This is a genomic window from Bradyrhizobium betae (genome assembly GCF_050632175.1).
Taxonomy (GTDB): Bacteria; Pseudomonadota; Alphaproteobacteria; order Rhizobiales; family Xanthobacteraceae; genus Bradyrhizobium; species Bradyrhizobium betae_B.
In genome coordinates this window covers 1400371-1631056 of record NZ_CP192576.1, presented here as the reverse complement: position 1 = coordinate 1631056, position 230686 = coordinate 1400371, and the positions used below count along the sequence as shown (strand labels likewise).

Annotated in this window: 195 protein-coding genes and 20 pseudogenes (2 of these 215 running past the window's edge); 129 read left to right on the top strand and 86 right to left on the bottom strand. The window is 64.3% G+C overall.

Annotation, left to right across the window (positions count from 1 at the left end; translation table 11 throughout):
• From ACQ86E_RS08080 to ACQ86E_RS07955, 26 genes and pseudogenes are all read left to right on the top strand, one after another.
• On the top strand, window positions 1–696 hold the 3' portion of the coding sequence (locus ACQ86E_RS08080) for a MotE family protein (RefSeq protein WP_431204958.1). It extends 81 nt beyond the left edge of the window; the window shows 696 of its 777 coding nt (coding positions 82–777); its start codon lies off the left edge, out of view; the stop codon is at window positions 694–696.
• Complete coding sequence (flgH, locus tag ACQ86E_RS08075) at window positions 697–1392, top strand: flagellar basal body L-ring protein FlgH (protein ID WP_431204957.1); 696 nt, start codon at window positions 697–699, stop codon at window positions 1390–1392.
• 42 nt (window positions 1393–1434) lie between these two features.
• Window positions 1435–1878, top strand: coding sequence for a flagellar basal body-associated FliL family protein (locus ACQ86E_RS08070; protein WP_162006392.1), 444 nt, complete (start codon window positions 1435–1437; stop codon window positions 1876–1878).
• Window positions 1875–2615, top strand: a complete 741-nt coding sequence (gene fliP / locus ACQ86E_RS08065; RefSeq protein WP_431204956.1) for a flagellar type III secretion system pore protein FliP — start codon at window positions 1875–1877, stop codon at window positions 2613–2615. Before ACQ86E_RS08070 ends, fliP begins: the two co-directional genes overlap by 4 nt.
• Before the next feature lie 261 nt (window positions 2616–2876).
• Entirely contained in the window at window positions 2877–3782 is a 906-nt protein-coding gene (locus tag ACQ86E_RS08060) for a flagellin (protein WP_431204955.1), read from the top strand.
• A gap of 267 nt (window positions 3783–4049) precedes the next feature.
• Complete coding sequence (locus ACQ86E_RS08055) at window positions 4050–4958, top strand: flagellin (protein ID WP_431204954.1); 909 nt, start codon at window positions 4050–4052, stop codon at window positions 4956–4958.
• A 294-nt stretch (window positions 4959–5252) separates the two neighbouring features.
• Window positions 5253–6161: a flagellin gene (locus tag ACQ86E_RS08050; protein ID WP_431204953.1), complete on the top strand. Its 909-nt coding sequence runs from the start codon at window positions 5253–5255 to the stop codon at window positions 6159–6161.
• 298 nt (window positions 6162–6459) lie between these two features.
• Window positions 6460–8088 (top strand): flagellar basal-body MS-ring/collar protein FliF, encoded by a 1629-nt coding sequence (gene fliF / locus ACQ86E_RS08045; RefSeq protein ID WP_431204952.1) that lies wholly within the window; start codon window positions 6460–6462, stop codon window positions 8086–8088.
• Window positions 8085–8777: pseudogene (locus ACQ86E_RS08040) on the top strand (hypothetical protein). Before fliF ends, ACQ86E_RS08040 begins: the two are co-directional and overlap by 4 nt.
• A 6-nt stretch (window positions 8778–8783) precedes the next feature.
• Window positions 8784–10121, top strand: a complete 1338-nt coding sequence (locus ACQ86E_RS08035) for a MotB family protein (RefSeq protein ID WP_431204951.1) — start codon at window positions 8784–8786, stop codon at window positions 10119–10121.
• The gene (locus ACQ86E_RS08030; protein WP_431204950.1) at window positions 10118–11311 is read left to right on the top strand and encodes a chemotaxis protein; all 1194 of its coding nucleotides are present in this window, start codon (window positions 10118–10120) and stop codon (window positions 11309–11311) included. Before ACQ86E_RS08035 ends, ACQ86E_RS08030 begins: the two co-directional genes overlap by 4 nt.
• On the top strand, window positions 11308–12627 hold the full coding sequence (locus ACQ86E_RS08025) for a flagellar hook-length control protein FliK (protein WP_431204949.1): 1320 nt from the start codon (window positions 11308–11310) through the stop codon (window positions 12625–12627). The genes ACQ86E_RS08030 and ACQ86E_RS08025 overlap by 4 nt, the downstream gene beginning before the upstream one ends.
• Window positions 12578–13159 carry a transglycosylase SLT domain-containing protein gene (locus ACQ86E_RS08020; protein ID WP_431204948.1) on the top strand — a complete coding sequence of 194 codons (582 nt, stop codon included), beginning with the start codon at window positions 12578–12580 and terminating at the stop codon, window positions 13157–13159. The genes ACQ86E_RS08025 and ACQ86E_RS08020 overlap by 50 nt, the downstream gene beginning before the upstream one ends.
• Window positions 13160–13249: 90 nt before the next feature.
• The gene (locus ACQ86E_RS08015; protein WP_431204947.1) at window positions 13250–14482 is read left to right on the top strand and encodes a flagellar hook protein FlgE; all 1233 of its coding nucleotides are present in this window, start codon (window positions 13250–13252) and stop codon (window positions 14480–14482) included.
• Between the two features lie 34 nt (window positions 14483–14516).
• A complete protein-coding gene (gene flgK / locus ACQ86E_RS08010; protein WP_431204946.1) occupies window positions 14517–15992 on the top strand; it encodes a flagellar hook-associated protein FlgK in 1476 nt (491 codons plus the stop codon).
• Window positions 15993–15995: 3 nt separating this feature from the next.
• The gene (locus ACQ86E_RS08005) at window positions 15996–17042 is read left to right on the top strand and encodes a flagellar hook-associated family protein (RefSeq protein WP_431204945.1); all 1047 of its coding nucleotides are present in this window, start codon (window positions 15996–15998) and stop codon (window positions 17040–17042) included.
• A gap of 69 nt (window positions 17043–17111) precedes the next feature.
• Window positions 17112–17456: a flagellar biosynthesis regulator FlaF gene (flaF, locus tag ACQ86E_RS08000; RefSeq protein ID WP_168213321.1), complete on the top strand. Its 345-nt coding sequence runs from the start codon at window positions 17112–17114 to the stop codon at window positions 17454–17456.
• Complete coding sequence (gene flbT / locus ACQ86E_RS07995) at window positions 17456–17875, top strand: flagellar biosynthesis repressor FlbT (RefSeq protein ID WP_431204944.1); 420 nt, start codon at window positions 17456–17458, stop codon at window positions 17873–17875. Before flaF ends, flbT begins: the two co-directional genes overlap by 1 nt.
• Window positions 17876–17890: 15 nt before the next feature.
• Window positions 17891–18310, top strand: coding sequence for a flagellar hook assembly protein FlgD (gene flgD / locus ACQ86E_RS07990; RefSeq protein ID WP_431204943.1), 420 nt, complete (start codon window positions 17891–17893; stop codon window positions 18308–18310).
• Entirely contained in the window at window positions 18307–18573 is a 267-nt protein-coding gene (gene fliQ / locus ACQ86E_RS07985; RefSeq protein ID WP_375312969.1) for a flagellar biosynthesis protein FliQ, read from the top strand. The genes flgD and fliQ overlap by 4 nt, the downstream gene beginning before the upstream one ends.
• Window positions 18574–18649: 76 nt before the next feature.
• Window positions 18650–20730 (top strand): annotated as a pseudogene (gene flhA / locus ACQ86E_RS07980) (flagellar biosynthesis protein FlhA).
• Window positions 20727–21479 carry a flagellar biosynthesis protein FliR gene (gene fliR / locus ACQ86E_RS07975; RefSeq protein WP_375312971.1) on the top strand — a complete coding sequence of 251 codons (753 nt, stop codon included), beginning with the start codon at window positions 20727–20729 and terminating at the stop codon, window positions 21477–21479. The pseudogene flhA and the gene fliR overlap by 4 nt, the downstream one beginning before the upstream one ends.
• A gap of 5 nt (window positions 21480–21484) precedes the next feature.
• A complete protein-coding gene (locus tag ACQ86E_RS07970) occupies window positions 21485–21904 on the top strand; it encodes a hypothetical protein (RefSeq protein WP_431204942.1) in 420 nt (139 codons plus the stop codon).
• Entirely contained in the window at window positions 21901–22383 is a 483-nt protein-coding gene (locus tag ACQ86E_RS07965; RefSeq protein ID WP_431204941.1) for a rod-binding protein, read from the top strand. The genes ACQ86E_RS07970 and ACQ86E_RS07965 overlap by 4 nt, the downstream gene beginning before the upstream one ends.
• Before the next feature lie 39 nt (window positions 22384–22422).
• Entirely contained in the window at window positions 22423–22935 is a 513-nt protein-coding gene (locus ACQ86E_RS07960; protein WP_431204940.1) for a flagellar biosynthesis protein FlgN, read from the top strand.
• Window positions 22932–23390: a hypothetical protein gene (locus ACQ86E_RS07955; protein ID WP_431204939.1), complete on the top strand. Its 459-nt coding sequence runs from the start codon at window positions 22932–22934 to the stop codon at window positions 23388–23390. The genes ACQ86E_RS07960 and ACQ86E_RS07955 overlap by 4 nt, the downstream gene beginning before the upstream one ends.
• A 189-nt stretch (window positions 23391–23579) precedes the next feature.
• Here ACQ86E_RS07955 and ACQ86E_RS07950 read toward each other — a convergent pair.
• Window positions 23580–24351 (bottom strand): annotated as a pseudogene (locus tag ACQ86E_RS07950) (response regulator transcription factor).
• Window positions 24352–25162: 811 nt separating this feature from the next.
• Here ACQ86E_RS07950 and ACQ86E_RS07945 point away from each other — a divergent pair.
• The gene (locus tag ACQ86E_RS07945) at window positions 25163–26104 is read left to right on the top strand and encodes a hypothetical protein (protein ID WP_431204938.1); all 942 of its coding nucleotides are present in this window, start codon (window positions 25163–25165) and stop codon (window positions 26102–26104) included.
• A 13-nt stretch (window positions 26105–26117) separates the two neighbouring features.
• Here ACQ86E_RS07945 and ACQ86E_RS07940 read toward each other — a convergent pair whose 3' ends face one another.
• Window positions 26118–26696 carry a MarR family winged helix-turn-helix transcriptional regulator gene (locus ACQ86E_RS07940; protein ID WP_431206428.1) on the bottom strand — a complete coding sequence of 193 codons (579 nt, stop codon included), beginning with the start codon at window positions 26694–26696 and terminating at the stop codon, window positions 26118–26120.
• A 652-nt stretch (window positions 26697–27348) separates the two neighbouring features.
• Between ACQ86E_RS07940 and ACQ86E_RS07935 the strand changes: the two genes are divergently transcribed.
• Complete coding sequence (locus tag ACQ86E_RS07935) at window positions 27349–28236, top strand: dienelactone hydrolase family protein (RefSeq protein WP_431204937.1); 888 nt, start codon at window positions 27349–27351, stop codon at window positions 28234–28236.
• A 74-nt stretch (window positions 28237–28310) separates the two neighbouring features.
• On the opposite strand, the gene ACQ86E_RS07930 is transcribed toward ACQ86E_RS07935, so the two are convergent.
• Together ACQ86E_RS07930 and ACQ86E_RS07925 are read right to left on the bottom strand one after the other, a co-directional pair.
• Window positions 28311–29579, bottom strand: a complete 1269-nt coding sequence (locus tag ACQ86E_RS07930; RefSeq protein WP_431204936.1) for a serine hydrolase domain-containing protein — start codon at window positions 29577–29579, stop codon at window positions 28311–28313.
• 122 nt (window positions 29580–29701) lie between these two features.
• Window positions 29702–30547 carry an SDR family oxidoreductase gene (locus ACQ86E_RS07925; RefSeq protein WP_431204935.1) on the bottom strand — a complete coding sequence of 282 codons (846 nt, stop codon included), beginning with the start codon at window positions 30545–30547 and terminating at the stop codon, window positions 29702–29704.
• A 155-nt stretch (window positions 30548–30702) separates the two neighbouring features.
• Here ACQ86E_RS07925 and ACQ86E_RS07920 point away from each other — a divergent pair, with 155 nt between their 5' ends.
• Window positions 30703–31455, top strand: a complete 753-nt coding sequence (locus tag ACQ86E_RS07920; RefSeq protein ID WP_431204934.1) for an HAD family hydrolase — start codon at window positions 30703–30705, stop codon at window positions 31453–31455.
• Window positions 31456–31479: 24 nt separating this feature from the next.
• Here the strand turns inward: ACQ86E_RS07920 and ACQ86E_RS07915 are convergent, their stop codons facing one another.
• Together ACQ86E_RS07915 and ACQ86E_RS07910 are read right to left on the bottom strand one after the other, a co-directional pair.
• Window positions 31480–31887, bottom strand: a complete 408-nt coding sequence (locus tag ACQ86E_RS07915) for a nuclear transport factor 2 family protein (protein WP_431206427.1) — start codon at window positions 31885–31887, stop codon at window positions 31480–31482.
• Between the two features lie 101 nt (window positions 31888–31988).
• Entirely contained in the window at window positions 31989–33458 is a 1470-nt protein-coding gene (locus ACQ86E_RS07910; protein ID WP_431204933.1) for a mannitol dehydrogenase family protein, read from the bottom strand.
• A gap of 142 nt (window positions 33459–33600) precedes the next feature.
• Here ACQ86E_RS07910 and ACQ86E_RS07905 point away from each other — a divergent pair, with 142 nt between their 5' ends.
• From ACQ86E_RS07905 to uxuA, 6 genes and pseudogenes are all read left to right on the top strand, one after another.
• A complete protein-coding gene (locus ACQ86E_RS07905) occupies window positions 33601–34425 on the top strand; it encodes a FadR/GntR family transcriptional regulator (RefSeq protein WP_431204932.1) in 825 nt (274 codons plus the stop codon).
• Window positions 34426–34514: 89 nt separating this feature from the next.
• Window positions 34515–35474, top strand: coding sequence for a sialic acid TRAP transporter substrate-binding protein SiaP (locus tag ACQ86E_RS07900; RefSeq protein ID WP_431206426.1), 960 nt, complete (start codon window positions 34515–34517; stop codon window positions 35472–35474).
• Window positions 35475–35549: 75 nt separating this feature from the next.
• Entirely contained in the window at window positions 35550–36128 is a 579-nt protein-coding gene (locus ACQ86E_RS07895; protein WP_143841534.1) for a TRAP transporter small permease, read from the top strand.
• Between the two features lie 4 nt (window positions 36129–36132).
• The gene (locus ACQ86E_RS07890; RefSeq protein ID WP_431204931.1) at window positions 36133–37539 is read left to right on the top strand and encodes a TRAP transporter large permease; all 1407 of its coding nucleotides are present in this window, start codon (window positions 36133–36135) and stop codon (window positions 37537–37539) included.
• The gene (locus ACQ86E_RS07885) at window positions 37536–38585 is read left to right on the top strand and encodes an L-idonate 5-dehydrogenase (RefSeq protein WP_431204930.1); all 1050 of its coding nucleotides are present in this window, start codon (window positions 37536–37538) and stop codon (window positions 38583–38585) included. Before ACQ86E_RS07890 ends, ACQ86E_RS07885 begins: the two co-directional genes overlap by 4 nt.
• A 17-nt stretch (window positions 38586–38602) precedes the next feature.
• Window positions 38603–39789 (top strand): annotated as a pseudogene (gene uxuA, locus ACQ86E_RS07880) (mannonate dehydratase).
• Window positions 39790–39907: 118 nt separating this feature from the next.
• Here uxuA and ACQ86E_RS07875 read toward each other — a convergent pair.
• Window positions 39908–40846 carry a LysR family transcriptional regulator gene (locus tag ACQ86E_RS07875; RefSeq protein WP_431204929.1) on the bottom strand — a complete coding sequence of 313 codons (939 nt, stop codon included), beginning with the start codon at window positions 40844–40846 and terminating at the stop codon, window positions 39908–39910.
• A 211-nt stretch (window positions 40847–41057) separates the two neighbouring features.
• Between ACQ86E_RS07875 and ACQ86E_RS07870 the strand changes: the two genes are divergently transcribed.
• From ACQ86E_RS07870 to ACQ86E_RS07845, 6 genes are all read left to right on the top strand, one after another.
• Window positions 41058–42137, top strand: a complete 1080-nt coding sequence (locus ACQ86E_RS07870; protein ID WP_431204928.1) for an ABC transporter ATP-binding protein — start codon at window positions 41058–41060, stop codon at window positions 42135–42137.
• A 49-nt stretch (window positions 42138–42186) separates the two neighbouring features.
• Window positions 42187–42903: an HAD family hydrolase gene (locus tag ACQ86E_RS07865; RefSeq protein ID WP_431204927.1), complete on the top strand. Its 717-nt coding sequence runs from the start codon at window positions 42187–42189 to the stop codon at window positions 42901–42903.
• A gap of 16 nt (window positions 42904–42919) precedes the next feature.
• A complete protein-coding gene (locus ACQ86E_RS07860; RefSeq protein ID WP_431206425.1) occupies window positions 42920–44227 on the top strand; it encodes an NAD(P)/FAD-dependent oxidoreductase in 1308 nt (435 codons plus the stop codon).
• Between the two features lie 20 nt (window positions 44228–44247).
• Entirely contained in the window at window positions 44248–45297 is a 1050-nt protein-coding gene (locus ACQ86E_RS07855) for an ABC transporter substrate-binding protein (RefSeq protein ID WP_431204926.1), read from the top strand.
• Between the two features lie 73 nt (window positions 45298–45370).
• On the top strand, window positions 45371–46183 hold the full coding sequence (locus ACQ86E_RS07850) for an ABC transporter permease (protein ID WP_431206424.1): 813 nt from the start codon (window positions 45371–45373) through the stop codon (window positions 46181–46183).
• Complete coding sequence (locus ACQ86E_RS07845; RefSeq protein WP_431204925.1) at window positions 46180–46965, top strand: ABC transporter permease; 786 nt, start codon at window positions 46180–46182, stop codon at window positions 46963–46965. The genes ACQ86E_RS07850 and ACQ86E_RS07845 overlap by 4 nt, the downstream gene beginning before the upstream one ends.
• Window positions 46966–47154: 189 nt before the next feature.
• Here ACQ86E_RS07845 and ACQ86E_RS07840 read toward each other — a convergent pair whose 3' ends face one another.
• Window positions 47155–48039: an NmrA family NAD(P)-binding protein gene (locus tag ACQ86E_RS07840; RefSeq protein ID WP_431204924.1), complete on the bottom strand. Its 885-nt coding sequence runs from the start codon at window positions 48037–48039 to the stop codon at window positions 47155–47157.
• 79 nt (window positions 48040–48118) lie between these two features.
• Here ACQ86E_RS07840 and ACQ86E_RS07835 point away from each other — a divergent pair, with 79 nt between their 5' ends.
• The gene (locus ACQ86E_RS07835) at window positions 48119–48715 is read left to right on the top strand and encodes a TetR/AcrR family transcriptional regulator (protein WP_431204923.1); all 597 of its coding nucleotides are present in this window, start codon (window positions 48119–48121) and stop codon (window positions 48713–48715) included.
• A 157-nt stretch (window positions 48716–48872) separates the two neighbouring features.
• On the opposite strand, the gene ACQ86E_RS07830 is transcribed toward ACQ86E_RS07835, so the two are convergent.
• Window positions 48873–50570: a GMC family oxidoreductase gene (locus ACQ86E_RS07830; protein ID WP_431204922.1), complete on the bottom strand. Its 1698-nt coding sequence runs from the start codon at window positions 50568–50570 to the stop codon at window positions 48873–48875.
• A 275-nt stretch (window positions 50571–50845) separates the two neighbouring features.
• On the opposite strand from ACQ86E_RS07830, the pseudogene ACQ86E_RS07825 reads away from it, so the two are divergent.
• Window positions 50846–51590, top strand: a pseudogene (locus ACQ86E_RS07825) (metallophosphoesterase family protein).
• 23 nt (window positions 51591–51613) lie between these two features.
• Here ACQ86E_RS07825 and ACQ86E_RS07820 read toward each other — a convergent pair.
• From ACQ86E_RS07820 to ACQ86E_RS07810, 3 genes are read right to left on the bottom strand one after another with little or no spacing between them, the layout of a single operon-like run.
• A complete protein-coding gene (locus tag ACQ86E_RS07820) occupies window positions 51614–52372 on the bottom strand; it encodes an amino acid ABC transporter ATP-binding protein (RefSeq protein WP_431204921.1) in 759 nt (252 codons plus the stop codon).
• Complete coding sequence (locus ACQ86E_RS07815) at window positions 52369–53031, bottom strand: amino acid ABC transporter permease (RefSeq protein WP_431204920.1); 663 nt, start codon at window positions 53029–53031, stop codon at window positions 52369–52371. The genes ACQ86E_RS07820 and ACQ86E_RS07815 overlap by 4 nt, the downstream gene beginning before the upstream one ends.
• A gap of 13 nt (window positions 53032–53044) precedes the next feature.
• The gene (locus tag ACQ86E_RS07810) at window positions 53045–53884 is read right to left on the bottom strand and encodes a transporter substrate-binding domain-containing protein (protein ID WP_431204919.1); all 840 of its coding nucleotides are present in this window, start codon (window positions 53882–53884) and stop codon (window positions 53045–53047) included.
• A gap of 237 nt (window positions 53885–54121) precedes the next feature.
• Here ACQ86E_RS07810 and ACQ86E_RS07805 point away from each other — a divergent pair, with 237 nt between their 5' ends.
• The 10 genes from ACQ86E_RS07805 to ACQ86E_RS07760 all read left to right on the top strand — a co-directional run bounded on the left by ACQ86E_RS07805 (window position 54122) and on the right by ACQ86E_RS07760 (window position 63414).
• On the top strand, window positions 54122–55039 hold the full coding sequence (locus ACQ86E_RS07805; RefSeq protein WP_431204918.1) for an NAD(P)-dependent oxidoreductase: 918 nt from the start codon (window positions 54122–54124) through the stop codon (window positions 55037–55039).
• A 16-nt stretch (window positions 55040–55055) separates the two neighbouring features.
• Complete coding sequence (locus ACQ86E_RS07800) at window positions 55056–55409, top strand: RidA family protein (RefSeq protein WP_431204917.1); 354 nt, start codon at window positions 55056–55058, stop codon at window positions 55407–55409.
• Window positions 55410–55419: 10 nt separating this feature from the next.
• Entirely contained in the window at window positions 55420–56646 is a 1227-nt protein-coding gene (locus tag ACQ86E_RS07795) for a pyridoxal phosphate-dependent aminotransferase (protein WP_431204916.1), read from the top strand.
• Window positions 56643–58304, top strand: coding sequence for a thiamine pyrophosphate-binding protein (locus ACQ86E_RS07790; protein WP_431204915.1), 1662 nt, complete (start codon window positions 56643–56645; stop codon window positions 58302–58304). The genes ACQ86E_RS07795 and ACQ86E_RS07790 overlap by 4 nt, the downstream gene beginning before the upstream one ends.
• A 3-nt stretch (window positions 58305–58307) precedes the next feature.
• Entirely contained in the window at window positions 58308–59573 is a 1266-nt protein-coding gene (locus tag ACQ86E_RS07785) for an NAD(P)/FAD-dependent oxidoreductase (RefSeq protein ID WP_431204914.1), read from the top strand.
• A gap of 9 nt (window positions 59574–59582) precedes the next feature.
• A complete protein-coding gene (locus tag ACQ86E_RS07780; protein WP_431204913.1) occupies window positions 59583–60326 on the top strand; it encodes an aspartate/glutamate racemase family protein in 744 nt (247 codons plus the stop codon).
• A 109-nt stretch (window positions 60327–60435) separates the two neighbouring features.
• Complete coding sequence (locus ACQ86E_RS07775; protein WP_431204912.1) at window positions 60436–61140, top strand: GntR family transcriptional regulator; 705 nt, start codon at window positions 60436–60438, stop codon at window positions 61138–61140.
• 302 nt (window positions 61141–61442) lie between these two features.
• A complete protein-coding gene (locus tag ACQ86E_RS07770; RefSeq protein WP_431204911.1) occupies window positions 61443–61985 on the top strand; it encodes a phosphonopyruvate decarboxylase in 543 nt (180 codons plus the stop codon).
• Window positions 61986–61990: 5 nt separating this feature from the next.
• Window positions 61991–62581 carry a thiamine pyrophosphate-dependent enzyme gene (locus ACQ86E_RS07765; protein WP_431206423.1) on the top strand — a complete coding sequence of 197 codons (591 nt, stop codon included), beginning with the start codon at window positions 61991–61993 and terminating at the stop codon, window positions 62579–62581.
• 53 nt (window positions 62582–62634) lie between these two features.
• A complete protein-coding gene (locus tag ACQ86E_RS07760) occupies window positions 62635–63414 on the top strand; it encodes an SDR family NAD(P)-dependent oxidoreductase (RefSeq protein WP_431204910.1) in 780 nt (259 codons plus the stop codon).
• 61 nt (window positions 63415–63475) lie between these two features.
• Here the strand turns inward: ACQ86E_RS07760 and ACQ86E_RS07755 are convergent, their stop codons facing one another.
• The 3 genes from ACQ86E_RS07755 to ACQ86E_RS07745 are packed head-to-tail and all read right to left on the bottom strand — an operon-like array spanning window position 63476 to window position 66496.
• Window positions 63476–64303, bottom strand: a complete 828-nt coding sequence (locus ACQ86E_RS07755; protein WP_375313006.1) for a carbohydrate ABC transporter permease — start codon at window positions 64301–64303, stop codon at window positions 63476–63478.
• Complete coding sequence (locus tag ACQ86E_RS07750) at window positions 64300–65148, bottom strand: carbohydrate ABC transporter permease (protein WP_014440089.1); 849 nt, start codon at window positions 65146–65148, stop codon at window positions 64300–64302. Before ACQ86E_RS07750 ends, ACQ86E_RS07755 begins: the two co-directional genes overlap by 4 nt.
• A 7-nt stretch (window positions 65149–65155) precedes the next feature.
• The gene (locus ACQ86E_RS07745) at window positions 65156–66496 is read right to left on the bottom strand and encodes an ABC transporter substrate-binding protein (protein ID WP_431204909.1); all 1341 of its coding nucleotides are present in this window, start codon (window positions 66494–66496) and stop codon (window positions 65156–65158) included.
• 75 nt (window positions 66497–66571) lie between these two features.
• On the opposite strand from ACQ86E_RS07745, the gene ACQ86E_RS07740 reads away from it, so the two are divergent.
• From ACQ86E_RS07740 to ACQ86E_RS07730, 3 genes are read left to right on the top strand one after another with little or no spacing between them, the layout of a single operon-like run.
• Window positions 66572–66910, top strand: a complete 339-nt coding sequence (locus ACQ86E_RS07740) for a LacI family DNA-binding transcriptional regulator (protein ID WP_431204908.1) — start codon at window positions 66572–66574, stop codon at window positions 66908–66910.
• Window positions 66795–67628, top strand: coding sequence for a LacI family DNA-binding transcriptional regulator (locus ACQ86E_RS07735; RefSeq protein ID WP_431204907.1), 834 nt, complete (start codon window positions 66795–66797; stop codon window positions 67626–67628). The genes ACQ86E_RS07740 and ACQ86E_RS07735 overlap by 116 nt, the downstream gene beginning before the upstream one ends.
• Before the next feature lie 35 nt (window positions 67629–67663).
• A complete protein-coding gene (locus ACQ86E_RS07730) occupies window positions 67664–69814 on the top strand; it encodes an ADP-ribosylglycohydrolase family protein (protein ID WP_431204906.1) in 2151 nt (716 codons plus the stop codon).
• 7 nt (window positions 69815–69821) lie between these two features.
• On the opposite strand, the gene ACQ86E_RS07725 is transcribed toward ACQ86E_RS07730, so the two are convergent.
• From ACQ86E_RS07725 to ACQ86E_RS07715, 3 genes and pseudogenes are all read right to left on the bottom strand, one after another.
• Complete coding sequence (locus ACQ86E_RS07725) at window positions 69822–70616, bottom strand: IclR family transcriptional regulator (RefSeq protein ID WP_014440094.1); 795 nt, start codon at window positions 70614–70616, stop codon at window positions 69822–69824.
• Window positions 70617–70636: 20 nt separating this feature from the next.
• Window positions 70637–72370: an FAD-dependent oxidoreductase gene (locus ACQ86E_RS07720; RefSeq protein WP_431204905.1), complete on the bottom strand. Its 1734-nt coding sequence runs from the start codon at window positions 72368–72370 to the stop codon at window positions 70637–70639.
• Between the two features lie 7 nt (window positions 72371–72377).
• Window positions 72378–73591: pseudogene (locus ACQ86E_RS07715) on the bottom strand (ABC transporter substrate-binding protein).
• Between the two features lie 332 nt (window positions 73592–73923).
• Between ACQ86E_RS07715 and ACQ86E_RS07710 the strand changes: the two are divergent.
• The 9 genes and pseudogenes from ACQ86E_RS07710 to ACQ86E_RS07670 all read left to right on the top strand — a co-directional run bounded on the left by ACQ86E_RS07710 (window position 73924) and on the right by ACQ86E_RS07670 (window position 85066).
• Complete coding sequence (locus tag ACQ86E_RS07710; protein WP_431204904.1) at window positions 73924–75225, top strand: MFS transporter; 1302 nt, start codon at window positions 73924–73926, stop codon at window positions 75223–75225.
• Window positions 75226–75633: 408 nt separating this feature from the next.
• Window positions 75634–76899, top strand: a complete 1266-nt coding sequence (locus ACQ86E_RS07705) for an ABC transporter substrate-binding protein (RefSeq protein WP_431206422.1) — start codon at window positions 75634–75636, stop codon at window positions 76897–76899.
• 81 nt (window positions 76900–76980) lie between these two features.
• Complete coding sequence (locus tag ACQ86E_RS07700; protein WP_431204903.1) at window positions 76981–77859, top strand: ABC transporter permease; 879 nt, start codon at window positions 76981–76983, stop codon at window positions 77857–77859.
• Window positions 77856–78746, top strand: a complete 891-nt coding sequence (locus ACQ86E_RS07695) for an ABC transporter permease (protein WP_431204902.1) — start codon at window positions 77856–77858, stop codon at window positions 78744–78746. Before ACQ86E_RS07700 ends, ACQ86E_RS07695 begins: the two co-directional genes overlap by 4 nt.
• Before the next feature lie 9 nt (window positions 78747–78755).
• Window positions 78756–79862: an ABC transporter ATP-binding protein gene (locus tag ACQ86E_RS07690; RefSeq protein ID WP_431204901.1), complete on the top strand. Its 1107-nt coding sequence runs from the start codon at window positions 78756–78758 to the stop codon at window positions 79860–79862.
• Between the two features lie 20 nt (window positions 79863–79882).
• The gene (locus ACQ86E_RS07685; RefSeq protein WP_431204900.1) at window positions 79883–80386 is read left to right on the top strand and encodes a (2Fe-2S)-binding protein; all 504 of its coding nucleotides are present in this window, start codon (window positions 79883–79885) and stop codon (window positions 80384–80386) included.
• Window positions 80387–80388: 2 nt separating this feature from the next.
• On the top strand, window positions 80389–82776 hold the full coding sequence (locus tag ACQ86E_RS07680; RefSeq protein ID WP_431204899.1) for a xanthine dehydrogenase family protein molybdopterin-binding subunit: 2388 nt from the start codon (window positions 80389–80391) through the stop codon (window positions 82774–82776).
• An 11-nt stretch (window positions 82777–82787) separates the two neighbouring features.
• A pseudogene (locus ACQ86E_RS07675) lies at window positions 82788–83586 on the top strand (FAD binding domain-containing protein).
• Between the two features lie 16 nt (window positions 83587–83602).
• Window positions 83603–85066: an amidase gene (locus tag ACQ86E_RS07670; protein WP_431206421.1), complete on the top strand. Its 1464-nt coding sequence runs from the start codon at window positions 83603–83605 to the stop codon at window positions 85064–85066.
• A gap of 88 nt (window positions 85067–85154) precedes the next feature.
• Here the strand turns inward: ACQ86E_RS07670 and ACQ86E_RS07665 are convergent, their stop codons facing one another.
• Both ACQ86E_RS07665 and ACQ86E_RS07660 read right to left on the bottom strand, forming a co-directional pair.
• A complete protein-coding gene (locus ACQ86E_RS07665; RefSeq protein WP_014440106.1) occupies window positions 85155–86054 on the bottom strand; it encodes a LysR substrate-binding domain-containing protein in 900 nt (299 codons plus the stop codon).
• 94 nt (window positions 86055–86148) lie between these two features.
• Window positions 86149–86361: a hypothetical protein gene (locus tag ACQ86E_RS07660; RefSeq protein WP_431204898.1), complete on the bottom strand. Its 213-nt coding sequence runs from the start codon at window positions 86359–86361 to the stop codon at window positions 86149–86151.
• 10 nt (window positions 86362–86371) lie between these two features.
• Between ACQ86E_RS07660 and ACQ86E_RS07655 the strand changes: the two genes are divergently transcribed.
• The 4 genes from ACQ86E_RS07655 to ACQ86E_RS07640 all read left to right on the top strand — a co-directional run bounded on the left by ACQ86E_RS07655 (window position 86372) and on the right by ACQ86E_RS07640 (window position 89839).
• Window positions 86372–87343, top strand: coding sequence for a Bug family tripartite tricarboxylate transporter substrate binding protein (locus ACQ86E_RS07655; protein WP_431204897.1), 972 nt, complete (start codon window positions 86372–86374; stop codon window positions 87341–87343).
• 10 nt (window positions 87344–87353) lie between these two features.
• Window positions 87354–88142 carry an SDR family NAD(P)-dependent oxidoreductase gene (locus ACQ86E_RS07650; protein ID WP_431204896.1) on the top strand — a complete coding sequence of 263 codons (789 nt, stop codon included), beginning with the start codon at window positions 87354–87356 and terminating at the stop codon, window positions 88140–88142.
• Entirely contained in the window at window positions 88142–88960 is an 819-nt protein-coding gene (locus ACQ86E_RS07645; RefSeq protein ID WP_431204895.1) for an alpha/beta fold hydrolase, read from the top strand. Before ACQ86E_RS07650 ends, ACQ86E_RS07645 begins: the two co-directional genes overlap by 1 nt.
• A gap of 87 nt (window positions 88961–89047) precedes the next feature.
• Window positions 89048–89839, top strand: coding sequence for a fumarylacetoacetate hydrolase family protein (locus tag ACQ86E_RS07640; protein ID WP_431204894.1), 792 nt, complete (start codon window positions 89048–89050; stop codon window positions 89837–89839).
• 1 nt (window position 89840) lies between these two features.
• Here ACQ86E_RS07640 and ACQ86E_RS07635 read toward each other — a convergent pair whose 3' ends face one another.
• From ACQ86E_RS07635 to ACQ86E_RS07620, 4 genes and pseudogenes are all read right to left on the bottom strand, one after another.
• The gene (locus tag ACQ86E_RS07635; RefSeq protein ID WP_431204893.1) at window positions 89841–90581 is read right to left on the bottom strand and encodes an IclR family transcriptional regulator; all 741 of its coding nucleotides are present in this window, start codon (window positions 90579–90581) and stop codon (window positions 89841–89843) included.
• An 18-nt stretch (window positions 90582–90599) separates the two neighbouring features.
• Window positions 90600–91449 (bottom strand): annotated as a pseudogene (locus ACQ86E_RS07630) (HpcH/HpaI aldolase/citrate lyase family protein).
• A complete protein-coding gene (locus tag ACQ86E_RS07625; RefSeq protein ID WP_431206420.1) occupies window positions 91449–91928 on the bottom strand; it encodes a MaoC family dehydratase in 480 nt (159 codons plus the stop codon). Before ACQ86E_RS07625 ends, ACQ86E_RS07630 begins: the two are co-directional and overlap by 1 nt.
• 17 nt (window positions 91929–91945) lie before the next feature.
• Entirely contained in the window at window positions 91946–93148 is a 1203-nt protein-coding gene (locus ACQ86E_RS07620; RefSeq protein WP_431204892.1) for a CaiB/BaiF CoA transferase family protein, read from the bottom strand.
• Between the two features lie 228 nt (window positions 93149–93376).
• On the opposite strand from ACQ86E_RS07620, the gene dctP reads away from it, so the two are divergent.
• From dctP to ACQ86E_RS07590, 6 genes are read left to right on the top strand one after another with little or no spacing between them, the layout of a single operon-like run.
• The gene (gene dctP, locus ACQ86E_RS07615; RefSeq protein ID WP_431204891.1) at window positions 93377–94405 is read left to right on the top strand and encodes a TRAP transporter substrate-binding protein DctP; all 1029 of its coding nucleotides are present in this window, start codon (window positions 93377–93379) and stop codon (window positions 94403–94405) included.
• 37 nt (window positions 94406–94442) lie between these two features.
• On the top strand, window positions 94443–94991 hold the full coding sequence (locus ACQ86E_RS07610) for a TRAP transporter small permease (protein WP_431204890.1): 549 nt from the start codon (window positions 94443–94445) through the stop codon (window positions 94989–94991).
• An 11-nt stretch (window positions 94992–95002) separates the two neighbouring features.
• Entirely contained in the window at window positions 95003–96292 is a 1290-nt protein-coding gene (locus ACQ86E_RS07605) for a TRAP transporter large permease (protein ID WP_431204889.1), read from the top strand.
• A 40-nt stretch (window positions 96293–96332) separates the two neighbouring features.
• Entirely contained in the window at window positions 96333–97499 is a 1167-nt protein-coding gene (locus tag ACQ86E_RS07600) for an acyl-CoA dehydrogenase family protein (RefSeq protein WP_431204888.1), read from the top strand.
• 32 nt (window positions 97500–97531) lie between these two features.
• Window positions 97532–99085, top strand: coding sequence for a class I adenylate-forming enzyme family protein (locus tag ACQ86E_RS07595; protein ID WP_431204887.1), 1554 nt, complete (start codon window positions 97532–97534; stop codon window positions 99083–99085).
• Window positions 99086–99092: 7 nt separating this feature from the next.
• Complete coding sequence (locus ACQ86E_RS07590; RefSeq protein WP_431204886.1) at window positions 99093–100337, top strand: acetyl-CoA hydrolase/transferase family protein; 1245 nt, start codon at window positions 99093–99095, stop codon at window positions 100335–100337.
• A 1-nt stretch (window position 100338) separates the two neighbouring features.
• On the opposite strand, the gene ACQ86E_RS07585 is transcribed toward ACQ86E_RS07590, so the two are convergent.
• The 5 genes from ACQ86E_RS07585 to ACQ86E_RS07565 form a co-directional block, all read right to left on the bottom strand.
• Window positions 100339–100875, bottom strand: a complete 537-nt coding sequence (locus ACQ86E_RS07585; protein ID WP_431204885.1) for a hypothetical protein — start codon at window positions 100873–100875, stop codon at window positions 100339–100341.
• A gap of 13 nt (window positions 100876–100888) precedes the next feature.
• Window positions 100889–101665 carry a hypothetical protein gene (locus ACQ86E_RS07580; protein WP_431204884.1) on the bottom strand — a complete coding sequence of 259 codons (777 nt, stop codon included), beginning with the start codon at window positions 101663–101665 and terminating at the stop codon, window positions 100889–100891.
• A gap of 603 nt (window positions 101666–102268) precedes the next feature.
• Window positions 102269–103195, bottom strand: coding sequence for a hypothetical protein (locus tag ACQ86E_RS07575; RefSeq protein WP_431204883.1), 927 nt, complete (start codon window positions 103193–103195; stop codon window positions 102269–102271).
• Window positions 103189–103488 carry a hypothetical protein gene (locus ACQ86E_RS07570; RefSeq protein ID WP_431204882.1) on the bottom strand — a complete coding sequence of 100 codons (300 nt, stop codon included), beginning with the start codon at window positions 103486–103488 and terminating at the stop codon, window positions 103189–103191. The genes ACQ86E_RS07575 and ACQ86E_RS07570 overlap by 7 nt, the downstream gene beginning before the upstream one ends.
• On the bottom strand, window positions 103488–104516 hold the full coding sequence (locus ACQ86E_RS07565) for a hypothetical protein (protein ID WP_431204881.1): 1029 nt from the start codon (window positions 104514–104516) through the stop codon (window positions 103488–103490). The genes ACQ86E_RS07570 and ACQ86E_RS07565 overlap by 1 nt, the downstream gene beginning before the upstream one ends.
• A gap of 676 nt (window positions 104517–105192) precedes the next feature.
• Between ACQ86E_RS07565 and ACQ86E_RS07560 the strand changes: the two genes are divergently transcribed.
• From ACQ86E_RS07560 to ACQ86E_RS07510, 11 genes are all read left to right on the top strand, one after another.
• Window positions 105193–105891 carry an RNA polymerase sigma factor gene (locus ACQ86E_RS07560; RefSeq protein ID WP_431204880.1) on the top strand — a complete coding sequence of 233 codons (699 nt, stop codon included), beginning with the start codon at window positions 105193–105195 and terminating at the stop codon, window positions 105889–105891.
• A gap of 143 nt (window positions 105892–106034) precedes the next feature.
• Window positions 106035–106859: a flagellin gene (locus ACQ86E_RS07555; protein ID WP_015684060.1), complete on the top strand. Its 825-nt coding sequence runs from the start codon at window positions 106035–106037 to the stop codon at window positions 106857–106859.
• A gap of 115 nt (window positions 106860–106974) precedes the next feature.
• Window positions 106975–108615 carry a flagellar filament capping protein FliD gene (fliD, locus tag ACQ86E_RS07550; RefSeq protein ID WP_431204879.1) on the top strand — a complete coding sequence of 547 codons (1641 nt, stop codon included), beginning with the start codon at window positions 106975–106977 and terminating at the stop codon, window positions 108613–108615.
• Window positions 108615–109034: a flagellar export chaperone FliS gene (gene fliS, locus ACQ86E_RS07545; protein WP_431204878.1), complete on the top strand. Its 420-nt coding sequence runs from the start codon at window positions 108615–108617 to the stop codon at window positions 109032–109034. The genes fliD and fliS overlap by 1 nt, the downstream gene beginning before the upstream one ends.
• 163 nt (window positions 109035–109197) lie before the next feature.
• Window positions 109198–109470, top strand: a complete 273-nt coding sequence (locus ACQ86E_RS07540) for a hypothetical protein (RefSeq protein ID WP_431204877.1) — start codon at window positions 109198–109200, stop codon at window positions 109468–109470.
• A 345-nt stretch (window positions 109471–109815) separates the two neighbouring features.
• Window positions 109816–110481: a flagellar hook assembly protein FlgD gene (locus ACQ86E_RS07535; RefSeq protein ID WP_431204876.1), complete on the top strand. Its 666-nt coding sequence runs from the start codon at window positions 109816–109818 to the stop codon at window positions 110479–110481.
• A gap of 18 nt (window positions 110482–110499) precedes the next feature.
• Complete coding sequence (gene flgE, locus ACQ86E_RS07530) at window positions 110500–111765, top strand: flagellar hook protein FlgE (RefSeq protein WP_431204875.1); 1266 nt, start codon at window positions 110500–110502, stop codon at window positions 111763–111765.
• Window positions 111766–111768: 3 nt separating this feature from the next.
• Window positions 111769–112029, top strand: coding sequence for a hypothetical protein (locus tag ACQ86E_RS07525; protein ID WP_431204874.1), 261 nt, complete (start codon window positions 111769–111771; stop codon window positions 112027–112029).
• A gap of 9 nt (window positions 112030–112038) precedes the next feature.
• Entirely contained in the window at window positions 112039–112512 is a 474-nt protein-coding gene (locus ACQ86E_RS07520; RefSeq protein WP_431204873.1) for a flagellar protein FlgN, read from the top strand.
• An 18-nt stretch (window positions 112513–112530) separates the two neighbouring features.
• Complete coding sequence (gene flgK, locus ACQ86E_RS07515) at window positions 112531–114306, top strand: flagellar hook-associated protein FlgK (RefSeq protein WP_431204872.1); 1776 nt, start codon at window positions 112531–112533, stop codon at window positions 114304–114306.
• Between the two features lie 14 nt (window positions 114307–114320).
• The gene (locus ACQ86E_RS07510) at window positions 114321–115232 is read left to right on the top strand and encodes a flagellin (protein ID WP_431204871.1); all 912 of its coding nucleotides are present in this window, start codon (window positions 114321–114323) and stop codon (window positions 115230–115232) included.
• A gap of 7 nt (window positions 115233–115239) precedes the next feature.
• On the opposite strand, the gene ACQ86E_RS07505 is transcribed toward ACQ86E_RS07510, so the two are convergent.
• The 9 genes from ACQ86E_RS07505 to ACQ86E_RS07465 form a co-directional block, all read right to left on the bottom strand.
• Window positions 115240–116799 (bottom strand): AMP-binding protein, encoded by a 1560-nt coding sequence (locus ACQ86E_RS07505; RefSeq protein WP_431204870.1) that lies wholly within the window; start codon window positions 116797–116799, stop codon window positions 115240–115242.
• A 33-nt stretch (window positions 116800–116832) separates the two neighbouring features.
• A complete protein-coding gene (gene upp, locus ACQ86E_RS07500; RefSeq protein ID WP_431204869.1) occupies window positions 116833–117468 on the bottom strand; it encodes a uracil phosphoribosyltransferase in 636 nt (211 codons plus the stop codon).
• Window positions 117469–117613: 145 nt separating this feature from the next.
• Window positions 117614–117742: a hypothetical protein gene (locus ACQ86E_RS07495; protein WP_015684076.1), complete on the bottom strand. Its 129-nt coding sequence runs from the start codon at window positions 117740–117742 to the stop codon at window positions 117614–117616.
• An 84-nt stretch (window positions 117743–117826) separates the two neighbouring features.
• Window positions 117827–118225 (bottom strand): hypothetical protein, encoded by a 399-nt coding sequence (locus ACQ86E_RS07490; RefSeq protein ID WP_431204868.1) that lies wholly within the window; start codon window positions 118223–118225, stop codon window positions 117827–117829.
• 17 nt (window positions 118226–118242) lie between these two features.
• Window positions 118243–118434, bottom strand: a complete 192-nt coding sequence (locus ACQ86E_RS07485; protein ID WP_431204867.1) for a hypothetical protein — start codon at window positions 118432–118434, stop codon at window positions 118243–118245.
• A gap of 532 nt (window positions 118435–118966) precedes the next feature.
• Entirely contained in the window at window positions 118967–119848 is an 882-nt protein-coding gene (gene dapA / locus ACQ86E_RS07480; protein ID WP_431204866.1) for a 4-hydroxy-tetrahydrodipicolinate synthase, read from the bottom strand.
• Window positions 119849–119907: 59 nt separating this feature from the next.
• Window positions 119908–120162: a hypothetical protein gene (locus tag ACQ86E_RS07475; protein ID WP_431204865.1), complete on the bottom strand. Its 255-nt coding sequence runs from the start codon at window positions 120160–120162 to the stop codon at window positions 119908–119910.
• 133 nt (window positions 120163–120295) lie between these two features.
• On the bottom strand, window positions 120296–120574 hold the full coding sequence (locus ACQ86E_RS07470; protein WP_431204864.1) for a hypothetical protein: 279 nt from the start codon (window positions 120572–120574) through the stop codon (window positions 120296–120298).
• Window positions 120575–120593: 19 nt separating this feature from the next.
• Window positions 120594–121061 (bottom strand): hypothetical protein, encoded by a 468-nt coding sequence (locus tag ACQ86E_RS07465; protein ID WP_431204863.1) that lies wholly within the window; start codon window positions 121059–121061, stop codon window positions 120594–120596.
• A 611-nt stretch (window positions 121062–121672) separates the two neighbouring features.
• Between ACQ86E_RS07465 and ACQ86E_RS07460 the strand changes: the two genes are divergently transcribed.
• The 6 genes and pseudogenes from ACQ86E_RS07460 to ACQ86E_RS07435 all read left to right on the top strand — a co-directional run bounded on the left by ACQ86E_RS07460 (window position 121673) and on the right by ACQ86E_RS07435 (window position 129887).
• On the top strand, window positions 121673–121870 hold the full coding sequence (locus ACQ86E_RS07460) for a K(+)-transporting ATPase subunit F (RefSeq protein ID WP_431204862.1): 198 nt from the start codon (window positions 121673–121675) through the stop codon (window positions 121868–121870).
• 4 nt (window positions 121871–121874) lie between these two features.
• Complete coding sequence (gene kdpA, locus ACQ86E_RS07455) at window positions 121875–123578, top strand: potassium-transporting ATPase subunit KdpA (protein ID WP_431204861.1); 1704 nt, start codon at window positions 121875–121877, stop codon at window positions 123576–123578.
• Window positions 123579–123602: 24 nt separating this feature from the next.
• A pseudogene (gene kdpB, locus ACQ86E_RS07450) lies at window positions 123603–125721 on the top strand (potassium-transporting ATPase subunit KdpB).
• A 113-nt stretch (window positions 125722–125834) separates the two neighbouring features.
• Window positions 125835–126440 (top strand): K(+)-transporting ATPase subunit C, encoded by a 606-nt coding sequence (locus ACQ86E_RS07445; protein WP_431204860.1) that lies wholly within the window; start codon window positions 125835–125837, stop codon window positions 126438–126440.
• A 40-nt stretch (window positions 126441–126480) separates the two neighbouring features.
• Window positions 126481–129201 carry a DUF4118 domain-containing protein gene (locus ACQ86E_RS07440; RefSeq protein WP_431204859.1) on the top strand — a complete coding sequence of 907 codons (2721 nt, stop codon included), beginning with the start codon at window positions 126481–126483 and terminating at the stop codon, window positions 129199–129201.
• The gene (locus ACQ86E_RS07435; protein WP_431204858.1) at window positions 129198–129887 is read left to right on the top strand and encodes a response regulator; all 690 of its coding nucleotides are present in this window, start codon (window positions 129198–129200) and stop codon (window positions 129885–129887) included. Before ACQ86E_RS07440 ends, ACQ86E_RS07435 begins: the two co-directional genes overlap by 4 nt.
• Before the next feature lie 117 nt (window positions 129888–130004).
• Here ACQ86E_RS07435 and ACQ86E_RS07430 read toward each other — a convergent pair whose 3' ends face one another.
• On the bottom strand, window positions 130005–130889 hold the full coding sequence (locus ACQ86E_RS07430; protein WP_431204857.1) for a Ku protein: 885 nt from the start codon (window positions 130887–130889) through the stop codon (window positions 130005–130007).
• 118 nt (window positions 130890–131007) lie between these two features.
• Here ACQ86E_RS07430 and ligD point away from each other — a divergent pair, with 118 nt between their 5' ends.
• The gene (ligD, locus tag ACQ86E_RS07425; protein ID WP_431206419.1) at window positions 131008–133701 is read left to right on the top strand and encodes a DNA ligase D; all 2694 of its coding nucleotides are present in this window, start codon (window positions 131008–131010) and stop codon (window positions 133699–133701) included.
• A 93-nt stretch (window positions 133702–133794) separates the two neighbouring features.
• On the opposite strand, the gene ACQ86E_RS07420 is transcribed toward ligD, so the two are convergent.
• Complete coding sequence (locus ACQ86E_RS07420) at window positions 133795–133959, bottom strand: DUF3309 family protein (RefSeq protein ID WP_007595743.1); 165 nt, start codon at window positions 133957–133959, stop codon at window positions 133795–133797.
• A gap of 181 nt (window positions 133960–134140) precedes the next feature.
• On the opposite strand from ACQ86E_RS07420, the gene ACQ86E_RS07415 reads away from it, so the two are divergent.
• Window positions 134141–134458 (top strand): polyhydroxyalkanoic acid system family protein, encoded by a 318-nt coding sequence (locus tag ACQ86E_RS07415; RefSeq protein WP_431204856.1) that lies wholly within the window; start codon window positions 134141–134143, stop codon window positions 134456–134458.
• A gap of 3 nt (window positions 134459–134461) precedes the next feature.
• On the opposite strand, the gene treY is transcribed toward ACQ86E_RS07415, so the two are convergent.
• The 6 genes and pseudogenes from treY to ACQ86E_RS07385 form a co-directional block, all read right to left on the bottom strand.
• A complete protein-coding gene (gene treY, locus ACQ86E_RS07410; RefSeq protein ID WP_431204855.1) occupies window positions 134462–137245 on the bottom strand; it encodes a malto-oligosyltrehalose synthase in 2784 nt (927 codons plus the stop codon).
• 1 nt (window position 137246) lies between these two features.
• A complete protein-coding gene (gene treZ / locus ACQ86E_RS07405; protein ID WP_431204854.1) occupies window positions 137247–139001 on the bottom strand; it encodes a malto-oligosyltrehalose trehalohydrolase in 1755 nt (584 codons plus the stop codon).
• Window positions 138998–141076: a glycogen debranching protein GlgX gene (gene glgX, locus ACQ86E_RS07400; RefSeq protein WP_431204853.1), complete on the bottom strand. Its 2079-nt coding sequence runs from the start codon at window positions 141074–141076 to the stop codon at window positions 138998–139000. The genes treZ and glgX overlap by 4 nt, the downstream gene beginning before the upstream one ends.
• A 3-nt stretch (window positions 141077–141079) precedes the next feature.
• A pseudogene (gene glgB / locus ACQ86E_RS07395) lies at window positions 141080–143226 on the bottom strand (1,4-alpha-glucan branching protein GlgB).
• The gene (treS, locus tag ACQ86E_RS07390; RefSeq protein WP_431204852.1) at window positions 143219–146512 is read right to left on the bottom strand and encodes a maltose alpha-D-glucosyltransferase; all 3294 of its coding nucleotides are present in this window, start codon (window positions 146510–146512) and stop codon (window positions 143219–143221) included. The pseudogene glgB and the gene treS overlap by 8 nt, the downstream one beginning before the upstream one ends.
• Before the next feature lie 10 nt (window positions 146513–146522).
• Entirely contained in the window at window positions 146523–148469 is a 1947-nt protein-coding gene (locus ACQ86E_RS07385; RefSeq protein ID WP_431204851.1) for a maltotransferase domain-containing protein, read from the bottom strand.
• A gap of 204 nt (window positions 148470–148673) precedes the next feature.
• Between ACQ86E_RS07385 and malQ the strand changes: the two genes are divergently transcribed.
• A complete protein-coding gene (gene malQ, locus ACQ86E_RS07380) occupies window positions 148674–150635 on the top strand; it encodes a 4-alpha-glucanotransferase (RefSeq protein WP_431204850.1) in 1962 nt (653 codons plus the stop codon).
• A gap of 28 nt (window positions 150636–150663) precedes the next feature.
• Window positions 150664–152463 carry a glycoside hydrolase family 15 protein gene (locus ACQ86E_RS07375; RefSeq protein ID WP_431204849.1) on the top strand — a complete coding sequence of 600 codons (1800 nt, stop codon included), beginning with the start codon at window positions 150664–150666 and terminating at the stop codon, window positions 152461–152463.
• A 98-nt stretch (window positions 152464–152561) separates the two neighbouring features.
• Here ACQ86E_RS07375 and ACQ86E_RS07370 read toward each other — a convergent pair whose 3' ends face one another.
• The 6 genes and pseudogenes from ACQ86E_RS07370 to ACQ86E_RS07345 form a co-directional block, all read right to left on the bottom strand.
• Window positions 152562–153374 (bottom strand): HAD family hydrolase, encoded by an 813-nt coding sequence (locus ACQ86E_RS07370; RefSeq protein ID WP_431204848.1) that lies wholly within the window; start codon window positions 153372–153374, stop codon window positions 152562–152564.
• On the bottom strand, window positions 153371–153925 hold the full coding sequence (locus ACQ86E_RS07365; protein ID WP_431204847.1) for a gluconokinase: 555 nt from the start codon (window positions 153923–153925) through the stop codon (window positions 153371–153373). The genes ACQ86E_RS07370 and ACQ86E_RS07365 overlap by 4 nt, the downstream gene beginning before the upstream one ends.
• Window positions 153912–154660: pseudogene (pgl, locus tag ACQ86E_RS07360) on the bottom strand (6-phosphogluconolactonase). Before pgl ends, ACQ86E_RS07365 begins: the two are co-directional and overlap by 14 nt.
• A complete protein-coding gene (gene zwf / locus ACQ86E_RS07355; RefSeq protein WP_431204846.1) occupies window positions 154660–156171 on the bottom strand; it encodes a glucose-6-phosphate dehydrogenase in 1512 nt (503 codons plus the stop codon). Before zwf ends, pgl begins: the two are co-directional and overlap by 1 nt.
• Before the next feature lie 27 nt (window positions 156172–156198).
• The gene (gnd, locus tag ACQ86E_RS07350) at window positions 156199–157197 is read right to left on the bottom strand and encodes a phosphogluconate dehydrogenase (NAD(+)-dependent, decarboxylating) (protein ID WP_431204845.1); all 999 of its coding nucleotides are present in this window, start codon (window positions 157195–157197) and stop codon (window positions 156199–156201) included.
• 13 nt (window positions 157198–157210) lie between these two features.
• Window positions 157211–160059 (bottom strand): annotated as a pseudogene (locus ACQ86E_RS07345) (bifunctional transaldolase/phosoglucose isomerase).
• A gap of 238 nt (window positions 160060–160297) precedes the next feature.
• On the opposite strand from ACQ86E_RS07345, the gene ACQ86E_RS07340 reads away from it, so the two are divergent.
• The 4 genes and pseudogenes from ACQ86E_RS07340 (at window position 160298) to ACQ86E_RS07325 (ending at window position 166060) form a co-directional block, all read left to right on the top strand.
• Window positions 160298–160978: an STM3941 family protein gene (locus ACQ86E_RS07340; protein ID WP_431204844.1), complete on the top strand. Its 681-nt coding sequence runs from the start codon at window positions 160298–160300 to the stop codon at window positions 160976–160978.
• Window positions 160979–161283: 305 nt separating this feature from the next.
• Window positions 161284–163228 (top strand): annotated as a pseudogene (locus ACQ86E_RS07335) (PrkA family serine protein kinase).
• Window positions 163229–163249: 21 nt separating this feature from the next.
• Window positions 163250–164527: a YeaH/YhbH family protein gene (locus tag ACQ86E_RS07330; RefSeq protein WP_431206418.1), complete on the top strand. Its 1278-nt coding sequence runs from the start codon at window positions 163250–163252 to the stop codon at window positions 164525–164527.
• Window positions 164524–166060: pseudogene (locus ACQ86E_RS07325) on the top strand (SpoVR family protein). The gene ACQ86E_RS07330 and the pseudogene ACQ86E_RS07325 overlap by 4 nt, the downstream one beginning before the upstream one ends.
• A gap of 221 nt (window positions 166061–166281) precedes the next feature.
• On the opposite strand, the gene ACQ86E_RS07320 reads toward ACQ86E_RS07325, so the two are convergent.
• From ACQ86E_RS07320 to ACQ86E_RS07295, 6 genes are all read right to left on the bottom strand, one after another.
• Window positions 166282–166722 carry a DUF1801 domain-containing protein gene (locus ACQ86E_RS07320; RefSeq protein ID WP_431204843.1) on the bottom strand — a complete coding sequence of 147 codons (441 nt, stop codon included), beginning with the start codon at window positions 166720–166722 and terminating at the stop codon, window positions 166282–166284.
• Between the two features lie 11 nt (window positions 166723–166733).
• Window positions 166734–166940 carry a hypothetical protein gene (locus tag ACQ86E_RS07315; protein WP_431204842.1) on the bottom strand — a complete coding sequence of 69 codons (207 nt, stop codon included), beginning with the start codon at window positions 166938–166940 and terminating at the stop codon, window positions 166734–166736.
• 43 nt (window positions 166941–166983) lie between these two features.
• A complete protein-coding gene (locus ACQ86E_RS07310) occupies window positions 166984–167415 on the bottom strand; it encodes an SRPBCC family protein (protein ID WP_431204841.1) in 432 nt (143 codons plus the stop codon).
• A complete protein-coding gene (locus ACQ86E_RS07305) occupies window positions 167412–167735 on the bottom strand; it encodes an ArsR/SmtB family transcription factor (RefSeq protein WP_354086168.1) in 324 nt (107 codons plus the stop codon). Before ACQ86E_RS07305 ends, ACQ86E_RS07310 begins: the two co-directional genes overlap by 4 nt.
• 89 nt (window positions 167736–167824) lie before the next feature.
• Window positions 167825–168274 carry a DsrE family protein gene (locus tag ACQ86E_RS07300; RefSeq protein ID WP_431204840.1) on the bottom strand — a complete coding sequence of 150 codons (450 nt, stop codon included), beginning with the start codon at window positions 168272–168274 and terminating at the stop codon, window positions 167825–167827.
• A 40-nt stretch (window positions 168275–168314) separates the two neighbouring features.
• Window positions 168315–168935, bottom strand: a complete 621-nt coding sequence (locus ACQ86E_RS07295; RefSeq protein WP_431204839.1) for a hypothetical protein — start codon at window positions 168933–168935, stop codon at window positions 168315–168317.
• A gap of 203 nt (window positions 168936–169138) precedes the next feature.
• Between ACQ86E_RS07295 and ACQ86E_RS07290 the strand changes: the two genes are divergently transcribed.
• Window positions 169139–169723 (top strand): STM3941 family protein, encoded by a 585-nt coding sequence (locus ACQ86E_RS07290; protein ID WP_431204838.1) that lies wholly within the window; start codon window positions 169139–169141, stop codon window positions 169721–169723.
• An 18-nt stretch (window positions 169724–169741) separates the two neighbouring features.
• Here ACQ86E_RS07290 and ACQ86E_RS07285 read toward each other — a convergent pair whose 3' ends face one another.
• From ACQ86E_RS07285 to pqqA, 10 genes are all read right to left on the bottom strand, one after another.
• Window positions 169742–170797 carry a 2-oxoacid:ferredoxin oxidoreductase subunit beta gene (locus ACQ86E_RS07285; RefSeq protein ID WP_431204837.1) on the bottom strand — a complete coding sequence of 352 codons (1056 nt, stop codon included), beginning with the start codon at window positions 170795–170797 and terminating at the stop codon, window positions 169742–169744.
• Window positions 170794–172641 carry a 2-oxoacid:acceptor oxidoreductase subunit alpha gene (locus ACQ86E_RS07280; RefSeq protein WP_431204836.1) on the bottom strand — a complete coding sequence of 616 codons (1848 nt, stop codon included), beginning with the start codon at window positions 172639–172641 and terminating at the stop codon, window positions 170794–170796. The genes ACQ86E_RS07285 and ACQ86E_RS07280 overlap by 4 nt, the downstream gene beginning before the upstream one ends.
• On the bottom strand, window positions 172611–174410 hold the full coding sequence (locus tag ACQ86E_RS07275) for an FAD-dependent oxidoreductase (protein WP_431204835.1): 1800 nt from the start codon (window positions 174408–174410) through the stop codon (window positions 172611–172613). The genes ACQ86E_RS07280 and ACQ86E_RS07275 overlap by 31 nt, the downstream gene beginning before the upstream one ends.
• A gap of 236 nt (window positions 174411–174646) precedes the next feature.
• On the bottom strand, window positions 174647–175324 hold the full coding sequence (locus ACQ86E_RS07270; protein WP_431204834.1) for a hypothetical protein: 678 nt from the start codon (window positions 175322–175324) through the stop codon (window positions 174647–174649).
• 25 nt (window positions 175325–175349) lie between these two features.
• A complete protein-coding gene (pip, locus tag ACQ86E_RS07265) occupies window positions 175350–176336 on the bottom strand; it encodes a prolyl aminopeptidase (RefSeq protein ID WP_431204833.1) in 987 nt (328 codons plus the stop codon).
• Window positions 176326–177519: a pyrroloquinoline quinone biosynthesis protein PqqE gene (pqqE, locus tag ACQ86E_RS07260; RefSeq protein WP_431204832.1), complete on the bottom strand. Its 1194-nt coding sequence runs from the start codon at window positions 177517–177519 to the stop codon at window positions 176326–176328. The genes pip and pqqE overlap by 11 nt, the downstream gene beginning before the upstream one ends.
• Entirely contained in the window at window positions 177516–177827 is a 312-nt protein-coding gene (pqqD, locus tag ACQ86E_RS07255; RefSeq protein ID WP_431204831.1) for a pyrroloquinoline quinone biosynthesis peptide chaperone PqqD, read from the bottom strand. Before pqqD ends, pqqE begins: the two co-directional genes overlap by 4 nt.
• 12 nt (window positions 177828–177839) lie before the next feature.
• Window positions 177840–178595 carry a pyrroloquinoline-quinone synthase PqqC gene (gene pqqC, locus ACQ86E_RS07250; RefSeq protein WP_431204830.1) on the bottom strand — a complete coding sequence of 252 codons (756 nt, stop codon included), beginning with the start codon at window positions 178593–178595 and terminating at the stop codon, window positions 177840–177842.
• 20 nt (window positions 178596–178615) lie between these two features.
• Window positions 178616–179545: a pyrroloquinoline quinone biosynthesis protein PqqB gene (gene pqqB / locus ACQ86E_RS07245; RefSeq protein ID WP_431204829.1), complete on the bottom strand. Its 930-nt coding sequence runs from the start codon at window positions 179543–179545 to the stop codon at window positions 178616–178618.
• 117 nt (window positions 179546–179662) lie between these two features.
• Complete coding sequence (gene pqqA / locus ACQ86E_RS07240) at window positions 179663–179743, bottom strand: pyrroloquinoline quinone precursor peptide PqqA (RefSeq protein WP_007595659.1); 81 nt, start codon at window positions 179741–179743, stop codon at window positions 179663–179665.
• A gap of 245 nt (window positions 179744–179988) precedes the next feature.
• Between pqqA and ACQ86E_RS07235 the strand changes: the two genes are divergently transcribed.
• The 5 genes and pseudogenes from ACQ86E_RS07235 to ACQ86E_RS07215 all read left to right on the top strand — a co-directional run bounded on the left by ACQ86E_RS07235 (window position 179989) and on the right by ACQ86E_RS07215 (window position 183079).
• A complete protein-coding gene (locus tag ACQ86E_RS07235; protein WP_431204828.1) occupies window positions 179989–180246 on the top strand; it encodes a DUF6894 family protein in 258 nt (85 codons plus the stop codon).
• A gap of 232 nt (window positions 180247–180478) precedes the next feature.
• Window positions 180479–181878, top strand: a pseudogene (locus ACQ86E_RS07230) (amidase family protein).
• Between the two features lie 2 nt (window positions 181879–181880).
• Window positions 181881–182358, top strand: a pseudogene (locus ACQ86E_RS07225) (glutathione peroxidase).
• Window positions 182355–182612, top strand: a complete 258-nt coding sequence (locus ACQ86E_RS07220) for a DUF3297 family protein (protein WP_156175637.1) — start codon at window positions 182355–182357, stop codon at window positions 182610–182612. Before ACQ86E_RS07225 ends, ACQ86E_RS07220 begins: the two are co-directional and overlap by 4 nt.
• Window positions 182613–182791: 179 nt before the next feature.
• A complete protein-coding gene (locus ACQ86E_RS07215) occupies window positions 182792–183079 on the top strand; it encodes a GIY-YIG nuclease family protein (RefSeq protein WP_431204827.1) in 288 nt (95 codons plus the stop codon).
• Window positions 183080–183201: 122 nt separating this feature from the next.
• On the opposite strand, the gene ACQ86E_RS07210 is transcribed toward ACQ86E_RS07215, so the two are convergent.
• Window positions 183202–184554: a malonyl-CoA decarboxylase gene (locus ACQ86E_RS07210; protein WP_431204826.1), complete on the bottom strand. Its 1353-nt coding sequence runs from the start codon at window positions 184552–184554 to the stop codon at window positions 183202–183204.
• Window positions 184555–184892: 338 nt separating this feature from the next.
• Here ACQ86E_RS07210 and ACQ86E_RS07205 point away from each other — a divergent pair, with 338 nt between their 5' ends.
• Together ACQ86E_RS07205 and ACQ86E_RS07200 are read left to right on the top strand one after the other, a co-directional pair.
• Window positions 184893–185126: a hypothetical protein gene (locus tag ACQ86E_RS07205; protein WP_431204825.1), complete on the top strand. Its 234-nt coding sequence runs from the start codon at window positions 184893–184895 to the stop codon at window positions 185124–185126.
• A gap of 127 nt (window positions 185127–185253) precedes the next feature.
• Window positions 185254–186402 carry a sensor histidine kinase gene (locus ACQ86E_RS07200; protein WP_431204824.1) on the top strand — a complete coding sequence of 383 codons (1149 nt, stop codon included), beginning with the start codon at window positions 185254–185256 and terminating at the stop codon, window positions 186400–186402.
• Between the two features lie 223 nt (window positions 186403–186625).
• Here the strand turns inward: ACQ86E_RS07200 and ACQ86E_RS07195 are convergent, their stop codons facing one another.
• Window positions 186626–187471, bottom strand: coding sequence for an AraC family transcriptional regulator (locus tag ACQ86E_RS07195; RefSeq protein ID WP_431204823.1), 846 nt, complete (start codon window positions 187469–187471; stop codon window positions 186626–186628).
• Between the two features lie 50 nt (window positions 187472–187521).
• Here ACQ86E_RS07195 and ACQ86E_RS07190 point away from each other — a divergent pair, with 50 nt between their 5' ends.
• Together ACQ86E_RS07190 and ACQ86E_RS07185 are read left to right on the top strand one after the other, a co-directional pair.
• Window positions 187522–188694 carry an MFS transporter gene (locus ACQ86E_RS07190; protein WP_431204822.1) on the top strand — a complete coding sequence of 391 codons (1173 nt, stop codon included), beginning with the start codon at window positions 187522–187524 and terminating at the stop codon, window positions 188692–188694.
• Window positions 188695–189042: 348 nt separating this feature from the next.
• Window positions 189043–191342 (top strand): annotated as a pseudogene (locus ACQ86E_RS07185) (cation:proton antiporter).
• On the opposite strand, the gene ACQ86E_RS07180 reads toward ACQ86E_RS07185, so the two are convergent.
• Both ACQ86E_RS07180 and ACQ86E_RS07175 read right to left on the bottom strand, forming a co-directional pair.
• Window positions 191339–194497, bottom strand: a complete 3159-nt coding sequence (locus ACQ86E_RS07180; RefSeq protein WP_431204821.1) for an efflux RND transporter permease subunit — start codon at window positions 194495–194497, stop codon at window positions 191339–191341. The pseudogene ACQ86E_RS07185 and the gene ACQ86E_RS07180 overlap by 4 nt on opposite strands.
• A 12-nt stretch (window positions 194498–194509) precedes the next feature.
• Entirely contained in the window at window positions 194510–195703 is a 1194-nt protein-coding gene (locus ACQ86E_RS07175; protein ID WP_431204820.1) for an efflux RND transporter periplasmic adaptor subunit, read from the bottom strand.
• Between the two features lie 264 nt (window positions 195704–195967).
• Between ACQ86E_RS07175 and ACQ86E_RS07170 the strand changes: the two genes are divergently transcribed.
• Complete coding sequence (locus ACQ86E_RS07170) at window positions 195968–196759, top strand: ABC transporter substrate-binding protein (protein ID WP_431204819.1); 792 nt, start codon at window positions 195968–195970, stop codon at window positions 196757–196759.
• Between the two features lie 8 nt (window positions 196760–196767).
• On the opposite strand, the gene ACQ86E_RS07165 is transcribed toward ACQ86E_RS07170, so the two are convergent.
• The 4 genes from ACQ86E_RS07165 to ACQ86E_RS07150 all read right to left on the bottom strand — a co-directional run bounded on the left by ACQ86E_RS07165 (window position 196768) and on the right by ACQ86E_RS07150 (window position 201015).
• Entirely contained in the window at window positions 196768–197841 is a 1074-nt protein-coding gene (locus tag ACQ86E_RS07165) for a hypothetical protein (RefSeq protein ID WP_431204818.1), read from the bottom strand.
• A gap of 43 nt (window positions 197842–197884) precedes the next feature.
• Window positions 197885–198334 (bottom strand): cupin domain-containing protein, encoded by a 450-nt coding sequence (locus ACQ86E_RS07160; RefSeq protein WP_431204817.1) that lies wholly within the window; start codon window positions 198332–198334, stop codon window positions 197885–197887.
• 76 nt (window positions 198335–198410) lie between these two features.
• On the bottom strand, window positions 198411–200252 hold the full coding sequence (locus ACQ86E_RS07155; RefSeq protein ID WP_431204816.1) for an ATP-binding protein: 1842 nt from the start codon (window positions 200250–200252) through the stop codon (window positions 198411–198413).
• Between the two features lie 130 nt (window positions 200253–200382).
• Window positions 200383–201015, bottom strand: a complete 633-nt coding sequence (locus tag ACQ86E_RS07150) for a helix-turn-helix domain-containing protein (RefSeq protein ID WP_431204815.1) — start codon at window positions 201013–201015, stop codon at window positions 200383–200385.
• A 219-nt stretch (window positions 201016–201234) separates the two neighbouring features.
• On the opposite strand from ACQ86E_RS07150, the gene ACQ86E_RS07145 reads away from it, so the two are divergent.
• From ACQ86E_RS07145 to ACQ86E_RS07120, 6 genes are all read left to right on the top strand, one after another.
• Window positions 201235–202926: a peptide ABC transporter substrate-binding protein gene (locus ACQ86E_RS07145; RefSeq protein WP_431204814.1), complete on the top strand. Its 1692-nt coding sequence runs from the start codon at window positions 201235–201237 to the stop codon at window positions 202924–202926.
• Between the two features lie 27 nt (window positions 202927–202953).
• Window positions 202954–203904, top strand: a complete 951-nt coding sequence (locus tag ACQ86E_RS07140; protein ID WP_431204813.1) for an ABC transporter permease — start codon at window positions 202954–202956, stop codon at window positions 203902–203904.
• A 4-nt stretch (window positions 203905–203908) separates the two neighbouring features.
• Entirely contained in the window at window positions 203909–204784 is an 876-nt protein-coding gene (locus ACQ86E_RS07135; RefSeq protein ID WP_431204812.1) for an ABC transporter permease, read from the top strand.
• A 67-nt stretch (window positions 204785–204851) separates the two neighbouring features.
• Entirely contained in the window at window positions 204852–206180 is a 1329-nt protein-coding gene (locus tag ACQ86E_RS07130) for an NAD(P)/FAD-dependent oxidoreductase (protein WP_431204811.1), read from the top strand.
• A 13-nt stretch (window positions 206181–206193) separates the two neighbouring features.
• Window positions 206194–207120 (top strand): 2-hydroxyacid dehydrogenase, encoded by a 927-nt coding sequence (locus ACQ86E_RS07125; RefSeq protein WP_431204810.1) that lies wholly within the window; start codon window positions 206194–206196, stop codon window positions 207118–207120.
• A 199-nt stretch (window positions 207121–207319) separates the two neighbouring features.
• Window positions 207320–209176 carry a dipeptide ABC transporter ATP-binding protein gene (locus ACQ86E_RS07120; RefSeq protein ID WP_431204809.1) on the top strand — a complete coding sequence of 619 codons (1857 nt, stop codon included), beginning with the start codon at window positions 207320–207322 and terminating at the stop codon, window positions 209174–209176.
• Window positions 209177–209183: 7 nt separating this feature from the next.
• On the opposite strand, the gene ACQ86E_RS07115 is transcribed toward ACQ86E_RS07120, so the two are convergent.
• Complete coding sequence (locus ACQ86E_RS07115) at window positions 209184–210407, bottom strand: polyhydroxyalkanoate depolymerase (RefSeq protein ID WP_431204808.1); 1224 nt, start codon at window positions 210405–210407, stop codon at window positions 209184–209186.
• Window positions 210408–210576: 169 nt separating this feature from the next.
• Here ACQ86E_RS07115 and ACQ86E_RS07110 point away from each other — a divergent pair, with 169 nt between their 5' ends.
• On the top strand, window positions 210577–211233 hold the full coding sequence (locus tag ACQ86E_RS07110) for a glutathione S-transferase family protein (RefSeq protein ID WP_431204807.1): 657 nt from the start codon (window positions 210577–210579) through the stop codon (window positions 211231–211233).
• 278 nt (window positions 211234–211511) lie between these two features.
• Here ACQ86E_RS07110 and ACQ86E_RS07105 read toward each other — a convergent pair whose 3' ends face one another.
• Complete coding sequence (locus ACQ86E_RS07105) at window positions 211512–211736, bottom strand: hypothetical protein (RefSeq protein WP_431204806.1); 225 nt, start codon at window positions 211734–211736, stop codon at window positions 211512–211514.
• A gap of 185 nt (window positions 211737–211921) precedes the next feature.
• Between ACQ86E_RS07105 and ACQ86E_RS07100 the strand changes: the two genes are divergently transcribed.
• The gene (locus ACQ86E_RS07100; RefSeq protein WP_431204805.1) at window positions 211922–212266 is read left to right on the top strand and encodes a hypothetical protein; all 345 of its coding nucleotides are present in this window, start codon (window positions 211922–211924) and stop codon (window positions 212264–212266) included.
• Between the two features lie 7 nt (window positions 212267–212273).
• Here ACQ86E_RS07100 and ACQ86E_RS07095 read toward each other — a convergent pair.
• Window positions 212274–213376, bottom strand: a pseudogene (locus tag ACQ86E_RS07095) (mandelate racemase/muconate lactonizing enzyme family protein).
• Window positions 213377–213583: 207 nt separating this feature from the next.
• Between ACQ86E_RS07095 and ACQ86E_RS07090 the strand changes: the two are divergent.
• The 3 genes and pseudogenes from ACQ86E_RS07090 to ACQ86E_RS07080 all read left to right on the top strand — a co-directional run bounded on the left by ACQ86E_RS07090 (window position 213584) and on the right by ACQ86E_RS07080 (window position 216875).
• Entirely contained in the window at window positions 213584–214510 is a 927-nt protein-coding gene (locus ACQ86E_RS07090) for an SMP-30/gluconolactonase/LRE family protein (protein ID WP_431204804.1), read from the top strand.
• Between the two features lie 108 nt (window positions 214511–214618).
• The gene (locus tag ACQ86E_RS07085) at window positions 214619–215212 is read left to right on the top strand and encodes a GNAT family N-acetyltransferase (protein ID WP_015684158.1); all 594 of its coding nucleotides are present in this window, start codon (window positions 214619–214621) and stop codon (window positions 215210–215212) included.
• Between the two features lie 17 nt (window positions 215213–215229).
• Window positions 215230–216875, top strand: a pseudogene (locus ACQ86E_RS07080) (GMC family oxidoreductase).
• Window positions 216876–217876: 1001 nt separating this feature from the next.
• On the opposite strand, the gene ACQ86E_RS07075 reads toward ACQ86E_RS07080, so the two are convergent.
• The gene (locus ACQ86E_RS07075) at window positions 217877–218719 is read right to left on the bottom strand and encodes an AAA family ATPase (protein ID WP_106948590.1); all 843 of its coding nucleotides are present in this window, start codon (window positions 218717–218719) and stop codon (window positions 217877–217879) included.
• Between the two features lie 93 nt (window positions 218720–218812).
• A complete protein-coding gene (locus ACQ86E_RS07070; RefSeq protein WP_015684163.1) occupies window positions 218813–219058 on the bottom strand; it encodes a GlsB/YeaQ/YmgE family stress response membrane protein in 246 nt (81 codons plus the stop codon).
• A gap of 122 nt (window positions 219059–219180) precedes the next feature.
• Between ACQ86E_RS07070 and ACQ86E_RS07065 the strand changes: the two genes are divergently transcribed.
• From ACQ86E_RS07065 to sseA, 4 genes are all read left to right on the top strand, one after another.
• A complete protein-coding gene (locus ACQ86E_RS07065; protein ID WP_431204803.1) occupies window positions 219181–220356 on the top strand; it encodes a vWA domain-containing protein in 1176 nt (391 codons plus the stop codon).
• Between the two features lie 200 nt (window positions 220357–220556).
• Window positions 220557–221474, top strand: a complete 918-nt coding sequence (locus ACQ86E_RS07060; protein WP_431204802.1) for a hypothetical protein — start codon at window positions 220557–220559, stop codon at window positions 221472–221474.
• Window positions 221475–221513: 39 nt separating this feature from the next.
• The gene (locus ACQ86E_RS07055) at window positions 221514–221927 is read left to right on the top strand and encodes a rhodanese-like domain-containing protein (RefSeq protein ID WP_431204801.1); all 414 of its coding nucleotides are present in this window, start codon (window positions 221514–221516) and stop codon (window positions 221925–221927) included.
• 208 nt (window positions 221928–222135) lie between these two features.
• Window positions 222136–222993 (top strand): 3-mercaptopyruvate sulfurtransferase, encoded by an 858-nt coding sequence (gene sseA / locus ACQ86E_RS07050; protein WP_431204800.1) that lies wholly within the window; start codon window positions 222136–222138, stop codon window positions 222991–222993.
• A gap of 2 nt (window positions 222994–222995) precedes the next feature.
• Here sseA and ACQ86E_RS07045 read toward each other — a convergent pair whose 3' ends face one another.
• Entirely contained in the window at window positions 222996–223742 is a 747-nt protein-coding gene (locus ACQ86E_RS07045) for a hypothetical protein (protein ID WP_431204799.1), read from the bottom strand.
• A gap of 364 nt (window positions 223743–224106) precedes the next feature.
• Here ACQ86E_RS07045 and ACQ86E_RS07040 point away from each other — a divergent pair, with 364 nt between their 5' ends.
• Complete coding sequence (locus tag ACQ86E_RS07040; RefSeq protein ID WP_431206417.1) at window positions 224107–225303, top strand: L,D-transpeptidase family protein; 1197 nt, start codon at window positions 224107–224109, stop codon at window positions 225301–225303.
• 54 nt (window positions 225304–225357) lie between these two features.
• Here ACQ86E_RS07040 and ACQ86E_RS07035 read toward each other — a convergent pair whose 3' ends face one another.
• Both ACQ86E_RS07035 and ACQ86E_RS07030 read right to left on the bottom strand, forming a co-directional pair.
• The gene (locus ACQ86E_RS07035) at window positions 225358–226320 is read right to left on the bottom strand and encodes a D-2-hydroxyacid dehydrogenase family protein (protein WP_431204798.1); all 963 of its coding nucleotides are present in this window, start codon (window positions 226318–226320) and stop codon (window positions 225358–225360) included.
• A 130-nt stretch (window positions 226321–226450) separates the two neighbouring features.
• On the bottom strand, window positions 226451–226666 hold the full coding sequence (locus ACQ86E_RS07030) for a hypothetical protein (protein WP_431204797.1): 216 nt from the start codon (window positions 226664–226666) through the stop codon (window positions 226451–226453).
• Window positions 226667–226899: 233 nt separating this feature from the next.
• Here ACQ86E_RS07030 and ettA point away from each other — a divergent pair, with 233 nt between their 5' ends.
• Together ettA and ACQ86E_RS07020 are read left to right on the top strand one after the other, a co-directional pair.
• On the top strand, window positions 226900–228549 hold the full coding sequence (gene ettA, locus ACQ86E_RS07025) for an energy-dependent translational throttle protein EttA (protein WP_431204796.1): 1650 nt from the start codon (window positions 226900–226902) through the stop codon (window positions 228547–228549).
• A 7-nt stretch (window positions 228550–228556) separates the two neighbouring features.
• A pseudogene (locus ACQ86E_RS07020) lies at window positions 228557–229784 on the top strand (lytic murein transglycosylase).
• A gap of 78 nt (window positions 229785–229862) precedes the next feature.
• Here the strand turns inward: ACQ86E_RS07020 and ACQ86E_RS07015 are convergent.
• Window positions 229863–230147 (bottom strand): hypothetical protein, encoded by a 285-nt coding sequence (locus ACQ86E_RS07015; RefSeq protein ID WP_431204795.1) that lies wholly within the window; start codon window positions 230145–230147, stop codon window positions 229863–229865.
• Between the two features lie 239 nt (window positions 230148–230386).
• Window positions 230387–230686: the 3' portion of a hypothetical protein gene (locus ACQ86E_RS07010; protein ID WP_431204794.1), read on the bottom strand. Its footprint extends 39 nt past the window's final position; the window shows 300 of its 339 coding nt (coding positions 40–339); its start codon lies off the right edge, out of view — the gene reads right to left on this strand; it ends in the stop codon at window positions 230387–230389.

Below are 230686 nucleotides of genomic sequence, written 5' to 3'. Positions count from 1 at the left end.
CTGGACGAGGCCAGGCCGACCAGGCCGCTCAACCTGCTGTCCTTCGCGCGTGCCCGCGCGGCCGGACCGCAAAAGCCGTCCTCGCCGGTCACGCCGGTACCAGGTGACAACGCGTCGATCCGGGCGACGGCGTGGGCGGCTGAAGACTCCGGACCTGCGATCACCGGCGCGGTGCCGGCGTCCGAAACGCGTGCACAGGCCCCAGCGCCCGCAGCCGTGCCTGTGCGCACGGCCAAGCCCGGCAGCGTCACGGTCCCGCCGAAGCCCGCACCGGCGCAGGCGGCTGCGCCTGCGGACAGCGACGTTGCCCTGTTCTGCAGCAACGTCGCCGACCCAGCCGTCGACGCGAGACTGGCCTGGCAGCTCAAGGAACTGGAGAAGGCCGAGACCCTGCTTCGCGAACGGATCGCCGAGGTCGAGGCCAAACGCGCCGAATACGAGAAGTGGATGGCGCTGCGCGACGATTTCCTGAAAAAGGCCGAGGCGCAGGTCGTCGAGATCTATTCGCGCATGAAGCCGGACGCCGCGGCGACCCAGATCGCCGGCATGGCGGACGAGACCGCTGCGGCCGTGCTCGCCAAGCTCAGCCCGAGGAGCTCGAGCGCGATCTTCAACGAGATGGAGACGGCGCGCGCGGCGCACCTTGCCGATCTGCTCGGCGGAATGCGTCGTGTGGATGACGGAAAGACCAAGTAGATGAAACATCTAATCCTCATCCTGTCGCTCCTGATGCTTGCCGGATGCGTCGGCGATCCCGCGGATGTCCTGACTGGTCCGCGCCTGTCACCCGTGGGCACCGGCCTGAGGACGCAGGCCGATCCGATCCCGGTGACGCCGCGGCTGCGCTCGCCCGTCAGCTACCGTTCCACCTGGGACGACGGCACCGACCTCTATCGCGATCCTCGCGCCCGTCGCACCGGCGACGTCGTGACGGTGATCATCTCGATGCAGGACAAGGCCAAGCTGGACAACAAGACCGACCGCTCGCGCGATTCGCAGATCAAGTTCGGCCTCGACTGGCTGATGGACGTGGCGGGATGGCAGGACAAGGGCTCGACCAGCGCCAACCTCAACAGCAATACCCAGATCAAGGGCAACGGCCAGATCGATCGCACCGAGGACATCAAGCTGTCGATCGCCGCAATCGTCACCGACGTGTTGCCGAACGGCAATATGATGATCAGCGGGTCGCAGGAATTCAAGGTCAATACCGAGATGCGCGTGCTCAATGTCGGCGGCATCGTGCGTCCGCGCGATATCTCGCGCACCAACACGATCTCCTACGAGAAGATCGCCGAGGCTCGCGTCTCCTACGGCGGCCGCGGAAATCTGTCTGACGTGCAGCAGCCTGGATGGGGACATCGGATCTATGACGCCGTGGCACCATTCTGAGATGCGCAGCCGTCGGGCCGCGTCGCGAGAGCAGGGGACGTGATGCGCCTGATTGCGGCCATTCTGGTGCTGACCCTCGTCGCGATCGGCGCGGGTGCGCTTGCCGGCCTGCATCTGTTTGCGGCTGCCGAGCGCGTCGCGGATGCGAAGAAGACCGCGACGCCGCCGCCTCTTGCCTCGAGCTACGCCGGCAGCGCGCGGCTGAGGAAGCTGTCTCCGATCGTGACCAATCTCGCCGCGCCGGCCAACAACTGGGCCCGTGTCGAAGCTTCCATGGTGACCGACAGCATGAGTGACGAGGACGCAGGCATCCTGGCCGCCCACATCAGCGAGGACATCGTGACCTATCTGCGCTCAGCGACGGTCGGCCAGTTCGAGGGATCGCGCGGGCTGCAGCATCTGCGCGACGACCTCGCCGAACGCGCCAACATCCGCTCGTCGGGCAAGGTTCGCGAATTGATCATTGAGACGTTGGTGATTCAGTGAGAGTGAAAGTCCTGCTGCTTGCGTTGATTCTGGTCGTCCTGCCCGAAGTGGCGCTCGCCCAGATCCCGGACCTCAACTCGCTGCTGCCGCCCGGAAACGGCTCGACCAGCGGCCGTATCATCCAGCTGATGGCGCTGATCACGGTGCTGTCGGTGGCGCCGGGTCTGCTCATCATGGTGACGAGCTTCACGCGATTTGCGGTTGCGCTGTCGTTCCTGCGCTCCGGCCTGGGCCTCCAGACCACGCCGGCCAATCTCGTGCTGATCAGCCTTGCGCTGTTCATGACCTTCTACGTGATGGCCCCGACCTTCGATCGCGCCTGGGAAACCGGCGTCCAGCCGCTGATGAAGAACGAGATCTCGGAGGAAGAGGCTTACATCAAGATCACCGATCCGTTCCGCGATTTCATGCTGGCCCACGTTCGCGACAAGGATCTCCAGACCTTCGAGTCACTGGCCGCAGAGAGCTTTCGGAAGAAGTTCGACGACAAGCGCATCGATCTGCGCGTCATCATTCCGGCCTTCATGATCTCCGAGCTCAGGCGCTCGTTCGAGATCGGATTCCTGATCATGCTGCCGTTCCTCGTCATCGACATGATCGTGGCGACGCTGACGATGTCGATGGGCATGATGATGATGCCGCCGACGATCATCGCGCTGCCCTTCAAGATGCTGTTCTTCGTGCTGATCGACGGCTGGAATCTGCTCGCCTCGGGCCTGGTGCGGTCGTTCTCGTAAGATCGACGGCCAGCCGGCTGCTTATGGTTAGCGGGAAGTACCGCGGCATGGTTAGCGTTTGGTAATTTTAACCATCTGATATTACAGCGTAATTCAAGCCGATCTTAATCTGCGCGCAAGATTCGACGTGCTAGCAATGCGGCACGGCGGGTTGGACCCCACCCACATCAGTCCAAAGGCATGATGCCGCCCCTCCGTACCGGTGAAAGCCCGGTATGTCCCCTCGTGAAAATGTAACGCGTACATAAAGGGACATTCGCAATGTCAAGCCTGCTTACGAACTCGACCGCCATGACTGCGCTCCAGACCCTGCGGTCTGTCAGCTCGCAGCTCTCCACCACGCAGAACCGCATCTCGACCGGCCAGCGTGTTTCGACCGCTTCGGACAACGCCGCCTACTGGTCGATCGCGACGTCGATGCGCGCCGACAACGCCGCGCTCTCCGCCGTCTCCGACTCGCTCGGTCTGTCGGCTGCGACGGTCGACACCGAATATACCGGTCTGACCACGGTTGTCGGCGACAGCAACTCCGGCCTGACCAAGCTCCAGGCCCTGCTGGTGCAGGCCAAGACCGCCGGTATCGACCGCACCAAGATCCAGGCGGACGTCACCCAGATCCAGCAGCAGATGAAGGCGACGGCCAGCGCTGCAACCTTCAACGGCGTGAACTGGCTGAGCGCGACGGCGACCACGCCGGCGACCGTGAACCTGGTGTCGTCGTTCTCCCGCGTCGGCGGCACGCCGACCACCGGCTCGATCAGCCTGACCACCGCGACCTACTCGCTCTACACCTCGACCCAAACCGGTATCCTGGACAAGGTGAGCGGCACCGCATCGGTCGACACGATCAACATCAGCGCGCTGACCGACTCGGCGGCTGACCAGACCACGCTCGATGGCTACATCGCGCAGGTCACGACCGCGATCAACTCGGTCGCCGCGGCCGCCGCCGACCTCGGCGCCGTCAAGAACCGTATCTCGACCAACACGGACTTCGTGAAGTCGCTGATGGACTCGGTTGATCGCGGTATCGGCCAGCTCGTCGACGCCGACATGAACCAGGAGTCCACCCGCCTGGCGGCCCTCCAGGTCCAGCAGCAGCTCGGCGTGCAGGCGCTCTCGATCGCCAACAACAGCAGCCAGAGCATCCTGTCGCTGTTCCGCTAAGCTTCACGACAATCTGGGGAGGGCCGCGCTTCTTGCGAAGCGCGGCCCTTTCGTTTGGCGTGGCGCCGCGCGCACGCCGCAATCTCGGCTGTTCTGTTGCGGCTGGGCCACAGGTCCACAAGCCTCGCACAAGCTTCGCGCGCTATCGTTGCCGCTACGACAGGTTGGGCCTGCTTTTCGCCGCCCAAAGGCATGACGCCGCCCTGCCGTACCGGTGCAAGCCCGGTATGTCCCCAAATTCAATCTACTTTCAAAGGGACATCAAAAATGGGTTCTAGCCTTCTCACCAACTCGTCTGCAATGACCGCGCTGCAGACCCTCCGCAACGTCAGCTCGCAGCTCGCGACCACGCAGAACCGGATCTCGACCGGCATGCGCGTCTCGACGGCTTCGGACAACGCGGCTTACTGGTCGATCGCTACCTCGATGCGCGCCGACAACGCCGCGCTCTCCGCCGTCTCCGATTCGCTCGGTCTTTCGGCTGCGACCGTCGACACCGAATATACCGCACTGACCGCGGTTGTGGGCGACCAGACCGGTGGTCTGACCAAGCTCCAGGCGCTGCTGGTCGAAGCCAAGACCGCAGGCATCGACCGCACCAAGATCCAGGCTGACATCACCCAGATCCAGCAGCAGATGAAGGGTACCGCGAATGCGGCGACCTTCAACGGCGTGAACTGGCTGAGCGCGACGGCGACGACGCCGGCGACCTTCAACCTGGTGTCGTCGTTCTCGCGCGTCGGCGGCACGCCGACGATCGGCTCCATCACCCTGACGATCGCCAACTACTCGCTCTACACCAGCACCCAGACCGGCATCCTGGACAAGGTGAGCGGCGCTGCCTCGATCGACACGATCAGCATCTCCGCGCTGACCGACTCGACCGCCGACATGACCACGCTCGATGGCTACATCGCGCAGGTCACCACCGCGATCAACTCCGTGGCTTCGGCCGCCGCCGATCTCGGCGCCGTCAAGAACCGCATCTCGACCAACACGGAATTCGTCAAGACCCTGATGGACTCGGTGGATCGTGGTGTCGGTCAGCTCGTCGACGCCGACATGAACGCGGAATCCACCCGTCTGCAGGCTCTCCAGACCCAGCAGCAGCTCGGCGTTCAGGCGCTCTCGATCGCCAACCAGAACAGCCAGAGCATCCTGACGCTGTTCCGCTAAGCCTTAAAACCATCTGAGGGGCCGCGCTTCTCACGAAGCGCGGCCCTTTTCATTTTGGCGTCGTGCACGGAGACCTCAACCCGGCACCGCGACTTTTCGCCTTGACCTGGCTCGCCCTGCCGCGGGCAAGTCACAGAGCCACAAGCCTCGCGCAAACTTCGCGCGCTATCGTTGCCGTTACGAAAGGTTGGGCCGCCTTTTTGCCGTCCAAAGGCATGATGTCGCCCTGTCGTACCGGTGGAAGCCCGGTATGTCCCCAAAATTTTCAATTCGTTTCAAAGGGACGTCAAAAAAATGAGCTCCAGTCTGCTCACCAACTCGTCTGCAATGACCGCGCTGCAGACCCTCCGCAACGTCAGCTCGCAGCTCGCGACCACGCAGAACCGGATATCGACCGGCATGCGCGTCTCGACGGCTTCGGACAACGCTGCCTACTGGTCGATCGCGACCTCGATGCGCGCCGACAACGCCGCGCTCTCCGCCGTCTCCGACTCGCTCGGTCTGTCGGCCGCGACCGTCGATACCGAATATACCGCTCTGACGGCGGTTGTCGGCGACCAGACCGGGGGCCTGACCAAGCTCCAGGCACTGCTGGTCGAAGCCAAGACCGCCGGCATCGACCGCACCAAGATCCAGGCTGACATCACCCAGATCCAGCAGCAGATGAAGGGGACCGCCGATGCGGCAACTTTCAACGGCGTGAACTGGCTGAGCGCGACGGCGACGACGCCGGCGACCTTCAACCTCGTGTCGTCGTTCTCGCGCGTCGGCGGCACGCCCACCATCGGCTCCATCACCCTGACGATCGCCAACTATTCGCTCTATACCAGCACCCAGACCGGCATCCTGGACAAGGTGAGCGGCACCGCGTCGATCAACACGATCAACATCAGCGCATTGACAGATTCGGCCGCTGACCAGACCACGCTCGACGGCTACATCGCGCAGGTTACCACTGCGCTCAACTCCGTGGCCTCGGCCGCTGCCGATCTCGGTGCCGTCAAGAACCGCCTCTCGACCAATACGGAGTTCGTCAAGACGCTGATGGACTCGGTGGATCGTGGTGTCGGTCAGCTCGTCGATGCCGATATGAACGCGGAATCCACCCGCCTTCAGGCGCTGCAAACCCAGCAGCAGCTCGGCGTGCAAGCGCTCTCGATCGCCAACCAGAATAGCCAGAGCATCCTCTCGCTGTTCAAGTAATTTCGGCCTTGGAAGAGACCGTGCTCTCACGGGAGCACGGTCCCCGCCGTGATCGGCGGATGTGCCGGCACATGACGTGCCCGTAATCGACCTCCACGACGCCAGCTTCAGCCGACATGCCGTAGCCGATAGCGCCGGCTGCGTTCGCGCGCCTCTGCTGCTGAACTGATCGCTTCGTCGAGGACTCTTGTAAATCTGCAACGCTTCGCCTGCGAACTGACATCTTCGTGTTTGCGCGCAACCTTCGGACAAGGTTGGCAGCGGAGTGTCGCTTACGTTCGCATTGGTACGAGGTCATATGCTGCTCAGTCGCGCGCAGGTACAGCAACTGCTCAACAATCTGCTGGAGCTTGGGCCGCGACGCCTGATGGCCTTGGGACTGATCGGCTTTGCCGTCCTCGTCACCGTCGTCGGCGGCGCCTATTATCTGAGCCGGCCCGAATTCGAGACGCTCTACACGGGATTGACCCGCGAAGACGTGACGCGCATGGGCGCCGCGCTGCGGGAGCAGAACATCACGTTCGACGTCAATACGGCGGGAGACGCGCTCTCCGTGCGCCCGAGTCAGACCATGCAGGCGCGGATGCTGCTGGCCGAGAAGGGCCTGCCGACCAGCGCCAATTCCGGCTACGAGCTGTTCGACAAGATCGGCTCGCTCGGCTTGACCTCGTTCATGCAGGAGGTCACCAAGCTCCGGGCGCTCGAAGGCGAGATTGCGCGCACGGTCCAACTGATGAAGGGCGTCAAGGCGGCGCGGGTCCATATCGTGCTGCCGGTGCGCGGCTCGTTCCGCGCGACGCAGCAGCCGCCTTCGGCGTCGGTCGTGCTGCGCACTGACGGTGCGATCGAGGCGCGCACGGCGCAGTCGATCCGCCACCTCGTTGCCGCGGCAATCCCGGGGATGAGCAAAGACAAGGTGACTGTGCTGGATGCCGACGGTTCGATGCTGCTCGCCGAGGAGGACGAGGCCACTGCCGCTCCGACCAAGATGGCAAGCCTCCAGAAGACGGTCGGCGGCATGGTGCAGGAGAACATCCGCAAGGCGCTGACGCCGTATCTCGGCCTCGACAATTTCGAGGTGAGCGTCGCATCGCAGCTCTCGACCGACAAGAGGCAGACGAACGAGACCGTCTACGACCCGGAGAGTCGCGCCGAGCGCTCGGTCCGCAACGTCCGCGAAAAAGAGTCCTCGCAGAACGCCGACAAGTCCACGCCGACCACGGTGCAGCAGAACCTTCCCGACCAGCAGGTCAACGCCGGCGGTACAAAGAATTCCAGCGAGGACAAGACCCGCCGCGAGGACGTCACCAATTTCGAGGTGTCATCCAAGACCACGACGACGGTAAGCGACGGCTATTCCGTCAAGAAGCTCTTCATCGCGGTCCTCGTCAATCGCACCCGGCTCGTCGCCGATCTCGGTGACAAGAGCAACCAGGCCGTCGTCGACAGCAAGCTCGCCGAGATCAGCCAGCTCGCGGCGACCGCCGGCGGACTGGACAAGACGCGCGGCGACCAGATCCAGGTCACCGCCGTCGACTTCATCGAAGGTTCGCGCGATCTCGCGCCGGTGCCGCCGATCAGCTTCGTCGAAATGATCAACAAGCAGCTCGGCAGCGTCATCAACGCTGTGACGATCCTGGCGGTTGCTTCGATGCTGGTCTGGTTCGGTCTGCGACCCGCGGTCAATGGCATCCTCACCCACCGTGCCCAGCAGGAGCAGATCGAGGCGGCCGAGGCCGCAGAGCTTGAAGCTGCGTCGGCCCTCGCCTTGGGAGACAGTCAGGACCCCGAGCTCAACCTCGTTGAAGACCTCGAAGGCAAGATGCAACGAACACCGCAGAAGCGACTGGAGCAGATTGTCCGGCTCGATCAGGTTCAGGCGGCGGCGATCCTTAAAGACTGGATGCGACGCGAGGAGGCGGCATGAACGCGGCTATCGGAAAACTTCTGACGCAGTTCGACGCCAACGGCCGAGCCAAGGCGCCACCACCTCCGCCGCCGAAGGTGCAGGACGTGCTGACAAGGCCCAAGGAGGTCCGGCGTGAGCCCCAGCCGCAGCCTCAGGCCCAGCCGCAGCGTCAGGACTCAAGCGCAGCCTCCAGCGCCGGAGGCGGAAGTTCCGTCAGCAAACCTTCTCGAAGATTCCTATCGTCGCGGTCATGCGGCCGGCGTCGCGGAAGGCGATTCCAGGGTTGCCGAGGAGCGCGTCCGCAGCGCCATCCGGCTCGGCGAGGAGCGTGCCAAATGGTCCGATCAGCAGGCGGTCGCGATCGTCAACGGGTTCGAGACGGCCTGCCGCGAAATCGAGACTAACATCGCGAGCTCCGTCGCTCGGATCTTGCTGCCCTTCCTCGCCGACGCGGTCCGCGACAAGGCGATCGAATCGCTGGTCGAACAGATTGCGGCGCTGACCGGCAATTCGCCGGTGCCGGTGTTCAAGGTCACCGGTCCGGGGAACTGCTCGACCTCGTGCGGACGCAACTCGAGGCCAGCAGGCGCACGGGCATCCAGTACGAGGCCGCTGAGACGTTCGAGGTTCGGGTCGTGGCCGACCAGACCGTGATCGAGACGCAGATCTCGGCCTGGAGCGAACGCCTCAACGAGGCGCGCCGGTAGCCCGCCATGAATGAGGTCAAGCAAGAGCTGGTGATTATTCGCCGGCGTAGCGCCTTCGCCGAGGAGCCGCATCACGGTGGCGTCTGGAAGATCGCCTATGCGGACTTCATGACCGCGATGATGGCGTTCTTCCTGGTCATGTGGCTGCTGAATGCGCTCAACCAGGACCAGAAGCAGGTGGTTGCGAGCTATTTCAATCCGATCAAGCTCGCGGAGAACGCGCCCGCCCCGAAGGGCCTCAAGGATCTCACCAAGAAGGAGCCGTCCACGTCCGAAGGCCAGGACGGCAAGCGCCAGCCGGCCGGGCCGAACGAGGAGCGTCGCGGCGATTCCCCGACGGCCGAGAAGCCGGCTTCCTACGAAGAGAAGATCCTGTTCCGCGATCCCTATGCGACCCTTGCGGAGATATCGAACAGCGCGAACCAGGCCTCGGGCCAGCGTCGCGCCGGGGCGCTGACCTCTTCCGAAGAGGAAGGTCTCAAGGGTGGCGATGCCTATCGCGACCCGTTCGATCCCGGCTATTGGAAGCTGGCGCCGCAGACGTCCAAGGACGCGGACCGTTTCGTCGACAGCGAGCCAAAGCCTAATGCTTCCGCGCGCGACAACGCGTCCGGAACGGGGCAAGGCGAGCCGCAGGCTCGCCGCGCCAGGCAGGACGATGCCGGCGGGAGCGTGGCTCAGAACGCCGATGCGTCGTCAGCAAACCTGTCGCCCCTGCTGCCTCCGGGACCGGCGCCCTCGCAGGCTCAACGCGACGGCAGCGCGCAGGCGAACGCGCAGCCGGGCGCTCAAGCCGGTGCCCAGGCCAATGCCGCCGCGCAGTCGCGTCCCGGCGATGCGGCGAAGGAGTCCGAACAGCGCGACTCCGCGCAGACCCAGCAGCCGACCGTCAAGCAGCTTCAGTCCGCGATCGCGGATGCACTGTCGGACATCAAGGCCGGCGCGGGACCGGTGGCCGAGGTGCGTCAGGTCGAGGAGGGTCTTCTGATCAGCCTGACCGACGACGCGAGCTTCGGCATGTTTGCGGTCGGCTCGGCCGAACCGCGACCCGAGCTCATCCGCGTGATCGACAAGATCGGGCCGCTGCTGACGAAGCGTCCCGGCATGATCATCGTCCGCGGCCACACTGATAATCGGCCCTACAAGTCGGAGAATTACGACAATTGGCGGCTGTCGACCGCCCGCGCGCAGATGGCCTATTACATGCTGGTCCGCTCCGGCGTCGATGCACAGCGGATCGAGCATGTCGAAGGTTACGCCGATCGGCGACCGAAGCTGCAGAACGATCCGGCCGCCGCGCAGAATCGCCGGATTGAAATCCTGATCCGGGAGAAGCGCCCTTGATCAGGCTGCTCCGCCGCGCCGCACTGCTGTTGCTGCTGCCGCTCACGGCAGTCCGTGCATTCGCCGATCCAGCTCCAGCCCCGGCTCCGGCGCCGGGCGCGGGCGAGCCGCATGAGCTGGTGCGCACGTTGCAGGCGGTACAGGACGGCATAGCCAATGGCGACATGGCGGCGCATAGCGGCCACGTCGCGCTGATCCGGCAGATCGGCGAGAAATTCCTCGCCGCCGACGCCAGCGTGTGGAGCAATGCGCAGAACGGCCAGGCCGTCGTCATCTATTTGCTCAGCGGCGGCGGACCACAGCTGGTCCGCAAGCTGCCCAAGCCGAACGTCGACGAGCGGCTGTTCAATGGTGCGCTCGCCTATGTCGAAGGCCGCCAGGACGAAGCGCGCGAACTGCTCAGGGACGTCAAGCCGCGCACGCTGCCGTCGGGCCTGGGCGGGCAGGTCGCGCTGGTCCAGGGCGCGCTGTTCGCACGCTCCGAGGCAACGCTCGCGATCGAGCGCCTGGACGATGCGCGCCTGCTGTTGCCGGGTACGCTGGTGGAGGAGGCGGCATTGCGGCGCGAGATCCTGCTGGTCGGGCAGGCCGAGGATTTCGACAAGTTCGAGTTCCTGACGCTGGCCTATATCCGCCACTACCGCAACTCGGTCTACGCCGGGGACTTCTGGCAGCGCTTTTCCTCGGGCCTGACGCAATCGAGCCTCGCGCTCGACGAGCGCCGCTTTGCGCGGATCGTCACCCTGCTGGAGCAGATCGACCGCGCCAGCCGCCTCAAGCTCTATTTCGCGATCGCGCGCAGCGCGATGCTGCGTGGACGGCTGGCCGTGACCGAGCGTGCCGGCGAGCGCGCGCTGGCGCTCAGCGCCGATGCTTCCGCGGATCGCGAGCGTGCACATTTCTTCCGCGGCGTCGCGCGGGTGCTCACCGACGAGTACGACGGCGGCCTCGCCGAGCTGAAGGCGCTCGACCGGTCGAAGCTGCCCGAGCGCGACATTCCTCTGTTGAATGCAACGGTCCAGCTCATGCTCGACGTGCGCAAACCGTTCGCGGGTGGACCCGCTGCCACGGCCGACGAGCCTCCGGTCACGCCCGCGCGTCTCGATCTCGCGTCGTCGAACGCGACACTCGCTCGCGCGCGGAAGCAGCTGGGCGAACTCGAACGCCTCACCAAGGATCGCCGTCCATGACGAAGCTCAGTGGAACCTCGGGACAGGTCTTTCAGGGGCTGGCCGAAAGCCTCAATATTCGCGGCACGTCGCGATCCGGCAAGAACGCCGGATCGAAGTCGTCGGCGGATTCGTCGTTCAACGATCTGCTCCACACCGTGTCGAACCTCGCGAAGCGGGCGATGAAAGACGACGGCGGCGACACCGGCGTGAAGGCGGCATCCTTGCGGACACGCCTGGCGCACCCGACCGGGAAGGACAAGACGAACGACGAGACGGTGAACGAGCGCACCGAGACCGCCGACGAGCCCAAAGCCGGTCATAAATCGTCCGACCAGAAGGTCGACGAAGCGTCGCAAGCGCCAGGTCCGGCCGACAAGGCGGACGTTTCGAACAGGTCAGGCATCCCCGCGATTGTCGGGCAGGAGCTGGCCGCCGTACCGGTAGCGAAGCCGCAGACGCAATCGACGGACACCGACAGGAACGCCGCGCGCGCGCGCGACGCACGCTCGTCAACGCCGATGCGTGAGGTTCAGGCGACAGGCATGGCGAAGGTTGCCACCGCCGAGTCCGCGCCGGGTGCGCGCCCATCGACCGCGGCTGCGCAGGCGCCGGCAACCGTGCTGCCGGGCAACGAAGCTTCGTCAAAAGCAATGCCCGCGACGCAAGGCTTCGAGGCCGTTACCGCGAATGTCGAGCGCGCTGTCAAAGCGTCGGCACGGGATACCTTGCCCGAGACGACCAAGGTCACGGTGGTTCAGCAGGAAACCCATCTGCCGCCGGCGCAGTTCGGCCCCACGCAGCAGATCGCCAACGCGGTCGTCACCGAGCTCAAGGAATCGTCCGCGCCGACGGCGTCGGCGGCTGCAGATCTCGCCAACTCGCAGACCAACGCGTCTGAGCCGCTCAAGATACTGACCATCAATCTCGAGCCGCCATCGCTCGGAAATGTCACTGTGCGCCTTCGCCTGGTGGGCGCGGAGGTTTCCGTCCACCTCGCGGCCGAGCGCAAGGACACCAGCCTGATGCTGGATCAGCAGCGCGACTCGATCCGAGATCTCATGCACTCCGCAGGCTATGTCGCCGACGTCGCGCCGGTCCAGCACGGCTCGCTGGACGGATTCCAGAGCGGTTCCGGGCAATCGCAGCCGCAGCTCGCGGGCCAGCAGCAGCAACCGTCGTCACAGTCGCAAGGGGCGTTCGATGGCGCGAGCAATTCATCCGGCCAATCGGGCGGCAGTGCGAGGCAGGCCCGGCAGGAGCCCCAGTCCAACCAGGAGACGCGTCATGACCAGGACGTGGGCTCGCAGATTCGTCGCGGCCCTGTTTATCTGTAACGCGGGCGCTGCGGCAGCGGCGACCGACAATGCACGCCCCTGCGAGCGCGAGATGGCGCGTGCGTCCCAGCAGCACGGGATTCCGCTCGGCATCCTCTATGCGGTCGGCCTCACCGAGACCGGACGGCGCGGAGCACTCTATCCCTATGCGCTCGGTGCCGACGGCCAGACCGTGTTCGCCAAGGACATGAACGACGCGATCGCGAATTTCGAGGCGATGCGGAGCAAAGGGATCAAGCTGATTGATCTCGGCTGCATGCAGATCAACCACTATTATCACGGCGACAAGTTCGCGTCGGTGCGGGCGATGTTCGATCCCGCCAAGAACGTGGAATATGCCGCGCGCTTCCTGAAAGAGCTCAAGCAGCGCGAGGGAAGCTGGACCATGGCAGTCGCCCGCTACAACGCGGGCCCGAACAACCAGCCAGCGCAGAAGCGCTACGTCTGCCATATCGTTGCGCATCTCGTCTCGAGCGGCTTCGGCGCCTGGACCGACAAGGCGCGCTCGTTCTGTCAGCCGAAAACGACGTGACCACATGAAGTTGTGAATGGTTCCGAACCATCAGCCCCGCGCAAGCAAGAACCCTCATTGTAACTACAACCTTCCAAAGGAGCCCTCTCGATGAGCCTCTACGGCATTATGCGCACCGGCGTTTCCGGGATGGCCGCGCAGTCCAACAAGCTGTCGACGGTCTCGGACAATATCGCGAACGTCAACACCACCGGCTACAAGCGGGCTTCGACCGAATTCTCCTCGCTCATCCTGAAGAGTGGCTCGGGCAATTACGATTCCGGCGCTGTCGAGACGACTGTCCGCTACGCCATCAGCGACGCCGGGCATACGCAGTTCACCACGTCGAGCACGGACCTCTCCGTTCAGGGTAACGGCTTCTTCGTGGTATCGAACGCAACCAACACACAGCAGTACCTGACGCGCGCCGGCTCGTTCGTGCCTGACAGTCAGGGGAATCTGGTCAATGCTGCCGGCTACTACCTGCTCGGTCAGCCGGGCCTGGTGACCAACTTCTCGCAGAACAGCCTGGCGGGACTGCAGATCGTGAACATCGCCCAGGTCTCGCAGGTGCCCGTGCCGTCAACCGCGGGTACGCTCACGACCGGCAATCTGGATCCGACGGCAGCCGTCATTGCGGGTCCGCCAGGCCCGGGCGCGTATTCGTCGAAAAGCTCGATCGTGGCCTACAACAATATCGGCCAGGCCGTGACGCTCGACGTCTACATGTCCCACACAGCGACGGCGGCCGGCCTGGATACCTGGCAGGTCCAGGTTTATGACGCCGCAACGGGTACGTCGCTTGCTCCTGCGACCACTTTCACCTTCGATACCACGGCGGCCGGTAAGGGCGCGCTGGACGCGGCGAGCCCGACGGGTCTGACCGTGAACGTCCCCGGCGGCGCGGCGCTGACCATGGACCTGTCGAACATGACGCAGGTCGGCACTGACTTCAGCTTCAAGGCGACCGTCAACGGCAGCACGCCTTCCGCCATCGACAAGGTCGATGTTGACGATGCGGGCCACGTGACCGCCGTTCTCAAGAACGGGCAGCAGCTGACCCTGTACACGCTCATGCTCGCCGATGTCGCGAGCCCCGACAATCTGACGCCCGAGCCGGGTAACGTCTATTCAACCAACCAGAATTCGGGCAATGCGCAGGCCGGAAATGCCGGCACTGGCGGGCTCGGCACGATTCAGTCCGGCTCGCTCGAAGATTCCAACGTCGACCTCGCGGACGAACTCACCGGGATGATCGAGGCGCAGCGCGGCTTCACCGCCAATTCGAAATCGTTCCAGACCGGGGCGGACCTGCTCGACGTCGTCGTCAACCTGAAGCGCTGAATCCTTCAACGTTCATCCCGCGCAAGAGTCAATCATGTCCCTCACCGCTGCTCTCGACTCCGCTCGCGCGTCGCTCATGGCGTCGGGCATCCAGTCGTCGACCATCTCGCGCAACATAGCCGGCGCCAGCGCCGCCGGCTATTCGCGCAAGATCGCGGTGCTGGACAATCTTCCCGGGGCCGGCGTCTACGTGGCGGCGATCCAGCGCGCCGCGAGTTCCGGTCTCTACAACAACGTCCTGATCGCAACGTCTGCGTCCGCCAAGCAGGATGCGATCCTGAACGGCCTTCAGACGATATCCGCCTCGACCGTGGACGATCCCGAAACCGGGCAGTCGCCGACCGCCCAGCTCAACAAGCTGAAGCAGGCGCTCCAGCAATATGCCAACGCTCCGGACAACACCACGCTGGCGCAGGCGGCGGTCACCTCTGCCAAGGACATGGCGACGGCGCTTAACCAGGCCACCAAGACCGTGCAGACGGTGCGCGAGGGCGCGGACGCCGAGATGGCGACCTCGGTCGCGAATATCAATCAGCTGCTCACCCAGTTCGACAAGGTCAACACCGCGATCGTGAAGGGAACGATCACCGGTGACGACGTCACCGATTATCTCGACCAGCGCGACACCATCGTCTCGAAGCTGTCGCAGGAGGTCGGCGTCTCGATGACGCTCCGCGCCAACGGCGACGCGGCGCTCTATACCGACAGCGGCGTCGTGCTGTTCGACAAGCAGGCGCGCTCGGTCAGCTTCGCTGCGACCAACATCTACTCGCCCGGGACCACAGGCAACGCCGTCTATATCGACGGTGTCCCGGTCACCGGCGCCAATTCCGTGATGCCGATCAAGACCGGCAAGCTCGCGGGTCTCTCCGAGCTGCGCGACAACGCCACGGTAACGTATCAGAGCCAGCTCGACGAAATCGCGCGCGGCCTGGTCGAAACCTTCAAGGAGGTCGACCAGACCGCCTCGGCGCTGCCGGACGTTCCCGGCCTTTTCACCTATCCGGGTGCGCCGGCGATGCCCGCGAGCGCCACCGTCTCGGTCGGCCTTGCCGGCCTGATCAGTGTCGCTGCATCGGTCGATCCGGCGCAAGGCGGCAACCCCAATCTGCTGCGCGACGGCGCGATCAGCGGCAACGTCGCCTACCAATACAATACCGCCGGCAGCGGCGGTTTCTCGACCAGGCTGCAGCAGCTCATCGGCGGCATGGACGCGTCGCAGCCGTTCGATGCAACCACGCAAGGCAAGCCGAGCGGCAGTTTGATCGACTTCGCGGCGTCGTCGACGAGCTGGATCGAAAATCAGCGCAAGGCCGCGGACGATAGCGCCACCTACCAGAACACGCTGCTCGACCGCAGCAACGCGGCGCTGTCGAACGTCAGCGGCGTCAACATGGACGACGAGATGTCCTTGATGCTCCAGGTCGAACGTACCTACTCGGCGTCGTCGAAGATCATCTCGACCGTCGACCAAATGTTGCAGAGCCTGCTGGCTGCCGTGGGGAACTAAGTCATGATGAGCGCCAACTACATCTCCACCTTGATGCTGTCGTCGTCGTTGAGGTCCTCGATCACGAACAATCAGGCTGCGCTGGCCAAGGCCTCGAAGGAAGCCACCACTGGCCGCTTCGCCGATGTCGGCCTCCAGCTTGGCGCCACGACGGGAAGCGACGTTACGCTGCGGGCAGACCTGAGCTTCGCCGATCAGCTCGTCGATACCAACGAGCTCGTCTCCGGACGCCTGGACATTACGCAAAGCCGGATCACCCAGCTCGGCACGACAGCAACGGATTTCCTCAAGGACCTGATCGCGGCCCGCAGTACCGACGGCGGCGGGCGGATCATCCTGCCGCCTGCGTCCTCCAATCTCCAGGATCTGATCGGCGCGCTGAACGTCTCCTATAACGGCTCGTATCTTTTCTCGGGGATCAACACGCAGAACACGCCGATCACGGCCTACACCGCGGGTTCGGCCAGCAAAAACCAGGTTGATGCGGATTTCCTCGCGGCATTCGGCTTTTCGCAGTCTTCGCCGGCCGTGAGCACCATCACGCCGGCCCAGATGCAGACCTTCCTCGACACCACGTTCGATGCCGAGTTCGCGAGCCCGGCCTGGAACACCAATTGGTCAACGGCCACCGACCAGGTCATGCAGAGCCGCATCTCCACGACGGAGATTGCCGATACGTCCGTGAGCGCCAACCAGGCCGGCTTTCGCAAGCTCGCAGAGGCCTACACAATGATGGCCGATCTCGGGAACGTGAACCTGGACCAGGCGACGTTCCAGGTCGTCGTGGACAAGGCCATCGGCCTCGTCGGCAACGCCATCACCGACCTCGCCACGCTCGGCGGCAGCGTCGGCACGGTCCAGCAGCGGGTCACCGGCGCGACCGAAAAGCTCAAGGTTCAGCAGGACATTCTGAACAATCAGATCGTCAAGATGGAGGCGGTCGACCCGACCGAGGCCTCGGTCCGGGTCAATACCCTGCAGACCCAGATCAAGACGGCACTCGCACTCACCTCGCAGCTCCAGCAGATCAGCCTCGTCAACTATCTCTGAGCCTCGGCTAAATTCGTAAGGCTCGTAACCTTTGTCGTGTTGTTCGGTCTCCTGCGCAGAGTGGTTCTGATGACGTTTGAAGCCTATGGATCGGTCGTCGACGATAGCGGCTATGAGGCGCGGGGCCGCGAGCGGCAGGCGCTCAGCCTCGGCATCGACCGGCTCGAGCGGCTCCAGAAGGGACGCTTCAGCTTCGAGGACCTGGTCGAGAGCCTGCTCTACGTGCGGCGGCTGTGGACGATCTTCATCGAAGATCTCGCGCATCCGGAGAATGGACTTCCGGAGAAGCTGCGCGCCGACATCATCTCGATTGGCCTGTGGGTGGTCAAGGAAGCCGACCGGCTTCGCGAGGAGAGGTCGAACGACGTGGTGCAGCTGATCGAAATCAACCGCCTGATCCGAGACGCGCTCTAATGAAGATATCCCTGCGGGCCGGCGAACGCATCTACATCAACGGCGCGGTGCTGCGCGTGGACCGCAAGGTCTCTGTCGAACTCGTCAACGACGTGATGTTCCTGCTCGAAGGGCAGGTCATGCAGGCCTCGGACGCCACCACGGCGCTGCGGCAGCTCTACTTCATCGTCCAGCTCATGCTGATGAATCCTACGGACGTCATCGCCGCGGCCGCGCTCTATGGCGAGCACCATGCGGCGCTGCTTGCGGTTTGCGAGAGCCGCGAGATGCTCGACGGGCTCGCCGCGATCGACGAACTGGTCAAAACGACCCGGTATTTCGACGCGCTCAAGCGGATCCGGGCGCTGTTTCCGGTTGAGGAGGCAATCCTGGCCGAACTGGCCCGTGCCACCACCGAAGTCCCATTCGAGGCTGCCTGACAGCGGAGAGGCAATATGAACGTCACCAGCGCAACCGATAGCACCAACAAGTCCAGTTCGACCAGCTCCAGCACGACCACGGCGAGCAACACCGTCGACTACAATACGTTTCTTCAGCTCCTCGTCGCCGAGATGAAGAATCAGGATCCGACCAATCCGATGGATACGTCGCAATATATGAGCCAGTTCGCCCAACTCTCGACGGTCGAGCAGGCAATGCAGACCAATACCAAGCTGGATGCGCTGCTGTCCTCGCAGTCGCTATCGCAGGCCGACGGGCTGATCGGAAAGACGGTCAGCTTTACCGACTCGACCGGGAAAACCTTCTCCGGCAAAGTCGTTTCGATCTCCATCAACAGCGACGGCTCCGTCGCGACCCTCCAGGACGGCACGAAGGTGGCGGTCGGGCCCGGGCTCACGATCAGCCAGTCATGAACGAGAGGGATGCCCTCGACATCGTCCAGGCTGCGATCTGGACCATCATCGTCGCCTCCGGCCCCGCGGTCGGGGCGGCGATGCTGGTCGGCACCCTCATTGCTCTGATCCAGGCCCTGACCCAGATTCAGGAAGTGACGCTGACCTTCGTCCCGAAGATCATCGTCATTCTCGTGGTCGTCGCCGTCTCCGGCTCCTTCATTGGCGCACATCTCTCGACCTTCACCGAGATGGTCTATTCGCATATCGAGCGCGGCTTCTGATCCCAGGAGCGTCGGCCACCACCCCCGCGTAAGCTTTGCACGGCAGATTGTGGGTCGGACCCTCTGCCGGTGAACCATGGCCGATACGTTAGCTGCTAGCCTGCCAAGCCCGCGCCGCTTCGGGGCGGATGCCTTTTTCGCCGGCGGGATCGTGGCCATGCTCACGATCCTGTTCCTGCCCATACCGCCGATCCTGATCGATCTCGGCCTCGCGTTCTCGATCGCGCTTTCGGCGTTGATCCTGATGGTCGCGTTGTGGATCCAGCGGCCGCTCGATTTCTCCGCCTTTCCGACCGTGCTGTTGATCGCAACGATCCTGCGTCTGGCGCTCAACGTCGCGACGACACGCCTGATCCTGTCGCGAGGCGGGGAGGGGAAACCGCCGCGGGCCATGTCGTAGCAGGCTTCTCGAAGTTCGTCATGGGCGGCGATTTCGTCATCGGTCTGATCATCTTCGCGATCCTGGTCACGGTGAACTTCGTCGTGATCACCAAGGGTGCGACGCGTATCGCCGAAGTCGGCGCCCGCTTTACCCTGGATGCCATTCCCGGCAAGCAGATGGCGATCGACGCGGACCTGTCCGCAGGCCTGATCGACGACAAGGAAGCCCAGCGCCGGCGTCGCGAGCTCGAAGAGGAAAGCTCCTTTTTCGGCGCGATGGACGGTGCCTCGAAATTCGTCCGCGGCGACGCCATCGCCGGCCTGATCATCACCGCGATCAACATCTTCGGCGGCATCATCATCGGCGTCACGCATCACGGTCTGACGCTGTCGCGCGCCGCCGACGTCTACACCAAACTCTCCGTCGGCGATGGTCTCGTAACGCAGATGCCGGCACTGATCGTGTCGCTGTCGGCGGGCCTTCTGGTCTCCAAGGGCGGCACCAGGGGTTCTGCGGAGCAGGCCGTGCTGCGACAGCTTGGCGGCTATCCGCGGGCGGTGTCGGCGGCGTCGTTGATGATGTTCGTGCTCGCCTTGATGCCGGGGCTGCCGATGGCGCCGTTCGTGCTGCTGGGCGGCGTCATGGCCTTCGTCGGTTACTCGCTGCCGAGGCGGCAGGCTGCGCGGGAGAAGAAGGAGCATGCGCGCAAGGCCGACGAGCGCGCCCAGGCCGATGCAAAGGAATCGGTCAAGGAATCGCTCAAGACCGCGGAGATCGAACTGGCGCTCGGCGGTCATCTCTCCGTCCATCTGCTGGGTTCGCGCAACGAGCTTGCGCATCGGGTCAGCAAGATCCGCAAGAAGTTCGCCAAGCAGTACGGCTTTGTCATTCCCGAGATCAAGCTGACCGACAATCTGTCGATGGATCCCAAGGGATATCAGATCCGGATCCACGACACGCGCATCGCCCATGGCGAACTGCGGCTGGGCGAGGTGCTGGTGCTCGTCGACAAGGACGGCAAGCCCGACGTGCCCGGCGACGAGGTGATCGAGCCCGCCTTCGGCATGAAGGCGCTTTGGGTCGCGGAGGCCTTCACCGACGAAGTCAAGCGTCAGGGCTGCAAGCCGGTCGACAACCTGTCGGTGCTGCTCACGCATCTCAGCGAAGTGATCAGGGCGAACCTCTCGCAGCTATTGTCCTACAAGGACATGCGCGGGCTGCTCGACCGGCTCGATCCCGAATACAAACGCCTGATCGAGGATCTCTGCCCCTCGCAGATCTCCTATTCGGGCCTGCTGGCGATCCTGAAGATCCTGCTCGCCGAGCGCGTGTCGATCCGCAACCTTCATCTGATCCTCGAGGCCATCGCCGAGATCGCGCCCCATGTGCGGCGCTCCGAGCAGGTCGCAGAGCACGTGCGGACACGTCTTGCGCAGCAGATCTGCGGCGATCTCTCCGACAACGGTGTGCTGAACGTCATCCGTCTCGGCAACCGCTGGGACCTGGCGTTCCACCAGAGCCTGAAGCGCGACGCCAAGGGCGACGTCGTCGAATTCGACGCCGATCCGCGCCTGATCGAACAATTCGCGACCGAGGCCAGTGCTGCGATCCGCAAGTTTACGGAGAACGGCACCAGTGTGGTTCTGGCGGTGACGCCCGAAGCCCGCCCCTATGTCCGGATGATCCTGGAGCGGGTGTTCCCGACCTTGCCGATCCTGTCGCATGTCGAGGTCGCGCGCAGCGCCGAGATCAGAGCTCTCGGAGCGATATCGTGATCAGCGGCCTTGCCGACAGCGTGCTGGTGACGTTCATCGTGTTCTGTCGCATCGGCGCCTGCCTGATGCTCGTGCCCGGCTATTCCAGCGTCAACGTTCCGGCCCAGATCCGCCTGTTCGTCGCGCTCGTCACGACGTTCGCGCTGACGCCCATCCTGATCGCAATCCTGAAACCGCTCACGGACAACGCCGCGCCGCTGACGCTCGCGCTCCTGATCTGCTCCGAAATCGTGGTCGGCAGCGTCATCGGGCTTGGCGGGCGTGTGTTCTTCCTCGCGCTCCAGACCATGGCGACCGTGATGGCGAGCGCGATCGGGCTCAGCAACATCCCGGGAACGCCTGTCGGCGACACCGATCCGGCGCCGGCCCTGGTGCCGCTGATCATGGCGTCCGTCACCACCCTGTTCTTCATCACCGACCAGCACTGGCAGGTCCTGCGGGGGCTGATGAACTCATACGACGTCTGGCATCCCGGCAGCAGGCTCGGCGGAAGCATGGCGCTCGATCTGCTCGTCAGCCGCCTGTCTGAGGCATTCGTTCTGACGTTGCGCATCACCAGCCCCTTCATCGTCTACTCGGTCATCGTCAACCTGGCGGTCGGCCTGATCAACAAGCTGACGCCGGCAATTCCGGTCTATTTCATCTCGGTGCCCTTCGTGCTGTTTGGTGGATTCCTGCTGATCTACCTCACCAGCGACGAGCTCTTGACGCAATTCATGCTGGGCGTCTCGTCGTGGCTGGCGGAGTGAGGGCCATGACGTCGCGCGCGGACAAGCTCGGCAGGATGGTCTCGCTCGTGAAGCTCCAGCTCCGGCTGTCCGAGTGGCAGCTGGCGCAATTGCGGCAGCAGCAGCGTAGCTTGCAGGACGAGCAGGAATGGCTGGTGGGTACGCTGAACGAGGGGAATCCGCCGGCGGGCTCGTCGAGCGAATCGATCGCACGCCGCCTGAACAGGACGAGCGTTGGTGCGCGCGCGGTTCAGACGCAGGCATCGCAGCAGCTCGACCAGGTCCGCTCGGAGAGCCGTCGTGTGAAACAGCTCGAGCAGGTCGCGAAGGCGGCGCTGGCCGACAAGCTTCGCGACGCGGAGAAGCGCTCGCTCGAGGAGATGACGGGAATAAGCCCTGCCGCGCGCGAGTGGACGCTGCGGCCAGCCAACCGGAACAAGACATGATCGTGACAGCGACCCCCGACCTCGTCCTCGACGTCCTCGATGCCGCCGATCCCGTGACGCAGCGCGCAGCGACTGCGAAGCTCGATGCGCTGAAATCATCCGACACCGATTTCGCCGCCACGATGGATGCCGAGGTCGGTAAGGCCAAGGCAGCGACCGGCGATCAAGCCGCGGCGAAGGTTGCCGAAGCGCCGTCGGGTGCGGTCAACGGGCCGCCCGTACAGGTGATCAAGGCACCGGCGTCCGGAGAGGTGTACCGGAAGTTCGAGGCGTTCATCCTGCAGACCTTCGTCGAGACCATGCTGCCGAAGGAATCGGAGGAGGTCTTCGGCAAGGGCACGGCCGGCGGCGTCTGGAAGTCGATGCTGGCGGAACAGCTTGGCGCCCAGCTCGCGAAGGGCAAGGGCATCGGCATTGCCAAGCAGCTCGCCGCTGCACATCCGGCGGGTCCGGACGTTACGGGCAAGGTCGGATCATGATCCGGAAACGGGCGACAGAAGTTGAGGGGTGAATTTCCAATGCAGGCACAAGAAGGCGCGGCGGCCGTGGTGATGGAGCAGCCGGTCGAGGATACCGAGGCGATGACGATGGGGGCCGCATCGCGTGATGCGTTGTTGCCCGTGCTGCTGCCGAATGTCGGCGACGAGGCGGAGATCGATGGCGCCGACGGGGCGAGATCCGACGAGATGCGCGGTCTGCTGGCGGCGATCCGCCGGCTCGAGAGCATCGTCGAGGAGGAGACGGCCGCGCTCGCGACCGGCAAGAAGGTCGATTTCGACGACTTCAGCGCGCGGAAGAGCCGCAGCATGCTCGAATTCGTCCGCCTGATGCGGGCGCGGATGCATCTCGGCAGCGAGGTCGAGATCACCGAGGAGATACAGCGGCTGCGCGAGAAGCTCGAGCGAAATCGTTCCATCCTCGAAATGCACTACGATGCGGTGCGCGAGGTCGCGACCATCATCGTCAGGGCGATCAAGGACGCCGAATCGGACGGTACCTACACGGGCCGTACAACGCAGGACGGAAAATGATCAGACTCGTGCTGGCCGGGCTCTGGGTTTGCATCCTCACCGCGGGCACGAGCTATGGCGTGGCCTATTGGAAGGAAAACGGCACTCTGCTGCCGGCAAAGGACGAATTTCTCGACGGACTTCAATACCAGAAAACACGCGCGCTGAGCGTGCCGATGGTCGAGGGCGGCGGTGTGCAGGGTTATATCGTGGCGCGCTTCGTCTACACCGTCGAGGCGCGGACCATGCACCAGCTCAGCGTTCCGCCGGAGCCGTTCGTCGTCGACGAGGCCTTCCGCAGGATCTACGCTGACGATCGCCTCGATTTCAGAAAGCTCGCCCGCTACGACCTCTCCATCCTCACGACCGCTATCAAGCAGCGCGTGAACGAGAGGATGCAGGCCGACGTCGTCCAGGACGTTCTGATCGAGGACTTCAACTACGTTTCGAAGGACGAATTCCAGCAGAAGCCCTGAAGCGCTTTCGAGCGAGGCGGATACCGGTTCGCTTCAAGACGCGTCAGGACGAGTCTCTGGAACCACGGCGGCTGCCGCGGCAAGGCGGTAGCCGTGTTCTGCCGTGTCTGCCGCTGAACGTGCAACGGCCTCGGCGAAGTGTACTCCGCAGAGGCCGTTGTCGTCAGTTCGTGTCGGTGCCCTGCCGCGTCAGTTTCCGGCCGGGTACGCCGTCGGGGCGGCATGAGCCCTGTTCAGGAGGATGCCGACTTCGTCGAGGTCCTGCATCGGCACGTCGATGGTTTCGCCGGCCGGGATGTTGATGCGGTATCCGACGTAGCGTCGGGCCACGATCGCATCGAAGCCGAGGCGGTCGCGGAGTTTCTTGCGCAGCTTGCTGACGTGGCTCTCGATCACGCTCTCGTCGAAAGTCGACTCGAAGATGCCATAGACCGCGTTGAAGATCTGGGTCTTGGTGATCCACTTGCCGTGGTTGCTGACCATATATTCGAGAATGCGCAGTTCGCGGCGGGGCAGGGTGAGGGCGTGGCCCGCGATCTCGGGGTCACGTCCGTTGAAGAAGACCTGGATCCTGGTCTCGCAGGGCCTCGGCAGCTCTCCCACCCGGCGGCGCGCGATCGCGGCCGTTCGGGCGAGGATCTCGCGCAGGTGAATCGGCACGTGCACGACGTCGTCGACGCCCGATCTCGAACAGCTCAAGCGTGTTCTTGAGCATTTTCTGGCTGCTCATGGCGATGATGGGAGCCGAAGAGCGCTTGCGCATCGCCCGCGGCAGGCTTCCGCGGGAATCGCAATCCCCGAGGAGGAAGGCGTCGACCGCTGCCAGATCCGATTCATTCGCAGATTGCAGCCATTCCCAGAATTCTCCGGAGGAGAATCCGATTGACGATACGCCTTCGCGAACAAGCCCTGCAACGTAGCTGTTCGCGACGCTCTCGCGATCATCAACGATAATATACATCAGTCTTCGCCCCTGTTTCGCGCTTGTTGCGGCCGGCTGGTTGTTGTGATGTCCCGGCGCGGCAACGACGCTGTTTGACGACATTCCTTTCCCGCGTACCGTTATTATGGCTTCGATATTCGCGGGCAGCCCTACGCATTCAGTGCCTGCGTGCGCAGGCCTGTTACTTCGACTCGATACTGAACGCTTACTGTGAGGCCCGGCGGGTGTCTTACGATCACCTCGCGGAGCGGATTGAGACAGCGACCTAGAACAGTTGCGCCAAGTTGCTTATTCGAACGCTACTGAACTCTGCCGTTCCCCTCGCCAACTGGCGAGAATCACTTGAGTAGGACCGTAACAATTGCCGATTACCGATCAAGCGCGCGCGACGAAGCGATTGCTAAGTGTGTTTGATGCTGTTGATTCGTTTCGGGTTGTTTCTTTGTATATTCAATCGCATCAGTTGATTTTATATCCGAACTAACTTTGCACCTTGGCGGGCGTAAAGTTCCGCATCTCCGTATAATCACAGCTATTTTGGGTAGTGCCGCGAGTGACGTGCATGGAGGGGTTTTCAACCTCGAATTGACGCGCGGACCGGTTTTTCCACATGCGACAATTCGACTCACGTCCGGAGTGAAGACTCCAGCTTGGCGAAATCTTGGCGAGTGTGTGTCTTTCGAGTCGCACTATCGCCACGTGCATGACGCTTTGGACTCGTGTCGCGTCGCGTTGCGCGTGATGAAAGGTTTTCGTTGCGCACGTTTCAGGCAAGCTTCGGCAACTAGCTTCACCGTTCGATAGACCGAACCGAACGGAGCATTTTCACATGTTGTCCGATGGACAAGCTCGTCCCGGCGAGACCGCCGAAGTTTCCGCGACAGCGAAGCCGGCGCCGGAAGTGCGCGATAACAAGGACAATGTGGCGCGAGCGACCAAGCCTGTTGCGAGCTCGAAGCGAGCGTCGGCTGCGACGAGCGATGAAACCCTCGCGAAGGAAGCGCTCGAGGGTCTGAAGCGTATTCGTGCAAAGGCGCGCCTCGACAAGATGGCAATACCCAAGCCTGCGCCGGTCGTGATGAAGCCCGCGACGATCGTGGCCAAGCCGCCGCCGCCCCGTCCGACCTGGGTCGCGCCGCTGGCGACATTGGCGGTGGCCGCTATTCTCGTTGTCTGCGCCTGCACCGGCGTGATCGCCTATCTCACCACGCAGCCGGCCCAGAACAACGTCGCGGCCAATATGGAGATCAGGAATCTGCGCGAGACCGTCGCGCAGCTGCGCAAGCAAGTGTCGGGCGTGTCCGAAAATCTCGACGGCCTGCGTACCGCGGTCGATCAATCGAGCAAGGCAACCAACGACCGTTTTGGCCGTTTCGCCGAGAACCTGGATCGTATCGAACGAGTGAGCTCGTCCTCGACGGTGAAGCTCGACAAGCTCGCGCAGGCGCAGGCCCAGGCTCCGACGCCCGTTGCCTCACAACCGCAGCAGCCGATGCCGGTGATGGCCTCGGTCACCGCGCCCGAGATCACGGGTTCGGTGGTTCCGTCCGAGCGCATGGCGGCGCCCCGCAAGGTGATCAAGGGCTGGTCGGTTCGCCAGGCCTATGAGGGGGTTGCGATCCTGCAAAGTCCGAAAGGCGTCATAGAGGCCGTGCTGGGACAGCAGGTGCCCGGCCTTGGCCGCATCGAGGAGATCAGGAGCGAGAACGGGCGTCTGGTGGTGGAAGCCAGCGGCGGTGTCGTCTACTCGTCACGCAAGGCAGCGCCCTGACGAGCGGAGCCTTCTACTGGCGATGATGCTCGAAGCTGGTGCATAGCAGGTCGATTTCCGGCTCCGCGATCGGTGCGCGGAACAGGCGGCAGCTGAACTCGACCGTCGCCTTGCCGTCCGCAGCGGTGCGATCTTCGCGCAGGAAGATGCATCGCTTGCAAACGTCGGTATGGTGCCGTTGCTCCGCCGCGTCCGACTGATCCAGCACGTGCCGGAGCGTGTCGCGAAAGCGGATCTTGCCGTCGTCGTCGAGAACGGCGATCGCCTCGACGAGCACGTTGACGGGGTCGCGCATCAGAAACTTCTTGCCCTGCTGCGTGACGCTGAGCAACACCGAGCGCTTGTCCGTGGCGGAGCGCTTGCGCTCGATATAACCGAGCCGTTCGAGTTCGCCGATGATGAAAGAGGCGGTGCCGCGCGTGGTGCCGACATAGCTTGCGAGCGCCGAGGGCGTCCGCGAGAAGCGGTTGGCGCGGGAGAGGAAGCGCAAGGCCATCCATTCGCGGTCGCGCAGGCCATGCTTGGTGCCTTCGAACCACAGGATTCGGGCCATCTGCCCCAGTAATTCAATCGCTTCGCGAGCTAAAATCATCTCAAGTCCGGATCGGATAAAGCCATATTCAATTGGGTTTCTGGTTGTGCAATCCGGGCGGGCGAGCATGAGTCATCGAGCGATGCTTCACTCGAAAACGGGATAACCGGCCGCGCCTGGAAGACACTTCTCCGTTGTGGAGACCGAAGTTCGGATGTGGAACTAGGGCGTTACAAAGAAAGTTCGAGTAAATTGCACGGCTCAACTCTTCTGAAAACTTCCATCAAATGACCGAGATTCACGCGTAAGATTCCGATCAAGCGCGGCGGCGGAGCAACATGATGTGTCGGTGCGGTCGCGGCGGAGCCCATTTGTTGCGGCAAGACGTTTCAAACCGTGCGGACGAGCGGGATGCCTGCAACTCGGGCCATGCGAATGACGACGGGAGTACCGCCATTCTCGGTTAACGGATGTTGCGCTGCGATGCGCCTGGGTAGTTAAATCCGAAATACGATTGCCCGGGGGTGTGTCATCGATCCCGGCGCATGGCACGCCGTCGGCAGGGAGCGTTAGATCGTCGTTCGCCGATCGGCTTTGGTGTGCGTCGATCGGCAGGCCATGGCTCGCAGGCTGGTGATTTGCGTTTGGCCCGCAATTGCTGGCGAATGCGTCGCCTGAAGGAACAGGGCCAGGCATCAGGAAGGATAGACCGATGAGCATTGAAACCACCATGACATCCGACGTCGTCGGGCTGACGAAAGTCGCCCCGGTCTCGCGCCGCGGATTCATGAGCGCTACCGCGGCCGTTGCCGCCGGCTACACGCTCGCGGCCGGGCCGGTCCGCGCCGAGGCGATCGCGACTGACACCAGCGGCCTCCAGGTGGGCGATGCCAAGGTCAAGGTCGGCTCCGAAGAGATGCCCGTCTACTTCGCCCGCCCGGCCGGCAACACCAAGGCGCCCGTGATCATCGTGGCGATGGAGATCTTCGGCCTGCACGAATACATCAAGGACGTGACGCGGCGCCTGGCCAAGCTCGGCGCATTCGCGATCGCACCCGACTATTACTTCCGCAAGGGCGTCGATCTCACCAAGATCGGCGAGATCAAGGACCTGCTGCCGGTCGTCAACGCCAAGCCGGACGCCGAGCTGCTGTCCGACCTCGACGCGACCGTGGTGTGGGCAGGGTCGCAGGGCGGCGACACCGCCAGGCTCGGCATCATCGGCTTCTGCCGCGGCGGGCGCACCGTCTGGGAATATGCCGCCCATAGCGGCGCGCTCAAGGCCGGCGTCGCCTTCTACGGCACGGTGGTCGACCCTGCCAACCCGCTGTGGCCAAAGAGCCCGATGCAACTGGCTCCCGAAATGAAGGCGCCGGTGCTCGGCCTCTATGGCGGCGCCGACACCGGCATTCCCGTCGCCCAGGTCGAGCAGATGAAAGCGGCGCTCGCGGAGAACAAGAAGACGGCTGAGTTCAAGATCTATCCGGATGCGCCGCACGGCTTCCATGCCGACTACCGCGGCAGCTACCGCAAGGATGCGGCGGAAGATGCCTGGAAGCAGGCGGAAGCCTGGTTCAAGAAGTACGGCGTCCTGAGCTGACGCCTAGCTAATTGCTGACGCCGAATTCGCAGGGCGGCCCGAGCGGCCGCCCGCTTCATTTCAGGGCGCGAGTCTCACTTCACCATCGCGCCGTAGACGATGTCCTGGACCTGCTCGCGGTAATATTTGCGCAGCTCGCCCGGCGCCGCGGTTCCCACCACCACGACGAGACGTTCCTTCGGATCGCAGAAGAACTGCGTTCCGTACGCACCATTCCAGGTGAATTCGCCTGGATTGCCGGGAACTGACGACAGGCCTTCGCTGGTGCGGACCGCGACCGACAGCCCAAAGCCGAAGCCGGCGCGATGCGGCTCGATGGTCGCCACGTTGTTCTTGATTTCAGGACCAAGGTGGTTGGTCGTCATGTGATGCACGGTCTTCGGAGAGAGGATGCGCTGGCCGTCGAGCTCGCCGCCGTTGAGCAGCATCTGTCCGAAGCGGATGTAGTCGCCGACCGTCGCAAACGAACAGGCGCCGCCGCAATCGAACTTGGTCGGCGTGTCCAGCAGCTTGATGGCTTGCGGCTTGCCGGTCAGCGGATCGTTGGCAAACGGGCGGGCGAGCCGCGGGCGCTGCGCGTCGGTGGGATGGAAGGTCGCGTCTTTCATGCCGAGTGGCTGCCAGACGTTGGCGGCGAGATACTCGCCGAGCCGCTGCTCGCTCACCTTCTCGACGACGGCGCCGAGCACGTCGATCGAAAAACCGTACTCGAATTCCGTCGAGGGCTGATGCGCCAGCGGCAGTTTCGTGATGCGTTCGATGAATGTCTGGGTGTCGCCGTCCACCGCGGGTGTGATGCCGTCGGGATATTGCCGCGCCACCGGGCTGGAGCTGTCCGGGCGGCCGCCATACATCAATCCGGACGTATGCCGATAGAGATCGTGGATGAAGATCGGCGAAGCCTGCGGCTCGAGCTTAAGCGAACCGTCGGCCTGGGTCACGCCGACCTTCATGTCCGCGAAGCCCGGATAGTAGTTGGAGAGCTTGGCCTGGAGCGGCAGCCGGCCTTGCTCCATCAGAGTGAGGCCGGCAACTGCTGCCATCGGCTTGGTCATCGAGGCCAACGCGAAGATCGCGTCAACGGGCATCGGTGTGCCCTTGTCCGGATCGAGCATGCCGTAGGCCTTGTAGTGGACGAGCTTGCCGTCGCGCGCCACCGCGACGACCGCGCCGGGAACGCGCTTGGCGGCGATCTCGCGAGCGAAGAAATCATCGAGCCGGCTGAGACCCTGCTTCGAGAAGCCGGCGTCGTCGGGGCTGGCTTCGAGCAGCGGCGCGGCACGCGCTGTCCCGAACGTAATGGCGGCAGCAGCCGCCGCGATCACGACGATCGTCTTGTTCATTGCGTCCTCCCAAGGCGAGCTCGTTATGCGAGTGGCTCGCGCGATGCCTAGATCACGACCGCGCCAGAGCGAAGTCAAGCGCGGGCGGGGCATGTCTGGGACGCGCCGGAGATGCCGGAACCCTATCGTCCCTCTCCGGCGCGCAACAGCGCGTCGAGACCGTGCCGATAGGTCGGGTAGTCGAGCGTTACGCCGAGCTCGTCCTTCAATTTCGCATTGGAGACGCGGGCGCTGCTGGAATAGAAGCTGCGCGCCATTGCCGACATCTCGGCCGTCGCGAACGCTTCTTCTTCCGGCGGAGCGATGCCGATGAGCCCTGCGGCGTAGGTGATCACGTCCTGGGGCGGGGCTGGCTCATCGTCGCAGACGTTCCATGTGCCGCCGCCCTGATGGCGTATCGCGGCCATGATCGCGCTTGCGATGTCATCGACATGGATGCGGTTGAAGACCTGGCCGGGCTTGATGATGCGCCGGGCCGTGCCGGCCCGCAGCGTCGCCAGCGCGTTGCGGCCAGGGCCGTAGATGCCCGCGAGCCGCAGGATCGCGGCATCGCCACGCGTCGTGTCGGTCCAGGCCTGCTCGGCCGTCAGCCGCACCCGCGTGCGGTCGAGAATGGCCTGCGGCGGCGTGCTCTCATCCACCCATCCGCCGGCGTGATCGCCATAGACGCCGATGGTCGAGAGATAGACGACCTTGCGGCGGCCGGCCGCCAACGCGTCGCCGAACGCGGCGATGGCGGGATCGCCAGCGCTGCCGGGCGGGATCGACACGAGAAGGACGTCGGCGTTGCGGACGTGTCCGATCGTCTCGCGCGTGGGGGCGCCGGAAAAGGCATGCAGCTCGATGCCGGAAAGCTCGTCCCGCCCGGCGGGATCGCGCACCGTGCCGGCGACGTGCGAGAAGGCGCCGCCGAACTTGCGGACGAAGTGCCGGGCGCTATAGCCAAGGCCAAGGATGAACAGCCGCATGCGTCTCCTGTGCCGATGAAGGTTCCAACCGCATCACCGCGCGCTTCCGCTCATAAGGGATTTTTGGGTCCGGCAAAAGATATTGCGATTTTACTCGCCCGCCAGTGCGGGCGATGGTCGCCCGTCACGGGGATGTCATGGGCGGAGCGTCAAACATGCCGGCCAGAGCGGCCACCATCGCACAGTCCGGCGCCGCAGAGCTGATCCGGCGTGCTGCCGCGCTGATCTTCGATGTCGACGGCACCCTGGCGGAAACCGAGGAACTGCATCGGCAGGCCTTCAACCACGCCTTCACCCGGCACGGCCTCGATTGGCACTGGGACCGGTCCGTCTACAAGGAACTGCTGCGTGTCACCGGCGGCAAGGAGCGCATCCGCGCCTACCATGACAGGCTGCGGACCGCCCTGCCATTGTCGGACGCGGACATCGCCGCACTCCATCGCATCAAGACCGCGCATTATGCCGAGCTGATCGAGACGGGCTGCTGCCCGTTGCGGCCCGGCGTGACCGATCTCCTCGCGGCCGCGAAGGCGCGCGGCCAGCGGCTTGCGATTGCGACCACGACGTCGCACGGCAATATCGATGCCCTGCTGTCGCAGGCGCTGGGGAGCCGCTGGGCCGCGGATTTTGATGCGATTGTTGCCGGCGATGATGTCCGCCACAAGAAGCCGGCGCCGGACGTCTATCTCGAAGTCCTGGCGCGGTTGAAGCTGGATGCATCGGACTGCATCGCGATCGAGGATTCCGCCAATGGCCTGATCGCGGCCTCATGCGCGAATATTCCGGTTCTCATCACCCGCAGTATGTTCTTCCGGGACGATGATTTCAGCGAGGCGCGGGTGGTGCTGAATGATCTGTCGGAACTCGGGGTCCAAACAAAAAGCGAAAAACAACCCCATGCACAGTAGAACGTGCTGCCGGGCCTGGCGCCGTCAATGGACGCGGTGACTCATTCTATCGTCCTCAGCCTGCTCGACAATCTGCGCAATCGGGCTCGACTGATGGTGAACCAGGCGCCAGTCGTCGCCGACGCGGCGAAAATGGTTCGCGGCGGCCAAGGCGGTGCCGTCGACGATCTCGATGCAGAGCACGCGTGCGCTGTCGCCGTCGACGATGGCCTGCGGTTCGGCGCAAACGATCTGCGGCCGCTCCGGATTTTGCAGGATATCGCGCCAGCTTCCGATAACGGTGGCCCGGCCGATGATCGCCGGCCAGCCGGGATGGATGCAGGAAATGGCGTCGTCATCCGCCCACATCTGTTCCATGCCGTCGAAGTCGCCCCTCGAAAAGGCGGCGTAGAAGGCCGCGTTCGCGGCGATGACCTTGCTGTCGTTTGCCATGGCTCCCGGGTGAGGCAATGACAGGCAAAAATCAAGCGCGACTTCCGTTCGATTTGGCGTCCGATTTTGACCGCAGTGCAGCATTGCTGCCCGCTTTGTAATCACACCGAGACGAGCGTCTCCACCGCCTGCCGGGCACCTTTTGCGTAGAGCTGGCCGAGCGCTGCGGTGACGGCCTCACGCAGGCGCGGCTCGGCACCCAGTGGTCCGAATACTTTTTCGACGCCGAGCAGTGCTGGCGCGAGTCGTTCAGCGACGGGGCCGGCCTCGCGCGCCAGCGCAGCGAACTCGCTGGCGAGCGGATCGCGCACGTCGATGGCGCGGCCCTGCTCGTCGAGCGCTGTGACGTAGCGCATCCAGCCGGCTACCGCGAGCGCATGCGTTGCGATCGGCAGGTTCTTGTGCAGGCGATCCTGAATCGCGCCGAGCAGGCGCTGCGGCAGCTTCTGCGAGCCGTCCATCGCGATCTGCCAGGTGCGGTGATGCAGCGCCGGATTGGCGAAGCGCTTGAGCAGCGAGGCGCGATAGGCGGAAAGATCAGTGCCTGATGGCATCGTCAGCGTCACCGCGGCCTCTTCCATCACCTGCGCGGCGAGGCGGGCGAAATGCGGATCGACCATGGTGTCGGCGATGGTCTCGTATCCGGCGAGATAGCCGAGATAGGCCAGCGCGGAATGGCTGGCATTGAGCAGCCGCAGCTTCATCAGCTCGAACGGCTTGACGTCGGTGACGAGCTCGACGCCCGCGGCCGCGAGATCGGGCTGGCCCGCCGTAAAACGGTCCTCGACCACCCATTGCGTGAACGGCTCGGTCATCACGGGCCAGGCGTCGCGCATGCCGAGCGCGGACGACACCGCGTCGCGGTCGGCATCGGTCGTTTCCGGCACGATGCGGTCGACCATGGTCGAGGGGAACGCGGCGTGATCTGCGATCCACTTGCCGAGGTCCCTGGAGCGAAGCGCCGCGAACTGCGTCACGATCCGCTGCACGGTGTGGCCGTTGGCGGCGAGGTTGTCGCAGCACAGCACGGTGAACGGCGCCAGCCCCTGCGCCCGCCGGCGCGCCAGCGCGGCAACGATGAAGCCGGGCGCCGAGCGCGGCGCGTCGAGATTGTTGAGATCGTGCACGACATCAGGATGCCGTTCGTCGAGATCGCCGGTCTGCGGCGTGTGGCAATATCCCTTTTCGGTGACCGTCAGCGAGACGATGCGAATGGCGGGGTCGGCCATCCGTGCGACCAGCGCGGCCGGCTTCTCGCGCGCGACGACGCTGTCGAGCAGCGCGCCAACGACGCGGTGCTCGGTGCCTTCGGCGGCACGTATCGCGACCGTATAAAGATGATCCTGCGGGGCGAGGGCGTCGCGCGTCTCCGGACTGCGGAGGCTCGCGCCGACGATGCCCCAGGACATGCTGCCTGCGGCGAGGCAATCGTCGATGACGACGGCCTGATGGGCGCGATGAAACGCGCCAAGACCAAGATGCACGATACCGGCCGTGACGCGCGAATGGTCATAGGCCGGGCGGCGGATGGCTGGCGGCAGCCGGTTGAGTTGGGCGCGGCCGAGCCGCATGGTCGTCTCTCCCTGTTGCTTTGGCCGCTGCTTGACATGGCCTCCATCCTCGGTCAATGCTCCGGTCAATTGGTAAGACCAATTTTCCAAAATTGGCGGGCCGCCGGGATGAACCCGGTTCGCCCTATCGGGGAGGACCAGCGTGCCGCTGGAAGCTGTGGAGGCGAGACGGCTCTATCGCCAGGTCGCCGATCAATTGCGAAGTCTGATCGACAGCGGCGAGTACGCGGTCGGCAGCCGCTTGCCGACCGAGCGCGACCTCGCCGAGCAGCTCAAGGTGTCGCGGCCGACGGTGCGCGAAGCCCTGATCGCGCTCGAAGTCGAGGGCCGCGTGCGTATCCGCGTCGGTTCCGGCATCTACGTGATCGAGCCTGCTGCCCCGGCGATGGCCGTGCCTGCCGCCGCGGTCATCGAAGGCCCGTTCGAGCTGCTGCGGGCTCGCGAGTTTCTCGAAAGCGCCATTGCCGAGCAGGCCGCGCGCGTGGCGACGAAAGACGATGTCGCCCGCATCGACGCCGCCCTCGACGCGATGGAGAATGTCGCGCATCCCGGCGAAGCCTCGATGGTCCATGACCGTGCGTTTCACGTCGCGATCGCCGGCAGCCTCGGCAATGCGGTTCTGGTGCGCGTGGTCGGCGAGCTGTTCGACCAGCGTCTCAATCCCTATTTCGCGCAGCTTGCGCATTATTTCGAGAGCCCGGGCACCTGGCGTACCGCGCTCGACGAGCATCGCGCCGTGCGCGATGCCATTGCGGCGCGAGATCCGGACGCCGCGCGCGATGCCATGCGCGCTCATCTGGTGTGCTCCCAGGAGCGTTTCGCGCAGAATTTCGGCGCCGAGAGCGCTGCGGGATCGCCTGCGGGGCGAGGCCGGACGGCGGAAAATCAGGCCAAGCCGGCAAAACAAGCAAAGCCGGAACGCGCGCCGAAGACGCAGACCAAAGGCGGCAGCGCGCGACGACGATGAGATTGGGCGGCCCGCATCCACCTCGGAGCGGGCGAACAAGAAGCAGACTTTAGTCAGTGGAGGATAAGTCAGTGTTGAAGAAGATGACGATGGTGCTGGCGACTTCGGTCGCGGCGATGTTTGCAGCGGCCAATCCCGGCATGGCACAGACCAAGCTCAAATGGGCCCATGTCTACGAGACCTCGGAGCCGTTCCACACCGCCTCGGTCTGGGCCGCGCAGGAGATCGGCAAGCGCACCAACGGGCGCTACACGGTCGACGTCTATCCGGCCTCGCAGCTCGGCAAGGAAGCCGACATCAACCAGGGCCTTTCGCTCGGCTCGGTCGATATCATCATCTCCGGCTCCAGCTTCGCGGCCAAGAGCTTTCCGCCGATCGGCGTGACCTATTATCCCTACACCTTCCGCGACTCGGACCATCTGCTCGCCTATACCAAGAGCGACATCTTCAAGGAGCTCGCCAAGGGCTACGAGGACAAGAGCGGCCACCACATCGTCGCCGTGACCTATTACGGCGTGCGCCAGACCACGTCGAACAAGCCGATCAAGACCTGCGCCGACCTCAAGGGCCTGAAGATGCGCGTGCCCGACGTGCCGGCGTACCTTGCGATGCCGCGCGCCTGCGGCGCCAACACGGCGCCGATCGCCTTCGCCGAAGTGTATCTCGCACTTCAGAACGGCACCGTCGAGGCGCAGGAGAACCCGCTGACCACGATCGAGGCCAAGAAGTTCTACGAGGTGCAGAAGCACATCGTGCTGACCGGCCACATCGTCGACCACCTCAACACCGTGGTCGCCGGCGCGCTTTGGAAGAAGCTCAGCGACGAGGACAAGAAGATCTTCACCGACGTCGCGCAGGAAGCCGCCGCCAAGGCGACCGCGGAGATCAAGCAGAACGAGGCCAAGCTCGTCGCCTTCTTCAAGGAGAAGGGCCTGACCGTGACCGAGGTCGACAAGAACGAGTTCCGCGACATCGTGCTGAAGAACGTTGCGTTCGAGACCTTCGGCTACCGCAAGGCCGATTGGGAACGCATTCAGGCCGTGAAGTAACCAATGCCGTCATTCCGGGCTCGACGCTCGCGCGTCGCCCCGGAATGATGGCCAAGTCGTTTGAGGAGTAACCCCATGTCCACCGCCGAAACGCACCGGCAGATCACCGCGGACGAGATTGCCCACACCTTCGAGGAGGAGTCGGCGCCGAAGGTCGATCTCGGGGTCTATGCCTTCGAGGACTGGGTGGCGCTGGCGATCTTCTGGGTGATGGCGCTCGCCGTTTTCCTCCAGTTCTTCACCCGCTACGTGCTCAACGACAGCTATGCCTGGACCGAGGAAATCGCGACCTACTGCCTGATCGGCGTGGTCTTCATCGGTTCGTCGATGTGCGTGCGGCTGTCGCGGCACATCCAGGTCGATCTCATCTATCGCTATCTGCCGCATCTCGCGGCGCGCGTGCTGTCGACGGTGATCGACCTGATCCGGATCGCCTTCTTCGGTTACGCCATCAAGCTGGTCTGGGTCTACATCCAGATCATCGGCGACGAGTCGATGACGACGATCAATCTGCCCAAGGACTACGTCTACTACGCCGTGCTGGCCGGCTTCGTGCTGATGTTCGCGCGATCGGTGCAGGTGGCGGTTCAACATCTGCGTCAGGGCTACTCGATCCTCGAACGTCCCGGCGCCTACGACGGTTTTGAAGGATAAGGTCATGCTGCTGTTGCTTGGAGGCTTCCTCGTCCTGATGCTGCTCGGTGTTCCCGTGGCGATTGCCATGGCCGCGTCGTCGCTGCTCTACATCCTCGTCAGCGGCGTGACGCCCGACGTCACGCTGGCGCAGCGCATGATCGCCGGCGTCGAGAGCTTTCCGCTGCTCGCCGTGCCGTTCTTCATCCTGGCCGGCAATCTCATGAACATCGCCGGCGTCACCGGCCGCATCTACAAATTCGCGGTCGCGCTGGTCGGCTGGATGCGCGGCGGCCTCGGCCACGTCAACATCATCGGCTCGGTGATCTTCTCCGGCATGTCCGGCACCGCGATCGCGGATGCCGCCGGCCTCGGCACCATCGAGATCAAGGCGATGAAGGACCACGGCTACTCCACGGAGTTTTCCGTCGGCGTCACCGCGGCCTCGGCGACGCTCGGGCCGATCATTCCGCCGTCACTGCCCTTCGTGATCTACGGCATGATGGCGAACGTCTCGATCGGCGCGCTATTCCTCGGCGGCGTCATTCCGGGCATCGTCCTGACACTGTTCATGATGGCCACGGTCACCTATTTCGCGCACAAGAACAAATGGGGCAGCGATACGCCGTTCTCCTGGCCGCAGCTCGGCTCTGCCGGCCTCGAGATCGCCATCGTGCTGGCTTTCCCGATGGCGATCTGGCTGATGGTGCTGGCCGGCATGTCGACCAACATGGCCGTCGTCATCGGTCTCGGCACGCTGCTCCTGATCGACTGGTACTTCGACTTCTCGGCGGTGATGGCGCTGATGGCGCCGGTGATCCTGATCGGGGGCATGACGCTCGGCTGGTTCACGCCGACGGAGGCTGCGGTTGCCGCCGTGATCTGGTCGCTGTTCCTCGGCCTCGTGCGCTACCGCACCATGACCCTGAAGACGGTGGCGAAGGCGACCTTCGACACCATCGAGACCACGGCCTCGGTTCTGTTCATCGTCACGGCCGCGTCGATCTTCGCCTGGCTGCTGACGGTGTCGCAAGCGGCGCAGATGCTCTCGGACTGGATGCTCAGCATCACCCACAACAAATGGGTGTTCCTTGCAATGGTCAACGTGCTGATCCTGTTCGTCGGCTGCTTCATCGACACCACGGCGGCGATCACCATCCTGGTGCCGATCCTGCTGCCGATCGTGCTCAAGCTCGGTATCGACCCGATCCATTTCGGTCTGATCATGACGCTGAACCTTATGATCGGGCTGCTGCATCCGCCGCTCGGGATGGTGCTGTTCGTGCTGGCACGCGTGGCCAAGCTCTCGGTCGAGCGAACGACGGTCGCGATCCTGCCCTGGCTGGTGCCGCTGATGCTCGCGCTGATCGCGATCACCTACATTCCCGAACTGACCCTCTGGCTGCCGAAATACATGGGACTTTCCAAATGACCTCGACCTCTCTCGCCGCAACCCTGTTCGGCCCCGAAGATCTCCGCATGGTCGAGCACCCGCTCGACAAGCTCACCGAAGGCATGGTGCGTATACGCTTCGGTGCCGGCGGCATCTGCGGTTCGGACATGCATTACTTCCGTCATGCCCGCACCGGCGACTTCGTGGTGAAGTCGCCGCTGGTGCTCGGCCATGAGATCTCCGGCGAAGTCGTGGAAATATCGGGCTCCGCAGCGAACCTGAAAGTCGGCGACCGCGTCGCCGTCAACCCCTCGCGCTGGTGCGGCCATTGCGTCGCCTGCCGCGAGGGAAGGCCCAATCTCTGCGAGAACATCTACTTCATGGGCTCGGCATCGAAGACGCCGCACATGCAGGGCGGGTTCGCCAACTACTTCGACGCGATCCCCGCGCAGTGCGTGAAGATCCCGGACCATGTGTCCTATCAGGCCGCGGCGCTCGCCGAGCCGCTGGCGGTCTGCCTGCACGCGGTCGCGCGCGCCGGCAACATCGAGGGCAAGCGCGGCATCATCTTCGGCGCCGGCCCGATCGGACTTCTGACCATGCTCGCCGCGCATCGCGCCGGCATGGCTGATATCACTGTGGCCGACATCGCGCAGGCGCCGCTCGCCTTTGCGACCCGGCTTGGGGCTTCTCATGTCGAGAACGTCTCGGGTGGGGACGAGGGCCTGAAGGCGCAGGCGGTATCGCGCCCCTATGACGTTGCCTTCGAAGTCTCGGGCACGGCTGCGGGCCTTGCGAGTGCGATCGGGATTGTGAGGCGCGGCGGCATCGTGGTGCAGATCGGCAATCTGCCGGGCGGCCAGATTCCGGTGCCGGCCAATGCGGTGATGGCGAAGGAGATCGACCTGCGCGGCTCGTTCCGCTTCGGGCTCGAATTCATGACGGCGGTGGAGCTGATCGGCGCCGGCAGCGTCGACGTGCTGTCGCTGGTCACGGCCGAGCGGCCGCTGTCCACCGCGCCGGACGCGCTGCGGCTGGCGCTCGACCGCTCGCAGAGCGTCAAGGTCGTGCTGACCGCGAATTGATTTGGAGAGGGCGCATGATGCTCGAGGGATGGCGTTGGTACGGGCCGGATGATCCGGTCTCGCTCGACGATGTCAGGCAAGCTGGTGCAACTGATATCGTCTCGGCGCTGCATCAGGTGCCGATCGGGGAGGCCTGGACTCGCAAGGCGGTCGAGGAGCGCAAGAACTTCATCGAGAACGGTCAGGCCGGCCGCTCGCGACTGACGTGGTCGGTGGTGGAATCGATTCCGATCCCCGACGACGTCAAGCGGCTCGGGGGAAGGCGACCAAGTCCATCGAGTCGTGGATCGCGAGCCTCGAGGCGGTCGCCGCCTCAGGCATCAAGATCATCTGCTACAATTTCATGCCGGTGGTCGACTGGTGCCGTACCGATCTGGAATGGGAGCTGCCGAGCGGCGCCCGCGCCATGCGGTTCGACCAGGACCGCTTTGCGGCGTTCGAGCTGCATATCCTGAATCGCCCGGCCGCCGTGCAGGACTATTCGCCCGAGCAGCAGGCGCGCGCAAGAGCACTGTTCGACCAGATGAGCCAGGCCGATATCGACTATCTCGTCATGGTGATCGCCAGCGCGCTGCCCGGCTCGACCACCGAGCCGATGACGATCCCACAATTTCGCGACCGGCTGGAGACCTATCGCGACGTCACGCCAAAAATCCTGAGGCAGCATCTCGCCGAGTTCCTGGGTCGCGTTGCTCCCGTCGCCGAGCAGCTCGGCGTGTCGCTGACGCTGCATCCCGACGATCCGCCGCGCCCGTTATTCGGTCTGCCCCGCATCGCCTCCAGCGCCGATGATTATCAGGCGCTGTTCGACGCGGTGCCGTCGAAGGCCAACGGCATTTGCTTGTGCACGGGCTCGCTCGGCGTGCGGCCTGAGAACAATCTGCCTGAGATGGCCGAGCGCTTCGGCCCGCGCATCGCCTTTGCGCATCTGCGCGCGACCAAGCGCGAGGCGGACGGCCTGTCGTTCTACGAATCCGACCATCTCGACGGCGACGTCGACATGGTCGCGGTGCTCAAGGCGCTCCTGAAGGAGAACGCGCGGCGCGCGCCCGACAAGCGGATCGTGTTTCGTCCCGACCACGGCCACCGCATGCTCGACGATCTCGCCGCCACCAAGCGCACCAATCCCGGCTACACCGCGATCGGCCGCCTCCGTGGCCTCGCCGAGCTGCGCGGCGCGATCAGGGCGATCGAGCATCGGTAGAGACGCAACTCGATCCACTCGTCATTGCGAGCGCAGCGAAGCAATCCAAAGTCTTTCAACGGCCGGATTCTGGATTGTTTCGCTGCGCTCGCAATGACGGGGAGGGAGCGGGGCCTCGTCAATAACACGCCGCCATCGCGCCGAGCTTCGGATAGAGCCGGTCGATCGCGGCGATCTCGCCTTGCATCTGCGCGATGATCCAGTCGCGGATCTCGGCGGCGATGGGGCGCATCACGCGGTTGCGCGGCGGCAGGAATTCGCAGATGCGGCGCGTGGTGGTGAGCGTGTCGGAGGCCGGCACCAGCGCGCCGGTCAAAAGCCAGTGCGAGGCGACCGTGAGCCAGCCGAGCGCGATGCCCTGGCCGAGCAGTGCTGCCTGCACCACGACGGCGTAATCGGTGAAGCTCAGCGCCTTGGCCGCCCCGCGACGCCCGGTGAGCAGCGATGCGTAATCCGCGGCCCAGTCGCCCGGCGTCTCGGCGAGACGAATGATCGTGTTGCTCTCGGTGGGATCGGTTGCGCCGAGATAGCCGGGGCTGCACATCGGCAGCACCACTTCCTTCATCACCAGCGTGCCGCCGGACGACGGCTCGTCGCGATCGCGAAAGCGCATGCCGAGGTCGACATTCTCCACCGGGCCGCGCAATGCGCCGGAGATGAGCTGGAAGCGCAGATCAACTTGCGGAAACTGCCGCTGCAGCTTGTCGATGCGCGGCATCAGCCAGTGCGTGGTGAAGGCGGAGGAGACCGACAGCGTCACCGTCTCGGTGCCCTTGCGCCGCCGCTCGATCTCGACGAGGCCACTCTCGATGCTGCGGAAGCCTTCGAGCACGCGGCGATAGAGCAGCTCGCCTTCCTCGGTCAGTACTGCGCGGCCCGCCTTGCGATCGAACAGGCGCACGCCGAGATGCTCCTCGAATTGTCCGAGCATGCGGCTCACCGCGGGCTGCGTGACGTTCAGTTCGGCGGCGGCGGCGGTGAAGCTGCCGTTGCGCGCCGCTGCGTCGAACACGAAGAGGGCGTTACTGGAGGGCAGCATCCGGCGGAGCTCAGGCATAACGTCATGTTATGAGGCCCGTAATAATTTGGCAATTGCCGGATTCTGCCAATTCTGTTGTCATTGGCATCACGGCCTAAACACAGGGTGTTCTGGAGAACATTTGGTGCGGCGCACGCTTCGCCGCTGAATGCTCCCAAACCCTGTCTATAAAGCAGGCTTATGGCGCGCAATGAGGCGCGCCAGCCAAGGACACGGGCGAGGTCGATCGTTGGACAAGCGAGCGGAAAGCGTCGAGATCAGGTCGGCCAGCAAGGCCTACGGCGCCGTTCGCGCCCTCGACGACGTTTCCCTCAATGTCGGCGCCGGTGAATTCGTCTCGTTGCTCGGCCCCTCCGGCTCCGGCAAGACCACGCTGCTCGGCATTCTGGGCGGCTTCATCCTGCCATCGCGTGGAACCATCCTCTTTGGTGGCCGCGACGTCACTTATATGCCGCCGCACAAGCGCGATATCGGCGTGGTGTTCCAGAACTACGCGCTGTTCCCGCATATGAGCGTCGGCGAGAATGTCGCCTTTCCCTTGCGCGCGCGGCGCCTGCCGAAGGCGAGCTGGCCCGACAAGGTGCGTGCCGCGCTCACGATGGTCGGCCTCGCCGGCTATGAAGAGCGCGGCATCGCGCAGCTCTCCGGCGGCCAGCGCCAGCGCGTGGCACTGGCGCGCGCCATGATCTTCGAGCCGCGCCTGATCCTGATGGACGAGCCGCTGTCGGCGCTCGACAAGCAGCTGCGCGAATCCATGCAGATCGAGCTGCGCGCGCTGCATCGGCGCATCGGCGCCACCATCATCTACGTCACCCACGACCAGCGCGAGGCGCTGACCATGAGCGACCGCGTCGCGGTGATGAAGGACGGCCGCCTGATCCAGATCGACGAGCCCGAGCGGCTGCACGATCATCCCGCCGATTCCTTTGTCGCAAGCTTCATCGGCGAAGCCACGATGTTGCCGGTCCGCCGTGTCGATGCATCCAGCGTCGCGCTCGGCAATGCGCTGCTGCGCAGCGCCCGCGCCATTCCCGATGGTGACGCCTTGATGCTGGCCGTGCACAGCGAAAAGCTGCTGATCGACGACGGCGCGCAGGAGGCCGGCTGCAACCGCCTGACCGGCACGGTCACCGACATCGTCTATCAGGGCGAGAGCCTGCGCATCTTCCTGGCGCTCAAAGGCGGCGATGTGCTCAGCCTGCGCCAGCCGGCCTATCACCAGGCTTACAGCCGCATCCCGCCGCTCGGCGGCAGCCTCACCGTCACCCTTCACCCCGAGGATACCATCGTGGTGCCGAGGGTGGAATGAAGAGAGTGGGCTGAATTCAAGTCTTGTTCAACTGAGAGAAGAAACTGACATGTCGATCCAAGCTGCGTTCAGCAATTTCAAGGTCCTCACTTTCGACGTCGTCGGCACCTTGATCGATTTCGAGGCCGGCGTGCTTTCCGCGGTGCGCAAGATCTCGGGCAAGACGCCGGCCGAGCTTAGCGACGAGCAGATCTTCGAGCCCTACAAGCGCGGCCGCGATCAACACTATGAGCGCTCCAGCGAGGCGATGTTCCACGTCTATCGCCATCTCGCCAAGGAGCTCGGATTGCCGTCCGACGACGCGTCCTGCGACGCCTTCCAGCTCTCGGTGCTGCGCTGGGGTCCATTCGCGGATTCGGCCGATGCGTTGAAGCGGCTGCGCACGAAGTTCCGGCTGGTGGCGATGACCAATGCCGATCGCGTCGCGCTGTCGGCTTACGCGCACGCGCTCGGCAATCCGTTCGACGACACCGTCTGCGCCGACGACACCGGCGTTGCAAAACCCAACCCGGAATTCTTCGCCTACAACAAGGGCCGCCAGTCCGCCTTCGGCTACAAGCAGTCCGATATCCTGCACGTCGCGCAGAGCCAGTACCACGACATCGGGATCGCGCGGAAGCTCGGTTACAAAGTGTGCTGGATCGAGCGGCGCCAAGGTGTCGCTGGCTTCGGCGGTACGCCCGCCGTGGAAGCGCTGACCAAGCCCGACTTCCACTTCCCGACGCTGAAGGCGCTCGCCGACGCCGCCATCGGCCCGGCGGCGTAAGTTCATGAGCAAGGGCATGACACGGGACTGGCGCGCGCGGCCATCGGTCAACTCGCTGTGGGAAGCCACGGCGGAGCCGGCACGCGACTTTCCCGTGCTGTCGGGCGAGCATCAGGCGGATGTGGTGATCATCGGTGCAGGCTATACCGGCCTGTCCGCCGCGCATCACATTGCGAAGGACGGCCTCGCGCCAATCGTGCTGGAGGCCAACCGTCCCGGCTGGGGCGCCAGCGGCCGCAATGGCGGGGTGATCACCGCAAAATTCCGTCTGTCGTTCCGCGAGATCGACGCCGCGCATGGCCGGGCCATGGCGAGGCGCATGTACGAGATCGCGCATGAATCGACCGACATCGTCGAGGAGATGGTATCCGAATTCGGCATCACCAGCGCGAACCTGACGCGCACCGGCCAGGTCAAGGCCGCGCACAACGAGACGACGCTGAAGGCCGCGATCGACGAAGCCAACTGGATGACGCGCGAGATGGGCTCCGCCGAGGTCCGCATCCTCGACAAGCACGGCGTGCGCGACGAGACCGGCTCCGACATCTTTGTCGGCGGCGTGCTCAATCCCGGCTCCGGCGGCATCCATCCGTTGAACTATCTGCGCGGCCTCGCCGATGGCGTCGCGCGCCGCGGGGTGCCGATCTTCCAGGAATCGCCGGTGGTGAAACTCCGGCGCGAGAAGGACGGCATCGTCGCCGAGACGCCGCATGGCGCGGTGCGCGCCAAGCAGGCGATCATCGCCACCAACAGCTATTCCGATCTCACCAGTGCCACCGGGCAGATGCAGCGCACGCTGATCCCGTTCCGCAGCGCCATGGTCGCGACGGAGCAGCTGCCGCGCAATCTCGCAGGTCGGCTGATGCCGACCGGGCGCACCTACACCGAGACCAAGCGCATGATGCGCTGGTTCCGCATGGTCGACAATCGCGTGATCTTCGGTGGCCGCGGCGCCTTCGGCAAGCAGGATTCGGAAGCTGCCTTCGACGCCTTGCGCAAGGCGATGGTCGGCATCTTCCCCGATCTGGCCGACGTCCCGCTCGCCTACAAATGGTCGGGCCTCGTCGCGATGACGCTGGATTCGGTGCCGCATATCGGCCGGCTCGACGACCGCACGCTGTTCTCGGTGGGCTACAACGGCGCCGGCGTGGCGATGTCGAGCCTGATGGGCCGCTATCTGGCCGCTTTCGTGCGCGGCGAGATGCCCGAGGTCGGGCTACTCGATGCGAAGCGCATGAAGACGATCCCGTTCTATCCGTTGCGCGAGCCCGCCGTGCGCATGGTCGCCGGCTGGTACCAGTTTCTCGATGCGATCGGTCAGTGAGATTTTTGGAGGAAGCGAGAATGACGATGAAGCGAAATCTTGGATATGGTTATGCGGTGTTGGGCGCCATTGTGCTCAGCGGCACCGCGGCGAACGCCGCCGAGCAGATCACCTTCGTCTCGCAGGGCGGCGCCTATCAGCAGGCGCAGACGGTGGCGATCCTTGATCCTTCCGCCAAGAAGCTCGGCATCACCATCAACCAGGATTCCATTCCGGACGCCTGGCCCGCGATCAAGACCCAGGTCGGCAGCGGCAAGCCGATCTGGGACGTCGTCGACACCCCGACCGGCTATTGCCTGCGCGGCGGCGAGCAGGGGCTGATCGAAAAGCTCGACTTCTCGAAGATCCCGAACGCGGCGGCGATGCCGGAGGCGTATCGCAGTCCCTATTCGATCTCCTACGAGTTCTATTCCAGCGTGCTGGCCTACAGCCAGAAGACCTTTCCGAAGGACGCGCCGAACAGCTGGATCGATTTCTGGGACGTGAAGAAATTCCCCGGCCGCCGCGCGCTGCGCAATCACCCGATCGCGACGCTCGAGGCGGCGCTGATGGCCGACGGTATTGCGCCCGACAAGCTCTATCCGCTCGACGTCGACCGCGCCTTCAAGAAGCTGGAAGAGATCAAGCCGAACATCACGGTGTGGTGGACCTCGGGCGCGCAATCGGCACAGCTGCTCAATGACGGCGAGGTCGACATGGAGATGGCCTGGAACGGCCGCGTCAGCGCCGTCGCGAAGGAGGGCGCCAAGGTCGCCTTCACCTACAACCAGGGTATTTTGCAGAGCACCTCGCTGTGCATTTTGAAAGGCGCGCCAAATCTCGGCACGGCGGTGAAATTCCTCAACGAAGCCGTCGATCCCGTGCACCAGGCCAACCTGCCGCTCCACATCGACTACGGCCCGGGCAATCCCAAGGCGTTCGAGACCAATGTGATCAAGCCAGAACGCGCGGCGCAATTGCCGAGCGAGCCGGCCAATGCGGCCAAGCAGGCGCTGATGTCCTACGCCTGGTGGTCCTCGCCCGCGGGCGAAGCCGCCGAGAAGCGCTGGGCGTCGTTCATGCAGAAGTAAGCGAGGCGAGGCAGCGTTGACGACATCCGTGCCCGATCCATCGCAAAAGCATCAGCGCCGCGAGCAGGCGCTGATGCTGGCGCTGGTGTCGCCGGCGCTGCTGGTGATCCTGGCTCTGATCGTGCTGCCGGTCGGCTGGCTCGCCTGGCAGTCGCTCTACCACGACGGCTTCACGCTTGAGAACTATCGCCGCGTCTTCACCGAGGACATCTACTGGCGCAGCTTCGCGCTCACCTTCGAGATCAGCCTTGCGGTCACGGGAATCGCGCTGCTGCTCGGCTATCCCGTGGCCTACCTCGCCAACTCCGTGCCGAAAGGGTGGAGCATCATCATCCTGTCGCTGGTGGTGTTGCCATTCTGGACCAGCGTGCTGGTGCGGGCCTATGCCTGGCTGGCGCTGCTCCAGCGCACCGGCGTGATCAACCAGTTCTTGCGCTATCTCGATGTGATCTCCGAGCCGCTCGCGCTGGTCCACAACACCTTCGGCACGGTGGTGGCGACCGTGCACATCCTCTTGCCGTTCATGGTGCTGCCGCTCTACGCCACCATGCAGAAGATCCCCGGCGATTTGATGCAGGCCGGCGCCAGCCTGGGGGCGAGTCCGTCACTGACATTCGTCCGCGTCTTCTTGCCGCTGTCGCTGCCGGGCGTGCTCGCCGGCTGCACCATGGTGTTCGTGCTCTGCCTCGGCTTCTACATCACGCCGGAGCTGCTCGGCGGCGGCCGCACCGTAATGGTGTCGATGCTGGTGAGCCGCAATGTCGAGCTTTACAACCAGTTCGGCGCCGCGAGCGCCGTTGCCGTCGTGCTGCTCCTGAGCGTACTCGCGATCTTCTTCGCCGTCAGTCGCTTCATCTCGCTCGATCGCATCCTGGGGCAGAAATGACGCGCCTCTCGCCCGCTCGGATTGCCCTCTACGTGATCAGTGCGCTGGTGCTGGTCTATCTGATCCTGCCGGTGCTGATCATCGCGCCGATCTCGTTCTCCAGTGCGCGCTTTCTGACCTTCCCGCCGCCGTCGTTCTCGGCGCGCTGGTATCAGCAATATTTCGCCAACCCGGCCTGGATGCAGGCGACACGGGTGACGCTGACGATCGCGTTGCTGACCGTCGTGATTGCGACTCCGTGTGGCGTGGCTGCCGCCTATGCCATCAGCCAGTCGAAGCTGCGGATCATGCGCGTGATCCACATGGCGCTGCTGCTGCCGCTGGTGGTGCCGATCATCATCATCGCGGTCGGCATCTTCTTCGTCTATGCCAGGGTCGGCCTGGTCGCGACCCTGCCCGGCCTCGTGCTGGCGAACGTGATGCTGGGATTGCCCTATGTCGTCATCTCGGTGCTGGCGGGCTTGCAGAGCTTCGACCCCGCGCAGGAGATGGTGGCGCGCAGCCTCGGCATGAATCGCCTGCGCAGCTTTTTCGCGGTGACGTTGCCGCAGATCAAGTCCAGCGTGGTCGCGGGCGGCATCTTCGCCTTCATCTCGGCGATGGACGAGACCATCGTCGCGCTGTTCATTTCCGGCGGCCAGTATCAGCCGCTCACCAAGCGCATGTTCACCGCGCTGCGCGACGAGATCGATCCGACCATCGCGGCGATCTCGACGCTGATGACGGCGGCGTCGTTCATGCTGGTGCTCGCGGCGGGGGCGCGGCAGAAGAAGGGTGGGTGAGGTGGGCGACGCGAGCGAGTGGATCGTCGCTCCTTGCTCCGTCATTGCGAGCGCAGCGAAGCAATCCAGACTGCCTCCTCCGGAAAGATTCTGGATTGCTTCGCTGCGCTCGCAATGACGATTGTTGAGGCCCGCTGCGCTCGGTCGTGGTCGAACGGCGCGCCGAACGTGTGGCGGTTGGCGGCGCAGCTATTTTTGAAATACCGAGATGTTGTCGCTCAGCCAATCGGTTACAGGGCGCGGAGCATGGCCCGTCAACGAGCGGACAGTTGAGGTGGTCTCCGCGAGCACCGATTCGTAGAAAAGGCGGTCCAGACCGAGCAGCAGATCGGCGATAAATTCGTTAAGCCCCGACGCGAGCAGCGTCTCACGCTGCTCCGCAGGGCTTCGATGCTGGTATGTGACCACGCGTCCAAGCAATCCGGAAAGCTCGTTTGCTATCTCAGGCATGCTTACCGCTTTCGGCCCGGTCAGATGATAGGCGCGCTGAGAAGTGACATGCGCGTCGTCGAGAAGGGCAGCGAAAGCCGAGTCTGCCACGTCGCGTGTGTCAATCAAATTGACCAATCCATGGCCCGCTGCCCCGCCCCAGGTGTCCTGGGCAACTGGAGTGCCGGCCCGCGCCAGGATATCGACGAAACTCGAGGGACGCAAAACCGTGAAGCCTATGTCGCAAGTCGCAAGATGCGCCTCAATCTGCGCATGCCAGTCGAACGGATGTAGTTGAGACGGTGGTCCCAGAACGGACAATTTAACGATGTGGCTTACACCTTCAGCCACGGCTGCGTCGATCAACGCGATTTCGTTGGCGACTTGCCGGGGCGACGTGCCGTGAGCGAGGAACAGACGGTCAATCCCGCGCATCGCATTGTCCAAAGTTGATCGCGCATCGAAGTCCACGGTCGCAAGGGAAACTCCGGACGGCAGACGTTCAGCGTCCGACGTGCGGGTCAACGCCACAATCTCGAGCGGTTCGGTGACCAGTTTCGAAATCAAAGCGGAGCCGACGCGACCTGTGGCTCCCGCGACCGCAATGCGTCGACGGCCGGCGCCATGCTTGGAGGGGTTGAACATCCAGTTAGCCTTCCGTATCTTGGAACGATCAGTTCAAGATACTTGGAACGATCGTTCCATGATGTCAAGTGGGAATGCGATGAGCGGAAAACCCCAATTCGATGTCGATGCCGTGATCAATTCCGCGATGGACGTGTTTTGGCGGCACGGCTATTCGGCCTCATCGATCGATCAACTGGCAACGGCGATGGGTCTGTCGCGGTCCAGCCTGTACAAGCGATTTCGGGACAAGGACGGTCTGTTCGAGGAAGTCCTTTCGGCTTATGTCGAGCGCGTCGTGCGGCGGATGAACTCCGTTCGAGGTGATACGAAGCGCCAACAGCTCGAGGCGCTGTTGCACGACTTTCTGCCCAGAGAAGGCAGGACGGCTCGGCCCGCTGGATGCATGCTGGCCCGGTCGTGCGCTGAGATGGTCGACCTGCCTCCAGGAGGGCAGTCGGTCGCGCGGCGGGGGCTTACGCGGCAGCGCGCGGTCCTCGACGACATCTTACGCGAGGCGGTCGCAAATCGAGAATTGGCGTCGACGGCTGACATCGACGGATTGGCGTGGCACTACCTCGGTGTGTTGCATGCAATCATGAATCTGCCGCAGGCTGGCGCGACGGTGAGCGAGCTTCGCCGCGTCATAAAGCTTGCAATGCTGGCATGGCCATTTCCAGAACAGCACCCGGACTGAAGCCGTGGTCGACCCTCTGAGGATATTGTCCGTACAGGCCTCGGCATTCGTCTCGCGCAGCGCACACGGCATGATCGCGCTCGTTTAGCCGTCGTTGTCCTCACGTGCCGGGCAGGTGGTGGATTAGTTCCACCATCCGTCCGGCCGTCGGTCGCGATCACTGCATCATCGTAGCCGCGATCTTCTCCGCTGACATCAGCACCGGAAAATTGGTGTTGGCGCATGGCACCACCGGGAAGATCGAGGCGTCGACGACGCGCAGGCCCTGGATGCCCTTGACGCGGCCCTGATTGTCGACCACCGCCATGGGATCGTCGGCGCGGCCCATGCGGCACGAGCACGAGGCGTGCCACACGCCGATGGTCGCCTTGCGCACGAAGGCTTCCAGCGCCTCGTCGTCGTTGATGACGTCGTCGAAGGTAAAGCCCTCGACCACGAAATTGTCGATCATGTAGTGACGCAGCGCCGCCGGTCCGTCCATCAGGGTCGCGGCGATCTTCGTCAGGATCCTGTTGGTGTTGTTGACCACGCCGATCTTGCGCACGCGGTCGGTGTAGGAGGCGGGGAAAGGCTTGTCCGTCACCGCCTTGACCACGTCGCTCATCTGCACCGCCGCCATCTTGCGGAAGCCGCTCATCAGGCGGTCGAGGTCGCGACGGTCGGACAGCAAATTGAACTCGACGATCGGCTCGGCCGCGGGATCGCGCGAGGCGAGCTTGACCTGTCCGGTCTCGGAATAGGTCTTGTTGACGAAGGTGAGCAGCGAGCCGATCTGCTCTCCCACCGCGTGCCAGGCCGACTTGCTGAGCAGGACGACGAACATGTCGCCTTTGGGCACGCCCGGTAGCTCCGACGAGTAGCGCAGGCCGAGTTGCATGTGGCGCCTGGTATGCTCGTTCATGCGCGCGCCGCGACGGACAAAGGACGACAGCGAGATCGAGGGATGATCCATCAGGCGCTGGCCGACGCCTTGCAGCCCCATCAGGACGGGAATTCCCATATCCTTGAGGTGACCGACCGGACCGATGCCGGCGCGAAGCAGATGCGCCGGTGAATGAATCGCGCCGCTGGAGAGGATAATCTCGCGTCCACGGAATTCCTGCTCGCGGCCGTCAACGACGGCCTTCACGCCGACGCATTGCGTGCCTTCGAACAACAGCTCCCGAACTTGCGTGTTGGTTGAGATCGCTAGATTGGTGCGCTTGCGCGTGTCGCGGTCGAGATAGCCCATCGCGGCAGAGACGCGTTGCTCGGCCTGGTTGGAGTGCGTCACCGGGAAAAAGCCGTCGACGAACTCGCCATTCTGATCCGGCAAAAACTTGTGACCGGCCTGCTGGAAGGCGTCGGCGAAGGCCTGCGAATGCCGTGTCCAGTGCTCCCGCGGAATTCTGCGTACCGGAATTCGGCCGTCCTTGCCGTGGTACGGCCCGTCGAAATCGAGGTCGCGCTCGACCTTCTTGAAGAAGGGCAGCACGTCGTTCCAGGTCCAGCCCTCCGCGCCGCGGGCATCCCATTCGTCGTAGTCGGTTGGTGCGCCGCGATTGGCCATCTGGCCGTTGATCGACGAGCCGCCGCCCAGCACGCGCGCCTGCTCGTATTTGCGCAAGGGAGGACGGCTTTCGTTCGGATTGTTGTGGCTGACGACCTGGGTCGTGACCTTCAATTCCGTCCAGTGGAAGCGCGGATCGAAATACGCCGTGCCCGGATAGCTGTCTCTGATCTCGGCCGGCTCGTTGCCCGGCGGCGTATCCTGCCCGGCCTCGCACAGCAGGACCTTGTTGGCGCTCTTCGCGGAGAGCCGGTGGGCCAGCACCGACCCCGCCGAGCCGCCGCCCACGATGATGTAGTCGTACACGATTGGCGTTTCCTCTTGTTCTTGTGCGGGAAGCGTAGCGGGTTATTTACCCGAGGTCACGCCGCCATTGCCGCGACAGTTCGTACGCCGTAGCTTGATCGGCCACCTCGATTGTGTATTCTTTCTGCCAGCGCCGATTTGATCCTCAGCTTGCGGGCGCTTTACCAAATGCAGCTAAAGAGACCCGACTGAAAAGACTCTACCAAAGAGACCTGTCAGTCCTGCATTCTCCCGCATAGCGAAACCGATCGGCCGTTTCGAATGGGGAGGGCCATATGAGATTTGCCGCCATCGCGGACGTTCACGGAAATCGACCGGCGCTTGAAGCCGTTCTTGCCGATATCGCAGTGCTCGGAATCACTGATATCGTGAACCTGGGCGACCATGTCAGCGGCCCGCTCGAGGCGGCCCGAACCGCGGACCTGCTGATGGAGCGGGGCTTCCCGTCCATCAGGGGCGATCAGGATCGAATCCTTGTAGAGCTCTGGCAGGCCGGTGGTTCGACCCGCAGCGATTTCCGCGAAGCTCGAGCGCAGGCACTTCGACTGGATGGCCAGCATGCCGTCCACGCTTACGTATCGAGAGCGGGTTTTCCTGTGCCACGGATCGCCAGGCGATGATGCCGCGTTCTGGCTCGACCACATCGCCGACGACGGTTGCGCGCATCCAAGCAGGATCGATTCCATCGAGGCTGGCGCGAAGGAGATCGAAGCCGAGATCATCCTGTGCGCCCACACGCACATTCCCCGCGTGGTGCGGCTGAGGGACGGCCGGCTGGCCGTCAATCCCGGCAGCGTCGGCTTGCCCGGTTACGACGGGAAGCTGCCCGTTCCCTACGTGGTCGAGGTCGGCACGCCGCATGCGTGCTACGCGATTCTGGATCGTGCGGGAGGAGGTTGGTCCGCGACGATGCGGTACGTCCCGTATGACACCACGGCCATGGCCGCCCTGGCGCGAGCCAAGGGCATGCTGACCTGGGCGAGCGCGATCGCGACCGGTTGGGTTGAGAGTGAGACTTAGCCGGGGTCGTCATCGGCACTTCGCTAATGCGTCTCGTGAAACCGGGCCAGGAACGCCTTCAGCCGTTCGCTGCGCGGCTGGCGGATGGTCTCTTCCGGCGTGCCGATCTCGGCCATGATGCCGTCGTTCATGAAACCGACGCGGGTGGAGACGTCGGCCGCGAAGGCCATCTCGTGCGTGACCAGCACCATGGTCATGCCTTCGGCGGCAAGGCTGCGGATGACGGCGAGCACTTCACCGACGAGTTCGGGATCGAGCGCCGAGGTCGGCTCGTCGAACAGCATCACCTCGGGCTTCATCGCCAGCGCGCGGGCGATCGCGACGCGCTGCTTTTGGCCGCCGGACAGCCGGCTCGGAAAGGCATCGGCCTTGTCGGCGAGGCCGACCTTGGCGAGCAGGTCGCGGCCGAGCGCGTTAGCGTCGGCGCGCGCCATGCCCTTCACCTGCACCGGTCCCTCGGTGACGTTGGCAAGCACCGACATGTGCGGGAACAGATTGAAGTGCTGGAACACCATGCCGACATGTTCGCGCAGTTGCGCCAGTTGCGCGTCCTTTGGCGCGCGAGGGCCTTTGCCGAACGCAAACCTATGCGATCCGATCGCAAGCTCGCCTTGTTGCGGCATTTCGAGCAGGTTCAGGCAGCGCAGGAAAGTCGATTTGCCGGAGCCGGAGGCGCCGATCAGGGTGACGACCTCGCCGCGCGCGACCGAGAGTGAGACGCCCTTGAGCACCTCGTGGTCGCCGAACGCCTTGTGGATATTGTGAGCGATCAGAGCACTCATCGATGCGCTCCCATTTTCAGCTCGACCCGGTCGGCGACCAGCGTCAGCGGGAACAGCACGACGAAATAGAGCACGGCGATGGTGGTGTAGACCTCGAGCGGCTTGTAGCTCGTCGCCGTGATCACCGAGCCCTGGTAGAGGAGGTCGCCGACCGCGACCACCGACACCAGCGAGGTGTTCTTCAACTGCATGATGGTCTGGTTGATGAAGGAGGGGATCATCACCTGGGTGGCCTGCGGCAGCACGATGCGGCGGAAGATCTTTCCGCGGCGCATGCCGATGGCGCGTCCGGCCTCCCATTGGCCGACATCGACCGCCTCGATGCCGCCGCGGAATATCTCCGCGTAGAACGAGCCGGCATAGAGCGACAGCGCGATGAAGCAGGCCATCGCCGGCGACATGTCGACGCCGATCAGGACGGGCAGGGCGTAGTACATCCAGACCAACTGCACGAGCAGCGGCGTGCAGCGGAACACCTCGATGTAGAGACGCAGCGGCACCGAGACCCAGCGCGGTGCCGTCGTGCGCAGGATGCCGACGACCAGTCCGATCGTGAGGCCCGCGGCCACCGTGGTCACCGTGTAGAACAAGGTGACCAGGAGCCCTTGCCAGATCAGGCCCCAATACGGCTTGAGCGCCGCGAACTCCCAGACATACATCGTCGGATGGCCGTCAGAACTGCACTTCTGGCGGGAGATCGTCGGCAGTGAGGCCGACTGCCTGGAAGCCCTTCAGCATCCATTCGCGGGTCTGGCCCATCGCGCGGTTGTAGTCGGCCCAGGCGCTGAGGAAATCCTTGTAGCGGCGGTCGCTCTCGGCGCGGATGCCCATGTTGGTGGGGAGCGTCAGCAGCGGGCGCGGGATCGCGAGATCGCCGAGGTTCGGATTCTTCTTCAGGGTCGAGACCGAGAGCACCGCCAGCGAGACGTTGCAGTCGGCGCGGCCGGTGGCGACGGCAAGGATGGCCTCGTCACGGTTCTTGAAGCCGAGAATGGTCGCCTTCGGGCAGTAGCGGCGCGCGATCGTCTCGTGCGTGGACCCGATGTCGACGGCGATCTTGACCTCGGGCTTGTTCAACTCGGCCCAGGTCTGCGGCTTGGCAAAGCCCTTCTTGGTGATGACGGTGAAGGAGTGCACCAGGATCGGCGTCGAGAAGTCGATGACGAGGGCGCGCTCAGGGGTCGGGTTCACGGCGAAGGCAAGATCGACCTTGTCGGCCTGCAGGTCGAGGATCTGGTTGCCCCAGGTCGATTCCAGCGTCTCGACCTTGGCCCCGAGCTTGCTCGCGATGTCGTTGGCCATGTCGATGCAGGCGCCGGACCACGTGCCGGTGGCGAGATCCTTATGGAAATAGGGCTCCTGTCCCACGATGACGGCGACGCGCAGCACGCCATTCTTCTTGATGCGGTCCAGCGTGGAGGTCGGTGCGGTGTCGGCCTTGGCTGTGCTGCTCGCGGCGGCAATCGCGGCGCCTGCCAGCGCAACGGTGGTGAGTGCATCCCTGCGATTCATGGCTTGTTGCCTCCTGGAATTTGGGTCGGATCGTGTCCGGCCACTGGACTATTTCTGTATTCAGGATAAAATGCAATACGGTATTTCGATTTGCTGGCCATTTGTGCGGCAAGGCAGAGATGAGCCCAATATCTTGGCAGGATTGCGCAAAATTCCCCAAGACGAGGGATTGTCAATTGCATTCAACTCTGAATACAAGACTAAACGCAATATGGAAGTGAGCTGAAGGAGAGGCCTGTGCGCGCCCTATTCGTCGATGCGAACGAGACCCTGGCGGCGGTGACCGACAAGCTGCTGGCTGCGCAGAAGCTGCCTGTCAGCATCAACCGCAATCCCTCCATCAAGCCCGACGATCTGCCCGGCCTGCTCGGCGATGCCGAGATCATGATCGTCGATCACACCGCGGTGCCGACGGCGATTGCGGAGAAGTGCAAGGCGCTGAAGCACGTCGTCTTCCTCGGCACCGGTGCGCGCAGCTACATGAATCCGGACGAGCTCGCTGAGCGCGGCATCGCCGTCCACACCATCAAGGGCTATGGCGACACGGCGGTTGCCGAATGCGCGATCGCGCTGATGTGGGCCTCCGCCCGAAATTTTGGCGAGATGGATCGCGGCATGCGCGAGGGCAACTGGCTGCGCCGTGACGCGATGCAGCTCACCGGAAAGACGCTCGGCCTGATCGGCTTCGGCGGCATCGCTGCGGAAGCTGCGCGCATGGCGGCGGGTTGCGGCATGAAGGTGATCGCCTGGAACAGGACGCCGAAGACGCATCCCGGCGTCGAATTCGTCTCGCTGGAGAAGCTGCTGGCCGAGAGCCACGTCGTCTCGTTGCATCTGCTGCTCACCGACGAGACCAAGGGGTTTCTGTCGCGCGATCGCATCGCGCAGATGCGCAAGGGAAGCATCCTGATCAACACCGCGCGCGGCGCCGTCGTCGATGAAGACGCGATGCTGGATGCGCTGCGCTCGGGCCATATCGGCCATGCCGGCCTCGACGTCTTCACCGTCGAGCCTCTGCCGGCGGGGCATCCCGTGACCAAATTGCCGAACGTGACGCTGTCGGCGCATTCGGCGTTCCGCACGCCCGAGGCGAGTGACAATCTCATCGGCGCGGCGCTCGATCACTGCCGCCGCATCATCGCCACCGGCAAGTAAAGAATAAGGACATCCCATGTCGGACATCACCCGCATCGACCAGAACGCCCGCCGCAGCCGCGCTTCCGTGTTCGGCGATCTCGTTTTCCTCGCAGGCCATGTGGCTGATACCAAGACCGCCGACATCACCCAGCAGACCAAGGAGGCGCTGGCGAAGGTCGACGACATGCTGGCGCGCGCCGGCACCGACAAGTCGCGCCTGCTCAGCGTGCAAGTCTGGCTCAAGACCATGGACGATTTCGACGCCATGAACGCGGTCTATGATGCCTGGGTTATCCCTGGCAACGCGCCGACCCGCGCCTGCGGCAAGGTCGAGCTTGCCGATCCTGCTTTCCGCATCGAAGTGATCGCGATCGCCGCGCGCAAGTAAAGGCTCCGCCGTGACCGTCCAGGTTCCCGCATCGACCTTCCGCCCCGCCCGGCGCATCGGCGCGATCGGCGTCTCCGAGATCCTCAAGATCGGCGCGGTCGCGCAGCGGCTCAAGCGCGAGGGACGGCCGGTGATCGTGCTCGGCGCCGGCGAGCCTGATTTCGATACGCCTGACCACGTCAAGGACGCCGCGATGCGCGCCATTCGCGCCGGCCAGACCAAATACACCATTCTGGACGGCACGCCGGAATTGAAGGCCGCGATCGCGCAGAAATTCCGGCGCGAGAACGATCTTGTCTACGCAGCCGACGAGATCACCGCCGGCGCCGGCGCCAAACAGGTGATCCACAACGCCTTCATGGCAAGCTTAAGCCCCGGCGACGAGGTCATCCTCGCCGCGCCCTATTGGACCAGCTATGCCGACATGGTGCGCATTGCCGACGGCACGCCGGTCGACGTGCTCTGCCGCGAAGACAACGGCTTTCGCCTCGATGCCGCCGATCTCGAACGCGCGATCACGCCGCGCACACGCTGGCTGCTGCTGAACTCGCCGTCCAATCCGACCGGAGCAGCCTATTCGGCGGCGCAGCTTCGTCCGATCCTGGATGTGCTCAAGCGCCATCCGCATGTCTGGCTGATCGCCGACGACATCTACGAGCACCTGATCTATGACGGCATGCCGTTTGTGACGGCCGCGGCACTCGAGCCGAGCCTGAAATCGCGCACGCTGACGGTGAACGGCGTCTCCAAGGCCTATGCCATGACTGGCTGGCGCGTCGGCTATGGCGGCGGACCGCGTGAATTGATCGCAGCGATGGCGGTGGTGCAGAGCCAGAGCACGACCAACCCCTGCTCGGTGAGCCAGGCCGCCGCGATTGCCGCGCTGACCGGGCCGCAGGATGTGCTGGTCGACCGCCGCGCCGCATTCCAGCGCCGCCGCGACATCGTGGTCGACGCGCTCAACGCGATCGACGGCGTCATCTGCCGCCGGCCGGAAGGCGCGTTCTACACCTATGCGAGCTGCGCCGGCCTGATCGGCCGCCGCACGCCGGATGGCGTCACGATCGACAGCGATGCCGCGTTCTGCCGCTTTCTCCTGGAGAGGCATGACGTGGCCGTGGTGCCGGGCAGCTGTTTCGGCCTTGCACCTTATTTCCGCCTGTCCTACGCCACCTCGGAACAAAATTTGCGCGAAGCCGTGATGCGCATCGCCAGAGCCTGCAGGGAGCTGTCATGACCATTCGTAACACCCGCACCGGGGGCCAGATCCTGATCGATCAGCTGGTCGCCCAGGGCGTCGACCGCGTCACCTGCGTGCCGGGCGAAAGCTACCTGGCGGCGCTCGATGCGCTGCATGACAGCCCGATCGACGTCGTGATCTGCCGCGCCGAAGGCGGCGCTGCGATGATGGCGGAAGCCTATGGCAAGCTCACCGGCCGCCCAGGAATCTGCTTTGTCACCCGCGGCCCCGGCGCCACCAATGCCAGCCATGGCGTCCACATCGCGATGCAGGATTCGACCCCGATGATCCTGTTCGTCGGCCAGGTCGACACCGGCATGCGCGAGCGCGAAGCGTTCCAGGAGCTCGACTACAAGGCGGTGTTCGGCACCATGGCGAAATGGGCGGTCGAGATCGATCGTCCCGATCGCATCCCGGAGCTGGTCGCGCGCGCCTTCCGCGTCGCCATGCAGGGCCGTCCCGGCCCGGTGGTGATCGCGCTGCCCGAGAACATGCTGACCGAGACTGCTTCTGTTGCCGACGCCATGCGCATCGAGCCGGCGGTGAGCTGGCCGGCGCCGTCCGATGTCGAGCGCGTCGGTGCGATGCTCGCGAGCGCCAAGGCGCCGCTGGTGATCCTCGGCGGCTCGCGCTGGACCGATGAAGCCACCAGGAGCATCGCGCGCTTCGCCGAGCGCTTCGACCTGCCGGTCGCGACCTCGTTCCGCCGGGCTTCGCTGATCGATGCCGATCATTCGCACTACGCCGGTGACCTCGGCATCGGGCCGAGCCCGGGCCTGAAGGCGCGCATCGACAACGCCGATGTCATTCTTCTCATCGGCGGGCGCATGTCGGAGATGCCGTCGTCGTCCTACACGCTGTTCGACATTCCGACGCCGAAGCAGAAGCTGATCCACGTTCACCCGGGGTCGGAAGAGCTCGGCCGCGTCTATCAGCCGGAGCTGGCGATCCAGGCGACGCCCGCCGCGTTCGCCGCCGCCGTCGAGGCGTTGAAGCCGTCCGGCACTGTTGCCTGGAAGGGCGAGGCCGCCAAGGCACATGCCGATTATCTCGTCTGGACCGACAAGGCGCGCGAATTGCCGGGCACGTTCCAGTACGGCCAGGTCATGACGTGGCTGCGCGATCGCTTGCCGAAGGACGCGATCGTCTGCAACGGCGCCGGCAACTACGCCGGCTGGATCCATCGCCATCACCGCTTCCACAGCTTTGCCTCACAGCTTGCGCCGACCTCGGGCTCGATGGGTTATGGCGTGCCGGCGGCGGTGCTCGCGAAACGGCAATTTCCGGATCGTACCGTGATTGCGTTTGCGGGCGACGGCTGCTTCCTGATGAACGGCCAGGAATTCGCGACCGCCGTGCAATACGACGTGCCGCTGGTCGTCATCGTCGTCGACAATTCGCAATACGGCACCATCCGCATGCATCAGGAGCGCGACTATCCCGGCCGCGTGGTCGGGACCCAGCTCAAGAACCCTGACTTCGCGATGTATGCCAAGGCGTTCGGCGGTCATGGCGAACGCGTCGAGCGTACCGAGGAGTTCGCGCCGGCGTTCGAACGTGCGCTCGCCTCGGGCAAACCGTCGATCCTCCACTGCATCATCGATCCGCGCGCGATCTCGGTCGGCAAGGATTTCACGCCGGCGGTGAAGGCGTAAGCGATGCCGGAGGGCCGCCACGTCGCCATCATCGGAGCCGGCGCGGTCGGCGTGGTCAGCGCCATCGAGGCGCTGCGCGATGGTCATCGCGTCACGCTGATCGATCCGGGTGAGCCCGGTGGCGAACAGGCGGCAAGCTATGGCAACGCCGGCTGGCTGTCATCGCATTCGGTGATCCCGCCGGCCGAGCCGGGCATCTGGAAGAAGGTGCCGGGCTATCTGATGGATCCGCTCGGCCCGCTGGCGATCCGCTGGTCTTACTTGCCGAAGGCGCTGCCCTGGCTGATCAAGTACCTGCTCTCCGGCTGGACCGAGGCGCGGGTCGAGAAGACCGCGTTCGCGCTGCGAAGTCTCCTGAAAGACGCGCCGCTGCTGCACCGGAAGCTTGCGGAAGAGGCGGGCGTTCCTGAGCTGGTCGAGCGCAACGGCGTGATGCATGTGTTTCCGTCGCGCGGCAATTTCGATAATGATCTCGGCTGGCGCCTGCGCAAGAAGGTCGGCGTCGCATGGCTGGAGCTCAATGCCGACGAGATGCGCCAGCGCGAGCCGGAGCTGCATCCGCGCTACACCTTTGGTGTGGTGGTGGAAGAAGCGGGGCGCTGCCGCGATCCCGGCGCTTACGTTGCGGCGCTTGCCAACCATGCGCTGGCGAGCGGCGTGAAGATCGTGCGCGCCAGGGCGACCGGTCTCAGGCTGAACGGCGACAAGCTCGTCGCCGTCATCACCGAGACCGGTGAAATTCCCTGCGATGCCGCCGTTGTCGCTGCCGGCGCGCATTCGAAGCGGCTCGCCGCGTCGGTCGGCGATCAGCTGCCGCTCGAGACCGAGCGCGGCTATCACGTGATGATCGAGAACCCGGAGACGGGGCCGCGCAGCTCGATGATGGCGTCGGATGCGAAGATGGTGGTGAACTGGACCGACAAGGGCCTGCGCGCCGCCGGCACGGTCGAGATCGCCGGCCTCGAGGCCGCGCCGAACTGGAAGCGCGCCGAGATCCTGCGCAATCATCTCCTCAGCATGTTCCCGAAGCTGCCGAAGGACATTCCGGCCTCGCGCATCAAAACCTGGTTCGGCCATCGTCCGAGCATGCCGGACGGATTGCCCTGCATCGGCCATGCGCGGGCCTCGCGCGACATCATCTATGCCTTCGGCCACGGCCATGTCGGCTTGGTCGGCTCGGCCCGCACCGGCCGCCTCGTCGCGCAGCTCTTGAGCGACAAGCAGCCCGAAATTCCACTCGCGCCGTTCGCACCCACTCGCTTCCTCTGAGATCGCACCATGACCACTCCAGCCAATTCGTCCTCCCGCATCGCCCGTGGCGGCAAGGCCATCTATGGCGCGCCGCTCGGCATTTTGATGCTGGAAGCGCGCTTTCCCCGCATTCCCGGCGACATGGGCAACGGCACCACCTGGCCGTTCCCGGTGCTGTATAGCGTGGTGAGCGGCGCATCGCCGGAGAAGGTGGTGCTGAAGGGCGCGGCCGGCCTGCTGCCTGATTTCATCGATGCGGCCAAGGATCTGGTGCGGCTCGGGGCCGAGGCCATCACCACCAATTGCGGCTTCCTCTCTCTATTCCAGAAGGAGATCGCGGCCGCCGTCGGCGTTCCCGTCGCGACCTCGTCGCTGATGCAGGTGCCGTGGGTGCAGGCAACCTTGCCGCCCGGCAAGCGCGTCGGCCTCGTCACGGTGTCGGGCTCGACCCTGACGCCGGCCCATCTCGAAGGTGCCGGTGTGCCGCTCGATACGCCGCTGGTCGGCACCGAGCACGGCAAGGAATTCTTCCGCGTCCTGATCAAGGCGGAGAAGGACGACATGGACGTCGCCCAGGCCGAGCGCGACGTGGTCGAGGCCGGCAAGCAGCTTGTCGCCAAAAACCCTGACGTCGGTGCCATCGTTCTCGAATGCACCAACATGCCGCCCTATGCGGCAGCCCTGCAGGCCGAGGTTGGCTTGCCCGTCTACGACATCTATTCCATGATCACCTGGTTTCATGCTGGACTGCGCCCGCGCGTCTTCGCCTGACGTCCGGTTGTCGCAAAGCTCTGAACAAACGTGGCCAGGCCGCCGTTTGCATTGCAATCGCCTCGATAGCCCCGGTATATTGAGCCGTGTTCGGGCATGAATGCGGCTGATGAAGAGCAACGTGGAACTGGCCTCCGATAGTATCGTCGATCGCGTCTATGAACAGCTCAAGGCTATGGCCGTGAGCTATGAGTTCAAGCCGGGTGAACGGCTCAACGAAGGCGAGCTCGCCAAAAGACTTGGCGTCAGCCGCACGCCGCTGCGCGAAGCGCTCAATCGTCTCAACACCGAAGGTTTCCTGCGCTTCACGCCGGGCAAGGGCTTCTTCTGCCGCGAGCTCGACGCGCACGAGATCTTCGATCTCTACGAGCTGCGCAAGTCGATCGAGGTGGCCTCGATCCGTCTCGCCATCAAGCGCGCCAGGGACGAGGACATCGACGCGCTGCTGAAATTCCTCGAGGCCACCGGTCCCGATCCCGGCGAGCGGTCCTCGGTGGAGTTGGTCGAACTCGACGAGACCTTTCACGAACGGCTGATGGGGATGTCGAACAACGCCGAGATGCTGCGCGTGCTGCGCAACGTCAACGCCCGCATCCGCTTCGTGCGCTGGATCGACATGGACAGCATCAACCGCTCCAACACGCAGGCCGAGCACCGTGCCGTGATCGAAGGGCTGAAGGCGCGGAACGAAGAGGCCTGCGTCTCGGTGCTGGAGAAGCACATCGATCGCCGCCTCGATCGCATTACGTCCGCGATCAAGGAAGGCTACGCGCAGATCTACATGCCGGCCACGGCGAGGTCTGCGGCGAATTGAGTAGCCCGAGTGGCAGTGCCTTCCCTTCTCCCCTTGCGGGAGAAGGTGGCGCGAAGCGCCGGATGAGGGGTATCTCTCCGCGAATTCAAATCCGCATGAGTGCGCGGAGAGATACCCCTCACCCTGCTGAGTTCGTGTCTACCTGCGGTGATGCCCTCTCCCGCAAGGGGAGAGGGCGCAGCCGCACGCATCGAAGAAGACGCAGCTATACAATCCGTCGATATCTGATCGTCCCAGAAGGTCAGAGCTTTCGTGCGCGAACATCGCTAGCGTGCCGTTCGAGATCTTACGGAGACCTCGTGGTGCACAGCCCTCAACCGAATCCTGAAACGCGCGCCGGCGACGACTGGCCGTCCGAGCTCTATCGCATCCTCAAGGCCGCGGACGTCAGGCAGATGTCCTACGTGCCCGATGCCGGCCACAGTCAACTCATCCGTATGTTCTCGGCCGACCGCGACGTCACCACCAACGTGCTGACCACGGAAGAGGAGGGCATCGCGATTGCCGCGGGCGCCTGGCTCGGTGGCCAGCGCAGCGTGCTGCTGATGCAGTCGAGCGGGGTCGGCAATTGCATCAACATGCTGTCGCTGTCGGCGATCGGCCGCTTTCCGCTTCTGATGCTGGTGACGATGCGCGGCGAATGGGCCGAGTTCAATCCCTGGCAGGTGCCGATGAGCCGGGCGACGCAGCCCTCGCTGGAGGCGATCGGTCTGAAGGTGATGCGCGCGGAGACGGCGGAGGATCTGGTCGAAACGGTCGAAGCGGCCGCGGCGCTCGCCTACGATTCCGACCAGCAGATCGCGGTCCTGATCGGGCAGCGCCTGATCGGCAAGAAGAAATGGTGATGTCGATGTCGAATGCCTCTCAACTCGATCGCCGTGCCGCCGTCGCGGCTCTCCTTCGGGATCGCAAGGAGACGCTGGTCGTGTCCGGTCTCGGCTCGCCCACCTACGATCTTCATTCCGTCGGCGACCACGACGGCAATTTCTATCTCTGGGGTGCCATGGGCGGCGCCGCGCTGATCGGGCTTGGCCTGGCCCAGGCGCAGCCGGGCAAGCGCGTGCTGGCTCTCACCGGCGACGGCGAGCAACTGATGGGGCTCGGCGGCATCGCCACCATCGGTGTCGCGCGCCCGAAGAATCTCGACATCGTCGTGATCGACAACCAGCATTTTGGCGAAACCGGGATGCAGGCGAGCCACACCGGTCGCGGCGTCGATCTCACGGCGATCGCGGTCGCGTGCGGCTTTGCCGCAACCGGCACCGTCCGGACGATCGAGGAGGTGAAACGTCTCGCGACCGAGATCGCAGGACCGGCCGATGGGCCGCGGCTCTTTGTCATCAAGGTTCTGGCGGAAAATCCGCCGCGTTCGCTGCCTTCGCGCGATGCCGTCTTTATCAAGAACCGGTTCCGTGCTCATCTCGGCTTTGCGGCGGCGTAAGCCGGGTCTCACCCGGTAGCAGCCTCCCCAAGCAGCATTCTGGAGTGAGACCCATGAAATTATCCGGCAAGGTCGCCGCCATCACCGGCGCGGCGCGCGGCATCGGCAAAGCCTGTGCAAAGAGATTTCTCGATGACGGCGTCAAGGTCGTCATCTCGGATGTCGATGCCGATGGTCTGGCCGCAACGGCCGCCGAGCTCGGGCGGCCGGACGCCCTGCGCACCGTTGTCGGCAATGTCGCCAAGCGCGCCGACGTGGATCAGCTCGTCGCCACCGCCGTGAAAGAGTTCGGCCGGATCGACATCATGGTCAACAATGCCGGTGTCGCCCGGAACCGCGACATCCTGGAGATATCCGAAGAAGAATTCGACGAGATCATCGGCATCAATTTGAAGGGCGCGTTCTTCGGCGTCCAGGCGGCAGCCAGGCAGATGATCGCGCAAGGTAGCGGCGGAGTGATCATCAACATGTCCTCGGTGAACGCGCTGCTCGCGATCCCGGCGCTGGCGACCTACGCGATGTCGAAAGGCGGCATGAAGCAGCTCACATCTGTCGCCGCCGTCGCGCTTGCCCCGCACGACATCCGTGTCGTCGCGGTCGGGCCGGGCACGATCCTGACCGATATGGTGGCATCCTCGATCTACACCTCGGAAGATGCCCGCAAAACCGTGATGTCACGCACGCCGGCCGGCCGTGGCGGCGAGCCGAGCGAGGTTGCCTCGGTCGTCGCGTTCCTCGCCAGTGACGATGCGTCCTACATCACCGGGCAGACCATCTATCCCGATGGCGGCCGCCTGGTCCTGAACTACACGGTGCCGGTGAAGGACAAGTAGGGCTCTTGGTTTTGACGCGTTTTCTTCACGCGAACCGGTACCCACTTCGCTCGAAAACGCTTTACGACTTCACCGCGCCCGACGTCATGCCGTCGATGAACTGGCGCTGGAGCAGGACGAAGATCACGACGATCGGCAGCACGATGATGACGGCGGCAGACAGCATCTCGCCCCAGTCGGTCGAATACTGGCCGGTCAGATTGTAGAAGCGCACGATCGCCGTGACGTTGCTGTCGTTCTGGAGGAACGTCACGGCGATGACGAATTCGTTCCAGGCGTTCAGGCCGACGATGATCGCGACTGTCAACAGCCCCGGCCGCATCATCGGGAGAATCACGTACCAGAATATCTGCCACGGTTTTGCGCCATCGACTTGCGCTGCTTCTTCGAGCGCAACGGGAATCGCCAGCGCATAGGTGCGCAGCAGGAAAATCGCGAACGGCGAGAACATCGCGGTGTAGATCAGCGCCACGGCGGGGATCGAATTGACCAGGCCGAGCTTGGCGAACATGAAATAGAGCGGATAAAGGTAAAGCTGCACGGGCACGGTGATCGTGGCCATGAAGTAGAAGGTGATGAAGCGCCAGACCTTGCCCTTCTGCCGCGCCAGCACATAGGCGCAGGGCGTCGCGGTGACGCAGACCATCAAAATGGTGAGGCTTGCGACCTCGGCGCTGTGCAGCAGGCTCGGCCCGAGCTGGGCGTTGCGCCAGGCCGAGGAGAAGTTCTCCCAGTGCAGCTGGGTCGGCAACGCCAGCGGATTGCTGCCGATCTCGGCTGTCGTCTTCAGCGCGTTCATGACGGCGAGGACGATCGGCAGCAGCGAGCTGAATGATGCGACGCCGATCAGCCCCAGGCTGAATGTCCTGCTCCAGCGATCTCCGATCATGTCGATTGCGCGTCGTCGGTGATCTGGAGCCAGAGATAGACGGCGGTGGCGCAGAGGCCGAACAGGCTCATGACGCAGGCGGCTGCAGCAGCCTGGCCGACGTCGCCCTCGAAGAAGGCGTGGCGATAGGCAAACGTCGCCAGCACCTCGCTGCCATAGGCAGGGCCGCCGCGGGTGACGATGAAGATGAATTCGAACACCTGGAATGACCAGATCACGGTCAGGATCAGCATGAGTGTGAGCGTCGGGCGGATACCCGGGATCAGCACGTAGCGGAACAGCGCAAGGAAGCCCGCGCCGTCGAGCCGCGCCGCTTCGATCTGGTCGACGCTGATCTGCCGCATCGCCGACAGGAACACGACCGCAAGAAAGCCCCACCAGTGCCAGATGTCGACGGCCGCAACCGCATAGAGCGAACGATCGGGGTCGGCGAGGGGATCGGAGATCGAAAAGCCGCGCTCGTTCAACCAGGCGACGATGCCGGTGGCCGGGCTGAAGATCATGCCCTGGAAGATGCGCCCCGTAACTGCAACCGCGATGATGCGCGGCAGGAAGATGATGGACTGCACGACGATGCGCGCCTTCGGCGCCATCAGCAGTGCCGCGGCCATCACCAGGGCAAGGCAGACCGGCACGGTGAGAAAGATCGCCGTCCAGATGAAATTGTTGGTCAGCGCGGACCAGAACACGGGATCGGCGAACATGTTCTGGAAGTTGGCGAGGCCCGCCCACGCCGGCTTGCCGACACCATCCCACATGAAGAACGCCGCCGTGAATGTCAGCACGGCGGGCACCAGGATGATGCAGATATTGATCAGCAGCGCCGGGAGCGCGAACAGCCACATCTCGAGGTCAGGCCGTCCGCGGCGGCAGCGGCGGAACCTTGCCTTCCTTGGCCTCCTGGCTGAACAGCGTCTGCATCCGGGTGAGGTACGCATCCGGCGTGATCTTGTTGAGCCAGACCTGCTCGATGCCCTCGATCAGATAAGAGTTGGTCGCGCCCGGCCAGAACGTCCAAGTGGTGAAGCCGTACTGCCCCTTGCTGAAGGCTTCATGCAAATTGGCGATGGTCTTCTCGAACAGCGGATAGCCGATGCCCTTGAGCATGTCGGGCGGCAGGTCCTTGACCGGTAGCGCCCATTTGCCCGGCCAGTCGCGGTTCATGGTCTCGTAGAACTTGCGGGTCAGCATGAACTCGAACACGGCGGCGGCGCCTTCCGGGTTCTGCGAGGTCTTGGCGATCGACAGCGTCGCGCCGCAGGCCAGATGCACCAGCGATCCCGTGAAGGCCGAGCCGAGGCTCGGCGTCGGCATCACGTCCATCACCGTGTCGGGCTTCGACATGCCGTAGGATTTGGTACCGAACGACCAGGTGCCGCTGAACGCCATCGCCGCCTTGGCGTTGACGACCTGGAGGAAGCTCTGCTCGATCGTCAGCGAGAAATAGTTCTTGCCGAAATAGCCCTTGTTGTACCACGCCTTTGACAGCTCGACGGCTTCGACGAAGGGCGGCGCCGTCCAGGGCAATTCGCCGGCGAGCGCCTTGCGGACATTATCGGGGCCGGCGACGTTGTTGAAGAACACCGTCATCAGCCACTCGTTCACGCCCTTCCAGTCGGCATTGCCGGCGCCGAAGGGGATGATGCCCTTGGCGAGCGCGGCGTCGGCGACCTCTTCCATCTCCTGCCGGTTGGTCGGCAGCTTCCAGCCGTGCTGCTTGAACAACTCCTTGTTGTAGAACAGGTGCATCGACTCGTAGTCGCGCGGCAGCGCGTAGAGCTTGCCGCCGTAGACGCTGGTGTTGAGCAGCGGCGCGAGGAAACGATCTTTCCATTTGTACTTCTCGGCGAAATCGTCGAGGGGCAGAACCTGCCCGGCGTTCGCGATCGCGGTGAGATAGGCGGGACCGGCGGTCTGTACGATGTCCGGGCCGTTGCCGGCGACGAGGGCGACCTTCAGCAGATTGTTGACGGCGGCACCCTTCACCTCGAGCTGAAGCAGATATTTGTCCTGCGAAGCGTTGAAGGCCTCGACCAGATCGTTGCGTAGCGCGGCCTGGCCATCCGAGTTCGCCTGGCCGAACCAGAACGTCACGACCTTGCGTCCATCCTCGGCGAGGGCGCCCCGCGGCAAGCCTGCGGCAAAGGCCGCTGCGGGGATGGAGGCAACAAGCTGGCGTCGGGTCATGGTCATGGCGATGAACCTCGGTTTCCTCGGTACTGGTGACGATTGTTGATTTTCCCTTAGTAATACGTATAACTAGGCCAAATGGCGACGTCAACAACGAGGACGACGCGGGGGAAGAGGGCCGCCAGACCGGCGCCGGCCCGCCCCACGCAGAAGGATATCGCGCTCGCGGCCGGCGTTTCGCAGGCCGCGGTGTCGCTCGTCCTGAACAAGACGGAGACGCCGTCCGTTCCGCCTGCGACGCGCACGCGCATTCTCCAGGTCGCGCAGGAGCTGGGCTATCAGCCGAGATCATCCGGCGCGCATGCTGCGCAGTGCGCGGACCATGACGCTGGCTTGCGTCATCCCCGACATCACCAATCCGTTCTATCCGGGTCTCGTGCGTGGGCTGCAGACGGTCGCGGCGCCGGCCGGCTATGACGTCCTGATCTTCGACACTGATGGCCGGCCGGACGGCGAGGCTCGCGCCATCGACTGGCTGTTGCAAGGACGCGCCGACGGCGTCGTCGCGACGTTCTTTCATCTGCGGGTGCCGCAGCTTGCCGTGCTCGCGCGCAAGGGCATTCCGCTGGTGCGGCTGGAAAGCCAGCACAAGCCGGACGGGCCGCTCGCGATCGACAGCGTCTATATCGACAACGCGGAGGCCGCCGCCGAGATGACGCGGTTTTTGATCGCGCGCGGGCATCGGCGCATCGCCATGATCCAGGCCGAATTCGGTCCGAGTCAGCGGCGCGCGCATGGTTACGGCGCCGTGATGCGGGAGGCTGGGCTATCGCCCGATTTCATCACCGACAGCGCATACTCTGAAGAATCAGGTGCGCGTGCGATGAGGCGTCTGCTCGAACGAAAGGGCGATCGCCCGACTGCCGTGTTCGGTGCGAGCGACGTGCTGGCGCTTGGTGCGATGGAAGCGGCCCGTAGCGCCGGTCTGTCAATTCCGAATGACATCGCAATCGCCGGCTTCGACGACATCCCGGTCGCAAAACTACTCGGGCTCACCACGGTGCGGCAGCCGGAGTTTGATCTCGGCGCGCTCGCCGCGGAGACGTTGGTCAAGCGGTTGCAGCCGGGCGGGCTCGAGGCGCCGGGCAGGAGCCATGAGCTGAAATTTGAGATCATGAAGCGCTCGTCGGTCTGACCGGCGAGTCAAGAATTGGATATGGGAGTAAACAGGTGACGGCTATTCCTCATGACTACGCGGAGCGCGTCTATGCCGGCGTGCTCGGCAAGCTCATCGGCGTCTATCTCGGCCGGCCTTTTGAGGGCTGGACCTATGAGCGCATCATGAAGGAGCTCGGGCCGATCAACTACTATGTCAACGAACGCCGCGACGTCGCCTTGCGCTCGCATCATCTCGTCGTCACCGACGACGACGTCTCCGGCACGTTTGCGTTTCCTCGCGCGCTCGCCGACAACGGCTACCCGAAGCGGCTGACTTCGAAGCAGGTCGGGCAGGCCTGGTTGAATTACATCGTCGAGGAGCGAGCCATCCTGTGGTGGGGCGGTATCGGCAATTCCACCGAGCACACCGCCTATCTCCGGCTGAAGTCCGGCATTCCCGCGCCGCAGAGCGGTTCGATCGAGCTGAACGGCCAGACCGTGGCCGAACAGATCGGCGCGCAGATCTTCATCGACGGTTGGGCGATGGTGAGCCCGGGCAATCCCGAGCAGGCTGCCTATCTCGCCGAGCAGGCCGGGCGCGTCAGCCATGACGGCGTATCCGTACATGCCGCAAAGCTGCTCGCGGCGATGGAAGCGCAGGCCTTCGTCGAGCGTGACGTGCAGAAGCTGATCGACGTCGGCCTCGGTTTCGTGCCGAAGGATTCGCTGATCCGGCGCGTCGTCAACGACGTTCGCGACTGGCATGCCGGCGACAACAGCAATGACTGGGAGCGCACCCGTGCACTGATCGCCGGGCGCTATGGCTACGACAAATTCCTCGGCAACTGCCATGTCGTCCCCAACCACGCGCTGATCATTCTCGCTGCGCTCTATGGCGGGAACAGCTTTCAGGACGCGATGCGGATCGCCAACACGGCCGGCTGGGATACCGATTGCAACGCCGGCAACGTCGGCTGCCTGTTCGGCATCCGCACTGGATTGGCCGGTCTCGACGCCGGACCGGATTTCCGCACGCCGATCGCCGACCGCATGTACGTCTCGACAGCCGACGGCGGGGCCGCGATCACCGATGCTGTGATCGAGACGCAGTCGCTGGTCGCGGCGGGACTGATGCTCGCGGGCGCGCCCGCACTGGCCGTCGCCAAGAATGGCGCGCGTTTCAACTTCAATTTTCCGGGCAGCCTGCAAGGCTTCCATGCCAAGGGCGGAGCGCCGGCCCGCCTGCACGAAGTGCAGCTCAGCAACGTCGCCGGTCACAGCCGCAATGGCGCGCGCAGCCTTGCGATCGACTTCCGCCGCCTCGCGCCCGGCCGCGTTGCACGCGTCGCCAGCCCCACCTTCTTCGACAAGGAGGTGTTCACGATGCCGACCTATCAGCTGGTGTCCTGCCCGACGCTGTATTCCGGGCAGCGTGTCGAGTGCCGGTTGGAGTCGGAGACGGACAGCGGCACCGTCGCAGTGCGCCTCTTCGCGAGTGTCTATGACGAGCGCGACGAGCTGGTCCAGATCTATGGCGATGCGCAGGACCTCGGGGACGGCAGCCAGGCCGTGCTGAGCTGGCAGGTGCCGGAGACCAACGCCTATCCGATCTTCGAGATCGGCGTCGAGATCGTGACGCACGATCCGCTCGGCGTTGATGGCACGCTCTATCTGGACTACCTGACCTGGAGCGGCGCGGCCGACACCGTGCTGAAGCGGCCGGACGACAATCTCAGCACGATGTGGAAGCACGCCTGGGTCAACAATGTCAGCCAGTTCCAGACGCGGTGGGAAGGCCTGCGCGCCACCAATGGCGATGGGCTTGGTTTCGTCGCGCAGGGCACGCGCGACTGGAAGGATTATCGGGTGACCTCGGAGATCATGCCGCTGCTGGCGAACGCCTGGGGGCTCGCCGCGCGCGTGCAGGGACGTGAGCGCTATTATGCCCTGATGTTCGATCGCGCCGAGGGTGGGCGCGTGCGCCTGGTCAAGCGCGTGCACGACGAGATCGTGCTCGCCGGCGAGCGGTTCGCCTGGGAGCTCGATCGCAAATACAGGGTCGAGCTGCGTGTGGCCGGTACCGGCATCGAAGCCTATGTGGACGGCAAGAAGCTGTTCAGCGTGGACGATAGTGGCGATCTGCCGCTGACCGGCGGGGCGATCGCGCTCGTCGTCGACAGCGGCTCGATTTCGGCCGAAGAGGTCCGGATATCGCCCATCTAGGCGGGCCTCACTCCGCCGCGATCGTCATGCCGTAGCCGAGCCGCTTCGAGATGCCGCCGGCGCAGTCGCGCAGGGCATGGGCGATCGGGCTGTCCCAGCGGGCGTCGAACGTGCCTTCCGGGCCCATCGCGGTGATGACCAGCGCGACATGGCCGGCATGATCGAACACCGGGGCGGAGAAGGCATTCACGCCGGGCAGGGGATCGCCGAGCGCGCGGGCGAGGCCGTGCTTGCGGACCTCGGCCAGCATCTCGGCGACTTTCGCGCCTTTCACCGCGCGCTTCGGGTTGTAGCCGACGCCGTGGCGATCGAGGCCGCTCTCGAGTGCGGCGTTGATCGTCTTCTCCGGCAGGAAGGCCGCAAAGGCGCGGCCGGTCGCGGTTTCCAGCAGCGCCATCACCGAGCCGGCGCGCATCACGATGTGCATGGGCTGGCCGGGCTCCTCAAGCTGCACGACAGTTGGGCCGTGCGTGCCCCAGACGGCCAGCGAGACCGCGTGCCCGATCTGGCTCGCGAGCGCGGCGATCTTCGGCTGCGCAATGCGCACGCCGGAGAGGCGGCGCAGGCTGATGAGGCCGAGCTCCAGCGCCAGCACGCCAATCTCGTAGCGGCCGGTGGTCTCGTCCTGCTCGATCAGTCCGATCCGCGAGAAGCTGGCGAGATAAGGATGCGCCTTGGCTGGCGTCATGCCGGCCTCGCGGGCGAGATCGCGCAGCATCATCGGCTCGCCACTTCGGGCGAGCGCGCGGAGCAATTCTCCGCCGACCTCGATCGACTGGATGCCGCGGCTTTCTCTCTTCATGCGCCTCCGGTGCGCTTCGCTTACGCCGCGTCGCGCTTGGCGGCGCTGTCGGCGAGATGACGCCCGGCAATGTAGCCGAAGGTCAGCGCCGGCCCAAGCGTGATGCCGGCCCCGGGATAATTGCCGCCCATGATGCTCGCCATGTCGTTGCCCGCGGCATAGAGCCCGGGAATCACTTTGCCCTCGGCGTCCAGCGCCCGCGCATTCTCGTCGGTGACGATGCCGGCATAAGTGCCGAGATCGCCGATCACCATCTTGATGGCGTAGAACGGGCCGTTCTCGATCGGCGCGATGCAGGGATTCGGACCGTGCATGGCGTCGCCCTGGTAGCGGTTATAGGCCTTCGAGCCCTTGCCGAAGGCGGCGTCGTGTCCCAGCGGCGCGGTCGCATTGAACTGTTTGACAGTCTCGGCGAATGCCGTCGCATCGATGCCGGCCTTCGCCGCCAGCGCCTCCAGCGTGTCGCCGCGCATGAGATAGCCGGTATCGAGGTGGTGACCAAGCGGCATCGGGAACGGCGGCACGCAGCCGAGGCCGTATTTGCGCAGCGTCTTGTGATCGCAGACGAGATAGGCCGCGATCTCCTCGCCGGGCTTTGCGGCCTTGATCATGGCCTGGACGAAATCGTGGTAGGAATTGCCCTCATTGGCAAAGCGCCTGCCGTCGCGCATCACCGCGATCACGCCCGGCTTGGCGCGGTCGATGAAATGCGGCATCACGCCCTTTGAACCGTCCTTGCGCGTGGTCAGCGACACCGGCACCCACGCCGCCGCGTTCGGCAGCCGGTTCTCGACGTGTCCGCCGGCGCTCTCCGCCAGGCGCAGGCCGTCGCCGGTATTGCCGGTCGGTCCAGGTGAGAAATGCTCAACGCCGGTCGGCGCGTGTGGAAACATTTTTCTGCGGCGTTCAACGTCATGCGGAAAGCCGCCGCAGGCGAACACGACGCCCTGCCGCGCACGGATGCGGACGTCACGGCCTTCGCGCGAGACGATCGCGCCGGTCACTGCGCCGTTCTCGACCGTCAGCTCGCGCACCGGCGAGGACAGCCACATCGGAATCTTCAGGTCCTGGGCGGATTTGGCGAGGCGTCCCGCCAGCGCGTTGCCGTTGGTGAGCGTCATGCCGCGGCCATAGCGCAGCACGTCCATCAAATGGCGCGACAGCCGCTTGGCGACATAGACCGCCGAATTCAGCGACTTCGTCACGCGCATGAAGTGGATGATCTCCTTGCCGCTTCCGAGCATCATGCCGAACACGGTCAGCTCGGGCAGTGGCATGCCGAGCGTCTTGATCTGGTCGCCGAGCTCGCGGCCGTCGAACGGCCGCGTCACCATGGAGCGGCCGCCTTGCGCGCCGCCGGGGGCCTCGGCGTGATAGTCCGGAAACACCAGCGGCATGTCGAAGCGCAGCGCCGTCTTGCTGGTGAAGAAGTCGACAGCCTCGGGGCCGGCGCTGAGGAACGCATCGACCCGCGCGGCGTCGAAATTGTTGCCGGCTTCGTGGCGCATATAAGTGCGGGCCTGCTCGGGCCCTTCCGCGATGCCGTAGGCCTTCGCCAGCGACGTGCCGGGAATCCACAGCCAGCCGCCGGAGCGCGCGGTGGTGCCGCCGAAACGCGGCTCCTTCTCGACGATCAGCACGTCGAGGCCGCGATAGCGCGCGGTGATCGCCGCCGACATGCCGGAGCAACCCGATCCGGCCACGAGCACGTCGCACTCGTATGTTTCGCTTGCGTCGTGCGCGTTGCCGGTCATGTCAACCTCACTTCTTCAGCAGCGGACATTTGGATTCGGAGACCGGGCGGAAGGCGTCCTCGCCCTTCACGGTCTTGACGATCTCCAGATAATCCCAGGGCTCCTTGGACTGCTCCGGCGTCTTCACCTTGGCCAGATACATGTCGCGGATGACGCGGCCGTCTTCGCGCAAGCGTCCGCCATGGACGAAGACGTCCTCGATCGGCAGCTCGCGCATCTTGGCCATCACCTGGCGGGATCGTCGGTGCCGGCGGCCTTGATGCCCTTGAGATAATGCAGCACCGAGCCGTAGACGCCGGTCTGGATCATGGTCGGCATCACCTTGGTGCGCTCGTAGAATTTCTTCGACCAGGCGCGCGTCGCCTCGTCCATGTTCCAGTACGACGCCGTGGTCATGTAGGTGCCCTGCGCGGCCTTCAGGCCGATCGCGTGCACGTCGGTGTCGAACATCAGCAGGCCGACCAGCTTCTGGCCGCCCTGGACGAGGCCGAACTCGCCGGACTGCTTGATCGCGTTGTCGGTGTCCTGGCCGGCATTGGCGAAGGCGACGACGTCGGATTTCGAGCTCTGCGCCTGCAGTGCGAAGGAGGAGAAGTCAGCCGTGTTGGTCGGATGCTTCACGCCGCCGAGCACCTTGCCGCCCATCTCGTTGATGAAGCGCGTGGCGTCCTTCTCGAGCTGCTGGCCGAAGGCATAGTCCGCGGTGATGAAGTACCAGGATTTTCCGCCTTCCTTGATCACGGCGGAGGCGGTCACCTTCGACAGGGCATAGGTGTCGTAGGTGAAGTGCACGGTGTTCGGGCTGCACAGCTCGTCGGTCAGCGAACTCGCGCCCGGGCCGGAGAGCAGGGCAATCTTGTTGCGCTCGCGCACCATGTTGTGGATGGCGATCGCGATGCCGGAATTGGGGATGTCGACGACCGCGTCGACCTTGCCGTTGTCGAACCAGCCGCGGGCGATCTGCACGCCGACATCGGTCTTCATCTGGTGGTCGGCGCTGATGATCTCGATCGGCTTGCCGAGTACGGTCGGGCCGAACTCCTCCACCGCCATCTTGGCGGCCTCGACCGAGCCCGGCCCGCTGTTGTCACGGCCCCAGCTCGACAGATCCGTCAGCACGCCGATCCGCACAGCGTCGTCGGAGACTTGCGCTGTCGCCGCTGAAGTCATCGCAGCCGAAGTCATGGCCGCGAGCATGGCGCAGGCGAGATGCCCTCTCATCGTCGTTCCCTCTCTTTTATGGACCGCCTGGCGCGGCCGGTTGTTCTGGAGGTAAATTAGATATTGGCGAATGAGTTTGTCAATGGCGAATAATTCGCTCGAAGTTGGGTTCCGTTCCGCGGCCACGACGTTCCCGAGATGTGCGCGCACCGGCTCCCACACCCGTCATTGCGAGGAGTTCTTGCGACGATTGCTTTGCTGCGCTCGCAATGGCGGGTGTTGAAATAGCGGCGCACAGATCTCGCGCCGTGGTCCCTAAGAGACGACACCTCCAGAGATTGCAACCCTCATTGCGTTTGGCCATGATGCCATCCGGAATCGTGGGGCATGGAATGACGGCAGCAACGGGCGTCTCTGCAGGCGCGGAGAGATCGACGACGGCGCATGTGGTGTGGGCGAGCGCGCTCGGCACCGCGATCGAATGGTACGATTTCCTGATCTACGGCACGGCGGCCGCGCTGGTGCTGAACAAGCTGTTCTTCCCGAGCTTCGATCCTTTCGTCGGCACGCTAGCCGCGTTCTCCACCTATGCCGTCGGCTTCGTCGCGCGGCCGATCGGCGGCGCGATCATCGGGCACTACGGCGACCGGCTCGGCCGCAAGACAATGCTGGTCGCGACCATGATCGCAATGGGCTTAGGCACGTTCCTGATCGGCTGCCTGCCGACCTACAGCCAGATCGGCGTCTGGGCGCCGATCCTGCTCATCGTCCTGCGCTTCGTCCAGGGCATCGGGCTTGGCGGCGAATGGAGCGGTGCGGTGGTCCTGGTGATCGAGCACGCCGGCAACCGGCGCGGCTTTTACGGCAGTCTGGTGCAGATCGGCTTTCCGGTCGGCGTCGCCGCGTCGACCGGCATCTTCGCGCTCATGACGAAGTTGCCGGAGGCGGACTTTCTGAGCTGGGGTTGGCGCGTGCCGTTCCTGATCAGCATCCTGCTCGTCGGTGTCGGCTTCATCGTGCGGCTCAAGCTCGCGGAGACGCCGCACTTCAAGGAGGTCGTGGAGCGCAAGGAAGTGCTGGCGCAGCCCGTGCTGGAAGTGCTGCGCCGCGACTGGCGTAGTTTTCTGCTGGCGATCGGCATCACGGTGTCGGAAGTCGGGCTCGCCTATCTCCTCACTGTCTTCACCGTGGTCTATGCCACGACCAAGCTCGGCCTGCCGCGCCAGGTGATCCTGGATGCGGTGGTCTACGCTGCAATCGTCGAGTTCGCGACGCTGCCGCTCGCCGGCTGGCTCTCCGACATCTTCGGCCGCAAGGCGCTTTATCTCGCCGGCGGCGTGTTCTCCGTGGCGCTGGCGTTTCCGCTGTTCTGGTTCCTCGATACAAAAGAACCCACGCTGATCGTTTTCGCGCTCGTCGTCACGATGACGCTGACCCATGCGCTACTGTTCGGACCGAAGGCGGCGTTCATGCCGGAGCTGTTCCGCACCCAGGTGCGCTATAGCGGCGCATCGCTTGGCGCCAATGTCGCGGCAGCGCTGAGCGGCGGCTTCTCGCCGCTGATCGCAACCGCGCTGCTGGCATGGGCCGGTTCGTACTGGCCGGTGTCGGTCTACATCATCGCGCTGTCGATCATCACGATCATCGCGACGCTGAAGGCGCCGGAGACGGCGCACGCCGCGCTGAAATCCTGAGAGAAGAGGGGCGCGCTGCTTCGTCGCGGGGGCGCGCCGCGCACAAGCCTGCGGCAATCAGTCTCGCAATCCTGATCACATCTGCTGCGGGAACGGGCCTCCGCGGCCCGGCGATGTGTATTGCATACACGCGTTGACGCCTTCTTATGCGACGCTGCCAAAACCAGATGCAGCACCACTAACCATTAGCCGCGTTTATACGGCGGATTTTTACTTCCAATTTTACTTCGCAATATCTCGCCCCTAGCCTCGCGGGCAATTGATCACATCGCAGCCGGTCAATGGCGACCGGAGCGAACGTTCATCGTAACCAACGAGGGTTGCCATGTCTGATGGGGCTAAGGGGACGTCCACTTTCGATCCGGTGGGAACGGAAGCCAGACGTGAGAAAAGCTGAGCCGGCGCACGCTGTTGAAGGGTGCGGCGGCCGCTGCGGGTGCAGCTGTCGGACCGGATGCGATCCGCGGTTTTCCGACCATCTGGGCACAGGAGATCAAGGACATCGAGCTGCGCCATGTCGGCGTCTCCTACTCGGTGGTGAAGGCGATCGGTGACCAGGCGGCCAAGGATCTCGGCTTCAAGGTGACGATGCAGAACCTCGACACCTCCGCCGCCATCAACCGCTTCATAAGCCAGCCTAATACCGTCGATATCGCCGACCTCGAGGGCTGGCAGGCCAAGCTGGCCGCCAAGCGTTCCGTCATCCAGGGCATCGAAGTCAAGAAGATCAAGGAGTTCGACAACATCCTGCCGATCTTCACCAAGGGCGAGATCGACGGCCACAAGATCCCGCGCCAGGGCATCTCGCCCTACGAGGCGATGTACATCTCCAAGCCCGACTCCACCGACCTGCACGACGGCGTCACCGAATGGGCGACGTTCCTGCCGCAGGTCTACAACGCCGACTCGATCGGCTATCGGCCTGATCTCGTCGGTCATGAAGTGACCGAATGGAAGGATCTGATCGATCCGAAATTCAAGGGCAAGGCCGCGATCCTCGACGTGCCCGCGATCGGCATCATGGATGCCGCGCTGTGCTTCGAAAGCGCCGGCCTGATCAAGTACGGCAACAAGGGCAACATGACCAAGGAGGAGATCGACTTCACCTGCAACAAGCTGATCGAGCTGAAGAAGCAGGGCCAGTTCCGCGCGACCTGGACCACCTTCGACCAGTCGGTGCAGCTGATGGCGGCAGGCGAGGTGGTGATCCAGTCGATGTGGTCGCCGGCGGTTGCGGCGGTGCGCGTCAAGGAGATTCCCTGCGTCTACGCGCCGGTCAACATCAAGAACGGCAAGGAAGGCTATCGTGGCTGGTGCAACGGCATGGGCCTGATGAAACATCTCTCCGGCAAGAAGCTCGATGCCGCCTACGAATATCTCAACTGGTATCTGTCCGGCTGGCAAGGCGGCTTCGTCGGCCGCTATGGGTACTACAGCCCGGTGCCGTCGACGGCCAAGAAATTCCTCACCGCTGCGGAATGGGACTTCTGGTACGACGGCAAGCCGGCGCCTGCGGTGATCAACGATCCCTACGGCGTGCCGATGGAGAAGGCCGGCACCAAGCGCGACGGCGGCTCGTTCCTCGATCGCGTCAAGAACATCTCGTGCTGGAACACGCTGATGGACGAGGCCGCCTACATGAACAAACGCTGGAACGACTTCAAGGTGGCGTGAAACCTGCTTTCCCTGTCGTTGCGAGGCACCGGCGCCGTCACGCGCCGGTGCGAGAAGACCGACTTCGAGGCATCTGCGGACATGCAACCCAGTCAAACTCCACCACGCGCCAATCTCGCCGGCTGGCTCTATGTCTCGCCGCTGGTGCTGGTGCTCGTGCCGTTCTTCGTGGCGCCGATCCTGGTCGTGCTGGCGGCGAGCTTCTTCACCACTGACGGCTTTGGCGGGCTGACGCCCGACTTCACGCTGGCGAGCTACGTCGATGTGCTGCATTCGGCGCTGACGCTGAAGCTGTATCTGGCAACCATCAAGTTCACCGTGTTGACCTGGGTCTTCACGCTGATCATCGGCTTCTTCGTCGCCTACTTCCTGGTGTTCCACGTCCGCAACCAGCTGCTCGCGATCGGCCTGTTCCTGCTGTGCACTGTGCCGTTCTGGACCTCCAACATCATCCGGATGATTTCCTGGATTCCGCTGCTCGGCAAGGAAGGCCTGATCAACCAGGCGCTGCTGGGAACGGGCGTGATCCGTCAGCCGCTCGAAGTGCTGCTGTTCTCAGACCTTGCGGTCGTCATCGCCTATGTCCACCAGCTCACGATCTTCATGATCGTTCCGATCTTCAACTCGATGGCCCGGATCGACAAGAAGCTGATCGAGGCCGCGATCGATGCAGGTGCCAGCCGTTTCGACATCATGCGCCTGGTCGTGGTGCCGATGTCCAAGAGCGGAATCGCGCTCGGCACCATCTTTGTGGTCTCGATCGTGATGGGCGATTTCTTCGTGGTCAAGGTGATGTCCGGTGGCGGCTCAGCCTCGGTGGTCAGCGCCTTCTACGAAGACGTCGGCGTGCTGCAATATCCGACCGCGGCGGCAAGCGCCGTGCTGCTGACACTGGTGCTGGTCGCGATCGTGTCGCTGATCCTGCGCACCGTCGATATCCGGCAGGAGATCACGCGATGAGCGCGGTGGCTGCCGACATGCCCGAAACGGTCGCGCCCGCGACCACCAAGGCGATCGCGCCGAGCAAGGGTGGACGTCCCTGGACGTTCTACCTGCTGGCGACGCTGTTCGGCCTCTACGTCATCGCGCTCTATGGCCCGATGTTCTGCATTTACGTCCTGTCGTTCCAGGATATCCGCGGCGGCCTGGTGTTTCCGATGAAGGGCCACTCGCTGCACTGGTTCGTCGACCTTTTCACGCAAGTGCGGACCGGCGACGTCAAGGGCTCGTTCGACCGTTCGATCAAGCTCGCGGTCATCGTCACTGTCATCACCGTGGTGGTCTCGTTCTTGGCCGGTCTCGGCTTTCGCAAACGATTTCGCGGCGACACTTTCGTCTTCTACATGATGATCGGCAGCCTGGTGGCGCCCGGCCTCGTGCTCGGTCTCGGCACGGGCCTGCTGTTCCAGGCGCTCGGGCTGAATGCGAGCTGGTACACTTCGGCGCTGGGCGCGCAGCTGTCTTGGACGCTGCCGTTCGGCGTGCTGGTGATGTTCGCGGTGATGTCGCGCTTCAACCATGTCTGGGAGGAGGCGGCCTATGATCTCGGCGCCAGCCGCTGGCAGTCGATCCGGCTGGTCATGATACCGGTGCTCGCGCCCGGCATCGTCGCGGTCGCGCTGTTCGGGTTCACGCTCTCCTATGACGAATTCGCGCGCAGCCTGCAGACGGCGGGCTCGCTGAACACGCTGCCGCTCGAAATCTGGAGCATGACGCTGAACGTCACCTCGCCGTCGCTCTACGCGCTCGGCACGGTGACGACTATCGTCTCCTTCGTCGTGATCGGCGCGAGCCTGGGCAGCATCGTGCTGATCCAGAAGAAGCGCGGCAGCAGTGCAAAGGGCTGAGCTGGAAATATGAAGAGCGATCGCGGCGATATCGAACTGGCAGGCGTCTGCAAGAGCTTTGACGGCATCACCAATGTGGTCGACGGCGTCAATCTGAAGATCGCGGATGGCGCCTATTGCTGCTTCATCGGCCCCTCCGGATGCGGCAAGACCACGATCCTGCGCATGATTGCCGGCCATGAGGATCCCACTGCGGGCGAGATCGTGATCGGCGGCCAGAACGTCGTCGGGCTCGCGCCGGTGCAGCGCCGGACCGCGATGATGTTCCAGTCCTACGCGCTGTTCCCGCATCTTACCGTGCGCGACAACATCGCCTTCGCCCTGCGTGTGCGCGGCATGTCCAAGGCCGACCGGCTGCGGGCGGCCGATGCCATGATCGAGAAGGTCCGGCTGACGCAATTCGCCGACCGTCTTCCAGCGCAGCTGTCCGGCGGCCAGCAGCAGCGCGTCGCACTGGCGCGCGCCGCGATCACCCAGCCGCGCGTGCTGCTGCTCGACGAACCGCTGTCGGCGCTGGACGAACAGCTCCGTGTCCAGATGCGCCAGGAATTGCGCCGGATGCAGCAGGAGCTCGGCATCACCTTCATCCATGTCACCCACACCCAGCTCGAAGCGATCGCGCTGGCCGATCTCGTGGTGGTGATGGAGCAGGGCAAGATCAAGCAGGCGGGTGCCGCACGCGACGTCTACGCGCATCCGCACGACCGTTACGTCGCCGAATTCATGGGCGGCCAGAACGTGCTGTCGGGACGGGTCGAAAAGGTCAACGGCGCGAGCTTCACGCTCGCGCAGGCCGCGCCTGATGGCATCGAGGTGCCGATGCAGGCGCGTTCCACGGTGAGTGTCGGCGACAATGTCGATATCGCCGTGCGCCGCGACGACGTCGCTCTGGTCAGGCCGGGCAGGGAGCTGCCGCCCGGCTACACCACGTCCCTGCCGAGCCGCGTGCTTGCGATCGAATACCAGGGCTATTTCGTCAAGGTCATGCTCGACACCGTCCCGGACGACGAATTCGTGGCCTACGTGCCCGAAAAGACCTTCTTCGCGGATCCGTTCACCGTCGGCGATGTCGTCATGGCCACATGGGCCACCGGCAGCGCGTTGCCACTCGCCTAAGACCCGTCGCGCACAGGAGTATGACCGTGCAGATATCCTTTACACTCAACGGCCGGCCAACCACTGTCGATGTCGAGCCGGCGACGGTTGTCGCCGAGCTGCTGCGCGAGCAGCTCAACCTCACCGGCACGCATATCGGGTGCGATACCAGCCAGTGCGGCGCCTGCGTGGTGCATCTCGACGGTCTTCCCGTGAAGAGCTGTACGCTGCTCGCGCCCGCGCTCGACGGCGCGACGCTGCTCACCATCGAAGGCCTGCAGGGCGCGCCCGGTTCGAACCTGATGCATCCGATGCAGGAGGCGTTCCGCGAGCATCACGGCCTGCAGTGCGGCTTCTGCACGCCGGGTATGCTCATGACAGCCGTCGCGCTTGCCGCGGAGAAGCCTGATCTGACCGAGGCCGACGTGCGCCACGGCCTTGAAGGCAACATCTGCCGCTGCACCGGATACCAGAACATTGTCGTCTCGGTCTTGGCCGGCGCTGCCGCCATGAACGCCGCCAAGAACGCTGGGAAGGGAGAGTGACCATGAACAATGTGATCGGCATCGGCGCCTCACCGAAGCGCAAGGAGGACCAGCGCTTCCTGACGGGGCGCGGCAATTACGTCTCCGACATCAAGCGCCCCGGCATGACCGCAGGCGTGTTCGTCCGTTCGCCGCACGGGCACGCGGTGTTGCGCGGCGTCGACAAGAGCGCGGCGCTGGCATCGCCTGGCGTCATCGCGATCCTGACCGGAGAAGACGCCGCGGCGGACGAGCTGGGCTCGTTGCCCTGCGGCTGGGGCATCTCGGATGCCAAGGGCGTGCCGATGAAGGAGCCGCCGTTCCCAATGCTGGCGCAGGGCAAGGTGCGCTTCGTTGGCGACATGGTGGCGTTCGTCATCGCGGAGACGCCGGAGCAGGCCAATGCGGCGGCCGAGTTGTTGACCGTCGACTACGAGGTCCTGCCGTCCGTGGTCGGCGTGCTCGAGGCTGTCAGGCCGGGCGCGCCGCAATTGTTCGACGACGTGCCGAACAACATCTGCTGCGACTGGGAGCTCGGCGACAAGGCTGCAGTCGAGACCGCGTTCCGCAAGGCTGCCCATGTCGCCAGGCTGAGCCTCGTCAACAATCGCCTGATCGGCAACCCGATGGAGCCGCGCGCGGCGATTGCGGAATACGAACCCGGCACGGATCGCTTCACGCTGTGGACCACCAGCCAGTTCCCCCACGTCGTGCGCTTCCTGATGGGCGCGCTGGTGCTGAACATCCCGCAGCACAAGCTGCGGGTGGTGGCGCCCGATGTCGGCGGCGGCTTTGGCGTCAAGCAGTTCCACTACGGCGAGGAGGCCGTGATCACCTGGGCGGCCAAGCGCGTCAAGCGGCCGATCAAATGGGTAGCGAGCCGCTCGGAGGGCTATGTCTCGGATCGCCACGGCCGAGATCACGTCACCGAGGCCGAGCTCGCGCTCGACGAGACCGGAAAATTTCTCGCCTTTCGCGTCAACACGCTGGCCAATATGGGCGGCTATCTCTCGACGTTCGGGCCGAACATTCCGACCAACCTGTACGCGCCGCTGCTCGGCGGCGTCTACACCACGCCCGCGATCTACTGCAATGTGAAGGTCGTGTTCACCAACACCGTCCCTGTCGACGCCTATCGCGGCGCGGGACGGCCGGAGGCGACCTTCGTGCTCGAGCGCATGGTCGATGTCGCAGCCAGCGAGATGGGCATCGATCGCGTCGAGATCCGTCGCCGCAACATGATCCCGAAGGAAGCCTATCCGTACCAGACGCCGGTGCTGGTGCAGTACGATTCCGGTGATCCGATGGGGTGTCTCGACGGCGCGCTGGTTGCGGCCGACGTCAAGAATTTTGGCGTGCGCAAGGCGGCTTCGGCCAGCAAGGGCAAATTCCGCGGGCTCGGCTATTCGACCTATGTCGAGGCCTGTGGCCTCGCGCCATCGCGCTTCGCAGGAAGGCTGGGCGCACGGGGCGGCCTCTATGAAAGCGCCACGGTGCGCGTGCATCCGACCGGTCAGGTGACGGTCATGATCGGCACCCACAATCACGGTCAGGGCCATGAGACGACGTTCGCGCAGATTGTGTCAGAGAAGCTCGGCGTGTCCTTCGAAAATGTCGACATCGTGTTCGGCGACACAGATCGCGTGCAGTTCGGCATGGGCACATATGGTTCGCGCTCGCTGGTGGTCGGCGGTGCCGCGCTGTCGAAGGCGACGGACAAGGTGATCGCGAAGGGCAAGAAGATCGCCGCCCATCTGCTCGAGGCGGCGGAAGTCGACATCCAGTTCGAGGCCGGAAACTTCTCGGTCGCGGGTACGGATCGCACGAAGTCGTTCGAGGAAATCGCGGGCGCCGCTTACGTCCCGCACAATTATCCGCTCGAAGTGTTGGAGCCGGGGCTTGAGGAGCAGGCCTATTACGATCCGGTCAACTTCACCTATCCCGGTGGCTGCCACATCGCCGAGGTCGAGGTCGATCCGGAAACCGGCACGGTGACGCTGGTCAACTACACCGCGGTCGATGATGTTGGCACGGTCATCAACCCGATGATTGTGGAAGGCCAGTTGCACGGCGGTATTGTGCAGGGTGTCGGCCAGGCGCTGTTCGAGAACGCGGTCTACGACGAGGGCTCCGGCCAGCTCCTGTCGGGCTCGCTGATGGACTATTGCATGCCGCGCGCCGACCACATGCCGATGATGAAGGTCGCGACCCATTCCACGCTGTGCACGCACACTCCGATGGGCGTGAAGGGCTGCGGCGAGGTCGGCACCATCGGCTCGCCGGCCGCCGTCATCAACGCGGTGGTCGACGCGCTCTCCCATCTGGGCGTCACCCATGTCGACATGCCGGCGACGCCGAACCGGATCTGGCGCCTCTTGCAGAACGCGTCGCTGCCGGTCGCGGCGGAATAGGGAGGACACCCATGAAATCGTTTGCCTATCACCAGCCGAGTGAAATCCCCGACGCAGCCAGGCTGCTGATCTCGATCGAAGACAGCAAGCTCGTCGCCGGCGGCATGACGCTGATCCCGACGATGAAGCAGCGGCTGGCCAGTCCAGTTGCGCTGGTCGATCTTTCGAAGCTTGGAAATCTGAAGGGCATTACCGAAGAGGGAGCCACCATCACCATCGGTGCAATGACGCCGCATGCGGTGGTCGCCGCCTCGAAGCTGGTCCAGACCAGGATCCCCGGGCTGGCCGCGCTGGCCTCCATGATCGGAGATCCCGCCGTGCGCAGCCGGGGCACCATCGGCGGCTCCGTTGCCAACAACGATCCAGCCGCGGACTATCCGGCCGGTGTGCTCGGTCTTGGGGCCACCATCGTCACCAGCACGCGCGAGATCGCAGCCGACAAGTTCTTTCTCGGACTGTTCGAGACCGCGCTCGAGTCCCGGAGAGATCATCACCGCGATCCGGTTTCCGGTGCCGCTCAAGGCGGGATACGCGAAATTCAAGGCGCCGGCGTCGCGCTATGCGCTGGTCGGCGTGTTCGTCGCGAAATTCGCCGATGGTGTCCGCGTCGCAGTGACCGGCGCGGGGCCGGGCGTGTTCCGGGTGCCGCCGATGGAGGCGGCGCTGTCGGGGAATTTCGATCCATCCGCGGTTGCGGTGATCAGGATCGACACGGAGGGTCTCACCTCCGATATCCACGCCGAAGCCGACTACCGCGCGCATCTCGTCACCGTCATGGCCAAGCGCGCCATCGACGCGGCACTCAGCTAGCTCTTTAGGTTTGATGATGACTGATGGTTCCGGCCGAACGGCCTTTCCGCCGGCGCCGACTGGCCTCGGCGCGCTTTCTGCAATCGAGATCATGGCCGGCTACCGGCGCAAGGCGTTCACACCGCGCGATGTCGTCGACGACACCATCGTTGCGCTTCAAGCGACGAACGAGGCCTGCAACGCGGTGGTGACGCCGATGTACGAGCAGGCGCGGGCGGAGGCCGATCGCGTCACCAAGGAGATGAAGGCGGGCGAGGCCAAGGGGCCGCTCGCAGGTGTGCCTGTCACGATCAAGGATCTCGTGTTCGTCGCGGGCGTGCCGGCCTATGGCGGTTCGCCGATGAACAACGCGTTCGTGCCCGAGGCCGATGCTGCTGTCGTGTCGGCGCTGAAGGCGGCCGGCGCGATCATCACCTGCAAGACCACGACCTGCGAGTCCGGCTACAAGCTGACGGCGGACAGCCCCGTCACCGGCATCACGCGCAACCCCTGGCATCAGGGTCGCACCAGCGGCGGATCGAGCGGCGGCGCGGCTGCGGGCGTTGCCGCCGGCTGTGGGCCGATCGCGATCGGCACCGACGGCGTCGGCTCGATCCGTGTGCCCGCGTCCTTCTGCGGCGTGTTCGGGCTGAAGCCGACGTTCGGCCTGGTGCCGCGCTCGCCCGGTTTTTCGCCGCCGTCCTGGGCCTCGCTCGCACACACCGGGCCGATCACGCGCACTGTCGCGGATGCCGCGCTGACGCTGGAGATCATCGCTGCCTATGATCTGCGCGATCCCGCCAGCCTGCCGGTGTCGCCGCGCCGCTTCGATACCAACGCCGCACCGTTGAACGGCATTCGCATCGGCGCCAGCGCCGATTTCGGCTACGCCGCGGTGAGCCCCGACGTGCTTGCGGCTTTCGGCAAGGCGCTCGCCATTCTCGACACCTGCGGTGCAGAGGTCACCATGGATGGTCCGGGCCTCGATCCCGGCATTCTGGAGCATACGCTGAAGCCGATTGCCTTCACCGAGCAGGCGGCGGCCGTCGCGACCAAGACCACGGCTGATCTCGCCAGCTCCGAGGCCGATTATCGCGACGTGGTCGCCGCCGGCCGGCGCTACAGCGGCACTGATTATATCGAGGCCGGCTACCGGCGCGGCCAGGCGCGCAGCGCTTTCGTCAAACTGTTCGAGCGCGTCGATGCGCTGGTGACGCCGACGGTCGCGGTGACCGCATTCGAGGCCGGCCGGATCGGCGTGGACACGATCGACGGCAACAAGGTCGATCCGCACCTCGGCTGGTCGCCCTTCACCTGGCCGATCAACCTCGCCGGCCTTCCGGCGGCGACGCTGCCTTGCGGCTTCGATCGCGACGGCCTTCCGATCGGTCTTCAGATCATCGCGCCGTGGCTCGACGAGCCCACCATCTTCCGCATCGCTGCCGCGTTCGAGCAGGCCCAGCCCTGGTCGAAGTTCTGGCCGCAGGTTGCGTTGCGTTAGTTGGAGGGGAGAGCGCCAGCGCGCGAAAAAGCCCTTTGCAATCAAGGGCCATTCTACTGTGCATGGGGTTGTTTTCGATCTTTCGAGCCTAGCCAAGGTCGATCGGCGCGCCACGGCCGCTGAGCTCTTCGTCGAGACGGAGGTAGTGCGCGAGATAATCGTGCAGCGCGGTTGCGGCCTTCGAGGTGGCGCCGCTGGATTTGTACAGCAGCAGCTCGACCTTCGGCAGCGGCGGCAGGCCCTCGTTGGGGCCGACCTCGCGCATCGCCGGCACGAGGGCGCTTCGGCCAAGGACGGTCACAGCCATGCCGGCGAAGGCTGCGGCCTGCAGCCCGCCGACGCTCTCGCTGACGCAGGCAATACGCCAGCGCAGGTTCGCGCGCTCCAGCGTATCGATCGCGTAGTCGCGATAGATGTTGCCGGGCGGCAATAGCGCGAGCGGGATCGGGCGTTCCTGGTGCGCGGCGGATTGTTCGCCGGTCATCCAGACCAGCTGCTCGCGCCGCACCACCTGGCCGCCGGTGAAATCGTTCATGCGAGTGACGAGCGCAATGTCGACGTCGCCGCGCTTGACGAGTCCGACGAGCGGCGTCGACAGCGCGCAGTTGAGCTCGACCTGGATGCGCGGGAACGATTTCCGGAACACGCTGAGGATCGACGGCAGCATGAAGGCCGCATAGAGATCGGGCGTGCCGAGCACGACCTGGCCCTCGATCTCCTGCGACGCAAGCTGCGAAATCAGCTCATCATGCAACCGCAGGATGGATTTGGCGTAGGTCAGGACGGTGGTGCCGTCCTCGGTCAGCATCAGCCTTCGGCCGGCATGCTCGAACAATTGCTTGCCGGTGAGCTCCTCCAGCCGTTGCAATTGCAGCGTGATCGCCGGCTGGGTGCGGCCCAGCCGTCGCGCGGTCTCGGTGATGCTGCCGGTCTCGACCACCGAGATCAGCGACCGGAGCATGCGGATATCGAGACTGATGAGGTTCATGCGGCGTCCATGTCGCCCAGAATTTATGCAAGTTCCATGCTAGGGACGGCGGACGAGAATATGGTGCAGGAATTGCCACTGCTTCGGCAAATTTTTAGAGATTTACGGCGATCTGCATTCCCGAGAAACTAACCGAGAACGAAAGCATGCCTACGAAGACGCGAGACCTGACCGCAATGGTGCAGGGCGGTGCAAGGCCAAGAGGCTGATGGCGCAGATCGGCGATCTCGAGCGGCTTGACGATACCGGAGAGTTGAGGCCATTGCTGACGGCGTGATGATTCAATCAACAACAAGACAAACATCAAGGAAGTGCCCATGCGCGGGGTTATGCGAAGCACCTTTCTGGCCGCTTGCGCGGCCGTTCTGTTTTCCGGCGCGGCTCTAGCGCAGGATTATCCCTCCCGTCCCGTCAAGATCATCGTGCCGTTCCCGGCCGGCGGGTCCAATGACATCATCGCCCGGATCGTCGCGCAGAAGCTGACCGAGCGGAACGGCCAGACCTTCCTGGTGGAGAACCGCGGCGGCGCCGGCGGCAATATCGGCGCGGAGACGGTCGCGAGCGCCGAGGCCGATGGCTACACCTTGCTGCTGACCGCGCCGCCGCCGCTGACCATCAACGGCTCCCTCTACAAGAAGCTGCCGTTCGATCCGGCCAAGGCCTTTGCGCCGGTGGCGCTGATCGCCTCGGTGCCGATCGTGCTGGTCGTCAATCCGTCAGTGCAGGCCAAGAACGTGGGCGAGTTGATCGCGCTGGCCAAGGCCAAGCCGGGCTCGCTGAATTTCGGCTCATCCGGCATCGGTTCGACCAATCATCTCGCCGGCGAGCTGCTCAAGAGCATGGCCGGCGTGGATATCGTCCACGTGCCCTATCGCGGCGCGGCGCCGGCAATGAACGACCTGCTTGCGGGACAGATCCCGTTCATGTTCGACAACATGCCCGCGGTGCTGCCGCAGGTTCAGGGCAAGGCCATCAACGCGATCGCGGTCGCCAGCGCGAAGCGCGCCGACGCCTTGCCCGACGTGCCGACGGTCGCGGAAACCATCCCCGGCTTCGAGGCCTCGTCCTGGTTCGGATTGGTGGCACCAGCGAAGACGCCCCAGCCGGCACTTGCGAAGCTCAGCAGCGAGCTTGAGGTCATCCTGAAGATGCCTGATGTGAAGAAGCGGCTTGCCGAGCTTGGTGCCGAGCCCGGCACGGTGGTCGGCGACGCCTTCGGGCAATTCATGCTCGACGAAACCACGAAGTGGGGCAAGCTCGTCAAGGCCTCCGGCGCCACCGTGGATTAGGGCCTGCGTCATGGATCTCAATCTGGGCGGCAAGGTTGCCGTCGTCACCGGCGGCAGCATCGGCATCGGCCGGGCCATTGCTGCCGAGCTCGCGCGCGAGCAGGCGCATGTCGTCGTCGTCGCGCGCGATGCCGAGCGACTGGCTGCGGCAGCCGCGGAGATGTCGCGGGACACCGGCCGGCGCGTGATCGCCTGTGCCGGCGACATGACCAAGCCCGACGACATCGCCCGCGCCATGGCGACCGCGCGCGAGGCCTTCGGTCGCATCGACATCCTCGTCAACAACGCCGGGGCGTCGCCGATGGGCCGGATCGCGGAGACGCCGGACGCGACCTGGGCCAAGTCGATCGAGCTGAAGCTGCTCGGCTACATGCGCTGCGCGCGCAACGTGCTGCCGGACATGCGCGACCGGCGCTGGGGCCGCGTGATCAACATCATCGGCCGCAGCGGGCATCAGCCGCGCGCGGCCTACATGGCGGGCGGCGCGGTCAACGCGGCGCTGCTGAACTTCACGCTGGCGCTGGCCGAGGAATGCGCGCCGGACAACGTGCTGGTGACCGGCGTCAATCCGGGCCCCGTGCAGACCGACCGCTGGGACAGTCTCATCTCCCAGGGCGCGGCGATCGCGGGGCAGGATCAGGGCGCGACCAATGCCGCAGCCATCGCCTCGGTTCCGCTCGGCCGCGTCGGGCAACCGCACGAGGTATCCGGCATCGTCGCGTTCCTCTGTTCAGACCGCGCATCCTTCATTACTGGTACCTGCATCAATGTCGATGGCGGTGGAACGAGGTGTATCTGATGGCTAGCGGACTGCGGAAGATCGGTGTCAGCGACGAATGCGAACTTGCGGTTCGCATCGACGATTATCTGTTGCCCTGGGACACCAAGCCGCCGGTCGTGATGCTGCACGGCCTCGCCGAAAGCGGCGAGGCGTTTCGGCGCTGGGTGCCGTATTTCGCCACGCATCATCTGGTGGTGCGCCCCGATTTGCGCGGCTATGGCGATTCGACCCCGATGCAGGGCGACTACGTCTATCGTTTTGCCGGTCTCGGCGATGACATCATCCGCATGCTGGATGCGCTGAAGCTCGACCGGGTCTTCCTGGTCGGTGGCAAGATTGGCGGAACGCTGGCGATGTACCTCACGGCCAAGCACCCGGATCGCGTGATCGCTGTCGCCGCGGTCGGCGCGCCGGCCTCGCTAACCTCGTTCAACGAGCGGGCACCGACCTGGCGCAAGCAGATCCGTGAGCAGGGCGTCGAGCCCTGGGTGCGCGAGACCACGGCCGGGCGGCTCGGCTCGTCGCTGCCGCCGGCGGCGCTGGACTGGTGGATCGAGCTGATGTCGAAGACCAAGGCCTCGACGCTGGAAGCGTTTCTGCAAATGGTGCCGACGGTGGACGTCACCGGCGAACTGCCGTCGATCAAACGTCCGACGCTGGTCATCACCACCACCGGCTCGGGGCTCGGCAGCGTCGATTCCGTCAAGGCGTGGCAGGAGACGATCCCGGGCTCGAAGATCGAAGTGCTCCCTGGCGATTCCTATCACGTCGCCGCGACGGACCCGGACGTCTGCGCGCAGAAGGTCCGCGCGTTCTTCGATCGCGTCGCGACTTAAGACGTACAGGGCGGGTCATTGGCCCGCCCGTCGTTTGGCTCTATGACTACCGTTCGACAAGAAACGGTAAATATCAGGAGTGAAGCCATGACTAAGACCACGCGGCGCAGCGTGCTCGCGGCCGCAGCCGCGATGACCGCGGCGGGCCTCAATGAGGTGACGCCGGCTGCGGCCCAGGCCGCACCGAAGCCGATCTTCCCGGTGCCGATGGTTTCAATCCCGATCGTCGGCGAGACCCAGGTGTTCCAGGTTCGCCGCATCTACTGCATCGGGCGCAACTACGCCGCGCACGCGATCGAGCGCGGCTCGGACCCGAGCCGCGAGCCGCCGTTCTTCTTCCAGAAGCCGACAGATGCGATCCAGAACGTCGCGGTCGGCGAGGTCGCCGATCATCCCTATCCGTCGCTGACCAAGAACTACCATCACGAGGTCGAACTGGTCGCCGCACTGAAATCCGGCGGCACCAATATCCCCGCCGACAAGGCGCTCGACCACGTCTACGGCTACGCGCTCGGCCTCGACATGACCCGGCGGGATCTCCAGAACGGCATGGCCGCGGAGAAGAAGCCGTGGGAGATCGGCAAGAGTTTTGACCACGCCGCAGTGCTCGGCCCGATCCATCCCGCCAGCAAGACCGGCCATTTCGACAAGGGCGCCATCTCGCTGGCGGTCAACGGCACCGTCAGGCAGAACTCGGATCTCAGCAAGATGATCTGGAGCGTCGCCGAGCAGATCGCAAAGCTGTCGGAAGCGTTCGAGCTGAAGGCCGGCGACATCATCTATTCCGGAACGCCGGAAAATGTCGGCCCGGTGGTGAAGGGCGACGTACTGCTCTGCAAGCTCGAGGGCCTGCCGGACATGTCGATCAAGATCGTGTAATCTACGCTGCCGCCTTCGGCCGCAGCCGATCGACCGTCCGGGCGATCAGCGCCGCTACCTCCGCCACCTTCGGCCCGATCCGGAATTCCGGCCCTGCGACGACGACCGAGAGCCTGCGATCTCCGATCGGCAGCGGGATCGCTGCACCGGCGAGGTCGCGGCTGTAGTCGGCAAAGCTCTGGCAGTAACCGCGCGCGATCGAGTTGCGCAGCTCGGTCTCGACCGCCTCGATGCTGATCGGCGTCGAGGGGCCGTACTGCTTGAATTCGATCTTGCGATAGACGGAGTCGCGTTCTTCCGGCGAATATTGCAGCAGCAGCGCGCGGCCGCTCGCGGTGGCGTGGATCGGCACGCGGTGGCCGACGGTGGCGAAATAGCGGATCGCGGCCTGGGACTCGACGACGTCGATGAACACCGCCATCACGCCGGCCGGCGCCACGATCGACGCGGTCTCGCCGGTTTCCGCCGAGAGGTCGGCGACCAGCGTGTGCGTCCATGGCGGCAGCGGTTCGACCTCGGAGATCATCCGGGCCATCGCCAGCCACCGCGGCGTCGGATAGAATCCGGCGCGCGGCCGCGGCTCGTAGAGATAGCCCTTCTCCGACAGCGTCGCGAGCAGGTTGAAGGTCGACGAGCGCGGCCAGCCGAAATGCTCGGCGATCTCGGCAAGCGTCGCCGGCTTCTTCGTTTGCGCGAAGAATTCCATGATCTCCAGGACATTGGCGGCTTGGCGAACGATCATGGTGGGAGGTGTCCCGATCTAGTTCTGGCCGAGGATCTTCTTCGCGGCGCGAAGATGCGGCTTGTCGATCATCTGGCCGTCGAGCCGCAGCGTGCCGGAGTTCGGATTGCTCGCGAACGCGGCGATTACCTTCTCCGCCCATGTACGTTCGGATTCGGTCGGCGCGAACGCCGCGTTGACGACGTCGACATGTTTTGGATGGATCAGCGCCTTCGCCGAAAACCCGTCGCGCCGCGCCGCGCGCGTCTCTTGCTCGAGCCCTGTGAGGTTGTCGATGTCGGTATAGACCGTGTCGATCGGCGCGACCTCGGCTGCGGCCGCCGCCATCAGGCAGAGATCGCGCGCGAGGCGATAGGGGCTGTGGAACACGCCGGCCGAGGCTTTCTCGGTGGCGCCGAGCGAAGCCGAGAGATCCTCCGCGCCCCACATCAGGCCGGCGAGGCGAGGGAGCAGCCCTTGTAGCTGCCAAGGCCGAAGATCGAGCTGGCGGTCTCCGTCGCGACGCAGACGATACGCGTCGTGCCGACCGTGATGCCGGCCGCAGCTTCCAGGGCTTCGAGCCAGGTTGCGATCTGGCGCACATCGTCGCCGCCTTGCGACTTCGGCAGCACGATGCCGTCGGGCTTGCCCGACATCACCGCGGCGAGATCGGTCAGCGTCATACCGGTGTCGAGCGCGTTGACGCGGACATAGAGCTGGTGGGGCTTGCTGCGGCCCTTCAGCATCGCCAGCGTCAGCCCGCGCGCCGCCGGCTTCTTCTCGGTGACGACGGAATCCTCGAGATCGATGATCAGCGCGTCGGCGTTTCCTTCGCTCGCCTTCTCGAATTTGCGCGGGAATCCCCCGGCACGAACAGCATCGAACGCATCAGACCGGCCTCTTGTGCATCATCGCCATGCGGCGGCATTTGCCGACGATCTCGTCGTTCTGGTTCAAGGCGTGGTGTTCGAACTCGACGATGCCCGCCTTCGGGCGCGATTTGGATTCCCTCAACGAAAGCACCTTCGTCGTCGCCCGCAAGGTGTCGCCATGGAAGACCGGTTTCGGAAAAGTCACGTCGGTCATGCCGAGATTGGCGACGGTGGTTCCCATGGTGGTATCATAGACCGTCATGCCGATCATGATGCCGAGGGTGTAAAGGCTGTTGAAAATACGCTGGCCGAACTCGGTCTTTTCGGAGAAATGCGCGTCGATATGCAGCGGCTGCGGGTTGAGCGTCAGCAGGCTGAACATGGTGTTGTCCATCTCCGTGACGGTCCGGGTCAGCGGATGCCTGAACTCCTGGCCCACGGAAAAGTCCTCGAAATAAAGTCCGGCCATCGCGGTTTCCTCCCTGTGTTCTGCGATTTTGGCCCGCGCTGCCGTTAGGGCGGTGCGGCCAGGTGAACTGCCTTTTGCTCTGCGAGATGTTCGATCTCCTCCAGAGAGAAGCCGGCCTCGCGCAAGATGTCGCGGCCGTGCTGGCCGAGCGTGGGCGCTGGGCCGGCCGGTTCCGGCTGGGTCACGCTCCAGGTCGAGGGCACGCGCATCTGGCGGATGCGGCCCTCCACGGGGTGATCCACCGTCCTGAAGAAGTCGATCGCCTTGAGGTGCGGGTCCTCGAGGATCGTCTCCAGCGTGTGCATCGGCATCACGGGAATATCGGCGCGCTCCAGCAGTTCGCGCCATTCCGCGGTGGTGCGCGTCGCGAAGATCTGGCCGATCTCCTCGTAGATTTCGTCGATATGCCTGGTGCGCGCGGCGTGGTTGGCAAAGCGCGGCTGCTGCAGGAACTCCGGCCGCTCGATCGCCTCGAAGAAGCTGCGCCAGTGCTTGTCGTTGTAGATGAGGACGCAGAGATAGCCGTCGCTTGTTTTGTAGGGTTTTCGATAGCGCGAGAGCAGGCGGGCGTAGCCGCCATGGTCGAGCGGCGGGTCGTAGGTGAGGCCGCCGAGATGATCGACCAGCACGAACTCCGTCATCGATTCGAACATCGGCACGTCGATGCGCTGTCCGATGCCGGTGCGTTGCTGGTGCATCAGCCCGCCCATGATCGCGTTGACCATCATCAGGCCGACGATGCGGTCGGCGATGGTGACGGGCACGTAGCGCGGCGTACCGTCGCCGGCGGCCGCGAGCAGCGTGGGGATGCCGGCCGCGCCCTGGATCAGATCGTCGTAAGCGGGCTTTGCGGCATAGGGGCCGGACTGGCCGTAGCCGAAGGCGCCGACATAGACGAGTGCGGGATTGACCGAGCGAAGCGTCTCGTAGTCGAGGCCGAGCCGGGCCATCGCCTGCGGGCGCACATTGTAGACGAGCGCGTTGGCACGCTTGGCCAGCCTCAGCAGCGCGTCGCGCCCCTCCGGCTTCTTGAGATCGAGCACGATGCTGCGCTTGCCGCGGTTGGCATTGTGGAACATCCCGCCCATGCCGGGCGTGCGGCCGGGACCGATCTGACGAACGATGTCGCCCTCGGGACTCTCCACCTTGATGATTTCGGCGCCCATGTCCGCCAGCACCTGAGTGCCGTAAGGGCCCATCAGTACCGAGGTCAGGTCGAGAATGGTGAAGCCGGCGAGCGGTCCCATGACGCCTCGTGAAAGGAATTCATATACGTGGAGTTAGAATTCATAAAAGCTGAGTGTCAATTCGATCAATGGGCGCTACGACGCATAGCTCCATGCATCGTCCATATACTTGACATGTAAATTCACATATATGTACATTTTCATCAAGCAAGAATTGGAGTGAGGGCCGGACGGTGATGCAGCGCTTCGCTGCCGCCTTCGGCATGGGGACGCGTCAAGGAGAATGAAATGAAAAAGCACCTGATCTGGGCCGCCGCAGCGCTCGCTCTTTCGCTGCCGGTCTCGACGCTTCCGGCGCAGGCGCTGGAGCTGAAGGTCGCCGATAGCTTCCCCGCCGGTCATTATCTCGTCCGCCTGATGCTCAAGCCGTGGATGGACGACGTCACCAAACGTACCAATGGCGCTGTGACCTTCACCTATTATCCGAACCAGCAGATCGGCAAGGCGGCCGACATGTTGCGGCTGACGCAGTCTGGCGTGGTCGACATCGGCTACATCGGGCCGTCCTATGTCTCCGACAAGATGCCGCTGTCGGAAGTCGCGCAATTGCCGGGCGCATTCGCGACCAGCTGCCAGGGCACGCTCGCTTACTGGAAGACCGCGCGCGAAGGCATCCTGGCCAAGCAGGAATACGCGCCGAACAAGATCAAGCTGCTGATGGCGGTGGTGCTGCCGCCCTACCAGGTGTGGACCGTCAAGTCGAAGGTCGAGACCATCAAGGACATGCAGGGCTTGAAGCTGCGCACCACCGGCGGTGCACAGGATTTGACGTTACGCGCGCTCAACGCGGTGCCGGTGCGCATGGCCGCGCCCGATGCCTATGAGTCGCTGTCGCGCGGCACGATGGACGGCCTGCTGTTCCCGCTGGACAGCGTCGTGTCCTATGGCCTCGACAAGCTGGTCAAGCACGCCACCGAAGGCGTCAGCTTCGGCAGCTTCATCGTCGCCTATTCCATCAACCAATCAGTGTGGGACAAACTGCCCGACGATGTAAAGAAGGCGATGAACGAAGCCTCGGAAGCGATCACGCCGAAGACTTGCGCCGACGTCGACAAGGAGGGCGAAGTCACCAAGAAACATCTCCAGGACCAGGGCGTCAGCTTCGATCCGCTGCCGGATGCCACGCGCGCCGAGATGAAGGACAAGCTGAAGGGCGTCGGTCAGGAATGGGCGGCCGGTCTCGACAGCCGCGGCAAGCAGGCATCCGCCGCGCTGAAGGAGTTCGAAGGCCTGCTCGCCGCCGGCGGTGCCAAGTAACTCGCCAATAACTCGATCCGGCAAGGGGGCGCCAGAAGTGATCAAGCGGGCAACAGATGTTCTCGGCGTGCTGGAACGCGCGCTCACGGTGATCGCGGCGATCTCTCTGTTCGCGATCATGGCACTGGTGGTGGCCGACGTCTTCATGCGCTACGTCCTCAATAGTCCGCTCTCGTTCACCTACGACCTGATCGGCCTCTATCTGATGGCCGGCGTGTTCTTCCTGACCCTGTCGGATACGTTGCGTGTGCATGCGCATGTCGGCGTCGACATCCTGCTGTCGCGCGCGCCGCCGGCCGGGCGGCGTCTGTCGGAAATCATAACCGCGCTCACGGGGCTGTTCGTCTTCATCCTGATCTCCAAGGTCGGGTTCGAGCGCGCGTTGGAGAACTATGAGCAACACGACGTGCTCGCCGGCGCTATTCCGTGGCCAACCTGGATTTCCGCGGCGCTGGTCCCGTTCGGCTGCTGCGTGCTGGTGTTGCGGTTGGCGCTGCAACTCGTGGGCAATGTGCTCAGCCTCGCCTCCGGCCGTGATCTGTTTCCGTTGCCGCCTTTGACCGACGAAGCCCGCAGTTTCGAATAGAGCAGCCTGAAATGACACTGATTCTCGTACTCGGCCTGCTCTTTCTGCTCCTCGCGATCGGGACGCCGGTCGGCTTCGCCATGGGCTTCGCCGGCTCGGTCGGCCTCCTGATGGTCGGCGGCACGGGAACGCTGTTCGGCATTCTCCAGACCGCACCGCTCTCGACGGTTTCGTCCTATGAGCTGATCACGATCCCGATGTTCCTGCTGATGGCGGAGCTTGTCCTGTTGTCCGGCGTCGCCGACGATATGTTCAAGACGGCGTCGGCCTGGATCGGCCGTGTTCCCGGCGGCCTCGGCATGGCGACCGCTCTGGCGGGCGCCGGCTTCGGGGCGATTTGCGGGACCTCTACGGCATCTGCGGCGACGCTGTCGTCGACGAGCCTTCCCGCCATGATCAAGCAGGGCTATGAGCCGAAGATGGCCGCCGGCGTCGTCGCCATCTCGGGCACGCTCGCCATGCTGATTCCGCCAAGCGTGGCGCTGGTGATTTTCGGTCTGCTTGCGGAAGTCAACATCGGGCAATTGCTGATCGGCGGCATTCTTCCCGCGGTGCTCGTGACCGCGACCATCATGGCGACGATCTCCTTCTTGGTCTGGCAGGATCCTTCGCGGGCGCCGCGCGTCGAGCCGGTATCCTGGCGCGAGAAATTCACGCTGCTGCGGCAGGTCGGCCCGATGGTGCTGCTGTTCTCGCTCGTCACCGGCACCATCTATCTCGGCATTGCGACGCCGACAGAAGCCTCGGCGCTCGGCGCCGCCGGAGCGCTGCTGCTGGCGATCGCCAAGCGCAGGGTGACCCCGCCGACGCTCTATCGTGCGTTGCTGAGCGCTTGCCACGGCACCTGCATGATCGCGACGATCCTCGTCGGCGCCTCGATCTTCGGTTATTTCTTCACGCTCACGCATGTCACGCAGGATCTCGTTGCCTGGGTCGGCGGCCTGCCGACCTCGCGCTGGGTCATCATCGCTCTGATCCTTTTCGGCTATATCGTGCTCGGCTCGTTCATGGACCAGATCGCCATCCTGGTGCTGACCGTGCCGGTCGTGCTGCCGCTGATCAAGACGCTCGGCTTCGACCCGATCTGGTTCGGCGTCATCAAGATCGTCACCGCCGAGGTCGGCATGATCACGCCGCCGGTCGGGCTGAACTGCTTCATCGTCGCCCGCTATGCCAAGCGGCCGGTCTCCGAAGTGTTCCACGGCACCTTCCCGCACTTCGTCGCCCACCTCATCGCGATCGCGATCCTGGTGGCGTTTCCCTCGATCATTCTCTGGCTGCCCTCGCAGATGGGGCGCTAGGATCGGAGCTCTCGCGGCTCCCAATAAGGAGATCAAGAACATGGATTTCGCGCTCACCGATCAGCAGGAAGCCATTCGCGACGCCATCGCCAAAGTCTGCGAGGACTTTCCTGACGCCTATTGGCTCAAGAAGGACCATGACGGCGGCTTCCCGCACGACTTCCACAAGGCCATGGCAGATGCCGGCTGGCTCGGCATCTGCGTGCCGGAGGAATATGGCGGCTCCGGCCTCGGCATCACGGAGGCCGCCATCATGATGCGCACCATCGCGGAATCCGGTGCCGGCATGTCCGGCGCCTCCGCGGTGCACATCAACGTGTTTGGACTCAATCCCGTCGTGGTGTTCGGCTCCGAGGAGCAGCGCAAGCGCATGCTTCCGCCGATGGTCGAGGGCCGCGAGAAGGCGTGCTTCGCCGTCACCGAACCCAATACCGGCCTCAACACTACGCAGCTCAAGACCCGCGCGGTCGCCAAGAACGACCGCTACATCGTCAACGGCCAGAAGGTGTGGATCTCCACGGCGCAGGTTGCGCACAAGATCCTGCTGCTGGCGCGCACCACGCCGCTGGAGGAGGTGCGCTCGCCGACGCACGGTCTCAGCCTGTTCTATACGGATTTCGACCGCAAGAAGATCAAGGTCCACGAGATCGAGAAGATGGGCCGCAAGATCGTCGATTCCAACGAGCTGTTCTTCGAAGACTTCGAGATCCCGATGGAGGATCGCATCGGCGAAGAGGGCAAGGGTTTTCAGTACATCCTCGAGGGCATGAATCCCGAGCGGATTCTGATCGCGGCGGAAGCAGTCGGTCTCGGCAAGGTCGCGCTGTCGCGCGCAAGTGAATACGCCAAGACCCGAATCGTGTTCAACCGTCCGATCGGCAAGAACCAGGGCATCCAGCATCCGCTTGCGGTGAACTGGGTCGAGCTGGAAGCCGCCTGGCTGATGGTGATGTCGGCGGCCTGGCAGTATGACAAGGGCATGCCGTGCGGGGCCGCAGCCAACGCCGCAAAATATCTCGCGGGCGAAGCCGGCTACCAGGCTTGCGAGCAGTCGGTGATGACTCATGGCGGCTTCGGCTATGCCAAGGAGTTTCACGTCGAACGTTATTTGCGTGAAAGCCTGATCCCGCGCATCGCGCCGGTCAGCCCGCAGCTCGCGCTCAGCTTCATCGCGGAAAAGGTGCTTGGACTGGCGAAGTCGTACTAGGCGTCGCGCGTGGACCATTTGGCAGGATCGCCATGAACCTCGCTCACCATCTCCTGCGCGCCGCCAAGGCGGATGCGTCCGCGCCGGCGCTGTTCAAGGGGCTGACGCCGGTTGCAGATTACGGCCGGCTCGCCACGATGGTGGCCTCGCTGGCCGCGTCGTTGCAGCAGCGCTTTGGTTTGACCAAGGGCGACCGCGTCGCCTTGCTGATGAAGAACGTGCCCGATTACGTCGCCTGCCTCTATGCCTGCTGGCACGCCGGGCTGGTGGCCGTTCCCATCAACGCGAAGCTGCATCCACGCGAGGTTGCGTTCATTCTCGACAATGCTGGTGCGGCACTCGTCTTCGTGACCGAGGACATGGCGAGCGCTGCGTCGGAAGCGTTGTCGATCGCGGCGGTCAAGCCGCGCATCGTTGAAATCGGCTCAGCCGAGCATCGCCGGCTGGAAAAGACCGAAGCCATCGCCATCGCCGATGTCGGGATCACCGATCCCGCCTGGATCTTCTATACCAGCGGCACCACTGGCCGGCCCAAGGGGGCAGTGCTGAGCCATCGCAATCTGCTTGCGATGTCGCTGAACTATCTCGCCGAGATCAATCCGGTCGTCCCGGGAGAGGCGCTGTTGCATGCCGCGCCGATGTCGCACGGTTCCGGCCTCTACATGGTGCCGCATGTGCTCGGCATGGGCGCACAGATTATTCCCGAGAGTGGTCGCTTCGAACCCGACGAGATCCTGGAACTGACGGCGAGGCAAAACGGTATCTCGTTCTTCGCCGCGCCGACCATGGTGCGGCGCTTGACCGTCGCTGCGGAAGCGATGGGCGAGAGCGCGCCGGGGCTCAAGACCATCATCTATGGCGGCGGCCCGATGTATGTCGCCGATTGCAAGGCCGCGCTGGCCGTGTTCGGACCAAAGCTCGTGCAGATCTACGGTCAGGGCGAGACGCCGATGACCATCACATACCTGCCGAAGAGCATGCATGTCGATGCCGGACATCCGCGGTACGAGGAGCGCCTTGCTTCTGTCGGCATCGCGCAGAGCGTCGTGCAGGTGCGATCCGTGGACGAAGCGGGGCGGGACGTTGCACCCGACGAGATCGGCGAGATCATCGTGCGCGGCGATACCGTGATGTCCGGCTATTGGCAGAACCCGGATGCGACCGCGAGCACGCTGCGCGACGGCTGGCTCTACACCGGCGACATGGGCGCGTTCGATGCGAACGGGTTCCTGACGCTGAAGGATCGCTCCAAGGACGTCATCATCTCCGGCGGCACCAACATCTATCCGCGGGAGGTCGAGGAGGTACTGCTCCGGCATGACGCCGTCGCCGAAGTCTCGGTGATCGGGCGGCCGCATCCGGACTGGGGTGAGGAGGTCGTGGCGATCGTCGTCCCCGTCGCGGGCCGGGCAGTCACGCACGACGAGCTCGACCAGATGTGCAACGCCTGGATCGCCCGCTTCAAGCGGCCGAAGCACTACTACCTCGCGAGCGAACTGCCGAAGAACAGCTATGGCAAGATCGTGAAGACGGAGCTGCGCACGATGCTCGGTGAATCTTCCGCGTGCCTCGCGCTGTTGGATTGAGGCGGCGATGTCGGAGGAGGCGCCGATCGACTTCTCTGGCCTGATTCGGGAGGGCGATCTCGTCGTGTGCGGGCAGGCGACGGCGGAGCCCGTCACGCTGACCGAAGCTCTGATGGCGCAGGCAGCACGGCTTGCATCCTTTCGCATGATGGTCGGCCCGGTATTCTCGGAGACGTTTTCGGCCACGAGCGCGGCGAACGTCTCGTTTCTCAGCTACGGCGTGATCGGTCATGCGCGACGGCTTGCGAAAGCGGGTCGGCTCGAAATGATCCCGAGCAACTACAGCGCCTTCTGTGCCGACTTCGCCGCGGGCCGCCACAAGGCGGATGTCGTCCTCGTGCAGCTTGCGGAAGCCGGGGGACGGCTCAGCGCCAGTCTCTCCAACGACTATGTCATCGATGCCGCGCGCGGCGCGCGCCTCGTCGTCGCCGAGATCAATCCGGATGCGCCCTTTACGTTCGGTGCGGAATGGCCCGAGGACGTGCCGGTCCATGTGTGCGTGTCGGCCCGCCGTCGGCCGGTCGAATTGGCATCGCCGCCGCTCGACGATGTCTCGCGGCGCATCGCCGCGCATGCTGCGGGTCTGATCGCGGATGGCAGCACACTCCAGTTCGGCGTAGGGCGCATTCCTGAGGCGATCCTCTCCTCGCTGTCCCATGTCCGCAATCTGGGCATCCATTCCGGCCTGATCAACGACGCTGTCGTCGAGCTGATCGAGCGCGGCGCGGTGACGAATACGGAGAAGGAGATCGATGCTGGGATCACCATCACCAACCAGGTGATCGGCACGCAGCGGCTTTACCGCTTCGTGCACGAGAACAAGGCTGTGGCGGTGCGGCCGTCATCCTACACGCACGGCCAGGGCGTGCTGGCGCGGGTCAACCGGCTGGTCGCGATCAACTCGGCGCTTCAGGTCGGACTCGACGGCAGCGTGAATTCCGAGACGCTGAATGGCGTGACCATCGGGGCGATCGGCGGGCAGCTGGATTTCGTACGCGGCGCCAATGCATCGCGCGGAGGCCGGGCGATCATCGCGCTGCCGGCAACGGCGTCCGATGGCACCGGCCGGATCGTCTCGCATGTCGAGACCGTAACGACGCCGCGTGCCGATGTCGATGTCATCGTGACAGAATGGGGCATTGCCGAGCTGCGCGGCTGCGGTCTTGCCGAGCGAGCGCGCCGCATGATCGCGATCGCCGCGCCCGAGCATCGCGATGCTCTGTCGGCGCAGCTGAGACGCTCTGCGCGATAACTCAGTTCATCATCGCGAGCGTCGGACGCTGGCTCTCGCCGGCCCCGATGATCCCCGGCAGATTCGTGGCCTCGCCGGCGATCATGCCCGACATCTGCCAGAACAGATGCGCAAGGCGGGAGAACACCAGGCGCTCTCGTTCGGCGGGCGCGGTGCTATCAGGGATCGTCACGGTCTCCAGGCCGACCACTTTCTTGAAATCGGGCCAGATCGTCATCGATTGCGCGATCACGGAATAGCAGCGCGGGTCGTCATCGCTCTCGTCGGGTGCCGGCGGCAGACCCGGATATTGCATCGGCAATGCATAGAATTTGTAGGCGCCGTAGCCGAGCCGGAGCAGGAGCTTTTCGGGGACGGCGACATCGGCGGCAAAGGACACCAGCCGCGCTTCGTTCAGCACCTCCGGCGCGATGGCGCCGAGGTCCTGGGCACGCAGTGCCGAACAGAAAGCGAGGTCGCGATTGTGCTCGCGGAGCAGATTGGCCAGCGGCTGCTGCTGTTGCACGGTGTCGGTGAGGAGGATGATGGTCTTGAGCATCTTGTGATATCCGTCAGGGAAAGAGATGGCGGGCGGTCATGACTGCGTCGTCGGCCGCTTGGTGGGCGAAGAAATCGTTGGCGATGCGCTGTCCCGGCGCGATCTCCAGGATGCGGTAGCGCGCCAGGGCCGCGGCATCGCGTGCGGCGCCGACATCGTCCTGCCAGGCGCAGAGCGACAGTTCGAGCCGGCCGTAGCCGCCGCTATTGGCGGTATAGGCGCCGGTCAGGGCTTCCACGGTGGCGGCCACTGCACCGGCGTCGCTGGCCGCAATGTCGCGCAGGATCACGGCCACGCCGTTCGCAGTGTGGGCATTCGAGGTCATCACCATGAAGGCATCACGGGCGCCGGTCCGGCTGGCGCGACGGGCCGTGCGAACGATGCCGGCGAAGGCCGGATCCGGCCCGAGCTCCAGCGTCGTCGTTTGCTGGTCATGCAGAACCGTCGCGCGTATCGCGCCGAGGTCGCCCGTCAGCGCATGATAGGACCGCGGCAGCCACACCGTGTCGAGCGGCACCTGCGAGGACGTCAGGCTCCAGGCCTGGTCGAGCAGATAGCCTTCCCAGATCGCGGGATGCGACGCGGCGAGCTGTTGCCAGGCCCGCAACAGCATCTCGGCGCGTTCGGTGCGGCCGAGATAGAGGGTGCGGGCCGACATCTCCCAGCGGTTCCATTTGTGGAGCGCGACATCGCAGCCGAGAAACGACGGCAGCAGCGGTGCCTCGCGCAGCATGGCGCCGGCTTCGACGAACAGCAGCGGCTCGCGGTACTTGTTCCACATCCGCACCATGAACTCGGCCTTCTCGAAGCAGAGGACGCGGTCGGCGAGCCGGGTGTCGATCGGCTCGATATGGCAAGGGAGGGCAAATCGGCTCGAGCGCGTGTCGGAGCGAAGAGGCCGCCGTCGCGTCGCCGCCCTGCGGGTAGCAGGAGACGATTCGCGGGCGAACGGTGCAGGTATCAGTCGCGGTGAGGAACTTCGACCAGCCGATGCCGCCCCACCACAGCTCATGCGGACCGTCAGCGCCGCATGGGCCGACGGTGCCGAACTCGGTCAGCTTGGACTTGAGGAAGTCGAAGCCCGGATTCTCGCTCGTTGGAATGACGACGGCACAGCCGGGCGAGAGCGATCGGTAGAACAGCTCGGCAGCCGCGCCACTCGGCGGCTCCCTCAGGATGATGACGCCTTTCCGCCCGGTGTCCGAGACATCGTGGAATGTCGGCGCGCCGTACTGTCCGGCCAGCCAGTCCAGGCGGTCGCGCTGGGCTCGTCCAAGCTTGATGCCGCCGGATTGCAGCAGCCGATCCAGGTCTTCGTGCGTCCTGTCCGTCAATTCCGTACCCCCGGTCCCATCCCAGGACTTGAACGATCCGGGCCGGGCGATCAGGCGCACTATTTAGGGCTGGAGCCGAGCGGCGTGATTGCGACGGAGTAGATCGCGATATCGTCAGTCATCTTGGCGACCGGAATCAGCAGGCAGCCGTCCTCGTTCTCGGCGCGATAATGGTCGCCATTCCTCTGAATTCCGGCATAGACCAGGCTTTCCGAGGCGATGCCGAGCACGTCCTGGCGCTCGGCCGCGTCACGGATGAATTCGGCGGTCTGGATGGTCACACCGTGCAGGAGGCCTTCGGCGGCGAATTTCGGCAGCGGCAGCGCGATCGTGGTGATGCCCATGGCGCGCGAGAGCGGAATGCGGACGCGCAGCTCGCCGAGGCCGGTGCGATAGACGCTCACCGTTTCGAGCGTGGCCTCGCCATTGCCGCGGAACAACCCGACCTGGACGGTGCCGGAGGGCCTCTCCTCGAAGACGTCGGCCGGCAGGCGGTTGACGCCGAACAACGTATAGAGATAAGCGTGGGACGGAGACATCAAGGCAAAGCTGCCCGCCAGCCACATTGGTGGCGCGACCGATGCACAGGCGGCAGAGAGGCCGCGTGCCGTGACCTGACGGCGGACGAATTCGCCGTCGAGCATCGGTGCCAGTGCGTGCGTGCCGAGATTGACGTCATGCTTCAATCCGCCGAGCAGCGCGAGTTCGTCCTCGTCGGGCAGCAGCAGAAGCCGGGCCAGCGTCGCCGCACACCAGCGTGAAGCGACATCGGTCGCCGCATAGGGATCGAGGCCATGGTCGAGCGCAACGTCTTCGGCGCTTTCCGCAAAGGCAAGGGCGCCGGTCTGGATCTCGGCGGCCAATGCAATCTGGCTTGCAGGCCGCGGATTGATCTCGCGCAGCGCCGCGCCGCCATCGTAATCCCGCACTGAACCATCGGGTGAGCAGCAGATCTGCTCCAGCACCGCGACGTTGCGGATCAACATGCGCTTGATATGGGGGTGACGACGAGGTCGGAGATGAAGCCCTCCGCGCTGTCGCGCTCGGCGACGTCGTCGAAGGCGTCGTCGAGCGACATCAGGTAGGCGCCGTGCAGGCGGATCTCGATGCCTTCGAGGTCGAAGATGCGTCGCAGCGCCTTCTGCACGCTGCCGGAATAGCCGAGATCGGCGAGCACGAGGTCGGTGCAGCCGTCGAAGCCGGGGATGGCCTGGCGCAGATAGGCGAGCAGCCGGGCCCGCAGTCCCGCGGCGAGCTCGGCGATTTCGTCGGGATCCATCAGGTCGGGAAGCGCCTCGGCGAGCTCTTCCCCGAGGCGATACCGCCGGGAAAGCCGGCGAAGAACGCCGCGACCTTCGGCGGCATGAGCTTCACCACATCGCCGAAGGTCGGCGCGTCGATCCTGAAGACCTTGCTGAGGAGGTCGACCAGCGGCTGCATTGTGTCGGCCGAGGCGATCAGGCTGACGCGGCGATTGATCTCGATATAGGCCGCCGCGTCACTGTGCAGTTCCTGCCAGATCCGGTGCGACAGAAATCCGTCGCGGCCAAGAAAGCCGAGCGCGACCCTCCGGCCGGGCCCTGCAACGTCCTCGCAGCGCCGCGCCACGAAGGCGTCGAAGGCGGTCATGGCCGGGCCGAGGATGGTAAGACCCAAATGGAAGGCGGGAGATTTCTCGACGCTGCGTGTGGCGACCATCCGCCGCAATGTGCGTGAGCCGTGATCGAGCCGTGATGGCGCTCCCGCGCACAGCAGCTCGAACAGCGCGGTCTCGCGCTGAAGCCTGGAAGCGAGCTGTGCCGTTGCTTGCGGATAATAGCGCGGCCGAATGCCATGCCGCCGCGCGCCCCTGATATCGGCCTTCTCGTTGTCGCCGACGTGAAAGGAAGCGGCGGCATCGATGCCTTGCTCCGACAGATACGTCGCAAACAGCGCCTCGCCCTTGCTGCTGCCATGATCGCAGGACGCATAGAGGAAGTCCCACGTCAGTCCCGGACGGCAGGCCCGCAGCAGCCGTGCCAATCGACCCGAGTCCCAATACGTGTCGGAGATGAAGCCGACGCGATGGCCGGCGCGCTTCATGTCCAGATATTGCCTGAGCATGTCGGGATTGGTGCGACATAGCTCCAGCTCGGCGACGAATTCCGACTCGACCAGATCGTTCAGGCCATCACGCGAGAGACCAAACAGTCTGAACGGAAAGAAGGAATAGATTTCGCCGATATGCACTTCGCTCGTACCGCGCGTCTCCTTCGCGGTCCGGCGTGCACGCGATTCGGCCTGTATGCGATGTTGAACGAAACTCACGGAAACATTCGGCAAAATTCGTGAAATGCCTGAAAGCTCGCAAGTCCTTTCAAATACGCCATCGGGCGTCGTGCAGGCGCGAAGTAGAAACGTATCGAAAACATCGAATGACCAGGCAGAAACAATTTGCGCGCGGGGCTCGAGCCCGGCCGTTGCGATCTTCATGCGACAATTCCCCGTCCATCCCGACGATTAACGTGCGCACACGTGGTGTCAGGCGCGATCGATGCGAAAAAGTTCACGCACGATTCAAAATTGCGTTCGTCGTGACTGACAGATTCAAAAAAACAGCTAGGTTCGAAAAGGTGATTCGGAAAAAATTGCCGGGTGCAGAGATCGTCTCGCGTTCGTTCACACCCGGAAACAATCGCTTCCTCGCGTGCTCTGCGCGTGTCGCGCCCGATCATCTAGTGCCGCGTAATGTCAGCGTTTTCTCACGAGTACATCTGTTCAGGATGGATGATCAGCCATGGCGCGAGACGATGTGATGATTGCAGGCTTGACGCGAAGGACCATCGCGCAGTCGGCAATTATTGCCCGATACCCGGCAAAAGTGACCGGCTAACATCTTGAAAAACAACAAAAATTCTTCGCCTGGATTGTTTTGGTGTCGCGTTCAACGCCTGGAAGCCGTGTGGCATATGCGCCGCCGGCGTTGCGGGTTGGAGGTTGCGGGATGAGTTACGCTGCTGATGTCTGGGCTCCCGCCGAGGTCGAGATCACGGCGACAATGCCCGATGATGCGATCGTACAGGTCGCGCCGTCGGTGCCGCTCGCACCGGACAGCGCGCCGGTCGCGGACGATGTCGTCTATGACGAGGATAGCGAGCTTATCGACAGGCTTGCCATCGGCGACGAAGTCGCATTCCGTATGCTGGTCGAGCGTCACATCGACCGCGCTTATGCGATTGCGCTGCGCATCGTCGGCAACGCGGCGGATGCCGAAGACGTGGTGCAGGACACCATGCTCAAGATCTGGAGCCATCGCGGCCGCTGGCAGCATGGCCGCGCGAAATTTTCGACCTGGCTCTACCGGGTCATCTCCAACCGCTGCATCGACCTGCGCCGCAAGCCGCGCAACGAAAACGTCGATAGCGTGCCCGAGGTTGCCGACGGTCAGCCCGGCGCGGTCGAGATCATCGAGCGCAACGAGTTGAACGGTATGCTGGAGCTTGCGATGCAGCGCCTGCCCGAGCAGCAGCGCATCGCGGTGATCTTTTCGTACCATGAGAACATGAGCAACGGCGAGATCGCCCAGGTGATGGACACCACGGTGGCGGCCGTCGAGTCGCTGCTCAAGCGCGGACGTCAGCAGCTTCGCCAGTTGCTGCGAAAACATGAACGCGACATCCGCACCGCGTTTACCGATTGCTAACCATAAAATTCGCCGCGCCGAAGTTTTCGCGCCTGATCTGCTTGCACTCCGCCGTTTGAGCGAACGGACGGGGCTGCGGTCCGCGTCGTCGTAAGTCGATTTCAACGATGCGGCACGCTTGCCCATCAGCACAGGAGCTTCCAATGCCCGCAATCAATACCAATACCGCCGCCAACGCCGCGGTCCGCTATCTCAACATCAACTCCGCGCAGGAAAGCAGCTCGCTCTCGAAGCTTTCGAGCGGCTCGCGCATCACCTCGGCATCCGACGACGCGGCCGGCCTTGCGATCTCCACCCGCATTTCCTCGGACGTGACCACGTTGCAGCAGGCCGCCACCAACGCCTCGCAGGCGACCGCGATCCTGCAGACCGCTGACGGCGGCGCCTCGAACATCTCCGACATTCTCGCGCGCATGAAGTCTCTGGCCTCCGAATCCGCCTCGGGCACCACGACCGACTCGAGCCGCGCCTACATCCAGTCGGAATTCTCGCAGCTCAACTCCGAAATCGATTCGATCGCGACCGGCACCCGCTATTCCAGCCAGAGCCTGCTCGATGGATCCAGCGTGTTCTCGTCCGGCGTGTCCGTGCTGGTCGGCTCGGACGGCTCCGACACCATCGACATCAAGCTGACCAGCCTGACGGCATCGTCGCTCGCGGTCACTTCGCTCGACGTCAGCACCCAGTCCGGCGCGACCTCGGCGCTCGACGCCCTCGACACCGCGATCGACACGGTGTCCGCTGCGCGCGCCTCGATCGGTGCCCAGGAATCGCGATTCAACTTCTCGTCGGATTCGATCTCGACCCAGACACAGAATCTCCAGTCGGCGAACTCGGCGATCAAGGACGTGGATATCGCGGCCGAGCAGTCCAAGCTGTCTTCGGCCGAGGTGAAGACCCAGGCTGCCGTCTCGGCGCTGGCCGCCGCCAATCAGATGCCGCAGTACCTGCTCAAGCTGCTGGGCTGATGATCAACTGACCGGGCCGGCATGATGCCTGCCCGGTCCTCTCTGTCGGGGACAACCAAGCAAAGTGGCCAGCGTCAGCTCCAGCACCAGCAGCACAAGCACGACTTCCTCGGGCGTGTCGGTCACGACGAGCGGCACCACCAATTCGAGCAGCATCGATTGGACGGCGCTGATCCAGTCCGCCGTCGACGCGAAGACCGCGCAGGCTGATACGATCTCGACCACGATCACGACCAATGAAGCCAAGATATCGGCCTATCAGACGCTGCAAACCGATCTGAAGACGCTATCTTCGGACCTGGCGTCGCTTTCCACCGCGGTGGTCAATTCGCTGTCCACCAGCGCATTTGCGACGCGCGCGGCGAGCATCAGTTCCACCGGCGACGTGAGCGCCTCGTCGGCGCTGTCCATGACGCTCAAGAGCGGGGCGGCGATCGGCGACCACACGCTGACGATCAGCCAGCTGGCCACCGCGCAAAAGGTTTCCGGCGCGTCGCAATCCAGCCAGACCGACGAACTCGGATACTCCGGCACGTTTTCCATCGGCCTGGAGGGCGGCAGCACGTCCGATGTCACCATCACCAGCACGATGTCGCTTCAGGACATCGTCGATACCATCAATGCCCAGACCTCGACGACCAATGTCCAGGCCTCAATCGTGCAGGTCTCCAGCACCTCGTTCCAGATGGTGCTGACGGGCACGGAGGATGCCGCCGACATCACCTATTCGAGCACGTCAGGGGACGATATTCTCAACAAGCTCGGTGTGACCGACAGTTCGGGAAGCTTCACCGACGAGCTCCAGGCAGCGCAGGCCGCCGAGTTCACGCTCGACGGCATCGCGATGACCCGCGACACCAACGACATCTCGGACGTCCTGAGCGGGGTCACCTTCAGCCTGCTCCAGGAGACGCCGGACGGAGCGACACTGAACATCAGCATCGAAACTGACACCAGCCAGATCCAGTCGACGCTGGAGACGTTCGTCACCAACTACAATGCCTTTCGCGACGAGGTGATCGCACAGCAGAAAACCGCAACCGACGGCACAGCGGATTCGAGCGCGGTGCTGTTCGGCGACGGAACCATGCGCAACATCATGGATGCGCTTCAGAATGCGCTGAACTCGACCGTGGGCGGCCTGACCATGGCCGATCTCGGCCTGTCCTTCAACGAGAGCAATGAACTCGAACTGGATACCAGCACGCTCTCGGATATCCTGAGCACGAATCTGAGCGGCGTGACCAAGCTGTTGTCGGCGCAGACGACGACGTCGTCGAGCCAGCTCAGCGTCGTCAATACCGGAACGTCGCCGCAATCCTTCACCCTCGATCTGGCGGTCGATGCCGACGGAAACCTCACGTCGGCGTCGGTCGGCGGCGACTCGTCGCTGTTCACGGTCAGCGGGACCACGATCATCGGCGCGTCCGGCTCGATCTACGCTGGCATGGCCTTCACCTATAGTGGCTCGACCTCGCAATCGATTGCGGTGACGTCGACCTCGGGCATTGCAACGCAGCTCTATCGGCTCGCAAAGGACTACTCGTCGTCGAGCGGCGTGCTGCAAACGCAGATTACCAGTCTGACAACCCGCGACGACGAACTCCAACAGAAGGTCGACGACATCAACAGCGCAGCGTCGACGCTGCAGTCGCAGCTCGAGACGCAATACGCGAAGTACCAGGCGGCGATCGAGAGCGCCAATAGCACGCTCAACTATCTCAAGGCCTTGCTCAATTCCAGCTCGAGTAACTGATGATGCATAATCCGATGGCGTACATGGCCAACCAGGCCTATCGGGGAGCGGCAACGAGCGTGCCGCCGCTCAAGGCGGTCTCGATACTGCTTGGCGGCGCGATCACCTCCCTCCAGAAGTCGCTGAACGCCCAGGAGGGACGGCGCTTCGAGGAGGGGCACGAGCACCTGATGAAGGCGACGGCGATCCTGCGCGGGCTGAGCCACAATCTCGATTTCGCCAAGGGTGGGGCGGTGGCGGAGCGGATGTTCCAGACCTACAACGTTCTTATCCTGGCGAGCCTCAAGGCCTACGGCCGGCCGCATGCCCGCGAAAGCTTTCGGCGGATCATCGCCGGGCTGACCGAGCTGCGGGAGGCATGGGAGTCCGTTGATGCCACGCTGCGGAGCAGCAAGGCCGATTCGGCCCGGACGGGCTGAAGCGGCTTGGTGCTTCGCACGGCGAGGAGCGGCGTCGAGACGGGTCGTTTTCGTCGATTCCATGGTGCTGCGGGCGCTTTGGCGCCCGAATCCGCTGAAATCCGGTTTCCGCCTCGCCCGCAATGCTTTATGACGGCCAGATCGAGGCGGGATCGGCGGGGCGATGGACGTCACCGAGTTTGAGGAATTGATCGACCGGCTGGGCGAGGATGTTTCCCTCTGGCCCGACGGTCGGCGCTTGCCCGCAGAAGAGCTGCTTGCGCAATCGCCAGCCGCGCAGGCCGTGCTGGAAGAGGCGCGCGCCTTGCGCCTTGCGCTTGCCGCACCTGCGGTGCGCGCGCCAGCGGGCCTCGCCGACCGCATCGTGGCAACGGCCATGAAGATGAAGAGCGATACGGCCGAGCCGCGCACCGAAGGCGAGACGGCAGAGAGCTGAGCGCTTCCTTTTCAACCTTCGTATCGTTCCTCGCCTCCCCTGTAACACGACGATCGCGCTGGCGCCTGGGGCGTTGAAGCTCTCGCATCGTCATGGTCGTGCGCGTTCATATGCGATTGCGTTGCTGCGAGCGAACAGAACGCAGCTTTGCGACCATAGACCAGCTTGAGATCATCGCTCCTCCGGCACGTGCACACGCGGCAGATTTTGCCGTGTCGAATGACGCTTTCGCGCGCGTGAATCCGCGCCTGAATCCACGCGGCCACCCGTTTCATCAGCACACAGATTTCAAGCGCCGCCGATCGACACGCAGTCGCCGGGAGCGCAGGAAAGCCGGAGCTTCTGATGACCGTTTCCGCAACGAGTTCTGCGTCGACCGCGACGACAACGACGTCGTCGTCGAGTACGTCGTCCAATTCGACGCTGACATCCAGCGATTTCCTGAGCCTGCTTGTCAGTGAACTCCAGAACCAGAATCCGCTGGACGCGACCTCGACCACCGACCTCGTCAATCAGCTCACCTCCTACGCGAATTTCACCTCCCAGCAGTCGATCAACACCAACCTCAATTCGCTTGCGAGTTCGTTCTCGAGCCTCGTGACGCTGAATTCCGTGAACTACATCGGCCACACCGTCGAGGCGAAGACGGACACATCGACGTTGAGCAATGGCTCGGCGACGTTCGGTTACTCGCTGTCCTCGGCCGCCTCGGATGTCTCGATCAGCGTCAAGGACTCCTCCGGCAATACGGTGTGGACCGGCACCGGAACCGGGAATGCCGGATCGAACAGCTTTACCTGGGACGGCAAGGATTCCAGCGGCAACCAGCTCTCCGACGGCGGTCAGTACACGATCTCGGTGACCGCGACGAACTCGTCCGGAAATTCGGTCCTGAACTACACGACCGTCACCGGCACGGTCACCGGCATCGACACCTCGACCTCGACACCTTCGCTGACCGTGAACGGCGTTTCCGTCAGCGCCGCCAACATCATCGGCGTCACATCCTGATTTTTCCGGAGTTCTATCATGAGTCTCAGCGGCGCATTATCCTCGGCGATCTCGGCGCTCAGTGCGCAGAGTCAGTCCCTGTCGATGATCAGCGACAACATCGCCAATTCCGATACGACCGCCTACAAGACGACGTCCGGAATGTTCGACGCGCTCGTCACGGCGTCGAGCAACGCGACTTCCTATGCCTCGGGTGGCGTCACCGTCTCGGGCCGCGCCAACATCACCCAGCAGGGCCTGCTGGCTGCGACCTCCAACGCCACCGACGTCGCGATCCAGGGCTCCGGCTTTTTCGTGGTGACCAGCGCCACGTCGGGCGGCACTGTCGCCTACACCCGCAACGGTGCTTTCACGACCGACAATGCCGGCTATCTCCAGAACAACGGCTATTATCTCGAGGGATGGCGCACCGACGCCGACGGCAACGTCGTCGGCAGTGAGTCGGCGAGCAATCTCGAGGCGATCAACACCCAGGTCGCATCGACCAGCGGCAGTGCGACCACCAAGACCACGGTCGCGGCCAATTTGCCGTCGGATGCGGCGACCGGCGATGCCTATACCAGCTCGATGACGGTCTACGATTCGCTCGGTGCCGCGAACTCGATGCAGATCACCTGGACGAAAACCGGAACCAACACCTGGAACGCGAGCTTCGCCAACCCAACCTCGACCTCGGATACCACCACTGCGACGGGCACGGCCTCGGGCTCCATCGACATCACGTTCAACAGCGACGGCTCGCTCGCCAGCACCAGTCCCAGCCCGGCGACCGTCTCGATCACAGGCTGGACCGATGGCGCAGCCAGCAGCACCGTCACCATGGATCTCGGCACCGTCGGCAAGACCGACGGGCTCACCCAATATGCCTCCGGCGAGACCACGCCGTCCGTGAACGTCACCAGCATCGATTCCGACGGCCTGTCCTACGGCAAGCTGTCCAGCATCGCGATCGGCGATGACGGCCTGGTCAACGCCACCTATTCCAACGGCCAGACCATCGCGATCTACAAGATCGCGGTGGCGACCTTCGCCGCTCCCAACGGGCTCTCTGCCTCCAGCGACGGTATCTATTCGGCGACGGTGACGTCGGGCAATGCCGCGCTGCAGGGATCCGGCGAGAACGGCGCGGGCACGATCTTCGGCAGCGAGCTGGAGTCCTCGACCACCGACACCAGCAGCCAGTTCTCGAGCATGATCTCGGCGCAGCAGGCCTATTCGGCGGCATCCCAGGTCATTTCCACTGTCAACAAGATGTATGACACGCTGATCTCGGCGATGAGGTGAGCCATGCGGGGCGAAGAGGCCAGGGAGGCCGGAGAGGTGCTGTTGCGCCGGTTGCGCCGGCTGGTGACGCGAGCCGAAATCGTCAAGAGGGGCGACCGCAAGCAACTGCTTGCGCTGATCGACGACGTCGAAGCGACCCGACGCGGCCTGTTGGAACGGCGTGGCGAAGTCGAGGACGAGATCAGGCAGGCCACCGTCAGAACAAACGCGATCGGCGCCTACTTGCGCAACGCGCAGTCCGGCCGCGGCAAACGGCATAATTAGAAGAAGGCGATGATCATGACTGTAGCTCAAGCCAAGAGCCAAGCCACCAGGACGAACAGCGCGAACGGCGACGTTCGGATCAAGTCTCTGATCACGCTGATCGACACATTGACCGCGCTTGTCGCTGAGGAGAATCTGGAACTCGCCAAGGGCCTGCCGGCCTCGCGTCTGAAGCAGGTCGACGAGAAGAACCGCCTGGCCGAGGTGTTCGAGCGGACCGTTGCCGAATGCGCCGCGGGCACAACCAGCCTGCATGTCTCGGATCGTATCCTGCGCGAGCAGCTCTTGGAGCGGATCCTGAAGCTGCGCGCGGCGATGGACGAAAATCTGGTGCGGTTGCGCGCGGCGATCGAGGCCAGCAATCGCCGGATCGAGGCCGTCATGCAGGCGATCCGCGAGCAGATCGCGGCGGTGTCGCCCTATGGCGCCTCTGGCCGGATTGCCACGCGTTCAGTCTCCAGCGGCACCAGCCGCAGCGCCTGACGAAGCGAGGGTTCCGCCGTGTCACTCAATATCGCACGATCGATCGCCTTCAGCGGGCTGTCGGCGACGTCCGTGCAGATCAGCGTGACGTCGTCGAACATCTCGAATGCCGACACGACGGGCTACACCGCGAAGACCGCGAGCCAGTCGAGCAGTGTCACCAACGGTGTCGGCACCGGCGTCACCGTGAGCGGCATCACCTCGACGGTCGACAAGCTGCTGTTGAAGTCGCTGATCGGAGCGACCTCCGACCTCGGATCGGCCGATACGACCAACACCTATCTGACGTCGCTTGAGAAGCTCTACGGCTCGACCAGCAGCACCGACGAGAGCTCCACGGGAACCTCGCTTGCCAACAGCATCGCCTCGCTGGAATCGGCGCTGTCGTCGCTGGCGAGCACGCCGAGCAGCGCCTCGCTGCAATCCAACGTCGTCAGCGCGCTCGATGACGTCGCGAGCCAGCTGCGGGAGACGTCGAGCGGAATCCAGAAACTCCGCAGCGACGCCGACCAGGATATCTCGTCCTCGATCGACGACGTCAATTCGAACCTGCAGGAGATCGCGGACCTGAACGCGGCGATCAAGCAGACGGCGGCGGTCGGCCAGTCGACCGCAGACCTGGAGGACCAGCGCAATACCGCCCTCCAGGACGTCGCCTCCAAGATGAACATCAGCTACTTCACGGCGTCGAACGGCGATCTCCAGATCTATACGACGTCCGGTCAGGCGCTGGTCGACAGTTCCGCGCACACGATCAGCTATACCGCCGCCGCCAGCGTAACGGCGTCCACGACCTATGCCGCCGGCTCCTCGTCGAGCGGCTTCAGTGCGATCGAGGTCAACGGGGTCGACATCACCTCGCAGATCACCGGTGGCGACATCGGCGCACTGGTGACGTTGCGCGACAAGACCCTGCCCGCGGCGCAGTCCCAGCTCGACCAGCTGGCGCAGCAGCTCGCTTCCGCGATGAACGGCGTCTCGAACAGCGCCTCTGCGGTGCCGGCGCCGGCGAGCCTGACAGGTACGACCGCCGTCACCAGCAGCACGGCGCTCTCCGCCACCGGCACGGTGCGGATCGCCGCCACCGACCAGAGCGGCAGTCTGGTCTCCTACGCTGATCTCGATCTGTCGTCCTATTCCACGGTCGGAGATCTCGTCACCGCGATCAACGGCATCTCCGGACTGTCCGCAGCGGTCGATTCGGACGGCCATCTCTCGATCACCGCGACCGGCTCCGGCAATGGCGTCGCCATCAACGATATGACGAGCGCGGTGGGGAGCTCCGGCGATGGATTCTCGGACTATTTCGGTCTCAACGATCTGGTGACGGGAACGGGTGCGTCGGACATCGCGGTCAACAGCAAGATCCTGACCGGGACCAGCGAGCTTCAACTCGCGACCCTGGACTCCTCGTCGAGCCTGACGGTCGGCAGCACGGTGCTGTCGTCGGGGTCTGCCACGGTCGTCAACGCCTTCTACGACGCTCTGACGGAGTCCCGGACGTTTTCCTCCACTGGCGGGCTCTCCGCTACGACTGGTTCTCTCGCCGACTATGCCTCGACCATCGTGTCGGACGTCGCCAGCAAATCGTCGCAGGCGTCGACGAACTACACCGCCAAGGAGACCGCGCAATCGACTTATGCGGACTCGCTGTCGTCGCAATCCGGCGTCAACCTCGACGAGGAATCGGCCAAGCTCAGCACGCTCCAGAACAAATATTCGGCGGCTTCCGCGCTGATCCAGGCCATCAACTCGATGTATTCAGCGCTGCTCTCTGCCGTGCAGTCGACATAAGAGGGGAGCGGGCCATGGTGGCGATGCGTGTCGCGACCTTCGCGCAATCGAACAAGATGATCGCCGACGCGCTGCGCGTGCAGTCGGTCATAGCCGAAAAGCAGACCCAGGAATCGTCGGGCCTGATTTCGACCGATTACGGCGGCTATGGCTCGGGCGCGCAGCATGTCGTCAACCTCCAGGTCTCGGTGACGCGCGCGCAATCCTACATCGATGCTGCGACCCTCGCGGACAGCAAGGTCCAGGTGATGTATTCGGCTGTCGGCTCGATGACCGACATCCTCACCCAGCTCCGTTCCCAGCTCAGCGCCGCATCGACCGGAAGCTCGACCGAGACAAGCTCGGTGATCAGCTCCGCCCAGCAGATGCTGGAGCAGATGGGCTCGCTCATGAACACGCAATATGACGGCCAATATGTCTTTGGCGGCGGCAAGACGGACACTGCCCCGGTCGACCTCTCGAGCTTTTCGTCAGGAGCGGGGTCGCTCACCACGGCGGACACCAGCTACTACGGGGGAGATGACGAGATAGCTTCGGTGCGTGTCGCAGCCGACCAGGCCGTGTCCTATGGCGTTACGGCCGACAATTCGGCGTTCGAGGAGGTGATGCGCGTTCTGAAGTTCGTGGCCAGCAGCACATCGCTGTCGTCCTCGGACATCTCCAGCGCGCTCGATCTCGCCGGTACGGCTCTCGACGACACCGCGGCAGTCCAGGCCAAACTCTCCAACGCGGCATCCTCGATCGAGACGGCGAGCGCTCGCCAAACCGACTACAAGAGTTATGCCGAGACGTTGTCGAGCGACCTCACCAGCGTCGACGTCGCCGCAATTACGGCGCAGCTCTCGACCTACGAGTCGCAACTGACCGCGTCCTATTCGGCGCTCGGCAAGATCCTGAGTATGAATCTGGCGAGCTACCTGAAATAGGACGGGCTCATTCGGCTGCGATGCGGTCCATGGCCATGTCGCGAAGCCGGGCGCGCTGGATCTTGACGCCATTGGCGCTGTCCGTGATCGGGAACGCGTCGACGACGTAGATGCGCGCCGGCACCTTGTAGCCGGCGAGCCGCTCGCGCAGTCGCGCAGTCAGCGCCTCCCGCTCCAGCTGCCCTTGGTGCGCAATGACGAAGGCGACGCAGCGCGCCTGGCCCTTCAGATCGACCGCGACGACCTGCGCGTCAGCGACGCCGCTGCAGGATTTGAGCTCGTCCTCGATCTCGCCCGGCGCAACCAGGAAGCCGCCGAGCCGCATCGCATCGCCCGCCCGGGTCTCGTAGACGAAGGCGCCGTCGCCGCGCAGCCGGCCGATGTCTCCGGTGCGGAAGAAACCGTCGGCGGTGATGGCCTCGCGCGTGGCTTCAGGGTTGTTGAAATAGCCGAGGAATCGCGACGGCGCGCTGATCTCGATCTCGCCGGAGACGCCGCGCGCGGCCAGCTCGCCGGTCTCCATGTCGCGCACGCGCACCTTTGCATCGGCTGACATCGGCCAGCCGCCGCCTTCGATCCGGTCCGCGAAGGCGTCGTCGGGACGGGCGATCGAGAACAGCGCCTGCACCTCGCTCGAACCGTAGAGGCCGTAGAGCGGCATGCCGCGCGCCTCGGCCTCCGCGGCCAACTCGCGCCAGCCGGGTTGAAACGCGGCGTAGCCGCAGATTTCGAGATGCGGGAGCGGGCGCGGCGCATCGGTGAGCGCGAGGATGCGGCGGAACATCTCGTCCGAGCCGAACGAGTGCGTGATCTTGTGCTTGCTGAGGATCTGGAGCGCCGGCGCGGCTTCGAATGCATCGAGCACATGCACGGTCGCGCCGGCTGCGATGAAGCCGAGCAGGCTGGTCATGCCGAACGTGCCGCAGAACGGCAGCATCGCCAGCAGCGAATGGCGCTGCGGATCGAGCTTGAGGGCTTTGGCGACGGAAGCGGCGTGCGTGGCCAGCGTCCGCTGCGAGTGTGCGACGAGTTTTGGTCCCTTGGTCGTGCCTGACGTGGTGTAGAGCAGCACCGGCAGGTCGACATCGTTCTGCGCAGGCGGAGCAGACGAATAAGTCTCGAAGGCCTCGACGCGGACGCACGGCCATTGCGCGGGGATCGCATCCGCGCCGACCACCGCGAGCCCTCGCAGCGCGGGCACCTCGTCCCTGGCGATATCGGCGAGAATGGCGGCAAAATCGATCGAGCGGAACGCGGCCTCGACCACCATCAGCCTGGCGCCGGAGACTTTGAGCAGATGCGCAACCTCCGCGCTGTGGTAGCGGGTGTTGACGGCGGCAACGACTGCGCCGAGGCGCGCGGCCGCGAACAGCAGCGCGATCCATTCGACCCGGTTGACCAGCCAGACCGCGACGACGTCGCCCCGGCCGATGCCCTGGGCCGCAAGCCAGGCCGCCGTCTGCTCGACCTTGGCAGAGAACTCGGCGCGCGAGACGGGCGCGCCGTCGAAGACGAAGGCGGGATCGGCGGCGATCAGCGATTGCAGCGAATATTCATTGGCACTCATGCCGACCGGAGTAACCCGATCGCGCAAATCTGTCTACTTGGTGCCGAACATCCGGTCGCCTGCATCGCCCAGGCCCGGCACGATGTAGCCGTGGTCGTTGAGCCGCTCGTCGATCGCGGCGGTCCAGACCGGCACGTCGGGATGCTCGCTCTGGAACTGGGCGATGCCTTCGGGCGCGGCGAGCAGGCAGACGAAGCGGAGGTCGCGGGCGCCGCGCGCCTTGAGCAGGGAGGCACCGGCGCAGGCCGAGTTGCCGGTCGCCAGCATCGGGTCCATCAGGATCACGGTGCGGTCGGACAGGTCCTGCGGCGCCTTGAAGTAATATTCCACGGCCTGCAATGTGTCGGGGTCGCGGTAGAGCCCGATATGGGCGATGCGCGCCGAGGGCATCAGCGCCAGCATGCCGTCGAGGAAGCCGACGCCAGCGCGCAGGATCGGCGCCAGCGTGAGCTTCTTGCCGGCGATCTTCGGAGCCTGCATCGGCGCGATCGGCGTCTCGATCTCGACCAGCTCCAGCGGCAGGTCGCGCGTCACCTCGTAGCCCAGTAGCATCCCGATCTCGTTCAGGATCTCGCGAAAGCTCTTGGTCGAGCGATCCTTCTCCCGCATCAGGGAAAGCTTGTGCTGGACCAGGGGGTGGGCGACGACGTTGACGCTGCTGATGCTCATGAAACCGATCTACACGGTTCCGCGAAATTTCGCCAGATCGGCCGGATTGTTTCCGAGGGATCAGCGGCCTCAAGCGGGCATCGCGACCGCCTTGCGGGCCCGGCTGCTCGCCTTGTAGGCAGCCATGGTCAGCTCCCGCGAAGCGCTAGACCCCGAGCCCGCGAGCGAGGAGCGTGATCACGAGCGTTAGGATCGCGCCCCAGATCAGGCTCAGCGTCATGACAAGGATCGTCGTAGTCACCGCCTGTTCCAGATTTCCCTTGAGAAGCTGCATGCTATTTGTCCGAGGTCGCGGAGATGCGCATGCCGAGCAGCAATGCGGTCATCAATGCCAGCAGGATGGCGATCTTCAGCTCGATCATGGCCGCCCTCCTGTGGTCATGCGTGCAAGGAGCCGCCTCGTTCCCTCTGCCAGCGTGATGAGCGGATTGCCGCGGTTCTCGATGTCGAGCTCAAACGTCTCGGTGGGGAACACCAGGGCGCATCGCTCCGGCTTGCTCTGGCGGTTGGCGAAATCGATCGCAGAGCTCTTGAACAGGAACAGACCGCCGACGCTGCCATTGGCTTCGCGCGCCACCCAGAGGCCGGCGCGGTTGCGCCCGATGAAAAAGGCGGGAATCGCAGCGCTGACGACATCCGGGTCGATCGGCCCAAGCGGCATCCCAAGCGTCGGCGTCTGCTGGGCCTCAGCCCCGCGACGCCCTGCCTGCAGGGCGATCGCGGCCATGGCGGCGTCTTCACACATCTGCAACGCCATGATGGTCTCCCATGCCCTCAGACGTGGAGGTGCCAGACATAAATGGCGATCTTCAGTGCGATCAGCGCGGTGAGCACGCTGCCCATCGAGAGCAGGGCCAGCGCCTGAAGCCCGACGCGCTTGAGTTGGGCCTTGCGCGCCGCCGAAAACCGCGCCGGGCGCTCGGCTGCATTGAAAGGTCGGTCAAAGCCATGTGTCAGGATCGACATTTTGGAGGTCCTCGTCAGCGGCGCGGCAGGACAGCCGCTCCAATCTGCCACTTATGATGTCCATCGTGACGTAGGAATGCGAGATGGGCGCCGCCGCGCCCTTATAGGAATGTCATAATGATGCGGACCGTCGTGCCGGCAACCCTCTGAAGAGATCAGGGCGCCGCTTCGGCCGGGCCTGGGACGGCGCGGGATCCGGATGCGTCATCCCGATCGCTGCGGCAAAGGCCAGCCTCAGCCGTGGTTCCCCGATCTGCTTGCAGAAGCAGTCGAGGATCGCATCCGCGTCTTGAAGCTGCCCGCTGATGGCCGCGCAGAGTTGCGAGTTGGTCCGCCGGAAGAAGTGGAGCGAGCCATCGGGGTCACGCCGGCCACTGGGACGATCGAGCTCCGCCGCGAGCGCCGACATTGAGCCTGTCGGACTCATCCAGCGTCACGGCAAAGCGCAGCAGCGCCAGCTGCCAGGCGCGGAGCAGCCTGTGAGATTCTTTGACGGATTGCAGCATGAGATACCCGGATACTCCGCGACGCGTCAGGCGCCGACACCGTCGATCAGCTCCTCGTCGGCGATCGCGGCGAAGGCCCGTACCACCTCCCTCTGCGCGGCTGCGTCCAGCGGGACGATCGGCAGCCTCGTGCCGTGCGAGATCAAGCCAAGCACGCTCAATGCGTATTTGAGCGCGGCCGGGCTCTCCTTGGCGAAGCACGCGATCAACGGGATCAGGCGCTTGTGCAGGTAGCGCGCCGATTGCAGCCGACCCTGCCTGACCTGCGAGAAGATCGTACGGCACAGATCCGGGGCGATGTTGGCGACCTCCGAGATCGCTCCGTCGCCGCCGCTGGCGATGAAGCCGAACGCCGTGGTGTCGTCGCCGGATAGAAAGCGAAAGCCGGCCGGCAGGTGCCGACTCATACGCATCGGACGGCTGATGTCGCCGCTGCCGTCGCGCAGGCCGACGAACTGGCGGGACTCGACGAGGCGCAGAAGCGTCTCGTCGGCGAGTGGGCGCAGCGTGCGGGAGGGAATGTCGTGCAGGATCACGGGCAAGTCGATCGAGCCGGCGATCGCCCGAAAATGCGCGAGCATCCCCTCCTGCATCGGCTTGTTGTAGGCCGGCACCGTCGCCATCACGGCGTCAGCGCCGGCTGCCTCTGCCCGCCGCGCGAGCGCGATGGCATGGCTGGTTGCGTTCGTGACCGTGCCGGCGATGACCCGCACGCGGCCGCGAGCGACATCGACCGCGGTGCGGATGATCAGCTCCTGCTCGGCCGGCGACAGCGTTGGCGCTTCGCCGGCCGTCTCGCAGACCACGAGCGCGGGAACGCCCGCCGCGACCTGGCGCTCGCAGAGGGCCGCGAACGCCTTGAGATCGATCGCGTCCGCCGCATCGAACGGGGTCGGCATGTCCGGCATGAAGCCGGTGAACCAGGCTGAGGGGGAGTGAACATGGCTTTTCGTCTGTATGCGCCGGCTCAGGCAGCGCGGCGTACGCTGTTGCTGTTGGGGCTCTTGCCCATGTCGAGCTCGATCTCGCGCGGCAGCTCGACGATGGTTTCAGGGCGCTGCCCGTTTTCGAACAGCGCATATTTGACGGCCTGGGCGCGGCTGACGAACAGGCCGCCATAGAGGCCATTCTGTTCCTGGGCGACCCATTGGCCCCTGTGGTTGCGGCCGATGAAGACGATGCTCGAGGGCGAGCTGCACGAGGGAGGTTCGACGAGTTTCACGGACGTATTCCTTCCGATTGACAGAGGTGGCGGGCGCATGTCCCGCAACCGTCCGATCAATATCGCTCCAAGCAGATATGATTTCGAGTGAGGCCGCGCGGCGATCTCATAGGCGCGTCATAAAGGCCGGCGATCAGGTCAATTCGTCGACGACATGAACCAGTGCGAACAGCGCGCCGAACGCGGCGCATTCGTCCCAATGGTTGAGGACGGCGCCGAACGGCGGTTCGCGCCTGAGAAGGGCGACAGCCGCACACAGGATGATCGACATCCAGAGCAGCGCCTTGAGGCTTCGTCTGAAGCCGATGCTGCCGAACGCGGCAAAGACAGAAAGAAGCACAATGCGGACGGCAAAGCGTGCGAGCACCCGTGACGGGCTCAGGGCCGGCGACATGTCCGAAGATTGCGGCAAGGCACGAACTCGTCCGAAACTAGCGGAAATTCCCGCAGTCGACGGGCTCGTAGAACGAGTCCGGGGCAGGGCGCACCGTGGGGACGCTCGGCCGCGACGCCTCCACGGCCAAGGCCTGAACTTCGACGAATGCGGACAGCAGGGCGAGTGCCAAGTCGGCGTGGCGGGCTTCGACGGCGGCGTCCAGCCAGTCCGGCAATTCGCGTTCGCGCGAGAGCGCGCAGTGCCACTCGCCCTCGTCATAGGCAATGCGGCGGACCTGCCACATCGGCAGCTCGAGATCGATCAGCGCCAGCGCGGCATCGGCCCACGCCTCGGCATCGACGAGGCGCATGACGCGCACGGTACGTTCGCTCTGCCCGAGCGAAGGGAAGCGCCGGCAGGCATTATCAATGATGCCGAGCATCAACGGCCTGGTCATCGCCGGTACGGCGCGAAGCTGCTGGCTGAGAGAAGGCGGTGAAAGGCGTCGGAGAGCGGCGGTCATGTCAGGCCTCCTGGATTTGGCGTCGGTCAGTCGGCCGGCCTCTCCAAGATGGTCGGGAGGGCATTTGAAAGCGAGATGAGGAAGGGGCGGGAGATATAGGGAATTCATAAGTGGGAGATGGGCGGGTCGGGCGCGTGGTCGCCTCATCCCACCGCTGTCATCCCCGCGATCGCGGGCATCCATAACCACAGGCAGTAGCTGGGGCGGACTTCAGGCAACTCCGAGTCCTCGCCAAACGTCTCCTTGTGGCTATGGATCCCGGATCTGCGCTTCGCTTGTCCGGGACGAGAGCGGAGGTCGTCGCACCAGCGTCGTTCGATCACCCCAGCTTTTATAAGATTCCTATATCTTCGCCATAGCCCTCATCTCGAAAACCTATGCCCGGGGTGGCACTTCAGCACGGTCAAAAGTCTTGCTGTGGCCTGCGGAAATGCACCCTGTGCCTTCTTCCCGAGCGTCACCAGGTCCCCGAGAGAAAGTTGCGCCGGACATATGGGCGCAACGAGGAGTATTCCCAATGATGGACATTCTGATGCTGGCGCTGGGCTTCGGCTTCTTCGCGCTTGCGATCGGCTACACTTACGCCTGCGAACGGTTGTGAGGAGCGTGCCATGATCTTCGACTATTCGCTTGCCGGCGCCGTCTCGCTCGCTCTCCTGTTCTACCTCACCTACGCGCTGCTGCGGCCTGAGGCGTTTCTGACCGTGCTGCTGCTCGTCGAATTGCTGCTGGCGGACGCCGTGCTCGTCGCCTGCCTGCTTGCGTTGCTGCTGCCGCTCCTGCGGCGGACACAAAGTCTGAAGGGTTAAGGCCATGACTATGATCGGTTGGCTCCAGATCATTCTTTTCTGCGCGATCATCGTCGCGCTCACAAAGCCGCTCGGCTGGTACATGACGCGCGTCTTCAACGGCGAGCGGACGTTCCTCTCTCCGGTGCTGCGGCCTGTCGAGGTTGGTGTCTATTGGTTCTCCGGCGTCGACGAAAAACGCGAGCAGCATTGGGTGACCTACACGGTCGCCATGCTGCTGTTTCACGTCGGTGGCTTCCTCATCATCTACGGTGTGATGCGTCTCCAGGCCGTGCTGCCCTTCAATCCGGCAGGCCAGGGAGCAGTCGCGGAGGACCTCTCCTTCAACACAGCGATCTCCTTCATCACCAACACCAACTGGCAGAACTACGGCGGCGAGAGCACGCTGTCCTATCTGACGCAAATGGTCGGCCTGACGCACCAGAACTTCCTGTCGGCGGCAACCGGCATCGCGCTCGCGGTGGCGCTGATCCGCGGCTTCTCGCGCGCCTCGATGCGCACGGTCGGAAATTTCTGGGTCGACGTCACCCGCACCACGCTTTACGTGCTGCTGCCGATGTGCGTCGTCTACACACTGTTCCTCGTCTCGCAGGGCATGCCTCAGACGCTTGGCGACTACGTCGAAGCCACGACGCTCGAAGGCGCCAAGCAGACCATTGCGGTCGGCCCGGTTGCCTCGCAGGTCGCGATCAAGATGCTCGGCACCAATGGCGGCGGCTTCTTCAACGCCAACGCCGCGCATCCCTTCGAGAATCCGACCGCGCTGTCGAACTTCGTGCAGATGCTGTCGATTTTCGTGCTCGGCGCCGCGCTCACCAACGTGTTTGGCCGGATGGTAGGCAACCAGCGCCAGGGTTGGGCCATCCTGGCCGTGATGGGCGTGCTGTTCATCGCGGGCGTCGCCATCTGCTACTGGGCAGAGGCCAACGGCACCGCGACGATGCACGCACTCGGCCTCACCGGCGGCAACATGGAGGGCAAAGAGGTCCGCTTCGGCATCGTTGCGTCCTCGCTGTTCGCCGTGATCACCACGGCCGCCTCCTGCGGCGCCGTCAATGCCATGCATGACAGCTTTACCGCGCTTGGCGGCATGATCCCGCTGATCAATATCGAGCTCGGCGAGATCATCGTTGGCGGCGTCGGCGCCGGCATGTACGGTATGTTGCTGTTCGTCATCCTGGCGATCTTCGTCGCAGGCCTGATGGTCGGCCGCACGCCCGAATATGTCGGCAAGAAGATCGAGGCGCGCGAGGTCAAGATGGCGATGCTCGCAATCCTGATCCTTCCGCTGATGATCCTGGGATGGACGGCGGTCGGCGTCGTGCTGCCAACAGGTGTCGCCTCGATGGCGAATGCGGGCCCGCACGGCTTCTCGGAAGTTCTCTACGCCTACTCGTCGCAGACCGGCAACAACGGCTCGGCTTTTGCGGGGCTCACTGGCAACACCCTCTTCTACAACCTGACGGGCGCTTGCGCGATGTTCGTCGGCCGCTTTCTCATGATCGTGCCGGCAATGGCGATCGCCGGCTCGCTGGCGGCCAAGAAATCGATCCCTCCGTCGGCTGGCACATTCCCGACCACCGGCTCGCTGTTCGTCGGCCTCGTCGTCGGTGTGATCCTGATCATCGGCGGTCTCACCTTCTTCCCGGCGCTCGCGCTCGGCCCCATCGTCGAGCACCTCGCGATGAACGCCGGCAACGTCTTCTGATCGAGCTCTTTCGGAGTTACGTCCATGGAATCTGTCCTTAAAACCAACAAGCGCACGCCGGTTTCGGCGATGCTGGATCCGAAGATCGTGGTCCCAGCGATCGGCGCGGCCTTCGCCAAGCTCGATCCGCGGCTGATGATCAAGAACCCCGTGATGTTCGTGGTCGAGGTCGTGGCTGCGCTCACCACCGTGATCTTCCTGCGCGATCTCGTCACCGGTGGTGAGAACCTCGGCTTTACCTTCCAGATCATCATCTGGCTGTGGTTTACCGTCCTGTTCGCCAATTTCGCCGAAGCGGTCGCCGAGGGGCGTGGCAAGGCGCAAGCGGAATCGCTACGCAAGACCCGCACTGAGAGTCAGGCCAAGCTACTGACCGGTGCAGGCCAACCCTTCAAGCTGGTGCCGGGCACGAGCCTGAAGGTCGGCGACATCGTGCTGGTCGAAGCCGGCGATACCATCCCCTCCGACGGCGAAGTGATCGAGGGCGTCGCCTCGGTTAACGAGGCCGCCATCACCGGCGAATCCGCTCCCGTCATTCGCGAGATCCGGCGGCGACCGTTCGGCCGTGACCGGCGGCACCCAGGTGCTGTCCGACTGGATCCGGGTCCGCATCACCGCGGCGCAGGGCTCGACCTTCATCGACCGCATGATCAAGCTGGTCGAGGGTGCCGAGCGGGCGAAGACGCCGAATGAGATCGCGCTCAATATCCTGCTGGCCGGCCTCACCATCATCTTCGTGTTCGCCACCGTCACCATCCCGAGCTATGCGGCCTATGCCGGCGGTTCGATCTCGGTGATCGTTCTGGTCGCGCTGTTCGTGACGCTGATACCGACCACGATCGGCGCGCTGCTCTCGGCCATCGGCATCGCCGGCATGGACCGCCTGGTGCGCTTCAACGTGCTGGCGATGTCCGGCCGTGCGGTCGAAGCTGCCGGCGACGTCGACACGCTGTTGCTGGACAAGACCGGCACCATCACCCTCGGCAACCGGCAAGCAACCGCGTTCCGCCCGGTGCGCGGTGTCACCGAGCAGGAGCTGGCGGATGCAGCCCAGCTCGCCTCGCTCGCCGACGAAACGCCGGAAGGCCGCTCCATCGTCGTGCTGGCGAAGGAGAAGTACGGCATCCGCGGCCGCGACATGGCCGAGCTTGGCGCCACCTTCATCCCGTTCACGGCGCAAACCCGCATGAGCGGCGTCGATGCCGGCGGCTCGTCGGTGCGCAAGGGCGCGGTCGATGCCATGCTCAGCTATATCGGTGGCGGTGCGCCGCTGGCGGTTGCCTCCGGCAACGCCGCCCGCGCCGTCCAGTCCACGGCGCTTTCCGACGTCGGCCGCGAGGTGCAGACCATTGCCGACGAGATCGCCAAGGCCGGCGGAACGCCGCTTGCGGTCGCGAAGGACGGCAAGCTGCTCGGCGTCGTCCAACTCAAGGACATCGTCAAGGGTGGCATTCGCGAGCGCTTTGCCGAATTGCGGCGCATGGGCATCCGCACCATCATGATTACCGGCGATAACCCGATGACGGCGGCGGCGATCGCGGCGGAGGCCGGCGTGGATGATTTCCTGGCGCAGGCAACGCCCGAGGACAAGCTCAGGCTGATTCGCGACGAGCAGGCCAAGGGCAAGCTTGTGGCGATGTGCGGCGACGGCACCAACGACGCGCCGGCACTCGCGCAGGCCGACGTCGGCGTCGCCATGAACACCGGTACCCAGGCCGCCCGCGAGGCCGGCAACATGGTCGACCTCGATTCCAATCCGACCAAGCTGATCGAGGTGGTCGAGATCGGCAAGCAGCTCCTGATGACGCGCGGCGCGCTGACGACCTTCTCGATCGCCAACGACGTCGCAAAATACTTTGCGATCATCCCCGCAATGTTCCTGGCGTTCTACCCCCAGCTCAACGTGCTCAACGTCATGAACCTGTCGAGCCCGCAAAGCGCCATCCTGTCGGCGATCATCTTCAACGCGCTGATCATCATCGGGCTGATCCCGTTGGCGCTGAAGGGCGTTGCCTACCGGGCTGTCGGTGCCGGTGCATTGCTGCGCCGTAACCTGCTCATCTACGGCCTCGGCGGCATCGTCATTCCGTTCATCGGCATCAAGGCGATCGACCTCGTCGTGGTCGCCTTGCACCTGGCCTAACCCCGCCGTCATTGCGAGCGAAGCGAAGCAATCCAGAAATGTTTCCACGGTTGACAGCCTGGATTGCTTCGTCGCTTCGCTCCTCGCAATGACGGGAGAAACTGGAGAAAGACATGCTTAGAGAAATCCGCCCCGCCATCGTTCTGTTGCTGGTGCTCACCGCCATCACGGGCCTGGCCTATCCGCTCGCGATGACCGCCATTGCCGGTGCGATTTTCCCCTCACAGGCAAAAGGAAGCCTGATCGAGAAAGACGGCAAGGTGATCGGCTCCGCCCTGATCGGCCAGGAGTTCAAGGACGACAAATATTTCCATAGCAGGCTTTCGGCGACGTTGGCGCCCGACCCGAATGATTCGACCAAAACGGTGTCCTCGCCGTACAACGCCGCCAATTCGGGCGGCTCCAATCTCGGTACGACCAGCAAGGCGCTGGCCGACCGGCTGAAGGAGGACGTGGACAAGCTGAAGGCGGAGAACCCGAACGCAGCCGTCCCGGTCGACCTCGTCACGACCTCGGCCAGCGGCCTCGACCCGGACATCTCGCCGGAAGCCGCCCAATTCCAGGTGCCGCGCGTCGCCAAGGCGCGGAATCTGCCGGACGAACAGGTCCGGCAGATCGTGGCGGCGAACACCCAGGGCCGGATGATTGGCCTGCTGGGCGAACCACGCGTTAACGTATTGGTCCTGAACCTCGCACTCGATCGCGCGGCCGCGAAGTAGCGGTCTAGGCTCGCGGCGTCAGGATGATTATATTCGACTGATGGTCCAGGAGCGCCGCGATCCCGAACAACGTCCGTCTCCCGAGGCGCTGCTGGAAGCCGCGCGCCGGGAGGAGAGTGCGAGCGGCAAGCTGAAGATCTTCGTCGGCGCCGCCCCCGGCGTCGGCAAGACCTACGAGATGCTGCAAAGCGCCCATGCCAAGCGCAAGGCCGGCATCGATGTCGTGGTCGGATTCGTCGAGACCCATGGCCGGGCCGAGACCGAGGCGCTGGTGCGCGGGCTGGAAGTGATCCCGCGCAAGAAGCTCGATTACCGCGGCCAGATCGTCGAGGAGATGGACCTCGACGCCGTGATCGCACGGCGGCCGAAGATTGCGCTCGTCGACGAGCTCGCCCACACCAACGCGGCGGGCAGTCGCCATCCCAAACGTTATCTCGATGTCGAAGAGCTGCTCTCCCACGGCATCGACGTCTACACCGCCGTCAACATCCAGCATATCGAGAGCCTGAACGACGTCGTCGCCCAGATCACCCATGTGCGGGTGCGCGAGACCGTGCCGGATTCGGTGTTCGACCGTGCGGACGCGATCGAGCTGATCGACCTCACGCCGGACGATCTGATCCAGCGGCTGAAGGAGGGCAAGGTCTATGTGTCCCGGCAAGCCGAGCGGGCTTTGGAGCACTATTTCTCGCCGGGCAATCTGACGGCGCTCCGCGAGCTGGCGTTGCGGCGCACGGCCGAGCGGGTCGATGAGCAGTTGCTCACCCACATGCAGGCGAACGCCATCGCCGGTCCCTGGGCCGCGGGCGAGCGCATCCTGGTCTGTGTCAGCGAGGATCCGCGCGCGGCCAGCCTCGTGCGTTACACCAAGCGGCTCGCCGATCGGCTGCACGCGCCGTTCACCGCGATCTCTATCGAGACGCGGCGCTCGCTTCAGCTTTCAGACGAGCAGCGCGACCGTCTCGCCGATACGCTGCGGCTCGCCGAAGCGCTCGGTGGCGAGGCGCTGACCATTCCCGCCGTCGGCCGCCGCATCGCCGACGACGTCATCAACTTCGCGCAAGGTAACAACGTCACCCAGATCGTGATCGGCAAATCGACCCGTTCAAGGTGGTTCGAGATGACGCGCGGTTCGGTCGTGCACGATCTGGTCCGCCGTGCCGGCCACATCAGCGTTCACGTCGTTCCCGGCGACGAGCTCGCGGGCGAGCCGCCCAAGACGGCGGTGCAGACTGCCGTCCGGTCGGAGCCTTTCGATCCACGACCCTATTTGAAGGCGGTGGGGATCACGGCGCTTGGCCTTGCGGCAGCGGAGCTCATCAAACCCTATGTCGGCGTCGAGAACGTCGACCTAATGTTTCTCACCGCGGTGGTGGCCGTTGCCGTGCGCTACGGGCTTTGGCCGTCGATGCTCGCAAGCGTCGCGGCGTCGCTGGCCTACAACTTCTTTTTCCTGCCGCCGGTCTACACATTTACCATCACCGAGCCGACCAATGTCGCTGCCTTCGCTTTCTTCATGCTGATTGCGTTCGTGGTGTCGAACGTCGCCGGACGCGTGCGTACGCAAGCCGACACTGCGATCGGCCGCATCCGCACCACCGAGCAGCTCTATGCGTTCAGCCGCAAGCTTGCGGGCACCGCCACGCTCGACGACGTGCTGTGGGCGACCGCCTATCAGGCCGCGCTGATGTTGAAGGTCCGCGTCGTGCTGCTGCTGCCGGAGGAGGGCCTGCTCACGGTCAAATCCGGCTATCCGCCGGAGGACGATCTCGACCAGGCCGATCTTGCCGCCGCAAACTGGGCCTGGAGCAACGATCGTCCCGCGGGCCGGGGCTCGGACACGTTGCCGGGGGCCAAACGGCTGTTCCTGCCGATGCGCACCGGGCGCGGTGCGATCGGCGTCATCGGCATCGACAACGACCGCACGGGTCCGCTGCTGACGCCGGACCAGCGTCGGCTGCTCGACGCGCTGGTCGACCAGGGCGCGCTTGCGATCGAGCGGGTGTTGCTGGTCGAGGACATGGACCGCGTCAAGCGCACCGTCGAATCCGAGCGGCTTCGTTCGGCGCTGCTGACGTCGATCTCGCATGATCTCAAAACGCCGCTCGCCTCGGTTTTGGGCGCCGCCTCGACCATGCGCGATCTCGCCGGCGCACTGTCCGATACCGAGAAGCGCGATCTGCTCGCCACCGTCATCGACGAATCCGAGCGGCTCAACCGCTTCATTGCCAATCTGCTTGACATGACCAAGCTCGAATCCGGCGCCATCGTTCCCAACACGGCGCTGCATGATCTCAGCGAGATCGTCGGCAGCGCGCTCCGGCGGGCAGCGAAGATCCTCACCGCCCACAAGGTCGAGCTGGTGCTGGCCGCCGACCTGCCGATGCTCCAGCTCGATGCCGTGCTGTTCGAGCAGGTGCTGTTCAATCTGCTCGACAATGCCGCGAAATATTCGCCGGTTGAGACCACGATCGCGATCCGCAGCTGGCGCGAGCGGGACCATGTGGTGCTCCAGGTTGCCGACGAAGGCGGTGGCATTCCGCCCGGCGAGCTCGAGAGCGTGTTCGACAAGTTCTATCGCGCGCAGAAGGGCGATCATGTCCGGCCCGGCACCGGTCTCGGGCTCGCCATCTCCCGCGGCTTCGTCGAGGCGATGCACGGCACGATCTCGGCCGCCAACCGCGGCGACCGCAGCGGCGCCGTTCTCACCATCCGTCTGCCGATCCCGGCACAGACCCAGGCATTGGATACTGCCGCATGAGCGCCGCCCCGATCAAGGTTCTGGTCATCGACGACGAGCCGCCGATCCGCAAGCTGCTGCGGATGGGGCTGACGACGCAGGGCTACGAGATCCTGGAGGCGCCGAGCGGGAAGGTCGCGCTGGAAAAGCTTGCCGAGGGCCCCGCGCTGATCATCCTCGATCTCGGCCTGCCCGATATCCAGGGCCACGAGTTGCTGCGCACCATTCGTGCGCGCAACCAAAGCGTACCGATCGTGGTGCTGTCGAGCCGCGGCGACGAGGCCGGCAAGGTGCAGGCGCTCGATCTCGGTGCCGACGACTATCTGACAAAGCCGTTCGGCATGGACGAACTGCTAGCCCGCCTGCGCGCCGCGCTGCGGCATCAGCTTCAGGTGCAGGGCGAACGCCCGGTGTTCCGCACCGGAGATCTTTCCGTCGATCTCGTCCGCCGCATCGTCAAGGTCGGCGAGCGCGACATCAAGCTGTCGCCGAAGGAGTACGACCTCCTGCGCGTGCTGGTCCAACACGCCGGCAAGGTGCTGACCCACCGCTTCCTGCTCAAGGAGCTCTGGGACGAGCTGACCGACGCGCAATATCTGCGCGTCTATGTCCGCCAGCTCCGCCAGAAGATCGAGGCCGATCCGGAGCGGCCGCAATACGTGCTGACCGAAACGGGGATCGGGTATCGACTGAAGGCGGGGGATTAGGCCCTGCTGTCATTCCGGGGCGCGCGTCAGCGCCAACCCGGAATCCATTTCTCCGACCGTCGCGCTTGGCGTAATGGATTCCGGGCTCGATGCTTCGCATCGCCCCGGAATGACGTGCTAGCTCGCCTTCCTCTGCCGCGCTGTCGACCGGTGCGTCTTCTTCGCCGCTCGTCGTCCCCCGGTGGCACGGCGCCCATGCGACTTCGCCGCGGTCTTCTTGCCTCCACCTCCCCTGAGGCTCTGCTTCAGCGCATCCATAAGGCTGACGACGTTGCTCGGCTTCTCGCCGCGCTCCGGTAGCTCGATGGTCTTGCCGCCCGCCTTGCGCTTCACCAGCGTCTTCAGGGCGGTCTCGTACTCGTCCTTGAATTTGCCGGGGTCGAAATGCGCCGCCTTGGTCTGCAGGATGTGACCGGCAAGCTCGACCATGTCCTTGGTGATCTTCGGCGTCTTGATGTCGTCGAAGAACTCGCCTTCGTCGCGCAGCTCGTAGGGAAAGCGCAGCGTGGTGCCGAGCAGGCCCTTGCCGAGCGGTTCGATGGCGATGATGTGCTCACGGTTGGTGAGCACGATCTTGGCGAGCGCCACGCGGCCCTCGTCCTTCATGGCGTCGCGGATTACGGCGAAGGCATCGATTGCGGCCTTGCCATCGGGTGCGATGTAGTAGGGGTGATTAAGATAGCGCTGGTCGATCTCCTCGCTCGGCACGAAGCTTTCGATGTCGATGGTGTGGTTGCTCTCGATCTGCACCGCCTCGAGCTCTTCCGGCTCGATCTCGACATACTTGCCCTTGCGCAGCTCGTAGCCGCGACCCTTCTGGTCGCTCTCGACGACGTCGCCGGTCTCGGAATCGACCATCTGCTGCTTCAGCCGGTTGCCGGTCTCGCGGTTGATCATGTGAAACCGCGTCTTCTCGGCCGAGGTCGTCGCGGGGTAGAGCACGACGGGACAGCTGACGAGGGACAGTTTCAGCGTCCCTTTCCAGTAAGCGCGGGGAGCCATTGCATTCTCCAGTGATTTCAAGGCTTTTCAGGAACTCCAACCGTGCCAAGGGGTTTTGGTTCCGGACGCGACTTTTGCCGTGATAGGCTTCAGCGCTGAAGGACATGCGGGACCGGTCGTGCTGCGAAAACTCTCCACTTATCGACAGAAGCGTGATTTCGAGAAGACACCGGAGCCGTCGGGCCGGACCGCCGTCACGCGCTCAAAGCAGCGGCGCTTCGTGATCCAGAAGCACGATGCCACGCGGCTGCACTACGATCTGCGACTGGAATTCGACGGCGTCTTCAAGTCCTGGGCGGTGACGAAGGGGCCCTCGCTCGATCCGCACGACAAGCGGCTGGCGGTGGAGGTCGAGGACCATCCGCTCGATTATGGTGATTTCGAAGGGACCATCCCGGAAGGGCAGTATGGCGGCGGCACGGTCATGCTGTGGGATCGCGGCACCTGGGACTGCGAGGATCCCGAAGCCGGTTTCAAGAAGGGTGATCTGAAGTTCACGCTTCATGGCGAGAAGCTGCACGGAAGCTGGGTGCTGGTCCGCATGCGCAACGACCGCACCGGCGGCAAGCGCACCAACTGGCTCCTGATCAAGCACCGCGACGAGTTTGCAAGCGAGGACGAGGATGTTCTCAATGAGGACAAGTCGGTGGCGTCCGGCCGCGCGATGGCGGAGATCGCCGGAGGGAAGGGCCGAGCGCCAAAACCGTTCATGCTGGCGAAGGGCGCCGGGACCAAGGCGGATGCAGTCTGGCAGTCCAACCGCGCCGATGAGCCGAAAGGTCGCACGGTCAAGGCTGCGCCGCGTACCTCGCTGAAATCAGGCAAAGCGTCCAAGAAGGCTCCCAAGAACAAGGCGGCAAGGAAGAAGGCTACAACTGCGTCGACTGCCAGGAAGGTCTCGGAGATGCCGGACTTCGTCGCGCCGCAGCTCTGCACCGTGGTTGAACGCCCGCCGTTGGGCGATGGCTGGTGCCACGAGATCAAGTTCGACGGCTACCGGGTGCAGCTCCGGATCGAGGAGGGCAGCGCGACCCTGAGGACGCGCAAGGGCCTCGATTGGACCGACAAGTTTGCCGCGATCGCGAAGGAAGCCGTCTCGCTGCCGGACGCGATGATCGACGGCGAGATCGTCGCGCTCGACCACAACGGCGCACCGAATTTTTCCTCGCTTCAGGCCGCACTGTCGGACGGCAAGACCGAAGAGCTGATCTTCTTTGCTTTCGACCTTCTGTACGCCGAGGGCGCCGATTGCCGCCGCCTGCCGCTCGGCGAGCGCAAGGAGCGTCTCAAGGCATTGCTTGAGGCGCGCAAGAAGGCGGCAAACCAGATCCGCTTTGTCGAGCATTTCGAGAGCGGTGGCGATGCGGTGCTGCAATCGGCCTGCAAGCTCGAGCTCGAAGGCATCGTGTCGAAGAAACTGGATGCGCCGTATCGCTCCGGCCGTACCGAGAGCTGGACCAAGGCAAAATGCCGCGCCGGACATGAGGTCGTGATCGGCGGCTGGAAGACCACGGCCGGAAAATTCCGCTCGCTGATGGCCGGCGTCTATCGCGGCGATCACCTCGCCTTTGTCGGCATGGTCGGCACCGGCTTTGGTGCCGACAAGGTCAAGCGCATCATGCCGTTCCTGAAGGAGGCGGCGGCAAGCAAGAGTCCGTTCGGCGGCAAGAATGCGCCGAAGAAGACGCGCGATGTGCATTGGCTCAGGCCCGAGCTCGTCGCCGAGATCGAGTTCGCCGGCTTCACCGCCGATGGCAACATCCGCCAGGCCGCGTTCAAGGGCCTGCGACAGGACAAGCCGGCCGAGGAGGTCGAGGCGGAGACGCCCGTCGATACCGCGCTTGCCAAGCCCCCGGCGCGAAAGCGTGTTTCGGCGAAGTCCGGACAGCGCAAGGAGGCCGGCGTCGCCGAGGTCATGGGCGTCGTGATTTCCAAGCCGGACAAGCAGCTGTGGCCGGACGCCGGTGACGGTCAAGGCGTGACGAAGCTCGATCTCGCCCGCTATTTCGAAGCGGTCGGCGACTGGATGATCGAGCACCTGAAAGGCCGCCCTTGCTCGATCCTGCGTGCGCCCGACGGCATCGGCGGTGAAAAATTCTTCCAGCGTCATGCCATGCAGGGCAGCTCCAACCTGCTCGAACTCGCCAAGGTATCCGGCGATCGCAAGCCCTATTTGCAGATCGATCGCGTCGAGGGGCTCGCTGCCGTCGCACAGATCGGCGGCCTCGAACTCCATCCCTGGAATTGCGCGCCGAACGCTTACGATACACCCGGCCGGCTGGTGTTCGATCTCGATCCAGCGCCGGACGTCGAATTCCCTGATGTCGTCGAGGCGGCCAAGGAGATGCGGCAGCGGTTGACCGATCTCGGCATGGAAAGTTTCTGCAAGACCACCGGCGGGAAGGGCCTTCACGTGGTGGTGCCGCTGCTCCACGGCGCGCGCGACAGGGTTAGCTGGAAGGAAGCCAAGGCTTTCGCGCAAGGTGTCTGCCAGTGGATGGCGGATGACGAGCCCGAGCGATATCTGCTCAACATGTCCAAGAAGCTGCGTAGCGGGAAGATCTTCCTCGACTATCTGCGCAACGATCGGCTGTCGACGGCGGTGGCGCCGCTCTCCCCGCGTGCCCGCGATGGCGCGACGGTCTCGATGCCGGTGACCTGGGCACAAGTGAAGAGCGATCTCGATCCGAAGCGCTATACGGTGCGGACCGTGCCGGGCTTGCTGGCACGCTCGAAGGCGTGGGATGGCTACGACGATGCGGCCGCGTCGATCAAGGCCGCGATCAAGAAGCTGGCGGCGAAAAAGAAGTAGGGTGGGCAAAGCGAAGCGTGCCCACCATCTTTCTTTCGTCGTGGCAAAAGGTGGGCACGGCGCGTTGCGCCTTTGCCCACCCTACAGTCCGCCTTAGATCCGTCCGAGCAACAGCAGGATCAGCAGGATGACGATGACGAGTCCGAGGCCGCCGCCGCCATAATAGCCGGTGCCATAGAACGGGCCGCCGCCGATGCCGCTGAAACCGCCGAGCAGGGCGATGACCAGGATGATCAGAATGATTGTTCCGATAGACATGCGAATCTCCTCCAGCCCCTATCTCCCGAAAGGGGCACATCTGTGCGTTGTGCTGACGGCAACTTGCCGCAGGTTTGAAAGTTCCGTTTATGAAACACGACCGCAGGCGCTTGGCGCATGGAACCTTTGTCTTTGCGGCCGACATAACTAGGTGAGTGTTCAGTCAATACGGGCAGGAATCATGTCAGCACCGCTAGTCGTTTCCATTCCGCATCGCCTTGGCCGCGAAGAGGCGGTACGCCGGCTCAAGACCGGGCTCGGCCGCGCTGCCGCGAGCATTCCCGTGATGCAGGTCGAAGAGGAACGCTGGGCTGGCGACACCATGAATTTTCGCATCCGCGCGATGAGCCAGATCGCGTCGGGACAGGTCGACGTCGCCGACGACCACGTCAAGGTGCAGGTGGTGTTGCCGTGGCTGTTGCAGCGCTTTGCCGAGATGGCGCAGGCCACCATCCGCAAGCGCGGTCAGCTGCTGCTGACCAAGGACGATGGAAAATAACCGTCAGACGCCCTGGCGCTGCCGGGCAGGCCTGACGGCGCTCGCTGCGCGGGCCTCGATGACAACGGCAGGAAATTCGCGGAACGCCTGCGCCAGCGGCAGTTCGTTGCCCGCAAGTCCCTGCGCGGTGTAACCGGTGATGTCGACGGTTGCGTCGAAAACGTCCGGCGCCGGCCATTCCCGGCCCGCTTGCGTGAATGGCGCGAACTGGCGTCCAACAACGACGATCGCCGCAGTCCGGCCATGGCGGCGGGCAAAGGCAATGACATGGTCGGCGTGCGCGCCGCGCACGTCCAGAGGCTGGTAGTCGCCCCGTGCGAAAACGTCAGCGAGCTCATTGCGCAGCTTGAGCAGGTGTCGCATCCAGGCCAGCTTGAGCCGGCCGTCCGGCCAGCGCTGGATCAAGCCGTGCCAATCCGGGGCGTCCTGCGGCAGCGCCGCCTGCCGCGCGGCAAAGTCCACCGCGCGGCGGTTGTCCGGGTCGACCAGCGACAGATCCCAGAATTCGGTGCCCTGATAGAAGTCCGGAACGCCCGGCAATGTCGCCTTGAGGGTGAGCTGGCTCAGCGAGTTCAGCGCGCCGAGCAGCGCGACGCGGCGCGCCAGCGTTTGGAGCGATTCAAGGAATTCGCCCGACAATGCAGGATCGAGGATCTTCGCGATGAAGCTGTTGACGCCGTTCTCATAGGCTTCATGCGGATTGAGCCAGCTCGTCTCTTCCTTGCCCTCGCGCGCCGCCTTGAGCGCATAGGCCTGGATGCGCTCGACAAAGCCGGCATCAGTCGTCTCCCCGAGCGGCCAGGCGCCGAGCAGGGTCTGGTAGAGCATGTATTCGAACGTTGCCGAGGGCGCGCGCAGCTTGCCGTGCAGCGCCAGGTGCGGTGCATTCAGCATCTTCCAGCGCGAAACCGCGCTTGTCCACTCGCCGGGGATCTCGCTGAGCGCCGCGATCCGCGCACGAGCGTCCTCGCCGCGCTTGGTGTCGTGGGTCGCGGTCGCCGTCATGCCTTGCGGCCACTCTTTGGCGCGGGCCCGCATCGCCTCGTGGAAGGCGGCAGTGGCAAGGCCGTTGCTCGCGGGATCGCCGCCGACCTCGTTCAACGCGAGCAGGCGGTGGAACTGGTAGAATGCAGTGTCCTCCAGCGACTTCGCCATCATCGGCCCGGTGAACTGCTGCACCTTCAGCGCGAAACGGCGCACGCGCGGGGCGCTGTGCGGGGGCCGGCCGGGCTTGAGCAGGTCCATGGTGAGGGCGTCGCGCAGGAAGTCGAAAATGCCGTCGTCGGCGGCGAACCATTCCGCGCGGGCCCGTTCGATGGTGTCGTCGATCAGCTTGCGATCAAGGGCGGTCGGGTCGCTGTGCGTCAGGTAGGTGCGGTAGACCGGAAAATGCAGCACATAGAGCTCGAGCGCCTGCCGCAGGCTGTCGGCGGAGAAATCCCGGGTCGAATAGTGCCCGTTGGCGATGCGGGCGAGCAGGCGCGTCAGCACGGTGAATTCGCTGGTCAGCAACGTCTCGAGCACACGGCGCTTGGCGTCCTTCACATAGGGCGCGAGCCGTGGCGGACGGTTGCTGACCTGCCGCCAGGTCTCGTCCAGCGCCTCCAGCCCCTTGGCATCGACCAGGACCTGGGTGATGAGGTTCATCCATTCATAGCCGGTGGTGCCTTGCACGCCGGCGAAGTGCGGCAGGCGCTCGTGCTCGCAAAGGATTTTTTCGATTACAGTGTAGAACGGCTTTGCGTTGCCCTGCGCATCGCGCACCAGTCGGCGCAGCCGCTGGCAATATTGCGCGGGATCGCGCAGGCCGTCGATGTGGTCGAGACGAATGCCCTGCAGCCTGCCGTCGGCGACGAGCTGCTTTACCAGCCGGTGCGTCGCGGCGAATGTGCTGGCGTCCTCGACGCGCAGGCCTGCGAGACCGTTGACATCGAAGAAGCGGCGATAGTTGATGTCGCTGGAGGCGAGACGCCAGTGCCCGAGCTTGTAGTTCTGGCGCTCCAGCAGATGGTGCAGCATCAAGGTCTGTGCCGGGCGATCCTTGACTGCGCGATAGGCGGCGAGGCCCCGTGCGATGATGTCGGCGCTGCCTGCGATCTCCTTCAGCTCGGTCTTGAAGCCGGGCGCCTCCTTGCGGTTGGGCCGGCGCAGCCCCGTGTAGCGCGCCGCGAGCGACAGCATGCGCTTGCCGGCTTCCGTCTCCGCGGCGTCGGCCTCTTTCACGATCATCCGCAGCAACTCGCCATAGCGCTCCGGCGCGATCGGCAGGCGATGCTCGAAATACCAGGCGGAAAAACTACCTTCGCCGGCATCGTAGCGCAGCTCGATCTCTCCGCGCTCCAGCGCCTCGCCATAGGATGAGCCGAGGATCGGCAGGAACACGCCGCCGCGGGCGCGGTATGGCAGCAGATCCCAGTCGATGTCGAACGAGACGGCGTGCGGCGAGGCCTGGCCCCATTCCAGCACGTCCAGCCACCAGGGATTGTCGGCAAAGTGCACGCCGACATGGTTCGGCACGAAATCGATGATGAGGCCGAGATCGTGCTCGGCCAGCGCCTCGCTCAGCCGTGCGAAGCCGGCCTCGCCGCCGAGCTCGGGATTGAACTGGTTATGATCGACGGTATCGTAGCCATGCGTCGAACCCTTGCGGGCCTTCATCACCGGCGAGGTGTAGAGATGCGTTATCCCGAGCGCCTTGAGATACGGAACGACCGCGGCCGCCTTGTCGAAGTCGAAATCCGCGGTGAGCTGAAGGCGGTAGGTCGCAAGGGGAATCGCCGGAGGCATGCTAACCTCCGAGATGCCAGATCACGGACCACGGCGGGAGCCGATCACCGCTTGCATTGCCCCAGAGCAGCGTACCTGCATTGCTGTTGGTGTACGTGATATTCTTGTCCGAGAGATTGGCAGTCAGGCCCAGCGTGGCGCCATCTCCCATGCGCCAATGCGCGGTGAGCAGGCCGCTGTCGGCTGCCTCAGCGTCGCCGAAGCTTGCGCCTTTCAGTCGTGGAACGATCTCCCTGCGGCGAAGAGCGAGCAGCTCTTTTACTAGGGCAAGCCGCGCATCCTGCTCGGGGGTATGCCCGGTCCAGTCGAGCACTGCCGATTGCAGCGTCGCGGGATCGAGCGGGTCGGGGACCTCATCGCCGTATTTCTCATAGGCCCATTCAAATTCCTGCCTGCGCCCCTGACGCACGGCCTCGGCAAGGCCGCCCTGGAAATCGCAGAAGAACGGGAACGGCGCTTTCGAGCCCCACTCCTCGCCCTGGAACAGCATCGGCACCATCGGCGCGAGCAGCGTCACCGCGAGAGCGGCTTCGATCTGTTGCGGCGATGCGATGGCCTCGAGCCGATCACCCAGCGGACGATTGCCGATCTGGTCGTGGTTCTGGAGGAAGTTGACGAAGGTTGCCGGCGGCAGCTCGCCGCTGGCTTCACCACGCGACTTCTTGCCGAAGAATTCCGAGATCTCGCCTTGATAGACGAATCCCGATGCGAGCGCGCGGGCAAGGTCCATGCGCGGGGTCTGGTAGTCGGCATAGTAACCAGCGATCTCGCCCGTCAGCATCACATGCCAGGCGTGGTGATAGTCGTCGTTCCACTGTGCGCGATATTTTCCGTTCGGCGGATCCTGCGCGGCGTCGAGCATGCTGGCGCGATTGTCGCCGTTCTCCAGCACGAGATGGATGTGGCGTCCGGTTGCCTTGGCAAGCTCGCCGACGGCGACGCTGAGGTCGTGCAGCATGGACTGCTCGCCGGGAAGGGCCAGGATGTGATTGGCGGCATCCAGCCGCAGGCCGTCGAAGCGGTAGTCGGTCAGCCAGGACAGCGCGTTCTCGACCGCGAAGGCGCGGACCTGCGGCACGCGATAGTCGATCGCGCTGCCCCAGGGCGTGTGTGCGTCGGTGAAGAAGGTCGGCGCGTAGCGGCCGAGATAGTTTCCTTCGGGCCCGAAATGATTGTAGACGACGTCGAGAAACACCATCAGCCCGCGCAGATGCGCTTCGTCGATCAGCGACTTGAGCTCTTCAGGGCGGCCATAGGCGCTGTCGGGCGCATACCACAGCACGCCGTCATAGCCCCAGCCGCGGCGGCCGGCGAAATCGGCCAGCGGCATCAATTCCAGCGCGGTCATGCCGGCTGCGACGAGATGATCGAGCTTGTCGATCATGGCGCGATAGGTGCCTTCCGCCGTGAAGGTGCCGACATGGGTTTCGATCAGTACCGTCTCTTCCCAGGGCCGGCCGCGCCAATCCTTCGCGCGCCACGCGAAAGCATCGTGATCGATCACCTCGCTCGGACCGGATACGTCGTCGGGCTGGAACGCCGATGCCGGATCGGGCACGTCGATTTCGTCGTCGATCCTGAATTTGTAGGGGCTGTTGACCGGCAGGCTTGCGATGTCGGCGACGTACCAGCCGTCCTGCCGGCGCTGCATCGCGTGCCGTCTGTCGAGCAGGAGATCGACGCGCCGCGCGCCGGGCGCCCACAGCCGGAACGACACGCCGTCCTTCGTCGGCCGTGCGCCGAAGGATGGCCTCATAGCGTCCCCGCGAAAGCGAGCACGGAACGCGGCGGCGCCTTGCTGTCGCTTCCGGGCAGGAAATCAACACTGTTCAGCTTGGCATCGGTCGTGTTCAGGATCTGCTGCCAGCTCTTGTATTCGGTCAGTTTCGGCAATTTGAATGCGATCTCTTCAGGGGCGGCGTTCAGTACGATAAAGATCGCGGCGCTTCCTGGTTCCATCGGCCCCATCACGTAGGAGAGGAACCGTCCCTCCGGGAATTTCCAATCGTTCTCCGTCATCTCGTCACCGGCGGGCGTCAGCCACAGCGCACCGTAGGAAATGCCATCCTTGGGGCGGCCGTCGAGCCAGCGATGGCTGCGAAGCTGCGAGAAGCGGCGGCGGATGTCGGCGAGACCGGCAACGAAATCGACCATGTCGTCGCCTTCCTTGCCGAGATTGTCCCAGCCGACCCAGCCGACCTCGTTATCCTGGCAGTAGGCGTTGTTGTTGCCGGATTGCGAATTGCCGACCTCGTCGCCGGCCAGGATCAGTGGAATGCCCTGCGCCAGCATCAGGCAGGCCAGCACGTTCTTGCGAAGCTGCCGGCGCAATCCGATGATCTGGGGATCCTCGGTCGGCCCTTCGACCCCGCAATTGTTGCTGTGGTTGTCGCTGGAGCCGTCGCGATTGTCCTCGCCGTTGGCTTCGTTGTGCTTCTCGTTGTAGCTGAAGAGATCGGCGAGCGTGAAACCGTCGTGCACCGTGATGTGGTTGATGCTGGCGCGCGGCCGCCGTCCGTCATGGTTGAACAGATCGGACGATGCCGTCATGCGGCTGGAGACATCGCCGATCAGGCTGCCTTCGCCGCTCCAGTAGCGGCGCATCGCGCTGCGATAGCGGTCGTTCCACTCCGACCATTGCGAAGGAAACGCGCCGACCTGATAGCCGCCGAGGCCGAGATCCCAGGGCTCGGCCACGAGCTTGACGGTGGCCAGCACAGGATCCTGCCGGATCGCGGTCAGGAACGAGATGCCGCGATCATAGCCGTTCGGTCCGCGCGCGAGCGTCGTGGCGAGGTCGAAGCGGAAGCCGTCGACATGGCAGACCTCGACCCAGTAACGCAAGCTATCCATCACCATCTGCAGCACGCGCGGATGGGTCAGGTTTACCGACGAGCCGCAGCCGGTGAAGTCGTCGTAATAGCGCGGGTTGTCGCGATTGAGCCAGTAATAGGAGGCGTTGTCGATGCCGCGATAGCACAGCGTCGGGCCGAGGTGATTGCCCTCGGCGGTGTGGTTGTAGACGACGTCGAGCATCACCTCGATGCCGGCATCGTGCAGGCGCGCGACCGTGGTGCGGAAGGAATCGAGCGCGTTGTCCTGGGCGTAGCGCGCCTCGGGCGCGAAGAACGACAGCGTGTTGTAGCCCCAGTAATTGGCGAGCTTCTTCTCGACCAGGATGCGATCGTCGACGAAGGCGTGGATGGGCAGGAGCTCGACCGTGGTGACGCCGAGCTTCTTCAGATGCTCGATCATCGCCGGCGACGACAGCCCGCCATAAGTGCCGCGCAAATTCGGCGGTACGTCGTCGCGCTTCTGCGTCAGGCCCTTGACGTGGGCCTCGTAGATGATGGTGTCTTCCCAGGGGATATTGGGCCGAATCTCGCGGCGGCCCCAGTTGAAGGTCTCGTCGACAACGACGCCCTTCGGCATGCCGCGCGCGTTGTCGCGCCGGTCGAACGACAAATCCTCGCGCGGGCTTCCGGTGCGGTAGGCGAAATGTGCGTCGCTCCAGACCAGCCGGCCCGCAAGCCGCTTGGCATAGGGGTCGAGCAGCAGCTTGTTGGCGTTGAAGCGGTGGCCGTGCTCGGGCTCGTAGGGGCCGTGCACGCGATAGCCGTAGAGCTGGCCCGGCGAAACGTCGTTGAGATAGCCGTGCCAGACGTCCTCGGTGCGTTCGGGCAGCTCGATGCGCTCGAGCTCGCGCCGGCCCTGGCCGTCGAACAGGCATAGCTCGACCTTCTGCGCATTCGCGGAGAACAGCGCGAAATTGGTGCCGCGTCCGTCCCAGCTTGCACCGAGGCGTGCGGGCGATCCAGCAGTCAGGCGCATCGGTCAGCTTTCTGGAACGAGGAATATCGCGGCGAGAGGCGGAATGGTGAGGCGGAGATCGGGCGTCTTGCCGTCGACGGCATGAACTTCGCCGATGTTCCCGACATTGGTGCCGCCATAATGGGCTGAGTCCGAGTTGAAGACCTCTTTCCACTTGCCGCCAAACGGCACAGGGACGCGATAGTCGCGGTAGACGTTGGGCGAGAAATTGATGATGACGAGACAGCGCGCGTGCTCGTCGATGCCCTTGCGCATCCAGGCAAACACGTTGCGATCGGCATCGTCGGTAACAAGCCATTCGAAGCCGGCCTGGTCGCAATCCATCTGATGCAGCGCCGGTACGGCGCGATAGACCCGGTTGAGATCGCGGATCAGCGACTGAATGCCGGAGTGGTTCTTGTATTCCAGCAGGTGCCAGTCGAGCGACTGATCGTGATTCCATTCGCGGCTCTGCGCGATCTCGTTGCCCATGAACAGCAATTTCTTGCCGGGGTGTCCGAACATGAAGCTGTAATAGGCGCGCAGATTCGCAAAGCGCTGCCATTCGTCGCCGGGCATGCGGCCGAGGATCGATCGCTTGCCGTGCACGACCTCGTCATGCGACAGCGGCAGGATGAAGTTTTCCGAGAAGGCGTAGTGCAGGCCGAACAGGATGTCGCCGTGATGATGCTTGCGGTGGATGGGATCCTTGCTGATGTAGTTCAGCGTGTCGTGCATCCAACCCATGTTCCATTTGTAGCCGAAGCCAAGGCCGCCGAATTCGACCGGGCGCGAGACCTGCGGCCACGAGGTGGATTCTTCCGCCGCGGTGGTGGCCTGCGGGAAGCGCGCGAACAGCTCGGTGTTGACGCGGCGCAGGAACGCGATCGCCTCGATGTTTTCGCGGCCGCCATACTGGTTCGGGATCCAGCCACCGGGGGGCGGCTGTAGTCGAGATAGAGCATCGAGGCCACCGCATCGACGCGCAGGCCGTCGATCGCGTAACGCTCCAGCCAGAACAGCGCATTCGACACCAGGAAGTTCGTCACTTCGGTGCGGCCGTAATTGTAGATCAGCGTGCCCCAGTCCAGATGGCGGCCCTGCAGCGGGTTGGCGTGCTCGTAGAGCGAAGTGCCGTCAAAGCTGCCGAGCCCGTGCGGATCGTCCGGGAAGTGACCGGGCACCCAGTCGAGCAGCACGCCGACGCCCTCGCGATGGCAGGCATCGACCAGCGCGGCGAAATCCTCCGGCGTGCCGAAGCGACTGGTCGGCGCATAGAGGCCGGTCGGCTGATAACCCCAGGAGCCGTCGAACGGATGCTCGCTGACGGGCAGGAATTCCAGATGGGTGAACCCCATGTCGCGGGCATAGGCCGGCAATTGTTCGGCGAGTTCGCGATAGGTCAGCCATTCGCCGCCGTTCTTGCGCCGCCAGGAGCCGAGATGGACTTCGTAGATCGACATCGGCGCAGACAGCGCGTTGATGCCGTCGGGCGCCGGACGCGGACGCGGCAGATGCGCCTCGTCGAACACGATCGAGGCGGTCTTCGGCCGCACCTCGCTCGCGAACGCCATCGGATCGGATTTCTGCGGAAGCTGATGGCCGTGCGGCCCGATGATGTCGAACTTGTAGTGGTCGCCGGCCTTGGCGTGCGGGATGAACAATTCCCAATAGCCGTTGCCGCGCACCCGCATGGGATGGCGCCGCGCGTCCCAGAAATTGAAATCGCCGACCACCGACACGCGCCGCGCATTCGGGGCCAGCACCACGAAGCCGATGCCCTCGACGCTGTCGAGCGTCATGGGATGCGCGCCGAGCTTGTCATAGAGGCGCTGATGAGTGCCTTCGCCGAGCAGATAGAGATCGAAGTCGGTCAGGATGGGCGGAAAGCGGTAGGCGTCCTCGAGTTCGACGAATTTGTCGCCGAACCTGGCGCGGAGCTGGTAGCGCTTCGAGCCGTTGGGCAGTGCGCCGATGAACAGGCCGGCGTCGTGGACGCGATCGAGCCGCGCAACCTCGCCATGCTCGCCGACCGCTTCGACGTTCGAGGCCTCCGGCAGGAAGGCACGCACAACGCTCGTGCCGCCTTCGGGGTGCAGCCCGAGATAATGGAAGGGATCGGAGTGGCGGCCTTCGATGATCGCGTAGGCCTCGGCGGGCAGTTTAGGCATGGGCTTCGCTCTCGGCACGGGACAGGATGCGAAGCAGGCCGGTCAGCGGGGCATGGAGCCCCTCCGGCCGGTGGGACAGCTCGTACTCTACTTCGTCGAAGGCTCGATCAAGCAGGAAAAACCTTAACAGGCTATCCGCGGATTGGCGGTCTTGCGGCCACAGCCGCCCGTCGGTTATGGCCTCGCGATAGGCCGACAGGAACGTGGCGGTGGCGCGGTCTCGCCATTCGCCGAGCGCCGCCGCGAGCCGGCCCTGCTCGTCGCCGCCGCCCGAGAGCGCACGGCTGAGCGCAGCGTTAACCGAAAGATCAATCGAGCGGATCAGGCCGGCGACGTCGCGCGCGGCAGGCAGCTTGCGCCGCTTGTCGGCCAAGGGCAGACGCGGATCGCCGTCGAAGTCGATGATGAAGATATCGTCCTTCACGATCAGAGTTTGCCCGAGGCGGAAGTCGCCATGATGACGAATGTTCAACCCGCCGATGTCGGATGGCAAGAGCGCATTCAGCTGGTCCGGCAGCGTCGCCCGCATTGAGGCGAGCCGGTCGATCAACGGCCGCTCGCCCTCGTGCCCGGCGGCGCGGCTGTCGGCGAGCCGCTCGAAAACCCGCTCGGCGCGGGCCTTGAGGTCCGCGGTCCAGCGCTTGACGTGATTGGGGCCGGTCGGCTCCGGCGCGAGATCGTCGGGCCTTGCCGCGGCCAGGGCGACATGCAGTTCGGCGAGCCGCCGGCCGATCTGCGCCATGAAGTGCAGATAGGGCGCCTGCTCCTGGGTCTCGCGCGGCATCTCGCCCGGCGGTAGCACCCGCTGCTCGTCGATATAGCGGTCGAGATAACCGGCGGTGACGGCCCAGCCGTCGCCCTGGTTCTCGACATAGGCATGCAGCACACCGAGCGCGCTGCGGCTGTCGTCGTCGACCAGCTCGACGCTGCCGAGCAGCGCGGGCGTGTTGGCGAAGCGGGCGACCTCGGTGAGGTAACGGCCGATCTCGATTTCGGGACTGATGCCGCTGTCGAGCTTGCGATAGAGCTTGGCAACGTACTGGTTGTCGACCAGCGCGGTGCTGTTCGACAACTCGATCGCGCGTATGCGCTGGGGTTCCTTGATGGTGTAATCGGCGAACCGGCTGGTGGACTTGAAATCCAGCCGCAGATTGTTCTCTTCCACCACCAGGTTCTGAGACAGATTGCGCAGGAACAGGCCGATGAAGATCTGGTCGGTCGCGACGTCGAGCAGCGTGCCCTCGCGCGCGCCCTGGCGCACGGCGGCGAGCGCCTTCGGGTTGAAGCGTTCGCGGTCGAAGCGCACCCATTCGATCTGCATCGGCAGCACGTAGCGCGTCGTGATGTCGTGGTGCGCCGCCTCGAAGAACGCGATCCAGGGCCTGTTGTCGCCGATGTCGCAGAACGGCACCGCCGAGAGCAGCGTCGGCTTGATATGCTTGGGATTGTGTTCGGGATACCAGCGCGTCCGCGACAGGAATCCCGGCAGCACCTCGTGCTCGAACACGCCGCGCTCGCGCGCCAGCGACACCCAGGTCGAATTCACCGGCACCACCAGGGTCTCGAACTCCGGCACCGCGCGCGGCGTCACCGGTTCGGACTTGTCGCGCTCCTGGAGCTGGAACCAGTAGAAGCCATAGGGGCCGAGCGTGATCATGTAGGGCAGTTCGCCGATCGGCGGGAAGCGCGTGCGGCCGAGCATCTCCTGCGGGATGCGGTCCTTCCACGGCGACAGGTCGAGCTCGGTTGCCTGCGCCGCGCGCGAGAGATTGGCGACACAGAGGATCACCTCGTCGCGATATTGCCGGACATAGGCCAGCACGGAGCGGTTGGCGGGGCGAATGAAGGTCATGGTGCCGCGGCCGAAGGCGAGCGTCGACTTGCGCACCGAGATCAGCCGCTTGGTGGCGCTGAGCAGCGAGGACAGGCTGCGCGACTGCGCCTCCACGTTGACCGATTCATAGCCGTAGACGGGATCCATGATCAGCGGCGCGTAGAGGCGGGCCGGGTCGCAGCGTGAGAAGCCGCCATTGCGGTCCGGGCTCCATTGCATCGGCGTGCGAACGCCGTTGCGGTCGCCGAGATAGATGTTGTCGCCCATCCCGATCTCGTCGCCGTAATAGATGATCGGCGTGCCGGGGAAGGACAGCAACAGCGAGTTCATCAGCTCGATCTTGCGGCGGTCGTTGTCCATCAGCGGCGCAAGGCGCCGGCGGATGCCGACATTGATACGGGCGCGCGGATCGTTGGCGTAGGTGGTCCAGAGATAGTCACGCTCGACGTCGGTCACCATCTCCAGCGTTAATTCGTCATGGTTGCGAAGGAACAGCGCCCATTGGCAGCTCGCCGGAATGTCCGGCGTCTGGCGCAGGATGTCGGTGATCGGGAAGCGGTCCTCCTGCGCGATCGCCATGTAGATGCGCGGCATCAGCGGGAAGTGATAGGCCATGTGGCACTCGTCGCCACGGCCGAAATATTCCTGCACGTCCTCCGGCCATTGATTGGCCTCGGCGAGCAACAGCTTGCCCTTCGAGTAGGAATCCAGTTCCTGGCGCAGCCGCTTGATGATCGCGTGCGTCTCCGGCAGGTTCTCGTTCGAGGTGCCTTCGCGCTCGCACAGATAGGGAATGGCGTCGAGCCGGAAGCCGTCGACACCGGCGTCCAGCCAGCGCTTCATCACCTGGATCAGCGCGCTGACGACGCGCGGATTGTCGAAATTGAGGTCCGGCTGGTGCGAGAAAAAGCGGTGCCAGTAGAACGCGCCTGCCTCGTGATCCCAGGTCCAGTTCGACTTCTCCGTGTCGGTGAAGATGATCCGCGTGCCCTGGTATTTCTGGTCGGTGTCGCTCCAGACATACCAGTTGCGGGCGCTCGAGCCTGCCGGGCTGCGGCGCGCGCGCTTGAACCAATTGTGCTGGTCCGAGGTGTGGTTGACGACGAGCTCGGTGATGACGCGTAGGCCGCGTTTCTGCGCTTCCTGGATGAAGCGCTTGAAGTCCTTCATCGTCCCGAAATCGGGATTGACCGAGCCATAGTCGCCGATGTCGTAGCCGTCGTCGCGGCCGGGCGAGGGATAGAACGGCAGCAGCCACAGCGCGGTGACGCCGAGCTCCTGCAGATAGGGTAGCTTCTCGGTCAGGCCGGCGAAATCGCCGATGCCGTCATTGTTGCTGTCGGCAAAAGCCTTGACGTGGAGCTGGTAGATGATGGCGTCCTTGTACCAGAGCTCATCCACGATCTCGGCGGCCTCGGACGTCTTGGTGTCGACGGAAGACAATACATTCATGGAGTGATCCCTAAGCCAGGCAGCGGAACAGCAGCGCCGGATCGCGGTCGGGATCGATATGCAGTTTGATCCCGCCCCATTCGATGCGGGACTGTTCGCCTGTCAGGAGATTTTCGAGTGCCGTGACGGGACGGCGCTCGCCGCCGGCGTCGATGGTGAGGTCGCCGAGCGGCAGCCAGAATTCGCGCCCATGGCGCGAGAGCGCGATGACCGCGACGACGGTATTGGCTGGATCGACCGCCTCCTTGGCGAAGGCGATCGTTTCGCCGTCTTCTACGGCAAGGAAGCGCAGGTTCGCAGTCTGCTGAAGCGCGGCGTTGTCGTTGCGGATGCGGTTCATCTCCGTGATGTAGGCTTTGATATTGCCCGGCTTGTCCCAGTCGCGCTGCTTGATCTGGTACTTCTCGGAATCCTGATATTCTTCGCTGCCGGGGATCGCCTCGTGCTCCAGCAGCTCGAAGCCACTGTAGATGCCGTAATTACCCGACAGCGTCGCCGCCAGCGCAACACGCGACCTGAACGCCCAGATTTCGCCGCTCTGGAGATGATAGGGCAGCAGGTCAGGCGTGCTGACGAACAGGTTCGGGCGATAGTAATCCCGCTCGGGATAGCGCGTCAGCTCGCTAAAATATTGCTCCAGCTCCCACTTTGCCGTGCGCCAGGGGAAATAGCTGAAGGATTGTGCGAAGCCGAGCTTGGCGAGACCTTTCATCAGCTTGGGCCGCGCGAACGTCTTGGAGAACAGGATGACCTCGGGATGCCGGCGGCGGATGTCGGTGATCAGCCAGTCCCAGAACGGAAGCGGCGCGGTGTCGTGATTGTCGATGGCGAAGATGGTCACGCCATGGTCGATCCAGAACAGCATGGCGTCGCGAAACGCATTCCACAGCCCGGCTCGATCGACGGATGTAAAATCGGGGATGACGATGTCCGAATAGGGGCCATCGGCCGTCCGCACCGAGCGGTCCGGCCGCCACTTGAACCATTCCGGATGCTGCGTCAGCCAGGGGTGATCAGGCGAGCATTGCACGGCGAAATCGAGTGCGAGCTCGAGGCCGTATTCGAGGCAGGTCGCGACCAGCGCGCGGAAATCCTCGATGGTGCCGAGCTCCGGATGCAGCGCATCGTGCCCGCCTTCAGCCGAGCCGATCGCATAGGGCGACCCCGGATCGCTTTCGCCGGCCACCGGCGCATTGTTGCGGCCCTTGCGACGAGTCTTGCCGATCGGGTGGATGGGCGTGAAGTAGAGCACGTCAAAGCCCATCGCGGCGATATCGGGTACGCGCGCGATGCAGTCGCGCAGCGTGCCGTGCTGGCCGGGAATGCGGCTCTGGCTGCGCGGCATCATCTGATACCAGGCGCCAAAGCGCGCTCTGTCGCGGTCGATGATCAGCGGGAAGTTTTGCGAGCGGGTCAGGTCGGGGCGCGATTGGCTCTCGGCCATGGCTGCGCCGAGCTCGGTCGCAAGCAGCGGCGCGACCTCACCAGTCTGAAGGAAATCCTCGCATTGCCTGACGATGACGGCCGCGGCGTCCTGACGCGCGCCATGCGCCTTGGTCAAGAGGCCGGCGCCCTCGATCGCATCGAGGCTGACATCCGCGCCGGTCTGCTGCTTGCGCGCGACGCTGTGCGACCAGGTGGCGAATTCATCGGTCCAGGCTTCGATGGCGTAGACATATCGGCCGGGCTCCACGGGTGTGAACGCGCCGGACCAGCGGTCATTGCCGTGAGGGATCATCGGCTCGCTCCGCCATTCACGCTCCTGCTCTCCTCGCCAGATCAGCGCCGCGCCGATCACGGCGTCGCCGTCTCGGTAGATGTCGGCCCACACCTCGACCGGTTGGGCAGCGATCCGCTTTGCGGCAAAGCGGCCGCCGTCGATCGACGGATAGATGTCTTCGATGAGGAAAGCACTGCCGGCGGCGGCGCTCTCGACAGTTTGAATTGTCTTGTTCACGGTGATGCCATTGACAAGAAAGCAGGAGCCCGTTTCCCTTGCCGGGAACCTACGCTTGATACCTATATAGAAAGCCGCTTGTGTGTCATTGGTTCCCCTGGGAACGGCAGGCGCGGTTTGCGAGTTGACCCAGACTAACCTCTTCCGCGACCTCCAGAAATCGTTCCCCCCGGGCCAGAGAATGGCCTGCAAGCTGCGTGCCGAATGGATCTTTTAGCTCAAGCCCAGATCAAGGGCGTTCAGTCCGAATTCGTCGATGCCCTCGGAAAGCTGCGGGTCACCGATCCCGTGGCCCTCAAATCCATCCTCGATGCCCTGCCGGAGAAGCGGGTTTATCGCTTCGTCCAGGGGCCGGTGGTGGTGCGTGCCCTGAGGCATTCGCGCACCGAGCTTGCGGCCACTGGCGCGCCGCCGCTCAAATGGAGCATCACCGGCAACGCCAAGGTGATCGCGCAAGGCGAGACGCGCGAGCCCGTGATCGCCTGGCCCGCCGACCTGCCGCTCGGTTATCACCGGCTGACCCTGACCGATGCCGAGGGGGCGACCGAAGACGTGCCCATGATCGTGGCGCCGGAGCGGGCCTTCGGCGGCGATTTCGACCGCGGCTGGTTGCTCGCCGTGCAGCTCTACAGTATTCGCTCCGACCGAAATTGGGGGATCGGCGATTTCACCGATCTGGCCGGACTCGTCCGGCTCGCCAAGCAGCTCGGCGCGGACGGCGTCGGGCTCAATCCGCTGCATGTGCTGTTCGACAACCATCCGGCCGATTGCAGTCCATATTCGCCGAACAGCCGGCTGTTCCTCAATCCGCTCTACATCGACGTCGAGGCTATCCCCGAATTCTCGGCAGACCTCGTGCCGGACGCCACAGCGATCGCTACGCGGCTGCGCCAGGGCGATCGTGTCCCTTACGCCGACATGGCGGCGCTGAAATGGCGGGCCTTGCGCGCCGCCTTTGACGCTTTCGTGACAAAGGCGAGCGGCGTCCGCCGCAATCAGTTCGACGCCTTCCGCGCCGACCGCGCGCCGCTGCTGTCCCGTTTTGCCTGCTTCGAGGTACTGCGGCATCGTTTCGTGTCGCCGTGGTGGGAATGGCCGGTGGAATGGCAGCAGCCGGACGACACCAAATGCGCGGAGCTGCGCAACGGTCCAGACCAGCGCGAGGTCGAGTTCGTCGAATTCGTGCAATGGACGGCCGACAGCCAGTTGCATGCAGCGAGGGAGGTTGCGAGCCAGCTCGGCATGCGGGTCGGGCTGTATCTCGACGTTGCCGTCGGCGTGCAATCCAACGGCTTCGATGCCTGGAACGAGCAGATCGCGATCTCGCGCCATCTCGCGGTCGGCGCGCCGCCCGACGTCCTCAACACCGCCGGTCAGGACTGGGGTCTCGCCGGTTTCAATGCCGGCGGCCTGGAAGCGCAGTCCTTCGTGCCTTTCGCAGATATGCTGGCGGCCTCGATGCGTCATGCCGGCGCCATTCGGATCGATCACGTCCTCGGGCTTAAGCGGCTCTATCTCGTGCCGCGCGGCTTCAGGCCCGACAACGGCGCCTATGTGCAGATGCCGTTCGAGGCGCTGCTGGCGGCCATCGCGCGCGAGAGCGTGGCGCACAAGTGCATCGTGATCGGCGAGGACCTCGGCACCGTGCCGGAAGGTTTCCGCGAGACCATGCAGGATTTCGGCATCTGGTCCTATCTCGTCATGATGTTCGAGCGCGACGAAGCCGGACATTTCCGCAACTCCGACTTCTATCGGCCCAACGCGCTGGTGACGCTGAACACGCACGACCTCTGCACCTATGCGGGCTGGCGTTCCTTCAGCGATCTCAAGGTCAAGCTCTCGCTCGGGCTCGATCCCGGCGAGAACGATCAGGCGCGCTGGGAAGCGCTCGGCATGCTCGACGAAATCCTCCGCCAGAACGGCATCGAGGCAAACGACCTCTATTCGGTACTCGCCTTCCTGTCGCGCACGCCGTCGCGGCTGCTGGCGGTATCGCTGGAGGATCTGCTCGGCGTGCTCGACCAGCCCAATATTCCGGGTACGATCGACGAGCATCCGAACTGGCGCCAGCGCCTGCCCGTCGCGCTCGACAAGATCGTGTCGAAGGTCGATCTCGCCGCTTTGAAGGCCGCAACGCGGGAACGGTCCTTGATCGGCGGGAGTTGATCCGCGGGGAATTGTTGGGTCCGGAACCTTGTCTCAGAAAATTGAAGACTATGCGCTGATCGGCGACTGCGAGACCGCGGCGCTGGTCGGGCGCGACGGCTCGATCGACTGGCTGTGCTGGCCCGCCTTCGATTCCGACGCCTGCTTTGCCGCGATCCTCGGCACGCACGAGAACGGCCGCTGGTTGATCGCGCCAAGTGAAGACGTCACAGCCATCTCTCGCCGCTATCTCGGCAACACCCTGATCCTCGAAACCCGCTTTGAAACCAACAGCGGCACCATTGCGCTGATCGACTTCATGCCGCCGCGCGGAAAGGCCTCCGATATCGTCCGGCTGGTGCGCGGCATCAGCGGCACGGTCAAGATGCGAATGGAGCTTGTCATCCGCTTCGGCTTCGGCGTTGACATTCCCTGGGTGCGGCGGATCGACCATTCGCTCCTGGCGGTGGCCGGCCAGGACATGACGGTGCTGCGCACGCCGGTCGAGACCCGGGGCGAGGATCTGACCACGGTGTCCGATTTCGAGGTGAAGGCGGGCGAAACCGTGCCCTTCGTGCTGACCTACGGCCCTTCGCATCTCGAGCCGCCCGCGCCGATCGATCCGGAGAGCGCGCTCCGGGAGACCGAAAAGTTCTGGCTGGAATGGAGCAGCCGCTCCACGCATGACGGTGAATATCACGAGCTCATCATGCGCTCGCTGATCACGCTGAAGGCGCTGACCTTCGCCCCGACCGGCGGCATCGTCGCCGCGCCGACCACCTCCCTGCCGGAAAAGCTGGGCGGCGCCAGGAACTGGGATTACCGCTTCTGCTGGCTGCGCGACGCCACTTTCACGCTGCTGGCGTTGATGAATTCCGGCTATACCGAGGAGGCCTTGGCCTGGCACAATTGGCTGCTGCGCGCGGCGGCCGGTGCGCCGGCGAACATGCAGATCATGTACGGAATCTGGGGCCAGCGGCGCCTGCTGGAATGGGAGGCCGGCTGGCTCGCCGGCTATGAGGGCGCCCAGCCGGTGCGCGTTGGCAATGCCGCGCATGCCCAGCTTCAGCTCGACGTCTATGGCGAGTTGATCGACGCCTTCCACCAGTCGCGCATGGCCAAGCTGAAGCTGGACGAAGAGACCTGGTCGCTTGAATGCGCGGTGCTCCAGCATCTCGCCGAAGTCTGGGACCAGCCCGACCACGGCATCTGGGAGAGGCGCGGACAGCCCCGGCACTATGTCTTCTCCAAGGTCATGACCTGGGTCGCCTTCGACCGCGGCATCAAGAGCGCCGAGACCTTTGGTTTCAAGGCGCCGCTGCTGCACTGGCGCGCGTTGCGTGAGGCCATCCATCGTGACGTCTGCAACAAGGGATTTGACGCCGAGGAGAATGCGTTCGTCGAGTCCTATGGCTCGAAGCTGCTCGATGCCAGCGTGCTATTGCTGCCAGCGGTTGGCTTCCTGCCGGCGCAGGACCCACGCATCCGCGGCACCATCGCTGCCGTCGAAAAATACCTCCTGCGCGACGGTTTTGTCTTGCGCCACGATCCGCGCGAGGTGTCCGAGGAGATTCAGCCGATCGAGGGCGCGTTCCTGGCCTGCAGCCTGTGGCTCGCCGATGCCCACGTGCTGGCCGGCAATCTCGACAAGGCGCAAGTGCTGCTCGATCGCGTCGTCGGCATCGCGAACGACGTCGGGCTGCTGGCCGAGGAATATGATTCAGGCGCCCGTCGCCAGACCGGAAATTTCCCGCAGGCCTTGACACATATCGCGCTGATCAACACCGCGCAGAACCTGTCGGCGGCGAGGCAGGAGTGCGACAAGCCGGCGGTGCAGCGGTCGAAGTAGGGAAGGTGCTTCCGCGGCGGAGATGCGCTCCCTCTCCCGCTTGCGGGAGAGGTTAGAGAGCTTGCGGCCCGACCAACCAACTCAAAGCCAATTCGGTCCTAACCAACCCCGTTCCGCGTCAAAATCATCTCCATCGCCTCGGCAAAACCATCCTGCTCGTTGCTCGCCGTCACATGCGTCGCCTGGTCCTTGACGCTGTCGGTGGCGTTGCCCATGGCGATCGAGGTGCCGCTGACGCGGAACATCGCGAGGTCGTTCTGCATGTCGCCGATGGTGGCGACCGCGTCGGTGGTGATGCCCAGGCGCCTGGCCATCGACCGCACGAAAGTGCCCTTGTCGAAGCCGGGCGGGGTGATGTCGAGATAATAGGTCTGCGAACGAACGGCAGTGGCCTCGCTGCCGAGCGCCTCCTGCATCGCCTTCTCGCAAGCCTCGAGCCCGGCGGCATCGGCGCTGGCGCCGACGATCTTGCAGGCGCTCGCGAGGTAAGGCGAGAAGTCCGTCACGATGGTCGGCTCGGAGCGGATCGTGTGCTGCTCGTGGGGCACATATTTGCCGCTGGCGTTGTCGATCAGCCATTTGTCGGTGGTGAACAGCCAGATGTCGGCGCCGAACTCCCTGAGGATCTGCAGGGACCGCTCGGCCGCGCCGGCGGGAATCAGATGCTGCTCGACCGGCTTCATCTCGGGATCGACGATCGAGGAGCCGTTGAACGGGCCGACCGGGAGCCACAGCGCCAGCGGTTCGATCAGGAAGCGCATGCCGATCGCGGGGCGGCTGGAGGTGATGGTGAAGCCGATGCCGGCCTGGTGCAGCCGCTGCACCGCGCCCCTCGCGCGGTCGGTCAGAATCTTGTCCTTGGTCAACAGGGTGCCGTCGACGTCGGACACGACCAGTGAGATTTTCGTCATGCAGGACCCCAGGGTTTCGTCTCAGCGTTCGTCGCCGCCCGGTTCAATTGCCTGATGACGCCGTCCACGATGGCCTCGACGGATTCGTCGATCGAGACGGTGATGACGTGTTCGCCCGCCTCCGGCGGCTCCAGCGTGTCGAACTGGCTTGTCAGCAGCCCGGTCGGCATGAAGTGGCCCTTGCGGTGCGCGAGCCGTTGGGCAATCAGCTCCTTGGTGCCGTTCAGGAAGACGAAGCGGACATCGTCGCGTCCGCGCAAGAGCACGTCGCGATAGGCGTGCTTCAACGCCGAGCAGGCAATGATGACGTGCTCCCCGCGTTCGCAGACCCGCGCGATCTCGTCGGCAATTGCGTTGAGCCAGGGCCAGCGGTCCTCGTCGGTGAGGGGATGGCCGGCCCGCATCTTCTCGACATTGCTGGCGGGGTGAAAGCTGTCGCCGTCCTCGAACCGCCAGCCGAGCCGCTCGCCCAGCGCCTCCGCAACCGTACTTTTGCCCGAACCCGACACGCCCATCACGATCAATGCACAAGGTGCTTCAGCGCGGCCCACGAATTTCCTCCGGAAGCGCGGCCTGGTCGACCAGCCAGACGGTCTCGCCATTCGAGCGCGCGCGTACAGCCGGCAGAGTCTCGCCATTGAGCAGGCGCGTCAAGATCGGTTGCTTGTCGTACCCGGCAATCTCGAACAGCATTTCGCGGCAGGAAGCCAAAGCGGGCAGGGTGAGCGAGACCCGCGGCACGAACGGCGCCACGTTGGCTTTGGGTACGCCGACGACCCAGCGTTCGGTCTCCTCAATCGCGGGATAGCCGGGGAAGAGCGAGGCGGTGTGGCCATCCGGGCCGGCGCCCATCAAAACCATGTCGAAGAGTGGCCGCGCCGGATCGAGGCTTTCAGCCCCATAAAAGGCTTGCAGCTCGCGTGCATAGGCTTGCGCGCTTTGATCGGGATTTTCAGCCGTGGTCGGAATCGGGTGGATATGGCCGGGGGCGCGCTGCGGTCGAGAAAGGTCGCGCGGGCGACCGCCATGTTGTTGAGGGGATCGCTCTCGGCCACGAAACGCTCGTCACCGATGAACCAATGCACGCGCTCCCACGGGATCCTGTCCCGCCAGGTATCGCTGTCGAGCAGTTGATAGAGCTTCTTCGGGCTCGAGCCGCCGGTGAGGCAGATCGCGATGCGTCCGGGATTGGCTGCGATCCGCGCCATCACCCGCTCAGCCGCGGCCTGCGCCAGCGCCTCGGCGTGGGCCACGACGATCAGCTTCGGCTGGCCGGCCGTTGCCATCACGAAAATTTCCGCCAGCTTCGCCCGTCGCGCCGCAGCAGCTCGTCGGCGCATTTCGGGCCGTCGCTGCCGGCCTCATAGGTCTCGATGCCGTTTGTGCCTTCACTCTTCCAGGCGTCCAGGAATGGCTGCACCGCCTGCCAACCGGCCTCGACGCCGTCGGCGCGCTGGAACAGGATGTTGTCGCCGATCATGCAGTCGTAAATCAGCGTCTCGTAGCCGGTCGAGGGATCGGCCCGGAAATAATCCCCGTAGCGGAACTTCATCTCGACGCCGTCGATGGTGATGCTCGGTCCCGGAATCTTGGCATTGAACTGCAGCTCGATGGTCTCGGTCGGCGCGATGCCGATGGTCAGGAAATTCTGCGACAGGCGGTCGATGTCCGTCCCGGAGAACATCGACAGCGGCGCCTGTTTGAACTTGATCGCCACTTCCGTGCGCTTGTGGCCGAGCGCCTTGCCGGTGCGCAAGTAGAAGGGCACGCCGGCCCAGCGCCAATTGTCGATCATCAGTTTCAGCGCGACAAAGGTTTCGGTGGTGCTGCCGGGCTTGACCTCCTCGGTCTTGCGATAGTCCGGGATGTCGTCGTCGCCGATCTGGCCGGCGAGATATTGCGCGCGCACCGAATTTCTCAGCGCTTCTTCCCGGCTGGGCTGCTGGATCGCCGAGAGCACATCGGCCTTTTCGGAACGCACGGAGTGCGCGTCGAAGCGCGTCGGCGGCTCCATCGCGACCAGTGACATCAGCTGGAATAGATGGTTCGGCACCATGTCGCGCAGCGCACCGGTGGCGTCGTAGAAGCCGCCGCGATGGCCGACGCCGAGCTTTTCCTCGACAGTAATCTGGATGTGGTCGATATGGTTGCGATTCCAGATCGGCTCGAACATGCCGTTGGCAAAGCGCAGCACCAGGATGTTCTGCACCGTTTCCTTGCCGAGATAGTGATCGATCCGGTAGATCTGGTGCTCGGTCATGATGTTCAGCAGCTCGGCGTTCAGCGCCCGCGCCGAGGCGAGGTCGGTGCCGAACGGCTTTTCGATCACCAGCCGCCGCCAGGCCCCGTTCTCCTTCATCAGGCCGGTGCGGCCGAGCTCGCGCGCGGTCGGAGCGAACGCGGCCGGCGGCGTTGCCAGATAGTACAGCCGGTTGCCGCCGGTGCCCTGCGCGCATTCGAGCGTATCGAGATGGTCGCGCAGGCGATCGAACGACGGCGGGTCCTTCGGGTCGGCCTCGACGAAGGTCACGCATTGCAGCAGCTGCTTGGCGACGACATCGTCAACCGGCCTCGTGGCGAACTCGCGCAGGCCCTTCATCAGGCTGTCGCGCAACTCGTCGTCCGACTGGCCCTTGCGGGCCACGCCGACGACGCAGAATTTTTCCGGCAACAGGTCTTCTGCGGCGAGGTTGTACAACGAGGGCATCACGAGGCGGTGAGTAAGGTCGCCGGTGACACCGAAAATGACGAAGGCGCAATTTTCCGGCTTGGGCTTGGGCTGCGGGTCTTTTGTCACGAACGATTGGCCTTCGCTTTGTTACGCTTATTTGGGTTTCGAAGCGCCCGGCTGCTTCGGCTCCTTGTGGCCGCCGAAGCCCGCACGCATCGCGGAGAGAATTTTCTCGGCGAAGGTGTGTTCCCTGCGGGAACGGAAACGTGTGTAGAGCGCCGCGGTTAGAACCTCCGCGGGTACGGCCTCGTCGATCGCCGCGTTCACAGTCCAGCGTCCCTCACCGGAATCCTCGACGAAGCCGGAATATTCCGTCAGCGCCGGGCTGTCGGCGAGCGCGGTCGAGGTGAGGTCGAGCAGCCAGGACGGGATCACGCTGCCGCGCCGCCACACCTCGGCGATATCGGCAAGGTCGAGATCGTAGCGATGATCGGGCGGCAGCGCCTCGATATTGGCGTTCTTGAGGATGTCGAACCCTTCGGCATAGGCCTGCATCAGGCCGTATTCGATGCCGTTGTGGATCATCTTGACGAAATGGCCCGCGCCCACGGGGCCTGCATGGATGTAGCCCTGCTCGATGCGGGGATCGCGTCCATTACGTCCCTCCGTGCGCGGAATGTCGCCGGCGCCGGGCGCGAGCGCGGCGAAGATCGGATCGAGCCGGTCGACCACCGGCTTCTCGCCGCCGATCATCATGCAATAGCCGCGATCGAGACCCCAGACGCCGCCGGATGTGCCGACATCGACATAGTGGATGCCGCGCTGCTTCAGCGCCTTGCCGCGGCGGACGTCGTCCTGCCAGAAGGTGTTGCCGCCGTCGATGATGACGTCGCCGTCCTGCATCACGCCTGCGATCGTGTCGATCGTCGTTTCGGTGATGTGGCCGGCCGGCAGCATCACCCAGGCCGTGCGCGGCCGCTCCAGCTTGGCGATGAACTCTTCCAGTGTGGCTGAGCCCACCGCGCCGTCCGCGGCAAGGCCGGCGACGGCCTTGGCGTCCTTGTCGTAGACCACGGTCGAATGTCCCTGGCGCATCAGGCGCCGAACGATATTGCCGCCCATCCGGCCGAGGCCGATCATGCCGAGTTGCATTTGAGAGATTCCCTTAATTCAGCGCGTCGTTGAGCGCCGCATTGAGCGCCGCGAGACCCTTCTTGAGCCCGCCCTTGAGGTGCACCCGGAGCGCCCGCCGGCCGCGCTCGGTCAGCACGTCGAAATCGCCGCGCGCCTGCGCTGCCTTGATCACGCCGAAGCTGGCCTTCTGGCCCGGCACGGCGAGATCCTTGGCATCGTCGGCGGTGATCTGCAGGAACACGCCGCTGTCGGGCCCGCCCTTGTAGGCCTGGCCGGTGGAATGCAGGAAGCGCGGGCCGAACTCGGCGCAGGTCGCGACGTGACGCTTCTCGCGCACGTCCAGCCGCATCGCCTGCAGCGCGTCGATGGTGGCCTTGTCGCGCGCGATGTAGCCGAGCAGGGCGACATAGTCGCCATGGTTGGAGCGGGAGAGATGCGCCCTCAGCCACGACGTGAGGTCGCCGTTGGCGCCGGCCGCGCGCAGTGCCGTGGCGTTGGCCTCGTCGGTGTAGAGATCGGCTTCGTCCGTGCTGACCACCGGCTTCTCCGCGGGGAGCGCGCCGGTCTTCTCGTACGCATTGGTCAACTCGCGGGTCTTGATCTTGGCTGCTTCCACGTCCGGCTGGTCGAACGGGTTGATGCCGAGGATGCTGCCGGCCACCGCTGTCGCCATCTCGAAGCGGAAGAATTCCTGGCCGAGATGGTCGATCGACTTCATGACGATGCGCACGACGGGATGGCCGGCCGCTTCGATCGCGGCAAGCTGCGAGTCGTGCGCGGCGTCCGCTTCGCCCTCGGTGCGGATGTCGATGAAGAAACGGTCGTTGCCGTAGAGCGCGGGCTCGCCGAGCGGCTCGTCGGCGATCGGGATCAGGCCCTTGCCTTCCTTGCCGGTCGATTCCGCGATCAGCTGCTCGGCCCAGGCGCCGAAATCGGCGATCTTGTTCGACGACAGGATCGTCACCTTGTCGCGGCCTTCGAGGCCGGCAAGGCCCATGGCGAGGCCGAGCTGCACGCCCGGGTTCTCAGCCGGCGGCACGTCCGGTCCGCAGGAGCGGGCCATCGCCAGCGCATGCTTGAGCAGGGTCTTGACGTCGATGCCCGCGGTTGCCGCAGGTACCAGGCCGAACGGCGACAGCACCGAATAGCGTCCGCCGATCGACGGCTCGCCATGGAAGATGCGGGCGTAGTTGAGGCTCTTGGCCGCCTTCTCCAGCGACGAGCCGGGGTCGGTCACCGCGATGAAGCGGAAGCCGGTCTTGGCTTTCGGGCCGAGCGCCTGCGCGACGCGCTCATGGAAATAGTCCTTCATCGCGTTCGGCTCGGTGGTGCCGCCGGACTTGCTCGACACGATGAACACGGTGTTGGCGATGTCGATCTTGGCTTCCATCGCCCGCACCTGCGCCGGGTCGGTGGAGTCGAGCACATGGAGCTTCGGGAAGCCGGGCTTCTTCGCAAAAGTCTCGGCCAGCACCTCCGGCCCGAGGCTCGAGCCGCCCATGCCGAGCACGACGGCATCGGAGAATTTCTGGCCCTTCACGCGGTTTGCGTAGTCCTCGTAGTCGGCGACATCGGCCTTGGCGGCGCTGTCGAGCCAGCCGAGCCATTTGTCCTCGTCGGCGCCGGTCCACACGGATTTGTCGCGCTGCCACAGCCTGCGGATCTTGGCGGACGCGCGCCATTCCTCGGTGCTTTTGGCCACAGCCTTGCCGAGCCCGTCGCCGAGCGAGAGAAGCTGGCGGTCGATCGCGGGACCAAGCACGACGGCGCGCTTGTGCGCGACCGCGCCGTAGAGCTTGTCGGCGGCATCCGCAAACTGCTTCACGCCGTCCTTGACCAGCTCCTCGGTGATGGCATCGAGCGAAACACCTGAACGCTCCAGCTCTTCCAGCACGCGATAGGCATCCTCGACATTCTCCTCGAGGCTGTCGCGCAGTTTGCCGTGGTCGCGGAACGCATCGAGCGTCGCGGGCGGCACGGTGTTGATGGTGTTGGGGCCGATCAGCTCTTCGACATAGAGCGTGTCGCGGTAGTCCTTGTTCTTGGTGCCGGTCGAGGCCCACAGCATCCGCTGCGGCCTGGCGCCCTTGGCGGCGAGCTTGTCCCAGCGCGGGCCCGAAAACAGGCGCTTGTAGTCCTGGTAGGCAACCTTGGCGTTGGCGATCGCGACCTTGCCTTTCAGCGCGGCGAGCCGTTCCTTCTCGGATGGATCGTTGGCGCGCGCGATCTTCTCGTCGAGCTGCTTGTCGACGACGCTGTCGATGCGGCTGACGAAGAAGCTCGCCACGCTTGCGACATGCGAGGGTCGCCGCCGCCGGCGACGTATTTTTCGAGACCCGCAAGATAGGCTTCGGCAACCTCGAGGTAGACCGCCTTCGAGAACAGCAGCGTGATATTGATGCTGATGCCGTCGCCGATCAGGGTTTCGATCGCCGGCAGACCTTCCGGCGTCGCCGGCACCTTCACCATCAGGTTCTTGCGACCCACGTCCTTCCAGAGCCGCCGCGCCTCGGCGACCGTGCCTGATGTGTCCAACGCGAGGTAAGGCGAGACCTCCAGGCTGACATAGCCGTCGCCGCCCTTGAGCCGGTCATAGACCGGGCGCAGCACGTCGGCGGCGTTCTGGATGTCCTCGACCGCGACGGCCTCGAACAGATCGGCCACGGTTCGGTCGCCGCGCTTGAGCGCCTTGCCGATCGGGGCGTCGTATTCGTCCGAGCTGCCAATCGCCTTCTCGAAGATCGAGGGGTTGGAGGTGACGCCCTTGACGCCGTCGGAGTCGATCAGTCGCTTCAAATCGCCCTTGGCGATGAAACCACGGGCCAGGAAGTCCAGCCAGACGGCTTGTCCGTGCTTTTCCAGTTCTTTGACGGGATTCATGATGCTTATTTATCTCCAAGCCTGCGGGCGAGGGGTTTCCGCGCCGGTCCTGACGCGCTATCCTGTAGCTTACATGCTCCCGGGAGGGAACCAATCAAGGGTATGAGCGTCATACTGTCAGTGTAACTCCGTCGCGATCACGACGATCCAGGCGGATGCAGCTGTGTTGCGTAAAAGTCGTTGGCCGAACGAAGCGGCCAAGGTCTCGTTCCGTAACAACATCGTGGCTCGGTCGCGAATGGCCATGCTGGGGGAAGGCATGCACGCAGATCGTATACACTCACATCCTATGAACGCACGTCGCGATGGCTTGGCACTCGTCGTCGCCGATTGCCCGCAAGCGGTCGCATCGGCCGTTTGCATCGATGCGTTCCACGATCTCGAAATCAGTCCATGTACGACCCAGCTTCGGCTGCTGGTCGCGGTGGGTTTCGCCATGACACTGCTCAGTGCAACCCTTGCCTTTGACTGGTGGGACAGCCTCGGCGGCTACGACACGACGGTCGGCTATGCCGGCGTCGTTGTGTTCGGTCTGATGACCTGCCGGCTGATCTGGATGCTGCCGGGCGAACGGGGGCCGGTGGTGATCGTCACCCCCTACGGCATCCGCGACCTCCGCATCGGCAATGAATTTCTGCTGTGGGACTCGATCGTCGAGATTTCGGCTGACGAATGCCGCGGGCACAAGATGATCGTGCTGACGCCGACGCCGGCCTTGCTGCGGCAGCTCTGCACCATCCGCACCTCGGCTCGCCGCGCGCACAACGATCGTATCGTCATCCGCCTGGATGGGTTGGCGACCGATTTTGACACATTGTTGAGGGCCTGTCGCGATTGTCATGCTGCCAATCACCAGCGCACCGCATTGCAGCAGGAAGATGAACGCGGCATTCGCGCCTTCGCCGTACAAGCGACATAAGGTTGCCGCGCGCGGACTGCTCTATGCTGCAGTGCCGGATGGACTCGTCCCCCGGTAATGCCCGGATGTTGCGAGCGAGTGACATTTCTTGGAAATGAGCGATGATAGACGCAGATTCGCACAAATAACAGGCATGTGCCTGTTCGTAACTCAACGAGTGCCTACGTTGTGCGTTGCGTGGAGTTGGCACCCGGGTGTCCAATGATCGTCATGTGCTCACGCTGATTCGAGAGTGGCGCTACGGAACGGTCCAGTCGTCGCTGCTTTAGTTCAGTTGTGTAGCGGAACTCACGCGGAGAGGGATCATGTACAACGATTCTTTGTTCAACGCTTTCGCTCGGTCGTTCGAGGCGAGAAGCCAGCACGACATGTCGATGGCGGAATATCTGGAATCGTGTCGAAGCGATCCCATGAAATACGCCAATGCGGCCGAGCGATTACTAGCGGCGATCGGTGAGCCCCAAACGATTGACACGGCCAAGGACCCACGCCTTGGCCGTATTTTTTGAACCGCACGATCCGCACCTATCCGGCCTTCGCCGGCTTCTACGGCATGGAAGAAACCATCGAGCGCATCGTCGGGTTCTTCCGTCACGCGGCGCAGGGCTTGGAGGAGCGCAAGCAGATTCTTCTATCTGCTCGGTCCGGTCGGTGGCGGCAAATCCTCGCTCGCCGAGCGGCTGAAGTCGCTGATGGAAGTGCATCCGATCTACGTGCTGAAAGCCGGCGACGAGCTTTCGCCCGTGTTCGAGAGTCCGCTCAGCCTGTTCGATCCCGATCAGCTTGGCCCGATGCTGGAAGAGAAATACGGCATTCCGCGCCGGCGCCTCACCGGCCTGATGAGCCCGTGGTGCTACAAGCGGCTCGAGGCTTTCGGCGGCGACATTTCCCAGTTCAGAGTCGCAAAAATCCAGCCGTCGCGGCTGCGCCAGATCGGCATCGCCAAGACCGAGCCCGGTGACGAGAACAACCAGGACATCTCCTCGCTGGTCGGCAAGGTCGACATCCGCAAGCTCGAGACCTACGCCCAGAACGATCCCGACGCCTACAGCTATTCCGGCGGCCTCAACCGCGCCAACCAGGGCGTGCTCGAGTTCGTCGAAATGTTCAAGGCGCCGATCAAGATGCTGCATCCGCTGCTCACGGCGACGCAGGAAGGCAACTACATCGGCACCGAGAATATCGGCGCGATCCCGTTCACCGGCGTCATCCTCGCGCATTCCAACGAAGCCGAGTGGGCGAGCTTCAAGTCGAACAAGAACAACGAGGCCTTCATCGACCGCATCTGCGTGATCAAGGTGCCTTACTGCCTGCGGATCACGGAAGAGCAGAAGATCTACGAGAAGCTGATCCAGGGCTCCGAGCTCGCGGCCGCGCCATGCGCGCCCTCGACGCTGGAGACGCTGGCACGGTTCTCGGTGATGTCGCGGCTGCGCAAGCACGAGAATTCCACGACCTATGCCAAGATGCGGGTTTACGACGGCGAGAGCCTGAAGGAATCCGATCCGAAGGCGCGCAGCGTCCAGGAATATCGCGATGCCGCCGGCGTCGACGAGGGCATGGACGGCGTCTCCACCCGCTTTGCCTTCAAGATCCTGGCTGCGACCTTCAACCACGATCCGCAGGAAGTCGCCGCCGACGCCGTGCATCTGATGTACGCGCTGGAGCAGTCGATCAAGCGCGAGCAGCTGCCCGAGGAAGTCGAGAAGCGCTACCTCGAATTCATCAAGGCGGATCTGGCCCCGCGTTATGCCGAGTTCATCGGTCACGAGATCCAGAAGGCCTATCTCGAATCCTACTCGGATTACGGCCAGAACCTGTTCGACCGCTACGTCGACTACGCCGATGCCTGGATCGAGGACCAGGACTTCAAGGATCCCGACACCGGCCAGTTGCTGGATCGCGAACTCTTGAACCAGGAACTGACGAAAATCGAGAAGCCGGCGGGCATCGCCAACCCCAAGGACTTCCGCAACGAGGTGGTCAAATTCTCGTTACGGTCGCGCGCCCAGAACGGCGGCAAGAATCCGACCTGGACCTCCTACGAGAAGATCTCGCGATGTGATCGAAAAGCGGATATTCTCCCAGGTCGAGGACCTGCTTCCGGTCATCTCGTTCGGGTCGAAGAAGGACGGCGAGACGGAGAAGAAGCACGGCGAGTTCGTGGCGCGCATGGTGGAGCGCGGCTACACCGAGCGTCAGGTTCGCCGGCTGGTCGAATGGTACATGCGCGTGAAGCAAGCCGGTTGAGGCGGATGGGAATCAGTGGCCATTCACATCATTGACAGGCGCCTGAATCCAGGCGGCAAGAGTCTCGAGAACCGCCAGCGGTTCTTGCGTCGGGCCAAATCCCTGGTGCAGGGCGCCGTCAAGAAGACCTCGCAGGAACGCGACATCAAGGATGTCCTGGAGGGTGGTGAGGTCACGATCCCGCTCGACGGCATGCATGAGCCGCGGTTCCGCCGTGAAGGCGGGACGCGCGATATGGTGCTGCCGGGCAACAAGAAGTTCGTCGAGGGCGACTATCTCCAGCGCTCCGGCCAGGGCAGTGCCAAGGATTCCGGTCCCGGCGAAGGCGACAGCGAGGACGCCTTCCGCTTCGTGCTCAGCCGCGACGAGTTCGTCGATCTCTTCCTCGACGATCTCGAGTTGCCGGATCTGGCCAAACGCAAGATCGCGCAGACCGAGAGCGAAGGTATCCAGCGCGCCGGCTACACCACGTCGGGCTCGCCCTCCAACATCTCGGTGAGCCGGACCGTGCGGCGCGCGATGGCGCGTCGTATCGCGCTCAAGCGTCCCAGCAAGGACGAGATCGAGGAGCTGGAAGCGGCAATCGCCGCTTGCACGGACGAGGACGAACGGTTGCTAATGCTCGCCCAGATCGAAAAGCTGAAGGCGAAGTCGAAGCGCATTCCGTTCATCGACCCGATCGACATCCGCTATCGCCGCTTCGAGACAGTGCCCAAGCCCGTCGCACAGGCCGTGATGTTCTGCCTGATGGACGTCTCGGGCTCGATGTCCGAGCACATGAAGGATCTCGCCAAGCGGTTCTACATGCTGCTCTACGTGTTCCTGAAGCGCCGCTACAAGCATGTCGAGATCGTTTTCATCCGCCACACCGACCGTGCCGAGGAGGTGGACGAGCAGACCTTCTTCTACGGCCCGGCCTCGGGTGGCACGCTGGTCTCCAGCGCGCTGCAGGCGATGCACGAGATCGTGCGCGAGCGCTTCAGCCCGGCGGACTGGAACATCTACGCCGCGCAGGCCTCCGACGGCGACAATTCCTATTCCGACGGCGAGCTCACCGGCATGCTGCTGACCGACAAGATCCTGCCGGTCTGCCAGTTCTTTGCCTATCTCGAGGTCGGGGAATCAGGCGGCAGCGCCTTCGATCTCTCCGACTCCTCGCTCTGGACCCTCTACGAGCGCTTGCGCAACAGCGGCGCACCGCTCTCGATGCGCAAGGTCAGCGAGCGCAGCGAGATCTTCCCGGTGTTCCACGATCTGTTCCAGCGCCGCGAAACGGTACAGGAGAAAGCTGCTCCATGACGGAAAGATTGTTCGAAGGCGCGGATTGGGATTTTCACACCTTGCAGCGCATCACCGATGCCTGCGAGGAGGTGGCGAAGAACGATCTCGGGCTCGACGTCTATCCGAACCAGATCGAGGTCATCACCGCCGAGCAGATGCTGGATGCCTACTCCTCGGTCGGCATGCCGCTGTTCTACAAGCACTGGTCCTTCGGCAAGCAGTTCGCCTATCACGAGGCCTCCTACCGCAAGGGCCTGATGGGCCTCGCCTATGAGATCGTGATCAACTCCTCGCCCTGCATCTCCTATCTGATGGAGGAGAACACGGCGACGATGCAGACGCTGGTGATCGCGCACGCCGCCTTCGGCCACAACCACTTCTTCAAGAACAATTATCTGTTCAAGCAGTGGACCGACGCCGACGGCATCCTGGACTATCTCGATTTCGCCAAGACCTACGTCATGCAATGCGAGGAGCGCTACGGCCGCACCGAGGTCGAGCGTACGCTGGACGCCGCGCATGCGCTGATGTCGCACGGCATCGACCGCTATCCCGGCAAGAAGAAGCTCGATCTGCGCGCCGAAGAGAAGCGGGCGGGGCGCCGCCGTCAGCACGAGGAGGAGGTCTTCAACGATCTCTGGCGCACGGTCCCCAAGGGCGCCGCCAAGAGCAAGTCCACGCTCAGCCTCGAGCCGCCGCCGCAAGCTGCTCGGCCTGCCGCAGGAAAACCTGCTCTATTTCCTGGAGAAGAGCGCGCCGCGGCTGGCTCCCTGGCAGCGCGAGCTGCTGCGCATCGTCCGCCACATCGCGCAATATTTCTATCCGCAGAGCCAGACCAAGGTGATGAACGAGGGCACCGCGACCTACGTCCACTACCGCATCATGACCAAGCTGCACCAGACGGGCCGCATCACCGACGGCAATTTCCTCGAGTTCCTGCAATCGCACACCAACGTGGTGTTCCAGCCCGAATTCGATGATCGGCGCTTTTCCGGCTTCAATCCCTATGCGCTCGGCTTCGCCATGATGCAGGACATCGAGCGCATCGTGACCAGCCCTGAAGCCGAGGACCGCGAATGGTTCCCCGACATCGCCGGCAAGAACGACGTGATGGGCGTGCTGCGCGACGTCTGGGCCAATTACCGCGACGAGAGCTTCATCGCCCAGTTCCTGAGCCCGAAGCTGATGCGGCAGCTCCGCATGTTCCATCTGCACGACGATCCCGAGGAGCGTGCCGGCATCCGGGTCGATGCGATCCACGACGAGCGCGGCTTCCGCCGCGTGCGGCGTGAGCTGGCGCGGCAGCACGATGTCGGCTACATCGACGCCAACATCGAGGTGGTCGACGTCGATCTCTCCGGCGACCGCCGGCTGATCCTGCACCACCACGTCATCAAGGGCGCGCAGCTCAACGAGACCGACGCCAAGCGGGTGCTCCAGCACCTCGCCGATCTCTGGACCTACGACGTCTCGCTGATCGAGGTCGACGCCAACGACAAGGTCCTGCGCGAATATGTCGTAAGCCCGCGCCCGATCACCGCGGCGGCGTGAGTCCGCCGGCAGCTCCTGGAAGCGCGATGAAATTCCCCCGAGGGCAGTGCGCTCCCTCCCCGCTTGCGGGGGAGGGTTGGGGAGAGGGGGTCTCCGCAGAAAGAGTCCCCCAGAGGAGAGAGCCGCGGGACGATGCTTCGCATCGCCCGGGACGCGCCGACCTCTCCCGCAAGCGGGAGAGGTTAAGGCCAGCCCGCGGCGACCTGGGCGACCAAAATGTTCTAAGTTGGCTGCCTCTTCGCAGACCTCTTCTTGGACCCATTCAGCTCCACCGCCGCACGGATCAGCGCCTTCAACGCCTTCTCATTGATCTTCGCACCCTCGTGAAAATCGATCGCGCGCCGCACATTTCCGTCGAGGCTGGAATTGAACAGGCCGGACGGGTCATCCAGTGCGGCGCCTTTGGCAAACGTCATCTTCACCACGGCCTTGTAGGTCTCGCCGGTGCAGATGATGCCGTCGTGCTCCCACACGGGAACGCCGCGCCATTTCCATTCCTCGACGACATCAGGATCGGCCTGCTTGATCAGGTCGCGAATGCGCGTCAGCATTTCTCCGCGCCAGTCGCCGAGCTCCTTGATCCTGCCGTCGATCATCTTGGCGGGCGATGCACTGCCAGCCTTCGTCGCCGTACGTGTCCTTGCCGTGGCAGCTTTTTTCATGATCGCCCCGTTCACGCGTTGCTGCGGCGGCCGAGATGGGGCAGCGCGAACAGATAAAGCCCGGTGATCAGCAGCGGGATCAATGGAACGAGCGCCAGGAAGCCGATCCATGGAGCCTGGATCTGCACAATCATGGCGACGATGTTGGCGATGACGGCGAGCGTGAAAGCCATCGACAGCCAGCGATGGATCTGTCGCATCCACATGTTCGAACGCATCGGGACCTCCTCTGAGAAATAATTGCAATAAACGCCGGTCGAGCTACTCGGCCCGCGCCAGCAGCTCGTCCAGCTTGGCGAGAAATTTCTTCCAGCCGGCATGCGCGCCGCCATAGGCCTGCTTCTGTGTCGGGCTGAAGCCCGCTTGCTCGACGCGCAAGTGAGTGCCCGCGCCCGTCGGGGTGAGCGTGAAGGTTACCACGCTCTTCAGATCGAAGGCCGCGTCCGCATGCGAGAAGTTCCAGGTGTAGGCGAGCATGCGCTGCGGCTCGACGGCGAGCACCTCGCAGTCCAGCACGCCGCCCCATTCGCCGCGAAGGTTGAAGCGATGACCGACTGAGGGCTTGAAGTCGTTCTTCATCAGCCATTCCTCGATCAGATGCGGCTGCGTCAGCGCGCGCCAGATCCGCTCCGCCGGGACGGCGAATTCGCGCTCGATCACCACGGAGCGCATCTCGGCTGCGGCTTCTGTCATTGGTCCATCCTCTTCAGGAGATCGTCGAGCGCATCGAGCCGGTTCTGCCAGAACCCGGCCATCTGGCTGGTCCAGTCGATCAGCGGATTGAGCGCACCGGGCTGCGCGCTGTAGTGGGTTTGCCGTCCCTCGTGGCGGTCGCGGACGAGGCCGGCCTGCTTCAGCGCGCCGAGATGCTTCGACACCGCCGGCTGGGAAACGCCCGATCGCGCTGTCAGCGCCCCGACCGTCTGCTCTCCCTCGCGGCAAAGCCGCTCGAAGATCGCCCGCCGGGTCGGGTCGGCGAGCGTCCGGAACAGAAGGTCGGGAGCGGCGGACATATGGAATCCATAACCATTCAGTTATGGATCAATTCATAACCGTTGAGTTATGGGTAAGTCAAGTGATGCGCGATGCCTTCGGCAAACCCTCACGGCCGCAGATACAGATACCCCTGCGACTGCAGCTCGGCCAAACGGACCACGCCGCCTTTCTCCGCGCTGACGAAGCCGGGCAACAAATCCGTCAACGTGACGTTCTGCGCCTTCATCGTGTTGCCGCAGGCGGCGAGCTCGACGCCGTCTCCGGAGAAATCGACGACGCGCTTGCTGATATCGGGGTTGGCCTGCGCCGCGTGAAATGCCTTCAGCGCGGGGCCATGGATCACCAGCGCGAGCGTCACATGGTCGGGCCCGCCGACGCCGTCGATGTGGTTCTGGATGTTACCGAGCACGAAATTGACCTTCTCGGCGTCGCTGAGGTGATAGACCACCCTGAGCTTATTGCCCGCGCCGGCTTCCGTTGCGGCCTGGGCACGCGAGACACCGAACGCCGCGCCGAAGGCAGACACAGCGCTCCACAGCATGTTCCGGCGGTTCATGGCGATCTCCTCGATTGAGCCCGACTTCGCCGGAGACATATCATTTATGGCGGAGCGCGGCGAGTTCCTCGCGGTCGGTTACCAGCGAGGCACACTCGCCGATGCCGGTGCGGTCGAGGCGGAAAATCCCGTCGTCGGCGCCGGCGACCAGCGATTGCTCGGCTTCGTCATCCGGCTTGTTGTTCTGCCAGACCCTGACCCGCTCGAGCCGCACGATCGCCGATTTGTCGTCCTTCGAAAGTGCGACGCCGATGCCGCCGCCCTCGCAGTCGACGCCGCAGCCGAGGCGAACCTCGTTGCCGTCCTTGGTAAACACGACATGGCTGCACGAGCCGCTGGAGTCGAAATCGCCGGAGCGATGGCGATATCTGAAGCCGAGCCGGAAGGAATTGTGGAGCTGCTTGTCCTCCGTGTCGCGTTCGGCCGAGACCAGCAGTTTCATGGCGGCAACTTTCTGCTTTGGATGCCGTGCCAGGTGCTCGGTATCGTAGCGGCGCACGAAGCAGGCATAGGCCTTGCTGCCGGGCGCTCCCGCATACATTCGCGTGTTGAAGCTGTCCGCCTCGGCCTGGCCCGCAGTGCGGATGTCGTCGCCGTCTTCGGCCCGGGCGGCGCCGACGCAGGCGGCAAGGACAAGCGGAAGGATAAGGGCAAATTTCATGATCGTACCGGACGCGTGAACGGCCCGCCTCGGGACGGCGGGGGACCGACTAGGCAGTTCGTCGCAGGCCGGTCTCCCTGCGTTCACGTTTGAATGCTTCGCACGCCTACGGGAAGCCCCGCGCAAGGTTCCAGTATTAAGACCTGAGAAGGAGGGGCGCTCTTAAACCCCAGGTTGTTGCAAAAGACTGGTGGCGGTCGAACATGTCCGTAAGTCAGAACTTGCCCAACGTCACGATTGGCTATTCCCGGGGACGGCTGCTGGTGATTTTCGGCGCCTGCCTGCTGCTGACGCTGCTCTGTGGCGGGCTCGCCTTCACCTGGCAGGAAGGCAAGGGCGCCACCACGTTCGAGCTCGCTGCCTGCTATATCGGCGCGGTGTTTTTCGGCCTTGCCACCTGCAGGATGCTCTGGAGGCTGGCCACCGCCAGGGCGCCGGTGGTCTTCATCAGCCGTGTCGGCATTCGCGACACCAGGCTCGCCGACGAGACCATCGCCTGGAGCGCCGTGCGGAAGATACAGATCTGGGACCAGCGCGCGCAGAAGTGTGTGGTGCTCAAGGTCGATCCCCTTGTCGCCAAGCGATTCGCCGGAGGATTCCTGACGCGCGTCTTGATGAGCAAGGCGCTTGGCACTGACGGCGTGGTCGTCAATGCCGGCGGCCTGACCATGGACCTCGGGACATTGCTCGAGACCTGCAAGCAATATTGGGGCGCCGGACGACCCGCCCATTTCGACGACGATGCTGTACCGGAGCCTGAGGCCGAGCAGCCCGAGCCTGTCAGCTAGGACACACCAGCCGACGCCTCAGCGCAGGCTGGCGTTGAACTTGTCCAGCGCCGCCGAACCCGGGCACAGCATGTCCGCTTCCAGTGTGTTGAGCGGCGTCTCGACCGTGTTGAGATGCGTGTGCAAATCGTCCGCGTCGGGATCGACGTAGAGCAGGCCGGTGACGATCTGGCCTTTCGCGGCGTGCCTCGCGAGGAAGGTCTGGGCCCCCAGCCGGTCGTGCGGATCGTAGTCCGCGTCGATCTTGCGCAGCGCGATCTTGCTGCCGTCATGCTGCTCGACCACCTGCACCGTGCCCGGCGCATAGTCGACCGCGATCGGATCGCGGCCGACCAGCACGTCGAGCCGGTTCACGGCGTCGTTGTGCTCGCGGACATAATCGAAACTCTTGGTCGAACCGGCGTGGTTGTTGAAGGCGATGCAGGGGCTGATGACGTCGATGAAGGACGCGCCCTTGTGGCCGATCGCGGCTGCGATCAACGGTACCAGCTGGGTCTTGTCGCCGGAGAACGAGCGAGCGACGAAGGTGGCCCCGAGCTGCAGCGCGATCGCGACGAGGTCGATGGCGTTGTCGGTGTTGGTGACGCCCTTCTTGGACTTCGAGCCGCGGTCGGCGGTCGCCGAGAACTGGCCCTTTGTCAGGCCGTAGACGCCGTTGTTCTCGACGATATAGGTCATGTTGACGCCGCGCCGGATCGAGTGCGCGAACTGGCCGAAGCCGATCGAGGCGGAATCGCCGTCGCCGGAAACGCCGAGATAGATCAAATCGCGGTTGGCGAGGTTGGCGCCGGTCAGCACGCTGGGCATGCGGCCGTGTACGGTGTTGAAGCCGTGCGAGTTGCCGAGGAAGTAGTCCGGCGTCTTCGACGAGCAGCCGATGCCGGAGATCTTCGCCACCCGGTGCGGCTCGATCGACAGCTCGTAGCAGGCCTCGATGATCGAGGCCGTGATCGAATCGTGGCCGCAGCCGGCGCACAGCGTCGAGATCTTGCCCTCGTAGTCGCGGTGGGTGTAGCCGAGCTCGTTCTTCTTGAGGCCCGGATGATGGAATTTCGGCTTTGCGATGTAGGTCATGACACGGCCTTGCGGAGCGGAGTCACCTTGAGGTGATCCTGATGGTCGCCAATGGCTTTTGCGATGTAGCGGGCGGTGATGGGGGTACCGTCGTAATGCACGATCGGCACGAGCCGCACCGGATCGATGCCGTTCTCGTTGACGATCAGCTGACGCAACTGGCTGTCGCGGTTCTGCTCGACGACATAGACGAAGTCATGCTCGGCGAGGAAGCTCGCCACGCTGGAGTGGAACGGGAAGGCACGGATGCGCAGGCGGTCGAGCTGATGTCCGCGCGCCTCCAGCAGTCCGATCGCCTCGTCCATCGCGGGGGAGGTCGAGCCGAAATAGATCACGCCATATTTGGTCGGCCGTTCCGCGTTGGCTTGCAGCGGCCGTGGCACGAGATCCTGCGCGGTCTCGAACTTACGCACGAGACGCTGCATGTTGTCGGCATAGACCGAGCCTTCCTCGGAGTAGCGCGCATAGCGATCACGCGACGTGCCGCGGGTGAAGTACGAGCCCTTGGTCGGATGCGTGCCGGGATAGGTGCGGTAGGGGATGCCGTCGCCGTCGACGTCGAGGTAGCGGCCGAAGTCGCGGCCCTGGTCCAGCATCTCCGCGGTCATCACCTTGCCGCGGTCATACTGCTTGGAATCGTCCCACTTCAACGGACGGCTGAGCCGGTGGTTCATGCCGATGTCGAGGTCGAGCATCAGGAAGATCGTGGTCTGCAGCCGTTCGGCCAGATCGAAGGCGGCCGCCGCGAACTCGAACGCTTCGGCCGGATCTTCCGGGAACAGCAGCACATGCTTGGTGTCGCCGTGCGAGGCATAGGCGCAGGCGATGATGTCGCATTGCTGGGTCCGGGTCGGCATGCCCGTGGAGGGGCCGGCGCGCTGGATGTTCATGATCACGGCGGGGATCTCGGCGAAGTACGACAGGCCGATGAACTCCGTCATCAGCGAGATGCCGGGGCCGGAGGTCGCGGTGAACGCGCGCGCGCCGTTCCAGGAGGCGCCGATGACGATACCGATGGAAGCCAGCTCGTCCTCGCCTTGCACGATCGCGTATTTCGCCTTGCCCGTTTCAGGGTCGTGCCGGAATTTCTTGCAATGGGCGGTGAAAGCCTCCGCCACTGACGAGGACGGCGTGATCGGATACCAGGCGCACACCGTGGCGCCGCCATAGACGGCGCCGAGCGCGGCGGCGCTGTTGCCCTCGATGAAGATGCGGTCGCCGACCTTGTCGGACTTCTTGATCCGCAAGCCGAGCGGACATTTCAGGTTCTGCAGCGCCCAGTCGCGGCCAAGATGCAGCGCGTGAACGTTGGAGGAGAGCAGCTTCTCCTTGCCCTTGTACTGCTCGCCGATCAGCTGCTCGATCAGCTTCGGGTCCATGTCGAGCAGCGCGCTGAGCGCGCCGAGATAAATGATGTTCTTGAACAGCTGGCGCTGGCGCGGATCGGTGTAGGTCGAGTTGGTGATCGCGGTCAGCGGAACACCGATCACGGTGATGTCGTCGCGAAATTTGGTCGACGGCATCGGCTTGGTGGAATCGTAGAACAGGTAGCCGCCGGGCTCGATGCCGGCGACGTCCTTGTCCCAGGTCTGCGGGTTCATTGCCACCATCATGTCGACACCGCCGCGGGCGCCGAGATGACCGTCCTCCGTCACCCGCACCTCGTACCAGGTCGGCAGACCCTGGATGTTGGAGGGGAATATGTTGCGCGGGCTTACTGGTACGCCATGGCGCAGGATCGCGCGCGCGAACATCTCGTTGGCGCTGGCCGAGCCCGAGCCGTTGACGTTGGCGAAACGGACGACGAAGTCGTTTACGCTGCTGAGCGGCTTTTTGTCGGACATGTCGAACCTGCGTGAGTCATTTCGATGAGATATTTCTGCATGTCCCAGGCTCCGGTGGGACAACGCTCGGCGCACAGCCCGCAATGCAGGCAGACATCCTCGTCCTTGACCATGACGCGCCCTGTCTTGAGGTCGCTGGAGACGTAAAGGTCCTGGTCCGGATGCAGCGACGGCGCCTTCAGGTGCTGGCGCAGATCGGCTTCCTCGCCATTTTGCGTGAAGGTAATGCAATCCATCGGGCAGATGTCGACGCAGGCGTCGCACTCGATGCAGAGCGAGGTCGAGAATACGGTCTGGACGTCGCAGTTCAGGCAGCGCTCGGCCTCCCCGAGCGCGAGCTTGACGTCGTAGCCGAGCTCGACCTCGGTGCGGATGTCCTTCAGCGCGATCACCTTGTCGCGATGCGGCACCTTGAAGCGCTTGTCGTTGGAGATGTCGTTGTCATAGCTCCATTCGTGGATGCCCATCTTCTGCGAGGAGATGTGCACCTCCGGCAGCGGCCGCTCCGTGATGTCCTCTCCCGAGAGCAGCTTGTGGATCGACAGCGCGGCGTCATGGCCCTGCGCCACCGCCCAGATGATGTTCTTCGGGCCGAATGCGGCGTCGCCGCCGAAGAAGACCTTTGGATTGGTCGAGACGAAGGTTTTCGGATCGACCTTGGGCATGTGCCATTTGTCGAACTCGATGCCGCAATCCTGCTCGATCCAGGGGAAGGCGTTCTCCTGGCCGACCGCGACCAGCACGTCGTCGCATGCGATGGTCTGGTCCGGCTCCCCCGAGGGAACGAGATTGCGGCGGCCCTTGGCATCGTATTCGGCCTTCACCTTCTGGAAGGTGATGCCGGTCAGCTTGCCATTGTCGTGGACGAAGGCGACGGGGACGAGGAAATTGAGGATCGGAATGTCCTCGTGGAGTGCGTCTTCCTTCTCCCACGGCGAGGCCTTCATCTCCTCGAAGCCGGATCGCACGATGACCTTGACGTCTTCGCCGCCGAGCCTGCGCGCGGTGCGGCAGCAATCCATCGCGGTGTTGCCGCCGCCGAGCACGATGACGCGCTTGCCGATCTTGTCGGTGTGGCCGAACGAGACCGATGACAGCCAGTCGATGCCGATGTGGATGTTGCCGGCCGCCTCTTTCCGGCCGGGAATGTCGAGTTCGCGTCCGCGCGGGGCGCCGGAGCCGACGAAGATTGCGTCATACTTCTCCGCCAGCAGAGCCTTCATGCTCTCGATGCGGTGACCGCCTTTGAACTCGACGCCGAGACCCAGGATATAGCCCGTCTCCTCGTCGATGACGGAATTGGGCAGGCGGAATTTCGGGATCTGGGTGCGCATCATGCCGCCGGCTTCCGGATCGCCGTCGAACACCGTGCAGTGATAGCCGAGCGGCGCGAGATCGCGCGCCACCGTCAGCGAGGCCGGGCCACCGCCGACGAACGCGACGCGCTTGCCATTCTTCGCTGCGGGCCGCGGCAGGCGATGCTTGATGTCGTCCTTGAAGTCAGCGGCGACACGCTTGAGTCGGCAGATCGCGACCGGCGTCTCCTCGACGCGTCCGCGGCGGCACGCCGGCTCGCAGGGACGATCGCAAGTGCGTCCCAGAATTCCTGGAAAGACGTTCGATTTCCAATTGATCATGTAGGCGTCGCTGTAGCGGCCTTGCGCGATCAGTCGGATGTATTCGGGAACGGGTGTGTGCGCTGGACAGGCCCATTGGCAATCGACCACTTTGTGAAAGTAGTCGGGGGCCGCAATATCGGTCGGTTTCATTCCTACCCTGTCCGCGCAGGCTCAAGGACCCCGCGGCCTTTTCTTGAGCTTGGCGAACGCTAACGCGCGTTGATCTGGTTTCTGAATGACGTCATTGGGTTAGCTTATTAGAACAGTTCCGAAGTACAACGGCAAATTTTCGCGATCACAGCCTTTCATGGGAGCTGCGCGCGCACAGCATTAACGCCGCGCGCGACATGCGTGCGGTGCAATATGTTGCGCTGCGGATGGATGCGCTATCCGTGCGCGATATCGCTCTTCGCGAGATCCCACATCAGGCTGTAGGTGCCGACGGAGATGGGAAGCGGGAAGGGCGCTGCAGCAGGGCCGGTGAAGCGTTCGGCGATGACGGCAGAGACTGCGCCGACATGCGTGCCGTCGATCAGCACGAACCAGTCGCGTGCGCCTTCGTTGCGCGTCGCCGGAATATCCGCCGTTGCGCCGGATAATTCCGGCTCGCTCTCGAGCAGATGCATCGAGATGATGCCCACGTGCGTCTCGGGCGCCAGCTTTTCTTGCAGTGCATCACGCCATGCCCCTGCGTTGTCCGCTGTCGGCCGCAGCCGCACCAGGCCGAGCGCGGCGCCGCGGCCGGTGCCGTTGCTGACGGTGATGCGCGCGACCACGCGCAGCATGTTCTTGAAATGCGCCATGGTCCGCCGTGACCATTCGGTCTGGTTGGCGAGCCGCGCCCGATAGGCCGGGCTGTCGAGCACGTCGAGCGTCGCGGTCGAATACAGCGAGAGATATTTGGGATCGGCCGCGTGCGCGACATAGCGCCGCGCCTCGAGGAATCCCTCGATCGCGACGCGCTCTTCCAGATGCTCGCGATCGTACCAGCGGTTGAAATCGGGCTCATTGGCTGCGTCGATATTCATCGACGTCAGCAGCATGCCTTTCCCGGCGAGCGGCATTTTGTTGTTGTCCTTGTTTCGCGCCTCAGCGCGCGGCCTTCGAGGCGAGGTCCGCGATCGACTTCATGACCGCGTCCCGCACGCCGGCATCATAGAGTGAATGTCCGGCTGCTTCCACGATCCTGACCTCGGAACTCGGCCAGGCTTTTGCGAGCGCCTGTGATGTCTCAGGCGGGCACAACAGGTCGTAGCGGCCCTGCACGATGATGCCGGGAATGCCGGCGAGCCTATCTGCGTTCCGCAACAGCTGGTTCTCGCTCATGAAGCTGTCGTGGACGAAATAATGCGCCTCCATGAACGGCGTCGCCGGCAGCGTACGCCAGACGTTCAGCGAGGCCAGATCGATTCGCGTCTTGGCCGGCTTGTGCTCGGACAGGGCACGTTCGGTATCGTGCCAGGCGCGCGACGCCGGACCGTGCACGGTCGGATCGGCATCGAGGATGCGGCGATAATAGGAGTCCACCGGCCGCTCGCGCTCTTCCGGCGGCAACACGCTGAGGAAATCCTCATGGAGTGCCGGATAGAATTGCGACAGGCGCGAGGTGAACGCGGTCTCGACCTCCGCTCGCGTGCCGAGGAACGTCGCGCGCAGCGCAATGCCGGAGACGCGCTCGGGATGCGCTTCTGCATAAGCCAGCGCCAGCGTCGCGCCCCAGGAGCCGCCGACCACCATCCAGCGTGAGATACCGAACTTTTCGCGGATCTTTTCCATGTCGGCGATCAGATGCGCCGTGGTGTTGTGCGCGCGCGATCCCCTGGGTCGGCTGCGGCCGCAGCCGCGCTGGTCGAACAGCACGGCATGCATGCGCTCGGGATCGAACAGCCGGCGATGATCGGGCTGGCAGCCGCTGCCGGGGCCGCCATGCAGATAGATTGCCGCGATACCGTCGGGGCGGCCGACGCTCTCGACATAGAGCTCGTGGTCATCGCCGACATCGAGCATCTCGGAGGTCAGCGGCGCAAAGGGATCGGTACGTTTGGCGGCTGTGCCTGCGTCGGCGTCAGGCATCATCGCCTGCCTCTAAGGTGCCGCCGGCAAAATTGCGGTAGAGGAAGCGGCTGGTCTCGCCCTCGGCCTCGGCTTCCGCCTGCTTGAAGATGGTCTCGTGCAGAGGCGACAGCGCGCAGGCGGGATCGGTGTTGGCGGCATCGCCCGTCAGCGCAAAGGCCTGGCAGCGGCAGCCGCCGAAATCGATCTCGCGGAATTCGCAGGACTTGCACGGCTCCTTCATCCAGCCGGTGCCGCGATAGCGGTTGAAGGCTTCCGAGTTCTGCCAGATCCACGCGATCGAATGGTTCGAGCGCACCGACTCGAAGTCGAGCCCGGTGATGCTCTCGGCCGCATGGCACGGCAGCACCTTGCCGGCCGGCGAGATGTTGAAGAACTGCCGGCCCCAGCCGCCCATGCACTTCTTCGGCCGCAGCGCGTAGTAGTCAGGCACGACATAGTCGATCGCAAGCGTGCCCTTCAGCCGCTCGCGCGCGGCCTCGACGATGCGGGTGCACTCGTCGAGCTGCGCCACCGTCGGCATCAGCGCCGCGCGGTTCTTCAGCGCCCAGCCGTAATATTGCACGTTGGCGACCTCGAGCCGGTCGGCGTCGAGATCGACCGACATCTGGATGATGTCGGGGAGCTGGTGCAAATTCTGCCGGTGCATCACCGCATTCACGGTGAGCGGCAGGTCGAGCTCGCGAGTCCATTTTGCGACCTCGAGCTTTTTAAGGTGTCCACCCCTATAACCGCCGACGCGATCGGCCAGCCCCTCTTCAACGCCCTGAAAACTGATCTGCACGTGGCAGAGCCCGGCATCCGCCAACTCGCTGAGCCGCTCCCGCGTCAGCAGCACGGCCGAGGTGATCAGATTGGTGTAAAGCCCGACGTCGCTGGCATGCTTGACCAGCTCGACGAGATCCTTGCGCGCCGTCGGCTCGCCGCCGGAGAAATGCACCTGCAGCACGCCAATCTCGGCAAGCTCGCTCAGCACCTTCTTCCATTCGTCCGTGGTCAGCTCCTTGCCCGAGCGGTCGAGCTCGACCGGGTTGGAGCAATAGGGGCACTGCAGCGGGCAGCGGTGCGTGATCTCGAGCAGCACCGCGAGCGGAATGCCGAACGTCTCCGCCGTCGAGCGGCCCTTCTCCAGCACCGCGAGGCTGTCGCTGGCGTCGGGCGGGATGGTCGGGAGCACATCGCTCATGATGTCTTCTCCCTGATCTCGGTGAGAAAACCCTTGTCGGCGAGATCCTGCAGCATGACGATGACGTCGGCGAGGATCGCCTCGCGCGGCGCGGCGTATTTCGCCGCCAGCTGATCGGAGACGTCGCCGACACTGCGCTCGCCGTTGCAGAGCTGCAAGACCTCGACCGCGATGTCGTCAGGCGCCAGCACGCGTTCCGGCGCCAGGATCACCCAGACCTTGCGCGTCTCGTCATATTTCAGCTTGGCGTGCCGCGGCAGCACGGGGCGGCTTGCCTCGCTGACGCTGATGTTCCGCGGCCCGGCCATCGCCCTCGTCCCTCAGCTGGCTTTGGGCACGAACGCGCCCGGCGGAATGTGGCCCTCGACATAGGCGTGCTGGAGCGCGTCGAGCTGCACCCACAGCACGTTGGTCTTGAAGATCAGCGCATTGCACACCAGCGCGCGCTGCTCCGGCGTCGTGGCATGCGCCTTGACATAGTCGAGCGCGAAATTGGCGTCGCGCGGCGCCTGGGTCAGGCGACGCTTGAAGTAGCTCATGATGTCAGGGTTGACGAAGTCGTAGTGCTCCAGCATGCCGGCGATGCGCTCTTCGTGCAGGTTCGGTGCGAACAATTCGGTCAGCGACGAGGCGATCGCCTCCAGCGGCGATTTCTCGCGGCAATAATGGACATAGGCTTCGACCGCGAAGCGCGTCGCCGGCAGGATGCCCTCGGTGGATTCCACGTAGGCCGTGTCGAGCCCGAGGCCGTCGGTCAGCTTGAGCCAGCGCTCGATGCCGCCCTCGCTGCCGACATCGCCGTCGTGGTCCTCGATGCGGTGCCGCCATTCGACGCGCGTGGCGCGGTCGCGGAAGCGCGAGATCACCACCGCGTCCTTGATCGGGATCGTGCTCTGGTAATAGTAGCGGTTCAGAGCCCAGGCCTGCACCTGGCCCTTGTTCAGCTTGCCGCCGTGCAGCAGCTTATGAAACGGGTGCAGGCTGTGATAGCGCGTCGCGCCGATGTGGCGCAGCGCCGCCTCCAGCTCCTCGGCCGAATTGAGCCTGATGTCCTTGCCAACAGAGAGTGCAGTCATTCCAGTCATTGACGCGGCATTCACAGCACGATCTCCGTTCCATCCGCAGGTATCTGCCAACCCGCGCGTTCAGCAGCCTTGCGCTCGGGCGTATCGGGCAGCAGCGCCGGGTTCGAGTTATTGATATGCAGAAACATCTTCCTGTCGAGAGTGAGATCGGCGAGCCGCGCGATCGCGCCGTCGTCGCCGGACATCGCGACGTGGCCCATGCTCTTGCCGGTCTTGTGGCCGAGGCCTGCCTTGATCATCTCGTCGTCCTGCCAGACCGTGCCGTCGAAGAACACCAGCGCCGCGCCGTCGATCTCGGCCTTCAGCGCGTCGGTGATTTCGGCGCAGGCGGCGATGAAGTAGAAGAACTTGCCGCTGGTCTTGTCGGTGATCTTCAGCCCCAGCGTATCGCCGTCGCCGCTCTCGCCGCCGGGATGCGCCTTGCCTTCGAGATACCAGGCGGATTTGCCCGGCACCGCGAACGCCAGCACCTCCAGCCCCGAACGCGCACCGTCCGGCAGCCGCGGCTCGAAGGGCTCGCGGATCTCGATCGGCTGCCGCCGCACATTCTTCTCGTTCAGCACGTTGAAGATGCTGTTGCTCGCCAGGATCGCCAGCACCTTCTCATGCGCATAGATCGCGAACGGTGATCCCTCGCGCATCGACAGCAGCCCCGCCACCGCATCCACTTCGCTGTTGGTCAGGATCACGCCTGCAACGGGCGTGTGGCGCAGGGCGCCCGCCTTGGGATGCAACTGCGGCGTGGCGTTCAATTGCTGGCGAAGGTCGGGCGAGGCGTTGATCAGGAACCAGTGTTCGCCGTCGCCGCTGAAGGCGACCGAGGCCTGGGTTCGGTAAAGCTCGTGGCCGTTGGTGCGGGCGGCCCGGCAACCCTCGCAGCCGCAATTCCATTGCGGGACTCCGCCGCCAGCCCCGGCGCCCAGGACGACGACGCGAAGCATGTTACGTCTCCCGGAGGCAATGTCGCGAGGTGGATCTCACGCCGACACAATCCTGTCGTCCGGACATGCATCGCGACTGAAAGATCCACCTGCGCAGAACGCGAACTCACCAACCGCTTACTTGCGGGTAGCGCTCACATACATGTTGATTTCCATGCCACAGGGCACTTCGACGATCTTCGGGGCTTTCCAGGCCATATCAGCTCTCCATTTCGCGAACTCGGACGTATCCGCCCATGGGTTAAAGTAATGCGGGCACAAAAGTTCGCCAGTGAAATTTTCCCGAAGAAGGCCATGTTGCGCCGCGAAAAGTCGTGGGAACATCACTTCTGGTGACGCTGCCTTGCGCTTGGCGCATTCGGTCGTGAACGCTGTGCTGATAAAGCAGTTGTGAGTGCAGTGCAGCTTTCAATCCGGTACAGGCGATTTAACTGGATCACGTGATGCCCAAATATTTCTTCAACACCCGCATTGGCGACGAGTTGATCGTGGATCCCGAAGGGGAGGACCTGCGCAACCCCGATCGTGCCTGGGAGGTCGCCCGCCAGATGATCCTGGAGGTGCTGAAGTCCGAGGGCACCCAGCCTGCGCTCATGGAAGCCGTGATCGAAGTCACGGACATCGAAGGCGAAATCGTGCTGGAATTCCCCTTCACCGAGGCCCTGCTGGACATCCCCGACCAGTCCGCGACGAGGCATTAGAGGCGCTCGGAGACCCGAGGGACGACGGGCACTTTCCACCGTCATTGCGAGCGCAGCGAAGCAATCCAGAATCCCTCCGCGGAGGCAGTCTGGATTGCGTCGTCGCTGCGCTCCTCGCAATGACGGAGAATGAGCCGCCATCCGGCACCAAACCCGCCCTTCGCCCCTGCGAAATCTGCATGGCTTTGCTGCGTTCCCGGCGCTAAAAGACGCCGGTCATACGGAGCAAGCCATGCAAGATCTCTGGCGCCTGTCGGCCGCCGACCTCGCCACCCTCGTCAAAGCCAAAAAGTGTCCGCCAGGGAGGCGGCCAAGGCCGGCCTCGCCCGGCTCGATGCGGTCAATCCCCAGCTCAATGCGGTGATCGACCACCGGCCCGAGGACGTGCTCAAGCAGGCCGACGCCGTCGATGCCGCGATCGCGCGGGGCGAGGACCCCGGCGTGCTCGCCGGCGTTCCCGTCACCATCAAGGCCAATGTCGACCAGGAGGGCTTTGCCACCACCAATGGCCTCAAACTCCAGCGCGACCTGATCGCGCGCGAAGACAATCCGGTGGTCGCCAATTTCCGGAAAGCGGGCGCGGTCCTGCTGGGCCGCACCAATTGCCCGGCTTTCTCCTACCGCTGGTTCACCACCAATCTGGTCCATGGCGACACCAGGAATCCCCGCGACGCCTCCCTGACGCCGGGCGGTTCGTCCGGCGGCGCCGGTTCAGCGGTCGCCGCGGGCATCGGCCATATCGCCCATGGAACCGACATCGCCGGCTCGATCCGTTATCCCGCCTATGCCTGCGGCGTGCACGGCCTGCGCCCGACGCTGGGCCGCATCTCCGCCTTCAATCCGGCGCTGCCGGAGCGCCCGATCGGGCCGCAGATCATGGCGGTATCGGGTCCCTTGGCGCGCACCGTCAACGACATCAGGATTTCGCTCGCCGCGATGTCGGCGCGCGACGTGCGCGACCCGTGGTACGTTCCGGCGCCGCTGGAAGGCCCCGCGCGACCGAAGCGTGCCGCGCTCTGCCTCAATCCAGACGGGCTCGCCACCACGCCGGAGGTGAAGGCGGCGGTGATCGACGCCGGCAAGCGGCTGGAGCGCGCGGGCTGGACCGTCGAGACGATCGAAAACACGCCGCCGATGCGCGAAGCCGTCCAGTGGCAGATCAAACTCTGGCTCGGTGACGGTTACGAGGCGCAGCTGGAGATGGCCGAGCGCGAAGGCGATCCCGGCGCGCTGGCCTGCTTGCGCGGCAACCGCGACAGGGTCACGCCGATGGACCAGGCCAACTACGCGCAGGCCCTGACCCGCCGCGCCACGCTGACCCGCGACTGGATGCTGTTCTTCGAAAAATATGCGGTGGTGCTGACGCCGGTGTCCGGCGAGTTGCCGTTCCCCGACCATCTCGACCGCAAGGACGAGGAGTCCTTCAAGCGCGTCTGGGAAGCGCAGATGCCGCAGATTGCGACCCCGTTCATGGGGCTGCCGGGTCTCGTGGTCTCCACCGGCCTGGTCGGCAAGGCGCCGGTCGGCGTGCACATCGTCTCCGGCCGCTATCGCGAGGACCTGTGTCTGCTCGCGGGCGAAGCGATCGAGGCGGGCGGCGTGCCGCCGTCGCCGATCGATCCCGTGGGTTAGCGATGTCTGTCATCTACGACTTCAAGGCCAACTCGCTTGCCGGCGAGGAGGTTGCCCTGGAGACGTTTCGAAGGCCAGGTGCTGCTGATCGTCAATACCGCCAGCAAATGCGGGTTCACGCCGCAATATCGCGGGCTCGAGGATCTCTATCGCGACCTCTCGCCGCGCGGCTTTTCCGTGCTCGGCTTTCCCTGCAACCAGTTCGGCGCGCAGGAGCCGGGGCAGGCGGACGAGATCCAGGCGTTCTGCTCGACCAGTTACGACGTCACCTTTCCCCTGTTCGAGAAAATCGACGTCAACGGCGCCAACGCGCATCCCTTGTATGAGTACCTGAAACGTCAGCAATCCGGACTGCTGGGCGCCTCCATCAAATGGAATTTCACCAAATTCCTGGTGGACCGTGCCGGCAAGGTGATCGCGCGCCACGCGCCGACCGCGCGGCCCGAAGGGTTGCGGAAGCAAATCGAGACCCTGTTATGAGCGAGACAATCATGAGCGATGAATTTCCCGACCGCCTCTCGGTCGATCCGAACAGCCCCTATCATAACGCGGAAATTCTCGCCCGCGACGTCGGCATCCGTTTCAAGGGCGTCGAGAAAACCAACGTCGAGGAATACTGCATCAGCGAAGGCTGGGTCCGCGTCACCGCCGGCAACGCCAAGGACCGTCACGGCAACCCGCTGACCATCAAGGTGCATGGCCCGGTGGAGCCGTATTTCAGGGACAAGAAGTAGTTCGCGGCGCGCTCTATCTCGACGTCATTGCGAGCGCAGCGAAGCAATCCAGAGGCTTTCCGCGGGAGCAGCCTGGATTGCTTCGTCGCAAGAGCCCCTCGCAAAGACGATGTGGCGAAAGCCTCGCGCTCATCTCCTGGTTGTGCTATTGTCGAAGCTGTCTTCAGTCGAGCACGATCATGAAACAGCCCTGCGTGTACATGTTCGCCAATCGCCGCAACGGGACGATCTACACAGGCGTCACATCCAATCTGCCGCGCCGCGCGTTCGAGCATCGTGAGGGTCTGGTGAAGGGCTTCTCGTCCAAGTACGCCTGCAAGCTTCTCGTCTGGTACGAACTGCATGCGACGATGACCGACGCCATCACACGCGAGAAACAGATCAAGGCGGGAAGCCGGGCGAAGAAGCTGGCTTTGATCGAGAGCATCAATCCCGACTGGACGGACTTGTACGATTCGCTGATCTGACCGCCGCACCCTCCGTCATTGCGAGCGCAGCGAAGCAATCCAGAGTGTTTCCGCGGAGGCAGCCTGGATTGCTTCGTCGCAAGGGCTCCTCGCAATGACGATGCCGCGCGAGCCGTGCGCGGCTACGACAGCCGCATGTCCAGCAGCCGGCGCCCTTCGCTCTTCAGCAGCTTCTTCACCGCGCTCGACGCGACGACCTCGCCGTCATTGGCGTAGGCCTCGTGGTTCTTCTCGATGTCGTCGAGGCGGTAGAGGTAGTTGACCATCACGCCGGCGGATTCGCGCAGGCCCTTGGGCGAGAGGTCGCCGAGCCAGTTGATGCGCTCGAGCCTCGCGCCGTTGCCGAGATGGAAACGCGCGACGGAATCGATCAGCCGGCCCTTCGGCGTGCGCGCCTTCAGGAAGTAATGCGCGGCGAGCGGCTCGATCACGGCGCGCAGCAGCGTTGTCGTCTCGGGATTCTCGAACCATTTGGGATCGTCGAGGCGCTTCAGCACCTCGCGGTCCTCGTCCGTCAGCGGCAAATCCCTGTCCTGCTTGATCCACTGCATGAAGCCCGGCACCGGCGACAGCGTCACGAAGGTGTCGAGCTTCGGCAATTCGCGGCGCAGCTCCTCGACCACCTGCTTGATCAGGAAGCTGCCGAACGAGATGCCCCCCAGGCCGCGCTGGGTGTTGGAGATCGAATAGAACACGGCGGTGCGGGCGCGCGCGATCGGCAGATGCTGGCGGTCGACCGCGAGCAGGGGTTGGATCGCGCCGGGGATCGTCTCGGTCAGCGCCACCTCGACGAAGATCAGGGGCTCGTCCACCATCGCGGGATGGAAGAAGGCGTAGCAGCGGCGATCGACCGGATCGAGGCGGCGGCGCAAATCGTCCCAGTCGCTGATCTCGTGCACGGCTTCGTAGCGGATGATCTTTTCGAGGATGTTGGCCGGGGTCGACCAGTCAATCCGGCGCAGCACGAGAAACCCCCTGTTGAACCACGAAGACAGCAGATGCGAGACGTCGCGATCGAGCGCGGCAAGGTCGGAATGGCCCTTCATCATGCCGAGAAGATCGGCCCGCATGTTGACGAGATCGCCGGTGCCGCCGGGCGCACGGTTGAGGCGGCGGATCAGTTCCTGCCGCCGCGGCTCCGAGGCGAAATGCAGCGCGCTTGCGTCTTCGTCGCTGGGCTTGGCGCGCCACGTCTCGATGGCCTTTGACAGCCGTTCCCGGTCCGGCCCGAAATCACGCACGAGGCCATCGAAAAAGGCGCGGCGTCCTGCCGCATCCAGCTCCTGGTAGATATCCAGCACCTCACGCGCAAGCGCGGTGCCGGAGGCTTCGCCCCGGCCCGACAGCAGCGCGCCGCAGAGCTCGATCAGCCCGTCCGCGTCCTGTTTGATGTCCGCGCCATCGCCGCGCCGAAGTAGCGTGCGGCCGCGCTCGGATATGGTGGCGAGCAGGTCGGAGAAGAAGGCGTTCGCCATCTGGGCCTTTCGTAACCGGGTTGTGCGGTGCGGGAAGTTTACACATGATTTGGGCGGAAGCCGATCACAATCATGCAGGGGAATTCGGCAAGTTGAGCTGGGCGGTGCGTCCTGAAAGACGCTGTCATGCGTTACGACGGCGCCGCACCGGGACCTCGCAGCATCCGTCCCGGACAGCGACTCCGGTCTTTGACCAAAGGCGGCGGTGCGGCAGCGACGGTCGCTCAAATATAAGTTGTGGGATGGAACGATTCATCGATCTGGTTGTTGTCAGGTGTCCCCAAGCGTAGCGGGATCGGCGACCAGCCAAAGTAACAACTCATATGATCAAATCTCTCATGGCCTTCGCCATCCTGGCGCTTTCGGGCGCCGCGGTGATTGCGGTACCCGGTTTTGCGCCTCGCGCCAACGCGGTCGAGGCGGCTGCCCTGGCGAAGGCGGACCGGCTTCCCATTGGCCCCGGCGTCCCAAGCTGCTCGAGCCAGATTTGGCCGCGCCTCGCGGCGTCCTGTTTGCACGATGTCAGGTCGGGGATGCCGGTGCGTGATGCTCGCCTGATCGCGCAGCGCTGACAAGGCGTTTCGCGCAAACCTCAAGACACGACTTGCGTCTGCGACAGGCACAGGATGTCGTTCAGCCCGACGCCACTGAGCAATTGGCGTGGGCGATCATTTTGGCTCCTGTCCAAGGAGTTCTCCTATGTCATCGGGTCTGATCGGCTCTCCAGCCAACGTTCTCGTCGTCGAAGATGAAATGGTGCTGCGCATGCGCGCGGTGGACATCGTCGAGGATGCAGGGTTCACGGCTGTCGAAGCCGTCAATGCTGACGAGGCGATCTCCATTCTCGAAGCGCGCTCGGATATCTCGCTGTTGTTTACCGATATTCAGATGCCAGGCAGCATGGACGGCTTGAAACTCGCCCACGCCGTCCACGACCGCTGGCCGGCCATCAAGATCATTCTGGTTTCCGGCCAGGTGAATCCATCGGAAGCGGAAAGGCCTGCGGACAGTCGCTTCTTTGGAAAGCCGCTGGCAGTCGAGAAAATGGCTGGTCAACTGAAAGCGATGATCGGTGCGGGGGCATTGCGGATCGTCCCGAACGCAGCAATGGTGGCTGCGAATGCGCATGAGGCCGTCTTGACGGCAGAAAATGACAACCTTCGGCTATTGCTTGAACAAGCTGGAATAGACGCCAGTACCCTGCTTGCACAAGCCGGCATCGACGCCAAGGAGCGCGAGGCCGCCGACAAGCTGCAGAAGCTCATCCTTGGGGAACTGCATCATCGCGTCAAGAATACACTTGCCACGGTCAGCGCAATTGCGTCGCAAAGTTTCCGGGCCGCGAAGAGTGTTGAGCATGGACAGAAAGCCATGGAGGGCCGGTTGATCGCGTTGGGACGCGCCCACGATCTGCTCATGCAAGTCAGCTGGGCGAATGCCAGTCTCACGCACACCCTGAGCGGGGCAACCGATCCCTACGACAGTAACGGCGGCAGGCGGTTTCATTTCAACGGGCCCGACATTCGAATTATGTCCGGTGCCGTCATTGCGCTTGCGATGACCTTCAATGAACTGTGTACCAACACCACGAAATTCGGTGCTCTTTCCAACCCGGCCGGCCGCGTAGAGGTTGCGTGGACGATTGACGAGACGAAGCACCGCCTCCGGCTGACCTGGACCGAAAGCGGCGGTCCCGCGGTCGAGGTGCCGACACGACGAAGTTTCGGAACCCGGATGATGGAATCTCTCGGACAGCAATTGAGTGGCCAGGTTCATCTCGCTTATGAGCCATCCGGGTTCGTGTACTCATTGGATGTACCGCTCAACTCAGTCATCGCGGCTTCATGATGCGCCCCGGTAGCCATAATCACAGCGCCGCAGGGAATCATCCGTTGCTCGTGGACGACAGAAAGCGATACTCCTGCATGGACCAGTTCGATCGTCCCGCCGAGAATGAGAACACGAAGGACGACGACTGGGTCGGGAAGCTGAGTGTCCGTCTACTGGTACTCCTGAGTCGGACAGTTCGCAGGTTGTAGGACGCACGATCAACGGGGGCAATACTGCGTGCCTACGAGCGGTCCTTCCCCGCAAACTCCGTCGGTGTCCGCCCCGTCACCTGACGGAACGCGGCCGAGAATGCCGGCACGCTGGCATAACCGAGCTGGGTCGCGAGCTGCTTCACCGATACGTTGGCATCCATCGACATCCGCTGGATCGCGGCAGCAATCCTCGCGCGCTGGCACCAGCTCTTGAAGCTCAGCTGCGTCTGCGTCGAGAACAACCGTGACAGCGTGCGCGCGGAGGTCCCGACCTCGCGCGCCAGCGTGTCGATGTCGTGCAGGCCGGTGGGGTCGTCGAGCACGATCATCGCCGCGCGCCGGCAGCGCGGCTCGCGCGGCAGCGGCACGAACGTGGCGGAATCCTCGGCCTCGTGCAACTCCAGCATCACCAGCCGCACCAGCAGCTCGGTGCGCTCCTGCGGATTGCGGACGTCGAACAGTGCGAGGATCGCCTGGTGCAGCAGCGGCGACACCCGCACCACGAATTCCTTGGCGAGACTCTCGCTGCGTTGCTCGCGCTTCAGCCAGGGCAGGTCGAAATACAGCGTGCGCATCTCGATGTCGGCGAGCACGTCGATGGCATGCTCGAGCCCGGCCGGCACCCAGACCGCGCGGTCCGGCGGCACCAGCCAGCGTCCCCCGGGTGTCGTCACCTGCATGGTGCCCTTGGCGGCGTAAACGAGCTGGGCCTCGCGGTGCATGTGCGGGTCGAGCCGCAGGCCCCTGGGATAGTCGCGGGCGACCAGATGCACGCCCGCGGTCGAGCGATGGTTGCCCCGGACCTCCCGGAGGATCGGCTTTTCCAACATTGGCGTTTCCAAGATTGGCGTTTCAAAGACAGTCATTGGCAGCATCCCGTCGTGGGTCAGACATATAACTCATTTCGGAGCAGGAGAGGATTCGTATGAACAGCCCCAGCCGGGTCATCAGTTTCGTCAACGCAGGCCATTTCATCGACCATTATGCGATGCTGATCTTTGCCGCCGCCGTGATCATCATGGGGCCGGCGCTCGGCATGACCTATTCGGAACTGCTGCCCTACGCGACGCCGGGCTTCATCGCCTTCGGCGCGGGCTCGCTGCTGACCGGCTGGCTCGGGGATCGCTGGAGCCGCCGCCACATGATGCTGATCTTCTTCGTCGGCATCGGCCTGTCCATGATCTCGGTCGGCTTCGTGCAGTCACCGGCGCAGCTTGGCGCGGCGCTATTCGCGATCGGCATCTTCGCCTCGATCTATCATCCCGTCGGCACCGCGATGATCGTGTCCTATGCCGAGCGGCTCGGCCGCGAGATGGGGATCAACGGCGTCTGGGGCAATCTCGGCGTTGCGTCCTCGGCGCTGGTCACCGGCGTGATCGGCCAGTATCTCGGCTGGCGCTTTGCCTTCATCGTTCCCGGATCGGTCACGATCCTGATCGGCATCGCCTTTGCGATTATGGTCGTGCACGAGGACCGCAAGGGGAGCAAGCAGGCGGCAGCCCAGGCGCGCGTCGCCAAGCAGGACATGTGGCGCGTGATCCTCGCGCTGCTGATCGTCGTGATCGCGATCTCCACCACCTTCAATGCCGTCACCGTGGCACTGCCGAAGCTGTTTGCCGAGCGGCTCGCCGACCTCACCAAAAGCCCCGCGCTGCTCGGCGTCATCGCGGCCTGCGTCTACGTGTTCGGCGCGATGACGCAATACACGATCGGCCGGCTGCTCGACCGCTATTCGCTGAAGACGGTGGCGCTGCCCCTGTCCTTCATGCTGGCCCCGTTCCTGTATCTCGCCGCGAGCTTGTCCAACCTGCCGTTGATCCTGGTCTCGATCGGCATCGTCATGGGCGCGTTCGGGCAGGTCACGGTCAACGACGCCATGGTCGGCAAATACACCAGCGAGGAATGGCGCTCGCGCGCCTATGCCGTACGCTATTTCATCGGCTTCACCGCCGCCGGTGCCTCGGTCGGCCTGGTCGCCTGGCTGTACGAGCAGGGCGGCTTCGTCACCATGCTGCACGCCTTCGCCGCGCTCTGCCTGCTGGCGATCGCCGCCGCGATCATCCTGCCGCGCGAGATCCGGACGCCGCAGCCGGTTTGAGGATGGCGCTCTCTCCACTCGTCGTTGCGAGCGCGGCGAAGCAATCCAGACTCTTTCCCGCGGAGGGATTCTGGATGGCTTCGCTGCGCTCGCAATGACGGGGATGGATCAGCACTCCACCAAGCTCTGCCCACGATGCCATTCTGCCAGTGTTTTGCCCGACGGTGCAAGTATTTTTCGGCAAGACCGAAATGCCGCATGCTTTCCAACGCCATCGCTACTGTGCATGGGGTTGTTTTCGCACGTCTTGGTTCAGCCCTCCGCGCAAGCCTGGAACCCGCTCCACCTCCTGCGGGTTCTATCCGCTGCGGCCCCGGCATGGAGCTGGGTGAAGGGGAAGACATCTGCATGCAATGGAGCCTGCTTCGGCCGGTCGGGCTCGTCCCGGCGGCGCTCGTTCTCACGACCATCGCGGCGAGTGCCGAGGGCGGCAAAGCGGCCGGCCCGTCCGAGTTCCTGCTGGTCGGGCAAATCGTGCTGTTGATCGCGGTCGGGCGCGGTCTCGGCGAGATCATGCAGCGCATCGGACAGCCCTCGGTGATCGGCGAACTGCTCGCCGGCATCATCCTCGGTCCCTCACTGTTCGGCTGGATCTGGCCGGAGGCGCAAGCCGCGATCTTCCCGAAGACCCCCGAGCAGAAGGCGATGCTCGACGGCATCGCCCAGTTCGGCATCCTGTTGCTGCTGTTGCTGACGGGCATGGAGACCGACCTCAAGCTGGTCAAGAAGGTCGGCAAAGCCGCGATCGCGATCTCGATCGCAGGCATCCTCGTGCCCTTTGCGTGCGGCTTCGCGCTCGGGGAGTTCCTGCCGGACGCGCTGCTGCCGAATCCGCAACAGCGCCTCGTCGCCTCGCTGTTCATGGGCACGGCGCTGTCGATCTCTTCCGTGAAGATCGTCGCCGTGGTCGTGCGCGAAATGAATTTCATGCGCCGCAACGTCGGCCAGATCATCGTCGCGACCGCCGTCATCGATGACACCATCGGCTGGATCATCATCGCCGTCATCTTCAGTCTCGCCTCCCAGGGATCGCTCGATATAGCCTCGGTGGCGAAGGCCGTGCTCGGCACGCTCGCCTTCCTCGCCGTCAGCTTCACCATCGGCCGCCGGCTGGTGTTCCAGCTCATCCGCTGGGCCAACGACAACCTCGTCAGCGCGGCGGCGGTCATCACCGTGATTCTGCTGCTGATGTGCGGGATGGCGATGGTCACGCACCTGATCGGCGTCCACACAGTGCTCGGCGCCTTCGTTGCCGGCATCCTGGTCGGGGAGTCCCCGATCCTGACGCGGCAGATCGACGAGCGACTGCGCGGCCTGATCTCGAGCTTCTTCATGCCCGTGTTCTTCGGCCTTGCGGGCCTGACCGCGGACCTCTCGGTGCTGCGTGATCCCTATCTCCTGATGCTGACCTGCCTGCTGGTCGTGATCGCCAGCGTCGGCAAGTTTGGCGGCGCCTTCGTCGGCGGCACCGTCGGTGGCCTCAACAGGCGGGAATCGCTGGCGCTGGCGAGCGGCATGAATGCGCGCGGTTCGACCGAAGTGATCATCGCCACCATCGGCCTTTCGATCGGTGTGCTCAGCCAGAACCTGTTCACGATGATCGTCACCATGGCGATCGTCACCACGATGGCGATGCCGCCGATGCTGCGCGCGGCACTCGCCAGGCTGCCGATGAACAAGGAGGAGAAGGAGCGGCTGGAACGCGAGGAGTTCGAGAAGCGCGGCTTCGTCGCCAATCTCGAGCGGCCCTTGCTCGCGGTGGACGAAAGCGTCAACGCCACCTTCGCCGCCCACATCGCGGGCCTCATCGCCGGCATGCGCGGCCTGCCGGTCACCGTGCTGCATATCGGCAAGCAGGCCAAGACTCAGGACAAGGCTCGGGACAAGACGCAGGACAAGGATCAGGAGAAGAGCGGTGACGAGGACGGGCGCCACGAGGCCGTGGTGAAGAAGGCGGCTGACGCGGTCGCAGCGAATGGCGAGGAGGATGTCGGTGACGTCGATGTCACGACGCGGGTCCGTAAATCCGCGCTCGGGGAGACCATCGAGGAGGAAGCGAAGAAGGGCTTCGATCTCCTGGTCGTCGGCGTCGACAACGTCGTCGCCACCAAGGACCGTTTCGACCGCAAGATCGAGGACATCGCCGCTCATTTCGAAGGGCCGCTCGCGGTCGTGGCGGCCAAGGGCAAGCATCTGAAACAGCCGGCGCCCGACGGCCTCAACATCCTCGTTCCTGTCTCCGGCAGCAGCGTCTCCAAGCGGGGCGCCGAAGTCGCGGTGGCGCTGGCCCAGGCAGGATCAGGCTCGCTCCGCGTGATCTATGTCGCGACGACGCGGGACAAGGGCGCTCAGCGCGGCGCTTCTGGGGGCTGAGCCGGGAGGAGGGCATCCTGAAGGACACCAGCGATCTCGCCGCCCGCTACGAGGTGGACATCACCACCACGTTGCGGGTCAACCGGGCCCCTGAGGCGGCTATCCTGCGCGAGATCGACACCACCAACATCGATCTCGTCGTCATGGGCGTTGACCGCATCCAGGGCGATCATCTCTCCTTCGGCGGCGTTGCCGACGCGGTGCTGAGACAGTCGAAGGTCTCGGTGCTGCTGGTGTCGAGCGGCGAGGGAAACCGAGCGGCGGAAAAGGCTTAGGGCTTCACCTCCGCCACCGGCTGCGCCTTCGGCGCCTTCTTGCTCGCCCGCCAGTTCTCGAACCGCTGCACCACCACGAAGAAGGCCGGCACGAACAGCACCGCGAGGCAGGTCGAGGCCAGCATGCCCGAGAACACGGTGATGCCGATCGACTTGCGGGCGCTGGCGCCGGCGCCGGTCGCGAGCACCAGCGGCACCACGCCGAGGATGAAGGCGAACGACGTCATCAGGATCGGGCGGAAGCGGGCACGCGCAGCCTCGATCGCGGATTCCAGCACCGGCTTGCCGTCGCGGCCGTGCAGCTCGAGGCCGACCTCGACGATCAGGATGGCGTTCTTGGCCGACAGCGCGATCAGCAGGATCAGGCCGATCTGGCAGTACAGGTTGTTGTCGATCTTGAGGCCGTTGAGGACCAGCGTCGGTCCGATCAGCGACAGCGGCACCGCCAGGATCACGGAGATCGGCGCGTACCAGCTCTCATACTGGCCGGCGAGCACGAGATAGACCAGCAGCATGGCGAGGCCGAACACCCAGTAGATCTGGCTGGAGACCGCCTTCTCCTGATAGGACATCGCGGTCCATTCGTACCCGGTGCCCGGCGGCAGCGTCTTGTCCGCGATCTCCTCCATCAGCTTCAGCGACTGGCCGGAAGAGTAGCCCTGCGCCGGCAGACCGATCACGGTCGAGGACGGATAGAGATTGTAGAGGCTGATCAGCGACGGGCCGGTGGCCGGCGTGATCGTGGCGACGGTGCCGATCGGGATCATGTCGCCGTTCGAGTTGCGCACCATCATGTTGGCGATGTCGCGCTCGGTGAGGCGGAAGGCCGGATCGGCTTGCGTGTAGACCTGGAACACGCGGCCGAACTTGTTGAACTGGTTGACATAGGACGAGCCGAGATAGGTCGACAGCGCCGAGAACACCTGGTCGGTGGTGACGTGCAGCGTCTGGGTCTTGATGCGGTCGATCTCGACGTTGAACTGCGGTACCGACGAGCGGAACGAGGACTGCACGCGCTGGAGGGCGCTCTGGCTCTGGCCGTTGCTGACCACCGCGCCGGTGATCGCCTGCAGCTTGGCGAAATCGCTGTTGCCGTCGCGCAGCTCGACCTGCATCGAGAAGCCGGCAGCGTTGCCGATGCCCTGGATCGGCGGCGGCGGCAGCACGATGGTGCGCGCCTCCATGATGACGGCGAGCTTGTCGTTCAGCCCATACACCAGCGAGCGCAGATCCTCGCCTGGGCCCTTGCGGGCCTCCCAGTCCTTCAGGATGATGTAGGCGACGCCGGCATTGGCGAGGCTCGCGCTGCTGTCGAGTGCGGAGATGCCGGCGATGGTGATGACCTGCTGGACGCCCGGCGTCTCCTTGATGATCTCGCTGGCCCGGTCGAGCACCTTCTGGGTTCGCTCCAGCGAGGCGCCGTCGGGCAATTGAATGGCGGCGATCAGATAGCCCTGGTCCTCGATCGGCAGGAAGCCGGTCGGTACACGAGACAGGCCGTAGCCGCCGATCACGATCAGCACCAGCGCGGCCGCAACCGACACGGTGGCATGCCTGCACAGGAAGGTGATCAGGCGCGTATAGCCGCGCTCGACCCGGTTATAGACGTTGTTGAAGCCGCGATAGAAGAAGTTGCGCTGCTCCGGCGGCACGGTCGGCCGCAGCCACAATGCGCATTGCGTCGGCTTCAGGGTCGCCGCGTTGATGGCGGACAACAGCGCGGTCGCCGCGATCACCAGCGCGAACTGCGAATAGATGCGCCCGGTGAGACCGGCCAGAAACGAGGCCGGCAGGAATACCGAGATCAGCACCAGCGTGATGCCGACGATCGGCGCGAACAGCTGGTCCATCGCCCTGATCGCGGCGTCGTGGCCGTTCATGCCCTGCTCGATATTGTGGGCGGCGCCTTCGACCACGACGATGGCGTCGTCGACCACGATGCCGATCGCCAGCACGATCGCAAACAGCGTCGACATGTTGATGGTGAAGCCGAGCGCCGCCATCGCGGCGAAGGCACCGATGATGGTGACGGGCACGGTGGTCGCCGGCACCAGCATCGCGCGCCAGTCCTGCAGGAACACCAGGATCACCACCAGCACCAGCAGGCCGGCCTCGATCAGCGTCATGTAGACCTCGTGCACCGAGGCCTCGACGAACTTGGTGGTGTCGAACGGAGTGTCGTATTTGATGCCTTCCGGGAACCGCTTGGCGAGCTCCACCATCTTCCTCTCCACGGCCTGCTCGACCTGGAGCGCGTTGGCGCCGGGCGACTGGAATACGCCGATGCCGGTGGCGGGCTGCTTGTTGAGCGAGAAGATCTGGCTGTAGGTCTGCGCGCCGAGCTCGACCGAGCCCACGTCGCGCACGCGCGTGACGTCGCCGCTGGTGCCGGTCTTGACGATGATGTTCTCGAACTGGCTTGTGTCGTCGAGCCGGCCGTTGACGTTGAGCGTGTACTGGAACGCCTGGCCCGGCGGCGTCGGCGGCGCGCCGACCTGGCCGGCGGAGACCTGCTGGCTCTGCTGCTGGATCGCCTGGATGACGTCCTGCGGCACCAATCCGCGCACCTGCAGCTTGTTCGGGTCGAGCCACACCCGCATTGAATACTGGCCGGCGCCGAACACCGTGACGTTGCCGACGCCGGGCAAGCGTGAAAGCTCGTCGCGGATGTTGATGGTGGCATAATTGCTCAGGTACAGGCTGTCGAACTTGGAGTCCGGCGAGGTCAGCGTCACGAACAGCAGGATCGAGGTCGATTTCTTCTGGACGGTGACGCCCTGGTTCTGCACCGATTGCGGCAATTGCGACAGCGCGCTGGAGACGCGGTTCTGCACCAGCACCTGCGCGAAGTTGAGGTCGGTGCCGATCTTGAAGGTCACGGTCAGCGTATAGGTGCCGTCGGAGGCGCTGTAGGACTGCATGTAGAGCATGTCCTCGACGCCGTTGACCTGTTGCTCGATCGGCAGCGCCACCGTGTCGATCACGGTCTTGGCGCTGGCGCCGGGGTAACGTGTGGTGACCTGCACCGTCGGCGGCACCACATCGGGGTATTGGGCGATCGCGAGGTTGAACAGCGCAACGCCGCCGATCAGGATCATCAGGAGCGCGATGACGTTCGAGAGGACCGGCCGCTCGATGAAGAATTTTGAGATCATGACCGGCCGCTCCTACTTGGCAGACGCTTGCGGCTGGCCAATCTTCGCCTGTTGCGGGTCGATCTTCTGGCCCGGGATCACCCGCAGCAGCCCTGCGATCACCACGCGGTCGTCCGGCTTCAGGCCGCTCTCGATCACGCGCAGCCCGTTGTCGACGGGGCCGATCTGCACCTTGCGCTGCTCGACGATATTGTCGCCGTTGACGACGAGCAGGTAGCGGCCGCCCTGATCGCTGCCGAGCGCGGTGTCGGGGACGAGGAGGGAGTCCTTCTCCTGGCTGAAGGGCACGCGGACCCGGACGAAATAGCCGGGCAGCAGCACCCGCTTGTCGTTGGGGACGAGGCCGCGCACCGCGAGCGTGCCGGTCGACTGGGTGATGGTCGGTGCGACGTAGTCGAGCCTGCCTTCATGGGGATAGCCGGTCTCTGTCTGGAGGCCGATCTGAATCGGGAATTGCTTGAGGTCGGCGCCGGTGAGCCCGCGGCGCGCCGCTTCGGCGCGGATACGCAGCACGTCCTGCTCGTTGACGGTGAAGTTCACATAGATCGGATCCATCGCGACGATGGTCGCGAGCTGGGTTGGGGAGGAGACGCCGACGAGCTCGCCGATCGAGACCAGATGCGCGCTGACGACGCCGTCGAACGGCGCGCTCACCTTGGTGTAGCCGTAATTGACCTCCGCGAGCTTCGTGTTGGCCTGGGCCTGCTGGAGATTGGCCTGCGCGTTGTCGCGAGTCGACGTCGAACTGTCGAGGGTGGCTTGCGACACCGCCTGGCGCTGCACCAGATCGCTCTGTCGCTTGAAGTCGGCTTCTGCCTGCTTGAGCGAGGCCTGCGCGCCGGCTTCGGCCGCCTGCGCCTGTTCGAGCTTGAGCTTGTAGGTCTCGGGCTCGATCGTGAACAGCTGGGTGCCCTGCTTGACGAAGGCGCCGTCCTGGTAATCGATCGACTGCAGGAAGCCCTGCACGCGCGCCACAAGGTCGACATTCTTGATCGGAGCGGTGTTTCCGGTAGCCTCGATATAGCGCGTCACCGGGCGCTGTACCGGCGTCGCGACGTCCACCTTGGGCGGGGGCGGCGCCACGAAGGTGTTCTTGTCTTCGCAGCCGGCGAGCACGGCCACGGCCGCCAAGGCGGTCAGCGCCCGTCCGATCTGTCTCCACTCCTCATTGCGATGTGCGAGAGATGCGGGATTCGCGCGCGTCATTCAGTGGCCCCCGATTGTGGTCTGTCGGTGCGGCAGGCTACCAACAAATGAACGGCCGTGGAACACCATAGCCATGGCAGTCATAGACCTTGCACTGCAAAGGGCGCTGTGCCCTTTGAGGGGTTTGTCATGACAAACCGCTTTTCATCGCGCGCACGATCGACCACAATTGCGTCAAAGGCCGTGAGACAGGCGAGGCGGTCGGAAGAAGGCCTGAAAATAAGAAGACAACAAGGAAACAAGAAAAGGTGAGGAGAGCATGACATGTCCACGTCCCTCCAATCGGCCCTCGTCGGCGTCGTTCTCGCAGTGGCGGTCGGCATGCCCGCGCTAGCCGATGGCCTGAAGGACGAGATCGCGCCGACCGGCAAGCTGCGGGTCGCGATCGCGATCAGCCCGGCGGGCGGCGCGTTCTGGTCGACCAGGACCGAAGCCGGCTTTGCCGGCGTTCCCGTCGATCTCGGCAAGGAAATGGCCGCGCAGCTCGGCGTCCCCGTCGAATATGTCGTGCACCAGAATTCCGGTCAGATCACCGACGCGGCCGGCAAGGGGAGCTGGGACGTCACCTGGCTGCCCAGGGATCCCGAGCGGGAGACCAAAATGATGTTCGGCCCAGTCTACGAGGTCGCCGACGCCACCTATATCGTCAAGGCAGGATCAAGCGTCACCAATTTCGCCTCGCTCGACCAGCCCGGCATCAAGGTCGCCGCCGTCAACGCCACGACGACCATGCGCGGCGCGATCGCGCATCTGAAGAACGCGACCGTCACGGGTTATCAGACCTATGACGAGATATTCGGCTTGCTGAAGAGCGGCGAGATCGACGCCTTCGCCCTGTCGCGCGACCAGCTCAACAAGATGGCGCAGAAGATTCCGGGCACCAAGGTGCTGGACGAGACGTTCAAGAAGACCGTGACGGCCGTTGCCGTCCCGCTCGGCCACAACCAGTCGCTGGCGTTCGTCACGAAGTTCATGACGGACGCGACGACCAACGGCACCTTGCGCAAGGCTTATGACAACAACGGTCTGAAGGACACGCCGATTCGCACCGAGTAGGGCGGCCGTCAGCGCGACTTGATCTCGGCATATTTCGCAATGGCCCGCTCGAACTTGCGATTGAACAGCCACATCGCGGCGAGGATCTCGCGGAAGCTGGCCGAGGTCCGCGCCCGGTCGGCCTGTCCGAACGCGAAGATGCTGTTGTTGCGCAGGTGCTTCATGATCGTGGGGCTCGACACCCGGTAGTTCAGCAGATCTCCCGATTTGAGCGCGGCCCGCGTCGGAGTGGGAACGATCTGGATCAGTTCGAACAGCTTCATCTGGTCGATCGGGTCGGGCAGCGTCTTCACGATGGCAGGGATCTCCCGGAAGATATCCGCATGCGCGTTCATCAGGCCGTCGCGCACGTTGGTCCAGTGGTTGAAGCGGTGGTCGGTGCCGCGGGCCAGCGCCTCTTCCCTGTCGTCGCGTGCGTTCAGTCCGGGATCGGCCGCCGCGATCGCTGATTTGATCGCCTCCCATTTCCTGCGGCCGTTGCGGTCTTCGGAGGGGCCGGTCTGGAAGCTGCCCATATAGGTGTTCGAGCGACCGTTGCGGACATTCTGCTTGCCGTTGGTCTCGGCGAAGAACAGCCCCAGGCTGATGCGGCCCGCAGCTTCGGCGTGGTCAGGCCCGAGCCCCATGGCGCGCGCGATCGCGACTGCGAGATCGACGACGTCCTTGAAAGGTGTCGCCGAGTTCTGCGCATTGGCCGGCGGCGCTTCCATGATATCGAACAGCTTGCCGTATTCGTCGATCAGCGGTTCGATGTCGGCGTCGAAATAGGCCGGAGGGATCTCGAACTTGTTGGGCCGGCCGATCCGCGACGGCATGGCGTCGGTGAGGTCTTTGTAGCTGCTGATCACGGCGACGCGGGCGAGATAGATCGCCTGGCCCGGCAGGTTCGGCAGCGGTTCTTTCGCCTCGATCTGCTTGCGCCGCTCGGCGAGGATGGATTTGAAATCGCCGAGCGCGCGCTCGTAGGCCGCAACCGCCTCCGATTGCTTTGCCGTGAGCGTTTGCGCCCGGCTCACGGCAACGGTCGAGAAAATCAGCCCAAGCGCCGCAAGAGCTGCGATGGCATGTCGGCGTGCACGCATGGCCGGCCCCCTCCGAACGATTCGTTCGTTGGGAGATCGTAACCTAGTCGTTGGCCTCCGGCGGCAGGAAGTCGACCTCGTGCAGGGCGGAGATGCGCACGACCTCGGCGGGGTCGGTCAGATTGTCGAGTTGGGTGAACAGCGCCTCCAGCTTCTGCATCGGCGAGACCCAGAACAGCGCGCGGGCAGGCTTGTCGGACTTGTTGAAATAGCCGTGCGGGATGCCGCGCGGCAGGCGCACGAGGTCGCCGGCATGGGCCTTGACCCACACGCCGTCGAGCTTGAGGTCGAGCGTGCCTTCCTGCACCAGGATGAATTCGTCCTGGGTCGGATGGATGTGCACCGGCACGAACTGGCCGGGCTCGCTGTTGGTCTCGAACGCGAAGGTGGATTCGGTGACCGCCTTTGGGAAATAGACCTGGCCGAGGATATTCCAGCTCTTGCCGCCATAGCCCGTGCCGTTCGCGGTGATGCCCTTTTCGAGTGCAGTCATGGCTTGCCTCCATCGGAATTTTGCTGGCGCGCAGTTTTGACCAGCGGAGCGGCGGAGTCCATCCGCCAGACGCGTGTCAACGCCGGTCGCGATCGGTGGATTTCTTGCGCAAGAAGCCTTCGACGTCGGCCTGGACCGAATAGGGCGTCGGGATCGGGTCGCCGGCGGCATCGACGGCGGTGTCGAGAGAGCGGCGCAGCATGCGCGCGAGCTCGGCCTTGCGGTAGGGCTTCGGCAGCAGCGGCGCGCCCATGGTGGTATGTCCCGGTCCATGCGGGGCGTCGTGGGCATAGCCGGACGTGAACAAGACTCTCAAGGAGGGGCGCTTGGCCACCATCTCGTCGGCGAGCTCCCGCCCATTCAAGGCGCCGGCCATCACGATATCGGTGAACAGCAGGTCGAATGGCGTGCCCTCGGCCGCGATGGCGAGCGCCTCGGCGGCGTTGACGGCGGGGATGACCTTGTAGCCGAGGCTTTGGAGCTGGACCGTGACGAATTGACGGACGTCGCGGTCGTCCTCGACGCAGAGGATGGTTTCCGTTCCGCCCACGACTTTGCGCTCGTCATAGCCGGCCGGGCGGAGCGTGCTGGTCTCGGCCTTCGGCAAATAGATCGTGAATGTCGTGCCGCTGCCTTCTGCGGATTTGACCTTGATGCCGCCGCCGGACTGCTTGACGAAACCGAACACCATGCTGAGGCCGAGACCGGTGCCCTTGCCGACGTCCTTGGTCGAAAAGAACGGATCGAAGATCCGCTCGAGGATCGCCTGCGGAATGCCTGTGCCGGTATCAGTGATCTCGATCTCGACATAGTCGCCGGCATAGCCGGCACCGACCGCGACGGCCTCGCGCACGCCGAACACGACGTTGCGCGTCCTCAGCGTCAGCCTGCCGCCGTCTAGCATCGCATCGCGGGCGTTGATCGCAAGGTTGAGCAGGGCCGAGCTCAATTGGCCGCGGTCGGCGTAGGCCAGCCAGATGGCGCCGTCGAGCTTCGTCACGATCTCGATCTTCTTGTCGAAGGTCGCCAGCAGCAGCTTTGCCAGTTCCTCCAGCAGGTCGTTGACGTCGATCTCTGCCGGCTGCAGCGCCTGCTTGCGTGCAAAGGAGAGCAGGCTCGATGTCAGCGCGGCGCCGCGGTCCGCGGCCTCGCTGATCAGCTTGGTGATGGTCGCAAGCGGCGGGTTGTCCTTCACGGCGTCGGCGAGGATCTCGATCGTGCCCGTGATCACGGTGAGCATGTTGTTGAATTCGTGCGCGATGCCGCCGGTGAGTTGCCCGACCGCCTCCATCTTCTGCGCCTGGATCAACTGCTCCTCGGCGGCGCGCTTCTGGGTGACGTCCTTGACGAAATTGTTGATGACGGTGCGCCCGCCAATCTGAAGCGCGGTGCTCGACGCCTCGATCAGGATCTCGTCGCCTTCCCGGTGCAGCAGGGTTGCTTCGAAGCGGATGCCGATCGGCGTATTCGACAGCTCTGGCAGCAGCCGCATCATGCGTTGCCGAAAGCCGTCGCGGAGCGGCTCGGCGACGAGCAGGTCGACGGCGTCGGTGCCGAGTGCCTCCTGCCGTGTCCATCCGGTCAGGGCCTCGGCCTGAAAGCTCCACTCCAGCACGATGCCGTTCGCGTCGGTCTGAACGAAGGCATCGAGCGCGGTCTTGATCACGGCCTGGGTCATTTGCGCGCTGGCCTGCGCCTGCTCAGCAAGTTGCGCCGCGGCCTGTTTTTGCTGCGACGTCTCGATCTTGCGCGCGCAGAGCCGCGCGAGCAGCACCGCGACGGCGCCGCTTGCGAGCAGGGCGATGATCTCTGGCACGCCGAAACCGGCGCCGGTCACGGCAGAGGAGGCGAGGAGAGCCATAGCGGTCACGATGACCTGCGCGGCCATCGCGAGTGTCAGAAGCCCCCTGAGTTTCATGGTCTCACACCAAAGACGGCAGCCGCGGATCGCCGCGGCCCGCCTTGTCGAAGAGTCCGGCATGATGTGAGCTACGGACTCGGCGCGGCTGCGTCGAGGGTCAATTTGCGGTACTCTAGGAAGGTTGCGGCTAGCCTGCCGGCGAATCGGTCTGCCGCAACGTCGTCACCCAGATCACGCGCGATGGCTGCTGGGTCGGGTTGTCGAACATGTGCGGCACGATGCTCGGAAAACGAAAGCTGTCGCCCGCTTCCAGCAGATGGGCCTGGTTGTCGAGCCACAGCCGCAGACTGCCGGACAGGATGTAGCCGGCCTTCTCGCCGTTGTGCTGCAAGAAATCCGTGCCGGAGGAGGCGCCGGGATTGAGCGTGAGCTCGTACAGTTCGAGCTGGCCCCCGCCTTCCGGCGTCAGCGCCTCCTTGACGACGCCGCTGGCGGTGAGCCGCAGCAGGCGCCGGCTGCTCTTGCGCACGATGTAGCGCTGCAAATCGGCGGGATCGCTGGTTTCGAAGAAGTAGGAGATCGGCACCTCGAGCGCGATGCTGAGCAGGCGCAGCGTTCGGATCGATGGCATGGCGCGTGCACGTTCGAGCTGGCTGATCATGCCGTTGGAGAGGCCGGTCTTGGTGGCGACGTCCTGGATCGAAAGGCCGGCGCGCTGGCGCAGCAGGCGCACCGTTTCGCCCAGGCGCTGGTCGTTCGCCTCGTCGGCCTCGATCGTCGGGGCGTCCTTCGGAGCGTTGGTATCGCCGCGACCATCCATGCCGCTCTCCCATGCATCATCATGGCCCGGACCGGATCGGTCCAAGGCTTCAGTCGGAGTGAAAACGTCGCGCATCCTAGCAATGTGATTGACAGCTGTATTTAGTCATGATGAACTTTTGAAGCAATAATTTAGAAGCACTAAAAGCCCACTCCTGTCCCTTTGCCGGGGTTTCGGGGGCGCGGGAGACGGTGCCGCGTGCGACAACGGAGAGTGGTCATGGCAGACGACACCGGCAGGTTCGGCGTTGGGGCACTGCATCTCGGCATTCCGAATCGCCGACAATTCTTCCAGCTCGGCGCCGGCGCCGCGGCAGGATGGAGCCTTTCAGGCAACGCGTTCGCGCAGACCGATCGTCCGTCAAATCCGCCGGACAAGCCGCGCGGGCAGGTGATTGCCGCGCTGTCGCAGGAGCCGACCGTCTTTCATCCGCTGATGCCAGGCATCGAGGTCGACCAGGGCATCTGGTGGCAGGTGTTCTCGCCGCTCTGGTTCATCGAACCCGACGGCAAGTTCGTTCCAGATTTGGCGCGTGAGGTCCCGACCGTCGAGAATGGTGGCCTGTCGGCCGACGGCCTGACCTGGAAGATCAAGCTGCGCAGCGACGTGAAGTGGCACGACGGCGCGCCGTTCACGGCCGAGGATGTCAAGTTCTCGCTCGAGCTGATCAACAATCCTGATTTTCGTGCGCGCAGCCGCGTCGGCCATAGCCTCGTCAAGGACATCAAGGTTGTCGCCCCCGACGAGATCCATTGGCGGATGGAAGCTGCCTATTCGCCCTACATGTCGATCCTGGCTGCGCTGACCTTCATCGTGCCCAAGCACATTCTGGAGAAGGTGACCGATCCGAACGCCTCGCCGTTCCACAACGCGCCGGTCGGGACCGGGCCGTTCCGCTGGGGTGAGCGCGTGCCGGGCGACCATATCCAGCTGAATGCGAATCCCGCCTATCACGGCAAGGGACCCTACCTCGAACGCGTGGTCTTCAAATACATCCCGGACCTCACCGTTCTCTACACGCAGTTCCGCACCGGCCAGGTCGATTACACCGGGCTGCAGGGCATCCTGCCGAACTTCGTGCAGGAAGCGAAGACGCTGAAGGGGCGCAAGATCTTCGTTTCCTCGACGTCCTCGGTCGAGCACATCGCGCCCAATCTGGAATTCGGGCCGCTCGCCGACCGCACGGTGCGCGAAGCCCTGTATTTCGCCATCAACAAGCAGGCGATCATCGATGCGCTCAACTACGGCCTGCCGAGTCTGACCGAAAGCTTCGTGCCGCAGCAGGCCTGGTCGTTCCAGCAAGGCCTTCCGCAACACAAATACGATCCGGCCAAGGCCAACGCGCTGCTTGATGCCGCCGGATGGGTTCGCGGCTCCAGCGGTGTGCGTGAAAAAGGCGGCGTGAAGCTCGAGTTCACCAATTCGACGACATCAGGCAATGCCGTGCGTGAGCAAACCCAGCAGCTCCTGATCCAGGACTGGCGCGCGATCGGCGCGGCAATGCGCGTCAACAACATGCCGGCGGCCGTGATCTGGGGCGACTTCTGGCAGCAGTCGAAATTCAATTCGGTGCTGGTCAGCGTAAACTTCATGCTGGGCAGCGACCCCGATGTGACACCGCGCTTCGGCTCAGGCGCGACGCCCGCCAAGGGTGGCCGTGGCTACAATACCTATCAGTACAAGAGCGCCGAGGCCGACCGTCTTCTTGCCGAGGGCGCTAGGCAGTTCGATCTCACGCAACGCAGGACCACGTATGGCGAGCTGCAAAAACTGATCCGCAACGACCTTGCGATCCTGCCGCTGTTCCAGGGCTTCATCGCCGAGGGCGTCAAGGAAGGGCTGCAGGGCTTCCGTCCCAACATCAACACCTCCATCAACTGCTGGAACATCCGCGAATGGTACTGGGCCTGATGTCTCAGGCGCGGCGGATCGCCTGAGATGGTTCGTTACGTCGCCAATCGCCTGGCACAGGCGATCATGCTGCTCGTGATCGTCTCCGCGATCGGCTTCGCCATCCTGCATCTGGCGCCGGGCGGCCCGCTGTCGCAATTCGCGGCTTCGGCCCAGATGACGCAGGAGGACCTCGACCGTGTGACGAAGCAGCTCGGGCTCGATCGCCCGCTGCCGATCCAGTATCTCGACTGGTTCGGCCGCATGCTCAAGGGCGACTGGGGCAAGTCCTATCGCGACGGCGAACAGGTGCTGACGGTGATCTCCTCGCATCTCGGCGCCACGCTGGAACTGATGGCGACGGCAACCATCATCGCGGTGCTGCTCGGTTGCTGGATCGGCATACTCGGTGCGCTGCGCCGCTATTCGCTGTTCGACACGCTCGCCACCGTCGGTGCCATGGTTGCGCTCTCGATTCCGACCTTCTGGTTCGGCCTCGTCACCATCTACCTGTTCTCCGTCAAGCTCGGCTGGCTGCCGGCCGGCAACCGCGAGACCGTCGGCGATGGCTCCCTCCTCGACCTCCTGCATCATCTGATCGCGCCGGCGCTGGTGCTGGCGCTGGTCGAGACCGCGATGTGGGGCCGCTTCATGCGCTCCTCCATGCTCGAGGTGATCAACCAGGATTACATCCGCACCGCGCGTGCCAAGGGCATGCCGGAATGGCGCATCCTCACCGTGCATGCGCTGCGCAACGCGCTGCTGCCGATGATCACGGTGGCCGGCCTGCAGTTTCCGACGTTGCTCGGCGGCGCGCTGGTCGCCGAAACCGTGTTCACCTGGCCCGGCATGGGCCGCCTGTTCCTCGATTCCATCGGGTATCGCGACTATCCCGTGGTGATGGGCATCCTGATGTTCTCGGCGACCATGGTGTTGATCGGCTCGCTGCTCGCCGACATCCTCTATGCCGTCGTCGATCCGCGCATCCGGGTGGGCTGAAGCGATGACGACCGCGGCCCTCTCCACCGTTCCGCTCGCGCCCGGCCAGGCCGCCTGGCGGCGATTCCGCCGGCATCGGCTCGCGCTCGCAGGTGCGGTGATCATCCTGGTGCTCATCCTCGGCTCGGCGCTCGGCCCCTTTCTGCTGCCGTTCGACGACACCTATATCGACATCATGAAGCGGTTCGCGCCGCCGCTGTCGGGCGCGCATATTCTCGGCACGGACGAGCTTGGCCGCGACGTGCTGGCGCGGCTGATGATGGGTGGGCGCGTGTCGCTCTCGATCGGCATCGTCGCGATGGTGATCGCGATGGCGGTGGGTATCGCCGTCGGCGCCTTCGCCGGCTTCTATGGCGGCGTCGTCGGCGCGGTCCTGATGCGGCTCGTCGATGCCGTGCTGTGTTTTCCGACGATTTTTCTGCTGCTCGCGCTGGCGGCGCTCACCGAGCCCGGCCTCGTCACCACGACCGTGCTGATCGCGGCCACCGCCTGGATGGCGGTCGCTCGCGTCGTCGAGGCCCAGGTCCGCTCGCTGCGTGAGCGCGAATTCGCGGTCGCCGCACTCGCCTTCGGCTCGTCGAACCTGCGCATCATGTTCCGCGAACTCGTGCCGAACGCAATTGCGCCGATCGTGGTCGCGGCTACACTCAACGTGGCGAAGGCGATCCTGCTCGAATCCTATGTCAGCTATCTCGGCTACGGCATCCAGCCGCCGGCCGCGAGCTGGGGCAATATGCTCAACAACGCCCAGATCTATCTCACCAGCGCGCCGTGGCTCGCGATCGCGCCGGGCCTCGCCATCACGCTGGCGGTGACCAGCTTCAACTTCCTCGGCGACGGCCTGCGCGACGCGCTCGATCCGCGCATGAACATTCCATGATCTGCAAACTCATGACGAGCCAGAGCTCGATCGAACCGAAGTCCAGACTGACGTTAAGGAGTGTCTCATGTCCCCGCCGCTCAACCGTATCAACAGCGATGAACGCCTGCCGACGCAGGTGGATGTCGTCGTCATCGGCGGCGGCGTGATCGGTGTCTCCGCGGCCTATCATCTGGCGAAGAAGGGCCAGTCCGTCGCGCTGATCGAGAAGGGCCATGTCGGTGGCGAGCAGTCCAGCCGCAACTGGGGCTGGTGCCGCCAGCAAGGGCGCGCGCGCGAGGAAATTCCGCTGGCGCGCGAGGCGCTGCGGCTGTGGGAGGACATGCAGAACGACGCCGGTGTCGATGCCGGCTTCCGCCGTACCGGCGTGCTGTTCCTGACCAAGAGCAAGGACGAGCTCGCGAGCTGGGAGCGCTGGGCCGCCATGGCGCGCGAGGAACAGGTTCATTCCACCGTCCTGACGCCGGCCGAGGTCGCCGAGCGCATGCCCGGCAATACCGATGAGTGGGTTGGCGGCCTGCACACGCCGAGCGACGGGCGCGCCGAGCCGTCGATGGCCGTGCCCGCGCTAGCAACCGCCGCGCGAAAGCACGGCGTCACCATCCATCAAGGCTGCGCCGCGCGCGGACTGGAGACATCAGGCGGGCGCGTCAGCGCGGTCGTTACCGAGAAGGGCACCATTCGGACCCAATCCGTGCTGCTGTCGGGCGGCGCGTGGTCGTCGCTATTCTGCCGCCGCCATGGCATCGAGCTGCCGATCGGCCTCGTCAACGCCACCGCGTGCCGGACCACGCCGGGACCGGAGATCACCGCGGGCGCGCTCGGCACCGATTTCTACTGCATCCGCCGCCGCCTCGACGGCGGTTTCACGTTGGCGCTGCGCAACCGCGGCACCGTCGAGCTGTCGCCCGACCTGTTCCGATACGCAAGCACCTTCTGGCCGACCTATCTGCATCGCCGCAACGGATTGAAGATGTCGTTCGGTAAGTCGTTCTTCGACCAGATCGTGCGCGGCACCAGCTGGAGTCTCGACAAGCCGTCGCCGTTCGAGACCGAGCGCGTGCGCGATCCTGCCCCCGACATGTCGCTGGTCAATTCGGCGCTGGCCGCACTGATCAAGGCGAACCCTGAATTGAAGGACATCGAGATCGCGGAAGCGTGGGGCGGCACCATCGACTGCACGCCCGACACCATTCCGGTGATCTCGCCGGTCGACGCCTTGCCCGGCTTCTTCCTGGCGACCGGCTTCTCCGGTCACGGCTTCGGCATCGGTCCCGCGGCCGGCAAGCTCGCCGCCGACATCGTGACCGGCTCGACGCCGCTGGTCGATCCCGAGCCTTACAGCCACAAGCGCATGATCGACGGCCGCCGGCTCGCGCCGGTCAGCCCGTTCTGAGGGCGCCTGCGGCATGACGGTTCTCTACAAGGCCAACATGGTTCGCGGCGCGGAGTGGGCGACCTTCTTCGCCGAGCGCGCGCCCGACCTGCCGTTTCGGCTCTGGCCCGACATCGGCGATCCGGCCGAAATCCGTTATCTCGTGGCGTGGGTGCCGCCTGATGACATCGCGACGACCTTTCCCAATCTCGAGCTGGTCTTCTCGGTTGGCGCCGGCGTCGATCAGTTCGATGCCACGAAGGTTCCGACGCACATTCCACTCGTGCGCATGCTGGAGCCGGGTATTGCCGAGACCATGGTCGAGTACGTCACCATGTCCGTGCTCGCCCTGCATCGTGATCTCCTGCACTTCATGGCCCAGCAGAAGCAGCAGGTCTGGCGCGAGATCCGGATCACGCCGGCGAAGCGGCGGCGCGTCGGTGTGATGGGGCTCGGCCAACTCGGCCAGGCCGCGCTCGAGCGCCTCAAAGCGTTCGAGTTCCCGCTGCTCGGCTGGAACCGTTCGCCGCGCGAGATCGAAGGCGTCACCTGTTACGCGGGCGCGGACGCCTTGGCGGAATTCCTCGCGCAAGCCGACATCCTCGTCTGCCTGCTGCCGCTGACCGACGAAACGCGCGGCATCCTCAACGCCGATCTGTTCGCGCGCCTGCCGCGCGGGGCTTCGCTGGTCAATGTCGGGCGCGGCCCGCATCTGGTCGAAGCCGATGTCCTCGCGGCCCTCGACAGCGGCGCGCTGTCCGGTGCCATCCTCGACGTCACCGATCCCGAGCCGCTGCCCACGGGCCATCCGTTCTGGAGCCATCCCCGCATCCTGCTGACGCCGCACAACGCCAGCATGACCACGCCGGACACGGCCGTCGACTACGTGCTCGACGTCATCGCGCGTCACCGCCGCGGCGAGGAGCTGCCGGGGCGTGTCGATCGCAGCCGTGGTTATTGAGGGGACGATGGTGATGGTAACATCGGTGCAGCCACGGACTCGGTGCACCTCTCCCGCATGCGGGAGAGGTCGGCGCGCAGCGCCGGGTGAGGGTTCTTTCCTCTGGGGGATGTCCCGTTGTGGAGACACCCTCTCCCCAACCCTCCCCGCAAGCGGGGGAGGGGCGCACCTTGCGTGGGGCGAGCATCGGAGCGCGCGCATGAGTACAGGTGTCGCCAAAGCCGATCCGGCTATCGCGCCCGTGCTGTCGGTTGCCGGGCTCGTCACCTCCTTCATGATCGAGCGGCGATGGATTCCCGTTGTCCGCAACGTGTCTTTCGACGTCGCGCCCGGCGAGACAGTGGCTATCGTCGGAGAGTCTGGCTCCGGCAAGAGTGTCACGGCACTCTCGATCATGCGCCTCATCCCGAAGGACATTGGCCGCGTGGAGGGCCGCGTCACGCTCGCCGGCCGCGATCTGCTGTCGCTGCCCGAAGCTGGTATGACCGACATCCGCGGCAACGACGTCGCCATGATCTTCCAGGAGCCGATGACGAGCCTCAATCCGGTGCTCACCATCGGCTTCCAGATCGCCGAAGCGCTGATCCAGCATCGCGGCCTGTCGCGGGCGGCGGCGGAAGCGGAGACCATCCGCCTGCTCGATCGTGTCCGCATCCCGGCGGCCAAGTCGCGCTTTCACGAGCATCCGCACCGCTTCTCCGGCGGTATGCGCCAGCGCGTGATGATCGCGATGGCGCTGGCCTGCAAGCCCAAGCTCCTGATCGCGGACGAGCCGACCACGGCGCTCGACGTCACCATCCAGGCCCAGATCCTGGAACTGCTGAAAGAGCTTCAGCAGGAGGAAGGGATGTCGATCCTCTTCATCACCCACGACATGGGCGTGGTCGCCGAGATCGCGGACCGGACCGTGGTGATGTATGGCGGGCAGGCGGTGGAGACGGATGCGACCTCGCGCATCTTCGCGGCGCCCTCGCATCCCTACACGCGTTCGCTGCTCGCGGCCGTGCCGCGCCTCGGCTCGATGGGCGGACATTCGCGGCCGATGCGGTTTCCGATCGTCGACAAGGTGACGGGGACGTCGGACGAGCCGACCGAGACACCGGATACGGTCTCGATCGCCGAACGGCCGCTGCTCGAAGTCTCCAATCTCACCACGCGCTTCCCGATCCGCTCGGGATTGTTCGGAAAAGTCTCGGGCCGGGTGCACGCGGTCGAGAACATCTCCTTCACCTTGCGCGCCGGCGAGACGCTGGCGCTGGTCGGAGAATCCGGCTGCGGCAAGTCGACCACGGGCCGCTCCATCCTCAAGCTGATCGAACCGGACAGCGGGACGGTTCTGATCGACGGCCAGGATGTGCTCGCAATGACCGGTCACACCTTGCGCGATTACCGCAAGCGGATGCAGATCGTGTTCCAGGATCCGTTCGCGAGCCTCAATCCACGCATGTCGGTGGGGACGGCGATCGCCGCGCCCTTGCTTGCCAACGGGCTCGCAACGGCGTCGCAGGCGCGCGACAAGGTCGCCGACCTGCTCGTGCGTGTGGGTCTCACCGCCGACATGGCCGCGCGCTTCCCGCACGAATTCTCCGGCGGCCAGCGCCAGCGCATCTGCATCGCGCGGGCGCTCGCGCTCGGACCGAAGCTCATCGTCGCGGACGAAGCGGTCTCCGCGCTCGACGTCTCGGTCAAGGCGCAGGTCGTCAATCTCATGCTCGACCTTCAGGCCAGCATGGGCCTCGCCTATCTCTTCATCTCCCACGACATCGCGGTGGTCGAACGCATGAGCCATCGCGTCGCGGTGATGTATCTCGGCGAGATCGTCGAGACCGGCCCGCGTGCGGCATTGTTCGGCAATCCGCAGCATCCCTACACCAAGAAGCTGATGGCCGCCGTGCCGGTGCCTGATCCGTCACGCCGCGCCACCAAGCGCGAGGTCGCGAACGACGAGATCAGAAGCCCGGTGCGCGCACCGGACTATCAGCCGCCGGTGCGGCAATATCGCGAAGTGTCGCCCGGCCATGTCGTCCAGGTCTGGGGCGAGGAGTGGTCGGCCTAAAGACCGTTCACGAATTGACGTGAACGAAATCCCGCAGCAGCGGATAGATCTCGTTATTCCAGCGCTTGCCGGAGAACACGCCGTAATGGCCGACGCCGGCCTGCATGTGGTGGACGCGGCGATAGGCGCGCACGCCGGTGCAGAGGTCCTGTGCCGCGAGCGTCTGGCCGATCGAGCAGATGTCGTCCTTCTCGCCTTCCACCGTCATCAGGCCCATGCGGCCGACGGCCTTGGTGTCGACCGGGCGTCCGCGGTGCATCAGCTTGCCCTGCGGCAGCAGATGCTCCTGGAACACGTCGCGCACGGTCTCGATGTAGAATTCCGCCGGCAGGTCCATCACTGCGAAATATTCGTCGTAGAAGGTCTTGATGGTCGCGGCCTTCTCCTTCTCGCCCTTCGCGAGGTGGTTGGCGAGATCCATGTGCTGCTTGATGTGGCGCTCGAGATTCATCGAGACGAACGCGGTGAGCTGGACGAAGCCGGGATAGACTTTCCGCAGCGCGCCGCGGCACTGCACCGGCACGTAGTTGATCAGGTTCTGCTCGAACCAGTCGATCGGCCTGCTCTTGGCGAACTCGTTGACCCTGGTCGGCTGGATGCGCGTGTCGATCGGGCCCGCCATCAGCGTCAGCGTCGCCGGGCGCGACGGATGATTGCCCTCGCACATGATCGCGGCGGCCGCGAGCGCCGAGACCGACGGCTGGCAGATCGCCACCATATGGGGGCGCGGGCCGAGCTGGCCCAGGAAGTCGATCAGATGCTCGGTGTAGTCTTCGAGCCCGAAGCGGCCCTCGCTGAGGGGAATGTCGCGCGGATTGTGCCAGTCGGTGATGTAGACGTCGTGGTCCTGCAGCAGCGTCTTCGCGGTGCCGCGCAGCAGCGTTGCGAAATGGCCGGACATCGGCGCCACCAGCAGCATGCGCGGCTGCTCGCCGACGCCTTCCTTCTTGAAATGCAGCAGCGAACCGAACGGGGTGGCGTAGGCGATTTCCTCGGTGACCGCGACTTCGCGGTTACCCACCATCACGCTGTCGATGCCGTAGGCCGGGCGGTGATAGGTGAGGGTGGAGCGCGAGATCATCTCCAGCGCGGCCGAGAGACGGCCGAACACCTGATCCGATGTCCCCTGGGGCACCAGATTGAGGAATCTGAGCGCGGACGAGGCTCCCGCACGAAACGGCGCCGTCAAATCCATGTGGTTCTGAAACGCCTGATAATTCATCGACATCATTCTGAAACGCCCGTTTGTCCCGTGCTGCTATGCAATATCGAAGCCAAACAAGAGTCAAATCGCCCGGAAAACTGGCACGTCGCTTGCTGCTCTTTTAGTGGGAAGCACAGTGCATGGGCACGCCGCGAGCCGGGCAGGGTGCCAGTATCAGGCGTGAGGGAAGGGCCATATGGCGAAGGCGACACTGACCATCAGCAGCAAGAACTACTCGTCATGGTCGCTGCGTGGCTGGCTGCTGACGAAATTTTCCGGGCTCGATTTCGAGGAGATCGTGACCGCACCGGACGATGCGTCGGCACGCGCCGAGATCCTGCTGCTGTCGTCGTCGATCCTGGTGCCGTGCCTGCGGCACGACGGCGCCACGGTCTGGGATACGCTGGCGATCGGCGAATATCTCAACGAGGCGATGCCGGATGCCGGGCTGCTGCCCACGGACCGCGTCCAGCGCGCCCATTGCCGCTCGATCTGCGGCGAAATCCATTCCGGCTTCACCACGCTGCGCGCCTCGTTGCCGGTCAATCTGAAGGGGCACTTCCCCGGCTTCAAGATCTGGTCGCGCGCGCAGGCCGACATCGACCGGGTCTGGGCGATCTGGCGCGATTGCCTGGAGAAGTCCGGCGGCCCGTTCCTGTTCGGCGATAAGCGCACCATGGCGGATGCGATGTACGCGCCCGTGGTGACGCGCTTCGTGACCTATGACGTCAAGCTCGAGCCGAAGTTGAAGGCCTATGCCGACACCATCATGGCCATGCCGGAGATGAAGGAATGGATCGCGGCAGCCAAGGAAGAGCCGGCCGAGATCGAGGAGCTTGAGGTCGAATATTAGGCAGCCAGGCGCCGCCCTGCCTGTTTCCGTGGCGAGGGCCTGAGCCGCCAACTCCGTGGCTACCTCAATGAAGTTGTTAACGTTTGGCGCCAGTCACTGGAGCTGGCCTGCGTCTGCGCCGTGCAGATGTTGTGTACGCGCGTAGGCCGTTTGCGACATCTAGCCGTGAACAACCGGGAACAGGCTAATTCGGCTGATTCGGACGTGATTCGTTCGGGCCGCGTTCCGAAGGTTAAGGCGGCGCGCGGCCCCGTTGCATTTTGGAACAGAATGCGCCGTCAGGCGACGCCCGAATGCTTCACCCGCGGGACGCGCCAGCCGATGACGGTGGCTTCCACCGCGACGCCGGCCGCGTGATTCTGCCAGCGGCCCTCGACATAACGGCAGGCGAACGGCAGTTGATACGTTCCGCTGTGATCCTCGCACAGCACCTCGACCGGCAGGCCAGGTGGCGGTTCTCCGGCACCATCGAATTCCGCCAGACGTCTGTCGCGCGTAGCCATCGCAAAAATCTCCCCTAATCAAAGTCGCGGAAAAGAGCGCCCAATTCTTCCGCGCACGGTTTGCTGCTCCCCGTCCAAGGGAACACGCCAAGCTCAACGCGAGAATGCGGTACGAGTGTGGTAGCCTCCGGCGACGGCGCGCAAAAAGCGCACATTGCCGTGATCGATTTGGGAGAGGAACCTGCATGCTGCTTCGAAGCGCCGGCGTTTGTGTCGTGATGTTGCTGCCCGCCACGCTGGCGACCGCGCAGGACGTGCCCGGCATCGAGATCTGCACCGTCGAGAAGACGATGGAGCGGCGCACGAGCTGCCTGCAGAGCAACGTCGATTTCCTCCAGAAGACGATCGGCAAGCTCACCCTCGATCATCAGCAGAAGCTGGATGCTGCCAATCGCCAGATCGACGCATTGAAGACTGTCGTCGCGGGCTTGCAGAAGACCGTGAGCGATCTCCAGGCCGCGCAGGTGAAGATCGCGGAGGATGTGAAGAAGAAGCAGGACGCCCCGTCGCCGAAGGATGCGGCAAAATAGGCAGCAATCACGCGACGCGATAGCGCTCCATCACGCCGCGATCGGGCTCGTAGCCGAGCCCCGGTCCTGTCGGCACCGCGACATGGCCGGTGGCATCGACATCGGCCCGGCCGCCCCAGAGACAGGCTTCGCGCTTGAGATAGAACATCTCGACAAGCCCGTCATCCCGCCCCGCCAGCAGATGAAGCGTCGCGAGCAGGCCGGGGCCGAAATACGGGGAATGCGGGACGATCTTGACGCCGAGCTGATCGGCAAGCGATGCAACCTTCAGAAACTCCGTGATACCGCCGACCTTGATCACCGACGGCTGGGCGTGGCTCACCGCCCCGGCGTTCATCATCTGGCGGAATTGATATTCCGTGCAGGCGTTCTCGCCGGCGGCGATGCCGAGCCCGCCCTTGCTGCGGACCTCGGCGAGCGCAGTGAAATCTTCCGGCGGCCAGACCGGCTCCTCCAGAAACATCGGCTGCGCGTCCTTGCACGCTTTGGCGAACACGATCGCCTGCTCGCCCGTCAACGGGCAATTCATGTCGACCATCAGCGGAATGTCGGGGCCGATCGCCTCGCGTGCGGCAAATATCGCAGGTGTCGTGGTCTCATGCAGCTTGATCGCGCCATAGCCGAGCGCCATGGCCTTTCTGCATTCGCCGGCGATGTTCTCCGGTGAGCCGATCCGCAGCAGGCTCGCATAGGCGGGAATATTCGAACGTCTGGTCTCGCCAAGCAGGCGATGCAGCGGCACGCCCTCGATCTTCGCAGCCAGATCCCACAGCGCGATGTCGAGGCCGGAGATCGCGAACATGGTGATGCCGTAGCGGCCGAACAGGTGCAGATTGCGCTGGATCTGCTCCATGGCCGCGGGGATGCCGGCGGCGTCAGGCACCTTCAGCCCGCGGGCTTGCGGCGCGATCATTTCCTCGACGGCGCTGCGCGTGGTGCGGGGGCAGACATAGGCGAAGGCATCCCCCAGCCCGTCAGTCCGGCATCGGTCGTGACCTCGACAAGCACCATGTCGAGCGCGGAGATCGCGGACGCGCCCTGGCGAAAGCTCGCGACACCGGCGTCATAGGGAATGCGGATATGGTGCGCCCGCACATCGGTGATTTCCATGACGCGGTTCCTCTTTCTCGTGAGCGGTTTCGCCGAGTGTAGCCGCGAATACGAGGGCGTTGCCAGTAGGGGGTGGCGCAACGCTGGCATACCTGCCCGCTTGCTTGGCAAGGCGGACCTGTTTTGTCATAACCGCAGGCAAATCTTGCGTGCGGGCCCATGCCGGACATCCCGCGCAAGCCATAACAAGCAGCCGGGAGGGTCTTCATGTCCAACGTTCGCGTTCTCGCCACCGACCTCGAATTTCCAGAAGGGCCGGTCGTGATGCCGGACGGCTCGGTGGTGCTGGTGGAAATCCGCGGCCAGCGCCTGACCCGAATCTATCCCGACGGCCGCAAGGAGATCGTCGCCAAGGTGCCGGGCGGCCCGAACGGCGCAGCCCTCGGTCCCGACGGCAAGATCTATCTCTGCAACAATGGCGGCTTCTCCTGGATTCCGACCCGCAACATGATCATGCCGGGCCCGCAGCCCGACGACTATCTCGGCGGCTCGATCCAGCGCGTCGATCTGCAATCCGGCAAGGTCGAGACCGTCGTGACCAAATGCGGCGAGCACGACCTGCGCGGGCCGAATGATCTGGTGTTCGACAAGCACGGCGGCCTCTGGTTCTCCGATCTCGGCAAGCGTCGCGCCCGCGAGATGGACGTCGGCGGCATGTATTACCTCAAGCCCGGCATGACGGAGATCGTCGAGGTCGTGCACGGCATATTGCCGGCGAACGGTATCGGGCTGTCGCCGGACGAGAATACGGTCTACATCGCGGAGACGCCGACGGGCCGGCTCTGGGCCTACGAGCTCTCGGCGCCGGGCACGCTGAAGCCGCGCGACGTGATCTATCGCGGCGAGCGGGGCAAGCCGATCTGCGGCCTCGGCGGCTACCAGATGTTCGACTCGCTCGCGGTCGAAGCAGGCGGCAATGTCTGCGTCGCCACGCTCGTCTCCGGCTGCATCTCGGTGATCGCGCCTGACGGTACGCTGGTCGAGCAGGTCCCGACCGGCGACCGCGTCACCACCAACATCGCCTTCGGCGGCCCCGACCTGAAAACCGCCTACATCACCCTGTCGGGCAAGGGCGAACTGATCGCCATGGACTGGCCGCGCGGTGGATTGCCGTTGAATTTCCTGAACAAGTAAGCCAAGCCGTCATTGCGAGGAGCGAAGCGACGAAGCAATCCAGACCGCCTCGGCGACAAGAGTCGGGATTGCTTCGCTTCGTTCGCAATGACGAAGGAGAGACTTCAAATGCCCTGGCCTGATCCCATCACCCTGCGTGGACAGCACGCCCGTCTCGAGCCGCTGTCGCAGCAGCACCGCGAGGGGCTGGTGGAGGCCGTGAAGGATGGCGAGATCTACAAGATCTGGTACACCCTGATCCCGACGCCGGAGAACGTGGCCAAGGAGATCGACCGCCGACTGGGCCTGCAGGCCGCGGGCTCGATGCTGCCGTTCACCGTGTTCGACGCCGGCGGCAAGATCGTCGGTCAGACCACCTACATGAACATCGATGCCGCCAACCGGCGCGTCGAGATCGGCTCGACCTGGTACGGCAAGAGCGCGCAGCGCGGCCCGCTCAACACGCAGTGCAAGCTGCTGCTGCTCACCCATGCTTTCGAGACCCTGGACTGCATCGCGGTGGAATTCCGCACACACTTCTTCAATCACCAGAGCCGCAATGCGATCGAGCGCCTGGGCGCCAAGCAGGACGGCATCCTGCGCAGCCACCAGGTCGCGCCGAACGGCACGCTGCGCGACACGGTCGTTTACAGCATCACCGCCGCCGAATGGCCGACGGTGCGGACGCATTTGAATTATCAACTCAACGAGAAACCGCGCTGAGCGGCGGCCGAGGCACCATGGACAGATTTGATTATGTGATCGTCGGCGCGGGCTCGGCCGGTTGTGTGCTCACCAGCCGGCTGAGCGAAGATCCGGGCACCAGCGTCTGCGTGCTGGAAGCGGGCCCGAGCGACTGGCATCCCTACATCCATCTGCCGGCGGGCTTCATCAAGACCTTCCACATGAAGAGCATCAACTGGGCCTACCAGCAGGAGCCGGGGCCCTGGACCGGCGGGCGCAGCATCTATGCGCCGCGCGGCAAGACGCTCGGCGGCTCGTCCTCGATCAACGGCCACATCTACAACCGCGGCCAGCGGATGGATTTCGATACCTGGGCGCAGATGGGCAATCGCGGCTGGGGCTATGCCGACGTGCTGCCCTACTTCAGGCGGCTGGAGAAGCGGGTCGGCGAGGGCGACAACACCTTCCGCGGTCGCGACGGCAATCTCACGGTCACGACGATGGACTGGCGCGATCCGCTCTGCGAAGCCTTCATGGAAGGCGCGGTGACCCTCGGCATTCCCCGTAATCCCGATTACAACGGCGCCATACAAGAGGGCGTCTCCTACTGCCAGCGCACCATCGACAAGGGCCTGCGCGTCTCCGGTTCGACCGCGTTCCTCAAGCCCGCGATGAAGCGGCCCAACGTGCATGTGCACACCCACGCGCACGCGACCGAGATCATCTTCGAGGGCAAGCGCGCCGTCGGTGTGCGCTACACCAGGGGTGGCAAGGGCGGCACACCGGTCGAGGTTCGTGCCAACAAGGAAGTCATCCTCTCCGGCGGCACCTATAATTCGCCGCAACTGCTGCAGCTCTCCGGCATCGGCTCGCCCGATCTGCTGCAACAGCACGGCATCGCCGTGCGTCATGCGCTCCCCGTCGGCGAGGGCCTGCAGGACCATTACGCCCCCGCACGGTGGCGCGCGTGAAAGACATCAAGACCATCAACGAGCTCCGTCGCGGCGTCTCGCTGTGGATCGAGGCGCTGAAATGGGCCACCGCGCGCAAAGGCCTGCTCTCGCTGTCGCCGACCATGGTCTATTGCTTCTGGCATTCCGGCGAGAGCGCCGACTCGTCCGACTTGCAGCTCACCTTCACGCCGGCAAGCTACAAGGAGGGCGTGCAGGGCCAGCTCGAGGACGAGCCCGGCATGACCGTCGCGTCCTGGCAGCAGCGCCCCGAGAGCCGCGGCTATGTCCGCATCCGCTCATCTGATCCGTTCGCGCCGCCGATTATCCAGACCAACTATCTCGACGCGGAGCTCGACCGCCGTGTCATCGTCGGCGGTATGAAGCTCGCGCGCAGGCTTTTGAAGAGCGCGCCGCTGTCGCCCTATTATGCCTATGAGGATTTCCCGGGGCCGAACATCAACACCGACGACGAATTCCTCGCCGCCGCCACCGAACGCGGCACCACCACCTTCCACCCCGGCTGCACCTGCCGCATGGGCCCGGCGGATTCGAGCTGGGCGGTCGTCGACGACCAGCTCCGCGTCCACGGCCTCGAAGGCCTCCGCGTCATCGATGCCTCCGTGATGCCGCGCATGATCTCGGCGAACCTCAACGCCTCCACCATGATGATCGCCGACCGCGCCTCGGATCTCATCCGCGGCAAGCAGCCAATGGAGGCCGCGCGCATTCCGGATGCCGTGATGGCGTGAGGCACTGCTGCGTAGGGTGGGCAAAGGCGCGAGGCGCCGTGCCCACCGTCGCTCCGCGGTTGCGATAAAAGTGGTGGGCACGCTTTCGCTTTGCCCACCCTACGAGGGTACGGCTCGCGCGTCCCGTCGGGCAAAACATCCCGTCAATCCCTCCCCGCAAAAATATTCCACTTTACCGAAATTCGGAATTACGGCATACATCCACGCAGCCCGGCCCACGAAGAGGGGCGGTTCGCGAGTCGTTCGAAACGCGGGCCGGGTTGCGGTGGACGCGGCAGCGTCGTGTGCGAGAGGCGCGGGCAGGGCGGGTAGTCCCTGTGAGCCCGAAGCTTCGTGCGGACGAGCGGCGCTGATGCGTACGGCAAAACCGTGTGGTCCTGGCCGTCGTTGCTACGGTCAAGCTGTCGCGGAGGTGTGTGCGAGCCCAACCGGGCGGACGGCATCGTCAATTCGCGGGGTGAGGGAGGCCAGAAGGAAAGTTCGGCTCCCGGGAGATCACGGCATAAGCCGTCCGACCATCGCGCAGGGAAGGCCGTGTGTTTGGCTTCACCTGTATGCCGCTGTGCAGTTTTTCTGCGTGTGCTTTCGCACGGCGGACCGTGGGTGCCAGCCGGCACCCGGCCTTCCCTGCGCCCTCTTTCTTTTGGGGCGATGGAGAGAGCAAAGCTCGGGCGACATGCGCCGCGAGGCTGCGAAGGTGTGCCCGCGAGTTGGAATGCGCGTGGGAGTAACGTCGATGCCCCTGCTCCGTCATTGCGAGCGTAGCGAAGCAATCCAGCCTGTCACCGCGGAGGGATTCTGGATTGCTTCGCTGCGCTCGCAATGACGAGGGAGAGAGTGGCGTGCTAATCTATCACCGTCGCCCTGAGGTGGCCGCTTCTTTAGCGGCCCTCGAAGGGCAACGGCCCGGCTGCATCGTGGCCCTCCATCCTTCGAGGCTCCCCATGGGACGCGTTGCGTCCCATGTCTCGCACCTCAGGATGACGGGAGAGATAGTGGTTCTACACTTCCCGTCGGCTCAAAAATGCCAGCCGCTCGAACAGATGCACGTCCTGCTCGTTCTTGAGCAGCGCGCCGTGCAGCGGCGGGATCAGCTTGCGCGGGTCGCGTTCGCGCAGCTGCTCGACGCTCATGTCTTCGTTGAGCAACAGCTTCAGCCAGTCCAGAAGCTCGGACGTCGACGGCTTCTTCTTCAGACCGGGCACCTCGCGCACCTCGAAGAAGATGCGCAGCGCTTCTTCCACCAGGCGCTTCTTGATGCCGGGGAAGTGGACGTCGACGATGCGGCCCATCGTGTCGGCGTCGGGGAACTTGATATAGTGGAAGAAGCAGCGGCGCAGGAACGCGTCCGGCAGCTCCTTCTCGTTGTTGGAGGTGATCATCATGATCGGGCGCTGCTTCGCCTTGATGGTCTCGCCGGTCTCGTAGACATGGAATTCCATGCGGTCGAGCTCGAGCAGGAGATCGTTCGGGAATTCGATGTCGGCCTTGTCGATCTCGTCGATCAGCAGCACCGGGCGCTGCTCGGCGGCGAAGGCCTCCCACAGCTTGCCGCGCTTGATGTAGTTCTTGATGTCCGAGACCCTGGCATCGCCGAGCTGGCTGTCGCGCAGGCGCGACACCGCGTCGTATTCATACAGGCCCTGCTGCGCCTTGGTGGTGGACTTGATGTGCCAGGTCAAAAGCGGCGCGTTCAGCGCCTTCGCCACTTCCTCGGCCAGCACCGTCTTGCCGGTGCCGGGCTCGCCCTTGATGAGCAGCGGGCGCTCCAGCACGATCGAGGCATTGACGGCGACCTTGAGATCGTCGGTCGCAACATAGTCCTTGGTGCCGGTAAATTTCATCGCGCGTCCTTGTTGGTCGTCGTCCCAGGTTGGGCCCTGGTCGCGACATGGGAACGGCCGCGCATGGCGGCCGTTCCTGGTTCGGTCAGGCTTTCAGACCCGTTTTATCAGCGAAAGGATCACGAGCACAATCACTGCGCCGATCGTGGCATCCACGATGGCGCCCACCGTTCCGGTGGCGAGCCCGATGTGCAGCTGAGGCAGCACATAGCTCGCAACGAGGGCACCGATGATGCCGACCACGATGTTGCCGACCAGCCCAAATCCCGCCCCATGGACAATCTTGCCGGCAAGCCAGCCTGCGATCGCGCCGATGATGAGCGCTGCGAGAATTCCCATTGCAAACGTCCCCAGAACAACCCCGTGAGATGGTCAATTCTAGAGCAAAAGCCGGCCGGTCCAGCGTTCCGCGGGGGCCTGCGCCCCTTGACGTTCGTCCCCCGACGGGCAATCTGTCACCCATGTTCCTGCAATTCTTCACCTCTCTGCGCGATGCGCAGGTCCCCGTGACGCTGCGCGAATACCTCACGCTGATGGAGGCGCTCGACGCCGACCTTGCGGACTATTCGGTCGAGAATTTCTACTATCTGTCCCGCACCTCGCTGGTGAAGGACGAGCGCAATCTCGACAAGTTCGACCGGGTCTTCGGCACCGTGTTCAAGGGGCTGGAAAGCCTGCTCGACGCCATGGAGAAGGCCGAGATCCCCGAGGAGTGGCTGAAAAAGCTCGCCGAGAAGTACCTGTCCGAGGAAGAGAAGAAGCAGATCGAGGCCATGGGCTGGGACAAGCTCATGGAGACGCTGAAGAAGCGCCTCGAAGAGCAGAAGGGCCGTCACCAGGGCGGCTCGAAGTGGATCGGCACGGCCGGCACCTCGCCGTTCGGCGCCCACGGCTACAATCCCGAAGGCGTCCGCATCGGCCAGGACAAGAACCGCAACAACCGCGCCGTGAAGGTGTGGGACAAGCGCGAGTTCAAGGATTTGGACGGCAATGTCGAACTCGGCATCCGCAACATCAAGGTGGCACTGCGTCGCCTGCGCAAGTTCGCGCGCACCGGCGCGCCCGACGAACTCGATCTCGACACCACCATTCGCGAGACCGCCAATCACGGCTATCTCGACGTGCACATGCGCCCCGAGCGGCGCAATGCGGTGAAGCTCTTGGTGTTCTTCGACATCGGCGGCTCGATGGACGCGCATATCGAGCAGGTCGAGGAGCTGTTCTCGGCGGCGAAGAGCGAGTTCAAGCACATGGAATATTTCTACTTCCACAACTGCCTCTATGAAGGCGTGTGGAAGCAGAACAAGCGCCGCTTCACCGACCGCACCCCGACCTGGGACGTGCTGCACAAATACCCGCACGACTACAAGATCGTGTTCGTCGGCGACGCCTCGATGAGCCCCTACGAGATCATGGTGCCCGGCGGCTCGGTCGAGCATGTCAACGAGGAGCCCGGCTCGGTCTGGCTCGACCGCATCATCCGCACCTATCCGCATGCGGTGTGGCTCAACCCGGTTGCCCAGAAGCACTGGGACTATTCGGAATCGACCACGATCATCAAACGCATCTTCGCGAACCGCATGTTCCCGATCACGATCGAAGGTCTCGAAGGTGCAATGCGGGAGTTGGTTCGCTAAATTGTTTCGTGTTCACCAACCTTATTGGTTTTTTGCTTCGAGGAAATCGGAAGCGACCCTAATGGCGAAAGCCAAAAAGCAGAAGAGCCGGAAGATTCCGCCGTCGAGTACTTCGGCAGTTCCCGTTCGATCGCAAACCGATTCGGAGGTCGATGAAGGGCGAACTCAAGTTGGCGGTGAAGGGGAGGAGATAGAAAAATATGTCGCAGAACTCAGGACAAGTATCCGAAGGGGAGCTCGTCGGACCTCAAAGCGATTCCGTCTATGATTTCTTGTATTGCGATACTCGCCGCATCGGCTCTTTTCTTTCCCAATTTGACGATGCAGGGCATCTTGAGAAGGTAGTACAACGAGAGGGCGTTACCAAAAATGCAAAGAGGGGCTTTGCTGTCAATGTTGGCGGCGGTGCGAGCCTTTTGGGAACGGGTGGTAATGGAAGTTTGGGTTTCAACGTCACGCCCGATATCGGCGGCACCGAAGCTAGTGAGCGCGTTTACGATCCACTTTGGGCCAACGCGCTAACCCTATTAGACTTCTTACATGACCGAAATTTACTGCAGCGTCATCTCGCCCGCACCGGCATAGGCCAGTTTGTTTTGACCGTTGGAGCTTTATCGATAGTAGATCTTTCGATAATGAAATCTATTCTGTCAAACGATCTGTTAAAGCGGTCGCTTCTGAGCCAGGCCCTTCCTAGTCAAGAAGTTGGAAATCGCGCAGAACGACGAGCAAGGCCAAATCGTCAGCCCGCGTCGCCTCCGTCTGAAATGGAGCTGGGCATAGAGCTAATTTCGAATTATCCTATGACTGTTCAATCGACGATTAAGACCGCGCAAGGGGACTCGGTATGGTGCACTCTCAAGAGTGAGTGTATGGTTGTGAGTTCGGGAGATCTATTGCTTCAACACGGCGTCGAGCTGATTGGCGAATGGAACTTGGTTGGCATCTTGGATGCAAAACCCAATGAAGAATCAACAGCAGTGCAGGATTCGAACGGTTTCAATCCAATGCTGGCGGCACTCAGTCTATTGGCACCCGCTGTTAGGCAAGTGATGGGGCGACCAAATGCGATGTTCGGAATAACACCGCTGATGATATTTCGATCGGTGTCTGGCTAGTCTCGATTCTGAATCGCGTTGCTTTAAGGCGGAACGATAATGCCCCAAAACATCACTCGCGGCATCAAGGCGCTGATCGACGAGGCCAATGCCGAGATCGAGACGCTCACCGCCAAGGACGCCATCGAGATCTCGAAAAACGGCGATGTCGTTATCGTCGATATCCGCGACCCCCGCGAGATCGAGCGCGACGGCCGCATTCCCGGCGCCTTCGCCTGCACCCGCGGCATGCTCGAATTCTGGATCGATCCGCAGAGCCCGTATGCCAAGCCGGTTTTCCAGGAAGACAAGAAGTTCGTGTTCCACTGCGCCGGCGGTCTGCGCTCCGCGCTCGCGGCCAAGACCGCAAAGGACATGGGCCTCAAGCCCGTCGCCCACATCGGCGGCGGCTACGCCGCCTGGCGCGACGCCGGCGGACCGACGGAGCAGTGGGAGCCGAAGAAGAAGGGCTGAGGGGGTGCTTCGCTCTCGCTCCCATCTCCGGTGTCATTCCCCGCGAAGGCGGGGAATCCAGTACGCCGCGGCCTCTCGGCTCAATCACGACCGCCTCTGAATACTGGATCGTCCGGCTCGAGCCGGGCGATGACAGCGGAGTTTGACGCGCATTGCTTCCACCTCGCTCGCGCTGCTCGCCCTGGAATGACGACAAGGAGTTGCTTGAATGACTAACGCCACCGATCCCCTCGTCTCCACCGAATGGCTCGCCGCCCACATCGACGACGCCAACGTCAAGGTGCTCGACGCCAGCTTCAAGCTGCCGGGCGTGCTGCCGCTGCCGAAGGACGATTATCTCGCCGCGCATCTGCCGGGCGCCGCGTTCTTCGACGTCGATGCGGTGTCTGATCATTCCAACCCGCTGCCGCACATGTATCCGAGCGCCGAGCAGTTCGGCCGTGACGTCGGCAATCTCGGCATCGGAAATAGCGACACCGTCGTGCTCTACGATGCCGGCGGCTGGGTCGCCGCGCCTCGCGCGTGGTGGATGTTTCTGGCCTTCGGCCACGGCAACGTGCGCATCCTCAATGGCGGCCTGAAGAAATGGCGTGCCGAGGGCCGTCCGGTCGAGAGCAGCGAGGTGAAGCCGAAGCCCGCGAGCTTCAAGGCGAGCTACGATTCAAAGCGCGTGCGCAGCATGCAGCAACTCGTCGCAAACGTCGAAAGCCGTGCCGAGCAGGTGATCGACGCGCGCGCCGCCGACCGGTTCGAGGGCCGCGCGCCCGAGCCGCGCGCGGGCATCCGCTCCGGCCACATCCCGGGTGCCCGCAACGTGCCCTACAATCTCTTGTTCGATGCCGCGACCGGCACGATGAAGCCGCTCGAGGATCTGCGTGCCGCCTTCACGGGTGCGGGCGTCAAGCTCGATGCACCGATCGTCACAAGCTGCGGCTCCGGCGTCTCGGCGGGGGTGCTGACGCTCGCGCTCTATCGCCTGGGCATCACCGACACCGCGCTCTATGACGGCTCGTGGTCGGAATGGGGCCAGGACAAAGGCCCGCCGATCGCGACCGGGCCGGCTTGAGCTCAACGCGCGCGCGCGGTCGTCGTTGCGGCGAGCGCGGGCTGCGGCTGCCCGAACGGATCGAGCTGCTGGGCCGGCGGCGGCGGGCGCCGGACGATACGGCGACGCTTCTTCGGCTTCTGCGCGCGCGGCTTGCTCTCTGGTGCAGCGCTGTCAGCTTTGGTCTTCGCCGGCGCGAGCTCGTTCAGCGCGGCGATCCTGGCCACTGCGATGTCCGCCACGCGCGATGCCAGTGCCGGTGTCGCGGTTCGCGGCACTTCGGTGGCGCTCGTCGCCCGGGCCGGCGCGGTGGAGACCGTCGTGTCGGCTCGCGTGAGTGTGTCGGTGGGCGCTTGAGCGTCACTCTTCGCCGGCTCGAGGGCCGGCGCTTCCGCGACGGGTGCAACTACCTCCGCTGCCGGTGCGATGGCGGAAACCTGGAGCTCAGGCTGGACCTTGGCCTCGAGCGTGACGGGGGCCATCGGCTCAAGGCCGGTTTCCACCGCGGGCAGACCGATGCTCGGGATCCGGTCCCGGATCGTCGGCGTCGCCTCGGTGGCGGCGGGCTCCACGCGCAGGGCGGCGAGCACCGGCTGGGCCGGCTCGGGGGCCTGTGCGAAGACCTGCTCCTGCGGGCCGTTCCGCCAGGACGGGTTGTCGACATACTGCTGATGGCTCGCCCGCAGCAACGCGGCGGCACCTAGGCCGAACACCAGGATGGAGGTTGACAGCAGGATCGCGGCAAACAGGAAGCGAAAGCCGGGAAGCATCGAAGGGTTACGAATTTCCGCCCCGGCGGTTGGCGGCCGGGACCCATGAGCCATATGAACGCGGTGACGGTACTGATGGCCGCGTTCGCCGTGCGGAATCGGAGCTCAAAGCGATGGCGAATCAGGCTGATTCGAACATACCGCAACGATTCCGGGCCGCTTCGTTAAAAAACGGGCCGGCCACTCCGGCAATCCACGGCATGAGTTGATTTCCGCCCCCGTGATGCAACGGGGCAACGGTCCCCGAGGATCACAAATAGGAAAATCGGGCGCAAATCCGCCTGTCATGTCTTGAATGTGCCGCTATCTTCGGTCATCTGGCCGTAACGGTCCGGATGGGCCCGGGGACTATATAAGAGCGATGATGATCAAACATTTTCTGACGATATGCGCTGCCGCAACAGTCGCTGCGGCGGGAACCTCGCTCGCACAGGCCCAGAGCTATCCGGTCCAGCAGGCGCCGAGCTATGGCGCCCCGACCGAGTATCGCCCCGGCGATCGCACCCCGAATTTCGACGCGCTGGAAGACGAGGACGACGCGATGCCGCAGGCGTCGCTGCCGCCGCCCGGTCCGGTCGACGATCCGCGCTACGGCCGCCCGTCCGGCGCTCCCCCGGTCTATTCGGCCGCCCCGCCGCAGGGTCCGGTGATGTCGCCGGATGATCCGCGTTATGGCCGTCCGGCCGGTTCTCCGGTCTATTCGGCGGCCCCGGCGCAGGGCCCCGTAATGTCACCCGATGATCCTCGCTACGGCCGCCCCGCCGGTCCGCCTGCGGTGATTTATGCCGATCGTCCGGCCCAGCAGGCCCCCGGCAGGGACGGCCTGCGTCCGCCGGAGGCGGTAGGTGGTCCCGCCGCGACCGGAACGGTTCAGGCAGGGCAGCCGCCCGTCGGCGCCGACGGCCGCCCGATGGCGATCGCCTCGCTGCCGCCCGAGGAGCAGCCCGATGCCGCACCGGCGCAATTGCCGCCGAACCTGCGCCGTCAGGAAGTCTCGCTCGTGACCAAGGAGCCGGCCGGGACGATCATCGTCGATACCCCGAACACCTATCTCTATTACGTGCTCGGTAACGGCCGCGCGATCCGCTACGGCGTCCGCGTCGGCCGCGACGGCTTCACCTGGACCGGCGTGCAGAAGATCACCCGCAAGGCCGAGTGGCCGGATTGGCATCCGCCGACGGAGATGATCGAGCGCCAGCCCTATTTGCCGCGCTTCATGGCTGGCGGCCCCGGCAATCCGCTCGGCGCCCGCGCCATGTATCTCGGCTCGACCGTGTACCGCATTCACGGCACCAACCAGCCCTCGACGATCGGCAAGTTCGTCTCCTCCGGCTGTATCGGCATGCTGAACGACGACGTCTCGGATCTGTTCGAGCGCACCAAGGTCGGCACCCGCGTGGTGGTGATGCCGGGTGGCCCGCCGCCGGGAACGGCGACTGCGTCCGCGGCCCCCGTGCCCGGTGCCGCTGGTCCGGCTCCGATGGCCGCCCAGGCTGGCCCCGTTCCGGGCACCCAGCCAACCGTGGTGCCGCCGCTGCCCGCGCCGGTCACCGTGCGCTAAGCGCTTCGAAATTCAAATTAAGAAGGGCGTGCCATCGGCGCGCCCTTCGTCCTTTCAGGCCAGCTTCCGCGGCAGCTCGCCGCCTTTGGTGAAGGCGTCGATCGCCTCGACCATCTGGCCGTAGTGAATGCGCAAGCCGTCCTCGGTGGCGTAGCCGAGATGCGGCGTCAGCACGAGATTGTCGAGCTTGCGGAAGGGATGGTCGACCGGGAGCGGCTCGACCGAGAACACGTCGAGGCCGGCACCTGCGATCTTCCGCTGCTGCAGGGCTTCAAGCAGCGCCTGCTCGTCCACGATCGGGCCGCGCGCGGTGTTGACCAGGAATGCCGTCGGCTTCATCCGCGCAAGATCTTCGCCGCCGACCAGTCCGCGCGAGCGCTCGCTCAGCACCACGTGGATGGTGACGATGTCGGCCTTGGCGAACAGCTCCTCCTTGGTGGCGTAGCCGACCCCGGCCGCCGCGCACTTCTCCGGCGTCAGGTTGGGGCTCCAGGCGATCACGTTCATTCCGAAGGCCTTGGCGATATCAGCCATCTTGCTGCCGAGCTTGCCGAGCCCGACGACGCCGAGCGTCAGGCCCTCGATCTCGACACCGGCAAAGGTCTGCCAGGGCTCGCCCGCGTGCATGCGCGCATTCTCGCGGCCGATGCCGCGGGTCAGTTCCAGGATCAGGCCCATGGTGAGCGGGGCGGTCGGATCGCGCGAATATTGCGTGCCGCCGATGACGACGCCGCGCGTCTTCGCGGCCTCCATGTCGATCGACGCGTTGCGCATGCCTGACGTCAGCAGCAGCTTCAACTTGGGCAGCTTGTCGAACAGGCTCTTGGGGAATGCCGTGCGCTCGCGCATCGCGCAGATGATGTCGAAATCGGCCAGCGCGCTTGCCGCGGCCTGCTCCGAGGCGAAGGGATGGCTGAACACGGTGACGTCGACGCGGTCGGACAGTTTCGGCCAGTCGGCGACGTCTTGGGCGAGGTCGAAATAGTCGTCGAGAATTGCACAGCGCAGCCGCGTCATCAGCGTTCATCCATGGCGAGAGCTGACGGCGCCAGGCGGGGCGCCATCGTCGGAACCGGGCCATGGTTGCGCGCAATCACACTTGCGCGCAAGCCGCTCGCGTCTTCAAAAATTCGACAGGAGAGAGGGCTCAGAGGTCGCGGCGCTTGAGCCGGACCGGCGCATCCATACCGTGCTTGGCGCGCCAAGCGGGGCCGGGGCCGCGCATGTAGTGCAACTCGGGCCGGTAGGGATTGAACGCAGTGGCGAAGAAGCGCTTCCAGAAGCCCTTGATCTCCGCGACGAGCACGGAGGGCGTGCCGGCCTCTGCCGGAACGGGAAGTGAGTTGGTTTCGACCAGAGCCATGACGGACCTCGCTTTGCTCCCGTTCGTTCTGAGCGGGCGGCGCTGTTTCCGCGCGAAACCGAGCTTTGGCCTGATTTATTAAAAGAAGGTTTCAATTGTCCCGATCGGGGTCCGGATGGTGTCCGTCCGGTATTCATCCGTGGTGAACGGAGGGAAAACATTGCCCTTTGGGGGCGGGATCGCTACATCGCTGGCTAAGCAAATCTCCTCAAATTGAAGGTTTCACGGGACCGATGGCGCGCCAGTTCATCTATTTCATGCAGGGCCTGACCAAGAGCTACCCGACCCGGAAGGTGCTCGATAACATCCATTTGTCGTTTTACCCCGACGCCAAGATCGGCGTGCTCGGCGTCAACGGCTCGGGCAAGTCGACGCTGCTCAAGATCATGGCCGGCCTCGACAAGGAGTATAACGGCGAGGCCTGGGTCGCCCAGGGTGCCCGCGTCGGCTATCTCGAGCAGGAACCGCAGCTCGACGCCAAGCTGTCCGTGCGCGAGAACGTCATGCTGGGCGTCGCCAAGCAGAAGGCCATCCTCGATCGCTACAATGAGCTGGCGATGAATTATTCCGAGGAGACCGCCGACGAGATGACCAAGCTGCAGGACGAGATCGAGGCGCAGGGCCTCTGGGATCTCGACAGCAAGGTCGACCAGGCCATGGACGCGCTGCGCTGCCCGCCTGACGATGCAGACGTCACGAAACTGTCCGGCGGCGAGCGCCGCCGCGTCGCGCTGTGCAAGCTGCTGCTCGACCAGCCCGAGCTGCTGCTGCTCGACGAGCCGACCAACCATCTGGACGCCGAGTCGGTGTCGTGGCTGGAAGGCCACTTGCGCAACTATCCCGGCGCGATCCTGATCGTCACCCATGATCGCTACTTCCTCGACAACGTCACGAGCTGGATTCTCGAGCTCGACCGCGGCAAGGGCATTCCCTACGAGGGCAATTATTCGTCCTGGCTGGTTCAGAAGCAGAAGCGGCTGGAGCAGGAAGGCCGCGAGGACGCCGCGCACCAGAAGACGCTGGCGCGCGAGCAGGAATGGGTGGCCTCGTCGCCGAAGGCACGGCAGGCCAAGTCCAAGGCGCGCTACCAGCGCTACGAGGATCTGCTCAAGCAGGCGAGCGAGAAACAGACCCAGACCGCGCAGATCATCATTCCCGTGGCCGAGCGGCTTGGTGCCAACGTCGTCGACTTCGAAGGTCTCAGCAAAGGCTTTGGCGACCGCCTCCTGATCGACGATCTCACCTTCAAGCTGCCGCCCGGCGGCATCGTCGGCGTGATCGGCCCGAACGGTGCCGGCAAGACCACGCTGTTCAAGATGATCACCAAGCAGGAGACGCCGGACAAGGGCACCATCACGGTCGGCGAGACCGTGCATCTCGGCTATGTCGACCAGTCCCGCGATGCGCTCGACGGCAACAAGAACGTGTGGGAGGAGATCTCCGGCGGCAACGAGTTGATCCTGCTCGGCAAGAAGGAAGTCAACTCGCGCGGCTATTGCTCGGCGTTCAACTTCAAGGGTGCCGACCAGCAGAAGAAGGTCGGCGCGCTCTCCGGCGGCGAACGCAACCGTGTGCATCTTGCAAAAATGCTGAAGTCCGGCAGCAATGTGCTGCTGCTCGACGAACCGACCAACGATCTCGACGTCGACACGCTGCGCGCGCTCGAAGAGGCGCTGGAGGACTTCGCCGGCTGCGCCGTCATCATCAGCCATGACCGCTGGTTCCTCGACCGCATCGCGACCCACATCCTGGCCTTCGAGGGCGACAGCCATGTCGAATGGTTCGAGGGCAATTTCCAGGACTACGAAAAGGACAAGATGCGCCGGCTCGGCCAGGACAGCATCATTCCGCACCGCGTGAAGTACAAGAAGCTGACGCGGTGATGCCGGTATGATGCGGCGGGCGCTCATCGCTGCGGTGATTGTCGTCACCTGCGGCTGGTCGTCCGCCCGCGCCGCCGATGCCGCCTTCACGCAGTTCATCGCCTCGCTCTGGCCGGAAGTGCAGGCCGCTGGCGTCTCGCGTGCGACATTCGATCGAGAGACGCGCGGAGCTCGAGCCGGACTACAAGCTGCCGGATCTGATCCTGCCCGGACGGCCCGCGACCGGCGCGCCGTCGCAGGCCGAGTTCGTGCAGGTGCCTGCCGACTACGTCAAGGAAGCCTCGATCGCGCGGCTCGCCGGCGAGGGGCAGCGGTTGCTGCAGAAATATCGCACCTCGCTGACCGAGATCGAGAAAAGCTCCGGCGTCCCTGCGACCGTCATGCTCGCGATCTGGGGCCGCGAGACCGACTATGGGCGCTACACGTTGCCGTATGATCTGGTCCGCGTGCTGGCGACGCAGGCCTATGTCGGCCGGCGCAAGGATACATATCGGGGCGAGTTCATCCTCTCGATGAAAATCCTCGGCGACGGCGTCGTGACGCGCAAGGACATGCGTTCGTCCTGGGCGGGCGCCACCGGGCTGACGCAGTTTCTGCCGTCCGAATATTACAAGCACGGCGTCGACTTCGATCGCGACGGCCGCATCGACATCTGGCATTCGGTGCCGGATGCGCTGGCGTCCGCTGCGCAGCAGCTCGTCAACAAGGGCTGGCAGACCGGCGTGCGCTGGGCCTACGAGGTGCAGGCGCCAGCGAAGGTCGATTGCACTGTCGGCGTGCCGGAGGTGACGAAGCCGATCGGCCAGTGGCTGCGCGAGGGTTTTGTACCGGTGCGCGGACAAAAGCTCAGTGCGGCCGAGCAGGCGCAACCGGCCTCGCTGCTCCAGCCTGAAGGCATCTACGGTCCGGCGTTCCTGACCACGAAGAACTATTTCGTCATCAAGGAATACAATTTCTCCGACCTCTACGTGCTGTTCGTCGGCCATCTCAGCGACCGCATGACCAGTCCGTTGCCGTTCGCCACATCGTGGGCGGCTTCGAAGCAGTTGCGCACCAGGGACGTCGAGACCATGCAGCGCGGGCTCACCCGCGTCGGGCTCTACAAGGACAAGATCGACGGCAAGGCCGGGATGCAGACGCGTGCCGCGCTCGGCGCCTATCAGAAGTCGGCGGGCCTCAAGGTCGATTGCTGGCCGAGCGAAGAGGTGCTGCGTTCGATCCAGGCTGCGCGATAGCGCCGGACCAAAGAAAAGCCCGGCCGATGCTCTCGGCCGGGCTTCGATCGCGGCGCTCCTGAGCGCCTCACGATCAGATCAGTAGCAAACGCGAACCGGGCGGATGACCCAGCCGTAGCCATCCCAATAGCGCTGGCGCTGCCAGTAGCAGGGCGGGGGCGGCGGGCCGGGCTCGGCCACATAGACGGGGCCGCCATAGGCGGGACGGCTCGACGCGATGGCGCCGCCGATGATCGCGCCGCCGAGCAGGCCGGCAGCAATGCCGACGCCCACGCCGTCATGGGCCTGGGCGGACGGCGTGGCGGTCACCAGCGAACCGGCGACCATCGCAACCGTGAGGGCGGCAACTAAAATCTTCTTCATACTCTTGGCTCTCCTGAGAGATGGACGCTCCTTGTTAGGAGCACCCGGGGTTCAAAGGTTCACGCAGACTCTGATGGAATTGGCCTTGCAGCTAGGAAGCGCGCAAATGGTCAATCCGCAGTAAACGCACGCAGAGCTGTGATGAGAAAAAGCGGTCTTTTTCAGGCCCGGAGATGAACGGCGCACCCGTTGCGAACCGGCTTAAACGGATCAGTCGCGGTGAACCGGTTCGAGGCGCCTCAGCCACAGACGCGGACGCGGCGGATGCGCCAGGCATAGCCGTCCCAGAAACGCTGCTTCTGCCAGACACAGCCGCCGCCGTAATAGTCGTCGGCGACATAGCCCGGACCCGGTGCGTAGTAGCGGGGCGGATAATAACCGGGACCGTAACCCGGGCCATATCCGTAAGCAGGGCCGGGTCCGTAATAATACGGGGAGGCCAACGCGCCGCCGACAATGGCGCCGCCGATGATGCCGGCGGCGACCCCGGCAGCGACACCACGCTGCGCATGGGCCGGTGTTCCGGCCGTCAGGGCCAG

Bases quoted from the DNA above. Each gene is read 5' to 3' on its own strand.
- ACQ86E_RS07170 (WP_431204819.1), top strand. From the start codon at position 195,968: ATGTCCACGTCCCTCCAATCGGCCCTCGTCGGCGTCGTTCTCGCAGTG.
- ACQ86E_RS07180 (WP_431204821.1), bottom strand. From the start codon at position 194,497: ATGATCTCAAAATTCTTCATCGAGCGGCCGGTCCTCTCGAACGTCATC.
- ACQ86E_RS07815 (WP_431204920.1), bottom strand. From the start codon at position 53,031: ATGTATGTCTGGGAGTTCGCGGCGCTCAAGCCGTATTGGGGCCTGATC.
- ACQ86E_RS07415 (WP_431204856.1), top strand. From the start codon at position 134,141: ATGTCAGCACCGCTAGTCGTTTCCATTCCGCATCGCCTTGGCCGCGAA.
- ACQ86E_RS07820 (WP_431204921.1), bottom strand. From the start codon at position 52,372: ATGAGTGCTCTGATCGCTCACAATATCCACAAGGCGTTCGGCGACCAC.
- treZ (WP_431204854.1), bottom strand. From the start codon at position 139,001: ATGAGGCCATCCTTCGGCGCACGGCCGACGAAGGACGGCGTGTCGTTC.
- fliS (WP_431204878.1), top strand. From the start codon at position 108,615: ATGATGCATAATCCGATGGCGTACATGGCCAACCAGGCCTATCGGGGA.
- ACQ86E_RS07840 (WP_431204924.1), bottom strand. From the start codon at position 48,039: ATGTTCAACCCCTCCAAGCATGGCGCCGGCCGTCGACGCATTGCGGTC.
- ACQ86E_RS07510 (WP_431204871.1), top strand. From the start codon at position 114,321: ATGGTGGCGATGCGTGTCGCGACCTTCGCGCAATCGAACAAGATGATC.
- ACQ86E_RS08050 (WP_431204953.1), top strand. From the start codon at position 5,253: ATGAGCTCCAGTCTGCTCACCAACTCGTCTGCAATGACCGCGCTGCAG.
- ACQ86E_RS07110 (WP_431204807.1), top strand. From the start codon at position 210,577: ATGGCGAAGGCGACACTGACCATCAGCAGCAAGAACTACTCGTCATGG.
- ACQ86E_RS07285 (WP_431204837.1), bottom strand. From the start codon at position 170,797: ATGACCTACATCGCAAAGCCGAAATTCCATCATCCGGGCCTCAAGAAG.
- ACQ86E_RS07750 (WP_014440089.1), bottom strand. From the start codon at position 65,148: ATGTGGCTGTTCGCGCTCCCGGCGCTGCTGATCAATATCTGCATCATC.
- ACQ86E_RS07535 (WP_431204876.1), top strand. From the start codon at position 109,816: ATGACCGTTTCCGCAACGAGTTCTGCGTCGACCGCGACGACAACGACG.
- flgE (WP_431204875.1), top strand. From the start codon at position 110,500: ATGAGTCTCAGCGGCGCATTATCCTCGGCGATCTCGGCGCTCAGTGCG.
- ACQ86E_RS07665 (WP_014440106.1), bottom strand. From the start codon at position 86,054: ATGAACCTCATCAGTCTCGATATCCGCATGCTCCGGTCGCTGATCTCG.
- ACQ86E_RS07435 (WP_431204858.1), top strand. From the start codon at position 129,198: ATGAGCGCCGCCCCGATCAAGGTTCTGGTCATCGACGACGAGCCGCCG.
- ACQ86E_RS07655 (WP_431204897.1), top strand. From the start codon at position 86,372: ATGCGCGGGGTTATGCGAAGCACCTTTCTGGCCGCTTGCGCGGCCGTT.
- ACQ86E_RS07235 (WP_431204828.1), top strand. From the start codon at position 179,989: ATGCCCAAATATTTCTTCAACACCCGCATTGGCGACGAGTTGATCGTG.
- ACQ86E_RS07810 (WP_431204919.1), bottom strand. From the start codon at position 53,884: ATGAATCGCAGGGATGCACTCACCACCGTTGCGCTGGCAGGCGCCGCG.
- flgK (WP_431204946.1), top strand. From the start codon at position 14,517: ATGTCCCTCACCGCTGCTCTCGACTCCGCTCGCGCGTCGCTCATGGCG.
- ACQ86E_RS07295 (WP_431204839.1), bottom strand. From the start codon at position 168,935: ATGAAATTTGCCCTTATCCTTCCGCTTGTCCTTGCCGCCTGCGTCGGC.
- ACQ86E_RS07875 (WP_431204929.1), bottom strand. From the start codon at position 40,846: ATGCCTGAGCTCCGCCGGATGCTGCCCTCCAGTAACGCCCTCTTCGTG.
- ACQ86E_RS07135 (WP_431204812.1), top strand. From the start codon at position 203,909: ATGACGACCGCGGCCCTCTCCACCGTTCCGCTCGCGCCCGGCCAGGCC.
- ACQ86E_RS07300 (WP_431204840.1), bottom strand. From the start codon at position 168,274: ATGAACCGCCGGAACATGCTGTGGAGCGCTGTGTCTGCCTTCGGCGCG.
- ACQ86E_RS08060 (WP_431204955.1), top strand. From the start codon at position 2,877: ATGTCAAGCCTGCTTACGAACTCGACCGCCATGACTGCGCTCCAGACC.
- ACQ86E_RS07090 (WP_431204804.1), top strand. From the start codon at position 213,584: ATGTCCAACGTTCGCGTTCTCGCCACCGACCTCGAATTTCCAGAAGGG.
- ACQ86E_RS07145 (WP_431204814.1), top strand. From the start codon at position 201,235: ATGGCAGACGACACCGGCAGGTTCGGCGTTGGGGCACTGCATCTCGGC.
- ACQ86E_RS07495 (WP_015684076.1), bottom strand. From the start codon at position 117,742: ATGCAGCTTCTCAAGGGAAATCTGGAACAGGCGGTGACTACGACGATC.
- treY (WP_431204855.1), bottom strand. From the start codon at position 137,245: ATGCCTCCGGCGATTCCCCTTGCGACCTACCGCCTTCAGCTCACCGCG.
- ACQ86E_RS07460 (WP_431204862.1), top strand. From the start codon at position 121,673: ATGATCTTCGACTATTCGCTTGCCGGCGCCGTCTCGCTCGCTCTCCTG.
- ACQ86E_RS07890 (WP_431204931.1), top strand. From the start codon at position 36,133: ATGCTGCTGTTGCTTGGAGGCTTCCTCGTCCTGATGCTGCTCGGTGTT.
- glgX (WP_431204853.1), bottom strand. From the start codon at position 141,076: ATGCGCCTGACTGCTGGATCGCCCGCACGCCTCGGTGCAAGCTGGGAC.
- ACQ86E_RS07190 (WP_431204822.1), top strand. From the start codon at position 187,522: ATGAACAGCCCCAGCCGGGTCATCAGTTTCGTCAACGCAGGCCATTTC.
- ACQ86E_RS07865 (WP_431204927.1), top strand. From the start codon at position 42,187: ATGTCGATCCAAGCTGCGTTCAGCAATTTCAAGGTCCTCACTTTCGAC.
- ACQ86E_RS07140 (WP_431204813.1), top strand. From the start codon at position 202,954: ATGGTTCGTTACGTCGCCAATCGCCTGGCACAGGCGATCATGCTGCTC.
- ACQ86E_RS07595 (WP_431204887.1), top strand. From the start codon at position 97,532: ATGAACCTCGCTCACCATCTCCTGCGCGCCGCCAAGGCGGATGCGTCC.
- ACQ86E_RS07930 (WP_431204936.1), bottom strand. From the start codon at position 29,579: ATGAACAAGACGATCGTCGTGATCGCGGCGGCTGCTGCCGCCATTACG.
- ACQ86E_RS07650 (WP_431204896.1), top strand. From the start codon at position 87,354: ATGGATCTCAATCTGGGCGGCAAGGTTGCCGTCGTCACCGGCGGCAGC.
- ACQ86E_RS08005 (WP_431204945.1), top strand. From the start codon at position 15,996: ATGATGAGCGCCAACTACATCTCCACCTTGATGCTGTCGTCGTCGTTG.
- ACQ86E_RS07520 (WP_431204873.1), top strand. From the start codon at position 112,039: ATGATCATGACTGTAGCTCAAGCCAAGAGCCAAGCCACCAGGACGAAC.
- ACQ86E_RS07645 (WP_431204895.1), top strand. From the start codon at position 88,142: ATGGCTAGCGGACTGCGGAAGATCGGTGTCAGCGACGAATGCGAACTT.
- pip (WP_431204833.1), bottom strand. From the start codon at position 176,336: ATGATGCCTGACGCCGACGCAGGCACAGCCGCCAAACGTACCGATCCC.
- ACQ86E_RS07370 (WP_431204848.1), bottom strand. From the start codon at position 153,374: ATGACGAAAATCTCACTGGTCGTGTCCGACGTCGACGGCACCCTGTTG.
- ACQ86E_RS07575 (WP_431204883.1), bottom strand. From the start codon at position 103,195: ATGTTGATCCGCAACGTCGCGGTGCTGGAGCAGATCTGCTGCTCACCC.
- ACQ86E_RS07640 (WP_431204894.1), top strand. From the start codon at position 89,048: ATGACTAAGACCACGCGGCGCAGCGTGCTCGCGGCCGCAGCCGCGATG.
- ACQ86E_RS07860 (WP_431206425.1), top strand. From the start codon at position 42,920: ATGACACGGGACTGGCGCGCGCGGCCATCGGTCAACTCGCTGTGGGAA.
- flgD (WP_431204943.1), top strand. From the start codon at position 17,891: ATGAACGTCACCAGCGCAACCGATAGCACCAACAAGTCCAGTTCGACC.
- ACQ86E_RS07920 (WP_431204934.1), top strand. From the start codon at position 30,703: ATGCCGGCCAGAGCGGCCACCATCGCACAGTCCGGCGCCGCAGAGCTG.
- ACQ86E_RS07790 (WP_431204915.1), top strand. From the start codon at position 56,643: ATGACCATTCGTAACACCCGCACCGGGGGCCAGATCCTGATCGATCAG.
- ACQ86E_RS07775 (WP_431204912.1), top strand. From the start codon at position 60,436: ATGAAGAGCAACGTGGAACTGGCCTCCGATAGTATCGTCGATCGCGTC.
- ettA (WP_431204796.1), top strand. From the start codon at position 226,900: ATGGCGCGCCAGTTCATCTATTTCATGCAGGGCCTGACCAAGAGCTAC.
- flgH (WP_431204957.1), top strand. From the start codon at position 697: ATGAAACATCTAATCCTCATCCTGTCGCTCCTGATGCTTGCCGGATGC.
- ACQ86E_RS07745 (WP_431204909.1), bottom strand. From the start codon at position 66,496: ATGACCATGACCCGACGCCAGCTTGTTGCCTCCATCCCCGCAGCGGCC.
- ACQ86E_RS07205 (WP_431204825.1), top strand. From the start codon at position 184,893: ATGGCCTTCGCCATCCTGGCGCTTTCGGGCGCCGCGGTGATTGCGGTA.
- ACQ86E_RS07015 (WP_431204795.1), bottom strand. From the start codon at position 230,147: ATGAAGAAGATTTTAGTTGCCGCCCTCACGGTTGCGATGGTCGCCGGT.
- ACQ86E_RS07590 (WP_431204886.1), top strand. From the start codon at position 99,093: ATGTCGGAGGAGGCGCCGATCGACTTCTCTGGCCTGATTCGGGAGGGC.
- ACQ86E_RS07915 (WP_431206427.1), bottom strand. From the start codon at position 31,887: ATGGCAAACGACAGCAAGGTCATCGCCGCGAACGCGGCCTTCTACGCC.
- ACQ86E_RS07155 (WP_431204816.1), bottom strand. From the start codon at position 200,252: ATGAAACTCAGGGGGCTTCTGACACTCGCGATGGCCGCGCAGGTCATC.
- flbT (WP_431204944.1), top strand. From the start codon at position 17,456: ATGAAGATATCCCTGCGGGCCGGCGAACGCATCTACATCAACGGCGCG.
- ACQ86E_RS07280 (WP_431204836.1), bottom strand. From the start codon at position 172,641: ATGTCCGACAAAAAGCCGCTCAGCAGCGTAAACGACTTCGTCGTCCGT.
- ACQ86E_RS07690 (WP_431204901.1), top strand. From the start codon at position 78,756: ATGAAGAGCGATCGCGGCGATATCGAACTGGCAGGCGTCTGCAAGAGC.
- ACQ86E_RS07165 (WP_431204818.1), bottom strand. From the start codon at position 197,841: ATGCGTGCACGCCGACATGCCATCGCAGCTCTTGCGGCGCTTGGGCTG.
- malQ (WP_431204850.1), top strand. From the start codon at position 148,674: ATGGATCTTTTAGCTCAAGCCCAGATCAAGGGCGTTCAGTCCGAATTC.
- ACQ86E_RS07965 (WP_431204941.1), top strand. From the start codon at position 21,901: ATGATCGTGACAGCGACCCCCGACCTCGTCCTCGACGTCCTCGATGCC.
- ACQ86E_RS07800 (WP_431204917.1), top strand. From the start codon at position 55,056: ATGTCGGACATCACCCGCATCGACCAGAACGCCCGCCGCAGCCGCGCT.
- ACQ86E_RS07120 (WP_431204809.1), top strand. From the start codon at position 207,320: ATGAGTACAGGTGTCGCCAAAGCCGATCCGGCTATCGCGCCCGTGCTG.
- fliQ (WP_375312969.1), top strand. From the start codon at position 18,307: ATGAACGAGAGGGATGCCCTCGACATCGTCCAGGCTGCGATCTGGACC.
- pqqD (WP_431204831.1), bottom strand. From the start codon at position 177,827: ATGGCCGGGCCGCGGAACATCAGCGTCAGCGAGGCAAGCCGCCCCGTG.
- ACQ86E_RS07835 (WP_431204923.1), top strand. From the start codon at position 48,119: ATGAGCGGAAAACCCCAATTCGATGTCGATGCCGTGATCAATTCCGCG.
- ACQ86E_RS07220 (WP_156175637.1), top strand. From the start codon at position 182,355: ATGAGCGAGACAATCATGAGCGATGAATTTCCCGACCGCCTCTCGGTC.
- ACQ86E_RS07430 (WP_431204857.1), bottom strand. From the start codon at position 130,889: ATGGCTCCCCGCGCTTACTGGAAAGGGACGCTGAAACTGTCCCTCGTC.
- ACQ86E_RS07310 (WP_431204841.1), bottom strand. From the start codon at position 167,415: ATGACAGAAGCCGCAGCCGAGATGCGCTCCGTGGTGATCGAGCGCGAA.
- ACQ86E_RS07125 (WP_431204810.1), top strand. From the start codon at position 206,194: ATGACGGTTCTCTACAAGGCCAACATGGTTCGCGGCGCGGAGTGGGCG.
- ACQ86E_RS07925 (WP_431204935.1), bottom strand. From the start codon at position 30,547: ATGCGGCTGTTCATCCTTGGCCTTGGCTATAGCGCCCGGCACTTCGTC.
- ACQ86E_RS07885 (WP_431204930.1), top strand. From the start codon at position 37,536: ATGACCTCGACCTCTCTCGCCGCAACCCTGTTCGGCCCCGAAGATCTC.
- ACQ86E_RS07035 (WP_431204798.1), bottom strand. From the start codon at position 226,320: ATGACGCGGCTGCGCTGTGCAATTCTCGACGACTATTTCGACCTCGCC.
- ACQ86E_RS07215 (WP_431204827.1), top strand. From the start codon at position 182,792: ATGAAACAGCCCTGCGTGTACATGTTCGCCAATCGCCGCAACGGGACG.
- ACQ86E_RS07485 (WP_431204867.1), bottom strand. From the start codon at position 118,434: ATGTCGATCCTGACACATGGCTTTGACCGACCTTTCAATGCAGCCGAG.
- kdpA (WP_431204861.1), top strand. From the start codon at position 121,875: ATGACTATGATCGGTTGGCTCCAGATCATTCTTTTCTGCGCGATCATC.
- ACQ86E_RS07845 (WP_431204925.1), top strand. From the start codon at position 46,180: ATGACGCGCCTCTCGCCCGCTCGGATTGCCCTCTACGTGATCAGTGCG.
- ACQ86E_RS07210 (WP_431204826.1), bottom strand. From the start codon at position 184,554: ATGGCGAACGCCTTCTTCTCCGACCTGCTCGCCACCATATCCGAGCGC.
- ACQ86E_RS07940 (WP_431206428.1), bottom strand. From the start codon at position 26,696: ATGATTTTAGCTCGCGAAGCGATTGAATTACTGGGGCAGATGGCCCGA.
- ACQ86E_RS08015 (WP_431204947.1), top strand. From the start codon at position 13,250: ATGAGCCTCTACGGCATTATGCGCACCGGCGTTTCCGGGATGGCCGCG.
- ACQ86E_RS07320 (WP_431204843.1), bottom strand. From the start codon at position 166,722: ATGAAAAAAGCTGCCACGGCAAGGACACGTACGGCGACGAAGGCTGGC.
- ACQ86E_RS07570 (WP_431204882.1), bottom strand. From the start codon at position 103,488: ATGGATCCCGACGAAATCGCCGAGCTCGCCGCGGGACTGCGGGCCCGG.
- ACQ86E_RS07200 (WP_431204824.1), top strand. From the start codon at position 185,254: ATGTCATCGGGTCTGATCGGCTCTCCAGCCAACGTTCTCGTCGTCGAA.
- flaF (WP_168213321.1), top strand. From the start codon at position 17,112: ATGACGTTTGAAGCCTATGGATCGGTCGTCGACGATAGCGGCTATGAG.
- ACQ86E_RS07680 (WP_431204899.1), top strand. From the start codon at position 80,389: ATGAACAATGTGATCGGCATCGGCGCCTCACCGAAGCGCAAGGAGGAC.
- ACQ86E_RS07045 (WP_431204799.1), bottom strand. From the start codon at position 223,742: ATGCTTCCCGGCTTTCGCTTCCTGTTTGCCGCGATCCTGCTGTCAACC.
- ACQ86E_RS08020 (WP_431204948.1), top strand. From the start codon at position 12,578: ATGACCAGGACGTGGGCTCGCAGATTCGTCGCGGCCCTGTTTATCTGT.
- ACQ86E_RS07305 (WP_354086168.1), bottom strand. From the start codon at position 167,735: ATGTCCGCCGCTCCCGACCTTCTGTTCCGGACGCTCGCCGACCCGACC.
- ACQ86E_RS07085 (WP_015684158.1), top strand. From the start codon at position 214,619: ATGCCCTGGCCTGATCCCATCACCCTGCGTGGACAGCACGCCCGTCTC.
- ACQ86E_RS07960 (WP_431204940.1), top strand. From the start codon at position 22,423: ATGCAGGCACAAGAAGGCGCGGCGGCCGTGGTGATGGAGCAGCCGGTC.
- ACQ86E_RS08055 (WP_431204954.1), top strand. From the start codon at position 4,050: ATGGGTTCTAGCCTTCTCACCAACTCGTCTGCAATGACCGCGCTGCAG.
- ACQ86E_RS07725 (WP_014440094.1), bottom strand. From the start codon at position 70,616: ATGAAGAGAGAAAGCCGCGGCATCCAGTCGATCGAGGTCGGCGGAGAA.
- ACQ86E_RS07040 (WP_431206417.1), top strand. From the start codon at position 224,107: ATGATCAAACATTTTCTGACGATATGCGCTGCCGCAACAGTCGCTGCG.
- ACQ86E_RS07735 (WP_431204907.1), top strand. From the start codon at position 66,795: ATGCTGCGCAGTGCGCGGACCATGACGCTGGCTTGCGTCATCCCCGAC.
- ACQ86E_RS07290 (WP_431204838.1), top strand. From the start codon at position 169,139: ATGTCCGTAAGTCAGAACTTGCCCAACGTCACGATTGGCTATTCCCGG.
- ACQ86E_RS07315 (WP_431204842.1), bottom strand. From the start codon at position 166,940: ATGCGTTCGAACATGTGGATGCGACAGATCCATCGCTGGCTGTCGATG.
- ACQ86E_RS07070 (WP_015684163.1), bottom strand. From the start codon at position 219,058: ATGGGAATTCTCGCAGCGCTCATCATCGGCGCGATCGCAGGCTGGCTT.
- ACQ86E_RS07755 (WP_375313006.1), bottom strand. From the start codon at position 64,303: ATGATCGGAGATCGCTGGAGCAGGACATTCAGCCTGGGGCTGATCGGC.
- ACQ86E_RS07055 (WP_431204801.1), top strand. From the start codon at position 221,514: ATGCCCCAAAACATCACTCGCGGCATCAAGGCGCTGATCGACGAGGCC.
- ACQ86E_RS07605 (WP_431204889.1), top strand. From the start codon at position 95,003: ATGACACTGATTCTCGTACTCGGCCTGCTCTTTCTGCTCCTCGCGATC.
- ACQ86E_RS07740 (WP_431204908.1), top strand. From the start codon at position 66,572: ATGGCGACGTCAACAACGAGGACGACGCGGGGGAAGAGGGCCGCCAGA.
- ACQ86E_RS08035 (WP_431204951.1), top strand. From the start codon at position 8,784: ATGAATGAGGTCAAGCAAGAGCTGGTGATTATTCGCCGGCGTAGCGCC.
- ACQ86E_RS07065 (WP_431204803.1), top strand. From the start codon at position 219,181: ATGTTCCTGCAATTCTTCACCTCTCTGCGCGATGCGCAGGTCCCCGTG.
- ACQ86E_RS07465 (WP_431204863.1), bottom strand. From the start codon at position 121,061: ATGACCGCCGCTCTCCGACGCCTTTCACCGCCTTCTCTCAGCCAGCAG.
- ACQ86E_RS07100 (WP_431204805.1), top strand. From the start codon at position 211,922: ATGCTGCTTCGAAGCGCCGGCGTTTGTGTCGTGATGTTGCTGCCCGCC.
- ACQ86E_RS07855 (WP_431204926.1), top strand. From the start codon at position 44,248: ATGACGATGAAGCGAAATCTTGGATATGGTTATGCGGTGTTGGGCGCC.
- ACQ86E_RS07720 (WP_431204905.1), bottom strand. From the start codon at position 72,370: ATGACCGGCAACGCGCACGACGCAAGCGAAACATACGAGTGCGACGTG.
- ACQ86E_RS07780 (WP_431204913.1), top strand. From the start codon at position 59,583: ATGACCACTCCAGCCAATTCGTCCTCCCGCATCGCCCGTGGCGGCAAG.
- ACQ86E_RS07710 (WP_431204904.1), top strand. From the start codon at position 73,924: ATGACGGCAGCAACGGGCGTCTCTGCAGGCGCGGAGAGATCGACGACG.
- ACQ86E_RS07440 (WP_431204859.1), top strand. From the start codon at position 126,481: ATGGTCCAGGAGCGCCGCGATCCCGAACAACGTCCGTCTCCCGAGGCG.
- ACQ86E_RS07030 (WP_431204797.1), bottom strand. From the start codon at position 226,666: ATGGCTCTGGTCGAAACCAACTCACTTCCCGTTCCGGCAGAGGCCGGC.
- ACQ86E_RS07340 (WP_431204844.1), top strand. From the start codon at position 160,298: ATGGCCATGCTGGGGGAAGGCATGCACGCAGATCGTATACACTCACAT.
- sseA (WP_431204800.1), top strand. From the start codon at position 222,136: ATGACTAACGCCACCGATCCCCTCGTCTCCACCGAATGGCTCGCCGCC.
- ACQ86E_RS07900 (WP_431206426.1), top strand. From the start codon at position 34,515: ATGGTGCTGGCGACTTCGGTCGCGGCGATGTTTGCAGCGGCCAATCCC.
- ACQ86E_RS07445 (WP_431204860.1), top strand. From the start codon at position 125,835: ATGCTTAGAGAAATCCGCCCCGCCATCGTTCTGTTGCTGGTGCTCACC.
- ACQ86E_RS07935 (WP_431204937.1), top strand. From the start codon at position 27,349: ATGAGCATTGAAACCACCATGACATCCGACGTCGTCGGGCTGACGAAA.
- ACQ86E_RS07490 (WP_431204868.1), bottom strand. From the start codon at position 118,225: ATGGCGTTGCAGATGTGTGAAGACGCCGCCATGGCCGCGATCGCCCTG.
- ACQ86E_RS07555 (WP_015684060.1), top strand. From the start codon at position 106,035: ATGCCCGCAATCAATACCAATACCGCCGCCAACGCCGCGGTCCGCTAT.
- ACQ86E_RS07910 (WP_431204933.1), bottom strand. From the start codon at position 33,458: ATGCGGCTCGGCCGCGCCCAACTCAACCGGCTGCCGCCAGCCATCCGC.
- ACQ86E_RS07060 (WP_431204802.1), top strand. From the start codon at position 220,557: ATGTCGCAGAACTCAGGACAAGTATCCGAAGGGGAGCTCGTCGGACCT.
- pqqC (WP_431204830.1), bottom strand. From the start codon at position 178,595: ATGACTGCACTCTCTGTTGGCAAGGACATCAGGCTCAATTCGGCCGAG.
- ACQ86E_RS07685 (WP_431204900.1), top strand. From the start codon at position 79,883: ATGACCGTGCAGATATCCTTTACACTCAACGGCCGGCCAACCACTGTC.
- ACQ86E_RS07945 (WP_431204938.1), top strand. From the start codon at position 25,163: ATGTTGTCCGATGGACAAGCTCGTCCCGGCGAGACCGCCGAAGTTTCC.
- ACQ86E_RS07970 (WP_431204942.1), top strand. From the start codon at position 21,485: ATGACGTCGCGCGCGGACAAGCTCGGCAGGATGGTCTCGCTCGTGAAG.
- ACQ86E_RS07105 (WP_431204806.1), bottom strand. From the start codon at position 211,736: ATGGCTACGCGCGACAGACGTCTGGCGGAATTCGATGGTGCCGGAGAA.
- upp (WP_431204869.1), bottom strand. From the start codon at position 117,468: ATGAGCATCAGCAGCGTCAACGTCGTCGCCCACCCCCTGGTCCAGCAC.
- ACQ86E_RS07585 (WP_431204885.1), bottom strand. From the start codon at position 100,875: ATGCTCAAGACCATCATCCTCCTCACCGACACCGTGCAACAGCAGCAG.
- ACQ86E_RS07620 (WP_431204892.1), bottom strand. From the start codon at position 93,148: ATGGGACCGCTCGCCGGCTTCACCATTCTCGACCTGACCTCGGTACTG.
- ACQ86E_RS08070 (WP_162006392.1), top strand. From the start codon at position 1,435: ATGCGCCTGATTGCGGCCATTCTGGTGCTGACCCTCGTCGCGATCGGC.
- dapA (WP_431204866.1), bottom strand. From the start codon at position 119,848: ATGCCGGACATGCCGACCCCGTTCGATGCGGCGGACGCGATCGATCTC.
- ACQ86E_RS07270 (WP_431204834.1), bottom strand. From the start codon at position 175,324: ATGCCGCTCGCCGGGAAAGGCATGCTGCTGACGTCGATGAATATCGAC.
- ACQ86E_RS08025 (WP_431204949.1), top strand. From the start codon at position 11,308: ATGACGAAGCTCAGTGGAACCTCGGGACAGGTCTTTCAGGGGCTGGCC.
- ACQ86E_RS07160 (WP_431204817.1), bottom strand. From the start codon at position 198,334: ATGACTGCACTCGAAAAGGGCATCACCGCGAACGGCACGGGCTATGGC.
- pqqA (WP_007595659.1), bottom strand. From the start codon at position 179,743: ATGGCCTGGAAAGCCCCGAAGATCGTCGAAGTGCCCTGTGGCATGGAA.
- pqqE (WP_431204832.1), bottom strand. From the start codon at position 177,519: ATGAGCGATGTGCTCCCGACCATCCCGCCCGACGCCAGCGACAGCCTC.
- ACQ86E_RS07635 (WP_431204893.1), bottom strand. From the start codon at position 90,581: ATGATCGTTCGCCAAGCCGCCAATGTCCTGGAGATCATGGAATTCTTC.
- ACQ86E_RS07785 (WP_431204914.1), top strand. From the start codon at position 58,308: ATGCCGGAGGGCCGCCACGTCGCCATCATCGGAGCCGGCGCGGTCGGC.
- fliF (WP_431204952.1), top strand. From the start codon at position 6,460: ATGCTGCTCAGTCGCGCGCAGGTACAGCAACTGCTCAACAATCTGCTG.
- ACQ86E_RS07600 (WP_431204888.1), top strand. From the start codon at position 96,333: ATGGATTTCGCGCTCACCGATCAGCAGGAAGCCATTCGCGACGCCATC.
- ACQ86E_RS07895 (WP_143841534.1), top strand. From the start codon at position 35,550: ATGTCCACCGCCGAAACGCACCGGCAGATCACCGCGGACGAGATTGCC.
- ACQ86E_RS07195 (WP_431204823.1), bottom strand. From the start codon at position 187,471: ATGCTGCCAATGACTGTCTTTGAAACGCCAATCTTGGAAACGCCAATG.
- ACQ86E_RS07115 (WP_431204808.1), bottom strand. From the start codon at position 210,407: ATGATGTCGATGAATTATCAGGCGTTTCAGAACCACATGGATTTGACG.
- ACQ86E_RS07765 (WP_431206423.1), top strand. From the start codon at position 61,991: ATGTCGAATGCCTCTCAACTCGATCGCCGTGCCGCCGTCGCGGCTCTC.
- ACQ86E_RS07760 (WP_431204910.1), top strand. From the start codon at position 62,635: ATGAAATTATCCGGCAAGGTCGCCGCCATCACCGGCGCGGCGCGCGGC.
- treS (WP_431204852.1), bottom strand. From the start codon at position 146,512: ATGAATGTATTGTCTTCCGTCGACACCAAGACGTCCGAGGCCGCCGAG.
- ACQ86E_RS07275 (WP_431204835.1), bottom strand. From the start codon at position 174,410: ATGAAACCGACCGATATTGCGGCCCCCGACTACTTTCACAAAGTGGTC.
- ACQ86E_RS07540 (WP_431204877.1), top strand. From the start codon at position 109,198: ATGGACGTCACCGAGTTTGAGGAATTGATCGACCGGCTGGGCGAGGAT.
- ACQ86E_RS07955 (WP_431204939.1), top strand. From the start codon at position 22,932: ATGATCAGACTCGTGCTGGCCGGGCTCTGGGTTTGCATCCTCACCGCG.
- ACQ86E_RS07850 (WP_431206424.1), top strand. From the start codon at position 45,371: ATGCTGGCGCTGGTGTCGCCGGCGCTGCTGGTGATCCTGGCTCTGATC.
- ACQ86E_RS07420 (WP_007595743.1), bottom strand. From the start codon at position 133,959: ATGTCTATCGGAACAATCATTCTGATCATCCTGGTCATCGCCCTGCTC.
- pqqB (WP_431204829.1), bottom strand. From the start codon at position 179,545: ATGCTTCGCGTCGTCGTCCTGGGCGCCGGGGCTGGCGGCGGAGTCCCG.
- ACQ86E_RS07130 (WP_431204811.1), top strand. From the start codon at position 204,852: ATGTCCCCGCCGCTCAACCGTATCAACAGCGATGAACGCCTGCCGACG.
- ACQ86E_RS07700 (WP_431204903.1), top strand. From the start codon at position 76,981: ATGCAACCCAGTCAAACTCCACCACGCGCCAATCTCGCCGGCTGGCTC.
- ACQ86E_RS07560 (WP_431204880.1), top strand. From the start codon at position 105,193: ATGAGTTACGCTGCTGATGTCTGGGCTCCCGCCGAGGTCGAGATCACG.
- ACQ86E_RS07670 (WP_431206421.1), top strand. From the start codon at position 83,603: ATGACTGATGGTTCCGGCCGAACGGCCTTTCCGCCGGCGCCGACTGGC.
- gnd (WP_431204845.1), bottom strand. From the start codon at position 157,197: ATGCAACTCGGCATGATCGGCCTCGGCCGGATGGGCGGCAATATCGTT.
- ACQ86E_RS07075 (WP_106948590.1), bottom strand. From the start codon at position 218,719: ATGAAATTTACCGGCACCAAGGACTATGTTGCGACCGACGATCTCAAG.
- ACQ86E_RS07695 (WP_431204902.1), top strand. From the start codon at position 77,856: ATGAGCGCGGTGGCTGCCGACATGCCCGAAACGGTCGCGCCCGCGACC.
- ACQ86E_RS07580 (WP_431204884.1), bottom strand. From the start codon at position 101,665: ATGGTGCGGATGTGGAACAAGTACCGCGAGCCGCTGCTGTTCGTCGAA.
- ACQ86E_RS07505 (WP_431204870.1), bottom strand. From the start codon at position 116,799: ATGAGTGCCAATGAATATTCGCTGCAATCGCTGATCGCCGCCGATCCC.
- dctP (WP_431204891.1), top strand. From the start codon at position 93,377: ATGAAAAAGCACCTGATCTGGGCCGCCGCAGCGCTCGCTCTTTCGCTG.
- ACQ86E_RS07525 (WP_431204874.1), top strand. From the start codon at position 111,769: ATGCGGGGCGAAGAGGCCAGGGAGGCCGGAGAGGTGCTGTTGCGCCGG.
- ACQ86E_RS07175 (WP_431204820.1), bottom strand. From the start codon at position 195,703: ATGACGCGCGCGAATCCCGCATCTCTCGCACATCGCAATGAGGAGTGG.
- ACQ86E_RS07150 (WP_431204815.1), bottom strand. From the start codon at position 201,015: ATGGATGGTCGCGGCGATACCAACGCTCCGAAGGACGCCCCGACGATC.